174 protein-coding genes, 4 tRNA genes and 6 pseudogenes are annotated in these 184,525 nt (G+C 60.2%); 93 read left to right on the top strand and 91 right to left on the bottom strand.

Features of this window, described 5'->3' with window-relative positions:
* Positions 1-221 precede the first annotated feature (221 nt).
* Positions 222-1,436 (top strand): selenium metabolism membrane protein YedE/FdhT, encoded by a 1,215-nt coding sequence (yedE, locus tag REA38_RS19395; protein WP_016929320.1) that lies wholly within the window; start codon positions 222-224, stop codon positions 1,434-1,436.
* Positions 1,433-1,672, top strand: a complete 240-nt coding sequence (gene yedF, locus REA38_RS19390; RefSeq protein ID WP_004933486.1) for a sulfurtransferase-like selenium metabolism protein YedF — start codon at positions 1,433-1,435, stop codon at positions 1,670-1,672. The genes yedE and yedF overlap by 4 nt, the downstream gene beginning before the upstream one ends.
* A 38-nt stretch (positions 1,673-1,710) precedes the next feature.
* Here the strand turns inward: yedF and REA38_RS19385 are convergent, their stop codons facing one another.
* Entirely contained in the window at positions 1,711-2,724 is a 1,014-nt protein-coding gene (locus REA38_RS19385) for a luciferase-like monooxygenase (RefSeq protein ID WP_308886468.1), read from the bottom strand.
* Positions 2,725-2,954: 230 nt separating this feature from the next.
* Here REA38_RS19385 and REA38_RS19380 point away from each other — a divergent pair, with 230 nt between their 5' ends.
* Genes REA38_RS19380 through REA38_RS19370 form a run of 3 tightly spaced genes read left to right on the top strand, consistent with a single transcriptional unit; the run spans position 2,955 to position 6,198 of the window.
* The gene (locus REA38_RS19380; protein ID WP_047569616.1) at positions 2,955-3,926 is read left to right on the top strand and encodes an HlyD family secretion protein; all 972 of its coding nucleotides are present in this window, start codon (positions 2,955-2,957) and stop codon (positions 3,924-3,926) included.
* On the top strand, positions 3,908-5,062 hold the full coding sequence (locus REA38_RS19375) for an ABC transporter permease (RefSeq protein WP_033636832.1): 1,155 nt from the start codon (positions 3,908-3,910) through the stop codon (positions 5,060-5,062). Before REA38_RS19380 ends, REA38_RS19375 begins: the two co-directional genes overlap by 19 nt.
* Positions 5,059-6,198, top strand: coding sequence for an ABC transporter permease (locus REA38_RS19370; RefSeq protein WP_308886467.1), 1,140 nt, complete (start codon positions 5,059-5,061; stop codon positions 6,196-6,198). The genes REA38_RS19375 and REA38_RS19370 overlap by 4 nt, the downstream gene beginning before the upstream one ends.
* 691 nt (positions 6,199-6,889) lie before the next feature.
* Here the strand turns inward: REA38_RS19370 and REA38_RS19365 are convergent.
* A complete protein-coding gene (locus tag REA38_RS19365) occupies positions 6,890-7,768 on the bottom strand; it encodes a U32 family peptidase (protein WP_308886466.1) in 879 nt (292 codons plus the stop codon).
* An 11-nt stretch (positions 7,769-7,779) separates the two neighbouring features.
* Positions 7,780-8,775 (bottom strand): peptidase U32 family protein, encoded by a 996-nt coding sequence (locus REA38_RS19360; protein ID WP_015376422.1) that lies wholly within the window; start codon positions 8,773-8,775, stop codon positions 7,780-7,782.
* A 252-nt stretch (positions 8,776-9,027) separates the two neighbouring features.
* Here REA38_RS19360 and REA38_RS19355 point away from each other — a divergent pair, with 252 nt between their 5' ends.
* Both REA38_RS19355 and REA38_RS19350 read left to right on the top strand, forming a co-directional pair.
* Positions 9,028-9,555, top strand: coding sequence for an SCP2 domain-containing protein (locus REA38_RS19355; protein WP_308886465.1), 528 nt, complete (start codon positions 9,028-9,030; stop codon positions 9,553-9,555).
* Positions 9,549-10,052 carry a GNAT family N-acetyltransferase gene (locus REA38_RS19350; protein ID WP_033648656.1) on the top strand — a complete coding sequence of 168 codons (504 nt, stop codon included), beginning with the start codon at positions 9,549-9,551 and terminating at the stop codon, positions 10,050-10,052. Before REA38_RS19355 ends, REA38_RS19350 begins: the two co-directional genes overlap by 7 nt.
* On the opposite strand, the gene REA38_RS19345 is transcribed toward REA38_RS19350, so the two are convergent.
* The 4 genes from REA38_RS19345 to speFL form a co-directional block, all read right to left on the bottom strand.
* Positions 10,039-10,344 carry a GIY-YIG nuclease family protein gene (locus tag REA38_RS19345; RefSeq protein ID WP_139291246.1) on the bottom strand — a complete coding sequence of 102 codons (306 nt, stop codon included), beginning with the start codon at positions 10,342-10,344 and terminating at the stop codon, positions 10,039-10,041. The two genes, REA38_RS19350 and REA38_RS19345, sit on opposite strands and share 14 nt — an antisense overlap.
* Before the next feature lie 86 nt (positions 10,345-10,430).
* On the bottom strand, positions 10,431-11,747 hold the full coding sequence (gene potE, locus REA38_RS19340; protein ID WP_025305085.1) for a putrescine-ornithine antiporter: 1,317 nt from the start codon (positions 11,745-11,747) through the stop codon (positions 10,431-10,433).
* Between the two features lie 62 nt (positions 11,748-11,809).
* Positions 11,810-13,972, bottom strand: a complete 2,163-nt coding sequence (gene speF / locus REA38_RS19335) for an ornithine decarboxylase SpeF (protein WP_033648654.1) — start codon at positions 13,970-13,972, stop codon at positions 11,810-11,812.
* A 274-nt stretch (positions 13,973-14,246) separates the two neighbouring features.
* Positions 14,247-14,351, bottom strand: a complete 105-nt coding sequence (gene speFL / locus REA38_RS19330; RefSeq protein ID WP_004933443.1) for a leader peptide SpeFL — start codon at positions 14,349-14,351, stop codon at positions 14,247-14,249.
* Positions 14,352-14,783: 432 nt separating this feature from the next.
* Between speFL and REA38_RS19325 the strand changes: the two genes are divergently transcribed.
* Together REA38_RS19325 and REA38_RS19320 are read left to right on the top strand one after the other, a co-directional pair.
* The gene (locus REA38_RS19325; protein WP_049211838.1) at positions 14,784-15,224 is read left to right on the top strand and encodes a YhbP family protein; all 441 of its coding nucleotides are present in this window, start codon (positions 14,784-14,786) and stop codon (positions 15,222-15,224) included.
* A gap of 30 nt (positions 15,225-15,254) precedes the next feature.
* Positions 15,255-15,887 (top strand): NAD(P)H-binding protein, encoded by a 633-nt coding sequence (locus tag REA38_RS19320; protein WP_197818877.1) that lies wholly within the window; start codon positions 15,255-15,257, stop codon positions 15,885-15,887.
* On the opposite strand, the gene phnP is transcribed toward REA38_RS19320, so the two are convergent.
* From phnP to phnF, 11 genes are read right to left on the bottom strand one after another with little or no spacing between them, the layout of a single operon-like run.
* Entirely contained in the window at positions 15,844-16,626 is a 783-nt protein-coding gene (gene phnP, locus REA38_RS19315) for a phosphonate metabolism protein PhnP (RefSeq protein ID WP_308886463.1), read from the bottom strand. The two genes, REA38_RS19320 and phnP, sit on opposite strands and share 44 nt — an antisense overlap.
* 12 nt (positions 16,627-16,638) lie before the next feature.
* Complete coding sequence (locus REA38_RS19310) at positions 16,639-17,241, bottom strand: DapH/DapD/GlmU-related protein (RefSeq protein ID WP_015376431.1); 603 nt, start codon at positions 17,239-17,241, stop codon at positions 16,639-16,641.
* Positions 17,238-17,807, bottom strand: a complete 570-nt coding sequence (gene phnN, locus REA38_RS19305) for a ribose 1,5-bisphosphokinase (protein ID WP_308886462.1) — start codon at positions 17,805-17,807, stop codon at positions 17,238-17,240. Before phnN ends, REA38_RS19310 begins: the two co-directional genes overlap by 4 nt.
* Positions 17,807-18,943: an alpha-D-ribose 1-methylphosphonate 5-triphosphate diphosphatase gene (gene phnM / locus REA38_RS19300; protein ID WP_015376433.1), complete on the bottom strand. Its 1,137-nt coding sequence runs from the start codon at positions 18,941-18,943 to the stop codon at positions 17,807-17,809. The genes phnN and phnM overlap by 1 nt, the downstream gene beginning before the upstream one ends.
* Positions 18,943-19,647 carry a phosphonate C-P lyase system protein PhnL gene (gene phnL, locus REA38_RS19295; protein ID WP_033636844.1) on the bottom strand — a complete coding sequence of 235 codons (705 nt, stop codon included), beginning with the start codon at positions 19,645-19,647 and terminating at the stop codon, positions 18,943-18,945. The genes phnM and phnL overlap by 1 nt, the downstream gene beginning before the upstream one ends.
* A 16-nt stretch (positions 19,648-19,663) precedes the next feature.
* Positions 19,664-20,452 (bottom strand): phosphonate C-P lyase system protein PhnK, encoded by a 789-nt coding sequence (gene phnK / locus REA38_RS19290; RefSeq protein WP_038879071.1) that lies wholly within the window; start codon positions 20,450-20,452, stop codon positions 19,664-19,666.
* Positions 20,452-21,312: an alpha-D-ribose 1-methylphosphonate 5-phosphate C-P-lyase PhnJ gene (locus tag REA38_RS19285; protein WP_016929301.1), complete on the bottom strand. Its 861-nt coding sequence runs from the start codon at positions 21,310-21,312 to the stop codon at positions 20,452-20,454. Before REA38_RS19285 ends, phnK begins: the two co-directional genes overlap by 1 nt.
* Complete coding sequence (locus REA38_RS19280) at positions 21,305-22,390, bottom strand: carbon-phosphorus lyase complex subunit PhnI (RefSeq protein WP_308886461.1); 1,086 nt, start codon at positions 22,388-22,390, stop codon at positions 21,305-21,307. Before REA38_RS19280 ends, REA38_RS19285 begins: the two co-directional genes overlap by 8 nt.
* Positions 22,390-22,971: a phosphonate C-P lyase system protein PhnH gene (gene phnH / locus REA38_RS19275; protein ID WP_213873177.1), complete on the bottom strand. Its 582-nt coding sequence runs from the start codon at positions 22,969-22,971 to the stop codon at positions 22,390-22,392. Before phnH ends, REA38_RS19280 begins: the two co-directional genes overlap by 1 nt.
* 3 nt (positions 22,972-22,974) lie before the next feature.
* On the bottom strand, positions 22,975-23,418 hold the full coding sequence (gene phnG / locus REA38_RS19270; protein ID WP_019453314.1) for a phosphonate C-P lyase system protein PhnG: 444 nt from the start codon (positions 23,416-23,418) through the stop codon (positions 22,975-22,977).
* On the bottom strand, positions 23,419-24,147 hold the full coding sequence (phnF, locus tag REA38_RS19265) for a phosphonate metabolism transcriptional regulator PhnF (protein ID WP_015376439.1): 729 nt from the start codon (positions 24,145-24,147) through the stop codon (positions 23,419-23,421).
* A 227-nt stretch (positions 24,148-24,374) separates the two neighbouring features.
* Here phnF and REA38_RS19260 point away from each other — a divergent pair, with 227 nt between their 5' ends.
* The 3 genes from REA38_RS19260 (at position 24,375) to REA38_RS19250 (ending at position 26,107) form a co-directional block, all read left to right on the top strand.
* Complete coding sequence (locus REA38_RS19260; RefSeq protein ID WP_308886459.1) at positions 24,375-25,430, top strand: permease; 1,056 nt, start codon at positions 24,375-24,377, stop codon at positions 25,428-25,430.
* Positions 25,431-25,535: 105 nt separating this feature from the next.
* Positions 25,536-25,823 (top strand): type II toxin-antitoxin system RelB/DinJ family antitoxin, encoded by a 288-nt coding sequence (locus REA38_RS19255; RefSeq protein WP_039567725.1) that lies wholly within the window; start codon positions 25,536-25,538, stop codon positions 25,821-25,823.
* A gap of 8 nt (positions 25,824-25,831) precedes the next feature.
* Entirely contained in the window at positions 25,832-26,107 is a 276-nt protein-coding gene (locus tag REA38_RS19250; RefSeq protein WP_038879053.1) for a type II toxin-antitoxin system mRNA interferase toxin, RelE/StbE family, read from the top strand.
* 5 nt (positions 26,108-26,112) lie between these two features.
* Here the strand turns inward: REA38_RS19250 and nrdG are convergent, their stop codons facing one another.
* From nrdG to REA38_RS19235, 3 genes are all read right to left on the bottom strand, one after another.
* Positions 26,113-26,577, bottom strand: a complete 465-nt coding sequence (nrdG, locus tag REA38_RS19245) for an anaerobic ribonucleoside-triphosphate reductase-activating protein (protein ID WP_043148224.1) — start codon at positions 26,575-26,577, stop codon at positions 26,113-26,115.
* 168 nt (positions 26,578-26,745) lie between these two features.
* Positions 26,746-28,884: an anaerobic ribonucleoside-triphosphate reductase gene (nrdD, locus tag REA38_RS19240; RefSeq protein ID WP_308886458.1), complete on the bottom strand. Its 2,139-nt coding sequence runs from the start codon at positions 28,882-28,884 to the stop codon at positions 26,746-26,748.
* A 244-nt stretch (positions 28,885-29,128) separates the two neighbouring features.
* A complete protein-coding gene (locus REA38_RS19235) occupies positions 29,129-30,043 on the bottom strand; it encodes a LysR family transcriptional regulator (RefSeq protein WP_049232434.1) in 915 nt (304 codons plus the stop codon).
* Positions 30,044-30,149: 106 nt separating this feature from the next.
* On the opposite strand from REA38_RS19235, the gene REA38_RS19230 reads away from it, so the two are divergent.
* Positions 30,150-30,674: an NAD(P)H-dependent oxidoreductase gene (locus REA38_RS19230; protein WP_308886457.1), complete on the top strand. Its 525-nt coding sequence runs from the start codon at positions 30,150-30,152 to the stop codon at positions 30,672-30,674.
* Positions 30,675-30,703: 29 nt separating this feature from the next.
* Here REA38_RS19230 and treC read toward each other — a convergent pair whose 3' ends face one another.
* The 3 genes from treC to treR all read right to left on the bottom strand — a co-directional run bounded on the left by treC (position 30,704) and on the right by treR (position 35,058).
* Positions 30,704-32,368, bottom strand: coding sequence for an alpha,alpha-phosphotrehalase (treC, locus tag REA38_RS19225; protein WP_308886455.1), 1,665 nt, complete (start codon positions 32,366-32,368; stop codon positions 30,704-30,706).
* 197 nt (positions 32,369-32,565) lie between these two features.
* Positions 32,566-33,981: a PTS trehalose transporter subunit IIBC gene (treB, locus tag REA38_RS19220; RefSeq protein ID WP_308886454.1), complete on the bottom strand. Its 1,416-nt coding sequence runs from the start codon at positions 33,979-33,981 to the stop codon at positions 32,566-32,568.
* A 129-nt stretch (positions 33,982-34,110) separates the two neighbouring features.
* Complete coding sequence (treR, locus tag REA38_RS19215) at positions 34,111-35,058, bottom strand: trehalose operon repressor TreR (RefSeq protein WP_033648635.1); 948 nt, start codon at positions 35,056-35,058, stop codon at positions 34,111-34,113.
* A 423-nt stretch (positions 35,059-35,481) separates the two neighbouring features.
* Between treR and mgtA the strand changes: the two genes are divergently transcribed.
* Together mgtA and REA38_RS19205 are read left to right on the top strand one after the other, a co-directional pair.
* A complete protein-coding gene (gene mgtA / locus REA38_RS19210) occupies positions 35,482-38,190 on the top strand; it encodes a magnesium-translocating P-type ATPase (protein ID WP_049195766.1) in 2,709 nt (902 codons plus the stop codon).
* Positions 38,191-38,401: 211 nt separating this feature from the next.
* Positions 38,402-40,792: a beta-N-acetylhexosaminidase gene (locus tag REA38_RS19205; protein WP_103829863.1), complete on the top strand. Its 2,391-nt coding sequence runs from the start codon at positions 38,402-38,404 to the stop codon at positions 40,790-40,792.
* A gap of 36 nt (positions 40,793-40,828) precedes the next feature.
* Here the strand turns inward: REA38_RS19205 and REA38_RS19200 are convergent, their stop codons facing one another.
* The 6 genes from REA38_RS19200 to argF all read right to left on the bottom strand — a co-directional run bounded on the left by REA38_RS19200 (position 40,829) and on the right by argF (position 49,059).
* Positions 40,829-43,816: an amino acid adenylation domain-containing protein gene (locus tag REA38_RS19200; protein ID WP_308886453.1), complete on the bottom strand. Its 2,988-nt coding sequence runs from the start codon at positions 43,814-43,816 to the stop codon at positions 40,829-40,831.
* Positions 43,817-44,020: 204 nt separating this feature from the next.
* Complete coding sequence (gene ridA, locus REA38_RS19195) at positions 44,021-44,407, bottom strand: 2-iminobutanoate/2-iminopropanoate deaminase (protein WP_033636862.1); 387 nt, start codon at positions 44,405-44,407, stop codon at positions 44,021-44,023.
* A 157-nt stretch (positions 44,408-44,564) separates the two neighbouring features.
* Complete coding sequence (gene pyrI, locus REA38_RS19190) at positions 44,565-45,029, bottom strand: aspartate carbamoyltransferase regulatory subunit (RefSeq protein ID WP_033636863.1); 465 nt, start codon at positions 45,027-45,029, stop codon at positions 44,565-44,567.
* Positions 45,030-45,041: 12 nt separating this feature from the next.
* Positions 45,042-45,977 carry an aspartate carbamoyltransferase gene (gene pyrB / locus REA38_RS19185; RefSeq protein ID WP_308886452.1) on the bottom strand — a complete coding sequence of 312 codons (936 nt, stop codon included), beginning with the start codon at positions 45,975-45,977 and terminating at the stop codon, positions 45,042-45,044.
* A 298-nt stretch (positions 45,978-46,275) separates the two neighbouring features.
* The gene (locus REA38_RS19180) at positions 46,276-47,844 is read right to left on the bottom strand and encodes an ABC transporter substrate-binding protein (protein WP_193168881.1); all 1,569 of its coding nucleotides are present in this window, start codon (positions 47,842-47,844) and stop codon (positions 46,276-46,278) included.
* Between the two features lie 195 nt (positions 47,845-48,039).
* Positions 48,040-49,059, bottom strand: coding sequence for an ornithine carbamoyltransferase (gene argF / locus REA38_RS19175; RefSeq protein ID WP_041037657.1), 1,020 nt, complete (start codon positions 49,057-49,059; stop codon positions 48,040-48,042).
* 162 nt (positions 49,060-49,221) lie between these two features.
* Here argF and rraB point away from each other — a divergent pair, with 162 nt between their 5' ends.
* Both rraB and miaE read left to right on the top strand, forming a co-directional pair.
* A complete protein-coding gene (gene rraB / locus REA38_RS19170) occupies positions 49,222-49,647 on the top strand; it encodes a ribonuclease E inhibitor RraB (RefSeq protein WP_025305115.1) in 426 nt (141 codons plus the stop codon).
* Between the two features lie 180 nt (positions 49,648-49,827).
* Positions 49,828-50,592: a tRNA isopentenyl-2-thiomethyl-A-37 hydroxylase MiaE gene (gene miaE / locus REA38_RS19165; protein WP_015376459.1), complete on the top strand. Its 765-nt coding sequence runs from the start codon at positions 49,828-49,830 to the stop codon at positions 50,590-50,592.
* A 15-nt stretch (positions 50,593-50,607) separates the two neighbouring features.
* Here the strand turns inward: miaE and REA38_RS19160 are convergent, their stop codons facing one another.
* The 5 genes from REA38_RS19160 to pepA all read right to left on the bottom strand — a co-directional run bounded on the left by REA38_RS19160 (position 50,608) and on the right by pepA (position 58,080).
* The gene (locus tag REA38_RS19160) at positions 50,608-52,215 is read right to left on the bottom strand and encodes a GMC family oxidoreductase (RefSeq protein ID WP_033636871.1); all 1,608 of its coding nucleotides are present in this window, start codon (positions 52,213-52,215) and stop codon (positions 50,608-50,610) included.
* Between the two features lie 226 nt (positions 52,216-52,441).
* Entirely contained in the window at positions 52,442-52,945 is a 504-nt protein-coding gene (locus REA38_RS19155) for a GNAT family N-acetyltransferase (RefSeq protein WP_041037659.1), read from the bottom strand.
* A 200-nt stretch (positions 52,946-53,145) separates the two neighbouring features.
* A complete protein-coding gene (locus tag REA38_RS19150; protein ID WP_308886451.1) occupies positions 53,146-56,022 on the bottom strand; it encodes a valine--tRNA ligase in 2,877 nt (958 codons plus the stop codon).
* A 12-nt stretch (positions 56,023-56,034) separates the two neighbouring features.
* Positions 56,035-56,484, bottom strand: coding sequence for a DNA polymerase III subunit chi (locus tag REA38_RS19145; RefSeq protein WP_033631663.1), 450 nt, complete (start codon positions 56,482-56,484; stop codon positions 56,035-56,037).
* Between the two features lie 84 nt (positions 56,485-56,568).
* Positions 56,569-58,080, bottom strand: coding sequence for a leucyl aminopeptidase (pepA, locus tag REA38_RS19140; protein WP_033636874.1), 1,512 nt, complete (start codon positions 58,078-58,080; stop codon positions 56,569-56,571).
* Between the two features lie 282 nt (positions 58,081-58,362).
* On the opposite strand from pepA, the gene lptF reads away from it, so the two are divergent.
* Together lptF and lptG are read left to right on the top strand one after the other, a co-directional pair.
* The gene (gene lptF / locus REA38_RS19135) at positions 58,363-59,457 is read left to right on the top strand and encodes an LPS export ABC transporter permease LptF (RefSeq protein ID WP_033636875.1); all 1,095 of its coding nucleotides are present in this window, start codon (positions 58,363-58,365) and stop codon (positions 59,455-59,457) included.
* On the top strand, positions 59,457-60,527 hold the full coding sequence (gene lptG, locus REA38_RS19130) for an LPS export ABC transporter permease LptG (protein WP_033636876.1): 1,071 nt from the start codon (positions 59,457-59,459) through the stop codon (positions 60,525-60,527). The genes lptF and lptG overlap by 1 nt, the downstream gene beginning before the upstream one ends.
* A 64-nt stretch (positions 60,528-60,591) precedes the next feature.
* On the opposite strand, the gene REA38_RS19125 is transcribed toward lptG, so the two are convergent.
* Positions 60,592-61,350, bottom strand: a complete 759-nt coding sequence (locus REA38_RS19125; protein WP_060423005.1) for a DeoR/GlpR family DNA-binding transcription regulator — start codon at positions 61,348-61,350, stop codon at positions 60,592-60,594.
* Positions 61,351-61,550: 200 nt separating this feature from the next.
* On the opposite strand from REA38_RS19125, the gene REA38_RS19120 reads away from it, so the two are divergent.
* Complete coding sequence (locus tag REA38_RS19120) at positions 61,551-62,267, top strand: LuxR family transcriptional regulator (protein WP_033636878.1); 717 nt, start codon at positions 61,551-61,553, stop codon at positions 62,265-62,267.
* Here REA38_RS19120 and REA38_RS19115 read toward each other — a convergent pair whose 3' ends face one another.
* From REA38_RS19115 to REA38_RS19075, 9 genes are all read right to left on the bottom strand, one after another.
* Positions 62,268-62,960 (bottom strand): acyl-homoserine-lactone synthase, encoded by a 693-nt coding sequence (locus REA38_RS19115; protein ID WP_080289878.1) that lies wholly within the window; start codon positions 62,958-62,960, stop codon positions 62,268-62,270.
* A gap of 1,209 nt (positions 62,961-64,169) precedes the next feature.
* Positions 64,170-64,562 carry a VOC family protein gene (locus tag REA38_RS19110; protein WP_308886450.1) on the bottom strand — a complete coding sequence of 131 codons (393 nt, stop codon included), beginning with the start codon at positions 64,560-64,562 and terminating at the stop codon, positions 64,170-64,172.
* A gap of 1 nt (position 64,563) precedes the next feature.
* Complete coding sequence (gene fucP / locus REA38_RS19105) at positions 64,564-65,895, bottom strand: L-fucose:H+ symporter permease (RefSeq protein WP_164134797.1); 1,332 nt, start codon at positions 65,893-65,895, stop codon at positions 64,564-64,566.
* Positions 65,892-67,421, bottom strand: coding sequence for an FGGY family carbohydrate kinase (locus tag REA38_RS19100; protein ID WP_308886449.1), 1,530 nt, complete (start codon positions 67,419-67,421; stop codon positions 65,892-65,894). Before REA38_RS19100 ends, fucP (REA38_RS19105) begins: the two co-directional genes overlap by 4 nt.
* Positions 67,422-67,487: 66 nt before the next feature.
* Positions 67,488-68,201: a deoxyribose-phosphate aldolase gene (deoC, locus tag REA38_RS19095; protein WP_374213799.1), complete on the bottom strand. Its 714-nt coding sequence runs from the start codon at positions 68,199-68,201 to the stop codon at positions 67,488-67,490.
* Between the two features lie 191 nt (positions 68,202-68,392).
* Positions 68,393-69,778 carry a GntP family permease gene (locus REA38_RS19090; RefSeq protein WP_074027173.1) on the bottom strand — a complete coding sequence of 462 codons (1,386 nt, stop codon included), beginning with the start codon at positions 69,776-69,778 and terminating at the stop codon, positions 68,393-68,395.
* Positions 69,778-70,743, bottom strand: a complete 966-nt coding sequence (gene denD / locus REA38_RS19085; protein WP_308886448.1) for a D-erythronate dehydrogenase — start codon at positions 70,741-70,743, stop codon at positions 69,778-69,780. Before denD ends, REA38_RS19090 begins: the two co-directional genes overlap by 1 nt.
* Positions 70,744-70,773: 30 nt before the next feature.
* Entirely contained in the window at positions 70,774-71,541 is a 768-nt protein-coding gene (locus REA38_RS19080; RefSeq protein ID WP_033652797.1) for a DeoR/GlpR family DNA-binding transcription regulator, read from the bottom strand.
* Between the two features lie 55 nt (positions 71,542-71,596).
* A complete protein-coding gene (locus tag REA38_RS19075; protein ID WP_308886447.1) occupies positions 71,597-71,851 on the bottom strand; it encodes a hypothetical protein in 255 nt (84 codons plus the stop codon).
* Positions 71,852-71,933: 82 nt separating this feature from the next.
* Between REA38_RS19075 and REA38_RS19070 the strand changes: the two genes are divergently transcribed.
* The 4 genes from REA38_RS19070 (at position 71,934) to REA38_RS19055 (ending at position 73,607) form a co-directional block, all read left to right on the top strand.
* Positions 71,934-72,018, top strand: a tRNA-Leu gene (locus tag REA38_RS19070).
* A gap of 215 nt (positions 72,019-72,233) precedes the next feature.
* Entirely contained in the window at positions 72,234-72,755 is a 522-nt protein-coding gene (locus tag REA38_RS19065; protein ID WP_308886445.1) for a type IV secretion protein Rhs, read from the top strand.
* The gene (locus REA38_RS19060) at positions 72,752-73,132 is read left to right on the top strand and encodes a putative T6SS immunity periplasmic lipoprotein (protein WP_308886444.1); all 381 of its coding nucleotides are present in this window, start codon (positions 72,752-72,754) and stop codon (positions 73,130-73,132) included. The genes REA38_RS19065 and REA38_RS19060 overlap by 4 nt, the downstream gene beginning before the upstream one ends.
* 94 nt (positions 73,133-73,226) lie before the next feature.
* A complete protein-coding gene (locus REA38_RS19055) occupies positions 73,227-73,607 on the top strand; it encodes a putative T6SS immunity periplasmic lipoprotein (protein ID WP_308886443.1) in 381 nt (126 codons plus the stop codon).
* Positions 73,608-73,804: 197 nt separating this feature from the next.
* On the opposite strand, the gene REA38_RS19050 is transcribed toward REA38_RS19055, so the two are convergent.
* From REA38_RS19050 to REA38_RS19030, 5 genes are all read right to left on the bottom strand, one after another.
* On the bottom strand, positions 73,805-74,197 hold the full coding sequence (locus REA38_RS19050; RefSeq protein WP_169318002.1) for a type II restriction endonuclease: 393 nt from the start codon (positions 74,195-74,197) through the stop codon (positions 73,805-73,807).
* A gap of 53 nt (positions 74,198-74,250) precedes the next feature.
* Complete coding sequence (locus tag REA38_RS19045; RefSeq protein WP_308886441.1) at positions 74,251-75,468, bottom strand: type II restriction endonuclease; 1,218 nt, start codon at positions 75,466-75,468, stop codon at positions 74,251-74,253.
* Between the two features lie 133 nt (positions 75,469-75,601).
* Positions 75,602-76,075 carry a DNA mismatch endonuclease Vsr gene (locus tag REA38_RS19040; protein ID WP_308886440.1) on the bottom strand — a complete coding sequence of 158 codons (474 nt, stop codon included), beginning with the start codon at positions 76,073-76,075 and terminating at the stop codon, positions 75,602-75,604.
* An 8-nt stretch (positions 76,076-76,083) separates the two neighbouring features.
* The gene (locus tag REA38_RS19035) at positions 76,084-77,514 is read right to left on the bottom strand and encodes a DNA cytosine methyltransferase (protein ID WP_103829873.1); all 1,431 of its coding nucleotides are present in this window, start codon (positions 77,512-77,514) and stop codon (positions 76,084-76,086) included.
* Positions 77,515-77,678: 164 nt separating this feature from the next.
* On the bottom strand, positions 77,679-77,999 hold the full coding sequence (locus tag REA38_RS19030; RefSeq protein WP_308886439.1) for a hypothetical protein: 321 nt from the start codon (positions 77,997-77,999) through the stop codon (positions 77,679-77,681).
* Between the two features lie 504 nt (positions 78,000-78,503).
* On the opposite strand from REA38_RS19030, the gene REA38_RS19025 reads away from it, so the two are divergent.
* The 3 genes from REA38_RS19025 to REA38_RS19015 are packed head-to-tail and all read left to right on the top strand — an operon-like array spanning position 78,504 to position 80,077.
* Positions 78,504-79,331, top strand: coding sequence for an RNase A-like domain-containing protein (locus REA38_RS19025; RefSeq protein WP_308886438.1), 828 nt, complete (start codon positions 78,504-78,506; stop codon positions 79,329-79,331).
* Positions 79,332-79,335: 4 nt separating this feature from the next.
* Positions 79,336-79,635, top strand: coding sequence for a contact-dependent growth inhibition system immunity protein (locus REA38_RS19020; RefSeq protein WP_060419572.1), 300 nt, complete (start codon positions 79,336-79,338; stop codon positions 79,633-79,635).
* 22 nt (positions 79,636-79,657) lie between these two features.
* Positions 79,658-80,077, top strand: coding sequence for a putative T6SS immunity periplasmic lipoprotein (locus tag REA38_RS19015; protein WP_308886437.1), 420 nt, complete (start codon positions 79,658-79,660; stop codon positions 80,075-80,077).
* Positions 80,078-80,102: 25 nt separating this feature from the next.
* Here REA38_RS19015 and REA38_RS19010 read toward each other — a convergent pair whose 3' ends face one another.
* Together REA38_RS19010 and ascF are read right to left on the bottom strand one after the other, a co-directional pair.
* A complete protein-coding gene (locus REA38_RS19010; RefSeq protein WP_308332923.1) occupies positions 80,103-81,533 on the bottom strand; it encodes a 6-phospho-beta-glucosidase in 1,431 nt (476 codons plus the stop codon).
* A 16-nt stretch (positions 81,534-81,549) separates the two neighbouring features.
* Positions 81,550-82,992 (bottom strand): PTS cellobiose/arbutin/salicin transporter subunit IIBC, encoded by a 1,443-nt coding sequence (ascF, locus tag REA38_RS19005; protein ID WP_308886436.1) that lies wholly within the window; start codon positions 82,990-82,992, stop codon positions 81,550-81,552.
* Between the two features lie 284 nt (positions 82,993-83,276).
* Between ascF and REA38_RS19000 the strand changes: the two genes are divergently transcribed.
* Positions 83,277-84,299 carry a LacI family DNA-binding transcriptional regulator gene (locus tag REA38_RS19000; protein ID WP_308886435.1) on the top strand — a complete coding sequence of 341 codons (1,023 nt, stop codon included), beginning with the start codon at positions 83,277-83,279 and terminating at the stop codon, positions 84,297-84,299.
* A gap of 15 nt (positions 84,300-84,314) precedes the next feature.
* Here the strand turns inward: REA38_RS19000 and REA38_RS18995 are convergent, their stop codons facing one another.
* From REA38_RS18995 to REA38_RS18930, 14 genes are all read right to left on the bottom strand, one after another.
* The gene (locus REA38_RS18995) at positions 84,315-85,046 is read right to left on the bottom strand and encodes a Fic family protein (RefSeq protein WP_308886434.1); all 732 of its coding nucleotides are present in this window, start codon (positions 85,044-85,046) and stop codon (positions 84,315-84,317) included.
* Complete coding sequence (locus REA38_RS18990; protein WP_033636921.1) at positions 85,043-85,306, bottom strand: hypothetical protein; 264 nt, start codon at positions 85,304-85,306, stop codon at positions 85,043-85,045. Before REA38_RS18990 ends, REA38_RS18995 begins: the two co-directional genes overlap by 4 nt.
* A gap of 109 nt (positions 85,307-85,415) precedes the next feature.
* Positions 85,416-86,378 carry a GTPase gene (gene yjiA / locus REA38_RS18985; RefSeq protein WP_103829882.1) on the bottom strand — a complete coding sequence of 321 codons (963 nt, stop codon included), beginning with the start codon at positions 86,376-86,378 and terminating at the stop codon, positions 85,416-85,418.
* Between the two features lie 21 nt (positions 86,379-86,399).
* Positions 86,400-86,603, bottom strand: coding sequence for a YbdD/YjiX family protein (locus REA38_RS18980; protein ID WP_004953088.1), 204 nt, complete (start codon positions 86,601-86,603; stop codon positions 86,400-86,402).
* Positions 86,604-86,821: 218 nt separating this feature from the next.
* The gene (locus REA38_RS18975; protein WP_033648584.1) at positions 86,822-89,002 is read right to left on the bottom strand and encodes a carbon starvation CstA family protein; all 2,181 of its coding nucleotides are present in this window, start codon (positions 89,000-89,002) and stop codon (positions 86,822-86,824) included.
* A 261-nt stretch (positions 89,003-89,263) separates the two neighbouring features.
* Complete coding sequence (locus REA38_RS18970) at positions 89,264-90,148, bottom strand: LysR family transcriptional regulator (protein WP_308886433.1); 885 nt, start codon at positions 90,146-90,148, stop codon at positions 89,264-89,266.
* Positions 90,149-90,175: 27 nt separating this feature from the next.
* Positions 90,176-90,868 carry an MgtC/SapB family protein gene (locus REA38_RS18965; RefSeq protein ID WP_019453282.1) on the bottom strand — a complete coding sequence of 231 codons (693 nt, stop codon included), beginning with the start codon at positions 90,866-90,868 and terminating at the stop codon, positions 90,176-90,178.
* Between the two features lie 112 nt (positions 90,869-90,980).
* Entirely contained in the window at positions 90,981-91,760 is a 780-nt protein-coding gene (locus tag REA38_RS18960; RefSeq protein WP_048232564.1) for an ABC transporter ATP-binding protein, read from the bottom strand.
* A gap of 585 nt (positions 91,761-92,345) precedes the next feature.
* The gene (locus REA38_RS18955) at positions 92,346-93,428 is read right to left on the bottom strand and encodes a porin (protein WP_033652812.1); all 1,083 of its coding nucleotides are present in this window, start codon (positions 93,426-93,428) and stop codon (positions 92,346-92,348) included.
* Between the two features lie 32 nt (positions 93,429-93,460).
* Positions 93,461-94,252, bottom strand: coding sequence for an ABC transporter ATP-binding protein (locus REA38_RS18950; protein WP_308886431.1), 792 nt, complete (start codon positions 94,250-94,252; stop codon positions 93,461-93,463).
* 15 nt (positions 94,253-94,267) lie between these two features.
* Positions 94,268-95,794, bottom strand: a complete 1,527-nt coding sequence (locus tag REA38_RS18945; protein ID WP_308886430.1) for an ABC transporter permease subunit — start codon at positions 95,792-95,794, stop codon at positions 94,268-94,270.
* A gap of 678 nt (positions 95,795-96,472) precedes the next feature.
* On the bottom strand, positions 96,473-97,162 hold the full coding sequence (locus REA38_RS18940; RefSeq protein WP_047729117.1) for a trehalose-6-phosphate synthase: 690 nt from the start codon (positions 97,160-97,162) through the stop codon (positions 96,473-96,475).
* Between the two features lie 12 nt (positions 97,163-97,174).
* Positions 97,175-97,585: a GNAT family N-acetyltransferase gene (locus REA38_RS18935; RefSeq protein ID WP_103774097.1), complete on the bottom strand. Its 411-nt coding sequence runs from the start codon at positions 97,583-97,585 to the stop codon at positions 97,175-97,177.
* A gap of 29 nt (positions 97,586-97,614) precedes the next feature.
* Positions 97,615-98,985 carry a glutamine synthetase family protein gene (locus REA38_RS18930; protein WP_161725306.1) on the bottom strand — a complete coding sequence of 457 codons (1,371 nt, stop codon included), beginning with the start codon at positions 98,983-98,985 and terminating at the stop codon, positions 97,615-97,617.
* A 245-nt stretch (positions 98,986-99,230) separates the two neighbouring features.
* Between REA38_RS18930 and REA38_RS18925 the strand changes: the two genes are divergently transcribed.
* Positions 99,231-99,548 (top strand): hypothetical protein, encoded by a 318-nt coding sequence (locus tag REA38_RS18925; protein WP_041037744.1) that lies wholly within the window; start codon positions 99,231-99,233, stop codon positions 99,546-99,548.
* On the opposite strand, the gene REA38_RS18920 is transcribed toward REA38_RS18925, so the two are convergent.
* Together REA38_RS18920 and REA38_RS18915 are read right to left on the bottom strand one after the other, a co-directional pair.
* A complete protein-coding gene (locus REA38_RS18920; RefSeq protein WP_369819448.1) occupies positions 99,539-99,937 on the bottom strand; it encodes a hypothetical protein in 399 nt (132 codons plus the stop codon). The two genes, REA38_RS18925 and REA38_RS18920, sit on opposite strands and share 10 nt — an antisense overlap.
* A pseudogene (locus REA38_RS18915) lies at positions 99,934-100,939 on the bottom strand (hypothetical protein). Before REA38_RS18915 ends, REA38_RS18920 begins: the two are co-directional and overlap by 4 nt.
* Positions 100,940-101,210: 271 nt before the next feature.
* On the opposite strand from REA38_RS18915, the gene REA38_RS18910 reads away from it, so the two are divergent.
* Together REA38_RS18910 and REA38_RS18905 are read left to right on the top strand one after the other, a co-directional pair.
* Positions 101,211-101,561, top strand: a complete 351-nt coding sequence (locus REA38_RS18910; protein WP_308886429.1) for a type II toxin-antitoxin system RelE/ParE family toxin — start codon at positions 101,211-101,213, stop codon at positions 101,559-101,561.
* 3 nt (positions 101,562-101,564) lie between these two features.
* Entirely contained in the window at positions 101,565-101,864 is a 300-nt protein-coding gene (locus REA38_RS18905) for a helix-turn-helix domain-containing protein (protein ID WP_019453270.1), read from the top strand.
* Here the strand turns inward: REA38_RS18905 and REA38_RS18900 are convergent.
* On the bottom strand, positions 101,854-102,771 hold the full coding sequence (locus REA38_RS18900; protein ID WP_308886428.1) for a LysR family transcriptional regulator: 918 nt from the start codon (positions 102,769-102,771) through the stop codon (positions 101,854-101,856). The two genes, REA38_RS18905 and REA38_RS18900, sit on opposite strands and share 11 nt — an antisense overlap.
* A 168-nt stretch (positions 102,772-102,939) precedes the next feature.
* On the opposite strand from REA38_RS18900, the gene REA38_RS18895 reads away from it, so the two are divergent.
* The 7 genes from REA38_RS18895 (at position 102,940) to REA38_RS18865 (ending at position 110,171) form a co-directional block, all read left to right on the top strand.
* Positions 102,940-103,638, top strand: coding sequence for a CoA transferase subunit A (locus REA38_RS18895; protein ID WP_004933280.1), 699 nt, complete (start codon positions 102,940-102,942; stop codon positions 103,636-103,638).
* Between the two features lie 11 nt (positions 103,639-103,649).
* Positions 103,650-104,303, top strand: a complete 654-nt coding sequence (locus tag REA38_RS18890; RefSeq protein ID WP_041037752.1) for a CoA transferase subunit B — start codon at positions 103,650-103,652, stop codon at positions 104,301-104,303.
* 13 nt (positions 104,304-104,316) lie between these two features.
* Positions 104,317-105,501 (top strand): acetyl-CoA C-acetyltransferase, encoded by a 1,185-nt coding sequence (locus tag REA38_RS18885; protein ID WP_308886427.1) that lies wholly within the window; start codon positions 104,317-104,319, stop codon positions 105,499-105,501.
* An 18-nt stretch (positions 105,502-105,519) separates the two neighbouring features.
* Positions 105,520-106,443, top strand: a complete 924-nt coding sequence (locus tag REA38_RS18880) for a 3-hydroxyacyl-CoA dehydrogenase family protein (protein WP_308886426.1) — start codon at positions 105,520-105,522, stop codon at positions 106,441-106,443.
* Positions 106,444-106,488: 45 nt separating this feature from the next.
* A complete protein-coding gene (locus tag REA38_RS18875; protein ID WP_041037758.1) occupies positions 106,489-107,880 on the top strand; it encodes a GntP family permease in 1,392 nt (463 codons plus the stop codon).
* 12 nt (positions 107,881-107,892) lie between these two features.
* Complete coding sequence (locus REA38_RS18870; protein ID WP_308886425.1) at positions 107,893-108,663, top strand: 3-hydroxybutyrate dehydrogenase; 771 nt, start codon at positions 107,893-107,895, stop codon at positions 108,661-108,663.
* Between the two features lie 371 nt (positions 108,664-109,034).
* Complete coding sequence (locus tag REA38_RS18865) at positions 109,035-110,171, top strand: porin (RefSeq protein WP_033636938.1); 1,137 nt, start codon at positions 109,035-109,037, stop codon at positions 110,169-110,171.
* A gap of 38 nt (positions 110,172-110,209) precedes the next feature.
* Here the strand turns inward: REA38_RS18865 and REA38_RS18860 are convergent, their stop codons facing one another.
* Positions 110,210-111,031 carry a helix-turn-helix transcriptional regulator gene (locus REA38_RS18860; RefSeq protein WP_308354637.1) on the bottom strand — a complete coding sequence of 274 codons (822 nt, stop codon included), beginning with the start codon at positions 111,029-111,031 and terminating at the stop codon, positions 110,210-110,212.
* Between the two features lie 120 nt (positions 111,032-111,151).
* On the opposite strand from REA38_RS18860, the gene REA38_RS18855 reads away from it, so the two are divergent.
* From REA38_RS18855 to REA38_RS18835, 5 genes and pseudogenes are all read left to right on the top strand, one after another.
* The gene (locus tag REA38_RS18855; protein ID WP_033636939.1) at positions 111,152-111,529 is read left to right on the top strand and encodes a hypothetical protein; all 378 of its coding nucleotides are present in this window, start codon (positions 111,152-111,154) and stop codon (positions 111,527-111,529) included.
* Positions 111,530-111,539: 10 nt separating this feature from the next.
* A complete protein-coding gene (locus REA38_RS18850) occupies positions 111,540-112,415 on the top strand; it encodes a helix-turn-helix domain-containing protein (RefSeq protein WP_033648560.1) in 876 nt (291 codons plus the stop codon).
* 231 nt (positions 112,416-112,646) lie between these two features.
* Positions 112,647-113,564, top strand: a pseudogene (locus tag REA38_RS18845) (L,D-transpeptidase family protein); the annotation flags it as partial.
* A gap of 117 nt (positions 113,565-113,681) precedes the next feature.
* Positions 113,682-113,942, top strand: a pseudogene (locus REA38_RS18840) (helix-turn-helix domain-containing protein); the annotation flags it as partial.
* A gap of 36 nt (positions 113,943-113,978) precedes the next feature.
* A pseudogene (locus REA38_RS18835) lies at positions 113,979-114,125 on the top strand (IS3 family transposase); the annotation flags it as partial.
* On the opposite strand, the pseudogene REA38_RS18830 reads toward REA38_RS18835, so the two are convergent.
* Positions 114,121-114,333: pseudogene (locus REA38_RS18830) on the bottom strand (IS110 family transposase); the annotation flags it as partial. The pseudogenes REA38_RS18835 and REA38_RS18830 overlap by 5 nt on opposite strands.
* Before the next feature lie 1,157 nt (positions 114,334-115,490).
* Between REA38_RS18830 and fimA the strand changes: the two are divergent.
* The 13 genes from fimA to REA38_RS18760 all read left to right on the top strand — a co-directional run bounded on the left by fimA (position 115,491) and on the right by REA38_RS18760 (position 129,715).
* Entirely contained in the window at positions 115,491-116,024 is a 534-nt protein-coding gene (fimA, locus tag REA38_RS18825) for a type 1 fimbrial major subunit FimA (protein WP_374213800.1), read from the top strand.
* A 67-nt stretch (positions 116,025-116,091) separates the two neighbouring features.
* Positions 116,092-116,619 (top strand): fimbrial protein, encoded by a 528-nt coding sequence (locus tag REA38_RS18820; protein ID WP_308886423.1) that lies wholly within the window; start codon positions 116,092-116,094, stop codon positions 116,617-116,619.
* Between the two features lie 93 nt (positions 116,620-116,712).
* Positions 116,713-117,414 (top strand): fimbria/pilus periplasmic chaperone, encoded by a 702-nt coding sequence (locus REA38_RS18815; protein WP_308886422.1) that lies wholly within the window; start codon positions 116,713-116,715, stop codon positions 117,412-117,414.
* An 86-nt stretch (positions 117,415-117,500) separates the two neighbouring features.
* Entirely contained in the window at positions 117,501-120,122 is a 2,622-nt protein-coding gene (locus REA38_RS18810; protein WP_308886421.1) for a fimbrial biogenesis usher protein, read from the top strand.
* A 22-nt stretch (positions 120,123-120,144) separates the two neighbouring features.
* Positions 120,145-120,669 (top strand): fimbrial protein, encoded by a 525-nt coding sequence (locus REA38_RS18805; protein WP_308886420.1) that lies wholly within the window; start codon positions 120,145-120,147, stop codon positions 120,667-120,669.
* A 12-nt stretch (positions 120,670-120,681) separates the two neighbouring features.
* Positions 120,682-121,185: a type 1 fimbrial protein gene (locus REA38_RS18800; RefSeq protein WP_308886419.1), complete on the top strand. Its 504-nt coding sequence runs from the start codon at positions 120,682-120,684 to the stop codon at positions 121,183-121,185.
* A gap of 136 nt (positions 121,186-121,321) precedes the next feature.
* Entirely contained in the window at positions 121,322-122,248 is a 927-nt protein-coding gene (locus REA38_RS18795) for a fimbrial protein (protein WP_308886418.1), read from the top strand.
* Between the two features lie 1,009 nt (positions 122,249-123,257).
* Complete coding sequence (locus tag REA38_RS18785) at positions 123,258-124,037, top strand: LuxR C-terminal-related transcriptional regulator (protein ID WP_308886417.1); 780 nt, start codon at positions 123,258-123,260, stop codon at positions 124,035-124,037.
* 299 nt (positions 124,038-124,336) lie between these two features.
* The gene (locus tag REA38_RS18780) at positions 124,337-124,744 is read left to right on the top strand and encodes a biopolymer transporter ExbD (RefSeq protein ID WP_004933244.1); all 408 of its coding nucleotides are present in this window, start codon (positions 124,337-124,339) and stop codon (positions 124,742-124,744) included.
* A 1-nt stretch (position 124,745) separates the two neighbouring features.
* Positions 124,746-125,492, top strand: a complete 747-nt coding sequence (locus REA38_RS18775; protein ID WP_033636946.1) for an energy transducer TonB — start codon at positions 124,746-124,748, stop codon at positions 125,490-125,492.
* A 39-nt stretch (positions 125,493-125,531) separates the two neighbouring features.
* Complete coding sequence (locus tag REA38_RS18770) at positions 125,532-127,775, top strand: TonB-dependent receptor (protein ID WP_033636947.1); 2,244 nt, start codon at positions 125,532-125,534, stop codon at positions 127,773-127,775.
* Positions 127,776-127,821: 46 nt separating this feature from the next.
* Positions 127,822-128,472, top strand: a complete 651-nt coding sequence (locus REA38_RS18765) for a MotA/TolQ/ExbB proton channel family protein (protein WP_197767058.1) — start codon at positions 127,822-127,824, stop codon at positions 128,470-128,472.
* Positions 128,465-129,715: a phospholipase D-like domain-containing protein gene (locus REA38_RS18760; RefSeq protein ID WP_039567548.1), complete on the top strand. Its 1,251-nt coding sequence runs from the start codon at positions 128,465-128,467 to the stop codon at positions 129,713-129,715. Before REA38_RS18765 ends, REA38_RS18760 begins: the two co-directional genes overlap by 8 nt.
* Before the next feature lie 37 nt (positions 129,716-129,752).
* Here REA38_RS18760 and REA38_RS18755 read toward each other — a convergent pair whose 3' ends face one another.
* From REA38_RS18755 to REA38_RS18740, 4 genes are all read right to left on the bottom strand, one after another.
* A complete protein-coding gene (locus tag REA38_RS18755; protein WP_089187566.1) occupies positions 129,753-130,862 on the bottom strand; it encodes a P1 family peptidase in 1,110 nt (369 codons plus the stop codon).
* A 2-nt stretch (positions 130,863-130,864) separates the two neighbouring features.
* Positions 130,865-132,241: an APC family permease gene (locus REA38_RS18750; RefSeq protein WP_041037773.1), complete on the bottom strand. Its 1,377-nt coding sequence runs from the start codon at positions 132,239-132,241 to the stop codon at positions 130,865-130,867.
* Positions 132,242-132,464: 223 nt separating this feature from the next.
* Positions 132,465-133,967, bottom strand: a complete 1,503-nt coding sequence (locus REA38_RS18745) for a CoA-acylating methylmalonate-semialdehyde dehydrogenase (protein ID WP_033636954.1) — start codon at positions 133,965-133,967, stop codon at positions 132,465-132,467.
* 10 nt (positions 133,968-133,977) lie between these two features.
* A complete protein-coding gene (locus REA38_RS18740) occupies positions 133,978-135,318 on the bottom strand; it encodes an aspartate aminotransferase family protein (RefSeq protein WP_047729079.1) in 1,341 nt (446 codons plus the stop codon).
* A 135-nt stretch (positions 135,319-135,453) separates the two neighbouring features.
* Between REA38_RS18740 and REA38_RS18735 the strand changes: the two genes are divergently transcribed.
* Positions 135,454-136,383 carry a LysR family transcriptional regulator gene (locus tag REA38_RS18735; protein WP_033648549.1) on the top strand — a complete coding sequence of 310 codons (930 nt, stop codon included), beginning with the start codon at positions 135,454-135,456 and terminating at the stop codon, positions 136,381-136,383.
* A 259-nt stretch (positions 136,384-136,642) separates the two neighbouring features.
* Here REA38_RS18735 and REA38_RS18730 read toward each other — a convergent pair whose 3' ends face one another.
* On the bottom strand, positions 136,643-137,770 hold the full coding sequence (locus REA38_RS18730) for an iron-containing alcohol dehydrogenase (protein WP_308886416.1): 1,128 nt from the start codon (positions 137,768-137,770) through the stop codon (positions 136,643-136,645).
* 229 nt (positions 137,771-137,999) lie between these two features.
* Between REA38_RS18730 and REA38_RS18725 the strand changes: the two genes are divergently transcribed.
* From REA38_RS18725 to REA38_RS18715, 3 genes are all read left to right on the top strand, one after another.
* Positions 138,000-138,758 (top strand): helix-turn-helix transcriptional regulator, encoded by a 759-nt coding sequence (locus tag REA38_RS18725; protein WP_043148191.1) that lies wholly within the window; start codon positions 138,000-138,002, stop codon positions 138,756-138,758.
* A gap of 220 nt (positions 138,759-138,978) precedes the next feature.
* Positions 138,979-140,280 (top strand): FAD-binding oxidoreductase, encoded by a 1,302-nt coding sequence (locus REA38_RS18720; RefSeq protein ID WP_049194537.1) that lies wholly within the window; start codon positions 138,979-138,981, stop codon positions 140,278-140,280.
* 18 nt (positions 140,281-140,298) lie between these two features.
* Positions 140,299-140,664, top strand: coding sequence for a cupin domain-containing protein (locus REA38_RS18715; protein ID WP_019454941.1), 366 nt, complete (start codon positions 140,299-140,301; stop codon positions 140,662-140,664).
* 39 nt (positions 140,665-140,703) lie between these two features.
* Here the strand turns inward: REA38_RS18715 and REA38_RS18710 are convergent, their stop codons facing one another.
* From REA38_RS18710 to REA38_RS18695, 4 genes are all read right to left on the bottom strand, one after another.
* On the bottom strand, positions 140,704-141,510 hold the full coding sequence (locus REA38_RS18710) for an alpha/beta hydrolase (RefSeq protein ID WP_308886415.1): 807 nt from the start codon (positions 141,508-141,510) through the stop codon (positions 140,704-140,706).
* Between the two features lie 94 nt (positions 141,511-141,604).
* Positions 141,605-142,717 carry a class II histone deacetylase gene (locus REA38_RS18705; protein ID WP_063918098.1) on the bottom strand — a complete coding sequence of 371 codons (1,113 nt, stop codon included), beginning with the start codon at positions 142,715-142,717 and terminating at the stop codon, positions 141,605-141,607.
* A complete protein-coding gene (locus REA38_RS18700) occupies positions 142,714-143,901 on the bottom strand; it encodes an MFS transporter (protein WP_308886414.1) in 1,188 nt (395 codons plus the stop codon). The genes REA38_RS18705 and REA38_RS18700 overlap by 4 nt, the downstream gene beginning before the upstream one ends.
* Positions 143,902-144,041: 140 nt before the next feature.
* Positions 144,042-144,689, bottom strand: a complete 648-nt coding sequence (locus REA38_RS18695; protein WP_033636963.1) for a LuxR family transcriptional regulator — start codon at positions 144,687-144,689, stop codon at positions 144,042-144,044.
* A 482-nt stretch (positions 144,690-145,171) separates the two neighbouring features.
* Between REA38_RS18695 and REA38_RS18690 the strand changes: the two genes are divergently transcribed.
* From REA38_RS18690 to REA38_RS18660, 7 genes are all read left to right on the top strand, one after another.
* Complete coding sequence (locus tag REA38_RS18690) at positions 145,172-146,884, top strand: arylsulfatase (protein ID WP_308886413.1); 1,713 nt, start codon at positions 145,172-145,174, stop codon at positions 146,882-146,884.
* On the top strand, positions 146,881-148,065 hold the full coding sequence (locus tag REA38_RS18685) for an anaerobic sulfatase maturase (RefSeq protein WP_102985492.1): 1,185 nt from the start codon (positions 146,881-146,883) through the stop codon (positions 148,063-148,065). Before REA38_RS18690 ends, REA38_RS18685 begins: the two co-directional genes overlap by 4 nt.
* Positions 148,066-148,194: 129 nt before the next feature.
* A complete protein-coding gene (locus REA38_RS18680) occupies positions 148,195-149,688 on the top strand; it encodes an APC family permease (RefSeq protein WP_103772817.1) in 1,494 nt (497 codons plus the stop codon).
* Entirely contained in the window at positions 149,663-150,253 is a 591-nt protein-coding gene (locus REA38_RS18675) for a DUF3156 family protein (RefSeq protein ID WP_308886412.1), read from the top strand. Before REA38_RS18680 ends, REA38_RS18675 begins: the two co-directional genes overlap by 26 nt.
* Positions 150,246-151,028 (top strand): SDR family NAD(P)-dependent oxidoreductase, encoded by a 783-nt coding sequence (locus REA38_RS18670; RefSeq protein ID WP_033636968.1) that lies wholly within the window; start codon positions 150,246-150,248, stop codon positions 151,026-151,028. Before REA38_RS18675 ends, REA38_RS18670 begins: the two co-directional genes overlap by 8 nt.
* Before the next feature lie 11 nt (positions 151,029-151,039).
* A complete protein-coding gene (locus REA38_RS18665) occupies positions 151,040-151,837 on the top strand; it encodes a molybdenum cofactor biosynthesis F family protein (protein ID WP_060439116.1) in 798 nt (265 codons plus the stop codon).
* A gap of 4 nt (positions 151,838-151,841) precedes the next feature.
* Positions 151,842-152,633, top strand: a complete 792-nt coding sequence (locus REA38_RS18660; RefSeq protein WP_308886409.1) for an SDR family oxidoreductase — start codon at positions 151,842-151,844, stop codon at positions 152,631-152,633.
* A gap of 122 nt (positions 152,634-152,755) precedes the next feature.
* Here the strand turns inward: REA38_RS18660 and hpaR are convergent, their stop codons facing one another.
* On the bottom strand, positions 152,756-153,208 hold the full coding sequence (gene hpaR, locus REA38_RS18655) for a homoprotocatechuate degradation operon regulator HpaR (RefSeq protein ID WP_033648530.1): 453 nt from the start codon (positions 153,206-153,208) through the stop codon (positions 152,756-152,758).
* A gap of 327 nt (positions 153,209-153,535) precedes the next feature.
* Here hpaR and REA38_RS18650 point away from each other — a divergent pair, with 327 nt between their 5' ends.
* The 11 genes from REA38_RS18650 to hpaC all read left to right on the top strand — a co-directional run bounded on the left by REA38_RS18650 (position 153,536) and on the right by hpaC (position 164,197).
* Positions 153,536-154,168 carry a fumarylacetoacetate hydrolase family protein gene (locus tag REA38_RS18650; protein WP_033636979.1) on the top strand — a complete coding sequence of 211 codons (633 nt, stop codon included), beginning with the start codon at positions 153,536-153,538 and terminating at the stop codon, positions 154,166-154,168.
* The gene (locus tag REA38_RS18645; RefSeq protein WP_033648528.1) at positions 154,165-154,929 is read left to right on the top strand and encodes a fumarylacetoacetate hydrolase family protein; all 765 of its coding nucleotides are present in this window, start codon (positions 154,165-154,167) and stop codon (positions 154,927-154,929) included. Before REA38_RS18650 ends, REA38_RS18645 begins: the two co-directional genes overlap by 4 nt.
* Positions 154,926-156,380: a 5-carboxymethyl-2-hydroxymuconate semialdehyde dehydrogenase gene (gene hpaE, locus REA38_RS18640; RefSeq protein WP_033636981.1), complete on the top strand. Its 1,455-nt coding sequence runs from the start codon at positions 154,926-154,928 to the stop codon at positions 156,378-156,380. Before REA38_RS18645 ends, hpaE begins: the two co-directional genes overlap by 4 nt.
* A gap of 37 nt (positions 156,381-156,417) precedes the next feature.
* Complete coding sequence (hpaD, locus tag REA38_RS18635) at positions 156,418-157,491, top strand: 3,4-dihydroxyphenylacetate 2,3-dioxygenase (protein ID WP_004933173.1); 1,074 nt, start codon at positions 156,418-156,420, stop codon at positions 157,489-157,491.
* 50 nt (positions 157,492-157,541) lie between these two features.
* Complete coding sequence (locus REA38_RS18630) at positions 157,542-157,928, top strand: 5-carboxymethyl-2-hydroxymuconate Delta-isomerase (protein WP_004933172.1); 387 nt, start codon at positions 157,542-157,544, stop codon at positions 157,926-157,928.
* Positions 157,929-157,942: 14 nt separating this feature from the next.
* Positions 157,943-158,746, top strand: coding sequence for a 2-oxo-hept-4-ene-1,7-dioate hydratase (gene hpaH, locus REA38_RS18625; protein ID WP_308886405.1), 804 nt, complete (start codon positions 157,943-157,945; stop codon positions 158,744-158,746).
* A gap of 78 nt (positions 158,747-158,824) precedes the next feature.
* Complete coding sequence (gene hpaI / locus REA38_RS18620; protein ID WP_308886403.1) at positions 158,825-159,619, top strand: 4-hydroxy-2-oxoheptanedioate aldolase; 795 nt, start codon at positions 158,825-158,827, stop codon at positions 159,617-159,619.
* A gap of 3 nt (positions 159,620-159,622) precedes the next feature.
* Positions 159,623-160,993, top strand: coding sequence for a 4-hydroxyphenylacetate permease (hpaX, locus tag REA38_RS18615; protein WP_033636986.1), 1,371 nt, complete (start codon positions 159,623-159,625; stop codon positions 160,991-160,993).
* A 34-nt stretch (positions 160,994-161,027) separates the two neighbouring features.
* Positions 161,028-161,924 carry a 4-hydroxyphenylacetate catabolism regulatory protein HpaA gene (hpaA, locus tag REA38_RS18610; protein ID WP_308886401.1) on the top strand — a complete coding sequence of 299 codons (897 nt, stop codon included), beginning with the start codon at positions 161,028-161,030 and terminating at the stop codon, positions 161,922-161,924.
* A gap of 178 nt (positions 161,925-162,102) precedes the next feature.
* Positions 162,103-163,665 carry a 4-hydroxyphenylacetate 3-monooxygenase, oxygenase component gene (hpaB, locus tag REA38_RS18605; protein ID WP_047569441.1) on the top strand — a complete coding sequence of 521 codons (1,563 nt, stop codon included), beginning with the start codon at positions 162,103-162,105 and terminating at the stop codon, positions 163,663-163,665.
* A 16-nt stretch (positions 163,666-163,681) separates the two neighbouring features.
* Positions 163,682-164,197: a 4-hydroxyphenylacetate 3-monooxygenase, reductase component gene (gene hpaC / locus REA38_RS18600; protein ID WP_033636989.1), complete on the top strand. Its 516-nt coding sequence runs from the start codon at positions 163,682-163,684 to the stop codon at positions 164,195-164,197.
* A gap of 33 nt (positions 164,198-164,230) precedes the next feature.
* On the opposite strand, the gene ampH is transcribed toward hpaC, so the two are convergent.
* Entirely contained in the window at positions 164,231-165,364 is a 1,134-nt protein-coding gene (ampH, locus tag REA38_RS18595) for a D-alanyl-D-alanine-carboxypeptidase/endopeptidase AmpH (RefSeq protein WP_308886399.1), read from the bottom strand.
* Positions 165,365-165,490: 126 nt separating this feature from the next.
* A complete protein-coding gene (locus tag REA38_RS18590; protein WP_033636991.1) occupies positions 165,491-166,249 on the bottom strand; it encodes a FadR/GntR family transcriptional regulator in 759 nt (252 codons plus the stop codon).
* Between the two features lie 235 nt (positions 166,250-166,484).
* Here REA38_RS18590 and REA38_RS18585 point away from each other — a divergent pair, with 235 nt between their 5' ends.
* From REA38_RS18585 to fucP (REA38_RS18555), 7 genes are read left to right on the top strand one after another with little or no spacing between them, the layout of a single operon-like run.
* The gene (locus REA38_RS18585) at positions 166,485-167,225 is read left to right on the top strand and encodes an SDR family oxidoreductase (protein WP_016929185.1); all 741 of its coding nucleotides are present in this window, start codon (positions 166,485-166,487) and stop codon (positions 167,223-167,225) included.
* 25 nt (positions 167,226-167,250) lie between these two features.
* Positions 167,251-168,096, top strand: a complete 846-nt coding sequence (locus tag REA38_RS18580; RefSeq protein WP_033648523.1) for a fumarylacetoacetate hydrolase family protein — start codon at positions 167,251-167,253, stop codon at positions 168,094-168,096.
* Positions 168,097-168,110: 14 nt separating this feature from the next.
* Positions 168,111-169,388, top strand: coding sequence for an L-fuconate dehydratase (locus REA38_RS18575; RefSeq protein ID WP_049212466.1), 1,278 nt, complete (start codon positions 168,111-168,113; stop codon positions 169,386-169,388).
* Between the two features lie 14 nt (positions 169,389-169,402).
* Positions 169,403-170,266 (top strand): amidohydrolase family protein, encoded by an 864-nt coding sequence (locus REA38_RS18570; protein ID WP_308886398.1) that lies wholly within the window; start codon positions 169,403-169,405, stop codon positions 170,264-170,266.
* Positions 170,244-171,020 (top strand): SDR family oxidoreductase, encoded by a 777-nt coding sequence (locus REA38_RS18565; RefSeq protein ID WP_033636997.1) that lies wholly within the window; start codon positions 170,244-170,246, stop codon positions 171,018-171,020. Before REA38_RS18570 ends, REA38_RS18565 begins: the two co-directional genes overlap by 23 nt.
* A complete protein-coding gene (locus REA38_RS18560; protein ID WP_308886397.1) occupies positions 171,017-171,376 on the top strand; it encodes an L-rhamnose mutarotase in 360 nt (119 codons plus the stop codon). The genes REA38_RS18565 and REA38_RS18560 overlap by 4 nt, the downstream gene beginning before the upstream one ends.
* Positions 171,377-171,416: 40 nt before the next feature.
* On the top strand, positions 171,417-172,646 hold the full coding sequence (gene fucP / locus REA38_RS18555) for an L-fucose:H+ symporter permease (RefSeq protein WP_047569422.1): 1,230 nt from the start codon (positions 171,417-171,419) through the stop codon (positions 172,644-172,646).
* A gap of 1 nt (position 172,647) precedes the next feature.
* On the opposite strand, the gene REA38_RS18550 is transcribed toward fucP (REA38_RS18555), so the two are convergent.
* Positions 172,648-173,850: an MFS transporter gene (locus REA38_RS18550; protein ID WP_308886396.1), complete on the bottom strand. Its 1,203-nt coding sequence runs from the start codon at positions 173,848-173,850 to the stop codon at positions 172,648-172,650.
* Positions 173,851-173,958: 108 nt separating this feature from the next.
* On the opposite strand from REA38_RS18550, the gene REA38_RS18545 reads away from it, so the two are divergent.
* Positions 173,959-174,870, top strand: coding sequence for a LysR family transcriptional regulator (locus REA38_RS18545; protein ID WP_308886470.1), 912 nt, complete (start codon positions 173,959-173,961; stop codon positions 174,868-174,870).
* A 10-nt stretch (positions 174,871-174,880) separates the two neighbouring features.
* Here REA38_RS18545 and REA38_RS18540 read toward each other — a convergent pair whose 3' ends face one another.
* The gene (locus REA38_RS18540; RefSeq protein WP_308886395.1) at positions 174,881-176,077 is read right to left on the bottom strand and encodes an MFS transporter; all 1,197 of its coding nucleotides are present in this window, start codon (positions 176,075-176,077) and stop codon (positions 174,881-174,883) included.
* Positions 176,078-176,214: 137 nt separating this feature from the next.
* Between REA38_RS18540 and REA38_RS18535 the strand changes: the two genes are divergently transcribed.
* The gene (locus tag REA38_RS18535) at positions 176,215-176,811 is read left to right on the top strand and encodes a TetR/AcrR family transcriptional regulator (RefSeq protein ID WP_308886394.1); all 597 of its coding nucleotides are present in this window, start codon (positions 176,215-176,217) and stop codon (positions 176,809-176,811) included.
* Between the two features lie 13 nt (positions 176,812-176,824).
* Here the strand turns inward: REA38_RS18535 and REA38_RS18530 are convergent, their stop codons facing one another.
* Positions 176,825-177,727, bottom strand: a complete 903-nt coding sequence (locus REA38_RS18530; protein WP_370739131.1) for a GGDEF domain-containing protein — start codon at positions 177,725-177,727, stop codon at positions 176,825-176,827.
* A gap of 442 nt (positions 177,728-178,169) precedes the next feature.
* On the opposite strand from REA38_RS18530, the gene REA38_RS18525 reads away from it, so the two are divergent.
* Entirely contained in the window at positions 178,170-178,454 is a 285-nt protein-coding gene (locus REA38_RS18525) for a DUF1435 domain-containing protein (RefSeq protein WP_033637006.1), read from the top strand.
* Between the two features lie 89 nt (positions 178,455-178,543).
* Here the strand turns inward: REA38_RS18525 and REA38_RS18520 are convergent.
* The 4 genes from REA38_RS18520 to REA38_RS18505 form a co-directional block, all read right to left on the bottom strand.
* Positions 178,544-178,630 (bottom strand) — tRNA-Leu (locus tag REA38_RS18520).
* Positions 178,631-178,672: 42 nt separating this feature from the next.
* Positions 178,673-178,759, bottom strand: a tRNA-Leu gene (locus tag REA38_RS18515).
* A gap of 36 nt (positions 178,760-178,795) precedes the next feature.
* Positions 178,796-178,882: transfer RNA gene (locus REA38_RS18510), tRNA-Leu, on the bottom strand.
* Positions 178,883-178,954: 72 nt separating this feature from the next.
* Complete coding sequence (locus REA38_RS18505) at positions 178,955-179,899, bottom strand: LysR family transcriptional regulator (protein WP_126191753.1); 945 nt, start codon at positions 179,897-179,899, stop codon at positions 178,955-178,957.
* 118 nt (positions 179,900-180,017) lie between these two features.
* Here REA38_RS18505 and REA38_RS18500 point away from each other — a divergent pair, with 118 nt between their 5' ends.
* A complete protein-coding gene (locus REA38_RS18500; RefSeq protein WP_033649117.1) occupies positions 180,018-181,010 on the top strand; it encodes an aldo/keto reductase in 993 nt (330 codons plus the stop codon).
* A gap of 50 nt (positions 181,011-181,060) precedes the next feature.
* Here the strand turns inward: REA38_RS18500 and rsmC are convergent, their stop codons facing one another.
* A complete protein-coding gene (rsmC, locus tag REA38_RS18495) occupies positions 181,061-182,101 on the bottom strand; it encodes a 16S rRNA (guanine(1207)-N(2))-methyltransferase RsmC (RefSeq protein WP_308886392.1) in 1,041 nt (346 codons plus the stop codon).
* A gap of 146 nt (positions 182,102-182,247) precedes the next feature.
* On the opposite strand from rsmC, the gene REA38_RS18490 reads away from it, so the two are divergent.
* The 4 genes and pseudogenes from REA38_RS18490 to REA38_RS18475 form a co-directional block, all read left to right on the top strand.
* Positions 182,248-182,685 (top strand): DNA polymerase III subunit psi, encoded by a 438-nt coding sequence (locus REA38_RS18490; RefSeq protein WP_033637012.1) that lies wholly within the window; start codon positions 182,248-182,250, stop codon positions 182,683-182,685.
* Entirely contained in the window at positions 182,630-183,073 is a 444-nt protein-coding gene (gene rimI / locus REA38_RS18485) for a ribosomal protein S18-alanine N-acetyltransferase (RefSeq protein ID WP_033649119.1), read from the top strand. Before REA38_RS18490 ends, rimI begins: the two co-directional genes overlap by 56 nt.
* 155 nt (positions 183,074-183,228) lie before the next feature.
* Positions 183,229-183,534, top strand: a complete 306-nt coding sequence (locus REA38_RS18480) for a helix-turn-helix domain-containing protein (RefSeq protein ID WP_103772810.1) — start codon at positions 183,229-183,231, stop codon at positions 183,532-183,534.
* Positions 183,535-183,537: 3 nt separating this feature from the next.
* Positions 183,538-184,386: pseudogene (locus REA38_RS18475) on the top strand (type II toxin-antitoxin system HipA family toxin); the annotation flags it as partial.
* Positions 184,387-184,525: the final 139 nt, after the last annotated feature.

Below are 184,525 nucleotides of genomic sequence, written 5' to 3'. Positions count from 1 at the left end.
GTTTTTCAGGTTCAACAGGCGCGAAACTCATCGTGGCGCGAACAGGGTATCGTTCACCAGACGCCGAATAGATTTACGCAAGCCCATCATAGATCAAAATCGGTGTTGCAAAAACGGGGGTGACCATAGATTTTTTATGCCTGAAAGTTGCCGTCAAACGCCCCTGAATGGCGTATCATTCATAAGGTTTTTTCTTACGGATGATATGCACGGGAGATGCCATGAGTTGGCAGCAGTTCAAATCTCAATACCTGGTGCGCTTTTGGGCGCCGCTGCCGGCGGTGATCGCCGCCGGGATCCTTTCTACCTACTATTTCGGCATGACCGGCACCTTCTGGGCGGTGACCGGCGAGTTCACCCGCTGGGGCGGCCATGTGCTGCAGTGGTTCGGCCTGCACCCCGAGCAGTGGGGCTATTTCAAGGTTATCGGCCTGCAGGGCACGCCGCTGGAGCGCATCGACGGGCGCATGATCATCGGCATGTTCGCCGGCTGCATCGCCGCCGCGCTGTGGGCCAACAACATCAAGCTGCGCCAGCCGCAGCACCGCATTCGCATCGTGCAGGCGCTGCTGGGCGGCATTATCGCCGGCTTCGGCGCGCGCCTGGCGATGGGTTGTAACCTGGCGGCGTTCTTCACCGGTATTCCGCAGTTTTCGCTGCACGCCTGGTTCTTCGCGCTGGCGACCGCTGCAGGTTCGTACTTCGGCGCCAAATTCACGCTGCTGCCGATGTTTCGCATCCCGGTCAAATTGCAAAAGGTGAAGGCCGCCGCGCCGCTGACGCAGAAACCTGAGCAAGCGCGCCGCCGCTTCCGGTTGGGCATGGCGGTCTTCGGCCTGGCGGTGGCCTGGTCGCTGTGGACGCTGTTCGATGCGCCGAAGCTCGGCATCGCCATGCTGTTTGGCATCGGCTTCGGTCTGCTGATCGAACGCGCGCAGATCTGCTTCACCTCGGCGTTCCGCGATCTGTGGATCACCGGCCGTACCCACATGGCGAAAGCCATCATCATCGGCATGGCGGTGAGCGCCATCGGCATCTTCAGCTACGTGCAGCTCGGCGTGGCGCCGAAAATCATGTGGGCCGGCCCGAATGCGGTGCTGGGCGGCTTGCTGTTCGGCTTCGGCATCGTGCTGGCCGGCGGTTGCGAGACCGGCTGGATGTACCGCGCGGTGGAAGGGCAGGTGCACTACTGGTGGGTGGGGCTGGGCAACATCATCGGCGCCACGCTGCTGGCCTATTACTGGGACGATCTGGCGCCGGCGCTGGCGACCGACTACGACAAGATCAACCTGCTCGACACCTTCGGCCCGATCGGCGGCCTGCTGGTGACCTATCTGCTGCTGGCGCTGGCCTTCGCCGCCATGCTGTGGTGGGAGAAACGCTTTTTCCGCGCCCGGCCTGAGGCGCAGGTGGTGAATTTGAGGAGCATGCCATGAAAGAGACGACAATAGTGCCGGACTACCGGCTGGACATGCTGGGCGAGCCTTGCCCGTACCCGGCGGTGGCGACGCTGGAGGCGATGCCGCAGCTGAAGCCGGGGGAAATCCTGGAGGTGATCAGCGATTGCCCGCAGTCGATCAACAACATCCCGCTCGACGCGCGCAACCACGGCTACAAGGTGCTGGATATCCAGCAGGACGGGCCGACCATCCGCTATCTGATCCAGCGTTAACGCCGAGGCGGTGGGGTTCCCCACCGCCTTTTCGCGTTTTATCCCTTCACGATGTCGCCTTTCACTCCGGCAACAATCTCGAACGAACGCAGCCGCGCCTGATGATCGAAGATCTGGCCGTTGACCATGATCTCGTCGGCATCGGTTTCACGCAGCAGCGTTTGCAGCCCGTGGCGCACGGTTTTTTCATCGCCGACGATCGACATCCGCAGCGCCTGCTCGACGCCGTATTGCTCACCGGCGGTCCACAGCGCGTGGATGTTATCCACCGGCGGCGGCAGCGGGCCGGGCGACCCGCGGCGCAGGTTGATGAATTGTTGCTGCATCGAGCTGAACAGGAAGCGCGCATCGCTATCGCTGTCGGCGGCGATCACGTTGACGCACACCATGGCGTGCGGTTGCGCCAGCTGTTTGGACGGTTTGAAGTTTTCGCGGTACAGCTGCAGCGCCTGGAACAGCATATCCGGGGCGAAGTGCGAGGCGAAGGCGAACGGCAGGCCAAGCTGCGCCGCCAACTGCGCGCTGTAGAGGCTGGAGCCGAGCAGCCAGAGCGGCACGTGCAGCCCCTGGCCCGGCACTGCCTGCACCGGTTGGCCGGGCTGCGCGTCGCAGAAGTAGTTTTGCAGCTCCTGCACGTCGCGCGGGAAGGTATCCACATCGCCGGACTGGTGGCGGCGCAGCGCCATCATGGTGCGCTGATCGGTGCCGGGCGCGCGGCCCAGCCCCAGATCGATGCGGCCGGGATAGAGCGACTCCAGCGTGCCGAACTGCTCGGCGATCACCAGCGGCGCATGGTTCGGCAGCATCACGCCGCCGGAGCCGAGGCGAATGCTTTGGGTGCCGGCGGCCAGATAGCCCAGCAGCACCGAGGTGGCGGCGCTGCCGATGCCGGTCATGTTGTGGTGCTCGGCCAGCCAGTAGCGCCGGTAGCCCCAGCGTTCGGCGTGCTGCGCCAGATCCAGCGAACAGTGGAAAGCGTCGCGCGCTTTGGCCCCTTGCGGGATTGGCGATAAATCCAGTACCGACAGCGGTACCGCAGTGTTTTCAGTCATGACATCGTCCATCAGAGAGTGGATCGCTTAAAGGGCGATTGCAGGAGTCTGCATACCAAAAAGCCGAAAATGATGCTTTTTAGTGTTAAAAGCATAATCCAATTTATAGTTATAAAAGAGGAGATATGTGCTTGTGATATCCTCATGAGAGCAATGGTGTTTTTTGGAGCAATTTGAGATATGGAAATGATGATCCCCGCCCGCCGCTTACCGTTCCGGGAGCCGACATAATGAAAAAAAAGACGCTGTTTACCCTGTTGCTGATGATGGTGGCGATCGCATTGGCGATCCTGTTCCGCGCGCATAATCAGGATCTGTTACTGCAGGGTGAAGTGGACGCTCCCGAAGTGATCGTCGCTTCCAAGGCGAAAGGCCGGGTGGTTGAACGCCTGATCGAACGCGGCGACGACGTGAAAAGCGGCCAGCTGATTATCCAGCTCGACAGCCCCGAACTGATGGCGCAGCTGCGTTCCGCGCAGGCCACGCGCGACGAGGCCAAGGCGCAGCTCGATCAGTCGCTGCACGGCACCCGTGAAGAGAGCATCCGCAACCTGCGCGCCAACCTGGCGCAGGCCGAAGCGCAGTACCGCAATGCGCAAAACGACTACAACCGCAACCTGAGTGTGGCCGGCAAGGGCTATATTTCGAAGTCCGAGCTGGATGCCTCGCGCCGAGCGCGCGACACCGCCTTCCAGCAGGTGCAGGCGGCCAAGGCCAACCTGGACGAAGGCATCAACGGCGACCGCGTCGAGCTGCGGCAACAATACGCGGCGGCGCTGCGGGCGGCGGAAGAGAACCTGCTGCAGATCCAGGCGCAGAGCGACGATCTGCAGGTGAAAGCGCCGGTGGACGGCGAAGTGGGGCCGATCCCGGCCGAAGTGGGCGAGCTGCTGAACGCCGGTAGCCCGCTGGTGACGCTGATCCGGGTGCCGGACGCCTACTTCGTGTTTAACCTGCGCGAAGACATCCTGGCCCACGTGCGCAAAGGCGACAAGGTCAAGCTGCGGGTGCCGGCGCTGAAGGACAAAATGATCGACACCGAGGTGCGCTACATCGCGCCGCTGGGGGATTACGCCACCAAACGCGCCACCCGCGCCACCGGCGACTTCGACCTGAAAACCTTCGAAGTGCGCCTGTATCCGTCACAGCCGGTGGACGGCCTGCGTCCGGGGATGAGCACCTTATGGCAATGGAAAGAGTAAGGGCCGGCTGGCGCTGCTTCAGTCACGCGTTCGACAAAGAGTGTCGCGTCGCCTTTCGCAGCCCGGTGGTGCACTGGCTGAGCTGGATCTTTCCGCTGATCCTGTTTGGGCTGATCAGCAGCAACTTCTCCGAAGGCACGCTGCTCGATCTGCCGGTCTCGGTGGTGGACAGCGATCACAGCCCGCTGTCCAAGTCGCTGACCCGGCGGCTGGACGCCGGGTCGCACGCCCACGTCGAGGCCTACGGCGGCGGGCTGCCGGAGTCGCTGAGTCGCCTGCGCAGCGCGCAGGATTACGCGTTGCTGTACATTCCGCCGGACTTCGAGGCCAACGCGCTGTCGGGCAAACAGCCTAGCGTGGTGATGTACTACAACGCGCTGTTCTACGGCGCCGGGCTGTACTCCACCCAGGACTTTGGCGGCCTGATGAACGAAATCAACGCCAGCACCCGCAGCATCATCGCCACCGAGATGGGCAAATCGCTGCCACCGCTGGCGGATGTGACGCTCTCTTACGGCAGCCTGTTCAACGCCAGCGGCAGCTATATCTATTACCAGCAGTTCGCCGCCACCATCCATTTGCTGCAGCTGTTCGCGGTGACCTGCATGATCTACGTGCTGGCGCGCAGCAAATCGCTGCTGCAGGCCAAGCCGTTCAGCCTGGCGCTGCTCGGCAAGCTGGCGCCGTACACGCTGTGTTTCACCACCCTGCTGATGGTGGAGATCGCGGCGCTGGTGGGCATCTTTGACGCCCGCGTCAGCGGCAACCCGCTGTTTATGCTGATGATCGGCCTGTTTTACGTGATGGCAGCGCAGAGCATCGGCCTGCTGCTGTACACCTTTACCGGCAGCACCATCACCGCCTACAGCCTGATCGGTATTTTGGTCAGTATCGCGATGACCTTCTCCGGCATGGCGGTGCCTGAGCTGTCGATGCCGCTGCCGGCGCGCATCATTTCCAACATCGAGCCGCTGACCCACGCGCTGTACGCGATGTTCGACGTGTTCCTGCGGCAGGTGCACGCCAGCGCCATTTTCAGCGTGTGTGCGCTGCTGGCGGTCTACCCGCTGGTGGCCGCGCTGCTGGTGCGCAATCGCCTGCCGGCGCGGCTGGCAAAAGAGGGGAACGCCGGATGAAACTCTATTGGCAAACCTTCGTTAAGGTGCTGCTCGGCATGCTGGAGCGGCCGGTATGGCTGATGCTGATCCTGTCGCTGTGCATCATGAGCATGGTGTACGCCAACCGCACGGTGTGGGATCTGCCGGTGGGGGTGGTCGATCAGGATCACAGCACCGCCAGCCGGCAGCTGATCCGCCAACTGGACGCCACCTCCAAGATAGCGATCGAAACCTACGACAGCCTGGAGCAGGCGCAGCGCGATCTCGGCTGGCGCAAGCTGTTTGCGGTGATCATCATGCCGGTGGATCTGGAGAAGAAGATCCTCAGCGGGCAGAACATCGTGGTGCCGGTGTACGGCGACGCCACCAACCGCCTGGCCAACGGCCAGATCCAACAGGACGTGGTGGCGGCCTACCAGCAGCTGCTGACGGAGTACAACAACGGGCTGCTGCTGCGCAGCGGCTTCAGCGAACGGCAGGCGCAGATACTGCTGACGCCGATACTGGGGCAAACGCTGGACGTGTTTAACCCCGGCATCAGCTTCGCGGCGATCATCTTTCCCGGCCTGCTGGTGATGCTGTTGCAGCACTCGCTGCTGATCGCCTGTATCCGCGTCAACATCGCCATGAAGAGCATGCCCGGCGGCAAGGCGCCGCTGGCGGCGCACCTCGGCGGGCTGACGGCGCTGCTGCCGATCTGGCTGTTCCTGTCGATCGTGCTGTTCGTGCTGTGGCCGTGGGTATTGGGCTATCGGCAGACGGCGAACATCGCCGAACTGCTGCTGCTGACCTTCCCGTTCCTGCTGGCGGTGCTGGGGCTGGGCAAGCTGGTGACCGAGTGCCTGCGCAGCGTCGAAATGATCTACCTGACGCTGGCGTTCATCACCACGCCGATCTTCTACCTGTCCGGCACCATCTGGCCGCTGCAGTCGATGCCGGCCTGGGTGCGCGCCATCTCCTACAGCATTCCCTCCACCTGGGGCACCAAGGCGATCGCCGGCGTCAACCAGATGGGGCTGTCGCTGAACGAAGTGTGGGGCGACGTGATGATGATGCTGGTGCTCGGCGTGGTCTACACCCTGCTGGGCTTCGGCGTCGGTTTCTTGCGCAACAGCGTGGCGCTGCGCGGGATGTTCAGGAATCGGCGGGCGTAGGGAACCAATAAAGGCGCCATATTCGGCGCCTTTATTATTTCGTATTATCGATATGTTTAAGGTTGTTTATTTAGCGGGATGTCTATTGTTATTTTGATTTAATTTCTTATATTGACTTTGGTAATTGTCATTGTCGACCGGTTTAGGGAATTAATGGTTGGCGTTAGTTTTATCTATAACGTGTTATTTAAAGGATAATATAAATATGTCAACAATAAGAGAGCTTACTTCTGATGAGATGAAACTGATTGGCGGTTGACGGTGGCTTGATGGGGGCGGTTTCTTGCGCCGATAACAGCCCCGCAGGGAATAATAAGAATAACGGTGGTGCCTTGGGCGGCAATAAAAACGCCAATAGCGTTAATGGGCAGTGTCGATGGTGATGAGAACATCGCTTTTACCGTTTCAACAATAGAGGGTGGGTTATGGCCAATAGACGTATTTTAGACCCGCTTTGTAATATGATGGCGCTAACGTTGAGCATGTTACTTGTCTCGTTCTCCTCGCTAAGTATTATTTCATACGGAGAACATTTGGTAGATGCGGTCATCGCGGTTTTTACTTATTTTGGTATCAGAAGCTGCTGCCAGATGTGTGTAAATTTATTCCATTGGTTCCACGGCGGAAATAACCGTATTCATCTTGATAAATAAACAATGCCGGCGGCAGTGCGCCGCCGGCGCTTACCTCGCTAAGACACCAACTCCAATCCCGCCACGCGGCGCCAGTAGCCGTTGCAGTCGGCGTGATCGGTCAAAGCCAAGGGCTTTTCGCCGCGTTCGTTGGCGCGGAAGGCATCGATTTGCGCCAGCGTCTCGGCGCCCTGCGGCGATAGCCGTACGATGTCCACCAGCCCCTGCATGCTCGGCAGCTCGTTGCCGAGGTTGTAGCAGTAGCCGCTCATGGTCTGAATGCCGTTGAGCACGAACACCTGTTGTTGCTCCTGCGAGCGCATCATGCGGCCCTGCGGATACTTGATGCAGCAGGTTTCGCACTCGTCCTTGCCGCGGTTCTCCGAGCGGGCGGTGAAGCAGCGCGCCGAATAGGCCAGCGGCAGGTGGCCGTAGCTCAGCACCTCCACCTCGAAATCGTGGCGAAAGCCCAGCTCGTCGCACTGTACCAGCAGGTTGGTCAGCCAGTCGCGCGACAGCTCGACCGGCATGCACCAGCGCATCATGCCCTGGCGGCGCAGCAGGCGCAGGGTATAGGCGTTGTAGCAGTTCAGCGCATGGCCGGCGACGAACGGCAGACCGCGCTCCGCCGCCATGTTCACCGCGCCCAGATCGTTGGCTTCAAACAGGAACTCGCCGTTCTCCACATAGCGTTTCAGCTCATTCAGCTCGGACGGCGCCTGCAGCAGCGCCAGCGTAGAGATCACCACCTGCTTGCCGCTGCGGGCGATTTCGCGCGCCAGCGCCAGCCAATCGCCGACCTTCATCTCGCGCCGCTTGGTGCAGACGCTCTCGCCGAGGTAAATGATGTCGGCGCTGCTCTCTGCCGCCTGCTGATAGAACGCCGCGATGTCGTTTTTCGGCCAGTAGTAGAGCACCGGCCCCAGTGCGTATTTCATGTTTCCTCCGGCTACTGCCATTTGCGGTGATAGGCGCCCAACGTGGTCTGGGTGCCCTCAGACATCGCGCCCAGCGTCTCCATCCAGGCGGCGTCGGCGCGGTAGGCGGCCGGATCGGCCTGGCAGCGGTCGATCGCCTGGCGCCAGACGCGCGCCACCTGGCTGACGTAAGCCGGGCTGCGCTGGCGGCCTTCGATCTTCACCGAGGCGATGTTGGCGGCCAGCAGCTCCGGCAGCAGCTCCAGCGTATTGAGGCTGGTGGGCTCTTCCAGCGCGTGGTAGCGCACGTCGTCCACCAGATAGCGGCCCTTGCACAGCGTCGGGTAGCCGGCGTTTTCATGGTCCTGGTAGCGGTCGATCAGCACGTCGTTCAGGCGCGACTCCATGCCCTGCGGGGTTTGCTGCCAGCGCACGAACCGCGCCGGCGAACAGGCGCCGACGGTGTTCGGCGATTCGCCGGTCAGGTAGGAGGAGAGATAGCAGCGCCCCTCGGCCATGATGCACAGGCTGCCGAAGGCGAACACTTCCAGCGGCACCGGGCTGGTGCGCGCCAGCTGTTTCACCTGATGCATCGACAGCACGCGCGGCAGCACCACCCGGCCCACCTCGAAGTTGCGCTGGTAGAAACGGATCGCCTCCTCGTTGGTGGCGGAGGCCTGCACCGAAACGTGGCGCTCCAGCTGCGGGTAGCGCTGGGCGGCGTATTCCAGCATCGCCAGATCCGCCAGAATCAGCGCGTCGGCGCCCAGCTGGGCCGCCATATCCACCGCGCGCTGCCAGCGGGCGTAGCCGTCGGGATGGGCGAAGGTGTTGATGGCGATATGCAGCTTGCGGCCGTGGCGATGCACGTAATCGACCGCTTCCTGCAGCTTTTTCTCGGTGAAGTTGAGGCCGGCGAAGTGGCGCGCGTTGGTATCGTCTTTCAGGCCGATGTAAACGGCGTCGGCGCCGTTATCCACCGCGGCCTTCAGGGCCGGCAGGTTGCCGGCGGGACAAAGCAGCTCCATAGATTTATCCTGGCTTAGCCGTGCGCCCGGCCGGGCGCACGCTGTCTTTAAAGGTTGCCGACGGCGGTGTTCCGCCGGCAAACGCGAATCGGGGAGGCCATTTTAGGCAAAGGGGCGTACACAGGTTTTGATTTGGGGCAGCTTATGGCGTATTGATAAACATGGCGGTGAAATGCACTATTTGTTGATATAGACCGCTGAAGCCGCGCGCCAGTGTGGCAAAATAGCGGTAGTCCGTATTGAAAGGAGTGGATGACCGTGTTGGAACAACTACGAGCACGCCTTGTGCGCCAGGGGCCGTCGCTGCTGCGCATCCCGCTGAAATTCACGCCGTTCGCCCTGCAGCGCCAGCTGCTGCAACAGGTGCTGAGCTGGCAGTTCCGCCAGGCGTTGGCGGATGGGGATCTGGAATTTCTCGAATCGCGCTGGCTGAAGATCGAAGTTCGCGATCTGGCGCTACACTGGTTTATGACGGTAGAAAACGACAAACTGGTGGTCAGCCAGCACGCCGAAGCGGACGTCAGTTTCAGCGGCGACGCCAACGATCTGCTCCTGATCGCGGCGCGCAAGCAAGATCCGGATACGCTGTTCTTTCAGCGTCGGCTGCAGATTGAAGGGGATACCGAATTGGGCCTGTATGTGAAAAATTTGATGGACGCCATCGAGCTGGAAAGCATGCCTGCGCCGCTGCGCATGGGGCTGTTGCAGTTGGCTGATTTTGTCGAAGCAGGGTTGCAGGAGGGCACGGCGTCGGCTTCCCGTGTGGCGGTATCATGCTGATCCGCGTAGAGATCCCGGTAGACGCGGCGGGCATAGACGCCTTGCTGCGCCGCGCCTTTGGCCGCGACGACGAAGCCGATCTGGTGCAGCAGCTGCGCGAAGACGGCCTGCTGACGCTGGGCGTGGTCGCTACTGACGACGAAGGCGGAGTAGTGGGTTACGCCGCGTTCAGCCCGGTGGACGTGGCCGGCGAAGATCGCCAATGGGTGGCGCTGGCGCCGCTGGCGGTAGATGAAAGCCTGCGCCGTCAGGGGCTGGCTGAAAAACTGGTGTACGAAGGCTTGGATTCGCTGAACGAATTCAGCTACGCCGCGGTGGTGGTGCTGGGCGATCCGGCCTACTACGGCCGCTTCGGTTTTAAACCGGCCGCCGCCTATGGCCTGAACTGCCGCTGGCCGGACACGGAAAGCGCGTTCCAGGTGTATCCGCTGGCGGAAGACGCCCTGAACGGCGTCAGCGGCGAAGTGGCTTTTTCGGCGCCGTTTAATCGCTTTTAACGACCGGCAATAGATACTCCAACGACAGCGGCGGGTGATTCACCAGCCGCTCTTTTTGTATTTTGCTCAGCTGTTTGACGCGGTATTCCAGCTTCAGCGCCGTTGAGCGATCCCCCACCTGGCAGTGAAATGCCAGCGTCAGTTCCCCTTTTCCGCGCAGCGCCTTGGCGCCTTTGCCGGCTTGATGCTGCGCCAGGCGGCGCGCCACGTCGGTGGTGATGCCGGTATACAGCATGCCGCTCGGTAAACGCAGCATGTAGAGGTGCCAGGGAGTGGGGGAGGTGTCGGTCATCGTACGCCGCTTTGGTGGCCAGGGTCGGCGTATGATGGCATGTTCGCCGTCACAATCCCATCCCCGGCCGCCGCTGCCCTACCGCTTTACCCCTTTTTTCCCGCCAGTTCGAAGCGCGGCGAGACGATGCCGTACAGCGTCCAGCCGAGGAAGGTGGCGATGGCGCCCCACATCATCGCTTCCTCACCGGAGCTGTAGAGCGCGTAGAAGCTGTACAGCGCGCCGATGCCGGCGATGATGTTGGCGATGCGCGCCTTGTTGTCCGGCACCTTCGCCACTTTCTGAATAATGACCAGCGCCGCCATCGACAGGATGTAAGGGATGATGTTGGTCACCACCGCCAGGTTCACCAGCACGTTGAACTGCTTGTTCAGCGACGGGCTGATAGTCATCAGCGACAGGCCGCTCTGGATGACGACGATGGTCAGCATACCTTTAACCGGCGCGTCGGCCTTGCTCAGCTTGGAGAAGATTTTCGGGAAGAAGCCGCTGTCGGCGGAGGATTTGAACACCTGAGCGATGGTGAACTGCCAGCCGAGCAGCGAGCCGACGCAGGACATCACCATCAACGCCATGATGATCTTGCCGACCGTCGGGTTGAACATGTGGGAGAACGCCAGCCCGAACGGGGCGGTAGAGTTGGCCAGATCCATGTTCGGCACGATGCCGGCGATCACGTTGGTTGAAATGATATAGATCACCGCCGCGCTGAGCGTGCCGCCCAGTACGGCGATCGGCACGTTGCGCTCCGGGTTTTCCACCACATCGGTGTTGGCGCAGGCGGATTCCAGCCCCAGGAACGCCCACAGGGTCATTGAGATGGAGGCGCCGATGGCTTCGAAGGTCGGCACCTGATGCGGGTTCCAGGCGGCGACGTAGGCGCTGCCGCTGAACCAGTACCAGCCGATGACCGAGATGCCCACCACCGGAATGATCACGCCCCAGACGGTGATGCCGCTGATTTTGCCGGTGATGCGCGCGCCGCCGAAGTTGGCGACGGTCGCCAGCCACAGCACGCCGATGGTGGCGATACAGATCCCGAGCGGGCTGAGGGTGGTGTCGAACAGCTCGGTGCCGTAGCCGACGGCGGAAATGGCGATGGCGATGTTGGCGATCAGCAGCGAAACGCCGTAGGTGTAGTTCGCCATAAAGTTGCCCGATTTGCCGAAGGCGTATTCGGCGTAGCCGCCCATGCCGCCGGATTTACGGCTGAACATACCGCATTTGGCGAAGGCGTAGGCCAGCGCCATCGAGCCGACGGCGGTCACCAGCCAGGAAACGATCGAAATCGTGCCCACTTCGGCCAGCTTGGTCGGCAGCATAATTATGCCGGAACCCATCATATTCACGGCGGTCAGGATCGTTAATTGCACGACACCCATTTTATTATTGGACTTACTCATGATCATTTTCTCTTTTAGGATGCGATCCGGGCGGCGAGAATCATCGCCGCCCCGTAAGGTGATTAATTTTTCATGACGTAGCCGTAAGCGCGGTTCCAGCCATCCTCATCCTGTTGGATATAAACGCCCTGCAATTCCGGCGCGAATCCCGGCAATAAGTTGATGCCTTCTTCCAATGCCAGGAAATAACGCTGCGCGGCGCCGCCCCAAATTTCACCGGGCACCACGCACAGCACGCCCGGCGGGTAAGGCAGGGCGCCTTCGGCGGCGATGCGGCCCTCGGCTTTAGCCAGCGAGACCAATTCCACATTGCCGCGCACGAACTCGGTATTGGCGTCCTGCGGATTCATCACCACGCGCGGGAAATAACTTTTGCGGAACATCTCTTTTTGCAGTTCTTTAACGTCGTAGCTGACGTAAAGGTCGTGCATTTCCTGGCACAGCTGGCGGATGGTGTAGTTTTTGTAGCGCTGCTGGTGGTTTTTATAGACCGCAGGCAGCACCTCGCTGAGCAGGGAGTTTTGCTCGATGTGCTGCTCGAAGCGGGCGATCAGGGCCACCAGATGCTGCATCTTGGCGATGTCTTCCGCCGGCGTCAGCAGGAACAGGATCGAGTTGAGATCGCATTTTTCCGGCACGATGCCGTTTTCACGCAGGTAGTTGGCCAGAATGGTCGCCGGGATGCCGAACTCGCTGTAGCTGCCGGTGGCGGTATCGATGCCCGGCGTGGTGAGCAGCAGTTTGCACGGATCGACGAAGTACTGCGATTCGGCATAGCCCTCAAAGGCGTGCCATTTCTCGCCGGGCACGAAGTTGAAGAAGCGCAGATCGTTGGCCATCGCCGCGGTGTCATAGGCCTGCCACGGCTTGCCGTCGATCTGATCCGGCACGAACGGTTTGATCATCGTACAGGTATCCAGCAGCATTTTGCGCGCTTCGATCCCCACGCGCACGCACTCCTGCCACAGGCGCTGGCCGCTTTTGCCCTCGTGCATCTTGGCGTTGACGTCCAGCGCGGCGAACAGCGGGTAGAACGGGCTGGTAGAGGCGTGCAGCATGAAGGCGTTGTTGAAGCGCTTGTGGTTGCAGTAGCGGCTCTGGCCCTTGATGTGCTTGTCTTTTTTGTGGATCTGCGAGGTTTGTGAGAAGCCGGCCTGCTGTTTGTGCACCGACTGGGTGACGATGATGCCGGGATCGTTTTCGTTCAGCTCCAGCAGCAGCGGCGAGCAGTCTTTCATCATAGGAATGAACTGCTCATAGCCCACCCAGGCGGAGTCGAACAGGATGTAGTCGCACAGGTGGCCAATCTTGTCGACCACCTGGCGGGCGTTGTAGATGGTGCCGTCGTAGGTGCCGAGCTGGATGATCGCCAGGCGGAACGGGCGGGCTTCGTTGGCGCGTTCCGGCGCCACTTCGCGGATCTGTTGGCGCAGGTAGCGTTCGTCGAAGCAGTGCGCGTCGATGCCGCCGATAAAGCCGAACGGGTTGCGGGCGGTTTCCAGATACACCGGCGTGGCGCCGGCCTGGATCAACGCGCCGTGGTGGTTGGATTTATGGTTGTTGCGGTCGAACAGCACCAGGTCGCCGCGCGTCAGCAGGGCGTTGGTCGCCACCTTGTTCGAGGCCGAGGTGCCGTTGAGCACGAAGTAGGTCTTGTCGGCGTTGAACACCTTGGCGGCGTGCTGCTGCGCTGCGCAAGGCGCGCCTTCGTGGATCAACAGGTCGCCCAGTTTGACGTCGGCGTTGCACATATCGGAGCGGAAAAGCGTTTCGCCGTAGAAGTCGAAGAACTGGCGGCCCGCCGGGTGTTTGCGGAAGAACTCGCCGCCCTGGTGGCCGGGGCAGGCGAAGGTGGCGTTGCCCATTTCCACGTACTGCGTCAGCGTGTTGAAGAACGGCGGCAGCAGCTCGCTCTCATATTTGGCGGCGGCGGCCTCCAACTGTTTGCCGTAGAACTGGGTATTCTTGCCGCACAGCTCAAACACGCCGTGCAGCGCCGGCAGTACGGCGTTATCCAGCTCTTCTTCGCAGCAGACGGCGACGAACAGCGGAATGTTGAGGCCGTGCTCTTCGATGCGCGCCACCATGCCGTGCGTGACGTCGTCTACCGACAGCACGATGGCGGCGACGTCATTGAAATCGCTGTGATGCACATCGACGATGTCGCGTTCAGTTTCAAAGCAGCCGAGGGTTTGGGTGTTGGCGGCAATTTTTAATTTTTTCATTTTTCTCATTCTTCAGGCAAAGGCAGTCCGTCGGCAAATAATTCCATTTGCCGCTAACGCCTTCACGAAAATAAAGGTGTGCGAGAACCCAGTGATGCCGAAAGGCATTAACTGTGTTCGTTGTTTTATTTAGCTTGGATGCGCTTGGCCGAAATTAAGAATGAATTGCGTGTCCTTCCCGGTTAGCGAGAAAGCGATATTATCACCGGTGTGCGGAGAATAAATAAAAACGCAATGACACTCTTATCAACGGCGTAAGAGCGAGGGGAGAGGGTTATCTGTAGTTGAAGAATGCGAAGCTAAAGCAGCTGCGATGAGCCATCATCATAATATGGGTTGTGCGCCTGATATGCGCCATTTTGCGGTTATTGTTTTCCATTTTCTAATCCACCTTGCTGAGTGAAAAGATGGCGCTATTTTAACGCAAGGTTGGCTAAAAATCGTGATAAAGGTCACATAAATGCCGGTGTTTATAAATAACTATTCATTGGTTATGCAATGAGTTGCATAAACAGCGTTCAGGTGAGCCAACGGGCTTGTAAACGAATTGCTAATCGACTCCGGGCAGATGCGCTAAATTTGCGTGTCGTCAGGATGGGAATAAAGAACCGGTCGAATAAGTGGTTGCATAACGATCAAATAAATCCGTCTTGTATTTTTTATGTTATAAATCTTTTTCTGGCCTAAGTTAATAAAAATGCATTTATTGTGTTTTTATATTCAATTTGGGTTTTTGATGATTATCGTTATTTGTGACTCGCCTCAACAACGCAGGGTAAGATGAAGTGAGTGAACAAGGAGGCGAGTAACCTTGAATACCCCAGAACAACGGCAGCAGATTGCGGATTTCATCGGCAAACAACACGTCTTGACGCTGTGCGCCGGCGACGGCCTCGACATGTGGTGCGCCAACTGTTTTTACATTTTCGACGCCGCGGCGATGGCGCTGTGGCTGATGACCGAACCGCACACCCGCCACGGCGGGCTGATGCTGAACAACGGCCGCGTGGTCGGCACCATCGCGCCGAAGCCGAAAAGCATCGCGCTGATCCGCGGCGTGCAGTACCGCGCCGAGGCGGTGCTGCTGAGCGGCGAAGAGGCCGACGCGGCGCGCGCGCGTTACTGCAAGCGCTTCCCGATCGCCAGGGCGATGAAAGCCTCGGTTTGGCGGCTGGATCTGCACGAGGTGAAGATGACCGACAACACCCTCGGCTTCGGCAAAAAGCTGCATTGGGCGCGGTCTATACTTTAAGTCGACGTATTGATTACAACGGGAGATTGCATGGCGCGAGCACTGTTAGTCGGCGCAACCGGGCTGGTGGGGCGCGAGTTGTTGCAGCTGTTGCAAAGCGATCCGCAGATAACGGCCATCGTGGCGCCGACGCGCGCGCCGCTGCCGCCGCACGGCAAGCTGACCAACCCGGTCGGCGATGCGCTGTTCGAACTGCTGAGTAGCCTGCAGCAGCCGGTCGATCTGGTGTTCTGCTGCCTGGGCACCACCCGCCGGGCAGCGGGCAGCGCCGATGCCTTCCGCTACGTCGATTATCAACTGGTGGTGGAGAGCGCGCTGACCGGCCGCCGCTTGGGGGCGCAGCACTGTCTGGTGGTGAGCGCGCTGGGCGCCAACGCGGATTCCACCTTCCTGTATAACCGCACCAAAGGCGAGATGGAGCAGGCGCTGCGCGAACAGCACTGGCCGCGCCTGACGCTGGTGCGGCCTTCCATGCTGGTGGGGGAGCGCCCCGCGCCGCGCCTGATGGAGCGCCTCACGCTGCCGCTGTTCAGGCTGCTGCCCGGCAAATGGCGCGCCGTCTCCGCCAAAGACGTGGCGCAAACGCTGCTGCAGCAGGCGTTCACGCCGGGCGAAGGGGTCAGGGTGCTGGAGTCGGATCGGCTGCACTGCTACCGAGGCTGACGCTGAGGTGGTCGAACGCCAGCTCCAGCCCGGCGGGCAGTTCGTTGTCCAGCAGCCACAGATCGAGATGATGGCTGATGTGCGTCAGCAGCGTGCGTTTGGGCTGCAGCAACCGCTGCGTCTCCTGCGCGCGGGTCAGGTCGTTGTGGTTGCGCGGCGCCTGCGGCTGAGGCGGCAGGCTGCAATCGAGCACCAGCAGATCCAGCGCCACGTTTTGCAGATAGTCGGCGGTGGCCGGCGGCAGGCCGACGGTGTCGGTCAGGTAGGCCAGCGCAGCGCCCGCCGCCTGGATCAGATAGCCGTGGGTCAGTTTGGAGTGTTGCAGCGGCAGCGGGGTGATGCGCATGCCGCCCAGTTCGACGGTGGCGAAGGGCGCCAGCGGCGGCTGAAACGCCAGAATGCCCGGGTGTTTGAACAGGTCGTCGCAGCCCTGTTCATCCGGCGGGCCATACACCGGAATGGAATTTCCGCACCCCCAACGCAAAGGAAATAACCCCTGAACGTGATCCATGTGGTAATGTGTCAGTAAAAAACGTTGAATTTGCCCCGCCGAAAATCGCCGCTCCAAAGCCGGCAATCCCGCATCCAATAAGGTCGTTTCCCCCTGATAGTTAAGCATGGCGCTGCACGCTCGCCGCCGAAATGCCGGCTCGCGCCGCGCCCGTTGGCAGATCAGGCAGTCGCAGCCGAACACCGGCATCTGCTGCGCGCCGCCGGTGCCGAGAAAGGTCAGTTGCATCGCTCCCCTCCGTTAAAGGTACTTCTGCGCAAAGCGGTTGATGTCGCGAAAATCCGCCAGCCGCGCCTGCAGCGTGGCGTGATCCCAGTGCCACCACTGGCTGCGTTCGATGCGTTCTATCAGCGCGTCGTCAAAGCGCATGCCGATCTTCTTGGCCGCCACGCCGGCGACGATGCTGTAAGGCTCCACGTCCTTGGTGACCACCGCCGCGCTGCCGATCACCGCGCCGTTGCCGACGCTGACGCCCGGCATCAGGATGGCGTTATGGCCGATCCACACGTCGTGGCCGACGGTGACGTGGTGCTCGCGCCGCCAGTCGAAGAACGCCGCGTCGTCTTCCCCCAGCCCGTATTCGGAGGCGCGGTAGGTAAAGTGGTGCTGCGCGATACGCTGGTAGGTCGGGTGGTTGCCGGGATTGATGCGCGCATAGGAGGCGATGGAGACGAACTTGCCGATGGTGGCGTAAAAGATCTGGTTGTGCCCGGCGGTGTAGGAGTAGTCCCCCATCTCCACCTCTTCCAGGATCGCATCGTCGGCCAGATGCACATATTGGCCGAGCCGGGTGCGGTTAAGGGTCACGTTGTCGCCGATTTTCGGCTGGGCAAAGTCGTTCATGGCGTCGCGTCCTGAGCTTGTCGGGTGGCGGTAGGCAGCAGCGCCAGCAGCGCTGCTAAAGTGTCGTCGAGTGGGCCGTCGTTGTGCAGCAGCCGGCAGCCGGCGGGCAGACTCTGCTGATATTCCGCCGCCCGCGCCAGCCGCTGCTCGATCTGTTCGGCGCTTTCTCGCCCGCGATCCTGCAGGCGCCGGCGCAGGATCCCGGCGCTGACCTGCAGGCACACCGGCAGCAGCTGCGCGCCATAGCGCTGCTGCGCCTGCGGCAGGTGGGCGCGCGAACCGTTGACCGCCACGTCGATCCCCTGCAGCAGCCAAAGATCCACTTCGATCCCAAACGCGTAGCGCTGCTGGTGGGCCTGCCAGTCGAGCGCGAACAGCCCCTTGGCGCGGCGGCGCAGAAATTCCGGTTCGCTCAGCGCGATATGATTCTCGCAGCCGGCGTCCGCCGGCCGGGTGATGTAACGGTGCGCCACCAGCGGCGCGCGGTCGGCGTCGGCCCGCAGCGCGGTCAGCAGGCTGTCCTTGCCTGCGCCGGAAGGCCCCATCAGGTAGATGAGCCGCGCCATCAGAACACCTGCCTGCCCTGGCGCCACACGTTCTGCACGTAAACGTGCTCACCGTGCGGCCGCGCCAGCACCAGATCCGCCCGCAATCCTTCGGCGAGGGTGCCGCGATCCTGCAGATCCAGCGCCCGCGCCGGGTTGCGGGTGATCATGCGCACCGCCTGGGGCAGATCGTAGGCGTTGCGCTCGTCCGCCGCGAGGCGAAACGCCGCGTCCAGCAGGCTGGCCGGATAATAATCGGAAGAGAGGATATCCAGCACTCCCAGCGCCGCCAGATGGTGCGCCGCCACGTTGCCGGAGTGGGAACCGCCGCGCACGATGTTCGGCGCGCCCATCAGCACCTGCAGGCCCTGCTGGTGCGAGGCGCGGGCGGCCGCCTCGGTGGTGGGGAACTCGGCGATGGCGCTGCCCAGCGCGCAGGATTCGGCCACGTGCGCGGCGGTGGCGTCGTCATGGCTGGCTAGCGAGATGCGGCGCGCACGGCAGTGGGCGGCGATCGCCTCGCGGTTCGGCGCGGCCCAGCGGGCGGACAGGGCGACCTGCTGCTCCTCGTACTCGCTCATCTGTTGATCGTTGAGGTGGTATTTGCCCTGATAGTATTCGCGGTATTTTTCGCGCGAGGCGAACTGGCGCTGGCCCGGCGAGTGATCCATCAGTGACACCAGCGACACGCCCGGCTTGTCCATCAGCTGTTCGAACAGCGGCAGCGTGCTCTCGTGCGGCAGCTCGCAGCGCAGGTGCAGCCGGTGCTCGGCGCGGTTCACCCCGGCGCGCTGGCTGTGGATCACCGCGTCGATCATCTTCTGCAGGTTTTCCAGCCGGTGGCCGCCGTCGCGCACGTCGCCGATCGCTACCGCGTCCAGTACCGTGGTGATGCCGTTGGCCACCATCAGCGCGTCGTGGCTGCTCATCGCCGAATGGGCCGGCCAGTCGACGTTCGGGCGTGGGGTGAAGAACTTGTCCAGGTTGTCGGTATGCAGCTCGATCAGCCCCGGCAGCAGCCAGCCGCCGTCGCCGTCCAGCGCCTGCGGCAGCCGGCTCGGGCCGTCGGCGAAGCTGCGGATCACGCCGTCCTGCATCTCCAGCGAGCCTTGCACCACCTGGTCATCCAGCACCAGCTTAACGTTATTGACGATCATCAGAGGGCCTCCAGCGCCTGCGGCGCCTGCATGTCATAAAGCCGGTCGGCGACCTGTTGGCGGACGCCTTCATCGTGAAAAATGCCGACGATCGCCGCGCCGCGCGCCTTGGCGCGTTCGATAAGCTGCACCACCGCCGCGCTGTTGCGGCTGTCGAGCGAGGCGGTCGGTTCGTCCAGCAGCAGAATGGGGTAATCGACGATAAAGCCGCGCGCGATGTTCACCCGTTGCTGCTCGCCGCCGGAGAAGGTGGACGGTGCCAGCGGCCACAGGCGCTGCGGCACGTTGAGCGCAGCGAGCAGCGCTTCGGCGCGTTCACGGCACTCGGCGCGTTCGACGCCCTGTTCCAGCAGCGGCTGCATCACCACCTCCAGCGCGCTGATGCGCGGGATCACCCGCAGAAACTGGCTGACCCAGCCCAGCGTATGGCGGCGCACCGCCAGAATTTGGCGCGCATCGGCGCTGACCATGTCCAGCCAGTCGCCCTGGTGGTTGATCCAGATATGGCCGCTGTCCGGCAGGTAGTTGGCATACAGCGAGCGCAGCAGGGTGGATTTGCCGCTGCCGGAGTGGCCGTGCAGCACCACGCATTCGCCGCTGCCGACCGTCAGGTTGGCGTCGTGCAGCACCGGCAGGCGGGTGCCGTACTGCTGGTGCAGCACAAAGGTTTTACTGAGATGTTCAACTCGGATTTGCATAGTCATCTGTTATCGCCTTGGGTTACGACAGCACCGAAGAAACCAGCAGCTGGGTGTAAGGATGGTGCGGATCGTCCAGCACCCGGTCGGTCAGGCCGCTCTCCACCACTTCGCCCTGTTTCATCACCAGCAGGCGGTGGGCCAGCAGCCGCGCCACGCCGAGATCGTGGGTAACGATCACCGCCGCCAGCTGCATTTCCACCACCAGGTTGCGCAGCAGATCGAGCAGGCGCGCCTGCACCGACACGTCCAGCCCGCCGGTCGGCTCATCCATAAACACCAGCTTGGGGTGGGTGACCAGGTTGCGGGCGATCTGCAGCCGCTGCTGCATGCCGCCGGAGAAGGTGGTCGGCAGATCGTCGAGGCGCGACAGCGGGATTTCGACGTCTTCCAGCCACTGGCCGGCCTGGCGGCGAATGTCGCCATAGTGGCGCTGGCCGATGGCCATCAGCCGCTCGCCGATGTTGCCGCCGGCGGAGACCTGCGGCCGCAGCCCGTCGAGCGGGTGCTGGTGCACCACGCCCCAGTCGGTGCGCAGCAGGCGGCGGCGATCGCTCTCCGCCATGGCGTACAGATCCTGTTCCTGGCCCGCCTGCGGGCGGTAAAGGATCTGCCCGCGCTGCGGCGCCAGCCGCGCCGAGATCGACTTCAGCAGCGTGGTTTTGCCGGAGCCGGATTCGCCGACGATGCCCAGCACTTCGCCGGGGTAGATGTCGAACGATACGTCGCTGAAGCCCTTGCCGGGGGCGTACAGGTGGGTGAGCCGGTTCACCGACAGCAGCGGGGTGGTGCTCAAAGGGGTGGAAGTCATCAGTGCTGCGCCTCTTGTGAAGATTGCGCCAGCTGCTGCCGGCAGTAGTCGGTGTCCGAACAGACGAACATGCGGTTGCCCCGATCGTCGAGCACCACCTCGTCCAGGTAGCTGTGGCGCGAGCCGCACAGCGCGCAGGGTTCGTCCCACTGCTGGACGCTGAACGGATGGTCGTCGAAGTCCAGACTTTCCACCTTGGTGAACGGCGGCAGGGCGTAGATGCGTTTCTCGCGCCCGGCGCCGAACAGCTGCAGCGCCGGCATCATGTGCATTTTCGGGTTGTCGAATTTCGGGATCGGCGACGGATCCATCACGTAGCGATCGTTGACCTTCACCGGGTAGGCGTAGGTGGTGGCGATATGGCCGTAGCGCGCGATGTCTTCATACAGCTTCACCTGCATCACGCCGTACTCCTCCAGCGCGTGCATCTTGCGGGTCTCGGTTTCGCGCGGTTCGATAAAGCGCAGCGGCTCCGGGATCGGCACCTGATAGATCAGGATCTGGTCTTCGCGCAGCGCGGTTTCCGGAATGCGGTGACGGGTCTGGATCAGCGTGGCCTCCGGCGTGCGTTCGGTGGTGGCCACCCCGGCGACGCGCTGGAAGAAGCGGCGGATCGACACCGCGTTGGTGGTGTCGTCGGCACCCTGGTCGATCACCTTCAGCACGTCGGCGCGGCCGATAACGCTGGCGGTGAGCTGAATGCCGCCGGTGCCCCAGCCGTAGGGCATCGGCATCTCGCGGCCGCCGAACGGCACCTGATAGCCGGGGATTGCCACCGCCTTCAGGATGGCGCGGCGGATCATGCGCTTGGTCTGCTCGTCCAGATAACCGAGGTTATAGCCGGTCAATACTTCACTCATCGCGGGCCTCCTGACGCTCGCTGTATTCCTGTCGCAGCCGCTTGAGCAGCTCCAGTTCGGCCTGGAAGTCGACGTAGTGCGGCAGCTTGAGATGGGAGACGAAGCCGGCGGCCTCGACGTTGTCGGCGTGGGCCAGCACGAACTCTTCGTCCTGCGCCGGGCCGGCGACGCCTTCGCCGTAGTCGGGGCTCTGCAATGCGCGGTCCACCAGCGCCATCGCCATCGCCTTGCGTTCGGCGCGGCCGAACACCAGCCCGTAACCGCGGGTGAAGTGCGGCGGGTGGTCCTTTGGATCGACGAAGCCGTTTACCATTTCGCACTCGGTCAGCAGGATTTCGCCGATGTCGATGGCGAAACCGAGCTCTTCAGGCACGATCTCCACCGAAACGTGGCCGGTGCGGATCTCGCCGGCGAACGGGTGGTTGCGGCCGTAGCCGCGCTGGGTGGCGTAGCCGAGCGCCAGCAGAAAACCTTCGTCGCCGCGCACCAGCTGCTGCAGGCGCGCCGAGCGCGAGCAGGGGTAAACCGGCGGGTTGCGGGTGATGTCGTCCGGCGTGCTGCCGTCGTCCTGTTCCTCGCGCGCCAGCTGCTGGCGACACAGCAGATCGAACACGTGGCTGTAGTTATCCGGCAGCGGTTCGTCGGCCTGCGGTGCACGCGGCGCCTCGCCTTCCGCCAGCAGCGCGAAGTCCAGCAGCCGATGGGTGTAGTCGTAGGTCGGCCCCAGCACCTGCCCGCCGGGCAAGTCCTTGTAAACCGCCGAGATGCGCCGCTCCAGCCGCATGTTTTCGCTGGCCAGCGGCTCGCTGACCGCCAGGCGCGGCAGGGTGGTGCGGTAGGCGCGCAGCAGGAAGATCGCCTCCACCAAATCGCCGCTGGCCTGTTTGATGGCCAGCGCCGCCAGCTCGCGATCGTAGATGCCGCCTTCGGTCATCACCCGATCCACTGCCAGCCCCAGCTGCTGTTCGATTTGTTCCGCGCCGATCGCCGGCAGCGCGTCGTCGCCGCGCCGCAGCTGTTCCTGCAGCTGATGGGCGGCCTCAATGGCTTTTTCGCCCCCTTTTACCGCTACGTACATCAGCACACCTCCACGCGGGTGGTCCGCGGGATCGCCAGCAGGCGATCGCCGCAGGTCAGCAAAATATCCAGCCCCAGCGGGAAGCGCTGCGGGCGGTTGATCAGGTAATCCAGTAGCGCCGGCGGCAGGCGCGGCGCAATCAGGCGATGATTTTCGATGCCGGGGCCGGTCAGGCGCAGCGCGGCGCCGTTCTCCAGTTCGGCGAGCTGCACGATGACCGTGGCGCCGAACTCCGGCGAGATTTCCGTGCCGTGCGGCAACGCCTGCAGATCGGCGGCTTGCAGCTGCTCATCGAACAGGGCAAAACAGACCTCCTGCGCCGTGGCGGCCAGCGGCGCACCGCTGTGAAAACGAATGTTTGTTAGCACTTGCTCACTTTTTAGCGCAGTGCACAGCTGCAGCGGCGTTTCCTGATCGGCCAGCGTCAGCAGCGCGGCGGTGCTGGCGGCGTTCAGCGGCGCCCAGGCCGGGCCGTTCGGCAGCGTCACCCGGTGGCCCGGTTCGCTCAAGGCTTTAAGAATCAAACGGAAAGCGTGCTGCGATTGGTCTATCGGTTGTTCAAAACCGGTCAATAAACTCATGGCTTAATCCCCTCGCACCAGCGTAAAGAAGTCTACCCGGCTGGCGGCGATCGCCCGGGCGCGCAGCTGGCGCTGTTCGTGCTGCAGCGCGGCCAGCGGCGCGATCAGCTGTTGTTGCAGGCGTTCGCCGTGTTCCGGCTGTTGCAGCAGCGCATCGGCCAGCGCGCACAGCTCGGCGTGCGCCTTGTCGCGCCCGGCGATATAGCTGTAGCCGTAGCCGCCGTTGTCCAGCTGCACCACCGCGCGGGTGACCGTCATGTCCCCCAGCACGAAGCGGCGGCCGGTGGCGCCCATGCGCCCCTGCAGCTGGGCCAGGCCGATCTCCGGCGCGCGGATGCTGCGGTAACCCGGGCTGAGGTTCAGCGCCTGCCAGTGGCTGCGCAGCTGCTCGGGCCGGCTGTGCGCCAGCACCGACATCCAGCGTTGTCTCGACTCTAAGGCTTGCATTCAGTGCTCCATCGTCAGTTCAATCATGTCGGCGCGGGCCAGGCTGACGGAGTATTCCGCCACGTCTTCGCCGCCGCTGCGGACGTTAAGGGTGCGCACGCACAGCAGCGGCGCGTGGGTGGCGATTTCCAGCAGCCGGCTCTCTTTGGCCTGCGCGCGGCGCGCGCTGATGCGCGTCTGGCGGCGGGTCAGCGGCTGCTGCAGGTGCTGTTCGATAAACTGGTGCAGCGAACCGCTGTGGAACTGCTGCAGCGCCGGCCACCAGTCCAGATCGGGCAGATAATGGTCGATCACGCTCATCGGCACGCCGTTGACCCGGCGCAGGGTGCGCAGGTGGATCACCATTTCGCCTTCTTCACGCGAGAGTGCGCTGGCGACATGCCCATTGCACGGGCGCAAGACGGCGAGTAAGCGCTCACTGGTGGGGTGGCTGCCCTGCTCGAACAGGTTCTGGCTGAAGCGGGTGTTGGCGTGCAGCGGGTAGTCGTAAGGCCGCATCAGCACCAGAATGCCGACGCCGTGGCGGCGCTGCAGCCAGCCGCGCTCTACCAGCTGATCCACCGCGCGGCGCAGGGTGTGGCGATTGACCTGGTAACGTTCGGCCAGCTGCTGTTCCGAAGGCAGGTAGTCGCCGCAGCGGTACTGCGTGCGCAGCTCCTGTTCCAGTTGTGCGGCGATCTGCTGATAGCGGGTGGGGTAAGTGGTCGGATGTCTAGATAACTCCATCATAATAAAAACCTCGTCATACCGATGGCTGTTCGATGAAGGCGGAAGCGGTGCGTTTCATCGTGCGTCTACCCTGTGGTTTTCAAGTTGGCATCATGGTGCCGGGCGCAGATGACAATCGCGTTACGCCTCGGTGGCGAACAGATGAACTATTTAGGACAGCCCGGGCGTGCACGGGCGGCGGCGGCGCGCTATGCTGGCGCCACTGTTGACTGACTCTGGCCGCTACCATGCCGCAATCTCTGAACGCCCCTGAACACGCCCCACGCGCCTGGCCGCTGTGGAAACCGACCCTGTTTCTGCTGGTGGTGGCCGTCGGCCTCTACTACGTCAAATGGCAGCCTTACTACGGCAAGGCCTTCGTGGCGGCGGACAGTCACTCGATCGGCAAATCGATCCTGGCCGACGGCGCCGCGAGCCCCTGGCTGGCGGCCTGGCAGTACGCGCTGGTCTACTTCACCGCGGTGTGGAAGGCGGCGCTGCTCGGGGTACTGTTAGGTTCATTGGTACAGGTGCTGATCCCGCGCGACTGGCTGGCGCGCACGCTCGGCCACCGGCGTTTTTCCGGCACCGTGCTGGGGGCGCTGATCGCGCTGCCGGGCATGATGTGCACCTGCTGCGCCGCGCCGGTTGCCGCCGGCATGCGCCGCCAGTCGGTATCCAGCGGCGCCGCGCTGGCCTTTTGGCTCGCCAACCCGGTATTGAACCCGGCGACGCTGGTGTTTATGGGGTTTGTGCTCGGTTGGCCGTTCGCCGCTATCCGCCTGGTGGCGGGCGTGGTGATGGTGCTGGGCATCGCCTGGCTGGTGCAGCGCGTGACCGCCAACGATCCGCAGCCCGCCGCGCCGCAGCCGCCGCTGATGACGGCGCAGAGCGAGGAACAGCCGTTCCTTGCCCGCTGGGGCAAAGCGCTGTGGGCGCTGTTTTGGTCGACCATCCCGATCTACGTGCTAGCGGTGCTGGCGCTGGGGGCGGCGCGGGTCTGGCTGTTCCCGCACGCCGACGGCGCCGTCGGCAATAGCCTGCTGTGGATCATCGCGCTGGCGATCGTTGGCTGCCTGTTCGTTATCCCCACCGCGGCGGAAATCCCGATCGTACAGACCATGATGCTGGCGGGCATGGGCGCGGGCCCGGCGCTGGCGCTGCTGATGACCCTGCCGGCGGTCAGCCTGCCTTCGCTGTTGATGCTCAACAAAGCCTTCTCCGCCCGGGCGCTGTGCCTGACGGCGGCGCTGGTGGCGCTGTGCGGCATGCTGACCGGCGTGGTGGGGATGGGGTTGGTGTAAAATGTTCAAAAAACGACCTTTCATCTCGATGTTGTTGTCACAAATGTGCTAACGTGTCTGTTCAAGATTTAGTGTCGCCATCGTGCGATTGCAGGAGGAGCAAAGATGGAAAGTCGCATCCAGTTTCGCATCGAAAATGAAACCAAGCGTTTGGCGCAAAAGGCCGCCGAGGCTAAAGGAACGACATTAAGTGAAGCCTGTCGCCGCTTGGCGGAGCAAATGGCTGATGAGCAACGGGCCGCAGAGGAACACGAAAACTGGTTGAAAGATAAGGTAGATGCAGCTTTTTCCCGTCTGCATGAGGGTAATGCTGTTTACCTTAGCCAACAAGAAGTAGAAGAAAGCATGGATGCCTTTAAGGCAAAAATTAGAGCGAAATACGACCGAAAATAGGGATCGTTATGCGTATCGAATGGGATAATGCAGCGCTACGGGACAGGGAACGTATTTTTGAGTTTCTTTATATTTTCAATCCACAGGCGGCAGTGCAGGCTGATAACGAGATAGATAAAGCGGTAAAGCGCCTGCTGGATCATCCTGAGTTAGGTAAGCCTTGGTATGGGAAAGCACGTAAGCTGCTCATTAACAAGGCCTCCCTGTTGCTGGTGTATATCATCGTCGATGATGTTATTAAGGTTTTCTCGATTGCCCACCAGCGTGAGAAATTTCCAAATTAGCGTTGTCATCGCAACCTATGCACCACCTGGTTGCTGCTGCCGCGCCAAATCAGCGCCGGGTCTTTCAAATCCTGCACGAACTTGCCGTCGATCAACACGTTGATCCTGTCCACTACCTGCATTTGCTGCGCGTCCAGCTCTGCCAGCCGGTAGCCGGTCCACAGCCAGATATCTTTGCCGGGGCACTCGGCGCGCACCCGTTTCACCAGCGTTAAGATGCTCGGCACGTTGGCCGGATGCAGCGGATCGCCGCCGGAGAGCGACAGCCCCTGGCGCGGCACGCGCGGATCGTTCAGATCGGCGATGATGCGGTCTTCCAGCGCCGGGGTAAACGGCTGGCCGGAGTTGAGCCGCCAGGTGCTTTTGTTGTAGCAACCGGGGCACTGGTGCACGCAGCCGGCGACAAACAGTGTGCAGCGGGTGCCGGGGCCGTTGACGACGTCGATCGGGTAGTACTGGTGATAATTCATGTGAGGCCTGCCCATCAGGCTATTTTACTGGCCATTTTGCCTCCGGGCAGTGCTCCCAATCCTCACGTACTGCGTGTACGCGGCGGTTGGTGCGCGCTGGCCGAAGGCAAACTGGCGGCGACAATCACGCCTGATGAACAGGCTTGTACCTGGGTTGCGCGGCGGCTTTCAGCCGAGCTGCCCGTTGCCGAGGTGTTTCACCCGGCGTTTCACCTCTTCCTGTTTGCCGGCGTTGAACGGCCGGGCATCGGGGCTGCCGAGATAGCCGCACACCCGGCGGGTGACCGAGACCTTGGCCGAGTCGTGGTTGCCGCATTTCGGGCAGGTGAAGCCTTTGCTGGTGCAGGAGAATTCACCGGTGAAGCCGCACTCGTAGCACTCGTCGATCGGCGTGTTGGTGCCGTAGTAAGGCACCCGGCTGTAGCTGTAGTCCCACACGTCTTCCAGCGCCTTCAGGTTGTGCTGCAGGTTCGGGTACTCGCCGTAGCAGATGAAGCCGCCGCTGGCCAACGGTGGGTAGGGCGTTTCGAAGTCCAGCTTGTCGTACGGATTGACCTTCTTCTCCACATCAAGGTGGAAGCTGTTGGTGTAATAGCCCTTGTCGGTGACGCCCGGCACCACGCCGAAATCGGCGGTGTCCAGCCGGCAGAAGCGATCGCACAGGTTTTCGCTCGGCGTGCTGTAGAGGCTGAAGCCGTAGCCGGTCTCGTCTTTCCAGGCGTCGACGGCGGCGCGCAGGCGCGCGACGATCGCCACCGCTTTGGCGCGCAGCGCTTCGTCGTCATACACGTGGTTTTCGCCGCCGAACAGCGCGTTGATGGTCTCGTGCAGGCCGATATAGCCCAGCGAGATTGAGGCGCGGCCGTTCTTGAAGATATCGGCGATGTTGTCGTCGGCCTTGAGCCGCACGCCGCAGGCGCCTTCCATGTACAGGATTGGCGCCACCCGCGCCTTGATGCCTTCCAGCCGGGCGATGCGCGTCATCAGCGCCTTTTTCGCCAGCTGCAGGCGCTGATCCAGCAGCGCCCAGAAGCGCGACTCATCGCCCATCGCCTCCAGCGCGATGCGCGGCAGGTTGAGGCTGATGACGCCGATGTTGTTGCGGCCGTCGTGCACCAGCTCGCCGTCTTCCTCGTAGGTGCCCAGGAAGCTGCGGCAACCCATCGGCGTTTTGAACGAGCCGGTGACCTTCACCACCTGATCGTAGTTGAGGATGTCCGGGTACATGCGCTTGCTGGCGCACTCCAGCGCCAACTGCTTGATGTCGTAGTTCGGATCGCCGTACTGGTGGTTGAGGCCGTCGCGGATGGCGAACACCAGTTTGGGGAACACGGCGGTCTTGCGGTTTTTGCCCAGCCCGGCGATGCGGTTTTTCAGGATCGAGCGCTGGATCAGGCGCGACTCCCAACTGGTGCCGAGGCCGAAGCCGAAGGTGACGAACGGCGTCTGGCCGTTGGCGGTGTGCAGGGTGTTGACCTCGTACTCCAGCGACTGGAAGGCGTCGTAACACTCTTTCTCGGTGCGCGCCATGGCATAGCCTTTGGCGTCTGGGATCTGCCACTCTTCCGCCACCAGCAGGTGTTTGCGGAAGCTCTCGTCGACGAACGGCGCCAGGATTTCATCGATGCGGTTGATGGTGGTGCCGCCATAGATATGGCTGGCGACCTGGGCGATGATCTGCGCGGTCACGGCGGTGGCGGTAGAGATCGACTTCGGCGGCTCAATCTCGGCGTTGCCCATCTTGAAGCCGTTGGTCAGCATGCCTTTCAGATCGATCAGCATGCAGTTGAACATTGGGAAGAACGGCGAGTAGTCGAGATCGTGGTAGTGAATTTCGCCGCGTTCATGGGCCAGCACCACGTCGCGTGGCAGGATGTGCTGCTTGGCGTAGTGTTTGGCGACGATGCCCGCCAGCAGGTCGCGCTGGGTGGGGATCACCTTGCTGTCCTTGTTGGCGTTCTCGTTCAGCAGCGCGCGGTTGCTCTGCTCGACCAGGCCGCGAATCTCCTGGTTCAGGCGGCCGCGCAGCTCGCGCGCCACGTCGCGATCGTGGCGGTATTCGATATAGGCGCGCGCCAGCTGTTTGTACTCGCCGGCCATCAGCTGGTTTTCCACCGCCTGCTGGATCTCGTGGATATCGACGCGCGGCTGCGGCTCCATGCGCTGAGCGACCACGCGGGCGACGGTGGCGCAGTAGTCGGCGTCGACCACGCCCACCGCCAGCGCGGCGCGCTCGATGGCCTGCGCGATGCGCGCTTCGTCAAAAGGTACCTGGCAACCGTCCCGCTTAATCACTACTGGTTTCACGTTGTACTCCTTGTTCCCCGAGGGAGCGTTCATACCCGCCTGGCGTGGCGAGCAACCGTCAAATTTCGCTTATCCACAGGGCAAAGCCGCAGCGCGCAAGGGCTGTGGCGGCGTGTGGATGATTTTGTGGATAACTACTATATATAGGTGTTCGAAATTATTAATGCACTATATATAGATATTGGCGAGATTCTTTTGATGTAGAACAAGGAAAACGGAAGAGCGTGCGCAAGCTGAACAGTCGTCAATCGCCGGTTGGCCGATCGCGAAAATGTTCCAGCAGAAAATCGACCCAGACGCGCACCCGCGGCGGCAGATCCGCCGAGGCGTAATAGAGCCACAGCTGTACCGGGCGCGGCCAGCATTCCGCCAGCACCGGCCGCAGCGTGCCCTGTTCGAAGTGCTTTTCGAGGTACCAGCGCGCCAGGTTGACGATGCCGAGCCCGGCCAGCGCCGCATCCAGCAACATTTCCGGGCGGCTGACCACCAGCCGGCCGTTCAGATCCAGCGCCAGCGTTTCGCCCTGATGGCGCAGCTGCCATTTGACGTGGCGGCCGTTGCTGGGGTTGCGGTGCAGCAGGCAGTCGTGCCGCAGCAGGTCGTGCGGCGTTTGCGGTTCACCGCGCCGCGCCAGATAGTCGGGCGACGCCGCCAGCACCATGTGCATCGGGTAGAGCGGGCGCGCCACCAGCCGGCTGTCGGGATCGACCCGGCTGCCGATGCCGACGTCGAAGCCTTCGCCCACCAGATTCACCACCCGGGCATCCAGCGACAGATCGAGATCGATCTGCGGGTAGCGCGCCAGAAATTGCGGGATCAACGGCATCAGCATCTGGCGGCCAAAGCCGGGGATCATCGTGACGCGCACCACCCCGGCCGGTGCCTGCCGTTCGCCGCCGGCGCTTTCCAGCGTCGCCGCCAACGCCTGCCACAGCGGCGCCACCTGCGCCAGCAGCGCTTTACCCTCGTCGGTCAGCAGCACGTTGTGGGTGTTGCGCTGAAACAGCCGCAGCGCCAGCTTCTCTTCCAGCGCGCGGATATTTTTGCTGACCGCCGCCGGCGTGACGCCCAGCTGGCGGGCGGCGGCGGAGAAATTTTGCGCCTGCGCGGCGGCGAGGAAGGCCGGCAGCAGGCGGTGCACGTCAAAGGGCAGCGACATAGTGGTTGATACTTTCGGTTGAAATTGAAGTGACCTTGAACAGCCTACACCCGAAGCGGCAGAAATGGAAAAATGCCTCATCTTCTTTACGTTCAAGGAATCATTTATGTCACGCATTTTAGTGTTAACCGCCCACCGCACCCCCGACGAGTCGCGCATCAACCAGGCGTTGATCGAGGCGGTGCGCCCGCTGCCTAACGTGACCGTGCACGAGCTGATCCGCACTTACCCGGATTACCGCATCGACGTGGCGCGCGAACAGGCGCTGCTGCAGAGCCATGATGCGGTGGTGATGTTGTTCCCGTTTTACTGGTACAGCTCGCCGGCGATCCTGCGCGAATGGCAGGACGCGGTATTAACCTACAGTTTCGCCTACGGCAGCGAGGGCACCAAACTGCACGGCAAGCCGCTGCAGCTGGTGGTGAGCACCGGCGGCAACGCGCAGGCCTACACGCCAGCAGGCTACAACCGTTATCCGGTGCAGGATCTGCTGCTGCCGTTCCACGCGCTGGCTAACCTGACCGGCATGGATTATCTGCCGCCGCATCTGGTGCAGGGCGTGAGCGACATGAGCGATGAGCAGTTGGCGCAAGAGACCGCCGGGGTGGTGGCGCTGATGGGGACATTGTAGGGCGCAGTTCATCGCTGCGCCCTGCGGGGTCAGTCTTCGAGCAGCCACCACACCGCTTCGAACGGCCGCAGCGTCAGCGCCTGCGGCTGGTCTGCCGAGTCGCTGTAGTTGCTCATCAGCGGGCGCCACTGGGCGGAGGCTTCCACGCCTTCCGCCGCCCAGGCCAGCGGTTCGCGGCTCAGGTTGGCCACCACCAGCAGGCGCTGGCCGTTCCAGCTGCGCTGATAGCACCACAGCGCCGGGTGATCCGGCGCCAGATCCTGATAGTCGCCGTGGGTCAGCAGCGGATACTGCTTGCGCAGGGTGATCAGCTGGCGGTAGGCGTAAAACACCGAGTCGAGGTCGGCCAGCGCCGCGTCGGCGTTGATCTGCGGGTAATTCTCGGCGCAGCCGATCCACGGCGTGCCGGTGGTGAAACCGGCGTGCGGCGCGGCGCTCCACTGCATCGGCGTGCGGCCGTTGTCGCGCGATTTGTCCGCCAGGATCGCCAGCAGTTCGGCGTCGCTGCGGCCCTGGGCGCTCAGTTCGGCGTACATGTTCAGGCTTTCCACGTCGCGGTACTGCTCGATGGTGCGGAAGCCGGGGTTGGTCATGCCGATCTCTTCACCCTGATAGATATAAGGCGTGCCCTGCATGCCGTGCAGCACCATCGCCAGCATTTTGGCGGCCGGTACCCGCAGTGCGCCTTCATCGCCGAAGCGTGACACGATGCGCGGCTGATCGTGGTTACACCAGAACAGCGCGTTCCAGGCGCGGTTATGCATCCCCTGCTGCCAGTGGCGGAAGATCTGCTTTAACTCCACATAATCCGGCGCCGCCCGCGTCCATTTTTCACCGCCGGCGTAGTCCACCTTCAGGTGGTGGAAGTTGAAGGTCATCGACAGCTCTTCGCCGCTCTGCGCCGCGTACTGCTGGCAATGCTCAAGCGTGGTGGAGGACATCTCGCCCACCGTCATCAGGCCGCGTGGCTGGAACACGTCGCGGCTCATTTCCTGCAGGAACTCGTGAATGCGCGGGCCGTCGGTGTAGCAGCGGCGGCCGTCGCCCTGGCTGTCGGACGGGAAATCCTGCTGCTTGGACACCAGGTTGATCACGTCGAGACGCAGGCCGTCGACGCCTTTATCCGCCCAGAACTGACACACTTTCTTCAGCTCTTCGCGCACCGGCGGGTATTCCCAGTTGAGATCCGCCTGCTCGGTGGCGAACAGGTGCAGGTAGTACTGGCCGCTGTCGGCGTGCCACTGCCAGGCATTGCCGCCGAACTTGGATCGCCAGTTGTTCGGCGGTGTATCCCCTTCGCCGTCGCGCCAGACGTAGAACTGACGATACGGGCTGTGGCGATCCTGCGCGGCTTTGAACCACGGGTGCTCGGTCGAGGTGTGGTTGAACACCATGTCCATCACGATGCGGATGCCGCGCCGGTGGGCGGCGGCGACCAACTGCTCGAAGTCCGACATGGTGCCGTAAGCCGGATCGATGGCGCAGTAGTCCGCCACGTCATAGCCGTTGTCCACCTGGGGTGAGACGTAGACCGGCGTCAGCCAGATGGCGTCGACGCCCAGTTCCTGCAGATAGTCCAGCCGCCGGGTTACGCCGGCCAAATCGCCGTAGCCGTTGCCGGTGCTGTCCTGAAAACTCTTCGGATAAATTTGGTAGATGACGCCGTTCTGCCACCAGGGGGTTGGGTTGCTCATAGCTGTATACCTTTGAATCGTGACAACGGGCCCGTACCCTTCATCTTTCAAACTGCAGCGTTGTTGGCTGCTGGCGCTGCACCCCAGTCACTTACTTGAGTAAGTGACTGGGGATTTGCACCCTTGCCGCCTAGCTGCAACTCGAAAGCTATAGGGTATTTCCAGCCCCTGCATTCATGTTGCGTATTTTGCGTCAATTAAACCGGCAGCTCGCCGCGGGCAGCCTTGCGTTTGTAGACCATGATGGTCAGCACCAGCGGGATGACGATCGCCACCAGAATCGCCAGCGAGTAAATCAGCCAGAACTGCGGCTTGATAGACAGGATGCCCGGCAGGCCGCCGACGCCGATGCCGTTGGCCATCACGCCGTCCAGGCCGCAGATCAGGCCCGCGATCGCGGAGCCGATCATCGCGCATAGCATCGGGAAGCGATATTTGAGGTTGATGCCGTACATCGCCGGTTCGGTCACGCCGAGGTAGGCGGAGATCGCCGCCGGCACCGAGATTTCACGCTCGTTGGCCTTGCGGCTGATGATGATGATGCCGAGCACCGCCGAGGCCTGCGCGATGTTGGACAGCGCAATCAGCGGCCACACCGGGGTGCCGCCCATGCTCTGGATCATCTGCATGTCGATGGCCAGCGTGGTCTGGTGCACGCCGGTGATCACCAGCGGCGCATACAGGAAGCCGAACAGCGCGGCGCCCACTGGGGCGAAGCTGCCGGTCATCACCGCTTTCACCGCCCAGGCAACCCCGTCGCCGATCATGCGGCCGAACGGCCCGATCAGCGCGTGCGCCAGGAACACCGCCAGCAGCAGCGAAACCACCGGCACCACCACCAGATAGAGATAGTCGGGGACGATCTTTTTCAGCCGGGTTTCGATCCAGCCCAGCGCCATGCCCGCCAGGATCGACGGGATCACCTGCGCCTGATAGCCGACTTTCTGGATCACGAACCAGCCGAAGTTCCACACTTCCGGCGTTTGCTGGCCGAGCAGGTAGGAGTTCATCAGCTGCGGCGACACCAGGGTGACGCCCAGCACGATGCCGAGCACCGGCGTGCCGCCCATCTTTTTCACCGTCGACCAGCAGATGGCCACCGGCAGGAACATGAAGATCGCTTCACCGAGCAGCCACAGGAAGTCGTAAATGGTTTTCCACGCCGGGTGCATCTGCGCCAGCGTTTGGCCGCCGGACATCGGGATATCGCCGATCACGTTGCGGAAGCCGAGGATCAGACCGCCGCTGATCAGCGCCGGCAGCAGCGGGAAGAAGATTTCGGCGAAGTGGGAGATGGTGCGCTCGGTCCAGGTCATGTTCTGACGCGCGGCCACCTTGGCCTGCTCCTTGTCGGCCTCGCTGACGCCGGTGCTGGCGATCAGCGCCTGATAGTAGTCGCCGACGTCGGTGCCGATCACCACCTGGAACTGCCCGGCGTTGGTGAAGCAGCCTTTGACCATCGGCAGCTCTTCGATTTCCTTGGGGCTGGCCTTGCTGGGGTCGTTGAGGACGAAACGCAACCGGGTAATGCAATGGCTGACGGTGGCGATGTTTTCGCGGCCGCCGACCAAAACAATCAGGCGATCAATATCCTGCTGTTTTACTTTGCTCATTATGGGATACCTGCAGAGGTGTTGGCTGAGTAATGATCAAAGCTTAGTCACTCGGATTTTTTTATGGAATGGGAACGTTCCCGGTTTGGGGCGAGGATCACAAAATGACAAAAAATGGTCGTCTTTTAATCAGGAAAGTTTGCTGGGCACCACCAGGCGGCGGATCCCCTGTTCACCGTTGAGCTGCGCCAGCAGCTGTTGCGCCGCCAGCAGGCCGGCGCTGCCGTAGCCGAACTCCACAGACAGAGTATCGGGGAACAGGAAGCTGAGCAGCGGGGTGTTGCCGATGGCGCATACCTGAATGGCGCGCGCCGGCTGTTGCTGCAGGTACTTTATCGCCCCCAGGGCGATGCTGTCGGAGGCGCAGATCAGTGCGCTGGTGTGCGGGTCGATCACTTCGGCGGCGTGCTGGAAACCGCTCTGGTAGCTCAGCTCGCCCAGCGTGGCGCGCGGCGTGAGCTTGAGGCGTTCACAGGCGTCGAGATAGGCCTGGTAGCGGCGCTGGCCGGTGGTGGCGTCGCTGAGCTGCACCCCCAGATAGCCGATGTGCCGGTGCCCTTGCCGATACAGGCGATCCATCAGCAGGTTCACCGCGCCGGCGTCGTCGTAGCAGACGGACGAAAAGCCGTCGTATTCGCGCACCATCACCACCATTTTTTCCTGCCACGGTTTGAGCATCGCCGCGGTCAGCCCGGTAAAGCCGAACAGGATCACGCCGTCGACGTTGCGCTGGCGCAGCACGTGCAGGTGCTCCTGCACCAGGCGGGTTTCGAACTGGCTCTCCATCACGATAGGATCGAAACCCTGCTGATACAGCAGCGGCAGCATGGTGCGCACCGCCTGGTTTTCCGACGGTGAATCGAGACGGGAAACGATGATGCCCACCACTTTGTCGCTCTGGCCGCGCATGGCGCGCGCCGACTTGGAGGGGGTAAACCCTTGCTGACGGATCACCGCTTCCACCCGTTCGCGGGTCTGCGGGCTCACGCTGCCTTCGTTGTTCAGCACCCGTGAGACGGTGGATTTGCCTACGCCGCTCAGGCGCGCGATGTCCTTGATGGTCAGCCGGTTTTGCATGGTTTACTTTTCGTTGAGGTGGACAGGCGTAACATAATGGCCTGTAAAACAATGCCCGTCAGCATAGCTCATTTTCCCACGCGGATCTTGAGGCAATACGGGATTGTTGCACTGCGCTGAACGGCCGCTCCTGCCGCTCTGTTTTTCCCTTTACCGGAGGTGATTCCCCATATGGACCCCGACCCGACCGCTTTAGACACTCACTCGGTTCACCGGTAAAACCTTTCCGCCTGGCGCTGCTGTTTTACCGGTGAAGTACATCACGGTAACCGGTGGCGCGCGCTTCGTCGTTCGCTCCTGCTGCTGAAAAAAGAATAAGGATCTGCGTTGGCAGAGGCTTTTTGGCGCACCCGCCATCCGCCCGGCCGATGACGATCCCCGTTTACCCGCTGCCGTGAGGCACCGGGCGACGAGGTGCGAACCATGAAACTGAAAAAACTCCCCCGTCAGCTGCTGGGCCTGTTCGCCCGCGGCCTTCCGCGCCGTTTGGTGCGCCGCGACAGCCTGCTGGACGGCGTCGGCGGCGCTGCGCACGATATGCCGGCCGGACTGGCGCAACAGCGGCTGGAATGCGCCGCCGCAGAGACGATGCAGCTGTTTGAGCGTTTCCACAGCCACCCGGAAGGCATCACCGCCCATGAGGCGGAGCAGGTACGCCGGCGCTGCGGCGAGAACGTCATCGACGATCAGCAGAAAGAGGCCTGGTGGCAACACCTCTGGCACTGCTATCGCAACCCGTTCAACCTGCTGCTGACCGCGCTCGGCATGATCTCGTACGCCACCGAGGATCTCACCGGCGCGCTGGTGATCGCGCTGATGGTACTGATCTCCACGCTGCTGAACTTCATCCAGGAGGCGCGCTCCAACCGGGCGGCCGATGCGCTGAAAGCGATGGTGAGCAACACCGCCACGGTGATCCGCAGCGATGCGCTCACCGGCAAGAGCGAACACGTGGAGCTGCCGATCGCGCAATTGGTGCCGGGCGATATCGTCAAGCTGGCGGCCGGCGACATGATCCCGGCGGATCTGCGCCTGTTGTCGGCCAAGGATCTGTTCATCAGCCAGGCGGCGCTGACCGGCGAATCGCTGCCGGTGGAAAAATCCGCGGCGCCGCAGGCGCTGGCGGCCGATCCGCTCGACTGCCAGAACCTGTGCTTCATGGGCACCAACGTGGTCAGCGGCACCGCGCTGGCGATGGTGATCGGCACCGGCGGCAACACCTATTTCGGCCAGCTGGCGCAGCGCGTCACCAGCCAGGAGCAGCAGCCGAACGCCTTCCAGAGCGGCATCAGCAAGGTCAGCTGGCTGCTGATCCGCTTTATGCTGGTGATGACGCCGATCGTGCTGCTGATCAACGGCTACACCAAGGGCGACTGGTGGGAAGCGGCGCTGTTCGCGCTGTCGGTGGCGGTCGGGCTGACGCCGGAAATGCTGCCGATGATCGTCACCTCGACGCTGGCCAAAGGGGCGGTGAAGCTGTCGCGCCAGAAGGTGATCGTCAAACGCCTGGACGCCATCCAGAACTTCGGCGCCATGGACATTCTGTGCACCGACAAGACCGGCACCCTGACCCAGGACAAGATCGTGCTGGAGCGCCACACCGATGCGTTCGGCGCCGGCAGCGAGCGGGTGCTGCGCTACGCCTGGCTGAACAGCTTCTACCAGACCGGGCTGAAAAACCTGCTCGACGTGGCGGTGCTGAGCTGCGCGGAGCAGAATCGGCAGCCGGCGGCGTTGCAAAACTACCGCAAGGTGGATGAGATCCCGTTCGATTTCGTGCGCCGCCGCATGTCGGTGGTGGTGGCCAAGGACAATGAGTATCACGAGCTGGTGTGCAAGGGCGCGCTGGAAGAGATGCTGGCGATTTGCAGCCACGTGCGCCACGAAGACGAGGTGATCCCACTGAGCGAGGCGCTGTTGGCGCGCATTCGCCGCATCACCGACGATCTCAACCAGCAGGGGCTGCGGGTGGTGGCGGTGGCCAACAAGATCCTGCCGGCGCAAACCCATGAATACGGCGTGGCGGATGAGTCGGATCTGATCCTCGAGGGCTACGTCGCCTTCCTCGATCCGCCGAAGGAGAGCACCGCACCGGCGCTGGCGGCGCTGAAACAGAACGGCGTCACGGTGAAGATCCTCACCGGCGACAACGAGCTGGTGGCCGCCAAAGTGTGCCGGGACGTCGGGCTGGAGGCCGATCGCCTGCTGCGCGGCAGCGAGATCGAACAGATGGACGACGAGCAGCTGGCGCAGGCGGCGGCGCGCACCACGGTGTTCGCCAAGCTGACGCCGCTGCACAAAGAGCGCATCGTGAAACTGCTGCGCCGCCAGGGGCACGTGGTGGGCTTTATGGGCGACGGCATCAACGACGCGCCGGCGCTGCGCGCGGCCGATATCGGCATCTCCGTCGATTCGGCGGTGGACATCGCCAAGGAGGCGGCGGACATCATCCTGCTGGAAAAAAGCCTGATGGTGCTGGAGCAGGGGGTGATCGAAGGGCGCCGTACCTTCGCCAACATGCTGAAATACATCAAGATGACCGCCAGCTCCAACTTCGGTAACGTGTTCAGCGTGCTGATCGCCAGCGCCTTCCTGCCGTTTCTGCCGATGCTGCCGCTGCACCTGCTGATTCAGAACCTGATGTACGACATCTCGCAGATCGCCATCCCGTTCGATAACGTCGACGACGATCAGATCACCCAGCCGCAGCGCTGGAACTCCGCCGATCTGGGGCGGTTTATGGTGTTCTTCGGGCCGATCAGCTCGATCTTCGACGTGCTGACCTTCAGCCTGATGTGGTGGGTATTCAGGGCCAATACGCCGGAAATGCAGACGCTGTTCCAGTCCGGCTGGTTCGTGGAAGGGCTGCTGTCACAAACGCTGATCGTGCACATGATCCGCACGCGCAAAATTCCGTTTATCCAGAGCCGCCCGTCCTGGCCGCTGTGCATCATGACGCTGGCGGTGATCGCCACCGGCATCGGCCTGGTGTTCTCGCCGCTGGCCGGCTTCCTGCAGCTGCAGGCGCTGCCGCTCGGTTACTTCCCGTGGCTGGTGCTGATCCTCGCCGGTTACATGGTGCTGACCCAGTGCGTGAAAGGCTGGTTCGTGCGCCGCTACGGCTGGCAATAACCCGCTCGCCCCCTCCGGCCGGGAGGGGGCAACTGTGATCCCGTCCGCTTTTTCACCGCAACGGTTGGACATCTGTTCTGGGCTGAGTCTTTATCTACAGCGTTGGCTGTTTTCCCCTGCGCCTTTCAAGCCACCGCGTTGTTGTTTATCGCCTAGCGGTGGTTTGAAATTCATTGGGGATATTTTGTTTTTTTCCTCTGAGGAATTTCCGATGCACAGACCTTTCCGTTATACGCTACTGGCTTCATCGTTATGGTTTTCTTGCGGCGCGCTGGCGCAGCCGGCCGGCGATCTGCCGCTGATGCCCTGGCCGCAGCAGGTGGAAGTAACGCAACCGGCGGGCAAGCTGGTGCTGGATCACCGCTTGTCTCTGACGCTACAGGGCGACGATCTGGGCGACGCGCTGCCGCGCTGGCGGCAACGCATCGAACTGCAGACCGGCTGGACGCTGGCGCCGATGGAAGAAGCGAACGGCGCGGCGATCAAGGTGGTGATCAAGGACCGGGTGGCGGCGCAGCCGCTGCCGGGCAGCGATGAGAGTTACCGGCTGGCGGTCACGCCGCAGGGCGCCACGCTGACCGCCAACACGCGTTTCGGCGCGCTGCGCGGCATGGAGACCCTACTGCAGCTGCTGCAGACCGACGGGCAAAATACCTTCCTGCCGCTGGTGGATATCCGCGACGTGCCGCGCTTTCCGTGGCGCGGCGTTTTGTTGGATTCGGCGCGTCATTTCCTGCCGCTGCCGGACATTATGCGCCAGCTCGACGGCATGGCGGCGGCCAAGCTTAACGTGTTCCACTGGCACCTGACCGACGATCAGGGCTGGCGCTTTGCCTCCGAGCATTATCCCAAGCTGCAACAGCAGGCCAGCGACGGCCAGTTCTACACCCGCGAGCAGATGCGGCAGGTGGTGGCTTACGCCACGGCGCGCGGCATTCGCGTGGTGCCGGAGATCGACATGCCGGGGCACGCCTCCAGCATTGCGGTGGCCTATCCCGACCTGATGAGCGCGCCGGGGCCGTATCGGATGGAGCGCGAGTGGGGCGTGCATAAGCCGACGCTCGATCCGACCCGCGACAAGGTGTATCAGTTTGTCGACACGATCGTCGGCGAACTGGCGGCGATCTTCCCCGATCCTTATCTGCACATCGGCGGCGATGAGGTGGACGCCAGCCAGTGGCGGGCGTCGCAGTCGATTCAGGCGTTTATGCAGAAGAACGGGCTGGCGGATACCCATGCGCTGCAGGCCTACTTCAACCAGAAGCTGGAAAAGATCCTCGAGAAGCACCAGCGGCAGATGGTCGGCTGGGACGAGATCTATCATCCGTCGCTGCCGCGCTCGATCGTCATTCAGTCCTGGCAGGGGCAAGACTCGCTGGGCGCCAGCGCGCAGGACGGCTATCAGGGCATCCTCTCCACCGGTTTCTACCTCGATCAGCCGCAAAGCACCGCCTATCACTACCGCAATGAAATTCTGCCGCAGCCGCTGGGGGTCGAGACGGCGGTGCAACCTGGCGAGCAGGCGCAAAGCTGGGGCTTCAGCATGCCGCGCCTGAAGGGCAGCGCGGTGGAGGGCAGCTTCACGCTGATCGAGGGCAAGCAGGGCTGGCGCGGCTTTATCGATTTCAACGGCAAATCGCGCCGCGCGGTGCACGACATTGTCTGGCGCACGCCGCAGCAGGTGACGTTCCGCGTCGATACCTGGATGGGTGACACGCGGCCGGTGTTCACGCTGCAGCAGGACAAGCTCAGCGGCTATACGTTGGTCGGCAACGTGCGTTACCCCACCCGCGGCGACAAGCTGGCGGCGGTGCCGGCGGGCAAGATGCCGGTGGTGCCGGACGAGAAAGGGCAGGCCAACATTCTCGGCGGTGAAGCGGCGCTGTGGGCGGAAAACGTGCGCGCGCCGCTTCTCGATCTCAAGCTGTGGCCGCGCGCCTTCGCGGTGGCGGAGCGGTTGTGGTCGGCGCAGGACGTCACCGACGAAAACAACATGTACCGGCGGCTGGCGGCGATCGACGCCTGGTCGGTGGTGTCGGTCGGCCTGCAGCAGCACGTGGAAACGGCGCGCGAATTCACCCGGCTGAGCAACAGCGTGCAGATCGTGCCGCTGCAGATCCTGGCCGAGGCGGTGGAGCCGGCGCAGTATTACACCCGCCAGCACCTGAAGTTCCAGGCCGGCAACTATCACCAGTTCGAACCGCTGAACCGCTTTGCCGATGCGCTGCCGCCGGAGAGCGGCGCGGTGCGCGACATGCAGGCACAGGTCGCAGCCTTGTTGAAGGATAAGCGCGATAAGGCGGCGGCGCAGGCGCTGCGCGAACGGCTGCAGCGCTGGCAGGCGAACGGCGCGGCGCTGCAGACGGCGATCGCGGGCAACCGCACGCTGCGGGAGCTGGCCCCGGTGGCGCAGGACGTCGATGCTTTGGCCACGCTGGGCTTAACGCTGCTGGATCGCCATCAGCAGGGCAAACCGCTGAGCCGGGCCGAGGCCGAACAAGCGCAGCGCCAGCTGGATGCGGCGGCGCAGACGCGCGACGAGGTGGTGATTGCGGCGGTGTACCCGCTGGAGGCGCTGCTGCGGGGGCTTAAAACGGAGTGAGGGTGACGGGGCTCGGCCAGCTGAGCCCCGGTCTCGTTACGCCCGAAGCGACAGCGGCGCATACCCGATGGCGTGCTGCAGGTAATTCAGCAGCAGCTGGCGGGTGAAGCGCGGCTCATCGATGCCGCTGCCCTGCAGGAAGCGTTGCAGGTTGCGGCAGTCCCACCGATAGGTGTCTTGATAGAGCTCCACCGTCGATAGCTCGTCCACCATAGGATCCTTGAACAGGCTGAGCAGCGGGTACAGCGGCGCGTCGCTGTCGTTTTCCCATTGGGCCCGCCACTGTGCGAAGGGCAGAGGATGAAAGCGATAACCGAACTCGCGCTCCAGCAGGCTGAAAAACTCACGCAGCGTCAGATTATTGTCACCTTGATGGATCAGGTTGAATTTCTGCCCCAGCGCCTGCGGGTTGCGAGAGACGTGGGCGATGGCTCGGGTCATGTAATCCACCGTGGTCAACCCCTCGCGCAGATCCCGTAAATCCGGCACCGTGCCGCTGCTGATGCAGGTTCTCACCAGCCGCCCCCACCATTGGTAATCGGCGTTGACGCCGGTGCGGCTGTGGCAGGTGGCGTAGCCCAGGCGGAAGGTCATCAGCGGCAGGCCTTGCTTCGCCGCCAGATCGGCGATCTTCTCCATCACCCATTTGCTGCGCACGTAGCCGATATCGCGGCTGACCGCCGGCAGGTTTTGATCGATATCGTCGCTTTCCCGCATCACCCGCTTACCGGTGTGCAGATGCCCCCAGCTGTACACGGAGATGGTCGACAGCAGCATCAGCGGCTTGGTGCGGCTATGCGCCGCGAAACGAATGATTTCCCGCAGGCCCTGTACGTTGTCGCGCTTCATGTAGGCGTAAGGCTGGATAAAATTCACCGCGCTGGCCGAATGGTAAATCAGATCGATATCCTGACTTAACACCCAGTAAGCCGCCGGCGCCAGCGAGAAATGGTGTTCCGCCACGTCGCCGGGCAGGATATGGAGGCGTGCGCGCTGCCCGGCGCTCAACGCGATCCGGTAGTGCTGCAGCACCGCCTCCAGCCGCTGTCTCGGCGGCAGTTTGGTGCCGTCGCGCACCAGACAGTACAGCTCGGCGTCGGTGGTGTGCAGCAGATCGGCCAACAGGTGCGCGCCGACGAAGCCGGTGGCGCCGGTCAGCAAAATGGCGCGCGGCGCGCTGATTTGCCGCGCATCGAACGTCGGATCGACGACGAGATCCGACGGCAAATACACGTCATCCTGCAAGGCGCGTGCCGGCTCGCCGTCTTGAGGTTCAGGCGTTTGTTCTTGTCCCTGGCGTTGCGCCATCGCCTGCGCCAGCGTCGTCAGGTTCGGGTATGCATAGATATCACGCACATAGGTTTTGACCGCGAACGCTTTACCCAGTTGGTTTGCCAGGTTTGCCGCCAGCAGCGAATGCCCGCCCAGCGCGAAGAAATCATCGTCGGCGCGGATATGATCGATTTTCAGCAGCCTGCGCCACAGATCGGCGACGATCCGCTGGTGGCCGTCGAGCGGTTCAGCAGGGGCCGGCTGAGCCTCGGGCGCCAGGGCCAACAGCGCCGCCTGGTCGATTTTACCGTTGGCGTTGATCGGCAACCGATCCAGATGCCGGTACTCGGCGGGCAGAGAGTAGGCGGGCAGCTGATCCTGAAGCTGCCGTTTAACCCGTGCAATGAGATCGCCGCCGGGATCTTCACCGGTCAAAAACGCCAGGATCCGCTTGTCGCTCGGATTGTCCGTTTGATTGACGAGGGCGATGGCGGTTTTTACGCCGGAGACCTGCGTCATCAGGCTGCCGATTTCACCGAGTTCCACGCGATTGCCGCGGATTTTGACCTGGGCGTCGAGGCGCCCCAGGTACTGAATGCGGCCGTCAGGCAAGCGGCGCGCCCGATCGCCGCTGCGGTACAAACGCTGGCCGCCGACGTGCGGCGAAGTGACAAAACGCTCGGCGGTCAGCTGCGGGGCGTTCAGGTAGCCGCGCGCCAGGCAGAGGCCGCTGATGCAGAGCTCGCCAGATTCGCCGTCGGTTACCGGCCGCAGGCGCTCGTCGAGGATGAATACCTGCGTATCGGCGATGGGCCGGCCAATCGTGGACGGCGGGTTTTGCGTCGCGCAGCGCACGCGGTTGCAGGTGGCAAAGATGGTGGCCTCCGTCGGGCCGTAGTAATCCACCACTGCATAGCCGATGCCGCGCAGCTCGAGCGGATTCAGCTTTTCACCGGCGGTGAACAGGTATTTCAGCGCCAGCCCGGCGGGCTGCGGCGCGCCGATGACCTCCGGCACCAATACCGTAGGGACAAAGGCGTGGGTGAGGCGATGCCGGGCGAAGAAGGCCAGCAATGCGTCCGGCTGCAGGCGGGTCTCCTCGTGCGGCAGATACAGGGTGCCGCCGCAGATCAGCGGTGCCCAGATTTCCCATTGCGCCACGTCAAAACCGACGCCGGCAATCAGCGTGGAACGGCTGTGTTCATCCATCGCGAAACGTTGGTTATGCCAGAGGAGCAGGTTTAACAGCGAACGGTGTTCGATCATGACGCCTTTGGGCGCGCCGGTGGTGCCGGAGGTGAAAATAATATAGGCAAGCGCATCGGAGGGCGGAGGGGAAAATACAGTTATGGAAACTTTAGTCAGGGAAATATTATCAATGGAAAGGACTTTGCGCGAGAGGTTGTCGATATTTACACGGGCATCATGGTTGCTGAAGAGGATTATCGGCGAGCCACTTTGTTCGATAATATTGCGAATGCGCCGTTCGGGATAGCGGGCGTCAATGGGAATATAGCAGGCTCCGGCCTTGGCGATCGCCATCATGACAATCGGCAATTCCACCGTGCGCTGCGCGACCAGCGGCACGGCATCGCCGGGCCGAACCCCTTCCTGTTTCAGGCGCGTGCACAGTGCGCTGCTGGCTTCATCCAATTGACGGTAGGTCAGATGTTTATTATCGCCGACGACGGCGGTTTTTTCCGGATAACGGGAAGCTTGTTGGATAAAATAATCCAATACGCTAGGTGCCATGGTTATCTCCTGTCATTATTCACGGAGTGAACGAAATGAAACAGCAATGACCCGGCCGGGTGAGAAATAATTATAGGCGTGTTTTTATTGTGGGATTGTAAATGTGAGCGGTATTACGCTATCGCTATAAATTAATTGGATTAATAAAATTCTTACCAATAAAAACGGCCAGCCGAAGCTGACCGTCATTCGCGTGCGTGTCGATTAACGACGCACGGCGATGGCTTCGATTTCGATCTTCACGTCTTTCGGCAGACGCGCCACTTCCACGCAGGAGCGGGCCGGGAACGGCGCGCTGTGCTCGGTGAAGAAGGTTTCGTACGCGGCGTTAACGGTGGCGAAGTCGTTCAGATCTTTCACGAACACGGTGGTTTTCACGATGTCGGCAACGATCAGGCCGGCGGCTTCGACGATCGCTTTGACGTTTTCCAGCGACTGGCGTGCCTGAGCGGCCACGTCGTCGGCGACGGCGCCGGTTTTCGGATCGACCGGGATCTGGCCGGAAGTGATGATCATGCTGCCCAGATCAACGCCCTGCACGTAAGGACCAATGGCTGCCGGGGCGAGTTCAGTGCTGATATTACGTGACATGTTTTCTCCTGATAGACCCGTTGTCTTTCACGCCGCCGCGCGGTCGGCCGCAGCTTGAAATTCGGTGGGTAGCAACGTGGGTAGAGTTATTTTCAGGCACCCATTATAGGGAGTGACGCGCAGATTAACAGCGCCGCTCCCGCTAAAAGGGCAGAATTCAGTCGGCCTGCAACACCACCTGATGCTCGAACTCTTTCTCGCAGTAGCGGCACTTCAGGTGCACTTCGCCGTCGCGCGGCTTCACGCTGAAGCTCGACGCCACCGGCTCGCTGCGGCTGATGCAGTTACTGTTCGGGCAGGTCAGCACGCCGTCGATGTGATCCGGCAGGCTGAGGGTCAGCTTGCGCACCACTTCGTAGTTATCGATGCGGTTTACCGTGGCCTTCGGCGCGTACATCGCCAGCTGGTTGGCCTGCTGCTCGGTCAGGAAGGTGTTCTCGATCTTGATCAGATCCTTGCGGCCCAGCGCGTTGGAGGGCAGGTTCAGGCCGATGGTGATGCGCTGGTCGGTGGCGGTCAGCTTGAACAGCGTCAGCAGTTTGAAACCGATCTGCGCCGGAATGTGGTCGATCACCGTGCCGCATTTGATCGCTTCGACCTGCAGTTTGTTGTCGTGAGTCATGGCGGTTCCCCCTTAAAGAGCCAAATCTGCGTCGAGCACCAGCGCCAGCAGCGCCTGGCGGGCGAAGATGCCGTTGCCCGCCTGCTGGAAGTAGTAGGCATACGGCGTTTTATCCACGTCGGTGGCGATCTCGTCGATGCGCGGCAGCGGGTGCAGCACCTTGAGGTTGGCGCGCGCGCCGGCCAGATCCGCAGCGCGCAGGACGAACTGCGCTTTCACGTTGGCGTACTCGGAAGGATCGAGGCGCTCTTTCTGTACCCGGGTCATGTAGAGAATATCCAGCTCCGGCACCACTTCTTCAATGCTGCTGTGCAGGCTGTACTCGATGCCTTTCTCTTCCAGCATTTTCAGGATGTAGGTCGGCATCGCCAGCGCGTCAGGGGCGATGAAGTAGAAGCGGTTGCCTTCGAACTTGGCCAGCGCCTGGGTGAGCGAGTGTACGGTGCGGCCGTACTTCAGGTCGCCGACCATGGCGATGCTGAGGTTGCTCAGGCGGCCCTGGGTTTCCTGGATGGTGAACAGATCCAGCAGGGTCTGGGTCGGGTGCTGGTTGGCGCCGTCGCCGGCGTTGAGCACCGGCACATTGCCGGAGAATTCAGCGGCCATGCGCGCCGCGCCTTCCTGCGGATGGCGCATCACGATGGCGTCCACGTAGGTGCTGATCACCGAGATAGTGTCGGCCAGGGTTTCGCCTTTCTTGCCGAGCGAAGTGTTGCTGCCGTCGGCGAAACCGACTACCGAGGCGCCGAGGCGGTGCATCGAGGTCTCGAACGACAGGCGGGTACGGGTCGAGGCTTCGAAGAAGCAGCTGGCGATCACCTTGTGTTTCAACAGTTCCGGCTGCGGATTGGCTTTCAGACCGGCGGCGGTGCGCAGCACCAGCTCCAGATCCTCGCGGCTGAGATCGTTAATAGAGATGATGTGTTTGTGATACAGCGGGTTGGCCATTTTTCACTCCTCCTCGACGCGTGCCCGTGGCGCGGGACTTTTCGATATTCTCAAGGCAAAAAAAAGCCCCTCAATGAGGGGCTTGAAACGATCGGTTTAGCAACAGGAGAAACAACGGCAGCTGGCCGCCGATAGGCAGTCGGTTTTGTCGATTGCGGCTAACAAAACAAACGTCGTTTTTCATGCTTTCTCCTGGCAAATTGTGGCGCATTATACTCGCGCTTTTCGCCACTGCAAGCGTTAAAACGCCGTTTTTTTCCGCCCCGCAATCGATTGGCCGGCGATGGCCGCCCGCCGGCTATTTGCTGACGCGATCGTAGTAGACCATGTCGGCGTTCAGCCCCTGCTGGTAGCCTTTGACGTTGTCGCGCAGCACCACTTCGGTTTTGGCCTGATCGATAAACACGTAAGGCGAACTGCGCTGCAGTTCCTGCTGCATGGCGGTGTACAGCGCGCGGCGCTTGGCCGGATCGGCTTCGGCCAGCGCCGCCAGCGTCTGCTGGTTCAACTGCGGGATCTGCCAGCCGTTCAGCCCGGCCACCGTGCTGCTTTTGCCGTCGTTGTAGGCGAAGGCGCTGGCGTTGGAGTGGGCGTCGAAGTAATCCGGGATCCACAGGCGGATCGCCGCCTGATGCTGCCTGGCGCGCACGCGGGAGTAAACCTGGCTGCCCGCCGCCGGCAGCAGCTCTACTTTCACGCCGGCGGCGGCGAAGCTGCCCTGCAGCGCCTGCGCGATGGTGATGAACGGCGGCTTGTTCTCCACGTCCAGCGTAAAGGCGGCGTGGGTGATGCCCGCCTTGGCCAGGATGGCTTTCGCCTTGGCCGGATCGTAGTTGAACGGATTGGTCTCCAGCGCGCCCGGCAGCCCGACCGGCAGGAAGCTCTGGTGCACGAAGTATTGGCCCTTCAGCAGATCCTTCGTGATGCCCTGATAATCCACCAGATAGCGCGCCGCTTCCCAGAAGGCCGGGTTGTTCAGCAGCGGATTGGCGCCGTTGCCGGCGTTGAACACCAGGTAGTTTTGTTCGGCGGACGGGATCTCCAGCACCTTGACGCCCGGCTGGTTTTTCAGCGTGTCGGTCTGATCGGCGCCCAGTTCGCGAGCGATATCGGCGTCGCCCTGCTGGATCAGCAGGCGGCGGGTGGCCGGATCCGGCACGTTTTTAATGATGATGTTTTTCAGCTGCGGCTTGTCGCCCGGCGTGGTGGGGTTAGCGTCCAGCACGATCGCCTGATGCGGCTGATAGACGCGCATCTTGAACGGGCCGCTGCCGGCGGAGTGCATTCTCAGCCACGCGTTGCCGAAGTCGCCGTCTTTAACATTGGCGAGCGCCGCCTTGCTGTCGACGATCGAGGCGATCGGCGTCGAAAGAATATTCAGCGCCACCGCCGGGCTGACGTCCGCCGTCCAGCGCAGCTGCACGGTATGTTCGTCGATCTTCTTCAGCTGCGCGTCGATGTTGTCCGGCTGCCAGCCGAGCACGTTGAGGATGAACGCCGGCGACTTGTTCATCTTGACCGCGCGGCTGTAGGAAAAGATCACGTCGTCGGCGGTCAGCGGGTTGCCGGAGGCGAACGCCGCCTGCGGCCGCAGTTTCACCGTCAGCGTTTTGGCCGCCGCATCGCTCTGCCAGCTTTCCGCCAGCACCGGCGCCACCTTGGCCGGATCTTCGCGATCCGCCTGCACCAGCCGCTGATACAGGCTGGGCACCGTCTGGATGCTGGAGAGTTCGTTGGCTTCCGCCGGATCGAGGCTGACGATGTCATCCAGCGATTGCACCACCACCAGCGTATTCGGCGGCGTGGCGGCTAACGCGGCGGCGGGCAAGGCGGCGAGCAGGAACAGCGGCAAGAGTTTGGCTTTCATCGGTGTGTATCCCCTGAAGGCGCCGCCAGGCGACGCTGAGAACGGTTTGTTATCGTTGGTTTTTACGGCGCGGGCGCCGTCGGCCTGTCACGGTAGAGCCTTTGCCGGCGGTGAGCAAAGGTCAATCCGCTATTTGATATTCCTGGAATATATTAGCCGCCCTGGCCGGGGGCGCCAGGGCGGAGGGGAGGGCGGTCAGAGGGTTTCGCTCAGCGTGGCGACCAGCACCGCCTTGATGGTGTGCAGCCGGTTTTCCGCCTGATCGAACACCACGCTGTGCGCCGACTCGAACACTTCGTCGGTCACTTCCATGCCGCCGTGCAGATCGTACTGCTGCGCCATCTGCTTGCCGAGCGTGGTTTGATCGTCGTGGAACGCTGGCAGGCAGTGCAGGAACTTCACGTTCGGGTTGCCGGTCAGCTTCAGCATTGCCATGTTGACCTGATACGGCCGCAGCAGCGCGATACGCTCCCGCCAGGTCTCTTTTGGTTCGCCCATCGACACCCACACGTCGGTGTAGAGGAAGTCGGCGTCTTGCACCCCTTCGGCGATGTCTTCGGTCAGGGTGAGTTTCGCGCCGGTTTGCTGCGCCAGCGCCTGGCACTCGGCCACCAGCTCCGGCTGCGGCCAGCAGGCCTTAGGCGCCACCAGCCGCAGATCCATGCCCGCCAGCGCGGCGGCTTCTAGCAGCGTGTTGCCCATGTTGTTGCGCGCGTCGCCGACGTACGCCAGCTTCACTTCACTCAGCGCCTTGCCCGGCAGGTGCTCCTGCACGGTGAGCAGATCCGCCAGCAGCTGGGTGGGGTGGAACTCGTCGGTCAGGCCGTTCCATACCGGCACGCCGGCGTGCTGCGCCAGGGTTTCCACTAGCGCCTGGCCGTAGCCGCGATACTGAATACCGTCGTACAGGCGGCCCAGCACCCGGGCGGTGTCTTTCATCGACTCCTTATGGCCGATCTGGCTGCCGCTCGGGCCGAGGTAAGTGACCTGCGCGCCCTGATCGAATGCGGCAACTTCGAAAGAGCATCGCGTGCGGGTCGAGTCTTTTTCGAAGATGAGCGCAATGTTTTTGCCCTGCAGCCGGCGCTGTTCCTGCCCCTGCTTCTTGGCCTGCTTCAGATCGGCCGCCAGTTTCAGCAGCGCCTGCAGCTCGGCGGGGGTGAAATCCATTAACCTCAGAAAGTGACGTTGGTAGAACGCATTGCCGGTGCTCATAGTCCGATTCCCTGATTACTTAATTGAATTAAAATTCACTTTATATGTATGAATATTCAATTTCAACCCCGGCGAGGAAATCTTTCACGTTTATCGTGGAAGCAATGTCGGCGGTGTGTGAAAATAGAAGGAATGAAGGCCATTTGACTTGAGGATATAGGCATGGCAAACCGCGAATTGCTGGAAGAACAACGTGAAGAGACCCGCCTGATCATCGAAGAACTGCTGGAAGACGGCAGCGATCCGGACGCGCTCTACACCATCGAGCACCATCTGTCCGCCGAGAAATTTGAGGTTCTGGAGCAGGCCGCCGTTGAAGCCTTCAAGCTGGGCTACGAAGTGACCGACGCCGAAGAGCTGGAAGTGGAAGACGGTTCGATGGTGATGTGCTGCGACGTGATCAGCGAAGTCGGCCTGAACGCCGAACTGATCGACGCTCAGGTCGAGCAGCTGGTGGCGCTGGCGGAACGCTGCGGCGTCAACTACGACGGCTGGGGCACCTACTTCGAAGATCCGAACGGTGAAGACGGTGAGGATGACGAAGACGGCGACTACATCGACGAAGACGACGACGGTAAACGCCACTAATCCCTTTCCGATCAATACCTGTGGGCTGGCTTTCGCCGGCCCCTGATATCCCCGTCGTCTTTCAAGCTGCAGCGTTGTTGGCTGCACTCCCTCACCCCAGTCACTTACCTAAGTAAGCTCCTGGGGATGAGTGAGCTGGCCGCCTAGCTGCAACTTGAAATACATAGGGCAATTAAGCCGATGACATACCAATCCCTGTTAGCCCCGATTTTAAGCTTCCTGCACTGTGAAACTCCTGACGCCTGGATCGACGCCGCGCGCCGTCCGGAAAACCTGCAGCTGTTGCTGACCGACCACCTGGTGTGCGAACTGAAAGCCGCGCAGACCGGCATGTGGCTGATCCGCCGCTATGTGGCGGACAAAGAGAGCGGCGACGCGCTGTTGGCGCTGCTGCGCCCTTACGAGGCGTTTCTGCACGAAGCGCAGGGCGCGCCGGACACGCTGTTTCGCCAGGGCCAGTTCACCCGCAAGATCCTGCCGAAAAACGGCTCGGCCTACGGCCAGGATCTGGCGGATCGCATGGTGCTGTTGATCAAGGAAGAGCTGCATCACTTCTCGCAGGTGCTGGAGATCATGCAGGCGCGCGGGATCCCGTATCGCAAGATCACCGCCAGCCGCTACGCCAAGGGGATGATCCGCGAGATCCGCACTCACGATCCGGCGACGCTGATCGACAAACTGATCTGCGGCGCCTACATCGAAGCGCGATCCTGCGAACGCTTTGCCAAACTGGCGCCGCACCTGGACGACGAGCTGAACCGCTTTTACGTCTCGCTGCTGCGCTCCGAAGCGCGCCATTATCAGGACTACCTGACGCTGGCGGAACAGATCGCCGGCGGCGACATCAGCGAACGGGTGGCGCATTTCGGCCGCCTCGAAGCTGAACTGATCCTGTCGCCGGACAGCGAGCTGCGTTTCCACAGCGGCGTGCCCGCCGCCGCCTGACGTTGAGGCGCGCCCTTACTGCGGCGCGCCCAGCAACAGATCCACCGCCTTTTCCGCCAGCATGATGGTCGGCGCATTGGTGTTGCCGCTGGTGAGCTGCGGCATCACCGAGCAGTCGATCACCCGCAGCTGCTCAAATCCGTGCACCCGCAGCTGCGGATCGGTCACCGCGTCCTGCGGCGACGGCCCCATGCGGCAACTGCCCACCGGGTGATACACCGTCTTGCAGAAGTTGCGCACGAACTCTTCCAGCTGCGCTTCGTCGCGCGTCCACTCCGGCTGCGGCATCAGCAGATCTTTGATCAGCGGCTTCAGCGCCGCGGTTTGCAGGAAGCCCAGGCCGAACTTCACCGCGCGCACGCTGCCGGCCAGATCGTCCGGGTGGCCGAGGTAGTTGGCGTGCAGCTTGACCGGATCGTGCGGGTTGCTGCTGCGCAGCAGCACTTCGCCGCGTGCCTTCGGCTGCAGGTAGCCGACCTTGAGCGTGAAGCCGTGAATGTTCGGCAGCGGCTCGCCGGGCACGTCGTCCCAGCTGTCCAGCAGCGGCAGGAAGTGGATCTGCACGTCCGGCCGGCCGTCGCCCTGGCTGTCGGTGAAGGCGGCGCCTTCCAGCACGTTGGACGAGAGCACGCCGCTGCGAAACGCCAGCCACTGCGCGCCGTGGCTCAGCGCCTGCAGGCCGCGATCGGCGCCGAACAGGCTGATCGGCTCGCGGGTGCTGACGTTGATCGACATGTGCAGATGGTCGTGGAAGTTTTTGCCCACCGGCAGATCCGCCCGCACCTCGATGCCCAGCTGCTGCAGGTGGTCGCGCGGGCCGATGCCGGACAGCATCAGCAGCTTCGGCGAACCGACCGCGCCGGCGCTGACGATCACCTCTTTGGTGGCGCGCGCGGTCACTTCCGCGCCGCCGTTCTGGCTGTAGACCACGCCGGTGGCGACGTTGCCCTCGAAGGTCAGCCGGTGCGCCAGCGCGTTCAGTTTCACCACCAGCCGCCGTTCGTCGCGCACCGCCTTCAGGTAGGTGCGGGCGGTGCTGGCGCGTTCGCCGTTGTGGGTGGTGGTTTGGTAGAAACCGACGCCGTGCTGGCTGTCGCCGTTGAAGTCGTTGCGGTAGGGCAGGTTCAGCTCCTGGCCGGCGCGGATAAACGCCATGCTGAGCGGGTGGCGGTAGCGGTTTTCGCTGACCGGCAGCAGCCCGTCGGCGCCGTGGTAGTCGTCCGACAGGCTTTCGTTGGCCTCGGCGCGTTTGAAATAGGGCAGCACCTCCCGGTAGCTCCAGCCGGTGCAGCCATAGCGCTCGGCCCAGTCGTCGTAGTCCTGCGGCTGGCCGCGCAGGTAGATCATGCCGTTGACCGAACTGCTGCCGCCCAGCACCTTGCCCTGCGCGATCTGCATGCGGCGGTTGTTGGCGTGCGGTTCCGGTTCCGTCTCGTAGGGCCAGCTCTTTTTGGCGATGATCTTGGCCACGCCGGCCGGCATCTTGATGAACAGATTATTGTCGTCGCCGCCGGCTTCCAGCAACAGCACCCGTGCCTGGGTGCGGCGGATCAGCTGCGCCGCCAGCACGCAGCCGGCGGAACCGGCGCCGACAATGATGTAATCAAAGGTATTTTCCGACATGACAGCTCTCCGTGCGCGATTGGGATACTGGCAGAGTAGCGCGGGGGAAAAAGCGGTCAATTTGCGATCGTTAATTTATTAACGAACTTCACATTAAATTTACATCATGGTTTTTAACGTCAGTTTATCTGCTTGAAATACGGCGTTATAGCGAGTTTTACTGATTGATTGCGATATTAATAAAAAAGGCGCAGCAAGCTGCGCCATGATGTGCAGGCGGGGGCGATTACAGCGTTTTCAGCATGGTGACTTCGCAATCGACGTGGCCGGTAGCGCCCATCGCGTGGTCGATGTGTTCGAAGCCCAGATGTTCGTACAGCGCAACGGCCTGCGTCAGGCTGGCGGTGGTCTCGAGGTAACAACAGCGGAAGCCGTGCCGGCGGGCGAAATCCAGCGCCTGCAGCGCCAGGCGTTTCGCCAATCCCTTGCCGCGCAACACCGGCAGGAAATACATCTTCTGCAATTCGCATATATCGTCTGCGCCGCCCTGCAGCGGCGCGATGCCGCCGCCGCCGGCGACCTGGCCGTCTACCTCGATCACCCAGTAAGCGCTGCGCGGCAGGCTGTAGAGCTGATACAGGGCGTCCAGATTGGGATCGGAGACGGTATAGCCTTTATCCGCCGTCAGGCCGTGCTCGGCGGAGACTTCGCGAATGACGTGAGCAATGGCGGCATTGTCGTCCGCCGTGATGGGGCGCACCAGCAGGCGCGCCGGGGTTGCTGTTGTCATGTTTACACTCGCCATTGAAAGAGACCACGTTCGTTTTTCGTTTTTATCGCAGCACGAAACGCGCCGGGAGTTATTTCCCGGCGGCGTCCCTGCAGCAGTAATATCTTGTAATAACACCTAACCCGGCCCGGATGCAACGGCGATAAAAAAACAGCGGGGAAGACCCCGCTGTTTTTCAGGCGTTGGCGTGAGCCGGTGGATTACAGTGCGGCGATGGTCGCCTGCTGTTCCTGCAGCTTCACTTTGCCTTCTTTGCAGGCCGCCAGACGATCGCGTTCTTTGGCGACCACCGCTTCCGGCGCGCGCGCCACGAAGCCTTCGTTCGCCAGCTTGCCTTCGATCGCGGCGATTTCCGCATCCAGTTTGCCCATCTCTTTCGCCAGACGCGCGATCTCGGCGTCCTTGTCGATGAAACCGGCCATCGGGATCAGCAGCTCGGCGCCGTCCACCAGCTTGGTGACGGAGACCGGGCCTTTCTCACCGGCCGGCAGCAGCGCGATGGATTCCAGGCGCGCCAGACGGGCGATAAAGCTTTGGTTCTCCTGCACGCGGCGCTGGGCGTCGGCGCTGCAGTTGCGCAGCAGCACGTCGAGCGCTTTGCTTGGCGCAATGTTCATCTCGGCGCGGATGTTGCGCACGGCGATGATGGTTTGCTTGATCCACTCCAGATCGTTCAGCGCCTGCTCGTCTTCCAGCGCGGCGTCGTAGGCCGGGAACGGCTGCAGCATGATGGTGTCTGCGGTCGTGCCGGTCAGCGGCTTCACGCGCTGCCAGATGGTTTCGGTGATAAACGGAATGATCGGGTGCGCCAGGCGCAGCAGCGCTTCCAGCACGGTGATCAGCGTGTGGCGGGTGCCGCGCTGTTCCGCTTCGCTGCCGTTGCTCACCACCGGCTTGGTCAGCTCCAGATACCAGTCGCAGAACTGGTTCCAGGTGAATTCGTACAGGATGTTGGCCGCCAGATCGAAGCGGTAGGTATCCAGCGCTTCGCGGTAGGCTTTCACCGTGCGGTTGAATTCGGCCAGGATCCAGCGATCCGCCAGTGACAGCACTTTCTCGCCGCCGTTGAAGCCGCAGTCGTGCGCTTCGGTGTTCATCAGCACGAAGCGGCTGGCGTTCCACAGCTTGTTACAGAAGTTGCGGTAACCTTCCAGGCGCTTCATGTCCCAGTTGATGTCGCGGCCGGTCGAGGCCAGCGCCGCCAGGGTGAAGCGCAGGGCGTCGGTGCCGTGCGGCTCGATGCCGTTCGGGAACTGCTTCTCGGTGCGCTTGCGGATTTTCTCCGCCAGCTGCGGCTGCATCATGTTGCCGGTGCGTTTTTCCAGCAGATCTTCCAGCGAGATGCCGTCGACCATGTCCAGCGGGTCGATCACGTTGCCTTTCGACTTGGACATCTTCTGGCCTTCGTCGTCGCGGATAAGACCGGTCATGTAGACGGTCTTGAACGGCACCTGCGGCTTGCCGTTTTCATCCTTGATGAAGTGCATGGTCAGCATGATCATGCGCGCGATCCAGAAGAAGATGATGTCGAAGCCGCTGACCATCACGCTGGTCGGGTGGAAGGTTTTCAGCGCCTCGGTCTGCTCCGGCCAGCCCAGGGTAGAGAAGGTCCACAGGCCGGACGAGAACCAGGTGTCCAGCACGTCTTCGTCCTGGGTCAGCACCACGTCGGCGCCCAGGTTGTTCTCGCTGCGCACTTCTTCTTCGCTGCGGCCCACGTAGACTTTGCCGTTCACGTCGTACCAGGCCGGGATACGGTGGCCCCACCACAGTTGACGCGAGATGCACCAGTCCTGAATGTCGCGCATCCAGCTGAAGTACATGTTTTCGTACTGCTTCGGCACGAACTGGATTTCGCCCTGTTCGACCGCTTCCACCGCCACTTTGGCCAGCGGCGCGGTGCGCACGTACCATTGGTCGGTCAGCATCGGCTCGATCACCACGCCGCCGCGGTCGCCGTAAGGCACCGTCAGGTCGTGCGGTTTGATCTCGTCCAGCAGGTCCAGATTATCGAAGGCGGCAACCACCGCTTTACGCGCCGCGAAGCGCTCCAGGCCGCGGAACTCGGCCGGGATCTCGTTGCAATAGTCGGTGCAGACTTCGCCCAGGGTGTTGAACACTTCCGCTTCCTGGCGGATGTCGCCGTCGAAGGTCAGAATGTTGATCATCGGCAGGCCGTGGCGTTTGCCGACTTCGTAGTCGTTGAAATCGTGCGCCGGGGTGATCTTCACGCAGCCGGTGCCTTTTTCCATATCGGCGTGTTCGTCGCCGACGATGCGGATGCGGCGGCCGACCAGCGGCAGAATGATCTCTTTGCCGATCAGGTCTTTATAGCGCGGATCTTCCGGGTTGACCGCCACGCCGGTATCGCCCAGCACGGTTTCCGGACGGGTGGTGGCGACCACCAGGTAGTCTTTGCCCTCAGCGGTTTTCGCGCCGTCGGCCAGCGGGTAGCGCAGGTGCCACATGGAACCTTTGGATTCGCGGTTTTCCACTTCCAGATCGGAGATGGCGGTGCGCAGCTTCGGATCCCAGTTCACCAGGCGCTTGCCGCGGTAGATCAGGTCTTCTTTGTGCAGACGGACAAACACTTCGCGCACCGCGTTCGACAGGCCTTCGTCCATGGTGAAGCGCTCGCGCTCCCAGTCCACGGAGTTACCCAGACGGCGCATCTGGCGGGTGATGGTGCCGCCGGACTCCGCCTTCCACTGCCAGATTTTGTCGATAAACGCGTCACGGCCGTAGTCGTGGCGGGTTTTGCCTTCTTCCGCGGCGATCTTGCGCTCCACCACCATCTGGGTGGCGATGCCGGCGTGGTCGGTGCCCGCCTGCCACAGGGTGTTTTTACCCTGCATGCGCTGATAGCGAATCATGGTGTCCATGATGGTCTGCTGGAACGCGTGGCCCATGTGCAGGCTGCCGGTGACGTTCGGCGGCGGGATCATGATGCAGAAGCTTTCCTGGCTGGTGTCGCCGTTCGGCTTGAAGTAACCCTGATTCTCCCAGTGATCGTACAGCTTCTGTTCGATCTGTTTTGGGTCGTATGCGGTGTCGAGCTGACTGTTTGTCTTTTCCATTCTTTATTGTATTCAGTGAGTTGGCGGCGTAGCCGTGGTCAAATGGAAGCCGACGCTGCGATAGGCCTTGTAACGGTCGCGCGCCAACTGTTTCAGAGTGTCTTCGTAAGGAACGAAGTCTACCACTTCATGGAAAGCGGTAGCAAAATCGGCAAACTGCGGCAGCAGGGCGATCAGCAGATCGCGCGGGGCGTTGCCGCGCTTGCCGGGCCAGCACAGTTCCACCGGCGCGCCGTAGTGCGGCCCTTCGCCGGCCAGGTTGTGCGGCACGAATTCATGCGGCTCGCGCTGCCACAGCGCTTCGTCCAGCCGCTGGGCCTGCTCCTGGCTCTCGCAGGCGATCAGCACCCGTTTGCCGGAACGGAAGCCGTTGGCGGCAACGGCGCAGGCCACGGCCTCATGGGCGCTGAGCGCACCAGACGGTTCCGCGTTGTCGAGCAAATAAAACGTCGCCTGTTTCATTAAGGATCCACCGCTGCCGATAAAAAAATGTAGGGGCACAGCATGCTGTGCCCCTTGGGATTATACCTGAATTACCGCTCAGATTTAATCGTCGCCGTTCAGGCCTGCACGGTTGAGCAAGAACTGAGACAGCAGCGCCACCGGGCGGCCGGTCGCGCCCTTGGCTTTACCGGAGCGCCAGGCGGTGCCGGCGATATCCAGATGCGCCCAGGTGTACTTGCGGGTGAAGCGCGACAGGAAGCAGGCGGCGGTGATGGCGCCGCCAGGGCGGCCACCGATGTTCGCCATGTCGGCGAAGTTGGAGTCCAGCTGCTCGTAGTACTCGTCGGCCATCGGCAGGCGCCAGGCGCGGTCGCCGGCCTGCTCGGAAGCGCCCAGCAGCTCGTGCGCCAGCGGGTTGTGGTTCGACATCAGGCCGGTGATGTGGTGGCCCAAGGCGATCACGCAGGCGCCGGTCAGGGTGGCGATGTCGATCACCAGCTCCGGCTCGAAGCGCTCGACGTAGGTCAGGGTGTCGCACAGCACCAGGCGGCCTTCGGCGTCGGTGTTCAGCACCTCGACGGTCTGGCCGGACATGGTGGTCAGCACGTCGCCCGGACGGTAAGCCCGACCGCCCGGCATGTTTTCACAGCCGGCCAGCACGCCGATCACGTTCAGCGGCAGGTTCAGCTCCGCCACCACGCGCATCACGCCGTACACGGTCGCCGCGCCGCACATGTCGTATTTCATCTCGTCCATGCCGTCGGCCGGTTTGATCGAGATGCCGCCGGAGTCGAAGGTCAGCCCTTTGCCTACCAGCACGATCGGCTTAGCGTCCGGATTTGGGTTGCCCTTATATTCCATCACCGACATCAACGACTCGTTTTGCGAACCGGCGCCGACTGCCAGATAGGCGTTCATGCCCAGCTCTTTCATCTGCTGTTCGCCGATGACGCGGGTGGTGATGTGGGTGCTGAAGGCGTCCGCCAGCTGGCGGGCCTGCGAGGCCAGGTAGCCGGCGTTACAGATGTTCGGCGGCATGTTGCCGAGATCTTTGGCCGCCTTGATGCCGGAAGCCACCGCCAGGCCGTGCTGGATAGCGCGCTCGCCGCTGGTGAGCTCACGGCGGGTCGGCACGTTGAACACCATTTTGCGCAGCGGTCGACGCGGCTCCACCTTGTTGCTTTTCAGCTGATCGAAGGTGTAGAGCGTCTCTTTGGCGGTTTCCACCGCCTGACGCACTTTCCAATAGGTATTGCGGCCTTTTACATGCAGCTCGGTCAGGAAGCAGACCGCTTCCATCGAGCCGGTGTCGTTGAGGGTATTGATGGTTTTCTGGATCACCTGCTTGTATTGGCGCTCATCGAGCTCGCGCTCTTTGCCGCAGCCGATCAGCAGGATGCGCTCGGAGAGAATGTTGGGCACATGGTGCAGTAGCAGCGTCTGCCCGACCTTGCCTTCCAGTTCGCCACGGCGCAGCAATGCGCTGATATAACCATCACTGATTTTGTCGAGTTGTTCTGCGATAGGGGACAGGCGGCGCGGTTCGAAAACGCCGACTACAATACAGGCACTGCGCTGTTTTTCCGGGCTACCGCTTTTTACACTGAACTCCATGCACTCTCCTGAATCTTAAAGACAAAGGCGGACGCTACGGCTAGAATAACCGACTCCGTAACGATCTCCCGCCATTTGAGTTAACGGATTATGTTAACCTGAACGGCGTAAATTGCTCTGTTTTGGCGACTATAAGCAAGTTCCTATAGGACACCCAAACGGCTTGATGTTGTAATACTATTTTAGCTGTGAAGGTTGCCATATGATGAGAATAAATGGCGGATTAGCGATGAAATTATCGATTTTCCTGCAAAAAGACAAGTTTTCACAGGCGTAATAAGCGTGATCATCATAAGATATCTGGTACGGGAAACGCTCAAGAGCCAAATCGCCATCCTGTTCATCCTGCTTCTGATCTTCTTTTGTCAGAACCTGGTCAGGGTGTTGGGCGATGCGGTGGACGGCAATATCCCGACAAACTTAGTCCTCTCCCTGCTGGCGCTGGGCGTGCCGAAAATGGCGCAGCTCATCCTGCCGTTGAGCCTGTTTCTCGGCTTGCTGATGACGCTTGGGCGGTTGTATACCGAGAGCGAAATCACCGTTATGCACGCCTGCGGGCTGGGCAAACGCACCCTGATTATCGCCGCCATGATCCTGGCGCTGTTCACCTCTGCGATCGCGGCGGTGAACGTGTTTTGGGCCGGCCCCTGGGCTTCGCGCTATCAGGACGTGGTGGTGAACGAAGCCAAGGCCAACCCGAGCATCGCCGGGCTGGCGGAAGGGCAGTTCAAACCCTCGCAGGACGGCAACGCGGTGCTGTTTATCGGCAACGTGAAGGGCAGCACTTTCAACGACGTGTTCCTGGCGCAGCTGCGGCCGAACGGTAACCAACGCCCGTCGGTGGTGGTGGCCGAGCACGGCAACATCGTGCAGCAGAAAGACGGCTCGCAGGTGGTGACGCTCGACAAGGGCACCCGCTTTGAAGGCACCGCGCTGCTGCGCGACTTCCGCATTACCGACTTCAACGACTACAAGGCGGTGATTGGCCACCGCACCGTGGCGGCGGACAACACCGAATCCGAACAGATGTCGATGCAGACGCTGTGGGAGTCCGACGATCCGGATGCGCGCGCCGAGTTCCACTGGCGCCTGACGCTGGTGGTGTCGGTGGCGCTGATGGCGCTGCTGGTGGTGCCGCTCAGCGTGGTGAACCCACGCCAGGGCCGCGTGCTGAGCATGCTGCCGGCCATCCTGCTGTATCTGATCTTCTTCCTGCTGCAGACCTCGCTGCGCTCCAACGCCGGCAAGGGCAAGCTGGATCCGATGCTGTGGCTGTGGCTGGTTAACGGCGTTTACTTCGCGATCGCGCTGGCGCTGAACCTGTGGGATACCGTGCCGATGCGCAAGCTGCGCGCACGCCTGAGAGGAGCGGCCTGATGTTTGGCGTATTAGACCGGTATATCGGTAAAACGATTTTCAACACCATCATCATGACGCTGTTCATGCTGGTGTCGCTGTCCGGCATCATCAAGTTCGTCGATCAGCTGCGCAAGGTCGGCCAGGGCGAATACACCGCGTTGAGCGCCGGCATGTACACCCTGCTGAGCGTGCCGAAAGACATCGAGATCTTCTTCCCGATGGCGGCGCTGCTCGGCGCGCTGCTCGGCCTGGGCCAACTGGCGACGCGCAGCGAACTGGTCGTCATGCAGGCTTCCGGCTTTACCCGCCTGCAGATCGCCGGCTCGGTGATGAAAACCGCCATTCCGCTGGTGCTGCTGACCATGGCGATCGGCGAGTGGGTGGCGCCGCAGGGCGAGCAGATGGCGCGCAACTACCGCGCCCAGCAGATGTACGGCGGCTCGCTGCTCTCCACCAAGAGCGGGCTGTGGGCGAAAGATGGCAACGACTTCATCTACATCGAACGCGTCTCCGGCGATAAAGAACTCTCCGGCGTGAACATCTACCACTTCAACGATCAGCGTCGCCTGGAGACGGTGCGCTATGCCGCCACCGCCAGCTTCGAGAACGGGGTGTGGCAGCTTTCGCAGGTGGATACCTCGGATCTGACCGACCCGAAACAGGTGACCGGCACCCAGACGCTGACCGGCGAATGGAAAACCAACCTGACCCCGGACAAGCTGGGCGTGGTGGCGCTGGATCCGGATTCGCTCTCCATCAGCGGGCTGCACAACTACGTGAAGTACCTGAAGCAGAGCGGCCAGGAGGCCAGCCGTTACCAGCTCAACATGTGGAGCAAAATCTTCTCGCCGCTGTCGGTGGCGGTGATGATGCTGATGGCGCTGTCGTTCATCTTCGGCCCGCTGCGCAGCGTGCCGATGGGCATCCGCGTGGTGACCGGCATCAGCTTCGGCTTCCTGTTCTACGTGCTGGATCAGATCTTCGGCCCGCTGAGCCTGGTGTACAGCATGCCGCCGGTGCTGGGCGCGCTGCTGCCGAGTATGCTGTTCCTGCTGATCAGCGTGTATATGCTGCTCAAACGCAAGTAGCGGGGCGATCGGTAGTGAAGAAAGGCGTGGCCGCGGGGCCGCGCCTTTTTTGTTGGGGGGGGGGTTAGCTGACGCTCAGCAGCGCGATGCCAGCATCCTGATAGGCCTGCGCGTCTTCCGGCAGGCGATCCAGCACCAGGGTGTCGATCTGGGCAGGGGAGGCGAACTGCGCCAGCGAGGTGTTGCTCAGCTTGGAGTGATCGCACACCACGATCACCTGATTGGCATGTTCCACCATCGCGCGCTTGGTTTCGGCCAGCATGATGTCGGCCACGCAGGCGCCCTGTTTCAGCGATAGCGCGTTGGCGCCCATAAACGCCTTGTCGATGTTCAGCGTATCCAGCAGCGAACGGCCGTTGATGGCGACCGCGCAGTGATAACCCTTTTTGACGATGCCGCCCAGCAGGATGATCTGGATAGATTCGACGTCTTCCAGACTCTTGGCGATCATGAAATCGTTGGTGACCACGGTCAGGTTGTGGCGCTGGCGCAGATGGCGGGCGATCTGCAGGGTGGTGGTGCCGGTGTCCAATACGATGATGTCGCCGTCTTCCACCAGGCCGGCGGCCAATTGACCGATTTGCTCCTTGGCGCTGAGGTTCACCTCTTCACGCTGATCGGAACCGACCTCGAAGCTGGCGCGGGTGCGCAGAATGGCGCCGCCGTGGGTGCGCGTCAGCATGCCGGCGTCTTCCAGAATGCGCAGATCGGTGCGGATGGTGGCGCCGGAGACGTTAAAGCGCGAGCTCATTTCCCCCACGGAGAGCTTGCGCTTCTCCTTGAGAATGGCGAGGAGTTTTTCCTGGCGCTCTTCTGCGAACATGCTCACTCATTCACTCCTGACAGGCACAATGGACGTGCGGCTAATATACCCCGCGCATCGGCGGCAGGCAAAGCGCTTGCCGGCCGCCGCTGGCAATATTCCAGCGGGCATTATCCGCGCGAGATGCGAAGGTTACGGCGCACCGATCCTTTTTGGTATAGTCTACCCTGCGGTGTATTGGGTAGCGGGGCAGGCAGTTAATGGAATATGAAGAAAATATCAGTCACATTATCAGCAAGCATCTGGAAGCAGCATTAGGCGATTTCGGCGAGCTTATCTGGGCCTACGTGGTGTTATCCAAGAAAGATATGTCATGTATCTTTGGCGTCACCAATTACCCCGGTGAATGGGTAAAGCAATATAAAGAGCAAGGGCTGCAATATACCGATCCGGTGGTCATTACGGCGCTCAATCGCCTGACACCTTTCGCCTGGGATGAGAATCTCATGGCTGGCGCCGGCTTCCGTTTTTCTGAGTTGTTCGAGCAAGCACGCGAATTCGGCGTAGCCGATGGCTATACCTTCGTGTTGCATGACTTTAATAATAATCTGGTGACCCTTTCCTTTACCCTCGCTGCCGAGCGCAAGGCGGAAACCATGCAGATGCTGAATCAGCATAAAGGCGATATTTCGTTGCTGCTGGCATCGACCCATGAGATGTATTTAACGCTGACTTCACTGTCGGAAAAAAACACCGCGCGCCAGGAAAAAAACGCCCGTTTTACAGAGAGAGAAAACGAGATCCTCTATTGGGCCAGCGTGGGGAAAACCTACCAGGAGATGGGCATGATCCTGGGGATCAAAACCTGCACCATCAAGTTTCATATGGGGAACATTGTCAAAAAACTGGGGGTGGCGAATGCCCGGCATGCTATCCGTTTAGGGATGGAACTTCAGCTGATTAAACCGGTGGGGTGATTAGAACGCAGGTTCGTCGCTCAACGGCCAGGCGTTTAGCATGTGCTCGTCTTGCGTATTCAACTTTTTGAATATTCTGTTTTTTAATGCCTCCTGGCTCTGACGGTCAACGTGGCCCAACAGCAAATGAACGGGCTCGTTCTTTTCCGACATGCCTGTCTTCAACTGCGTGACGTTCCAGCCGGAGCTTTTGATGATATGCAACATCGGGTGGCTGGAGACTGCCAATATGCCGTCATAACCGTGTTGCCGCGCATAGTTGATCAGCGACAAGAACAGCGCCAGGGTCACAGGGAACCGGCGGCCCAACAGAGACTGGGTCCTTTCCTTATCGACGAAAAATCGTGTGGACTCGATGAAATTCCCCTCTGGAATGACGACGTCATGAAAGAAAGAGGAAAATGCGCTGTTCAGCATATTCTTGTGTTTCATATCAATCATCCTCGTACCACAAATTATCATGTTGTCCTTTACGCCAAATATATAGTTTGTCTTATCATTATCAAACTCATCCAGCTCCTTGCCGTCTGAACAGTTCACGGCCCATTGCAGCCTGTCTTTAAAGACGTTTTTCCTTAAAACATAAAGATCTGCTGATTTTTCGGTGCTCATTGATGCGTAGTTGGTGCTGTAAATATTAAACATAATGTTACCTTTGAATAAATTAAGAGAAATAACTTTATCCAGTAACATCAGAGAAGTTTCACTACGAGCATGCCGGTGCATGAGAATGATAAGGCTTTTTAAGCGATCGGCGCTAACCTTATTATGCCGTGCTGCGAGGCAGCTTCAGGGCAATTGAACGGTGAACAAAGCAGGTCGACGAGATTGAACGGCTTGGCCGATTAAAGGCTGGAGAGGATTGACTATCAATGACTGCCGAGCCGTATCTGCCATGGTGAAATATTAATTATTGACGTTATAATTTAGGTGGATTTTATTATTTTAATAAATTAATTCTTACTATTTGTTACTGGGGGGTGTCGATAGGGCATGGATTTGCCGTCCGGCAGAGGAATAGGAGTGAAAAGAGCGGCTGGTGTGATTTCTACAGTACGTCCTCGGACCTGTCTTCATGCAGTGGTAAAATGCGATATTAAAAATATCTGATAGAGATCACATTATTTTAATGACAGGACCGGTGCTATTTCTCGACGGCTCTGCGGGTATGTTGGGTTGCTGAGTAAAATGAGCGGTGTATGGTGGCCATGGTAGAACGCCGTGGCTGCTGAGATACAGAGCGAAAAATAGTGCTGGCACCTGATTTCTGCTATGTGAAATAATAACCCAACTGAACTGATGAAGGTCTAGTTGGGTACTATACTTTAGTCTAACTAGCTTCTAACTCCCTAAGGCGATACACTTTTCTAGTCAATTTTCGACGAAAAAAACATAAAAAAAACCTGACCTCGTAGGGTCAGGCTGCCAAGATCGGCCAACACCAGGGAAAATTTTCTTACACCATCTTAAAGCTATCAACTCAGCAGAGGCAAGTGTTCTCTGCTGGTTTTTAGCTTTGGGTTGCTGTTTTGTTACGTATGCACGCTATTTTCTGTTGGTTCCAGATAAAATCCCATCTAAAGAAATAACATCTATCCCCTGACAACCCCGTTCCCATTGGCTTATTCCAGTCATGACTACCATAAATGAAAAAATATTGTTCCTGCAATGTTAAGTAAACTTATTCTTTATTGGCTGACACATGGATATGCAATTATTTGCAGTGTTGCCATTGCGGTTGGGGATTATTTGGCGCAGCCTGGTAGGGTGCTTGAGGGAATGTGGGCGATGGCCGATAAGGCGCATGGCTATGGCGGTAAAGGCTCGTGTGCTGACAAAAAATCGAATGAGGCCCGATGGCTTATCACAGCCATCGGGCCTTGTGCTATGTGGGAAGAAACATTACAGCGGCTGGCTGAATTCCACCCGCTCGCCGTCCGGCCCGGCGATCATCAGATAACGCACGCCATTGGTACCGCTGGGCTGCAGCGTCGGCCCTTCAATCACCGGATACCCCAGCTCCGCCAGCCAACGCTGCGTGGCCGCCAGATCGATGACCCGCAAAGCGATATGGTCGATACCATAGGCGCTAGGGGTGCGAGTCAGCCCTTCGTCAGGTAACTGGTATAACTCCAGCGTTAGCTCACCCAACTGCAAAAACTGTACGGCGACGGGGCCGCCGAGCGCCAACGTTTGTCGGGGTTCGAAACCGAGTGAACGATAGAAGCCGGCGGCTTGTTCGATATTCGCGCAGCGCAAACCGACGTGCATCAACCCGTTAATCCGGTGTGCCATATCAAATCCCCTTGCGCGCGCAGTAGAAGCCATAGAAGGCGACGTAGGCGAAACAGACCAGCGGTACTGCAAAGGCGATCTGCATATCGCCGCCGTTGAGATCGGAGATGATGCCCATGAGTAACGGCACCACCGCGCCGCCGATGATCGACATCACCACGATCGAACCGGCCACCTGCGTTTCTTCGCCCAGCCCTTTGATTGTCAGGCCAAAGTTGGTTGGCCAGCACAGCGCCATGCAAAAGTTAACGCCCATGATCGCCACCACCGCCAGCAGGCTTTGGATGTTGACGGCCAGCAGCAACAGCAGCACGCATACCGAACAGAACACGCCGAGCAACCGCGCCGGGCTGAACTTTTTCATCAGCGCGGTGGTGACCACCTTGCCGGCCGAGTAACAGACCAGCGTGGCCAGCAGCCAGTAGGTGGCCGAATGCTCGGTTGCGCCCTGTTCAATCATTTGCACAAAACGAATGGTGAAACTCCACAGCCCTACCTGCGCGCCGACATACAGGAACTGGGACAGCACCCCCAATCGAAAGCGCGGCAGCGCCAGCAGGATCTTCAGCGATTGCATCAGCGGCTTGCCCGCTCCCTGGTGCGAGCGTTGGGTTTTGCAGGCGGGGAATTTCACCGCCACGAAGATCAGTGCCAACACGATCAGCACGCTGCCGATGATCAGATAAGGCGTGACCACCTGCGACACCATCTGGGTGCGTGCCGCTTCGGCCGCCGCCGGTGGCATTTGCAGCAGCTCGGCGTGGCTGGGATCGTTTTTGCCGAACACCAACTGCTGGCCGATCAAGACGCCAAAAATGATCCCCAGCGAGTTGAAGATCTGCGAGAAGTTGATGCGCTGGGTGGAGGTTTCAAGCGGCCCCAGCAGGCTGGAGTAAGTATTGGCGGAGGTTTCGAGGAACGACAGCCCGGTGGCGATCACCCCCAGGCAGGCCAGGAAAGCGCCGTAGGTCATGATCTGCGCCGCAGGAATAAACAGGAAACAGCCGAGTGCGTACAGGCACAGGCCGATCACGATCGCCACCTTGTACGAGTAGCGTTTGATCACCGCTGCGGCGGGCAGCGCCATTACGAAGTAACCGAGGAAGAAGATCGACTGCACCAGCGCGGTCTGGGTATCCGACAGATCGAACCCCTTCTTGAACTGGGCGATCAGAATATCGTTCAGGTTGCCGGCCATGCCCCACAGGGCGAACAGGCAGCAGACCAGCATCAGCTGTAGCCAGGGCGTGGCGGGCAGATAGGCGCTGCGGTCGATACTTTCGGCCGCGGCGTGCTGCGTGATGTCACCCTTGTTAATCAGAGAGTCGCTCATTGCGGTGTTCCTTCATCCGGAGAAAAAGAGAACGAGCTAATAACGTCAAGCTGTTCGTAGAGGGGCTGCGCCTGGCGGTAGAGCTGTTCGAACAGCTCGAAGCAGCGCAGGTAGTGTTCGTGCTGGTGCGGATCGGGAGTAAATTCGCGCTCGATGCTGACGGTGCGGCTCACCCCCTGGGCGAAACTGCTGAACAGCCCGACGCCGACCCCGGCGACGATCGCGCAGCCGGTGGTGCCGTTCTCCTGATTGCGCGTCTGCAGCAGCGGCAGGTTATAGACCGAGGCTTTGATCTGCAGCCACAGCGGGCTGCGTGCGCCACCACCGGAGGCGATCATTGCCTCCGGCTCCTGTGCGTGGCGCCTGAGCTGCTGCAGATTACGCAGGGAGGCCAGCGCTACGCCTTCCAGTACCGCGCGGTAGAGATGCGGCTGCCTATGCTTGCGCTGCAGGCCGAAGAACTGCGCGCGCGAGTTGGTGCGTTCCGCCAGCCGCTCGCCGGTCAGGTAGGGCAGGAACAGCAGCCCTTCGGCGCCCGGCGGCACCTCGGCCGCCATATCGAGCATCTGTTGATGGCTGAGTTGGCCGGCGCTCAGCGCCGAACGCGCCCAGCGCATGGCGTCGCCACCGGCATCGAGCAGGGTAAAACCGCCCCAGGCCGAGTTGGCCAGGTGCAGGTTGTTGACGCCGGCGGAGAGCAGCGGGTGTTCCGAGACCACGGTGAGCAGCGTGGAGGTGCCGGTGCTGTCGGAGGCAATGCCGGCCTGATAGACGCCGGAGCCGAGCAGGGTAGCGGCCATATCCGCCGTGCCCGCCACCACTGGCACCCCCGGCGGCAGACCGGTCACGCGTGCCGCTGCGGGCGTAATGTGGCCAATCACCTCGCTGGAGAGATGGATGGCGGGCAGCTGATCGGCGCGCAGCCCGAACTGCCGCAGCGCCTCTGGCGACCACTGCAGCGTGGCGCTGTCCATCAGGTAATAGCAGGAGGCTTCGCTGTAGTCGGTGGCGCGTACGCCGCAGAGCCGGAAATTGACGTAATCCTTTGGCATCAACACCGTGGCTATGCGCTCCCACTGCGATGGATGATGCTCGCGCAGCCAGGCCAGCTTGAACGCCGGCCAGGCGGCGGTGGGGGGATTGTTCAACAGTTCAAGCCAGGGCTGCGGCGGCTGTTGGTGGCTAAAGCGCGCCACCTGCGGCTGCGCGCGTTTGTCGTTCCACAGCATAGCGCGATCGACGACCAGCTCGCCGTCGGCATCGAGCAAGACCGTGCCATGCATCTGCCCGCAGGCGCCGACGGCGGCGATACGCGGCCAGTATTCGGCGTAGCGCACACACAGCTCCTGCGTACACTGGCAAACGCACTGCCACCACAGCGAAGGCGATTGTTCCGACCAACCGGCCTGCGGCGTGATCTGCTCGTACTCGCGCTGCGCGAAGCCAAGGATTTCCCCGGTGTTGGTGACCAGCCCGGCGCGGGTGCTGCCGGTGCCGATATCAAGGGTAAGAAGTAAATCTTTCATTGTTATCACTCCCGTGGCGGATGGCGCGGGCCACCCGCAGAAGCGTGCGCTGGGATCGCGCAGGATTTAGTTATCGTTCAGTTCCGGGAACAGGCCTGGATCCTGTTCAAGCTGCTCCAGCACACGCTGGGTGGCCGCCGCGCTCATGCCAAAGCGACGTACGCCCAGCCGATACAACGCGCGCACCGCGTCCAGATCGCGAATGCCGCCTGCCCCTTTGATCTGGATGCGGCCGCGCAACTGATCGGCGATGATCGCCACTTTCTCTACCGTGGCACCGGTCGGTGCCCAGCCGGTGGAGGTTTTCACCCATGCCATGCCGACTTCGACGGCGATATCGCACACCCGACGGATCTGCTGCTCGTTCAGATAGTGCGTCTCCAGAATGACTTTGGCCGGCACCGGCGCGGCGGCCTCGACTACCCGGCGCAGATCTTCGCGCACGTAGTCGTAGTCCCCCGACAGCACCTTACCGATGTTCACCACTATATCGACCTCGCGCGCGCCCTCGGCGATCAGCTGGCGCACTTCCTGCACCTTGAGATCGGTGGTCTGCCCGCCGCCGGGAAAGCCGACCGGCCCGCCAATCATCACGTCCGCCTGGCCGCGCTCCGGCAGCAGGGTGCTGAGGAAACGCGTCCAGCACGGCAGCACGTGTACCGAAATGATGCGATAGCGGCTGGCCAACGCGGCGCAGTGGCGCACGTCTTCCTCGGTATTGGTGGCCTGCACCGCGCTTAGATCGATCAACCTGGCCATGCGTCTGGTTGTTTCATTCATTGCGTTTATCCTTATTTTGTTTTCATTTGATTTTATTTACTCACCTTATTCTCTTTCATATGGCTTTAAAATCAGCATTTGGTGAAATTGTGATCGGATTTGCGGTTTTTGGTGAGGGGCGTGAAAGGGAGAAGAAAAAAAGGGCGCGATCTAACAGATCGCGCCCTAGGGGTTGACGTTGGGGGGAAGCGTTACAGCAGCCAGTCCAGCAACACCACGCCGCACAGGCTGATAGCCCAGGCGATAGTGGTGGGCACCGACCACACCATCATCTGCTGGCGCACGTCCTTGATGCCCATCATGCGGTTGACCACCCAGAACATGCTGTCGTTGAAGTAGCTGAAGAACAGCGCGCCCAGGGTGGCCGCCTGCGCCGCCGCCAGCATATTGACGCCGGGCAGCAGGCTGACGATCGGCGCCGAGATAGAGGCAGCGGTGATCATCGCCACCGTGCCGGATCCCTGTATCACCCGCACCAGCGTGGCGATGACGAACGGGATCAGCACCGGCGAGATCGGCAGCCCGGCGACCTGTTCCGCCAGCTGCGTGCCGGCGCCGCTCTCGCGCAGCACCGCCCCCAACGCGCCGCCGGCGCCGGTAACCAGCAGGATGATGCCGGCGGTCTGCAGGCCTTCCTCCAGCCGCTCCAGCGTGTCGTGCTTGTTGGCGTGCGGCATCAGGGTGTACACCGCCAGCAGCACGCTGATCGCCAGCGCGATCATCGGCGAGCCGAGAAACGCGAAGCTTTGGCCCCACAGGCTCTCCGCCAGCCAGCCCATGCCCTCGCGCTTGGCCAGCATATTGTTGACCGCGTTGACGAAGATCAGCCCGATCGGCGTCAGGATCGGCAGCAGCGACAACATCAGGCTCGGCAGCGCCTTGCCCTCTTTCTCCGCCAGATACTGCTGATGCGCGGCGCGCAGATCCTGCGGCGCTTCCTCTTCCTGCGGCATAAAGTCCGGGTAGCGCGCGCCCAGCCAGCGCGCATACAGCACGATGCCGATCACGCAGGGAATGGCCAGCACCAGCCCGGCCAGCATCATGGCGCCGATATCCACGCCGAAGATGCCCGCTACGCCCAGCGGCCCCGGCGTCGGCGGCACCGCGTGGTGGGTGAGGATCAGCCCGCCCGCCAGCGCGACGCCAAGCGTCAGCAGGTTGCGCTTGCCCTTTTTCGCCAGCGCCTTGACCAGCGGATAAAGGATGACGAACGCCGAATCGACGAAAATCGGGATGCTGACGATATAGCCGGTGATGGCCAGCGCCCACTCCTCGCGCCTTTTGCCCAGCCACTTGATAAAGCTGTAAGCGATCTGCTCGGCGGCGCCGGAGACCTCCAGCACCCGGCCCATCATCACCCCCAGCCCGATGACGATGCCGATGCTGCCGAGCGTGGAGCCGAAGCCCTTGGTGATGGCGTCGACGGTTTGCGTGGCACCCATGCCGCCGGTAATGCCGGCGATGGAGGCGGCGATCAGCATGGCGATCAGCGCATGCACGCGGGTGCGCAGCACCAGGAAAATCAGCGCGAACACCGCCACCGCCAGCCCGATGATTGGGGTATACATCGCCATGATCAGCCCCCGCCTTGCGGCATGTCGTCGCGGATAAAGGCGCGGATAGCCTGCTCGAAGCTTTCATCGGCGGTGAAGCCCAACTGCTGCGCCCGCCGGGTGTCGAACTCGCCCGGCCAGCCGGCGACGATGCGGTTGATGGCGGCGTCCGGCTCGAATCGCACCCGCGCGGCGACGGCGTCACCGGCCACCGCGCGCAGCGCTTCGAGCATCTCCCGCACGCGCACGCTGATGCCGGGCAGGTTGAGCGTGCGCAGCGCGCCGAACGCGGAAGCGGGCAGCGTGGCGGCGTGGATGAAGTTGCTCACTACCGCGGCCGGGCTAGAGAGCCACAGCGCCAGCTCGGCGTCTACTGGGCACACCGCCTGCTCGCTGTGCAGCGGCTCGCGGATGATGCCGCTGGCAAACGACGAGGCCGCCTTGTTCGGCTTGCCCGGCCGCACGCTGATGGTGGGCAGGCGCAGCACGCGGCCATCGACGAAGCCTTTGCGCGCATAGTCGTTGATCAGCAGCTCGCACATCGCCTTCTGCGCGCCGTAGGAGGATTGCGGGGTGACCGCGCAGCGATCGTCGATCACCGGCGGCAGCTCGCCACCGAACACCGCCAGCGAACTGGTGAAGATAAATTTCATGCCCGGCGCCCGGCGGCGCGCCGCTTCCAGCAGTTGGCGGGTGGCATCGAAATTGACCTGCATGCCGAGATCGAAATCGCTCTCCGCATGGCTGCTGACGATGGCCGCCAGGTGGAACAGCACGCCGCAGTCGGCGTCGATCAGCCGCTCCGCCGCGCCGGGCTGCGACAGATCGAGCGCCAGACACTGCAGGCGCGCATCCGGCAGCGGGGCGGGCGGCGGCGTGATGTCCGCCAGGATCAGCGTGTCGAAGGCCAGCGGGCAACTGCCGTGCAGCAGCGCTTTCGCCAGCCGCTGGCCGAGAAAACCGGCGCCGCCGGTGATGACGATGTTCATATGTTGCTCCTTTCCCTAGCGTTGTTGTTATCAGAGTTGGACGTTGTGCAGTTGCAGACCGCGCTCGCGCAGCAGCTGCTGCGCCTCCGGCGGCAGCGCGGCGTCGCAGATGATGTCGCTCAGCGCCTCCAGCGGGCAGACGCGGAACATGCCGTATTTGCCGTACTTGCTGCTGTCGGAGACCAGCACCCGGCGGCGGGCGACCTCCAGCAGCGCCTGCTTGACCAGCACCTTCTCCTCGTGCGGGGTGGAGAGGCCGTGTTCCAGATCCCACGAGCTGGTGCTGATGAAGGCCACGTCGATATTCAGGCTGCGCAGCAGCATGGCGGCGCTGTTGCCGACGCAGGAGTAGTTGCGCTGATCCACCTGGCCGCCGGTGTGGAACAGGCTGAGCTGCGGGCGATTCATCAGGTGCTGGATGATGGAAAAATCGTTGGTGACTACCGTCAGATTGAAACGCTCCGCCAGGCTGCGGGCGATCTCGAAGGTGGTGGTGCCGGCGTCCAGATAGACCACCTGGCCGTCTTCCACCAAGCTGGCGGCGTATTTGCCGATCTCGCGTTTGTGGCGATGGTGCAGCTGCGCCTTCTCGCAATAGGCCAGCTCCTGGCGCAGCGCCTCGCTCAGGCGCACGCCGCCGCTGACGCTGACCACCTTGCCTTGCTCTTCCAGCACGCGGATATCGCGCCGCACCGTCATGTGGGAGACGCTCATCAGCTCCGACAGCGCGCTGATGCTTGCCAGCTGATATTCATGCACATAGCGATAGATGTAATCGCGGCGTTCAGACGGGATCATGTTCGCTCCTGTGGCCCCGGCGGCGGCAGGGGCGCCGCGAAGCTGTTATTTTTTGTTATGAAGGAACATCTTCAACCATCGCGATTAACAAGTAAGCGACAGTTATCACAAATGCCGGCGTGGGGATTGGGGCGATTTCTTTATTTAACTTTATGATTAATTGTTTATTATTGGGTTTTATCGGCGTTTTGTCGTGCAACACCATGTTGTGATAATTAATGTGACGCGCCACAAGGTTTGTGAAGCGGGCGGGGCGGTAAAGCGGCGAGGAAGGGCCGGCAAACGTGCGCTGCGGCGCTTTTTTCGACACTTAACTCATTGAACAACGGATAAGTGTTGCGTGACGATCGCGGGAAGGTATAATGCACCCGTTTTCCGCATACTACTTCAGTGCCGAAGTGGCGAAATCGGTAGACGCAGTTGATTCAAAATCAACCGTAGAGATACGTGCCGGTTCGAGTCCGGCCTTCGGCACCATTAAGTACCGCGCGAACAAGAAGCCACCGAGAGGTGGTTTTTTTGTGTCTGTAATCTGCTCTCTGTAACTACCCCGCCCATTTTCACTTTAGGTTGACGCATTCCCCATTCCCGTAAAAACCGGATCTTCCTGATACTTTCCTAAGTCCTATCTGATTGACCTTAAAGGCTAAAGTGGCGTTTCATTGAGCTCTTTCGGGTCAAGGAGTTCCAGGATGGGGCAACAACAGGAAGGGATTATACGAGCGTTAACTCCGGGCGAAGTCAATCTGGCACGCTCGGTGTTTGGCAGCACCATTTTCTATCAGACCGTCTTAGCCCACTGCGACAGCTACCTGCCGTTTGGGTTGCAGAATCAGTACACGGCGATGAGCCCGAATGGGGAATTGTACTTTCGTAGGGCTTTATACCGACCTGATTTTACGGTGCATCATTTGGCACAACACCTGTTTATCCACGAGATGGCACATGTCTGGCAGCATCAAAGAGGCATGTGGGTGCGTACCCGTGGGCTTCTCAGTTGGGCGGTGAGCTATCAATATCGGCTCGATCGGTTGCTGTTGCGTGAGTATAGTATGGAACAGCAAGCATCGATAATTGCAGACTATTTCTATCTCAAGAAGTTTGGTGTTAGCGATTTTATCGGTTTATATGGCAGGAATTACTCAGGGATAGTAGACAGAAGTACATTGTCAAAATTTCAACCCATAATCAGAAGCGCAGGGCTGCCACTATGAAAAAACTCCTCTTACTCTTTATTCCTCTTTTTATCTCTGGTTGCCCTATGGGGGATAAAGTCAATTTACGCCCGGCAAAAGCAACGACTGTAGGTAGCAAGATCTGCGTTTTTGTCGATAAGAATGACATGGAAAGAGAAGAGTCCATTCTGAAGATAGCCATATGGAAGTATGGGAATGATAATTATGTCTATGAAAAATCATATGCAAACACGCCTATTGCATTGGAAGCTGGGAAGTGTGTTCCTGGAGTCGATGAGTATGATTTTATCCCCGGTGAAGGATACAGTGTTATTGTCAGTACGCCTTTGCATCCTTATGAGGCCAGGTTTATTGTGTGGAAGCGAGGTGAAGAGGTTATGTTGGAGCCGTATTAGGTTTTAATATTATAGCAGAATAATGCATCATCCTGATAATGAATTTTATTTCTAACAACTCTGTAAATACTATGAAAAATGCAGGTAAACCATTATGAGAAAATATTTATTCCTTCTTCTTCCTCTTTTTATCTCGGGTTGCCCAACGGGTGACAGGTTTAATCTCTATCAAGCACAAAGTAAGATTGTAGACGGTAAAGTCTGCGTCTTTTTTAATGAGAGCGATATCGTAAAAAAAGAATCCATACTGAATATTGCCATCTGGAAGCAAGGGGGCGATACCTACGTATACGAAAAATCATATGCTTACAGCCCGATAACGTTGGAGGGCAACAAGTGTGTTCCAGGTATCCGTGAGTTTAGTTTTATCGCTGGTGAAGGATACACCGTATTGGTAAGAACACCGCTGAATTCATATCGAACCAGTTTTATCGTGTGGAATATAAATGGAAGAGTTATGGTAAAGGCGGATTAGCTGGTAAAAATGTAAACTGTCGAAATGAATTATTCTATCGTTAGTAATAACATCCTTACAGAGTTAACTCACTGATAACCAATAAATTGAAGATATTATTTTTTTTCGTGCGATACTGCGAGTTGTTAGTTGTAAATATGGCTCATCGTTACGATGAGCACTTTAAATAGAGTGAAGTGATTCATGTGGTTTCTATGTCAAACAACTCTCCATCCTTTTATACTTTCATTTTCTGATAGTCCACTCTTTATCAATATTATGTGAATGTTATCAGTGGAGTCAAAGCCTACAATTATGTTATCGCCTTCCTTTGCCATTTGCATAACAACATTGTCATTGAAGTACAGACGATGTTCTGAGCGTGTTGGATGTGCTTCTCTGGCATCATACCATGTTATATTAGCTATGCAGCTCACACCCTCGCCTCGGATTGAAAATACAGCATCCTTGCTAAAACCAGCTAAGCCAAATAGAGACTTTAGCTCTTTTACACCATTAAATTCATGTTGGTTTGATCTTTCTGGTCTTGCCTCTACTGCTGAAAGCGTTTTTATACATGAAGCCCGAAAATGAATCGTTTCTTTCGCCATCGTATCACCTTTTATCTGATTTATGGTTCTGGTTACGAGAGTTTTAGATAACATCACTCCCCACTCTCTTTTTTCGTATCCTCAATGAATTCGTGTAATGAAATTAATTCATTTCTTATTCCTTTTGGATATTTTCCGTGTAATGGTTTCGGTACCACTAATGTAACCCCAGCATTTTTCATTTCTTGAAACTGATTGATTGAAACACCTTCCTGCAGAGTGAATAAGTGTATTTTATCGATGCGGTCAGCTTCACTAAGGGCTTGTCTCCAGCGATCTTTGCATGTTGTTTTAACCGCAAGCATCCTTAATTTTTCCGCAGGGTAAGCTGGGTTGTGGTAGTCTGCTCCTGAAGGGAAAAGAAAATCAGGTTTCTTCTTTCCTTCTGTAACACTCTGCGTTGTGAATTTTACCAGACCGTTGGCGATGAAAATTTTCTCGAGATGCATTTCAAGAGATTTTCCTGAGCGAGATTTACGGCGATTGCTTACTGAGTTTGCGAGCTCAATGAACTCTTCAACAGAATCAAATCCCTCTTTAACTTTGTCAAGAACATGAAGCTCTTCGACCTGGCGGAAAAGATCGTATTCTTTTTCTCTTCTCTCTAACAGAAGTTTGTCAGGGGTTTCACCCTTAAATTTAAATATTTTTGGTAAGTATTCAATGATCTCGCTTCCACTAGGGAATGTGACTTTCCAGTGCTCGGGTATTTCATAATTCCGAGATTTCCAGTTTGTATCATCGATAGCGAAACCGCCGAGAAGTTGTGTCGATAATCCTGATAATGCGGTTCCAGGAAGTACTTCTCCAATAATTGTTTCAACTAAGTCTTCTTCATCAATGGAGCTGCATACCCATACTTCGACAAGATCACAGTCTTTTAGATTATCGGATGCAGAGAAGCAGAATATAGCTAATGCACCTGTATTTTTCTGGTTTTGAAGTGGACTTTTTTTACCACCCCAGCAGGTAATTCGTGTTTCATTCCTGCCCTTGGGGTTAAGAGCTCTCGGTTTGCTGTTATAATAGACAGCTCTAACCTGAGTATCGATGACATTATGGGAAAGTGTTTTAGCGATAAGTTCTACAGAGGGATTCTCTTCATCGATTCTGTTAATTGAAGGGAACAAAAAATTTGCTGCGTTCTTCGGTATGTAAACACCTGATTGATGGCCGCCCGTAGCACCTGTATCGTTTGCAGAAAGCCGTTTTATATGAATATACCAATCGTTTGATGACTTTTCATTTAGCCAATTTTGAAAGTTCGACACTTAACGCCTCTCATCGATACATGAATAATTATCATGGGACTATTATCCATTTTGTAAGATAGATGTCGATGATAGAAGATGATATTTTTGATTTTGGCTGGGTTTTCCCTATGCAGAATGAAAGGTTAGTGAACTAGTCATTTAGATGATGAATGCCTTTAGTATCTACACAGGCGTGGTGCTCACTTGCGCATAACCATTCTTCAATTCTTTCTGAAAGTGCGCCGGTTGAAAGCTTGAGCCGTCCTTTCATGGCGCACTCCCAGATAATCAACTCACGCCACCCTTGCTCTGATAATAATTTCTTGACTTTATTATCTCGTTTCACATTTGAATCAATTTTTTTTAGCCAAAAGTCTGTTCTTGTAGCTGGTACCTTGAACAGATAGCAATCATGGTGATGCCAGAAGCATCCATGCACAAAGATGACGGCTTTATATTCATCGAGAACAAAATCAGGTTTACCTGGTAGGTCTGTAGCTTGAGTTCGGTAAGCTATCCCTGCTTCGTCCAGAAGCTGGGATAGCATTTTCTCAATGGCTGTATTTTGATTGCGTATGGCCCGCATATTCTTACTTCTGACTGCGGGGGGATGCACATCAGCCATTTTTCACCTCAAGCAGCTTTACTGTCATCTTTTTCAACAGCAGAAACAATGTAAGGTTCAAGCAACTTAGCAACGGCTGCAAAAGCGGGAACAATGACCGAGTTACCGAACTGCCGGTATGCCTGAGTATCTGAAACAGGGATGCGGAATGATTCGCCATCAGGTTTTTCAAAACCCATAATTCTGGCGCATTCTTTGGGCATTAAACGGCGTGGTCTGTTGGCTTGGTTTTTGGGATCTGAGAAATTTGTTTCACCGAGCTTCATGTCCCAGCCCCTGTCGATGAGAATCTCTGAACCGTCTTTGTGATAGCGTGCAGAGAGCGTTCTGGCAATACTTGTCTTGTTTTTCGGATCGACTAAGCCAAAACCAAAGCCATTTCCTTTAGCCTGATGTTTTTTTGCGTAGTTATACAAATACTTCCATAGATGCTCCGTAAGAATATATTTTTCAGGTGGGTTTTCTATTAATAGCTCACCGAAAGATGGGCGATTCTCTGGGAAGAAACGATGTAAATCGTTCAATGTAAAACCACTATGAATATTGAGATCACGGCGGAATCCCACTAACACGATACGTTCACGATGTTGAGGCAAAAAGTTTTTTCCATCGATGATTTTAGGATCGCTGGGGCCTGAAGCCTGAGCATCAGCAACTTCATAACCTAATTCATCTAACGTTTCCATGATAATTTTAAATGTTTTTCCTTTATCATGACTTTTAAGATTCTTAACGTTTTCTAATAGAAAGATTGCGGGTTTTTTGGCCGCAATGATTCGTGCAACATCAAAAAACAATGTACCCTGAGTCTCACACTCGAAACCGTGAGCACGGCCAAGTGAGTTCTTCTTGGATACCCCTGCAAGGGAGAATGGCTGGCAGGGGAAGCCTGCGAGTAAGACATCGTGATCAGGGATTTCTTTATCTATATTTTTGTATGCATCCTGAACGGAGACATCATTATCTTCGCTAAGAGTTATTTCACGTATATCTGAATTAAATTTGTGATGTTCAGGATCACAGTACCAGTTTGCTTTGTAGGTACGGACAGCCTCTTTGTTCCACTCACTGGTAAACACGCACTGCCCACCGATGTCCTCAAAACCTTTGCGAATGCCACCTATGCCAGCAAACAGATCGATAAAGCGGAATTTATAGTTGGGGTGAAACCGGGAAGGCTCCGGCAACATCGATCTAAGTAACTTGAACTCTTCTTCAGTCAAAACTTTTTGTGGGGTTTTCCCCTTCAGCCAACGATTGAGTGACTCACGAGTCCACTCGTAGCTCCCGCTGACCTCACGCAAAAGCTCAGCTATGGCTTTTTGATCGTAAATTTCTACCAGCTTTTCGACCAGAGCTTTGTCTTGCTCTTGTCTGGTATGTTGCTGATGTTCTGCTTCGACACGCAGCTTTCTGGCATACTCTTGGAACTCTTGCATAATAACATTTTCCAAATGTGGAACGACTTAGTGATAGTTTATCACTCACTATACCCAGTTAAAAGGTGTATGGATAAATATCCAGTAGATTTCCTTCAGGTCTGGGTGTAGATAATGAGTTTAGTGTAGCAGTGCTGGTCAAAGGCCAGCACTGCTACTACAGTTCATCGTTCTACGCCTTCCATCTCCCGCAACGCCCGCCCATACAGGTTACACAACGCAGGAACCAGATGCGCCGTGGTGCTGAGATAACGATTCAACTGTTCCCAGCCTTCGGTATCCAACTGCGGGTGCTTTTGCAGTAAATGGCCGAACAGCATCAGGCCGTGGCACAGACCTTCCGCTTGCTCGGCAGAGAGTGCGGCCAGGTCTAAGAGTTCTGAGGGATTGAAAGCGCTGAGATCGAGGTGGTTAAACAGTTGGCGATAGAGGGTGAGGGTGTTGGGGATGGTTTCAGAAGCGTTGGGTAAGTTTGTGTTTTCCATATCGGCTATTTCCATTGGGAGAAATACCGCTACCAGAAGAGACGCTAAACTCGGGTGGTAGCTCGAACGGCGTTAGCGTACCGGCCCCAACGGATACCGGCCTTCCCGGAGGAAGCACCGTCCGAGCCACCATTGTTTGGGTGTGCATCGGCATGCTCGAATTTATACCATATTCGAACAGGGTTGGGGGATTCGGAACGCTAACTCCGGCTGCGGATTTTGCCGCAGCGGAAAAACTATAGCGTTATCAGTAAAAGGAAAAAATAAGCTGTATAGAATTACAGTTTATTTTCTTTTAGGATTGGAATGCAGCTCGCAGTTATTTATGGTGGCCTTTTATATTTGTAATGTCGCCTATATATAGCGAATATAATTCCATTCCCTAAATGAATGTTATGCACGGTAATCCTCTATACGCGCTGCGAAGCGTTAACCGTTCCAGTATTTATCCTTTCTAGAGCTTATGTTAATCATACGTCTTTGCTAATTCACGGATGAACGAACATGGCGAATGAAGATGAATTGCGCATTGCCCTGTCGCCGGTGCAGCTTGCGGCGGTGCTGTCTGATGAAAGCGTCACTGAAGGTGAAACGCTCAGTAACCGTCTGCTTGGCGGTTTGGGGCTTGCCGGCAGTGTCGTTGAGCTGATGGGGGCTGGGGTATTGTGCTATGCGCCGAATCCGACGTTTATCACCAAAGTCGGGTGCGTGGTGGTGGGAACGCATAGCCTGGACAGCATCAAGGCAGCTTCCAATCAGATGATTACCGGGCAACCAACGACGACTGACACTTATCAGTCTGCCGTTTTATTGGCGCAAACATTGGGTGCCGATAGGGAAACGGCCTATAACGTCGGTTTAACGGTCGATATTGCCGTTCCTTTTGTCTTTGCCGGAGCGGTTGGCGCAGCCAGAGCCGCATCCGTGCGCATGGGGCGGGTTAAGCTGATTGAGCATGAGTCCGTTAGCGGTAAATATCCGGGCGGGCACACATTGGTTCGGCATATAAACATAGCTCCGGAAGCGCTTATTGCCAGGCTAGCCAGGCGTCCGAAACTGATCGCAGCAAGCACCTTCAGATCGGTAAAGGAGGCCGAAAAGTATGTTTCTGTCACGGTAAAGGCGAACCGCGCAGATATTGTGAATTGGATGAAGTACGCGTCTCCCGGCAGCCGTTTGAGCGTGTATCACAATTTCACAGAATCAGTGGGTTATGGCGTGTTACGCGGCAGCACTGACGTCTATCAATGTCATCGGGTTGGCGTCGTGATTGAATTTACCCGCTATAATGGCAAACCTTACTTTATCCTTAGCGCCTTCCCTGCGAGATAAGCCGATGAAAACCAGCGAACTTGATAACCTGATCGTCGTTTATTTTGGCCAAGATTATGACCTGATAAATGCAGAGGGCGATATTACTGCGCTGATCGCAGAGTACATTCGTCTGGCGACTCATCAGCAGCGCGAGGCTTTGGTCAATGAGATAGATGCGTTATTGGCGCAGGATAATGTGGGGTCATTGTTCAGACAACGTTTCGGCTTTACCTTCAGCCCGGAGCTATGGGGCACAACGGTTCCCGCGTTTTTGCAGCAGGTGCGTAGTGCCCTCGCGAAGTCATTGACGCATACCAAATGAAGTCCCAGCGTTTGAGGTAATCATGAAACGGATCTTCCCCCTCGCATTCCCTTTCCTGCTCGCCGGTTGCCCGTCGATAGGCGATCGCGTCCCCGTAGACTACTCCGCTACCGCCGGCTTGCGTGAGGGCAAAGTATGCATCACCGTTCAGCCGCAGGGGGACGAAAAGCTCGCGGGCATCTCGATCTACCGATTGGATGAGGCGCAGAGCCGCACATTCAAATTCTTCGATCCGCTGCGGGATGTCGCCCCCAATCAGTGCGTTCCTGATGAGGGCTACGTATTTACGCCGGGGCAGCAATACCATTTCTCCGCGAAGCTGGTCTCCCTCAAGAAACGGCAGGCGGGCGAGTTTCCCTCTGCGCGTGAATTCGTCTCCGAATTCGTTGTGCAGCAGGAAGGCAATCAACTTAGGTTGGAAGCCCTCCGCTCCCCACGCTAACCCCAACCCCAAACCTACCCCAAATCTACCCCAAATCCCCCCCATTGCTGGCGATCACCTTTTTATACCACCAGAACGATTTCTTGCGGGTGCGGGCGAGAGTGCCGTTGCCCTGGTCGTCGCGGTCGACGTAGACAAAGCCGTAGCGCTTGCTCATTTCGCCGGTCGAGGCGGCCACCAGGTCGATGCAGCCCCAGGTGGTGTAACCCAGCACCGGCACGCCGTCGGCGATGGCGTCGGCCATGGCGCGGATGTGTTCGCGCAGGTAGCTGATGCGGTAGTCGTCCTCAATTTCGCCTGCTGCATTGAACTCGTCGTGCGCGCCCAGGCCGTTTTCCACCAGGAACAGCGGCTTTTGGTAGCGGTCGTACATCATGTTCATGGTGATGCGCAGCCCCAGCGGATCGATGCCCCAGCCCCAGTCGCTGCGCGGCACGTGCGGGTTTGCCAGCGATTTCACCACGTTGGCGGCGCTGCTGTTGTTGTCGTTCATGTCGGCGGAGGCGCAGCGCGAGGCGTAGTAGCTGAAGGAGACGAAGTCGACGGTGTGCTTCAGGATGTCGGCGTCTTCCGGCGCCATCGCGATGCTCACGCCTTTCTCGCGGAAGACGCGGGCGGCGTAGGAGGGGTAAGCGCCGCGCGCCTGCACGTCGATAAAGAACAGGTTCTCGCGGTCTTTCTCCAGCGCGGCCCACACGTCTTCCGGCTTGCTGGACCACGGGTAGAAGTTGCCGCCGGCCAGCATGCAGCCCACCTGGTTGGCGGGGTTCACTTCGTGGGCGATGCGCGTCGCCAGCGCGCTGGCCACCAGTTCGTGGTGCGCGGCCTGGTATTTCACCTGTTCGGGGTTTTCGTCCGCTTCAAACACCAGCCCGGCGCCGGAGAACGGGCTGTGCAGCAGGATGTTGATCTCGTTGAAGGTCAGCCAGTATTTCACCAGCCCGTCGAAGGCTTCGAAGCAGGTGCGGGCGTAGCGGGTGAAGAACTCCACCATCCTGCGGCTGCGCCAGGAACCGTATTCGGTCACCAGGTGCATCGGCACGTCGAAATGGCACAGGGTCACCAGCGGCTCGATGCCGTATTGGCGGCACTCTTCGAACAGGCTGCGGTAGAAGGCGATGCCTTCGGGGTTGGGCGTCAGCTCGTCGCCGTTGGGGTAAATCCGGCTCCAGGCGATGGAGGTGCGGAACACGGTAAAGCCCATCTCCGCCATCAGCGCGATGTCGTCGCGGTAGCGGTGGTAGAAATCGATGGCGTCGTGGCTGGGGTAAAACTCGTCGTCGCGCAGGCTAAAGCGCTTCTCCAGCCCTAGTTTGACCGCCATGCGGTGCGGGCCGTGCGGGATCATATCGACGGTGGTTAGCCCTTTGCCGCCCTCGCGATAGCCGCCTTCCGCCTGGTTGGCGGCTAAAGCGCCGCCCCATAAAAATCCTGTCGGGAATGTTGAGTCAGACATGCAATCCTCTGGTGTCTCAATGCGTTGCGCTGGCGGCGTTCGCCGCCGGTGCGGTTTGGCCGGGCGCGGCGGCGTTTTCCGGCAGATCCTCGAAGCCCAGCATCAGCGTGAGCACGAACGACAGCACCACCGAGAGCGCCATCACCGCCACCACCCACACGATGCTCATCGGGTTGGCCGGATCGAAGGACTGCACGCTGGTGAACAGCCCGGGCGAGGCCATCGAATGGCTGGCCAGGCCGCCGATGCCGGCGACCGCGCCGCAGACGAAGCCGCTGATCAGGCTGGCGATCAGCGGCCGTTTCAGGCGCACCGCCACGCCGTACAGCGCCGGTTCGGAAATCCCCGCCACGATGGCGGAGGCGGCGGCGGCCAGCGCGGTCTGGCGCAGCTCGCGGTTCTTGGTTTTCAGCGCCACCGCCAGCGAAGCGCCGCCCAGCGACAGGTTGGCGCCGATCTCCGAAGGCATCACCATGCCCTCTTTGCCGGTCTCGGCGATGGTCTGGATGATGGTCGGGGTAAACACCCGGTGCATGCCGGTGATCACCAGCAGTGGCCAAATCGCCCCCATGATGGCCACGGAGAGCCAGCCCAGATAGCCGTGCACGGTGTAGACCAGCGCAGAGATGCCGCTGCCGATCCAGATGCCGAGCGGCCCGATAAGCAGAATGGCGATCGGCGCGGCGATCAGCACGATCAGCATCGGTTTGAGGAAGTTCTTGGTCACCGCCGGGGTGATGCGATCCACCCCGCGTTCGATGTGCGACAGGATCCAGGTCATCACCAGCGCCGGGATCACCGTGTAGGTGTATTTCACCGCCGTCACCGGGATGAAGGCGAACTCCACCGCCTGGCCCTGCGCCGCCTTGGCCATCAGATCGATAAAGTTGGGATGCACCAGCACCCCGGCGATGGCGATCGCCAATGACATGTTGGTTTTGAACTTCAGCGCCGCCGAGGCGGCGACCATCACCGGCAGGAAGAAGAATGCGCCGTCGCCGATCACGTTGAGGATGACGAGGGTCGAGGAGCCTTTCTCGAATACCCCGGCCATGTCCAGGATCATCGCCAGCAGCTTCACCATCGAGCCGCCGATGATGGCGGGGATCAGGGGCGACATGGTGCCCACCAGCGCATCGAGAATGCCGGCGCCGATGCCCTTCAGGGTGAGCTGGCGTTTCACCGGGGCGGCGGGGGCCGCCGCGCCCGGCATGCCGAGCGTCAGCACCGCCTGATAGGCCTTGGCCACCTCGTTGCCGATGATCACCTGGCACTGCTCGCCTCTGTGCACCACACCCAGCACGCCGTCGATGGCCTTCAGCGCCGGCGTGTCGATCCGCGTTTTGTCTTTCACCACGAATCTCAGGCGGGTCATGCAGTGGGTCACGGCCTCGATATTGCCCGCGCCGCCCAGGGCGGCCACGATGGCGTGCGAGATCTCTGCGTAGTTCTTCGGCATGGCGTGTCGTCTCTCAGATAGCAATTCGGATAGCCCAAAGGCGCATATTTACTGCTTGGGCGATCCGTCGTTCCATCCGTATGAAACGCCCATAAGAAACCGGTTTCACAAAATCATGTATTGGTGTTTTGTGGTTGGCAAGAACTATGATTTTTGGTGTTTCGTTTTCGTGATCTGGATCGTCAGAGGTTAGTGCGCACCGACGCTCAGGGGCGTGAAAGCGTTCCAAACGCCGGGCGTCTTGGGTAGACTGCGCTGAACCCATGGATTTTGGCGGCGCACAGATGGCAACGATACTCGAGGTGGCGAAAAAGGCCGGTGTTTCAAAGGCGACGGTGTCGCGCGTTTTGTCCGGCAGCGGCTATGTCAGCGAGGAGAAGCGCGCGTTGGTGGATAAAGCCATCGCGGAAACCGGCTATCGGCCCAACCTGCTGGCGCGCAGCCTGGCGACCAACACCACCCAAACCCTCGGCCTGGTGGTCACCAACACCCTCTACAGCGGCAACTACTTCAGCGAACTGATGGCGCAGTCGGCGCGCATCATGGAGGCGAACGGCCGCCAACTGATCCTGGCGGACGGCAAGCACACCGCCGAAGAGGAGCGGGCCGCCATTCAGTTTTTGCTGGATCTGCGCTGCGACGGGGTGATCATCTATCCGCGTTTTCTGTCGATCGCGGAAATGGACGAGATCGTCTCCCAACACCGCCAGCCGATTCTGGTGATCAACCGGCGGCTGCGGCTGAACGACAGCTACTGCATCTTCAGCGATCAGCACGCCGCCGGCGCGGCGGCGGTGGCGCACCTGATCGCGCGTGGGCATCGCGACATCGCCTTTATCACCGGCTCGCTCGATTCCCCCACCGGGCTGGAGCGGCTTTCCGGCTACAAATCCGCGCTGGCGCAGCAGGGCATTGCGGTTAACGAGGCGTTGATCGTCGAAGGGAAATGGCACGCGCAAAGCGGCGTGGCGGCGGTCGATGCGCTGCTGGCCGGCGGGCAGCCGTTCAGCGCCATCGTCGCCGGCAACGACGAGATGGCCATCGGCGCGATGAAGCGGCTGGCAGAGCGTGGCGTGGCGGTGCCGGAGGCGGTATCGGTCATCGGCTTCGACGACATCCCATTGGCGCCCTATACCGTGCCGTCGCTGTCGAGCATGAAGATGCCGGTCACCGAGATGATCCAGGAGACCATCAACCGCCTGCTGTCGATGCTGGACGGCGGCGAGCTGAGCAAGCGCCCCAGCTTCCCGGCCAGCCTGATCGAGCGCGAGTCGGTGGCGGCGGGGCCGTATTTTCAAAAGAGGTAAAACGGTCGGATTGGCTTATTGTTCGCCACGGTAAGTTATATAAATTTTCTGTACTTCAGGATCGTCCATGCTGCCGTAGGAGATATTTTCTTTATCCAAGCCATCCAGGCCTTTTATTCCACCGATGATGGTTGGCCAATCATCGCGGCTGGCTATGTCGATGACAAAAGGTTGCAGATATTGGTCGAGATGTCTTTGAGCGGGGGCGTTTATCTCGTCAGTCAAAGCCTGGAGGTAGTCATGCTTATTCGTTTCTGCCCAGTTAATGCTGAACCCGGCACGGAAGCTGAGCTCCATGAAAACTAACAAAATCGTGCGGCCGTTGCCGTCCAGAAAGGGATGCGCGAAAGCCAATAATCCCATGACTTCCCCTGGCCGTTCCCTGAAGCGTTGTTCGTCTGCTGCCAGCCGCAGCGCATAATCAACGGCCCTGCGGATAGAATCAGGACGTTCGAAGACCGTATGGCGCGGTTCATTCTTTGAGCCTTTGAAGACGGCAAGATGGGGGACCAGCGTGTTTCTGTCTTTTCCCGCCCAAGGATAGAAACCAGAGAACAGGATTTCGTGAACTTTCAGAATAGACGGGTAACCTATGCGCTGCGTTTGGTCGAGGTAGTTGAGGGCGTCTTCGATGCTTAATTCGAATGAAAGATGTTCTGCCTTTTTTATTTCATCGGGATCTTTAAGCTTCAGGCTATTTTGCAGATAGCCGTTGGCATCAAAATCGCCGAAAGGATCAAACATCATGCTTTGAATTTCTTGCGAACGGCCCTCTGTTCGCGGAAATAACGCCCCTGAAGGCTGAGAATTTCAGACTTGGTCAGGATACCCTTTCGTTTAAGGTTAACCAGTAATTGTTCCACCTCATCCAATTCGACAGCGTCGTCAGCCAGGCCGGTAATGGCCACCGCCATACGGCTCATGCCGTCGCGGTAATGTGTAATTTCATGGTCTTTAGCCAGTTGATGAACATAACTGGCAACGCTAACGATAGCTCTTTGGGTCACGGGGCATCCTCCATTATTGGTCATATTTTAGCATACCAACACGGCGATGTCGCTAAAGCGCAGCGCGTTGCAATGCGTCAGCGTGCCCCATGGGCGCGGTTTTTCGCCCTTACCCCAACCCCCCAATCCTTCCCCGAATCTCCTCCTCCGGCAGATCCACGCCGATAAACACCAGCGTACTTTTGCGCTCTTCCTCCGGCAGCCACTCCCGATCCCAGTCGGCGTTATACAGCCGTTGCACGCCCTGGAACAGCAGGCGGCGCGGCTCGTCTTCGATAGACAGAATGCCTTTGTAGCGCAGCAGGTTGTCGGCGTATTCCAGCAGCAGGCCTTCCATCACGTCGGAGATTTGCATCAGCGGCAGCGGGCGTTCCAGCGTCACCACGATCGAGCGGATGTCGCTCTGCGGCTGCGGGATGCGGCGGAACAGCGGGGCGGGCGGCGTCAGGTTGAGTTTGTCGTTCAGCGTAAAGCCTTCGATGTCGAACAGCACGCTCAGATCGATGTCGCCGTGCGTTACCTTGTAGACCGGCGCACGGGCGTTCATCCGCTGCAGCCGCTGGATCAGCGCCTCGCAGTCCGGCGCCACGTCGGTTTTGGTCAGCAGGATGCGGTCGGCGTAGCCCACCTGCGCCTGGGCGATGCTGAACTGGCTCAGCTGCTGCTCGGCGTGCGCCGCGTCCACCAGGGTGATGATGCCGTCCAGCAGGAAGCGCTCGCACAGGATCTCGTGCGAGAAAAAGGTCTGGGTAATCGGGCCGGGATCGGCCATGCCGGTGCATTCGATGATCAGCCGATCGAACGCCAGCTGGCCGCTGTCGGCGCCGTCCAGCAGATCCAGCAGCGCATCCGCCAGTTCGTTGGACTTGCTGCAGCAGATACAGCCGTTGCTCAGGGTGGTGATGCGGCTGGCGCGATCGCCGATCAGCGCGTCGTCGATCGGCACTTCGCCGAACTCGTTCTCGATAACCGCGATTTTATAGCCGTGTTCGGCGTTCAGGATGTGGCGCAGCAGGGTGGTTTTGCCGGCGCCCAAAAAGCCGGTCAGGATGGTGACTGCGATGGGTTTCATACGGGTCCTTGTGACTGCGGGTTAACAGCAGCGCATGCCGCCTTTGCCGTCGCCGCCGTAGCGCGCTTGCTGGCGCTCGCGGAAAAATTCTTTATAGGTCATCACCGGCTTGTCCGGGTGGTTGTCTTTCATGTGCTGGACGTAGGTATCGTAGTCAGGCACGCCCACCAACATGCGCGCCGCCTGCCCGAGATACTTCCCCGCCTGGCCGAGATTTCCGAACATAAGCCTTCTCCAACTTTACCCTGCATCACTACAGCGCTTGCTTAAGCCTGATATTAGGGGAAGCCGGGGGATGGGGTTCCCGCAGGGATGCCCCACCTCCGGGTCGCCCCGGGTATCTCGATTGCATCGCGCCGCACGCCTGGCATCTTGCGATGTACAGGCCGTGCGGCTTTGGGTACTACTTAACGTTTATTATGCAGGGTATCCGTTAAATCACATCAATGCTGGGTCGAAACTTTGACCTCCCCCTCAGTTACGCCGTCGGCGGGCGCGGCCTGCGGCACCGGCACGTAAGGCGTTTCTTGATCGGTGCGTTTCGGGTTCTTGTGCGCCGCCATCGCGGTTTTCACCCCGTAGAAGATGATACTGTACACCACCAGCAGGAACAGAATGCTCAGCCCGGCGTTGGTGTAGTTGTTCACCACGATGTGGTTCATGTTGGCGATCTGCTGGGCGCTCAGCTCGGCGCCGCCTTCGGCGATCTTGCGCTTGTACTCGCCGGCCAGGAAGAAGAAGCCTTCCAACTGCGGGTTGTCGCTGAACAGCTTCAGCCCCAGCGCGTAGGTAGTGCAGATCAGCAGCCACACCGCCGGCAGCACGGTCACCCAGATGTATTGGGTGCGCTTCATCTTAATCAGCACCACGGTGCCCAGCACCAGCGCCACGGCGGCCAGCATCTGGTTGGAGATGCCGAACAGCGGCCACAGGCTCTTCACGCCGCCGAGCGGATCCACCACGCCCTGATACAGCAGGTAGCCCCATAGCCCGACGCAGCCGGCGGTGCCGACGATGCCGGCCACCAGCGAGTCGGTTTTCTTCAGGAACGGCACGAAGTTGCCCAGCAGATCCTGCAGCATAAAGCGGCCGGAGCGGGTGCCGGCGTCCAGCGCGGTCAGGATGAACAGCGCCTCGAACAGAATGCCGAAGTGGTACCAGAAGCCCATGTTGGCGCCCGGAATGATCTGGTGGAACACGTGGGCGATACCCACCGCCAGCGTTGGCGCGCCGCCGGCGCGGTTCAGCACCGAAGGTTCGCCGATGTCGGTGGCGGTCTGCAGGATCTGTTCCGGGCTGATGACGAAGCCCCAGGAGCTGACCGCCGCCGCCGCGTGCACGGTGACGTCCTTCAGCGAAGCCATGATCATCGGCGCGTCTTCGGTGCCCAGGCGGTGCAGATCCGGCATGGTGATGCCCAGCGCCGCCGGCGGGGTGTTCATGGCGAAGTACAGGCCCGGCTCGATGATAGAAGCCGCCACCAGCGCCATGATGGCGACGAAGGACTCCATCAGCATCGCGCCGTAGCCGATAAAGCGCGCGTCGGTCTCATTGGCCAGCAGCTTCGGCGTGGTGCCGGAGGCGATCAGCGCATGGAAGCCGGAGACCGCGCCGCAGGCGATGGTGATGAACAGGAACGGGAACAGGGTACCTTTCCACACCGGGCCGGTGCCGTCGACGAACTGGGTGACCGCCGGCATTTTCAGCTCAGGGTTGAGGATCACGATGCCGATCGCCAGCCCGACGATCACGCCGATTTTTAGGAAGGTGGCCAGGTAGTCGCGCGGCGCCAGGATCAGCCACACCGGCAGCAGGGCGGAGACAAAGGCGTAGCCGATCAGCGTGAAGGTGATGGTGGTGTCTTTAAAGGTCAGCGCCGGGCCCCAGTACGGGTCGTGCGCCACCACGCCGCCGAACCAGATGGCGGCCACCAGCAGCACGATGCCGATGATTGACACTTCACCCACGCGGCCGGGGCGCAGGTAGCGCATGTAGATGCCCATAAACAGCGCGATCGGCACGGTGGAGCAGACGGTGAACACGCCCCACGGGCTTTCCGCCAGCGCTTTCACCACGATCAGCGCCAGCACCGCCAGGATGATGATCATGATCAGGAAGCAGCCGAACAGCGCGATGGTGCCCGGTATCGGCCCCATCTCTTTTTTGATGATCTCACCGAGCGAGGCGCCGTTGCGGCGCGAGGAGATGAACAGCACCATAAAGTCCTGCACCGCCCCCGCCAGCACCACGCCGCCCAGCAGCCACAGCGTGCCGGGCAGGTAGCCGACCTGCGCGGCCAGCACCGGCCCCACCAGCGGCCCGGCGCCGGCGATGGCGGCGAAGTGGTGGCCGAACAGCACGTTCTTGTTGGTCGGCACGTAGTTGAGGCCGTCGTTGTTGACCACCGCCGGCGTGGCGCGGCCGGCGTCCAGCTTCATCACCTTGGTGGCGATGTACAGGCTGTAGTAGCGGTAGGCCACCAGATACACCGCCACCGAAGCGACGACGATCCACAGCGCGCTGATGTGTTCGCCGCGGCGCAGCGCCACCACGCCGAGGCAGGCTGCGCCGAGTATCCCCAGCAGCATCCACGGAATGTGCTTTAAAATCCCCTCTCGTTTCATGAGGTATCCTTAATTCCAGTCTGCAAAATATGAATGAACTCATCCGCTTGTATGAGATGTCAGAGTGGCGCGGCGAGCCGTAGCGTCTTTCCCGAGGTAAGGCGGGTTTAGGAACAGCTCATCATCGCCGGGGGTAAGGGGGGAAGACAGGCGTATTTCGGTCAGCGGTCAGATCCGCCGGGTGAACGGTTGGATTGGCGGGGTAAGCGGTTGGCGGCCTGGAGAAGAGATTTGGCCGCCGGCGGGCGACGGCCTGTCTCCTCAGGCCGTCTGCATGGCCTGTAGCAGGTGGATAAACGCGGCGCTGAGCGGCGGCGTGGCCGGCTCATGGCGGGTAAAGACGTAAAAGCGCGCGCTGATGTCTATCTCCTGCGTCGGGATTTTCTGCAGGTGCAGCTGCGGGGCGTAGTGCGCGACCACCCGATCGCTCAGCAGCGCGATATAGCCCTGCTGCCTGACCAGGCACCAGGTCGCCAGAAAGGAGTCGGTCTCGACGATCTGGCCGTGCGGCGTGTAGCGTTCGGCGATCTCGCGGATGGCGGCATGCCCCACCGAGCAGGAGCGCGGCACCACCCATTTGGCCTCGGCCGGCGGCTGCCCGGCTGCGGTAAGATCGCCCCCCTGATAGAGCGAGAAGCGCTCGCTTTTCAGCGCCTGCATGGCCAGATCGGCGCCGCCCGCCGCGCCGTTCAGACTGCTGACCGCCAAATCCAGCTCGCAGTTTCGCAGCTGGGCCAGCAGGCCTTCCGGGCCGTCCTCCACCACCGTCACCCGGGTATGCGGGTAGCGGCGGTTGAAGCCTTCGAGCACCTGAGGCAGATAGCAGAGCAGCGGATCGACGCTCATCCCCACCCGCAGTCGCTTCTCGCCGTCAGCGCTCAGGCCGCGCAGCTCGTCAAACGCATTGAGCAACTGATTGGTGGCGGCATCTATTCGCCGGTAAAACAGCTCGCCGACCGCCGTCAGGCGCACGCCGCGGTTGCTGCGCTCCAGCAGCCGCGCGCCGATGGTCATTTCCAGCTCTTTCAGCACCCGGCTGAGCGTCGGCTGCGAGATGGCCAGCTTTTTCGCGGCCTCGTGCAAGCTTCCACAGTGGACAATGTCCTTGAACATCGTCAGATGAGCCAGCTTTGGCATGGTTTTCATGGTTGATCTCCCTGGAAGTGAAAGGCATCAGCCGGAGCCGGCGATGCGGCTGTAATAGGCCTGCTTCATCATGCTGTCGTTCAGCAATTTATTGATGGTTTGGTCGAGCACCGGCGTGGTGACGGAGGCCGGCATCAAGGTGGCGGTGATCTCCACGTCGTCGTCGCCGAAGGGTTCGATATCCAGATGCGAGATAAAGCAGTTTTCCCCTTGTAGCACCTGTTTGAATTTGGCCAGCGCCTCACGCTGCTCATGCTCGAAGGCAATGACGCAAATCTGGTAGGTAGACTCGCCGTTAACGTCATTGAAGGGCTGTTTGTTGACCATATTGACCAGCGGGCGCAACAGGGTGTTGGCGGCGAGCACAAACAGCGTGGCAGCCAGCGCATCGCCGTACAGGCCGCAGCCGGCGCAGGCGCCGACCGCCGCGGAGCCCCAGAGCGTGGCGGCGGTGTTCAGGCCGCGGATGTTCATCCCTTCCTTCATGATGGCCCCGGCGCCGAGAAAGCCGACGCCGGAGACCACGTAGGAGATGACGCGCACCGCGCCGCCGCTGCCGTCGATGGTCATGGCTAGATGGACGAAGATCGCCGCGCTGGTGGCCACCAGCGTGTTGGTGCGCAGCCCGGCGGTGCGCTGGCGGAACTGTCTTTCGTAGCCGATGGCGGCGCCCAGGACGGACGCGGTCAGCAGCGTCAGCAGTGTATGAATGAAATGCATGATAATAACTCGATGTATTATCCGCTTATCATGAGCCACCCGTGGCGGGGTAACTCTTGATAAACAGGTAGTTAAGTTGGCGGGGTTCCGTCCCGCCAGGCCAGGGCGGCGCTCAGTGCGCGGCGGCGATCTGCCGGCTGAGCGTCTCGCTGATTTTGTCCGTCAGCGGCTGCATCCCCTCGCGGGTGCGCGCCTCGCGGCGCTGCGTGATGTGATAGCAGCCGTCGAGGGTGCCGGCGCCCAGCAGGAGGATGCGGTCAGACATCATCACCGCTTCCTCTACGCTGTGGGTAACCAGCACGATGGAGCGGGTTTTGATCTGGCGCGTGCTCCAGATACGCAGCAGATCGCTGCGCAGGTGTTCGCCGGTATAGACGTCCAGCGCGGAAAAGGGCTCGTCCAGCAACAGCAGCATCGGTTCTACCGCCAGTGCGCGCGCGAAGCCGACCCGCTGGCGCATGCCGCCGGAAAGCTCGCGCGGGTAGGCGTCGCGGTAGGGCGTGAGCCCGACCAGATCGAGCATTTTCAGCGTCTGGGCTTCGACCACCTGCGGCGGCAGATCCTGCGCCTGCAGCCCGAAGGCGATATTTTGGTAGACGTTCAGCCACGGGAAAATGGCGAAGGTCTGGAACACCATGTTGATCTGCGGATTCGGCCCCGAGACTTTTTTATCCCCCAGCATCACGGTGCCCAGATCCGGCGCGATCAGGCCGGAAAGCATGCGCAGCAGGGTGGATTTACCCGAGCCGGACTGCCCCAAAATGCTGACGACCTCGTTGTCGTAAAGGCGCAAATTGATTTCATTCAGCACCAGACGTTTCTCTTTACCGGTAGGCTGAACGCTTTTGCTGACGTTATTGACCGTCAGCAGCGTGGTTTTTTTTACCATCATGATCCGTCTCCACCCAATTAAAAATATGAGCATAGAAAAATGGCCGATATTTATCGCCGGGCAGGCGTAAAATAAATGCGGGTGCAAATAAGCCTGACCGTTATCGGACTGTTAATACGCTTATGCTGGAGGGGTTAGCCCATCGGGCGTGCCGGTGCGGCATGCGCGGAGGCCAGAGGCTGAAGGGTAAAGCGAAGGGATGTTATAACTGACTCATATCCTGACACTTTCAGGATGCAATGGGATGACTATTGCTCCTGTAACCTCAGCGATTCCAACAATAAAATAAACAACCAACTGTCGCCGTCCATATCATTCTCCCGTTATTTTTCGTGTGGCCATAATACGCGTGCCATAGCCTGTTATTCAATGTGGTTACGCCGAATTATGGCGGCAAAATGTAATTTAATATGAATGCGGGAAAAATTTTCTTTATTCATTAAACGGGGCGTAAACGGAAGGCGCGAGAATGAATATAGGCATCATTTTATGGAAATATAAACCTGAATTAAACGAGAGAATAAGAGGCCAGCGGAAAGTCACATAATAAACCGGCCGGAGAGCGCCCTCCGGCCGGGATGAGGATCAGAACTGATACATGATGCCGGTTTCGACGATGTCGTCGGCGCCGGCGCCGACGGCGTTCTGCCGTTGCAGCAGGTTGAGTTTGTACTCTACGTAGGTCGACATGTTGGCGTTGAAGCTGTAATTCAGCGCCAGATCCAGGTATTTGACCAGATCGGCGTCGCCGATGCCGGGCAGGTTGCGGCCGCGCGTTTGCAGGTAGGCCACCGAGGGCGTGACGCCGGAATCGAAGTGATACTGCGCGACCGCCTCAATAGCGTCTGCGCGCGGGGCGAAGCCGGCGTAGCGATCGCCGTCGACGTAGGTCATGTTCTCGGTGCGCGCGTAGCTTGCCGCCAGGTAGAGGTTGTCCTGGTCGTATTTCAGCCCCAGGGTCCAGGCCCGGGCGCGATCGCCGTCAGCCAGGCCGAAGCGCTGTTGCGCCACGGTGCGCGCAGAGTTGGCGTAAGCGGCGCCAACGTTGAGCCCCACGCCGGTGTCGTAGGTGGCGGAAAAGGCGTAGCCATCGCCGTTTTGCGTCTGGATATCCTTCGCCCGTTGAGCGTCGTCTCCCCGATTCTTCCCCTGATATTGCAGGCCGAGATCCAGGCCGTCGACCAGACCACCCAGGCTGCGGCTGTGGTAGGTCAGCAGGCCGTTGGCGCGGCCGGTCATAAAGTTGTCGGCCGCTTCGTAGCTGTCGTTGCCGAATTCAGGCAGCACGTCCGTCCAGCCGGCCACGTCATACAGCAGGCCGTAGTTGCGGCCGTAATCCAGGCTGCCCCAGTGGCCGAACGTCAATCCGGCAAAGCCCAGGCGGGTATAGCTGTCGCCCGGCCCGGCGCTCTCCGGCTGATCGAGCCCTGCCTGATATTCCCATTGGCCATACCCCGTCAGCCCGTCGCCGATCTGCGTCTCGCCTTTGAAGCCGAAGCGGGTATAGGAGCGGTCGCCGTTATTGTCGGCGTCGCTGCTGAAGTAATGCACGCCGTTCAGTTGGCCGTACAGATCCAGTTTATTGCCGTCTTTATTGACGATTTCCGCGCCGGTGGCGGCCGCCGGCAGCAGGATGACCAGCGTCATCAGCACGCTTTTATGGTTCATTTCAGTTCCCCAAGTGAATGAAAACAGGGCCGTTAACCGGCCGATTGCGCTTGCGCGATTTTTTTGTACAGGCAGCTGCGGATCCGATCGGTGAGGTGCCGCAGGCTTTCCCGGTTGCGCGCCGCACGCGGGATATTGACGCTGAATTCGTCGTCGATCCGTTTGCTGGTCGCGTCCAGGATCAGCACCCGATCGGACATCAGCACCGCTTCTTCGACGTCATGCGTCACCATCACCATGGCGCGCGTGCGCAGCCGGTTGTCTCCCCACAGCGCCAGCAGGTCGCCCCGCAGTTTTTGCGCGGTAAAGATATCGAGGGCGGAGAAGGGTTCGTCCAGCAGCAAGAGGTCGGGCTCTACCGCTAACGCCCGGGCGAAGCCCACCCGTTGACGCATGCCGCCCGAGAGCTCGCGCGGCCAGGCATGCTCATAGCCGGTCAGGCCCACCAGGCGCAGCAGCGCTCCCAGCCGCTCGGCGATCGTCTGCGGCGGCAGCCGTTGCGCCAGCAGGCCGAAGGCGATGTTGTCGTACACCGTTAGCCAGGGATAGAGCGCGTAGGACTGAAACACCATGCCGACGTTGGCGCTCGGGCCGTCGACCGGTTTGCCCGCCAGCGTGAGCGTGCCGCTGCCCGGTGGGATCAGCCCGGCCAGCATGCGCAGCAGCGTGGACTTGCCCGAGCCGGATTGCCCCAGAATGGTGACGAACTCGCCGGCGTGCACGGTCAGCGTCACGTCGCGCAGCACGGGTTTGGGGCGCTTGTTTTCGCCGATAAACGTCTTGTTCAGCCGGCGGGCGCTGATAATCACCTCTTGAGTCAGCATGTTGTTCCCCCTTGATCAGTCATATTTGAATTTGGTTTCCGCGATGCGATACAGCGGTTGCCAGACGAAGATGATGCACAGCGCCACCAGCGCGCACATGGCGGCGCAGCCCAGCGCGGACTCCGGGTTCTTGCCGGCGTCGGTGACCACGGAAATGAACGCGCCCAGCCCGGTGGCGCTGAGGGTGGTGCTGCCCCACTGGATCACCTCGGCGGCGATGGCGCTGTTCCAGGCGCCGCCGGCGGCGGAGATGATGCCCGTCACGATGTAGGGGAAAATCGCCGGCAGCATGTAGTAGCGCCACCAGCGGAAGCGGCGCAGCCCGAAGGTTTCGCTGACCTCGGTGATCTGCGTTGGAATGGCGGATACGCCGGCGATCACGTTGAACAACACGTACCACTGGGTACCCAGCATGATCATCGGGATGGCCCACCAGCCGAGATCCTGATGATAAATGGCGATGAAGGCGGCGATCAGCGGGTAGAAAATGTTGGGCGGAATGGCCGCCAGGATCTGGATGATCGGCTGGAAGATCTTCACCAGCCGCGGATTCATGCCGATCCACACCCCCAGCGGCGTGAAGATCGCCACGCTGAGCAGCATGGCCGCGGCCACGCGCGCGGTGGTGAGCAGCATCCATTCCGGCAGCATGGCGAAGTACTGTTTGGGGAAGTATTCCCACAGCCGGTAACCGAACCAGATGCAGGCCAGCACCACGCCGAGATACCACAGGCTGCGCCACAGCCAGTTCCCCTTGGCGGTGAGCCTGAACAGGCGGCGCAGGCCGAGGGCGTACCACAGCCGCGGCAGCTTGAACAGCCACAGGTCAGCCAGCGCGCGCAGCGTGCGGCCGAGCGCCGCGCCGACGTGCGAGAAGGCTAGGCTGTTGTAGAACCACGGATTGCCGAGCGGCCGGCTGGCGGTGACGTCTTCGTATTTGAAGCGCGCGGTATAGCGCACCAGCGGGCGGAAAACCAGCTGATCGAGCAGCACGATGTTGGCGGCCAGCGCGACGATCGCATACAGGATCGCCGGCACGTTCTGCTGCGCCAGCGCTTCGGCGATATAGGAGCCGACGCCGGGCAGTTCGACCGAGCGATCGCCAACCGGAATGGCCTCGGAGGCCACCAGGGCGAACCAGGCGGCGGATTGCGACACCATGGCGTTCCACAGCAGGCCCGGCACCGAATAGATGAACTCCAGCCGCCAGAAGCGTTGCCACGGGTTGTAATTGAAGCTGCGGGCGGCTTCATCCAGCTCCTTGGGCACGATGCGCTGCGTCTGATACAGCGTCAGCATCATGTTCCAGGCCTGGCCGGTAAACACCGCGAAGATGGCGGTGCACTCCAGCCCCATCACGCTGTGCGGGTAGAGGTTGAGAAAATACACGGTCGTGAAGGTCAGGAACCCTACCAGCGGCACCGACTCCATAAAGTTGACGAAGGGCAGGATCACCCGGCGCAGTGGCGTATAGCGTGCGGCCAGCACGGCGAATACTACAGAAAACAGCAGCGACCAGGCCATGCCGAGGAGAAAGCGCATGCTGGTTCTGAGCGAATAATAAAGCAGGTTCCAGGCATCAAGACTAATGGCAGAGACGTTTTGTTCATTGAAGTCACCGTGCATGTCACCCCAGGCACGAATAAAAAAGGCAATGAAAAAAACACCGATGGCGATAACGATAAAGTCATTTAAATAAGACTTTCTGAAAACAGATGTACCCCGGTTATTTTGCATAACGCAATACCTTATTTTTCCCATAAGAAATCCGTCGGCGCTCGGGGAATATGCCCGGCGACACCAGATAAATACCGCTGTAGCGGTGAGACAGACGTTGTTTTCGCAGCGAGGCGATGGGTGGGCCGGCAGAGTGGGAAAGGCCGTCAGAAGGGGAACGGTTGCCGCATTCCGTGTCTTTCAGAATGCAACGCGGATGGCATTACTGAAAGACGCCCAATAGCATTAGCGTAAAACTAAAACTTTCATCGCCCATGGGGCCCTCCTCGGTTTAAATATGGCAGGGAAAGGGTAATGTTTTTCGCCAATAAAAAGCAATTGGCGCCGCGCGGTTTTTACGGTTGATGTGTAACAGGATAAATATTCATTTTTTAATCGCTATATCCGGAAAATAAAATAACGCATTGTGGTGGCGATAAAGACGGGAAAAATAAATCGCGGCGAAATAAAACGGCGCGCCTGAAGGGTGCGCGCCGCCGTAAATCAATAAACCTGCCTGCCGTTGATGCCAGCGGGGAAAATGCCGGTGGCGAAAATATGCCCGTTGGCCTGGATCTGGTCGTCGGGCAGCATCTCCAGCGGGAACTCGGCCGCCAGGCAGCTGAGAAAGGCATTGCGATCGTCGGTGGTGGTAAAGCCAATCAGATCGTAGAACAGCAGCGACGCGATCAGCTGGCGATGTTCCGGGATGCGCCGCAGCAGCGCCGCCGACGGGAACGGCAGGTGGAAGAAAAACGCGCAGGCGTTAAGCAGCCCTTGCTCCTTCAGCGCCTGGGCGCAGGGCAGCAGCTGGTAGTCGTCGATGCAGACGGTATCGCCGGGGCACAGGTGCTCGCAGGCGATATCGGCAAACCGGCGGTTCAGCTGCCGATAGGCGCGGTAGTTTTCCGGCGTGAAGTGCGCCTTCTCCGGCTGGTTGTGGAACACCGGCCACAGGCCGTCGTGGTAATAGCCCTGATAGTGGCGGCGAAACTCCTCGATCGACAGCGGAAAGGTCACCTGATCGTAACCGGCGCGCTGCCGGCAGCTGATCGGGCGCTGCGCGAAATTCTGCACGTCGCCGTTCCAGCCGAGCCACAGCCCCGGTTCGGCATCGGCCGCCAGCGTCTGGCCGGCGCAGGCCAGATCCTTACCGTCGCACTGCTTGTTGGAAATCAGCACTAAACGAGACATGGGGTCTCCTCATCAGTGAAGGGCGCGCAGGGCGTGTGCCGAACCATCGGCGCGCCAGGGTGCTTGCAGGGCGGGCAGCGTGACGCGCAGGCCGCGCAAGGCCGGATGCGCCAGGCAGCAGCGCGTCAGCCAGCTTCCCAACCCGACGCCGCGGTATTCGGCGCTGACGAACAGTTCGCTCACCGAGGCGACGGTGGCGTAATCGGTCACCATGCGGGCGAAGCCGAGCAGGTGGCGCTTGCGGTACAGGCCAAAGCACAGGCCGTGGTACACCAGGCGCTCGGCCGCCGCCCGATCCGGCAGGCTGAGAAAACGTTGGATCGCCTCGATATCCAACAACTGCCGATCGGTGCTGATATGAAAAACGCCTTTGCGCCAGCAGAGCAGCGGCTGCACGGGCGCCCGTTGCGGTTGCATATTCATGATTATCCTTAGGTTAATGAACCGGGGGGTTACAGCATCCAGCCGAGTTCGGCGGCGGTGACCTGTTCCTCGAAGCGGCGCAGTTCGGCGCTTTTGCAGGTGTGCCACAGGGTGCAGAACGCCGGGCCGAGCAGCTCACGCAGCGGATCGCTGTGGCGGAACAGCGCCAGCGCCTCCTGTTGGCCGAGCGGCAAGGGCGCGGCGTTGTCGCTCTCGCAGCCGTTGGCGGCGGGCGGCAGCGGCAGCGGCTGTTCCAGCCCGTGCAGCAGGCCGCCGAGCATCACCGCCAGCGCCAGATAAGGGTTGGCGTCGGCGCCGGCCAGGCGGTATTCGATGCGCTGGTTGGCGCTGTCGGCGCAGGGCAGGCGCAGTGCCACCGTGCGGTTGTTGTGGCCCCAGGAGGCGCGCAGTGGCACGTGCATGCCGGGGCGGAAGCGGCGAAACGCGTTGATGTTGGGCGCCAGGATCGCCATCGACGCCGGCATCAGCGCCAGCATGCCCGCCATCGCCTGCTGCATGTTGTCGCTCAGTTCGCCCGGCGCGCCGGTCAGCAGGTTCTCGCCGTGCTCGTTCTGCAGGCTGATGTGAAAGTGCAGCCCGCTGCCGGCGGCGTGGGCGCAGGGCTTGGCCATAAAGCAGGCGTGCTGGTGATGTTGCTCGGCAATCTGCCGCGTCAGGCGTTTCAGCGCCATGATCTGGTCGCAGGCTTCCAGCACGCGCCGGCTGTGATGCAGATTCAGCTCATATTGGCCGGAGGCGGCTTCGGCCACCACGCCGGTCAACGGCAGGTTTTGCAGGCGGGCGTGCCGTTCGATGTCGCTCAGCAGCGCATGGTGGCGCTCGGGCGCATCCACCGCGAAGCTCTGCGTCGGGCAGGCTTCCGCCTCGGCGGGGTGCTGCGGATCCTGCAGGTAGAACTCCAGTTCGGCCGCCACCACCGGGAAGCAGTTGCGCTCGTGCAGGCGCTTCAGCACCCGTTGCAGCACCACGCGCGGCTCCAGCTCGCAGGCGCCGCCGTCGGCATTTTGCATCGTCAGCAGCAGCTGGGCGTGGCGTTCGGGATCGCGCGCGCAGGGGCGCAGCGTGCCGGGCACCGGCAGGCACAGACGGTCCGGCTCGCCCGCCCGCTGCCCCAGCCCGCTTTCTTCAATCACCCGGCCGTGCAGATCCAGGGCGTAGATCGACAGCGGGAAGTAGCAGCCTTTCTCCAGCCCAAAGGCTTCGGCGATCGGCAGCCGCTTGCCGCGCAGCTGGCCGTTCAGATCGTGCAGATAAATATCCAGCTGTTCGGTCTGCGGATAGCGCTGCAGGTAGTGTTCCAGCTCTTTGTGGAAGGCGCGCGTTGGCGAAGCGGGCAGCTCCGCCAGCAGCGGATTGAAGCCGATGATATTAGAATGCATGGCGTGCTCCAGAACGACGACCGGTCACGGCCAGAGGCAGGGATAAACGCATGGGACAACTCTCTTGTGAGGCCATAGCGGCGATGTGAAAAGGGTATCTGCGGCGGCAAAAACTGTCTGTAAAAACGCCGTAACGTTAACGGGGCGCGGAATAAAAATGCCGTAAAGAGCGTGGCGGCGTTGGCGGGTTGGCCGCGCCGGCACGGTCTATACTGGCGAGACGGGCCGTTGAAGGAGAGATAACGATGAAGAGAATAGGGCTGCTTATCGCCGCGCTGGCCGCGTTCAACGCCACCGCGTCTTCCCCACAGGCGTGGGCCGAGAGCGAAAGGGCGATGCGAGCCGCCTGCCTGAAAGCCAGCGGGCTAAAAAACGCCAGGGTGGAAGGGGCGATCGTTCACTACGGTGATGACGTCGGCTATTCGGCGCTGTTTATCGGCGGGCGCTACCCGCAGCCGTTTATGAAAAACAAGCCGGGCAGGGAGCTGTGCTTATATCAGCGCGCCACGCAGAAGGCGGCGGTGCAGGCGGTGGAGGGGAGCAACGCGTCTGCTCAACCTTGATGCTTGATGAGGTAAATAAAAATACAGCCCACGGTGGTAATAATGGCCTCTACGAGTAAAAGTATAAAATCCATCGCCAGCCATTTCTGTAGCTCAGGAGAGGCGGTTTTTTGCACGAAATCATAGGTTTTCGCATCGAGCCAAACCTGACCCCTAATCTTGATTTTTTTCCTCTTCAGGATCCAAAGAAACCACTGTGCCTTCAATGAGGTACCTAGCATGCCGAGGCTATCGGCAAAGGCGACGTAGGGCGGAATAAAATGTCCGCTGCCGGCGTAACGTTGATAGAAAGCATCAAACTCTTTTTTATAGCGACGGTAACCAATGAATTGGATGAAGGCGCTTAAAACCAGCAATATCAAACACGATATGACGATAAATTTCATCATTCACCTACCACTAACGTCGTCAAATAATCGGAACCCATGCCACCCAGTGTGGATCCTGCGGCGCCTCCTATAGCGGCTCCAGCGATACCACAAACGATCACTCCTGTTCCTGCTGTTGCTGCACCTAACACAATTGAACAGGCTGCAATCGCAAGACCTGCACCTGCATTTCCCACCCAAATCCCCGCCGCAGTACTTGCCGCAAAATGACTGTATCCCTTCACCGCGATCTTGGCGCACTCCTGTTCGCGGCCGGTGGTGCAGGCGTTGTAGACGTCGTTGGTGGTGTTCAGCCCACTCAATCCGATGCCGATCCAGCCGCCGGCTTTCATAAACTTGGCCGCACGGCTGGCGCTGTCGACGTAGTTCGAATAGCCCTTGATGGCACCGACGCCGGCAGTGCTCCATTCATGCACCAGCGATTTACTGGAGAGCCCCAGCGCGTGTTTGATTTGCGCATACTCTTTCATATTGAGTTGAGCACGAGTAAGGCGATTCAGTAATGGTTTTAATGTACCGAACAGCCGCGCCCGTTCCACCTGAAACTGCGTGCCAATCAAAGCGCCACTCGTGCGGAACTGATTTTGGTAGGTTTTTTCAATCTCGACCAGGATATTTTTGATCTGGCTGAAGTAGCGTTCTCCGGCATCCGAAGCCAGCCCGACGACCGTTTCCCCATAGCTGGTGAAGGCGGCGATAGCGGCGTAATTGCGGTGCAAGAAGGTGGAGAAATCGCTGTCACCGGCTTTCACCAGCTTTGCTGGTGCGGCTCTTGGCCTGCATCAGGGCGGCGATCTGCGTAGATTGATTATGATTGCGCGGATCGGCGACGATCAGCATTTGCCCCGGTTGAACCAGCGGCGTATCGGCATTGAGCTGCATAAAAAAGCGTGCCACTTCCGATGGCTTGCCACCGAACAGGTAGTTGGCGTGGAAGGCGAGCGGGCCGGTTTGTTGGGCGATGCAATAGCCCGGTGCGATGATGCTGGACTTCTGTTCCATGTCGAAAAGCCTCCTTATTTTTAGGAAACTTAACATTTTCTACAGGGTGGTAACAGGTTCTGGCTCACGCTCTCGATCGGAGAATCATCTGAAAACAGCGGTATTTCGCTAAATCTGCCACTCCTTTCCTCTTTTCGATTGAATTGCTGAATGGTGTCTTATCGGTTTCTTTTGCGAGTTGCCAGGCAAAACGCCAACGGCGGTGTGGAGAAAATTATATATTCCGGTCTATCGTTTTGCCATAGATTGTACTCTATAATCAGGAGATGCCATGTGGACGGTAATGACAACGGAAGAGTTTGATCGGTGGCTCTGTGAGCAGGATGAATCGACGCAGGAAAAGGTGTTGGCTGCGCTGGTGATGCTCGAGCGTGCCGGGCCTTCTCTCCGGCGGCCTTTTGTCGACGTGCTGAAAGGTTCGTTGCATCCCAACATGAAAGAGCTGCGTATTCAGCACAAAGGGCGGCCGATTCGCGCTTTTTTCGCCTTCGATCCGGCGCGGCAGGCGATTGTGCTGTGTGCGGGCGACAAAACGGGTAATGAGAAGCGGTTTTATAAAGTGATGTTGCCCATCACGGATGCGCAGTTCACCCAATATTTGATGTGTTATTTCAAGGAGTAACCCATGAGCACCTTAAAGCAACTGCTGGCCTCCCGCACCCCGGAGAGCCGCCGGCGCATCGAGGAAATGGCCGAAGAGATGCTGTTTGAAGCGCACCTGCACCAGCTGCGGGAAGCGCTGAATATTTCCCAACAGGAACTGGCGAAAACGCTGGGCATTTCCCAGCCTTCGGTCGCGGCCATCGAAGGGCGCGGCAACGAGCTGAAGATTTCGACCCTGAAACGCTACGTGGAAGCGATGGGCGGCACGCTGCGCCTGGACGTTGAGCTGCCGGGCGGCAAGCACGTCGGGTTTACGGTCTAAGCGCGGGCTGCGCGCCACTCCCCGCCATTTCCCGTTCGATCACGGTCGCCAGCGCCTGCGCGGCGGAAGAGAGTTGGTGCTGTGCCAGGCGGATCAGTCCCACGCGCCGTTCGATGATCGGGCCGATCAGCGGCACGCAGACCGCCCCCAGCTCATCCATCTGTTGCTCGCACAGCGCCGGCACCGCGCTGGCGCCGAGGCCGTTGGCCACCATGCGCCCGACCGTCACCAGCTGGTGGCTTTCAAACGCCACCTCCAGCGTTCGCCCGCTGCGGGCCAGTTCTTGTTCCAGCAGCAGCCGCACCGCCGATGGCCGCTGCAGGGTGATGAAATCCAGCGTCAGCAGCTCCTTCCAGCTTACCTGCGCCTTGCGCGCCAGCGCCGAATCCTTCGGCACCACCGCCAGAAAGCGATCGCGGCACAGCGGGGTGAAGTGCAGGGTGTCGCTCGGCTCCGGCTCGAAGGCGATGCCCATCTCTACCCGCCCTTCGCGGATCATTTCAAACACCTGCTCGTTGATGACGTCGTGCACCGCCACGTTGATGCCGGCGTAACGATCGCGAAACGCCTTGAGGATCGGCGGCAGCGGGTTGCCGGCGAACGACGGCATGGCGGCGATCGCCACCTTGCCCATCTGCAGGGTGAAGCGCTGGCGCATCGCCTCTTCCGCGTTGTCCCAGTCCGCCAGCAGCTGGCGCGCCATCAGGAAGAAGGTTTCCCCCTCCGGCGTCAGCGTCACCCGGCGGGTGGTGCGCAGCAGCAGCGGCCCGCCCAGCGCGTCTTCCAGCCCACGGATCGCCAGGCTGAGCGCCGGCTGAGAAATATTCAGCCGCTCGCTGGCCTGGGCGAAGTTCAGAGTGTGAGCTACCGCTAAAAACGCGCGTAACTGTTTGATGCTCATTTTCATTTTGGTTGGCGTTAACTCTTTGTTAATTGTCGGTTAACGAATGATTGATAAAAATTCTAAATGAATGCGGCATAAAAACAAAATTAACAAATCATTTTTGTGACCTGAAGATGCCCTCACGCAAGCCAGGGCATTTCGCCCTGCGCCGCAACATGCAGGGGCAACGATATGGCAGGGCTCGACAAACGCGTCGGCAGCTACCAGGAAGCGCTGGCAGGCCTGACGGACAACATGACGGTGCTGGCGGGCGGCTTTGGCCTGTGCGGCATCCCGGAAAATCTGATCGAAGAGATCCGCCGGCGCGGCGTGCGCGGATTGACGGTGGTCTCCAACAACTGTGGCGTCGACGGGTTCGGCCTCGGGCGGCTGCTGGAAACCCATCAGATCCGCAAGGTAGTGGGATCTTACGTCGGCGAAAACGCGCTGTTCGAGCAGCAGGCGCTCAGCGGCGAGCTGGAGGTCGATCTCACGCCGCAGGGCACGCTGGCGGAGAAGATCCGCGCCGGCGGCGCCGGTATCCCGGCGTTCTTCACCGCCACCGGTTACGGCACGCCGATCGCCGAAGGCAAAGAGGTGCGCGAGTTCAACGGCCGCCCCTACATCATGGAAACCGCCATCACCGGCGATTTCGCCATCGTGAAAGGCTGGAAGGCCGATCACTTCGGCAACGTCATCTACCGCCACACTGCGCAGAACTTCAATCCGCTGATGGCGACCGCCGGGCGCATCACGGTGGTGGAAGTGGAAGAGATCGTGGCGCCGGGCGAACTGGATCCGGCGGCGATCCATACCCCCGGCATCTACGTCGATCGGCTGATCCAGGGCACCTTCGAGAAGCGTATCGAACAACGCACCCTGCGGGCATAAGGAGAATTCGCATGCTTACCCGTGAACAAATGGCGCAGCGCGTGGCGCAAGAGCTGAGGGACGGTTACTACGTCAACCTGGGCATCGGCATCCCGACGCTGGTGGCCAACTATGTGCCGGCGGGCATGGACGTGATGCTGCAGTCGGAAAACGGCCTGCTGGGGATGGGCGAGTTCCCGACCGAGCAGCAGCTGGACGCCGACATGATCAACGCCGGCAAGCAGACGGTCACCGCGCGCCTCGGCGCGTCGATCTTCGATTCGGCGCAGTCGTTCGCCATGATCCGCGGCGGCCACGTCGATCTGACCGTGCTGGGGGCGTTTGAAGTGGACGTCGAGGGCAACATCGCCTCGTGGATGATCCCCGGCAAGATGGTCAAGGGTATGGGCGGCGCGATGGATCTGGTGGCGGGGGCGGAGAACATCATCGTGGTGATGACCCACGCCTCGAAGAGCGGCGAGTCCAAGCTGCTGCCGCGCTGCACGCTGCCGCTGACCGGCGCCCGCTGCATCCGCAAGGTATTGACCGATCTGGCCTACCTGGAAATTGAAGACGGCGCCTTCGTGCTGCGCGAACGCGCGCCCGGCGTCAGCGTGGCGGAAATTGTCGCCAAAACCGCCGGCCGGCTGATCGTGCCGGATCAAGTGCCTGAAATGCGTTTCTGAGACGGAGGTGAATGTGCAACAACGTGAAGTGGTGATCGTGGCGGCGACGCGCACGCCGGTCGGCAGTTTTCACGGCGCGCTGGCGCCGTTGACGGCGGTGGAACTGGGCACGGCGGCGGTGCAAGGGCTGCTGGCGCAAAGCGGGGTGGCGCCGCAGCAGATTGATGAAGTGATCCTCGGCCAGGTGCTGACCGCCGGCTGCGGGCAGAATCCGGCGCGCCAGACCGCGCTGAATGCCGGGCTGCCCGTTACGACGCCGGCGCTGACCATCAATAAGGTGTGCGGCTCCGGTTTGAAGGCGGTGCATCTGGCGGTGCAGGCGATCCGCAGCGGCGACGCCGAGGCGGTGATCGCCGGCGGCCAGGAGAGCATGAGCCAGTCGCCTTACCTGATGGCCGGCGCGCGCGCCGGTCTGCGCCTTGGCCACGCGCAGATGGTGGACAGCGTGATCCACGATGGCCTGTGGGACGCGTTCAACGACTACCACATGGGCATCACCGCCGAGAACCTGGCGGAGAAATACGCCATCAGCCGCGCCGAGCAGGACAGCTTTGCGCTGCGCTCGCAGCAGAAGGCGCAGGCGGCGCAGCAGGCAGGGCGTTTCGCGCAGGAGATCACGCCGGTGACGGTGCCGAAGCCGAAGGGCGAGGCGCTGCTTGTTAAGCACGACGAACAGCCGCGCGACACCAGCCTGGAGGCGCTGGCGCGGCTGCGCCCGGCGTTTCGCAAGGAGGGCACGGTGACCGCCGGTAACGCCTCGTCGCTCAACGACGGCGCCGCCGTGGTGTTGCTGATGAGCGCGGAAAAAGCCGCCGCGCTGCGTTTGCCGGTGCTGGCGCGCATCGCCGGTTACGCCTCGTCGGGCGTCGATCCGGCGATCATGGGCATCGGCCCGGCGCCGGCCGCGCGCCGCTGCCTGGAGAAAGCCGGCTGGCGGCTGGAGGAGGTCGATCTGATCGAAGCCAACGAAGCCTTCGCCGCGCAGGCGCTGGCGGTGGGCAAAGAACTGGGCTGGGAGGCGGAGCGGGTCAACGTCAACGGCGGGGCGATCGCGCTGGGGCATCCGATCGGCGCGTCCGGCTGCCGCATTTTGGTGTCGCTGCTGTACGAAATGCAGCGTCGCGGGGTGAACAAGGGGCTGGCGATGCTGTGCATCGGCGGCGGGCAGGGCGTGGCGCTGGCGGTAGAGCGCCCGTAAACAACCGAGGAGGGCACGATGCAGTCATCTGACTATGCGGTACTGGGCGCCGGATTGATGGGGGTGGGCATCGCCACCCACTTTATTCGCCACGGCCATGAGGTGCTGCTGTATGACCCGGATCCGCAGCGCTTGGCGGAAGCGCCGGCGGTGGCGAGCGGCATTCTGGCCGAGCTGAGCGACGTCGGGCAGTTTGATAACGATGAGCGCGACGCGGCGCTGGCGCGGCTGCGCGTGACCGGCGATCTGAACGACGTGGCGCGCGCCCGGCTGCTTATCGAGGCGATCCCGGAACGGCTCGAGCTGAAGCACGCGCTGTATGAACAGTTGGAAGGGCTGATCGCCGACGACGCGGTGATTGCCAGCAACACCAGCGGCCTGCCGCCGGACGAGCTGGCGGCGCGCATGACACATCCGCAGCGCCTGCTGATCGCTCACTTCTGGCACCCGCCGCACCTGATCCCGCTGGTGGAGATCGTACCCGGCCGCGCCACCGATCCGCGCCATCTGGCGGCGGTGCAGGCGCTGCTCGGCGGGATGGCGCTGGAGGCGGTGCTGCTGGAGCGCGCCGCGCCGGGGTTTGTCGGCAACCGGCTGCAGTTTGCGGTGCTGCGCGAGGCGCTGCACATCGTCCACAGCGGCATCGCCAGCGCCGAGGTGGTGGATCAGGTGATGCGCGCTTCGCTCGGGCGGCGCTACGCCATGGTCGGCCCGCTGGAGGCCGCCGACATGACCGGACTGCCGACGGTGGCGGACATCGCCCGCCACCTGTTCCCGGAACTGGCGACCGGCGACGAGATGATGGCGCTGGTGGAACAGCGGCTGCAGCGCGGCGATACCGGCCAGCGCAGCGGCCGGGGATTTTATCTTTGGGATGACGCACGCAGGGAACGCATTCAACGGCGACGGGCGCATCAGCTGCGCTTTGCGCTGAAATCGTAATTTCGCACTCCGTACCTGACAATAACAACGATACTGAGGTGACCGATGAGCGTTTTGATTGCCCTGGCAGCACTGGGATTACTGATGCTGGCCGCCTACCGCGGCTACAGCGTGATTTTGTTCGCCCCGATCGCCGCGCTGGGCGCGGTGCTGTTGACCGATCCCGGCGCGGTGGCGCCGACCTTCACCGGGCTGTTTATGGAGAAGATGGTCGGCTTCGTGAAGCTCTACTTCCCGGTGTTCCTGCTGGGGGCGGTGTTCGGCAAGCTGATCGAGCTATCCGGTTTCTCCCGTTCGATCGTCGCGGCGGCGATCCGCATTCTCGGCCGGCGTCACGCCATTCCGGTGATCGTGTTGGTGTGCGCGCTGCTGACCTACGGCGGGGTGTCGCTGTTCGTGGTGGCGTTCGCGGTCTATCCGTTCGCCGCCGAGCTGTTCCGCCAGAGCGGTATCCCCAAGCGGCTGATCCCGGCCACCGTGGCGCTCGGCGCCTTCTCCTTCACCATGGACGCCTTGCCCGGCACGCCGCAGATCCAAAACATCATCCCGACCAGCTTCTTCGGCACCAATGCCTGGGCCGCGCCCTGGCTGGGGCTGATCGGCTCGCTGTTCATCATCGCGGTCGGTCTGCTGTATCTTGAACGCCAGCGGCGCAAGGCGCAGCTGAAGGGAGAAGGGTACGGCACCGATCTGCTGAACGAGCCGGAAACTCCGGACGACATCAACCTGCCGAACCCGCTGATCGCCATCCTGCCGTTGATTTTGGTCGGGGTATTCAACCTTGGCTTCACCCATTGGATCCCGCAGTGGTACGGCGCCAGCCACGAGCTGACGCTGCCGGGGCTGGCCAAGCCGATCGCCACCGACGTGGCGAAGATCACCGCCATCTGGGCGGTGGAAGCGGCGCTGGTGTCGGGTATTCTGCTGGTGGTGGCGTTCGGCTTTCGCAATATTCGCGGCCGGCTGGCGGAAGGCAGCAAGACGGCGGTCGGCGGGGCGATCTTGGCGGCGATGAACACCGCCTCCGAATACGGCTTCGGCGCGGTGATCGCCGCGCTGCCGGGCTTTTTGGTGCTGTCGCAGGCGCTGTCGGCGATCCCCAATCCGCTGCTGAACGAAGCGATCAGCGTCACCCTGCTGGCCGGCATCACCGGGTCGGCCTCCGGCGGCATGAGCATCGCGCTGGCGGCGATGGCCGATAATTTCGTGGCCGCCGCCCACGCCGCGCATATCCCGCTGGAAGTGCTGCACCGGGTGGCCTCGATGGCCAGCGGCGGCATGGACACCTTGCCGCACAACGGCGCGGTGATCACCCTGCTGGCGATCACCGGCCTCAGCCACCGGCAGGCCTATGGCGGCATCTTCGCCATCACCCTGATCAAGAGCGCCGCGGTGCTGTTCGTGATCGGCGTGTTCTACCTGACCGGCATTGTTTAAAGGAGCGATACCATGAGTGTACAAGGCAAAACCGCGCTGGTGACCGGCTCGACCAGCGGCATCGGCCTCGGGATAGCGTCCGTGTTGGCCGCCGCCGGCGCGCGCGTGATCCTCAACGGCTTCGGCGACGTGGCGCAGGCGCAAGCGCAGGTCGCGCGGTTGGGCGCCGCGCCGGGCTATCACGGCGCCGATCTCGGCGATGCGGCCCAGATAGCGGACATGATGCAGTATGCCGAACGCGAGTTCGGCGGCGTGGATATTCTGGTGAACAACGCTGGCATTCAGCACGTGGCGCCGCTGGATCAGTTCCCGGTGGAGAAATGGAACGCCATCCTCGCCATCAACCTGTCGGCGGTGTTCCACACCTGCCGATTGGCGCTGCCGGGGATGCGCGAGCGCAACTGGGGGCGCATCATCAACGTGGCGTCGGTGCACGGGCTGGTGGCGTCGAGAGACAAGTCGGCCTATGTGGCGGCCAAGCACGGCGTGGTGGGGCTGACCAAGACGCTGGCGCTGGAGACCGCGCGCACGCCCGTCACCTGCAACGCCATCTGCCCCGGCTGGGTGCTGACGCCGCTGGTGCAGCAGCAGATCGACAAGCGCATTGCCGCCGGCACCGACCCGCAGCGGGCGCGCGATGAGCTGTTGGCGGAGAAGCAGCCGTCGCAAGAGTTCGTCACGCCAGAGCAGCTCGGCGAGCTGGCGCTGTTCCTGTGCAGCGATGCGGCGGCGCAGGTGCGCGGCGCCGCCTGGAACATGGACGGCGGCTGGCTGGCGCAGTAGTGAATTCTCTTTCCCGGAGCGCGCAACGCGCTCCGTCGTTATTTCCCACCATGAGTTAATTCCCCTGCGTGACGGTTTACCTGCGGCAATAATATTTATTTGTTATTTGCTATCTTTATTCCCAGATAATCACGCCGGTTTATTTTGGGTGAAACGTGCGGATTGGTTTATTTCGTGCTGCGGTTATTACATTATTTTTCTCTGCGTTACAGATGAACACGTTTTTGCTGAAATTAAACCCAACCTGAAATAATGGCAGGTTATGGCGTGAATTTTTATATCTTGCGTGCGCTGTTCACATCGGGTAATTATTTCCGCGTGGCTTAAGACCACCGTGTTTATAACAATAATTTTTTCGGGCAGGGGTAATAATGAGAAAAAATACAACGCCAATATTCATTGGCGGCGTCTTGCTGTCGGCGTTATCCGCCGGCGCACAGGCCGAGATCACCATTCTGGATAAAAACCCGCAGAGCAATGTGTTGCTGGCACCGCTCAGTTTAAAGGTGGGCGGCAGCATTCGCCCCGAGTGGATCTTCAATAACGGCCCGGAGCCGGGCTATGACAAAAACGGCCACGACGGCGGCACGCGTTTTCGCTTCAGCGGCGACTATGCGCTGACGCAGGACACCTCGATCATCGGCTATTACGAGTGGGGCGTCGATCTGGCGCACGCGCTCAGCTGGGACGGGCACTATAACGAAGACGGCAAGCGCGACTATCAGCGCCAGCTGTACGCCGGTTTCAAAGACGATCGTTACGGCACCCTGACCTACGGCCATCAATACGGCATCTATTATTCGGTGGTCGGCATCAAAAGCGACGTCTGGGATAACGATGGCCACGCGGGCGGCACCGGCATCGGTATTTCCGGCGACTACGACGGCGGCAATAAACCGAAAAACAGCATCAAGTACACCAATGATTTCGGGCCGGTAACGCTGTACGCCAACTATTTATTGCCGGAAGACGATCTGCACACCGCGGATAACCTGATTTATCGCCGCAAGGGCGGGGGCGGGCTGGGCTTCGATTACAAGGTGACGAAGGATTTCACCTTCAGCGCGGCCTACAGTTATACCGACGCGAAGATCAAAGACAATCTGTACAACGAAAAGGATTATCACCAGCAGCTGTCCGGCACCGCGTTGACCTGGCAGCCGAACAACTGGTACATCGTCGGCACCGCCAGCTACTACAAAGACTATGTGCCGAGCACCCGCCAGCGCACGCTGTCGCACTTCTTCGCCGGTGACGGCTACGGGCTGGAAGGCTTTGTCGGTTACACCTTCAATATCGACAAGCCGTTCCTCAAATCGATCCAGCCTTACGTGGCGGCGGACTCGCTGCGGCTGAAAGGGGACGAGGCGTATCACGCCAACCACGTTTACCTCGGCGCGGGCACCACCATCGGTTACGGTCTGTCGGTGTATGTGGAGCGCACGCTGGCCAACAGCAGCGACAACGAGCCGGACTCCACCTGGATTACGGTGTTCTACGACTTCTGATTTTCACCTGCTCCAAGCCGGCGCCTGCGCCGGCTTTTTCACATGGTAATTGTGCCGCCCAGGGTTTCTCCAGAGGCGTTGCGCTCCGCCAGGTAGCGCGCCGGCGGTTTGCCTACCGCCTTTCTGAACATGGTGACGAAGCCGCTGGCGCTCTCGTAGCCCAGATCCAGCGCCACCGTCTGCACGCTCTCGCCCTGCGTCAAGCGCTGCAGCGCCAGCATTACGTGCAGCTGGCGCCGCCAGTGGCCGAAGCTCATGCCCATCTGTTGTTGCAAGGTGCGGCTGAGGGAGCGCTCGCTCATGCCGATGCGCTGCGCCCACTGCCCGAGGGTGGATTTGTCCGCCGGGCAGCTCAGCATGCCTTCGGTCAACTGCCGGATGCGCGCGTCGTCGGATACCGGCAGGTGCAGATTTTCGATCGGCGCGGCTACCAGCTGATCCAGCAACACCGCCGTCAGGCGCCCTTCGGCGCCCTGTTCGTCGTAGAGCGGTTCGAAGGTGGTGGCCTGCAGCAGCAGCTCGCGCAGCAGCGGCGAGACCGACAGCGTGCAGCAGTTTTGCGGCAGACCGGCGGCGGCATGTTGATCGACGAACAGGCAGTAGGCCTCGGTGGAGCCGGCGCCCTGGGCGTTGTGCAACACGTTGCCCGGCATCCACAGCGCGCACTGTGGCGGCACCAGCCACAGCCCGTTTTCCGCTTCGCAGCGGATCATGCCGCGTACCGTGTAGATCAGCTGCGCCTTCTGGTGGCGGTGCGGCTCGATTTCCCAATCCTGCTCGAGGGTCGAACCTTGCAGGGCAAACAGCGGGCGCGGCACCTGATCGATATCCAGACAGCGGCGGGGGATCTGTACTTTCATGAGAACAATTCTCAATTTGGCGGAATTGAAAAGTATTATGTCCTGATTGCGCAATGCGGTCTAGCGCCGGTGCCGATAAAGTAAGCGCCAGCCCTAAACCATTTCCTGAGGAAACTGATTATGTCATTGGATACCGCCGATTTTCCGCTGGTATGGATGCGCCAAAACGGGCGCGATACCCAGGCCGAGCTGGCCGAATTCAGCGCGCTGCTGGCGCGCGCCGAGCCTTTTGTCCTGATGACCGACCGCAGCGTCGGAGATGAAGAAGAAGAGCACGATCGCGATGCCCGCACCCAGGTCGCGCTGTGGAAACGCGATAACCGCGAGGCGCTGAAGCTGTGGGTGAAAGGCATGATCATGCTGGAGCCGGACGACGCCAAACGCGCGGCGGCGGAAGAGTTCGCCGAATACGGCGCCAAGTTCTGGGGCTATCCGGTGCTGGTGGCCGCCGATGAAGCCGCAGGCCGGGTATTGGCGCAGACGTTATTGTTAAAATAAGGGGAATACCATGCACCAGCAACAGGTGATTGAACAGCTGCTGGCCTGGATCGAGCAGAGCCTGGATCAGCCGCTGACGCTGGACGACATTGCCGCCAAGTCCGGCTACTCCAAGTGGCATTTGCAGCGGATGTTCAAGCAGCATACCGGCCATATTCTCGGCACGTACGCGCGCCGCAGAAGGCTGACCGCCGCCGCGCGCGAACTGCGCCTGACCGGCACCAGCGTGGCCTGCATCGCCGACACTTACCAGTTCGATTCGCAGCAGACCTTCACCCGTTGCTTCCGCAAGCAGTTCGGTCTGCCGCCGGCCAGCTATCGCCGCAGCCAGGATTGGTCGAGCTATGGCCTGCAGCCGCCGCTGCGGCTGACCGAAACACCGTTGCCGCAGGCCGATATCGTGACGCTGCCCGCCATGCAGCTGGTGGGCCATACCCAGCGCCGCAGCTTTACGCTGGGGCAGTTGGCGGCCTCCAAGTGCGAGCTGCGCCGCCACGCCTGGCGGCAGCTGCTGCCGCCGCAGGCGCTGCCGGAGGTGGTATACGGCCTCACCAGCCTGGAGGTCGACCGGCAACGCCGGGGTAACCCGCGCATGGCCTACACCGCCGCTTTGCCGGACGAAGGGGCGATGGGGGAGCGGGTGACTATCGAACAGGGTGAGTATGCCCGCTTCACCTATCAAGGGCAGGAGGAAGGGTTACAAAACTTTATCGTCCGATTGTATGACACCGCGATGCCGCAGATGAACGCCATCCGTCGGCCGGGGCAGGATATCGAGCTTTTCTACCCGGCGCAGGAGGGCCGCTGCCCGCTCGGCGGCGCGGCGATCCGCTGCGAATATCTGATCCCGATCCGGCGGGTAGAAGCGTTGGCCGCCGCCGGTTAGGCGGCGGTTCTCGCAAAAAATCGCCTTCGTGGCGCTTCAGGTTACAAAAAATTGCGATATTACATCGGTAATGGTTCACACTTTGATTGATGTGCACATATAATGCGCATCCGGTCAAATCCCCCCTGTTTTTCAGGCCGCAGCGCTTGGCTGCCGGCTGAAATCCATCGGAGTAAAAGTGGCCGTAGAAACCGATCCCCCTAATCGCCAGTGGCCTTGACCAACACGAAGATGAAAATGAGCATTCGCGCGTTATTAACCCTGTTTACGGCACTGGTTGCATTCAGCCAGGCTGCCTTCGCCGTCGTTTACCCGCTGCCGCCAAAAGACAGCCGTTTGGTGGGCGAAAATATCCAAATCACCGTACCGGAAGACAGCAAACTGCCGCTGGAAAGCTTCGCCGCCCAGTATCAGATGGGGCTGAGCAACATGCTGGAGGCCAACCCGGGCGTGGATCCGTTCCTGCCGAAGGCCGGCAGCACCCTGACCATCCCGCAGCAGCTGATCCTGCCGGACGCGCCGCGTGAAGGCATCATCATCAACAGCGCCGAGATGCGTCTGTACTACTACCCGAAAGGCTCCAACACCGTGGTGGTGCTGCCGATCGGTATCGGCCAGTTGGGTAAAGACACCCCGCTGAACTGGACCACCACCGTGCAGCGCAAGAAAGACGGCCCGACCTGGACGCCGACCGCCAAGATGCGCGCCGAGTACGCGGCCGACGGCGAGATCCTGCCTGCGGTGTTCCCGGCCGGCCCGGACAACCCGATGGGGCTGTATGCGCTGTATGTTGGCCGCCTGTACGCCATCCACGGCACCAACGCCAACTTCGGCATCGGCCTGCGCGTGAGCCACGGCTGCGTGCGTCTGCGCGCCGACGACATCAAGTACCTGTTCGAGAACGTGCCGGTCGGCACCCGCGTGCAGTTCATCAACGAACCGATGAAAGCCACCGTCGAACCGGACGGCTCGCGCTACGTGGAAGTGCACAACCCGCTGTCGGCCAACGAAGAGCAGCTGCAATCCAAAGATCCGGTGCCGCTGACCATCTCCGCGCCGGTCGACAAAGTGCTGATGGACGCCGGCGTCAACCAGAGCGAAGTGGACGCGGCGATCAAGGCCCGTTCCGGTATGCCGGTGAAAGTGAACTGATTGCCTTCCGGCCTCAGTGAAAATGCCAAAAAGACGCCTGCGGGCGTCTTTTTTGTGGTTTGGTCCGCCCTAAATAGCGTTGACACATTTCATTCACGTACTGAGGAAAATGTGATGAACCAGTATGTTAAACGCACACAACGCGATTACTCTCTATCCTTTAAGTTAGCCGTTGTCGAACAGGTAGAAAAAGGTGAAATGACTTGTCGTCAGGCCACAGACCGTTATGGTATTCAAGGCAACGCAACCGTCATGAACTGGCTGCGCAAATACGGTCAGCTTGACTGGCGGACTTCTCCTCCCACCCAAAAGTGTGGAGGCAATATGCCCAAACTTCCCCTGACGCCCGAACAGCGCATTAAGGAACTCGAACAGTGTAGTGACACAGTAAATTTGGCCACCTGATTAAAGGTGATATTTTCATCTCAACACAAAATAGGTGACTTAATGAACAAGAAAACTAAGCGCACTTTCAGCCCTGAGTTCAGGCTGGAATGTGCACAGCTGATTGTTTATAAGGGCTATTCATATCGACAAGCCAGTGAAGCTGTAAGTATCCCATAGCACGGAATGTTCTTACCCAAAAATGAGAGGTTGAACAAGCCTCCATAGCGATAAGTGTTCCGGGCTCGAATTGTCGAACGGTATCCTGTAATTTGGAACGTGAGATTTTTTTGTTCCATGCGACGGATCCATCATCCATCCAGACGCAGGCCTGAAAAACGGATTTGGCGATATCGATCCCAATGACCCTGATCGTGTTCATGTGATATTACTCTCTAAGTCAACGCAGTCAGTAAGAGTATGGCACTGGCTACTTTTGGAAGGGCATCCATCACATCACTACAGGTTTGTCTACGAGGACATTCCACCCCATTAAACTCACGCATAGGAAATTTAAAATTTCCTATGCGTGGAGCTACGGCTAACATCTTTAAAGTTACTCTCTCTTCAATGGGTACCAGCGTAATGAGTTCATGATGGTGCGATCCGCCTTAGTAATGAATCCTTTTTTTTCCAAGTCAAGCAATAATAACCTAGCTAAGTAAATGCTTACATCACATAACTCCGATATCTGTCGTGTTGATAGCCAATCACATTTTGGCGGTCTTTCCCCATCAATTAACGGTACTGAGAAAGTATGTAATATTGATAGGATTTCCCGCTGTGTTGCCTTTAACGGGCGGCATTCTTTATCCGTTATCATAAATTACTCCTTGTATTCATTTCTATTCAACTGATGCTCACCGTAGTGGGATATATCTCCATATGTATGCGTGGGCAAATAAAAGCCATTTGTATCAATAAGTTAGGGTGAAGTGGTTATGTATATTTACATGTCTTTATTCTTATGGATTTACATCATTTTTTAATCTCCGTGCCAAGTAACCAACTAGAAAGTCTATGGGTAAGAGTACTCTATTCTAGTTTCATATTTCTATTTTTTAAAGTCTTTCGGTTCAATAAACCTTTGTTTCTGGCTATGTCGATATATTAATCTATTTTGTTTTTTTTTGACGAGAAATAGCTACTGTTTCACTTGCTTGATTTGACATAAGGGCAGCGGAATATCTCGAGTTTGTTTTTTTTAACTTAAAGTGCTTTTAATGAATTCAAGTTGCTGGTAAAACTTTAATCAAGTTAATTTCTCTCGTTATATTAAAGAATTTGTTTCTTAAGTATTTCTGTATTGTATTGGGTGTGTTATCTCTTGTTGGATAGCATTAATTTTCAATGTAAATGAGTTAAAGGAGGGGGGTTATGGCAAAAAATATGAATTGAGTTTAATGAAAGACCAAGTAGCAACGTTAACTGCTAATCAGTGATGACAAGAGTGTTTGTTCTGTGTTTTTAATTTCTTTATTTTCTTTGCATTAATTAACAGAAACAAGGAGTAATAAAATCATGCATAATATTCGCTTTATCAAAACCAAGACCCTGATTATGGCCTCATTATTGACGGCTAGTATGGCTCATGCTGATACCAACACTGCCAATGGTGGTACCGTTCACTTTAAAGGTGAGGTCGTTAACGCAGCCTGCGCTGTTGATGCCGGCTCTATCGACCAAACTGTACAGTTGGGCCAGGTAAAAACGGCCACTTTGAATGAGGCAGGTAAAACCAGTTCGTCAGTAGGGTTCAACATTCAACTAAATGACTGTGATACTACCGTGGCGACTAAAGCTGCGATTGCTTTTACCGGTGCTACCATTGAAAACAATAATAACGCCCTGGCTCCGGAAAACTCAGCTGCTGGCGGAGCAACTAACGTTGGTATCCAGGTTCTGGATAGCGCAGGTAAAGCCTTGGGGTTCGATGGTGCATCTATCAGCACCGCAGCTACGCTGACTCCCGGAACGAATATTTTACCATTCCAGGCTCGTTACATCGCCACAGGGCAAGCTACACCAGGTACAGCCAACGCTAGCGCCAACTTCAAAGTACAGTACGAGTAATTTGGTCTGCAAGGATGCACTTACAGGCCAGGATGGCCTGTTTCAGAATTTGAAGAGGGAGAAGGCGATGCTAAAAATCAGATTGGGACTCTTCCTGACGGTAATTGCCCCCTTATCTATAGCTGGGAATCAGTGGAATATGCCTCTGTCCGGCGGACAGATGCGTTTTCAAGGCGAGCTCATCGCTGAGAGTTGTACAGTTGAAACCGGTGATAGGCAACTAATTGTTCGCATGGGGCAAGTTAGTAGTAATCGATTCAAATCAGTAGGAGATACTGCTGATCCGGTTCCTTTTACTATACACCTTCAGGACTGTAATGCACATGTCAGCAGTCATGTTGACATTATGTTTCATGGGGTCGCCGATGGTAAAAATCCAGATATACTATCTGTTGGTGAAGGGGGAGGAACTGCGTTAGGAATTGGTATAGCTCTATTTGATGGAAATGGTCATTTTGTTCCTATCAATTCTGTATTTAATCGAAATAGTGAAACGCAATATCTTCAGCTTATTGCCAAATACCGAGCAACCGGCCATATGATAACTGGTGGTGCTGCCAATGCTCAGGCCTGGTTTTCTTTGATATACCAATGAAGTTCTTTGTCGTGTGATTAATCATTTACTCAATGATAGGTCAATATTCGTGTGGAGAGATAAAATGGTGGTTATCTGTATCAAGAGGCTAACATGGAAAAAATCATGACATTTAGAAAAATAACGAGAGGGATCTTGGCCTTGGTGGTTGTTTTTTGTGCCTACCGTTCTGAGGCGGGAGTGGCTCTTGGCGCGACACGTGTTATTTATCCAGGGAGTCAGAAACAAGTTACTTTAGGTGTAAGTAATAATAATGACAAAGACACATATCTCATTCAGTCCTGGGTTGAGAGTGATAACGGAACGAAAGAGGGGCGATTTGTCATTACGCCACCACTGTTTGTCATTCAAGGTAAAAAAGAAAACACGCTACGTATTATTGACGCAACAAATAATAACTTACCAAATGATAGAGAAAGTCTATTTTGGGTCAATGTCAAAGCTATTCCTTCATTGGACAAGGATAAACAGAAAGGAAATACCCTTCAATTGGCTATAACGAGCCGGATAAAACTATTGTATCGCCCCAGAAATCTTAGCATTGCTCCAGATCAGGCTCCAGGGAAGTTGACATTCAAACGCAGAGAAAACTTATTAACGCTTAATAACCCGACACCTTACTTTCTTACAGTAACGGAACTGAATGCTGGTGCTCGTATATTGGCCAATGTTATGGTTCCCCCTATGGGTACAGCAACAGTGAAATTACCTAACGATGCAGGCAGTGCGATTACGTATCGTACAATTAATGATTATGGTGCTCTGACGACCGTGATGAAAGGAGTTATGCATTAATTGTTATGCAGTGGGAATAAGATGAAGCCTGTAATAGTTTAACTAAAGAAAAACACCAGCATGGATAATTAAGTGTCGGAGGGGATATGTCACATCTTTATTACCTATTAGATATAATTAGCATAAATAAAAACGATATTAAAAAAAATAACACAAAAAAAGAAATGCTAAAGTCCGTGATGGTTATATTATTTATCTCGACATCCCCAACCTACGCGGAAAATTATTTCAACCCTAGATTCTTAGCTGATGACCCTGAATCCATTGCCGATTTGTCTGGTTTTGAAAAAGGACTTGAAGCGCCACCCGGTAGTTATCGTGTCGACATTTATATGAATGATGGCTATATGACCACCCGTGATGTTATTTTTAATAAAAGCGATGATGGTAAAAAACTAGAACCATGCTTGACACGTTCTCAGTTGTCAGTTCTCGGTGTTAATACACTGATACTACCCAATATCGCCGTCGTAAAGAGCACAACCTGCATTGCATTTTCACAGCTGATTACTGGTGCATCGAGTACATTCGATGTTGGCCGCCAGCGCCTCTATATCAGTATCCCTCAGGCATTTATGGGCAACCATGCTCGTGGCTATATTGCTCCAGAGTTCTGGGATAATGGTATTACAGCTGGCCTGCTCAATTATAACTATACGGGCAGCGAATTATGGAGAAAAAATGGAGAGGCCCGTAACTATTCATACTTCAACTTGCAGAGTGGCATCAATTTTGGCGCTTGGCGCTTGCGAGATAATGCTACTTGGAGCAACAGTAATGATTCTGGCAATAGTCGTTGGCAACATATTAATACATGGCTAGAGCGTAACATAGCCAGCTGGCGCAGCCGACTGACGGTTGGTGACGACTATACGGCTGGGGATATTTTCGATGGTATCAGTTTCCGTGGCGTTCAGGTCGTTTCAGACGATAATATGCTTCCTGACAGTCAACGTGGTTTTGCGCCGGTTATCCATGGCATAGCGCGAGGGACCGCGAGTGTTTCGATTAAGCAGAATGGTTATGTAGTTTACCAGACCACAGTTCCGCCGGGCGCATTTACTATCGATGATCTGTATGCGACAGGAAATAGTGGTGATCTGATGGTTACTGTCAAAGAGGCTGATGGAGCCACACAAGTGTTTAGCGTACCTTTCTCATCTGTACCCATGCTGCAACGTGAAGGGCAAGTGAAGTACTCAGTGACTGCAGGTCAATATCGTAGCGGCAATAGGCAGCAAGATAAGCCGAAGTTTATCCAGGGAGCCGCCTTTTGGGGATTGAATGAGGGCTGGACGGTTTATGGAGGTACACGTGTATCGAATGATTACAACGCTTTCAACCTTGGTTTAGGAAAAAATCTAGGGTACCTAGGTGCAGTATCTGCGGATATCACCCAAGCTAACACAACCTTACCTGATAACAGTAAGCATCAAGGGCAATCATTGCGATTTCTTTATAATAAATCCCTCAATGAATTAGGTACAAATTTTCAACTAGTGGGATACCGTTATTCTACGCAAGGGTTCTATTCTTTAGCTGATACAACGTGGCACCGTATGAATGGATCTTCCGTGCCCAGTGAAGATGGAAGTATAAATGTAACACCACAACCAGCAGATTATTACAACCTAAATTACAAAAAACGTGGTCGCTTACAAACGACAATAACCCAACAAGTTGGGCGCACATCGACGGTATATTTAACCGGTAGCCATCAAAGCTATTGGAACACAGGGCGCACTGATAAACAGCTTCAGATCAGCTATAATAGCACTATACAGGACATAAGTTGGAATCTAAGTTATAGCCTATCTCAAAATGCGTGGTCAGAAGGAAAAGATCGATTACTCTCGTTTAACATTAATATTCCATTTAGCCATTGGATGCGCTCGGATACCCGATCTGAGTTCAGGAATGCCAATGCCAGCTACAATACATCCACAGATTTGAAGGGACATACTACAAATATGGCGGGGCTTTATGGAACGTTGCTTGAGGACGATAACCTTAGTTATAGCGTACAGACAGGTTATGCTAGCGGGAGAAATGGTAATCGCAGCACCGCAGGCAACACAGCACTCAATTATCGTGGTACTTACGGCAGTACTAACATTGGCTACAGTCACAATGTTGAGTATAAACAATTGTATTATGGAGCTAGTGGTGGTGTGCTAATACATGAGAATGGTGTGACTCTCGGTCAAGCGTTCAGCGACACCATGATATTGATCGAGGCTCCGGGGGCTAAGCACGTCTCGGTTGAGAATCAGACAGGTGTGCAAACAGATTGGCGAGGTTATGCTGTTCTGCCGTATGCAATGGACTACCATGAAAACCGGATATCGTTGAATACGGATACTCTGGCGAACAATGTTGAGCTGGAAGAGCCAGTATTAAGTGTGGTGCCTACACATGGTGCCGTGGTTCGCGCAGCCTTTAAGGCTCGTGTCGGATTGAAAGTCCTCATGACACTGACAAATAAAGGTAAACCCGTCCCCTTCGGCTCAATTGCATCATATGGGGATGGTCAGTCGGGCAGTATTGTTGCTGACGGTGGTCAAGTTTATCTTACAGGCCTTTTGCCGAAGGGAAGTATCACGGTGAAATGGGGCAATGGTGCAAATGAGAATTGCACAGCGAATTATAGCTTGCCGGCTGACAATCAGAAGCAGGCTCTGAGCTACGCTTCTGCCATTTGCAGGTGATAAAGCGGGGGATAATAAGCCAATGATAAAATACCTTTCAACTCTGTGTCTGCTACCGCTTCTTGTCGGGAGCACATATGCAACGGACAGTTCGATAACTATCACTGGCTACCTAAAAGATGGAGCCTGCTCAGTTGCAGTGGACTCACAGGATTTTACTGTAGATTTGATGAGCAATGTAGCCAAACAACTCGATCACGTGGGTGCCGTGACTCCAACGATCCCATTTAAAATTGTCTTTGACAAATGTGACAGTTCAGTGATTGCAGTGAAGATAGGTTATGTAGGCGTTTCAGACGACGATGTCAAGGAGCTGTTAAGGACTGACAGCGGTGATAATGCTGCTAGTGGAGTGGGAATACAGATATTAGATAATAATAAGACACCTATTCCATTAAACGCAGCCCAGTCGTCTCTCAACTGGACGACATTGACACCGAGTCAGTCTAACACCGTGGGTTTTCATGCTCGCCTGATGGCAACACGTTTTCCTGTAACCGCCGGAAATATTTCTGCGACGGCTAATTTTACATTAGAGTTTCAGTAATGGAGTCTGACTATGATCAGTATAAAGAGCGTTCTACTAGTAGGGGGGGTAGTTTTCAATGGGATTCTGAGTGCTTATGCGGCAGATGTAACTATTACGGTCAACGGGCGTGTGATAGCTAAGCCTTGCACGGTATCAACGCCTTCAGCTACGGTTGATTTAGGTAACTTGTTCACATCTGATTATATGCAGCCAGGGGCCAAGTCTGTCTGGCATACAGTCACTCTGAATTTGACGAATTGCCCGACAAGCACATCAAGAGTAACGGCGACATTTACGGGAGCAACTGACGCTACAGGATATTATAAGAATCAAGGGAGCGCAGCCAACCTCCAATTAGAATTGCAAGACTCTAGTGGAAATAATCTAAATAATGGTAAAACAATAGTACTTCTAATTGATAGCTTGACACAATCGGCAAGTTTGCCACTGCAAGTTCGGGCATTATCTGTCAATGGCAACGCAAAGCAAGGTAGTATCCGTACGGTGATTAATGTTGCTTACACATATTCTTAATCATTAACCCCTGAAAAATAATCATTGGTAACATGATAAGTATCCACCATCAATAAATCACAACCAACTATTTTTACATGGAGAAAACTAGAGTTGATTAATCATGTCTATTTATTTCATAAAATGGAGAGGAATGATGACCAAAGTAGATTTTTTTAGTTTTTTTTTACTCATGACTACAAGTGTTTTTACCTTGAATTCTTGGGGGTTTGCTTGTAGAGATTCGGATGGAAATTACATATCAGACGCATCAACCTCGTTCGATGTTAATGTAGTTTTAGACCCTAAGATTGAAGTTGGGAAAGTTCTTGTTATCGATCTTTCAAAAAATTTGAGATGTAGTAACTCAGATCCTGATATATACAATGATTACATCTCTATAACTAAAGGGACTGCATTTTCTGGAGATTTATCTCATTTTTCTGGCAGTATGAATTTTTATGGTTCTACATACTCACTACCATTAAGTAGGCGAACAAAGGAGCACAATATAAAGTCAAAGGCATTTATTCCATTAAATATATTCCTTTATCTTACACCGATTAAGGCTGCAAGTGGTGTCGTGATAAAAAAAGGCGACGAAGTTGGTATGATTAATTTATTCAAACGTGCGACATGGGTTGACAATGATCGCCCAGCAGGTGATATAGATATTAAATGGACCATCAGGGCTGCTAATGACGTCATTATCCCTGTTGGGGGATGTGATGTTTCATCCAGAAACGTGATAATAACCCTTCCTGATTACCCTGGGACTGCACCTATTCCACTGACAGTTAGCTGCACGGAAAGCCAAAATCTATCTTATTTCCTTACCGGAATGACAGAAAGTTCAACAGATAGCATCTTCTCAAACACTTCATCAGCAACTCCTGCAGCAGGTGTTGGTGTACAACTATCAAACAATGATGGCATCATTGCCGCCAATAAAAATGTTTCATTGGGTACAGTTGGAACCAACCCGGTTAGCTTGGGTTTATCTGCTTCTTATGCTCGAACTAGCGGTGACATTACGGCAGGTAATGTCCAGTCAATTATTGGTGTTACTTTTGTGTATGAGTAAGTTTGATTGTGTACATAATCAACCAAATGTGTACTGTTTAATGAATGTGAAAATTGATATTAAGAGGTTACCATAAAGGTAATTGACAATAGCTGTATTTATAAAGGAAGAAATGTTGGGGGTATATGATGAATTTACATGATGACCGTTTGATTAGTTTATCGATAATGAGAACTGTATGATTTGGTTACTCTTTTTTCTTGCTGCTATTTCTATTTTTAGTTTTATTTTTCATTTTAGACTTTTGAGGAAAAGGAGGCTTTTAAAGTATAGGCGTAATTTTAAAAAAAGAACCAAGATCCCTAATAAATAACTACGCAGAGTAGTAGATAACCTGAAGGTGACTTGAATGGAATTAAGATGTCTGATTAATTTCCAAAAAGAGAAATACCAACCGGACTTCGTTGGAGGGGGGGGGGGGAATAGAAATCAAGGAGATAACCGGATTCCAGTTACATGTTGTAACCCTGCATCGTTGGCTACCTGCCGCCGCCCTAGTGTGGAGTAGAGTGGTACCCACGTGCTCTCATAAAGACGAAAAAATAGCGACTATCCGCGAAGTACTGGAGAAATACAACACGGAAAACCCGGTGTTCTATGAAGATGAGGTAGATATCGATTTCAACCCCAAAAAACGCAGGCTAGAAGAGCCGGCCTGTGGGTACCAGAACACGTAGTCACTCCCAGCCATAATAAAAAATTATTATCTGGCTGGAGCGCTGCACATCGGTAAAGATAAAGTCAGTTATGCGAGGGGACAGTAAAAATTAAGCATCGTTTATCGGTCAGTTAAAATATATAAATTCGACATGTAGACGGGCTGTAATTACCCCATTAACCGTGATTGACTATAATTTATGTAGAAAACCGGGAGCACACTGACAGCTGAAGGTATATAGACGTTTCATGACATAGAGTCACCCGAGAGCATCAGTATCGGTCAATGTAGAATCTACTGGAAAAAGCTTATCACTTTAAGTTATTTTCCAACCAACTTCATGGGTGAAATATGATCAGGAAAAATAAAGGCAGCATCAAACTCAATCAATTAGCATCAGGGAAAATCATGAAAAATGAATCGAAATCCAGGGAAAAAAAATCATTCAGGCCTAACGGGAAAATTAGGGTTGTTATAATGGAACCCATTGAACTCTATAGGGATAGTATTGTCTTATTATTAGATGGCTATTTCAAGAATTCTATTGAAATTTTGGGTTTTGCGAAGAGTTTATCAGAGACAAGATGTCTGTTATTGAAAGAAGATTGTGTTGATATATTTATTGGTGAACCTATTGGTATGAGCGATAATCTTTCTGATTGGTTCCTATTCTGCTCCGAGATGAGGAATATATACCCATCACTAAATTTTTTTGTATGGACAAAAATACCCATTCATCTCTTGTGTGCACATGTACCAAAAGATAAATCAAAAATTTTGTTTTTTGGTAAGAAAACTCAAATAAAAACATTATGTGATAATATTTCTTTTTTTATAATTAATAATTCCATTAGCTCCCCTTGCTGTAGTATCCAGCTGCCACCAAAGCTAACAAAAAAAGAAGTGGCTATATTAGTTGAGTTAATTCGAGGGAAAAGTTTGCGTCAAATTAGTGTCATTTATAATAATTCTTTAAAAACTATCAGTAGCCATAAATGTCGGGCAATGAAAAAGCTCGGAGTAAAAAGCAATGTACAACTTATTCTCTTGTTAAAAAACTTAGGTATCGACCGGCGTGGTATCAGTCCCTGTTGTGGATCACTTATTCAGGACACCCCGAAATCCTGTTGATCCCTTCCCAATATCGGTGCCGGGCTAAATTAGAGATCCAGGCTCTTTTGATCAGTGACCGCTTGGGCTGTCACTATTCTCACATTGTCCTCCCTGGCTTTGGCTCTCTGAAATGCCCGTCTCGCAATTATTCCAATAAAAACTATCGCTAATTAATAAGTTATATCTCTTCCGTTATCGCCTGCCATTGAAAAAATTCTCGCAAAAAATCCACACTGTGAAAATAAGATCACACAAGCGTAACAAAAGGTAAACAAACCCCTCCTATATTGGCTGCTTCGCTTTTGGGAGGGAGTGTCATGCGTAACTGGAACGAACCGAAAAAGAACAAAGCGCACATCGAACTGATCCCGATGATCGACGTGATGATGTTTTTATTGGTGTTTTTCGTCTTGATTAGCCTGAACGTCATTCCTGCGCTCGGGCTGAAAACGCAGCTGCCGTCCGCCGGCAGCGCGCAGCAGCTGAAGCCGCAGAAGAAAGCGATCATCACGCTGGGGGCCGACGAACAGCTGCAGCTGGATGGCCAGCCGATCGCGCTCGACGCGCTGGTCAACACGCTGAAGCAACAGCAGCAGGCCAACCAGACCACCACCATCATCGTCAACAGCGACAAGGGCGTGGCGGTCGAGCGGCTGGTGGCGGTGATGGACAACCTGCGCCAGGGCGGTTTCTTCTCCGTCTCCATCGCGACACGGAAGCTGTGACATGTATCTGCTCTATCGTTCACGTCATCTTTTCAGCTGGTTGCCGGCGCTGATTGTCGCCGGTTGCCTGCTGTTCGCCAGCCAGCAGGCGGCGCTGAAGATCCAGCCGCGCTACGACGAAACCGCCATCGAACTGGCGCTGGTGGAGCCTGAACCGGCGCCTGAACCTCAACCGGAAACGCCGCCGGAGCCCCAGCCAGAACCGCCGCCGCCCGAGCCGGAGCCGATCCCCGAACCGGTAGTGCCGGCGCCGGAACCGATCGTGGAAGCCAAGCCGGTGCCAAAACCGCAGCCGAAGCCCAAACCCAAACCGGTGAAAGAGAAAGCCAAACCGGTAGAGAAGCCTAAACCGACGCCGGCGCCCGCCGCCCCGCGCGCGCTGGTCAGCAAACCGGCGGCGCAGCCCGCCCCGGCCGCCCCGGCCGCGCCGAAGGTGAACGCGCAGGCGATTGAAAACGGCTATCTGCTGGCCTTGCGCCGCGAGCTGGAACAGCGCAAGCGCTACCCGAGCGGGCGCCAGGCTTCGCTCGAGCGCCCGCAGGGCAACGTCGAAGTGTGGCTGGAGGTCGATCGCAGCGGGCGGGTGCTCTCTTCCGGCATCGCCAACAAAGCCGCCAGCATGCTGCTGAACCGCGCGGCGATGAGCAGCCTGCAAAGCATCAGTTCAGTAAAGCCGTTCCCGAGCGAGGCGTTCGCCGGGCAAACAACCAAAAGATTTACCGCGACGTTCAATTATCAGGCGCCTTAGCGCAAGGGTTAATCGTTTGATTTTTATGGGATGCACACAATGAAATCGTTTAATCGTTCTGGGATCTATCTGGCGGTGATGTCGGCGATGCTGCCGGGCGCCGCGCTGGCGGCCGACGCCACCGATGTCGGCACCATTAGCGTCAAGGGGCAGTCGCTCGGCGGCGGCATGATGGTGCAGGATGACAGCGCCAAGGCGCGCTCCACCGTCACCAAAGAAGCGATGGACAAAATGCCGTCGGCGGCCAACGCCATCGATAAGCTGAAATACACGCCGGGCCTGAACGTCAACAGCAACGACGCCAGCGGCCTGAGCGGCGTGGACTACACCATGCGCGGCATGAACTCGGATCAGATCGGCCTGTCGATGGACGGCATCCCGATCAACGACTCCGGCAACTACGCGGTATACCCGAACCTGCTGGGCGATGCGGAGAACCTGGAAGAGGTGTTCGTCACCCAGGGCTCCTCCGAAGCGGACGGCCCGCACATCGGCTCCAGCGGCGGCAACATCGGCCTGGTGACGCGCCGCCCGGCGAAAGACTTCGGCGGTTTCCTCAAGCAGACGCTGGGCAGCAATAATCTGAGCAAAACCTTTGCCCGCCTGGAGACCGGCGAATACAACGGTTTCAGCAACTGGATATCTTATTCGCACACCGAGGCGAAGAAGTGGCGCGGCGAAGGGCGCCTGTACTCCGACAAGTTCGAGATGAACTCGCTGTATGAAGACGGCAACGGCAACAGCAGCAATCTGGTGATGAAGTACAACCGCCAGAACAACACCAACTACAACACCCTGAGCAAGGCGCAGTTCCAAAACGATGGGCGTGGTACCGATTACGCCACCACGCCGGAGTACAACAGCAAAGGGCAGTTGAACAAATATTACAAGATCGAACGCAACCCGTTCGAGAACTTCACGCTATCGTTCACCCAGAAACTGCAGCTGCGCGACGACCTGTCGCTGACCCTGCAGCCGTATTACTACTGGGGCAACGGCGGCAGTTTCAACGGCCAGACGGCCTCGGTATTGTCCAGCACGTCGGACAGAGCCGGGCAGTATGACCTCAGCAACCTGCAGTCCAACACCTATTACCGCCCGTCGTGGACCCAAACCTGGCGGCCGGGCATCACCACCAAGCTGAAGTGGGACATCAACGAGCAGCACAGCCTGGATATCGGCTACTGGTATGAGCGTGCGCGCCAGCTGCAAACCCAGCCGTTCATCAGCATCAAGGACGACGGCAACCCGGCGCAGATTTGGGGAAAACCTGGCGGCTCCGATCAGGTGAAGGACGCCAACGGCAATACGGTGCAGGGGCGCAACCAGTACACCATCACCCCGGCGCAGAAGGTGTGGCTGCAGGACACCTGGTTCGCCACGCCGGACTGGACCTTCGTCGGCGGCCTGGCCTATCAGTATGTGGAGCGCAAAGGGGACAACCGCGGCAGCCTGTACAACGTGCCGGAGAAGCGCAAAGCCACCTATCATGAATTCCTGCCGAACTTCAGCGCCAGCTATAAGGTGAATCAGGAAAACCAGGTGTTCTACAACCTGACGCGCAACATGCGCACGCCGCCAAACTACGTGCTGTACAACGTCGGCGACTCGCTCAGCACCAAGCCGGAACTGAGCTGGAACCACGAACTGGGCTGGCGTTTCCAGCAAGAGGACATGCTGCTGAGCGCCACGCTGTTCTACATGCGCTACAGCGATCGCCAGATCTCCACCACCAACGCGGCCGGCGACTACGAGATGATGAACATCGGCAACGTGGAGAACAAAGGGCTGGAGCTGGAGTGGAGTGGTCAACTGCCGCATAACTTCAACTACTACACCTCGTATACCTACACCGAATCGAAGCAGAAGAACGACATCGTCAGCAACGGCGGGCTGCCGCTGCCGACTTCCGGCAAAGAGGTGCCGAACGTGCCGAAAAACCTGCTGAACATGACGCTGGGTTATGACGACGGGCTGTATTACGGCAGCGTCAGCGGCAAGTACGTCAGTGCGTTCTACGGCGATCTGACCAACGACGAGAAGATCGGTGGCCGCACGGTGTTCGATCTGGCGGCGGGCGTGCATCTGCCGGTGGACAAGAAAATCGTCAAAAGCGCCGCGCTGCGCTTTGGCATCAGCAACCTGTTTGACAAGGAATACCTGACCTCGGTGCGCACCACCACCTTCAACGCGGCGCCTTACGGCGGCGTGAGGGCCAGCACGCCGTATTACAACGTCGGCGAAGAACGCACCTTCAGCGTCTCGCTGGAAGCCACCTTTTAACTGAATGCCCCGCCGCCTGCCGGGCGGCGGGGAAGAGGAGCTCTGTATGGACGCCAATCTGTTGCACGACATTATTTTCTACGTGATGTACGCCGCGCTGGCGATTGCGCTGGTGATCATCATCGAACGCACGCTGTACTTCGCCTACACCCAGCGCCAGGCGCGCCGGCTGGAGCAGGCGCTGACGCCGGACGTGCGCCGCGCCGCCGATCTGCCGGACGAGCTGACCCAGCGCAACAGCCTGCCGATGGCGGTGATCGCGCCGGTATTGGCGCAGAAACACCACGCCGGCGACCGCGAGGCGATCGGCGATCTGATCGACGCCCAGTACCTGCTGAGCAAGCCGCCGATGGCGCGCGGCCTGTGGCTGCTGGAAACCGTGGTCACCGCCGCGCCGCTGCTGGGGCTGCTGGGCACGGTGATGGGGATCATCGAAACCTTCAAGGCGCTGGCCGCCTCGGGGGTGTCCGAGCCGAGCCTGGTGTCGGCCGGGATGGGCACCGCGCTGTACGCCACCGGCCTCGGCATCGCCATCGCGCTGCTGTGCCTGGTGGCCAACAACTTCCTGCAGAGCCGCATGGAGCGCATCAACGAACTGCTGAAGGTGCTGCTGATCCGCGCCGGCCAACCGGCCAGCCGCCCGGAGAGCGGCAGCGGCGAACAATGGGTTGACAGCGGGGCGCCGCGCTATGCCTAATGGCCATCCAGTACGGCGGCCGCTCGGCCGCCTTTATACGGCATTGTGGGGCGGTTGTTTGTTGATGTTGAGCCAGAGCGCCGCGGCGCGTTTTGCTATTCCCGGCTATGAGCTGGTGTACACCGCACCGGTGGAAACCGCGCTGCAGGCCGACGATCTGCGCAACACCGCCGAGGTGTGGCGCGAGATGTTCGACGCGGCGAAAACCCGTATCGATCTGGGGCAGTTTTACGTGGCGAATCAGGACGGTTCGCTGCTGGACGGCGTGCTGCAGCACCTGAAGGCGGCAGGCGAACGCGGGGTGAAAATCCGCTTTTTGCTGGAAGAGAAGGGCCTTCGCATGTCTACCGCCGAGACGCTGGAACAGCTGAAGGCGATCCCCAATCTGGAGCTGCGCATCATTCCTTACCAGAAGCTGAGCGGCGGCATTCTGCACGCCAAATATCTGCTGGTGGACGGCGAGCAGGCGTTCGTCGGCAGCCAGAACTTCGACTGGCGCGCGCTGGAACACATTCACGAAACCGGGCTGCGCATCAGCGACGCCAAGGTGGTGGGGCAGATCCAGGCGATCTTCGAACAGGACTGGCAGGCGCAGGCGCTGTTGGCGCAGGATAAGCCGGTGCCGGCGCTGCCCGATTCGCCGCCGACGGCGCAGCCGCAGGGCAACTATCTGGCGGCCAGCCCGCGCGCCTACAACCCGGCGGGGGTGATTGACTCACAGGCCGAGCTGCCGCGCCTGCTGGCCGGCGCCAAGCGGCGGGTGCGGGTGCAGGTGATGGACTACGCGCCGCTGTCGTTCGGCCCGGAACGCAGCCGCCCCTTCTATGCGGTGATCGACAACGCGCTGCGCAGCGCGGCGGCGCGCGGGGTGCAGATTGAGCTGATGGTGGCCAACTGGAACACCAAAAAGCCGGATATCGCCTGGCTGAAGAGCCTGGCGCTGGTGCCGAATGTGCAGATCAAGGTGGTGACCATTCCGCCGGCCAGCAGCGGCTTCATTCCGTTCGCCCGCGTCATCCACAGCAAGCTGATGACCATCGACGATGAGATTGCCTGGGTGGGCACCAGCAACTGGACCGGCGGCTATCTGGACAACTCGCGCAATCTGGAGCTGGTGATGCACAGCGCGGCGATGAGCGGGCGGTTGGACAAGCTGTACCAACAGCTGTGGAACAGCGTCTACGCCGAACCGTTGCGGCTGGATTACGACTACCCGCCGCCCAAGCCGGGCGGAGAATCCTGATGAGCAGGGCGCGGTTCACCTCCGCGCCCTGTGTTTTTTAGCGCCGCCAGCCGGCCTTCTCCAGCGCCGTCACCAGCTGCTCGGCGCTCAACCCTTCCGCCCGGTGGCCGTTGCCGCTGACGGTATTGGCCGCCAGCAACGCATTGACGATCGCTTCTTCCACCGCTTCCGCCGCGGCGGCGAACAGCGCCGAAATATAGTCGTTGTTCACCATGCGCAGCGGCGTGGTGAAGGCGTCTTTGTTGGCGTAGTCGGCGGGCGGCAGGCCGTCGTTGCCGGTAGCGAAGGCGATGAAAATATCGCCGCTCGAATCCTCGGTGCCGCCGCCGGTGCGGGCGATGCCGATGCTGGCGCGCTGCGCCAGCCGCGCACACTGGTGCGGCAGCAGCGGCGCGTCGGTCGCCAGCGCCACCACGATGGAGCCCATGCCGGGATGCGGCAACTGTGGCGTGAACGGCGAGGGGAGATGCCCCAGGTGCCGGCCTACCGGATAACCGCCTACCAGCAGCGACTCGCGCTTGCCGTGGTTGGCCTGCACGATGGCGCCCACCGTCCAGCCGCCCTGATCGGCGGGCAAGCGGCGCGACGCGGTGCCGCTGCCGCCTTTGAATTCATGGCAGATCATGCCGCTGCCGCCGCCGACCGCGCCTTCCTGCGGCAAGCCGCCCCGGGCCGCCTGCTGCGCCTGTCGCACGTGCTCGGCCTTGACGTGAAAGCCGTTGATGTCGTTGAGCAGGCCGTCGAAGGTTTCCATCACCACCGGCATATTCCAATACACCGCGTTGTCGCCCGCGGGCAGCGTTTCACGCTCCAGCGCGATCAGCGCATCGCGCACCACGCCCACGCTGTGAGTGTTGGTGAAGGCGATCGGGCTGGTCAGCAGGCCCGCTTCGCGCACCCATTCCAGGCCGGTGGCGTCGCCGTTGCCGTTCAGCACGTGCACCCCGGCAAAGCAGGGGGCATGGCGGGCGGAACCGGGGCGCGGTTCGATCACCGTCACGCCGGTGCGCACGCTGCGTCCGTCCGCCAAATCGGCATGGATGCTGGCATGGCCGACGCGCACGCCGGGCACGTCGGTGATGGCGTTCAGCGGGCCGGGCGTGCCCTGTCCGATGATAATGCCCAGATCCTGAGCGCGCTGCGTCATGGTTATTCTCCTTCTATTGAGGGGGTGGCGAGGGGCGCCGGTTGGCGGCCGCGCAGATGGTTCAGCGCCAGCCCGAAGCCGATGATGCCGGCAATGATAATAAAGTCTTTCAGGCTGCTGGCGATCAAAATCGTCCACAGCACGTACAGGCAGCACAGCAGCGCCACCACCACCGGCAGCGGCCACAGCGGCATCAGGTACGGGTGGTGGAAGTGGCGGCGACGGCGGCTGATCAGCGCCGCCACCGCCATGATGATGTACACCAGCAGCAGCAGGATCACGGTGAACGAGGTCAGCGATTCGAGATCGGAGCAAAACGCCAGCAGCGCCGACGGCACGCCGAACAGCAGGGTGGCGATCCAGGGAGTGCCGAAGCGCGGGTGGATGATTTTCAGCGCCCGGTTAAACGCCGGCAGCCAGAAGCCGTCGCGCCCGCTGGCGAACATCATGCGGCTGAACTGCGCCACGATAGCGATGATGGCGTTGAACACCGACAGATAAATCGCGCCGCTTACCACCCGCGCCAGCGTCGGGCCGCCGAGCTCGGTGACCACATAGCCGACCGGATCGGCCTGTTTGGCCATCTCCGTCAACGACGGCGAGCCGATCAGCAGGGCGGTGAACGGCACCAGTTCCACCAGCACCACGATGGCCAGCGTCAGCATGATCGCGATCGCCATCGGCCTGCCCTGTTCGCGCATGTCTTCCGCCATGTACACCGCCGCGCCGTAGCCGTTGTAGGAGAACAGCGCGACCCCGACCATGGCGACGATCAGCGGCAGCGACACCGGCGCCAGGCTGCCCTGCGCGTCCAGCATCACCGGCGCGGTGAGGATCTCCGTGCTCTGATGCGGGTGGCTGAAGCCGAGCCAGGCGATCAGCGCCAGCACCGCCACTTCCACCACCAGAAAGGCGCCGGTCAGCAGGGCGTTGGCCTTGATGTTGAAAATGGCGCAGATGCCGCCGACCAGCACGGTGAGCATGCCGGCGGTCGAGGCGTCGAACTGGGTGCCCAGCGCGGTGTTCAGGTAGGGCACCGCGCCGGTGGCCAGCACCGCCGGCACGAACAGCGAGGCGCTGAGGATAAACAGATAGGTCTGCAACCCGCACAGGGTGCCGAACAGGCGCTTGATGATGCTGTATTCGCCGCCGGCGCTGGGGTGTGCGGCGCCGAGTTCGGCATAGCACAGCGCGATGGCGGCGGCGACGCAGGCGGCGATCAGAAACGACAGAAAGGCGCCGCTGCCGGCGTTGGCGATCGCCAGCGGGGCGATGACGAAGATCGAACTGGCCGGCGTCACGCCGGACGCGGTGATCATCACCACGTCGAGGACGCTGAGATTGCCTTTGAAGGTGTGTTCAGGGGCGGACTCTTTCATGGGATAACGACTCCATTAACGTGTGAGTGAATTATTGTTTTGCTGCACAGGCTGTACGCAGGAATCAAATGGAGCGCGCGGAAAATCCCCTGCGCCTTTCAAGCCGCAGCGTTGTTGGCAGCAGATCATTCGCACCAGTCACTTACTTAAGTAAGCTCCTGGAGACGAATGACTTTGCCGCCTGGCTGCAACTTGAAATTCGTTGGGGATAAGTTTGTTATTTTTATCCCGATGGGAAGCTGAAGCTGGCGCGCCGGGCATCGCCGGAGGCCGGCCAGCGCTGGGTCACGGTCTTGCGTTTGGTGTAGAACCTGACGGCGTCCGGGCCGTAGGCGTGCAGATCGCCGAACAGCGAGCGCTTCCAGCCGCCGAACGAGTGGTAGGCCACCGGCACCGGCAGCGCCACGTTGATCCCCACCATGCCGACCTGAATGCGGCTGGAGAAGTAGCGCGCCGCCTCGCCGTCGCGGGTGAACAGACAGGTGCCGTTGCCGTATTCGTGGGCGTCGATCAAGGCCATCGCCTCCGGCAGCGACGCCGCGCGCACCACGCCGAGCACCGGGCCGAAGATCTCCTCCTGATAGATGCGCATGCCGGGCGTCACGCGATCGAACAGCGTCGGGCCGAGGAAATAGCCCTGGCTGGGGCGGCCGTCCGCGCCGGTCACGCTCAGTTCGCGGCCGTCCACCAGCAGCTCGGCGCCTTCGGCCACGCCCTGATCGATATAGCCTTTCACCTTCTGATAATGCTGTTGGGTCACCAGCGGCCCCATGTCGTTGCGGTTGTCGCTGCCGGGGCCGACGCGCATGGCGGCCATCTGTTGCCGCAGCCCGGCGATCAGCGCTTCGGCGGTGCCGTCGCCCACCGCCACCACCAGCGGGATGGCCATGCAGCGCTGGCCGCAGGAGCCGAAGGCCGCGCCCATCAGCGCACCGACCGCACCAGGGATATCGGCGTCCGGCAGCACCACCGCGTGGTTCTTGGCGCCGCCCAGCGCCTGCACCCGTTTGTTCTGCGCGCAGCCGGTGTGATAGATGTGCTCCGCCACCGGCGTCGAACCGACGAAACTGATCGCCTTCACGCGCCCGTCATGCAGCAGCGTCTCCACCGCTTCGCGATCGCCGTTGACCACGTTGAGCACCCCCGGCGGCAGCCCGGCCTCCGTCGCCAGCCTCGCGATATACAGCGCGGCAGAAGGCACGCGCTCGGAAGGCTTCAGCACGAAAGTGTTGCCGCACGCCACCGCCATCGGCCACATCCACAGCGGCACCATCGCCGGGAAGTTGAACGGCGTGATGCCCGCCACCACCCCCAGCGGTTGAAACTCGCTCCAGCTGTCGATGCCCGGGCCGGCCTCTTTGCTGTGTTCGCCCTTCAGCAGTTCCGGCACATAGCCGGCGTATTCGATATTCTCGATGCCGCGCTGCAGTTCGCCTAGGGCATCGCTGAGCACCTTGCCGTGCTCGGCGGTGATCAGTTGGCAGATGGCATCGGCGTGCTGCTCCAGCAGATCCTTGAGCTTCATCATGATGCGCGCGCGCTTCAGCGGCGGGGTGTCGCGCCAGGCGGGATAGGCCTGTTCGGCGGCGGCGATGGCGCGCTCCACCGTGGCGCGGTCGGCCAGCTGCACCTCCTGCGCAGACTGGCCGGTGGCCGGGTCGTAAACCGGCTGGCTGCGTTCGCCGCCGGCGGCGGGCTCGCCGTTGATCCAATGGGTAATGGTCATGGCTCTCTCCTTATTCGGTGGCGTTGAGGGCATCGCCCACGGCGTTGATCAGCGCATCGATCTGCGCTTCGCTGCTGATGAACGGCGGCGCCAGCTGCAGGGTGTCGCCGCCGTAGCGCACGTAAAATCCGCTTTCCCAGCAGCGCATCGCCGCCTCGAAGGGGCGCCGCGCCGGTTCGCCGGGCCGTGCCGCCAGCGTAATGCCGGCCGCCAGGCCGATGTTGCGAATGTCGGCGACGTGTTTGGCTCCCTGCAGGCTGTGCACCGCGCGCTCGAAATAGGGCGCCAGCGCCTGTACGCGCTCCACCATCTGTTCGCGCTGCAGGATGTCCAGCGTCGCCAGCGCGACCGCGCAGCTGACCGGGTGGGCGGAGTAGGTGTAGCCGTGTGGGAATTCGAGCTGGTAGTCCGGCTCGCCGCCGTTCATGAAGGTGTGGTAAATCTCCGGCCGCACCACCACTGCGCCCATCGGTTGCGCGCCGTTGGTCACCTGTTTGGCGATGTTCATGATGTCCGGCGTGACGCCGAACGCCTCGGCGCCGGTCATCGCGCCGCAGCGGCCGAAGGCGGTGATCACTTCGTCGAAGATCAGCAGGATGTCATGCTGGGTACAGATTTCGCGCAGGCGCTGCAGGTAGCCGACCGGCGGCACGATCACCCCGGCGGAGCCGGAGAAGGGTTCGACGATCACCGCGGCGATCGTTGAGGCGTCGCGCAGCGCGATGATGCGGTTGAGCTCTTCCGCCAGCTCCGCCCCCTGTTGCGGCATGCCGCGCGAAAAGGCGTTGCCGGCCAGCAGGGTGTGCGGCAGGTGGTCCGCCTCGGCGCCGGCGCCGAACGTTTTGCGGTTGCCGGCGATGCCGCCGACCGAGATGCCGCCGAAGTTAACGCCGTGATAGCCCTTTTCCCGGCCGATAAAGCAGGTTTTGCCCGCCTGGCCTTTGGCGCGCCAGTACGCGCGCGCCATTTTCAGCGAGGTGTCCGCCGCTTCCGAGCCGGAGCCGGTGAAGAACACGTAATCCAGCCCTGCCGGCGTCAGTGCCTTGATCTTGTTGGCCAGTTCGAACGACAGCGGGTGGCCGAACTGAAACGCCGGCGAGTAATCCAGCGTCGCCAGCTGGCGCTGGGCGGCATCGGTGATTTCCTGCCGGCCGTGCCCCAATCCGCAGCACCATAATCCGGACAGGCCGTCGAAAATCTTTCTGCCGTCATGGCTGGTGTAATACGCCCCCGCGGCTTGAGTAATGATGCGCGGCTGCGCTTTAAAATTACGGTTGCCGGTAAAAGGCATCCAATGGGCCTCTAACCCTTCGGCATCGAGACTATTTAGCGGGTGATTTTCAGCGGCCATGTTTTCCTCCGAACAGGAAAATAAGAGCGATTAATGAAATAAACCGAGTTGTTAACGAATTGTTGTGCGAAATTGACTATGTACCGCTTGTTCTCTACTGTGAATAATCATATGTCGAAACTTACTTAAGGTTTTATGCAAGTAAAAAAGCGCGCGCTGTTAGGGCAATTGTCGGATATGGATCTGCGTTTGCTGCGGGTATTCAAGGCCGTGGTCGACTGCGGCGGCATGAGCGCCGCCGAGCTGGAGCTGAACATCAGCCTGTCGACCATCAGCAAACACATCAAGGATCTGGAGCAGCGGCTGGGCCTGACGCTGTGCCAGCGCGGGCGCGAGGGCTTTGCGGTCACCGACGAGGGGCTGTTGATCTACCAGGAAACGGTCAACCTGCTGGCGGCCACCGAGGCGTTCCGGCGCGGGGTGGACGAGGTACACCAGCGCCTGGGCGGGCAGCTGCACGTGGCGATATTCGACCATACGGTCAGCAATCCGCAGGCGCAGATCGGCCGAGCCATCGCGTTATTCAGCGAGCGCGCGCCGGAGGTTTCTTTGCAAATGTACGTGGAGCCGATTAATACCATTGAACGCGGCGTAATTGACGGGCAATTTCAGGTTGGCGTTATTCCCATGCACCGCAGCGCGGAAAGTTTATCTTATCATTCGTTATTCAGTGAGAGGATGTTCTTATATTGCGGCGCGCAGCATGAATTATTTTCCGCCCCCCATGAAACATTAAATTGGGATCTGCTGCACAATTATGCCTTCGCGGGATTAGGCTACCATTCGCCGAATATGGAACTGAGCCTGCAGCAACATTTGCATCGCAAGGCGACGGGGTTCGCGCAGGAGTCGATCGCCACGCTGATCCTCTCCGGCAAATACGTCGGCTTTTTGCCGGATCACTACGCGGCGTTTTTCGTGGCGCAGAACCTGATGCGGGCGATCAAACCGGCGCTGTTCCGCTATCACTGCGAATACTCCAGCGTGCTGCGCCGCTCGCCGGTGCCGCAGCGGGTGGTGAAGCTGTTCCATGAGTGCCTGCTGGCGGCCCACGGAACAGCGTGACGCTTACTGCTCTTTCTTCTTGCCGAAGATTTTGATCAGCGCGCCGACCAGGATGCCGACCGCGATGCCGGCGAAGATCCAGCCGATGATGCCCATTTCCTTAACTCCTGCTAGTGCGTTGATCTGATTATACCCGTCATACTTGAAACTGCATCTGTGTTGGCTGCGAGTGCGTACGCCAGTCACTGACTTGAGTAAGCTCCTGGCGAGCCGCCTCTTGCCGCCGGGATGCAGCTCCAACTATTTAGGGTAGAAATAGTCATTCGACGCGAAATGCCTCTTCGATCATCCGTTGCCGCTGCGCCGGCGTATAGTCGATCCAGGAATTCTTGCTGTTGGATTTGTCCAGCGCCACCGCCAGTTCCTGGCCGGAAATCGGCAAATCGTCCTGCCAGAACGGCGCGATGGCGTGGCGGGTGATGAAATCGGTCAGGTAGCTCTCCGGGCTGCCCTGCCAGTGCGGGTACAGGCGCGCGGCCAGTTCGACCATCAGCGCGCGTTGCTGCGGCTGTTCGCTGCTTTCCAGCAGGGCGAGGAACGGCAGCAGCAGACGGCCGCAGACCTGGCCGTGGTGGTAGTCGCGCAGCGCGCCGATCTCGCCGGCGATGCCGTGGATCACCCCCAGCCCGGCGGCGCTCAGCGTCAGCCCCCCGAGGTAGGAAGCCTGCATAATCGCTTCGCGCGCCGCATCGCTGCGGTTGAGCGCCGGCCAGGCCGCAAGGAAGTGGCGGATGCCGCTCAGCGACATGTCGCGCGTCATGGCGCCGGCGGTTTTCGACAGATAGGCCTCGAACAGGTGGGTGAAGGCGTCGATGGCGCAGTAGGCCAGCACCTTGTCCGGCGCGCCCGCCAGCAGCTGCGGATCGAGAATGGCGGTGTGCGGCACGAAGTTATTGTGGCGCAGCGAGGCCTTCACTTTGCTGACCTGAGTGTCGGTGATCACCGCGTTCTGCGTCACCTCGCTGCCGGTGCCGGCGGTGGTGGGAATGGCGATCAGCGGCAGGGTGGCGCCGCTGATTTTGCTGTCGCCCACCTTTTCCATATAGCGCAGCGTCGGCAGCGGATGCTCCACCAGCGCGGAGAACGCCTTGGCGGCGTCCAGCACGCTGCCGCCGCCGATGGCCACCACGTGCCGCGCCTGGCCGCGCCAGCGCGCCACCCAGGCGTCAATTTCCTGCGGTGACGCCTCGTGGCTGACGATCTCGGTGCCGATGAACAGTGGCGCCAGCGATTCGCGCAGGCCGGCGTACACCGGGCCGTTGAGAAAAGATCGGCAGCTGAACAGCAGCGTTGGCTGCGGATCGGCAAGCAGCAGCGGCGGCAGTTGCCGGATGCTGCCGTGGCCGAACCAGGTCTGGCGGTTGGCGATGATGTGGCTGACGGACATGAGATCTCCTTGACGGCGTTGCAGGGCGCGATGCCACAGCATAAGCCAGCGGGCGCAGAGCGGCCACCGCTTTCCCCGCTGCGGCAACTTGTGAGTTGTTTAACATGTAAACGATCGCGTTCTTGCATTTCGGCGCGCCTGATGCTTTTTTTAACAGTACCGGCCGTCATGCGGCCAACCCCATCCGAAATCGGTAGATTGTTAATGTATTAATAATGGCGAGGCGGGTATGGATATTCAGGTTGAACGCTTGTCTGCGGTGATCGATGCGGTGGCCAGCCCGCGCTTTTATCCCAGCCTGTTGAATTGGCTGGAAGGGTTTTTCGCCTTCGACAACGCCATCGTTTATGCCTTCGAACGCGGCCGGCCGCCGCGCTGCCTGATCAAAACCGAGCGGGAAAACAGCGATGCGGTCAACCAGCTCTACCAACAGGGCGCCTACCTGCAGGATCCGTTTTACCGTGCGCTGAACGACGGCGGCGCAGGCGAGGTGCTCACGCTGCGCCAGCTGGCGCCCTGCGGGTTTTATCACAGCGACTATTACCGTAATTTTTATCGCAAGACCGGCTGGCACGACGAGGCCGGCGTGCTGCTGCAGCTGACGCCGGAGCGCGGGCTGGGGGTGTTCTTCGGCTCGGCGCGCCGCACGGTGGCGGTGCGCTACCCGCAGCGGGCGGATCTGCGCAGCGCGCTGACGCTGGTGAAAAGCGTGGCGCGGCTGCACGGCGAAGTGGTGGCGGCGCCGGCCGAGGCCGACACGGGGAACGACGATGGCGCGCAGGCGCGCTATCTGCTGACGCCGCGCGAGCGCGAGATTGTCGATCTGATCCTCGCCGGCTGCGGTTCGCAGCAGATTGCCGACCGGCTGTTCATCAGCCTCGGCACGGTAAAAAATCACCGCAAGAACATCTACGGCAAGCTGAACATCGGCTCGCAGGCCGAACTGTTCAGCCTGTTGCTGACCGCCCCGCAGCGCCGCAGCGCGTGAATGTATCGATCTATCCCCTATAGCTTTCAAGCTACAGCTAGGCGGCCAGGACGAGCGTCCCCAGGAGCTTACTTAGGTAAGTGACTGGGGTGAACGTCAGCAGCCAACAACGCTGTAGTTTGAAAGATGAAGGGGACGAATGTCCCTAAGGGGATATAGCGGACGATCCCACGGCTCCCGATAATCCGATGTCATGGCATAGGCAATCGGGAGTGCGGCAGTGAACAACGAAATCGAGTCCTTAACCTACTACGCGGCGACCAAAAAATACGATCTGCGCTTCCCGACGCTGGAAGAGGATCTGGACGTCGACGTGGTGATCATCGGCGGCGGCTTCTCCGGCATCAACACTGCGCTGGAGCTGGCGGAGAAGGGCATCACCAACATCGCCATTCTCGAAGGCCGCTATCTGGGTTACGGCGGCACCGGGCGCAACGGTGGCCAGGTGATGGCCGGCATCGGCCACGATCTGGAGAAGATCAAGCGCCACGTTGGCCCGGCCGGGCTGGAAACCATCTTCAAAATCAGCAACCTCGGCGCCGGCATCATCCGCGAGCGCATCAAGAAATATGACATCGACGCCGACTTCTGCTTCGGCTACGGCTACCTCGGCAGCAACGCGCGCCAGGAGAAGACCCTGCGCGGCTGGCTGAAGGAGTTCAGGGCGGTAGCGCCGCAGGAGGAAATTGAGCTCTATACCGGGGCGGAGGTGAAGCAGGTGGTGGGCTCCGACGCTTACAGCTGCGCGCTGAAACACATGGGCGGCGGCCACGTGCATTCGCTCAACCTGCTGCTGGGCGAAGCCAAGGCGCTGAGCGGCTACGGGGTGAAAATCTTCGAGAACAGCAGCGTGCTCAACGTGGAGTACGGGCCGCGCATCACGGTGCGCACCGCCATGGGCTCGGTGCGCGCCAACAAGATGCTGTGGGCCTGCAACGGCTTCCTCAACGGCATGGAGCCGCAGATTTATCGCAAGACCATCAATACCTACGCCTTCCAGCTGGCCACCGAGCCGCTGTCTGACGATCTGATCCGCCAGATCAGCCCGATCCGCGGCGCCTACAGCGATATCCGCCCGGTGATCGACTATTACCGGGTGACCAACGAAAACCGGCTGCTGTTCGGCAGCGCCACCCGCCTGATCGAATACTTCCCGTCGGATCTCAAGGCCTGGAACCGCAACCTGATGCTGAAAGTGTTCCCGTACCTGAAAGACGTGAAGATCGATCTGGCCTGGGGCGGCCCGCTGTGCTGCAGCGCCAACCTGTTCCCGCAGATCGGCACGCTGCCGGATCGCGACAACGTGTTTTACGTGCAGGGCTACTCCGGCTTTGGCGTGACGCCGAGCCACATCGTGTGCAAGGTGCTGGCGGAAGGCATGAGCGAAGGATCCGATCGCTACGATCTGATGAGCTCGATCCCGCACGTCAACATCTTCGGCAAGGACAAGCTGCGGCGGGTGATGACCACCGCCGGTAAGGTTTGGCACCAGACATCCGGCTACTGGAAAGGCCGCCGTTAACCCTCAGAGGAGAATGACATGAAACCGTTACTGCTTAAACAACCACTGCCGGAACTGCTGGAGATCGGCAGCGTCAGCAACCTGGGCGCCACGGTGATCGCCGGCACGCCGACCGTCGGCGTGGCCAGCATCTTCGGCGAGCCGACCGACAACCTGAACTGCGGCGTGTTCAGCTGCACCCGCGGCAGCTTCGTGATGGAGTATCCGTTCGCCGAGCACGCCACGGTGTGGGAAGGCAGCGCGACCCTGACCAACGAACGCACCGGCGAATCGGTGCAGTATCAGGCCGGCGATTCCTGGTTCGTTGAGAAAGGCACCCCGGTGCGCTGGGACATCACCTCGGATCGCTTCGTCAAACACTACCTCGCCATCGTCGAGGGCTGACGCCGTCATGCCCCCCTCGGCCCGCTGAGGGGGAGCGCCTTAGCCTAACGCCCGCGCAATAAAATCGGTCACCCGCTTGAGGATCCGATCCTTATTGGTTTCGTTAAAGCTCTCGTGCCGCCCGCCCCCATTGATCATCCGTTCGAAATCGTCGCCGCGCAGACGATCGAGCGCGGTTTGCGTTTCGCTCATCAGCACCAGCCGATCGTCGTCGCCGTGGATCCACAGCGTGGGCAGCGCGCCGAAGCCCGGCCCGGCGTTGATGGCGGCGAGGATCCGCTGCATGGCGCGCAGGGTGGGGCGCTTGAACGGCCCGTGCCACACCAGCGGATCTTCCTGATACGCCGCGCCAACCGCCGGATCGCGCGCCAGGGTAGCGGTATCCAGCGGCGCGTCGGGGATCGTCGGCAGTTCGGCCAGATCGGAGATCGCCGTTCTGTCGCCAAGCAGCGGGCCGGACAGCACCAGCGCGCGCACCTCCTCGCCATAGCGCTGCACGTAGCGGGTAGCGATCATACCGCCCATCGAGTGGCCGATCACCACCAGCGGCAAGGTGGGGTATTGCTGCCGGAAATGGCTGACCACGCGCTGCACGTCGTCGACCACGGCGTCATAATCCTCGATCAGCACGCGTTCGCCCTGCGACAGGCCGTGGCCGAGATGGTCGGGGCCAAACACCCGCGCGCCCTGCGCCTGTAGCGTGCGCGCCACGTATTGGTAACGGCCGAGATGCTCGCCGTAGCCGTGCACCAGCAGCGCCAGATAGCGCGGCTGGTCATTTCCCCAATCATGCACGGCGATGTCGCCGTGACGGCCTTTGATAAAGCTGACGGTTTGTTCGGGCATCTTATTGTTCTCATGGTGGTAGGGTTGCCCTTCAGCGTAGCGGCTGGCGACGAAGTTGTCAGGGGCGCCGGGTGCGGCGCCCGCAGAGAGGGGATTACAGGCCGAACTGGCGCGCCAGTTCGTCGAGCGCTTCGCGCTGGAAGCGATTAAAGGCGTCGCGCGGCTGCTGTTGCTGGATGAACGCCAGCAACGGATCCTGCACTTCAGTGCGCACGCCGCTCAGCTGTTCCATTACCGCCAGCCCGCAGAACGGCACGTAGGATTCGGCGTAGCCGCCTTCGTGCACCATCACCAGTTTACCGCCGCACAGCCGGTCGGCGGCGTCCTGCACCAGCGCGGTCATGGCGCGGAAGCTGTCGCTGTGCAGCTGCATGCGCGCCAGCGGATCGAGGGCGTTGGCGTCGTAACCGCAGGCGACGATGATCAGCTCCGGCTCGAATTTTTCCAGCGCCGGGATGACGATGCGCCGCATGGCGTGCAGGTAGCCGTCGTCGCCGGCGCCGGCCAGCATCGGCACATTAACGTTGCAGCCCGCCCCGGCGCCTTCGCCGCGATCCCGTTCGCCGGAATAGCCCGCCGGGAAGCAGCCGTCCTGATGCAGCGACAGCGTCAGCACGTCGCCGCGCTGCCAATAGATGTGCTGGGTGCCGTTGCCGTGGTGCACGTCCCAGTCTAGCACCGCTACCTTGCCGAGGCCGTAGCGGGCCTTGGCGCGCTCGATGGCGATCGGAATATTGGCCAGGAAGCAGAAACCCATCGATTGATCCGGCAGGCAGTGGTGGCCCGGCGGGCGCGACAGCGCATAGGCGTTATCCAGCTCGCCCTGCAGCACCGCCTCCACCGCCGCGCAGGCCAGCCCGGCGGAGAGTTTGGCGATCTCATAGCTGCCCGGCCCCAGCGGCGCTTCCTCTCCCAGCAGGCCGCCGCCGCTGTCGCTCACCTGTTTGAAACGCTGCAGGTAGTGGGCGGGGTGAATGCGCAGCAGGTCTTCTTCCGTCGCCGGTTCGGCGCTCAGCAGGGTGAGCTGGCGCGACAGGCCGGACACGTCCATCAGGTTCTTCATGCGCCGTTTGGTTTCCGGCGACTCGGCGTGGCCGGCGCCCGAGGGCGGTTGTACCCAGCCGCCGACCGGCAGGGTGGTGGCGTGCAGACCGGTGCTGTGCCAGAAACAGCGTTCATCAAACAAGAAACCGGTTGTTCTTTTCACCTTTCTCCTCCTGTTATACGGCGCGATGCGCGCGGCGAAGCCAGCGAAATCAACAGCAGCGACAGCAGCGCGCAGCCCAGCGCGCCGAACAGCAAGGCGTTGAAACCGCCGGAATATTCGATCAGAGAGCCGGCCAGCGTCGGGCCGATGGCCATGCCGCCGCCGATCACCAGGTTGATGCCGTTCATCAGCTTGCCGTCGTTATCCAACCCGGCGACGCGCGCCAGAATGAACGGCAGCACGAAGGTCCAGGTGAACTTGAACAGCAGGGCCGCCAGGGCGAAGCGCAGCAGCAGGGGCTGGCTCGTCAGCAGCGCCACGCTGGCCAGCAGCAGGGCGTACCCCAGCACGATCGGGCGTCCGCCGCCGAAGCGCGCGCCGATCAGCGCCGCGGCCCCCGCGCCGACGATGCCGAGCAAGGTGGCGACGGCCAGCACCTGGCCGCTGTGGGCCGGCGACAGCCCGGCGCCGGCGGCGATGCTGCCGATAAAGGTCCAGACCGCGCTCAGGCTGATGTAAAAGGTCAGCACCGCCAGCACGGCGCACAGCTTGCGCGCCAGCGAGGCGGCGGGGCCGCTGCGGGCGGCGCGGGCAGCGGTGAAACCGTTGGGGAACGCCGGGATGAGCGGCAGGCAGCACAGCATGATGGCCGCCAGAATCAGGTAGACCGCCATCAGGCCGAAGTGCGCGAACAGCGGCGGCAGCACCAGCAGCCCGACCGCGCCCAGCACCAGTTGGCCGAGCACCCAGAAGGCATAGACCCGGCTGGGATTGGCGGTGCCGGCGGCGCAGGTGATGCACAGGATCATCAGGGTGCCGCCCGCCAGCGAGGCGATAAAGCGCAGCGGCAGCAGCAGGGTAAAATCCTGCGCCAGCGCCGAAGCCAGGTTGCCGGCGATAAACACCAGCGCCGACAGCGTAGCGACCCGCCGCCAGTTGATGCGCCCGATCCACCACCACGCCGGCAGCGTGGCCAGGCTCATGGCGCCGAGTTCGGTGGAGAACAGGTGGCCGATCTGCGCCGGGCCGAGCTGCCACTGCGCGGCGAGCTGGGCGGCCACGGCGGGGGCGGTCATCAGAATGCCCGGCGCGATGGCGGCGAAGACGATAATGGCGGTCAGCAGCCGCGGCGGGCAGGGGAGCGCCGCGCCGACGGCGGGCGCGGAAACCGAATCACTGGACATAAACCTTATTCCCCAAGCGTTAAGTGACGATGAAATATCCCGCCCGGCCCGATTGCGGGCAGGGGGAGGCCGCGCCATAAATGGCGAATACGTTTTGGCGTTATTTTCCGGCCGTCGGCAGCGGCGGCCGTTATCGGGCGTTAACCGTGGGCGAGAAAGCCGCCGGCGACCAGCTCGGTGCGGTTCACCACGTCGGTTTTGGCGAATATATTGCGCATATGGGTTTTCACCGTGGACAGCGAAATGCCCAGCTTCAGGGCGATGCGCTTATTGCTGGCGCCTTCGCGCACCAGGTTGACGATCTCTTGCTCTTTGGCGGTCAGCATCTGCGCCTCGCCGTCGGGCAGCAGATCGCGCGTCGCCAGCTCGATCAGCGGCAGCACCGCGCGCAGGCGGCCGCGCTCCACTTCGGTAAACGGCGTATCGCGGATCAGCGATACCCCGGCGACGATGCGCTTGCGCTGGCGGATGAAGATCTCCGTCATGTCGCGCATGTCGTTCGGCAGCATAAAGTCGTGGTAATAGCGGCGGTTGCCGGCGATCGCCGCCGGGCTCATGCCGACCATGGTGATGTCCTGGCGATGGAAATTGGCCGGTTGCAGCGGGTCTATCTGTTGGAAGTGGTTCAGATACTGCTGATGCGTTTTATCGGGCATGCCATACAGGATGTAGTGATCCGGCCGCAGGTCTCGATCGACCAGATAAAACACCCCGGCGGACACCGGGATCAGGTGCGTAATGGTCGCCAAACAACTGTTGATAAAGGCATCGGATGCTGTGCTGTGCATGATTCGTGTTCCTCCCTTTATCGTTCAATCTGGAGAAGGTTGGCGGTCAATATATGAACGATACAAGCATAGTTGTAGCAATTTGGCAACACAATAAAAACATATTAACAACGTGAGGCCGATTGCAATAAAACACATAAATAACAAGATGACACTGCGTTAATCAGGGCTTTTCGGTTCGGATTTATCGCGATTTTCATTAATAGGTTAATGAAATAATTCACCGCTTTTCCCGCTGAATTTACAGCGCTTTTCAATGTTTGCCCGGACGAAGCCCTCGCCGCCCTGCGCGTGCTACAGCCGTCGCCGTCGCCGTCATCCCTCGTTCTTAAGAACGATAGCCAGGCTTTTCCGCCGCTTCCTACACTGCGAATTGAAGATAGCGCCAGGCGGCGCCAAACGTATAAGACGAAAAAATGATGACCTTTCTCGGGCTGAGGCGTCGGGTTGTTCAGTCCGCATGACCATACGGGGAACGAACGATGCAGAAAAAAACGTTGGCGGTGGCGTTGAGCGGCGCCTTATCGGGCCTGGCGCAGGGGGCGGACGCCGATCGCCCCAATGTGCTGATCATTCTGGTGGACGACATGGGCTACTCCGACATCAGCCCGTTCGGCGGCGAGATACCGACGCCCAACCTGCAGGCGTTGGCCGAACGGGGCGTGCGCATGAGCCAGTACTACACCTCGCCGATGTCGGCGCCGGCGCGGTCGATGCTGATGACCGGCAATACCAATCAGCAGGCCGGCATGGGCGGCATGTGGTGGTATGAGAGCACCGCCGCGCAGCCGGGCTATGAAATGCGCCTGACCGACCGCGTGACCACGCTGCCGGAGCGTTTTCGCGATGCGGGTTACGCCACCATGATGGCGGGCAAATGGCACCTGGGCTATGTCGACGGCGCCAAACCGACCGATCGCGGCTTCGAGCGCGCCTTCGCCTTTATGGGCGGCGGCACCAGCCATTTCGACGATGCGAAACCGCTGGGCACCGTGGAGGCGTTCCACACCTTCTACACCCTGAACGGCAAACGCGTGTCGTTGCCCAAAGATTTCTACTCCAGCAAGGCCTATGCCGATCAGCTGGAACAGTGGATCCGCGATACGCCGCAAAATAAGCCCGTCTTCGCCTATCTGGCCTTCACCGCGCCGCACGATCCATTGCAGGCGCCGGATGACTGGATCGCCAAATTCGACGGCAAATACGATGCCGGTTACCAGCAGGCCTATCAGCAGCGCATTCAGCGCCTGAAAGCGATGGGGCTGATTTCCGAGCGTACGCCGATGCCGACGCTGGCGCTGGATAAGGCCTGGAATGCGCTGACGCCCGAGCAGCAAAAATATGAAGCCAAGACCATGCAGGTGTACGCGGCGATGATCGCTTACATGGACGATCAGGTCGGCGCGGTGCTGAACACCCTCAAGCAGACCGGCCGCGACCAAAATACGGTGATCGTGTTCGCCACCGACAACGGCGCCAACCCCGCCAGCGGCTTCTACTACGGCTCGAAGCCGGAGTATTGGCGGCAGTTCGACAACAGCTACGCCAACCTCGGCCGCAAGGGCTCGTTCATCTCCTACGGGCCGCACTGGGCCAACGTCAGCAACGCGCCGTACGCCAATTACCACAAAACCACCAGCGCGCAGGGCGGCATCAATACCGATTTCATCATCTCCGCGCCGCGGCTGAAGGGGCGCGGCGGCATCGACCGCACGCCGATGGCGGTGTATGACATCGCCCCGACGCTGTATGACTATGCCGGCATCGACGCCAACAAACCGCTGAAGGCCAAACCGACGCTGCCGATGGTCGGCGTCAGCTTCAAACGCTATTTCAGCGGCGAGGCTGACCGCGTGCCGCGCGCGACCTACGGCGTGGAGCTGCATAACCAGGCCGCCTATGTGGACGGCGTCTGGAAGCTGCGGCGGTTGGTGAAGGCCGGGCCGACGGCGCAGATGGCGCCGTGGGGGCTGTTCAACCTGCATGACGATCCGCTGGAAACGCGCGATCTGGCCGCCGCCAACCCGGAGCGAGTCAAACGGCTGAGCGAGGCGTATCGCCGCTTTGCGCAGCAGGGCATGGTCATTGAAGCCAAAGGCGCAGCGATCGACTACCTCGGCGTCGACGCTAGCACCGGCGACTACATCGGCCTGGATCCGTTGACCCACAAACCGTTGCCGCAGGCGGCGCCATGAACCTGGCCCAGCTGCGCGCGCAGCAGATCCCGGTAGAGAGCGAACCGCGCGCGGCGGCGCCTTTTCATTTGCTGGTGAAGCCGATCGGCGCCGGCTGCAACCTGGGTTGCCGCTACTGCTACTACCCGCAGCGCCAGGAAGAACGGACGCGCAAGATGGACGACGACCTGCTGGCGGAATTTATCCGCGGCTACATCGCCGCCCAGCCGCGTTACAGCCGCGAGATCAACTTCGTCTGGCAGGGCGGTGAGCCGCTGCTGGCGGGGATCGGTTTTTACAAGCGGGCGCTGGCGTTGCAACGCCGCTATGCGCCGCCGGGCGTGCGGATCAGCAACAGCCTGCAGACCAACGGTACCCTGCTGAACGACGCCTGGTGCCGGCTGTTCCGGCAGCATCACTTTATCCTCGGCGTCAGCCTGGACGGCGACCGCGAGGTGCAGGACGCCCACCGGCCGGACAAGCGCGGCGGCGCCAGCTATGACGCGGCGCTGCGCGGCATTGCGCTGTTGCAGCGCCATCAGATCGATTTCAACCTGCTGATGGTGGTGCACGACGGCGTCGCGGATCGCGCCGAGGCGATCTACGATCATGCGGTGGCGATCGGGGCGCGCTATCTGCAGTTTCAGCCGCTGATGCTGGAAGGGGATGCGCCCACAGCCGGCTATGGGCTAAGCGCCGCCAACTGGGGGCGCTTCATGCTGGCGGTGTACCGCCGCTGGCGCAGCCGCGGGCACGTTGGCCAGGTCTTCGTAATGAACATCGAGCAGGTCTACGCGCAGTATTTCACCCACGTCAGCCCCAGCTGCGTACACGCCGAACGCTGCGGCGGCAATCTGGTGATGGAGCCGGACGGGCGGCTTTACGCCTGCGATCATCTGATCAACGCGCAGCACCTGCTCGGCCATGCCGATCGCCACACGCCGCTCGCCACCCTGGCGGCAAGGGCGGCGGAGATGCCGTTCGGTAAAAACAAGAGCCTGCGCCGCGAGTGCCAACGCTGCAGCGTGAAAAGCGTCTGCCAGGGCGGCTGCCCGGCGCATGTGGGCGAAGATCGCTACAACCGGCTGTGCGCCGGCTATTACGCCTTCTTTTCCGCGCTGCTGGCGCCGCTGCGTGCCTACCCGCGCAGCCCGCAGGGAGCGATGCAGTGGCGCGCCGCCGTGAGCGCGGCCGCGGGTTGAAACCGTCTCGTCCTTAAGGACGATAGTCAGCATTTTCCTTTCCTCTCTATAGTGAGATGACCGCCGCTGGCGGTGAAAAACCTGCAAGCACCTGCATGCATCAGGCCAAAACTATAAGAGGAAATAACCATGAACCTGTCGTCGCGGTTGCACGCCCACCTGGCTCGAGGCAAGGTCGGCTTTCCCACCACCCTGGCCAGTTCGGTCGGGGTGATCATGGCCAGCCCGGTGATCCTGACGGTCACCAGCGGCTTCGGCATCGGCGGCGACACCTTCGCGCTGGCGATGTTGATCGCCTTCATCATGATGCAGGCGCAGCTCACCACCTTCTCCGAAGCGGCGGCGCTGCTGCCGACCTCCGGTTCGGTTTACGACTACATCTCCTGCGGCATGGGGCGCTTTTTCGCCATCACCGGCGCGCTGTCGGCCTACCTGATCGTGCACATCTTCGCCGGTACCGCCGAGACCATTCTCTCCGGCATCATGGCGCTGGTGAACTTCGAGCACCTCAACACCCTGATGGAAAGCCACAACGCCTCCTGGATGGTCGGCGTCGGGCTGGTCATCGTGTTCGGCCTGCTCAACGCGTTCGGCATCGAGGCCTTCGGCAAGGCGGAGATCGTGCTGACCTTCGCCATGTGGAGCACGCTGGTGATTTTCGGCATCGTCGGGCTGCTGTCGCCGCATGCGGTGCCGCTCGAGGGCTGGTTCGGCAGCACGCTGAGCCTGAACGATCCCTTCGCGGTATTCAGCCTGATCGGCATGGCGATGTTCATGTTCGTCGGCTGTGAGCTGGTGACGCCGATGGCGCCGGAGATCAAACGCTGCGATCGGGTGATCCCGCGCGCGATGGCGCTGGGGCTGTGCGGCGTGGCGGTGTGCATGGCGCTGTATGGCGCGGCGCTCAGCCACCAGGTGGAAAACGTGGTAATCGACGCCGCCAGCGGCGCGCGCCTGCTGGAAACGCCGATGGCCATCCCGGCGTTCGCCGGCCAGGTAATGGGCCAGTTCGGCAAATACTGGCTCGGCGTCGGCCTGCTGCTGGCCGGCGCCGCGACCATCAACACGCTGATGGCGGCGGTGCCGCGCATTCTGTACGGCATGGCGCTGGACGGCGCGCTGCCGCGCATGTTCGCCTATCTGCACCCGCGCTTTAAAACGCCGGTGGTCGGCATTCTGGTGGCGGTATTGATCCCCTGCGTACACGCCTTCGCCATTCAGGGCAACCTCGACAGGATCATTCCGCTGGTGCTGGCGGCGGTGTGCGCCTGGGGCGTGGCCTACCTGCTGGTGACCTGCTCGGTGGTGATCCTGCGCGTACGCCGCCCCGATCTGCCGCGCGCCTATAAATCGCCGTGGTTCCCGCTGCCGCAGATCGTTTCCAGCGTCGGCATCGTGCTGGCCATCGTTTACATCACGCCGCCGGGAATGAACCCGAGCGATATCTATATTCCCTTCGGCTGGATGATCGGCCTGACCGCCGCCTATGCGCTGTTCTGGACGCTGTGCGTGCAGAAAGTGAATCCGTTCAAGCCGGTGCCGGTCGAGCAGGTGCTGGAGAACGCGTTCGCCAAAGGTGAAAACGAGGAGGCGCAGTTTGATCGGCTTACTTCCCTCATTTAATCGCGCCTGGCGGCGAGCGCCGTCGGGCTATCGGCCGGGCGCCGCGCTGGATCGTCTGGCGCGCAACCTGGAGCCCTACGCGTGCGAACGCCTGGCACCGGGTCTGCTGCGGCTGACGCTGCCGCAGGGGCCGCAGATCGAGATCGGCGAACAGGTCCAGGGGCTGTTTATGGCGCATATCGTCAGCCACCGCTTTCGGTTGCAGGGCGCGTGCGCGATGCAGCTTCCGTTGACGCTGGACGTGGTGACCGGCGGCTGGCTGCGGCGGCGCGGGGTGCGTTATCTGCTGCGCCAGCGCCACGCGGCCGCGCAGCGGGTGCTGGACGGCCTGCAGCGCTACCCGCAGATCGGCGAGACGCTGGCGCAGCTGGATTTTCGCCGCGTGCGGCTGACGGTGAAAGACGGGCGCTGGCAGGTGGATATCGAGCATTTTGCCGCGTCGGAGGTGGTCAGCCGTTTGCCGGCCGGCCGCCGCTATTTGCGGCTGGATGCCGAACAGCGGCGGCTGCTGTTGAGCAGCCTGCTGATGATCGGCCAACTGATGGAGAAGCTGAATCATGAATAGAGTGGTTGTGATTACCGGCGGCGGCACCGGCGTCGGCGCCGCCTGCGCCCGTCTGCTGGCGGCGCAGGGCGATCGGGTGTTCATCATCGGCCGCCGCCCGGAACCGCTGGCGGCGCTGGCGCAAGAGATCGGCGCGCAGGCGCTGGTGGGCGATGCCGCCAGCGGCGAGAGCTGGAACCACGCGCTGCTGCCGGCCATTCTGCGCGACGCCGGGCGTATCGACTGCCTGATCGGCAGCGCCGGCGGCATGGGCTTCAAGCGCATCACCGAGATGACCGACGCGCAGTGGCAAGGGGCGATGGACAGCAACCTCAACAGCGCCTTCGCCAGCGCGCGCGCCTGCCTGCCGGAGCTGATTAAAAGCGGCGGCAACCTGCTGTTCGTGGCCTCGATCGCCTCGCTGGCCGCCGGGCCGGAGGTCTGCGGCTACGTCACCGCCAAGCACGCGCTGATCGGGCTGATGCGCTCCATCGCCCGCGACTATGGCCCGCTGGGCGTGCGCGCCAACGCGGTATGCCCCGGCTGGGTGACCACGCCGATGGCGGACGAAGAGATGCAACTGCTGATGGACGCCCATCAGATTTCGCTGGAGCAGGCTTACCAGATGGTCTGCCGCGACGTGCCGCTGCGCCGCCCGGCCAGCGCCGAGGAGATCGCCCGCGTCTGCCGTTTCCTGTGTTCCAGCGAAGCTTCAATCATTACCGGCGCGGCGCTGGTGGCCGACGGCGGCTCCACCATCGTTGACGTGCCGACCCTGGCTTTCACTTCCCTGTAAGGAGCATTTCCATGAGTTCAGAAGCGGTATTCATTCAGGTTGGCGCGTTGGCGGAAGGCTTTGCGCCGCACAGCAATACGCTGGAACGGCAGCACGGGCTGGCGGGCGCCACGCTGACGCTGCGCTTTAGCGACGGCGTGACGCAGCGCTGCCGGTTTACCGACGAGCAGACGCTGGAGTGGGGCGAACGGCGCGGCGTCGCCTATCGCGCCACCAGCATTCGCCCCGGTGTGCTGTTTATCGATTTTCTCGATCCCGCCCGCGCCAACGCCAGCATTACGCTGGTATGCGACCGCAATCAGGGTAACTTCACTGCGGTATACGGCCAGCTGCCGGACGAAGCGCAGGCGCGGCTCGATGCCTTCAGCCGGGTGGAACAGGGGCTGCCGCTGACCGCGGTCGAGGCCGAGTTCCGCTTCGGCACGCTGGATGACGCCGACGTGGCGCCGCCGGGCTTTACCGATGAGCTGATCGGCATGCGCAATATGTACACCTACAGCCCGACCGAGCGGTACGAGCACATCTACCTGAACGACAACTTCTACGCCTGGCAGTGTCTGGACGGGGTGGAGAAAGGGCTGGCGGACGTCGATCGCTGCCACTACGTGAAGGTGGCGGAGCAGCTTTATCTGTTCGTCTGGCGTGAGAAGATCATCCCGACGCTGGGCGTGGTGATGATCGATCTGCAGGGCATGCGCACCGACGGCAAGATCCTCGGTTATCAGGGCAGCGATTTCAGCGCGCTGAGCAACTTTGCGGTCGGCGCCCATGCGCAGGTGCTGAACACCACGCGCCACCCGCGAGGATAGGGTGATGAGCGCAACCTATGCGGCCGACGCCTTTGCGGGGCAGGCGGTGCTGGTGACCGGCGGCGCTCAGGGCATTGGGCTGGCGATCGTCAGCGCCTTTGCCCGCCTGGGCGCCGAGGTGACGATCGCGGACGTGCAGCTGCCGCAGGCGCAGGCGGCGGCGCAGGTGCTGCGGGACGAAGGGCTGGGCGTGCAGGCGCTGGCTTGCGATCTGGCCGAACCGGGGCAGATCGCCGAGCTGGTGACGGCGGTAGGTGAGCGGCATCAACGGCTGGACGTGGTGATCCACAACGCCGCTTACTTTCCGCTGACGCCGTTCGCCGCCATCGACGCGGCCCTGCTGCAACGCACGCTGAGCGTCAATCTGATGGCGCCGTTCTTTCTGGCGCAGGCGGCGCTGCCGTGGATGCGCCGCCGGGGCGGCGGCTGCCTTCTGGTGACCTCGTCGGTGACCGGCCCGCGGGTGGCCTACCCGGGGCTGGCGCACTACGCGGCCTCCAAGGCCGGGGTGAACGGGTTTATTCGCGCGGCGGCGCTGGAGCTGGCGGCGGAGAAAATTCGCGTCAACGGCGTAGAACCGGGGATGATCCGCACGCCGGCGATGGCCAACCTGGGCGACGCGCAGGTGAATCAGGCGATCGCCGCCGCGGTGCCGCTCGGGCGGCTGGGGGAACCGGAAGACATCGCCGCGGCGATGGTGTTTCTCGCTTCGCCGGCGGCGGCCTACATCACCGGCCAGACGCTGGTGGTGGACGGCGGCGCGCTGCTGCCGGAAACGAATTCTCTGCTTACCTGACGCTGCAGCGTTGTTGGCTGCAGGCGCGCACCCCAGTCACTGACTTGAGTAAGCTCCTGGGGATTTACGCCTTGGCCGCCTGGCTGCAACGCCAATTAATTTGAGAATTCCGGTTGGTTAAATCACTTCTTAGTGGGATGCGCGGTGACGTTGGCGGGCAGGCTGTCGCCCAGGGTGATCAGCTCGTCCAGCAGCGTCATCAGCTGGTCCATTTTCTGCCGCGAAAAGGCGGCTTCAATCTCGGCGTAGCCCTGTTCCACCTGGTGGCGCGCCACTTCATACAGATCCTGACCCTGCTGGGTCAGCGACACGTACAGCTTGCGCTGATCGTTGACCGGCTTGAGGCGGAAGATCAGCTTGTCACGCTCCATGCGCGAGAGAATGCCGGTCAGGCTGGGGCGCAGGATACAGGTTTCCGCCGCCAGCTCGTGGAATTCGATCGAGCGGCTGTTGGCCAGCACGCGGATGATGCGCCACTGCTGTTCGGTCAAATTGTGGCTTTTCAGGATCGGGCGGAAGAACCCCATGGCGGTTTCACGCGCCTGCAGCAGGGCGATGGTTAACGATTCATGCATAAGTTTGGCCTTAGCTATCAAGGTGTTCGTTGTTACGGCGCTCGTTATGGGGGCGCCCGCCCCGCAAAGCCCGATTTTGTTAATAACTTAATAGTAGCCAAAGTTACCCGTAGGGATAAAGCAAAAATGCGTGCCGCAGCGAAAAATGGCGAGAAAAATGATTAATACGTTGAATAATCACGCTAATGTTCGTTATTTGTGAATATTTTGTTATCACGATCACAAATCACTCCAAGCGCGTTGCGTAAAAGCTGCACAGCGTATAAAAGTAATCATTAATATATTAATGAATGCCGGTTGTCATGTTTTGCCATTGGAGGAGTTCGCATGAAAGGCACCGTATTTTCCGTTGCGCTGAACCACCGCAGCCAACTGGACGCCTGGGATCAGGCGTTTCACCAGCCACCGTATCAGACCCCGCCCAAAACCCCGGTGTGGTTTATCAAACCGCGCAACACCCACCTCGCCAACGGCGGGGCGATCCCGTTTCCGGCCGGTGAAACCGTGCAGAGCGGCGGCACGCTGGCGGTGATCATCGGCGATACCGCGCGCAAGGTGCCGGTTGAGCAGGTGAGCCGTTATCTGGCCGGCTACGCGTTGGCCAACGACGTCAGCCTGCCGGAAAGCAGCTTCTATCGCCCGGCGATCAAGGCTAAATGCCGCGACGGGTTCTGCCCGCTGGGGGAGATCGGCCAGCTGGAGGCTGCCGATCGGCTGGAGATCGTCACCGAGATCAACGGCGTGGAGCAGGATCGCTGGTCCACCGCCGATCTGGTGCGCTCGGTGCCGGAGCTGATCGCCGCCATCAGCGATTTCATCACCCTGCAGCCGGGCGATGCGGTGCTGATCGGCACCCCGCACCAGCGGGTGGAGATCAAACCGGGGGATGAGGTGACGGTGCGCGCCGCCGGCCTGCCCACGCTGACCAACCGCGTCACCCAAGCAGGAGCCGCATCATGAAACATGCCCGTATTCGCCATCATGGCCAGGCCGTCAACGTCCAGGTGGACGACCAGCTGCGCGTCACGCTGCCGAACGGCGAGGTGCTGCAGGAGCGCGAAGTGGAATGGCTGCCGCCGGCGCAGGGCACGGTGTTCGCCCTCGGGCTGAACTATGCCGACCACGCCAGCGAGCTGGAATTCAAGGCGCCGGAAGAGCCGCTGGTGTTCCTCAAGGCGCCGAACACCCTGACCGGGCACCGCCAGGTGTCGGTGCGCCCGGCCGGCGTGGAGTACATGCATTACGAAGCCGAGCTGGTGGCGGTGATCGGCAAGACCGCGCGCAACGTCAGCCGCGAGCACGCCATGGAGTACGTGGCGGGTTACACCCTGTGCAACGACTACGCCATCCGCGATTACCTGGAAAACTACTACCGGCCGAATCTGCGGGTGAAGAGCCGCGACACCCTGACGCCGATCGGGCCGTACATCGTCGATCGCGACGACGTCGCCGATCCGCACCGGCTGGCGCTCAGCACCTACGTCAACGGCGAGCTGCGCCAGCGCGGCAGCACCGCCGACATGATTTTCGACATTCCGTTCCTGGTCGCCTACCTGAGTGAATTCATGACGCTGCAGCCGGGCGACATGATCGCCACCGGCACGCCGAAAGGGCTGGCCGACGTGCAGCCAGGCGACGAAGTGGTGGTGGAGATCGAGGGCATCGGCCGTCTGGTTAACCACATTATCAGTGAAAAAGATTACGAGGAGAGCCTGCGATGAAAACCATCAACCATTGGATCAACGGCAAGAACGTCGCCAGCAAAGAGTATTTCACCACCACCAACCCGGCGAACGGCGAGGTGCTGGCGGAAGTGGCCTCCGGCGGCCAGCTGGAGATAGACCAGGCGGTGGCGGCGGCGAAAGAGGCGTTCCCCAAGTGGGCGAATACGCCGATGAAAGAGCGCGCGCGCCTGATGCGCCGCCTGGGCGAGCTGATCGACCAGAACGTGCCGCAGATCGCCGAACTGGAAACCGCCGACACCGGCCTGCCGATCCACCAGACCAAAAACGTGCTGATCCCGCGCGCTTCGCACAACTTCGAGTTCTTCGCCGAGGTGTGCCAGCAGATGAACGGCAAGACCTACCCGGTGGACGACAAGATGCTCAACTACACGCTGGTGCAGCCGGTGGGGGTATGCGCGCTGGTGTCGCCGTGGAACGTGCCGTTCATGACCGCCACCTGGAAAACCGCGCCTTGCCTGGCGCTGGGCAACACCGCGGTGCTGAAGATGTCCGAACTGTCGCCGCTGACCGCCGATCGCCTGGGCGAGCTGGCGCTGGAGGCCGGCATTCCGGCCGGGGTGCTGAACGTGGTGCAGGGCTACGGCGCCACCGCCGGCGACGCATTGGTGCGCCATAAAGACGTGCGCGCGGTCTCCTTCACCGGCGGCACCGCCACCGGCCGCCGCATCATCGAAAGCGCCGGGCTGAAGAAATTCTCCATGGAACTGGGCGGCAAGTCGCCGGTGCTGATCTTTGAAGACGCCGACATCGAGCGGGCGCTCGACGCCGCGCTGTTCACCATCTTCTCGATCAACGGCGAGCGCTGCACCGCCGGTTCGCGCATCTTCATTCAGGAGAGCATCTACCCGGAATTCGTCAAACGCTTCGCCGAGCGCGCCAACCGTCTGCGCGTGGGCGATCCGCAAGATCCCAACACCCAGGTGGGGGCGCTGATCAGCCCGCAGCACTGGGAAAAAGTCTCCGGCTATATCCGCCTCGGGGTGGAAGAAGGAGCGACCCTGTTGGCCGGCGGCCCGGACAAACCGGCCGGTTTGAGCCACGGCAACTTCCTGCGCCCGACGGTGCTGGCGGATGTCGACAACCGGATGCGCGTGGCGCAGGAAGAGATCTTCGGGCCGGTGGCCTGCCTGCTGCCGTTCAAGTCGGAAGAAGACGGCCTGCGCATGGCCAACGACGTGGAATACGGCCTGGCGTCGTACATCTGGACGCAGGATGTGAGCAAGGTTCTGCGCCTGGCCCGCGGCATCGAAGCGGGCATGGTTTTCGTCAACACCCAAAACGTACGCGATCTGCGCCAACCGTTCGGCGGCGTGAAAGCCTCCGGCACCGGCCGCGAAGGCGGCGAATACAGCTTCGAAGTGTTCGCCGAAATGAAGAACGTGTGCATTTCCATGGGCGACCACCCGATCCCGAAATGGGGCGTCTAAGCCTCGGGCCACAATAATAACGAAAGAGATGAGAACAATGACGACAAAACTTACCACTAATGCTGTCCCTGCTCCCGACGTCGTGCGCTGTGCCTACATGGAAATTCAGGTCACGAACCTTAAAGCCGCACGCGAATTTTACGTCGATATCCTCGGCCTGGTCGTGACCGCCGAGGATGACAAAACCCTCTACCTGCGTTCGATGGAGGAGTTCATTCACCATAACCTGGTGCTGCGCGAAGGCCCGGTCGCCGCCGTTGCGGCGTTTGCTTTCCGCGTGCGCACGCCGGAAGACGTCGATCGCGCCGAAGCGTATTTCAAGGCGCTTGGCTGCCGCACCGAGCGGCGGGTGAACGGGTTCGCCAAAGGCATCGGCGATGCGGTGCGGGTCGAGGATCCGCTCGGCTTCCCGTATGAGTTTTTCTACGACGTGCAGCACGTCGAGCGTCTGGCCTGGCGCTACGATCTGTATACGCCGGGCGCGCTGGTGCGCCTCGATCACTTTAACCAAATCACCCCTGACGTGCCGCGCGCCGTGGAATACATCCAGGGGCTGGGCTTCCGCGTAACGGAAGACATCCGCGATGAAGACGGCGTGGTTTACGCCGCCTGGATGCGCCGCAAGGCGACGGTGCACGATACCGCGATGACCGGCGGCGCCGGGCCGCGCATGCACCACATCGCCTTCGCCACCCATGAAAAGCACAATATTTTGGCCATCTGCGACAAGCTTGGCGCGCTGCGCAAATCCGATTTGATCGAACGCGGCCCCGGCCGTCACGGCGTCTCCAACGCGTTCTACCTCTATCTGCGCGATCCCGATGGCCACCGCGTGGAGATCTACACGCAGGATTACTACACCGGCGATCCGGACAACCCGACCGTGACCTGGGACGTGCATGACAACCAGCGCCGCGACTGGTGGGGCAATCCGGTGGTGCCGAGCTGGTATACCGAAGGATCGCTGGTGCTGGATCTCGATGGGCAGCCGCAGCCGGTCATCGAACGCAGCGCGCCCAGCGAAATGGCCGTCACCATCGGCGCAGACGGTTTTTCCTACACCCGTGAGGGCGATACGGAAAAAGGTTTCAAACTTGGCAATACGCTGTAAATGCCGCTGCGCGGGCCGCGCCCGCGCCTATGCGCCGTCTGGAGAACGCTATGCCCCATTTTTACGCTGAATGTACCGACAACATCCGCCGCGAGGCGGATTTGCCCACCCTGTTCGCCAAGGTCAACGAGGCGCTGGCGGCGACCGGCATCTTTCCGCTGGCCGGCGTACGCAGCCGCGCCATCTGGCTCGACACCTGGCAGATGGCCGACGGCAAGCAGGACTACGCCTTCGTGCACATGACGCTGAAGATCGGCCACGGCCGCAGCCTGGAAAGCCGGCAGCAGGTGGGCGAGATGCTGTTTGCGCTGATCAAGGAACACTTCGCCGCGCTGATGGCGCAGCGTTACCTGGCGCTCTCTTTCACTATGGAAGAGCTGGATCCGGTGCTGAATTACAAACAGAACAATGTCCACGCGCTGTTCAACAAGGCGTGAATAAGGGGTCGTAAATGCTGGATAAAGAGCAGGTTAACCGCGCCGTACAGCGCCTGCATCAGGCGGAAAATAGTCGTGAACAGATCCGCGCGCTGTCGCTCGATCATCCCGAGATCACCATCGAGGACGCCTACGCCATTCAGCGGCAGTGGGTGGAGCTGAAGATCGCCGAGGGGCGCAAGCTCAAGGGCCACAAGATCGGCCTGACCTCGCGCGCCATGCAGGTGAGCTCGCAGATCACCGAGCCGGACTACGGCGCGCTGCTGGACGACATGTTCTTCAACGACGGCAGCGACATTCCGATCGATCGCTTTATCGTGCCGCGGGTGGAGGTGGAGCTGGCGTTCGTGCTGGCCAAGCCGCTGCGCGGGCCGAACTGCACGCTGTTCGACGTCTACAACGCCACCGACTACGTCATTCCGGCGCTGGAGATCATCGACGCGCGCAGCCACAACGTCGATCCCGAGACGCAGCGGCCGCGCAAGGTGTTCGACACCATCTCCGACAACGCCGCCAACGCTGGGGTGGTAATGGGCGGGCGGCCGATCAAGCCGGATGCGCTGGACCTGCGCTGGATAGCCGCGCTGCTGTACCGCAACGGCGTGATTGAAGAGTCCGGCGTGGCGGCGGCGGTGCTCAACCACCCGGCCAACGGCGTGGCCTGGCTGGCCAACAAGCTGGCGCCGTATGAGGTGGAGCTGGAAGCGGGGCAGGTGATCCTCGGCGGCTCCTTCACCCGGCCGGTGCCGGCGCGGCGCGGCGACACCTTCCACGTCGACTACGGCCCGATGGGCTGCATCAGCTGCCGCTTTGTCTAATAAGCAGGCTCGGCGAACCGGGCCGCAATAAACCGGGCGGGGGGCCACGCGCCGCGCCCGCTTGTCAGGGAGAATGCGATGTTAACCAACCACTTCAAGCGTGCGCTGCAGGAAAAACGCCCGCAGATCGGGCTGTGGCTCGGGCTGTGCAGCAGCTACAGCGCCGAGCTGCTGGCCGGCGCCGGTTTCGACTGGCTGCTGATCGACGGCGAACATGCGCCCAACAACGTGCAAACGGTGCTGGGGCAGCTGCAGGCGGTCGCGCCTTACCCGAGCCGGCCGGTGGTGCGGCCGCCGTGGAACGACGCGGTGATCATCAAGCAACTGCTGGACGTCGGCGCGCAAACCTTGCTTATCCCGATGATTCAAAACGCCGAACAGGCGCGCGATGCGGTGCGCGCCACGCGCTATCCGCCGCACGGCGTACGCGGCGTCGGCAGCGCCCTGGCGCGCGCTTCGCGCTGGAACCGGGTGCCCGATTACCTGCAGCAGGCCGACGAGCAGATGTGCGTGCTGGTGCAGATTGAAACCCGCGAAGCGGTGAAAAACCTCGACGCCATTTTGCAGGTGGAAGGGGTGGACGGCGTGTTTATCGGCCCGGCGGATCTCAGCGCCGATATGGGCTTCGCCGGCAATCCGCAGCACCCGGAAGTGCAGCGCACCATCGACGACGCGATTGCCCGCGTCCGCGCCGCCGGCAAGGCGCCCGGCATTTTGATGGCCAACAAGGCACTGGCGCAGCGCTATCTGGAAGCCGGCGCGCTGTTCGTCGCGGTGGGGGTGGATACCACCCTGCTGGCGCGGGCGGCGGAAGCCCTGGCTGACGAGTTCAAACAGGGCGGGGTGCAAGCGCCTTCATCGGGAGTTTACTGAACCATGAACCACGTCGATTCGCTGCCGCCGGCCAACCCGGCGCAGCAACATAAAGCGTTAACCGCCGCCGAGCAATCGGTGATTAAAAAGTTGTTTCGGCGCCTGATCATTTTCCTGTTCGTGTTGTTTGTTTTCTCTTTCCTCGACCGTATCAACATCGGCTTCGCCGGGCTGACGATGGGCAAAGATCTCGGCCTCAGCTCGACCATGTTCGGGCTGGCGGCGACGTTGTTCTATGTCACCTACGTGATCTTCGGCATTCCGAGCAACATGATGCTGAGCCGGGTCGGCGCGCGGCGCTGGATCGCCACCATCATGGTGCTGTGGGGCATCGCCTCCACCTGCACCATGTTCGCCACCGGGCCGACCAGCCTGTACGTGCTGCGCATGATCGTCGGCATCACCGAGGCCGGTTTCCTGCCGGGCATTCTGGTGTACCTCACCTACTGGTTCCCGGCGTTCTACCGCGCCCGCGCCAACGCCTTGTTCATGATCGCCATGCCGGTGACCATGGCGATCGGCTCGCTGGTCTCCGGCTATATCCTGGCGCTGGACGGGGTGATGAATCTGAAGGGCTGGCAGTGGCTGTTTCTGCTGGAAGGCATTCCGTCGGTGCTGCTGGGCGTGGTGGTGTGGTTTTACCTCGACGATACGCCGGCCAAGGCCAAGTGGCTGACCGACGAGGAAAAATCCAGCCTGCAGGCGATGATGGAGGCCGACAAGCTGCAGCTGGTGCAGCCCAACGGGCCGAGCAGCCACCGCGCGCTGCAGCAACGCAGCCTGTGGCGCGAGATTTTCACGCCGATCGTGCTGATGTACACGCTGGCCTATTTCTGCCTGACCAACACCCTGAGCGCGATCAACATCTGGACGCCGCAGATCCTGCAAAGCTTCAACCAGGGCAGCAGCAACGTGACGATCGGCATTCTGGCGGCGATCCCGCAGATCTGCACCATCGCCGGCATGGTGTGGTGGAGCAAACGATCCGACAGGCTGCAGGAGCGCAAGCATCACACCGCGCTGCCATACCTGTTCGCCGCCGCCGGCTGGCTGCTGGCGTCTGCCACCGATCACAGCCTGATCCAGCTGCTGGGGATCGTGATGGCCTCGGTCGGCTCCTTTACCGCCATGGCGATCTTCTGGACCACGCCGGATCAGTCGATCAGCCTGGAAGCGCGCGCGGTGGGGATCGCGGTGATCAACGCCACCGGCAATATCGGATCGGCGCTCAGCCCGCTGTTGATCGGCTGGTTCAAGGATCTGACCGGCAGCTTCAACTCCGGGCTGTATTTCGTCTCGGCGCTGCTGATCGTCGGCGCCGTGCTGGTGTGGCGCATCCCGATGAAGGATTCGCGCCCGAGGGCGACGCCTTGATGCGCAAGTGGGCATGATTGCAGGAGGTCATGAGGTGCGGAAAAGTACCGGCTTTATCGCCAACATCGATATTTGCAAAGAGTATGACGCGCGCTACGCCGCCGACGAGGTGCACTACGAAACCTTCGCCGGGCTGGCGGCATTCTTCGGCCGCGACATGCAGGTGCACTGGCACGACTGCTTCTTTCAGGTGCATTTCCTGGAAACCGGCAAGATAGAGCTGCAGCTCGACGATCAGCACTATTCGGTGCAGGCGCCGCTGTTCATCCTTACGCCGCCGTCGGTGCCGCATGCGTTCTTCACCGAACCGGACAGCGACGGCCACGTGCTGACGGTGCGCCAGGAGCTGATTTGGCCGCTGCTGGAGCGCCTGTATCCTGGCAGCAACCTGGCGCTGGACATGCCGGGCATCTGCCTGTCGCTGGCCGACGCGCCGCAGGAGCTGACGGCGCTCAGCCACTACTGGGCGCTGATCCGCCGCGAGTTCGGCCAGAACCTGGCCGGGCGTGAACAGACGCTGGCGCTGCTGGCGCAGGCGGTGTTCACGCTGCTGCTGCGCAACACCGCGCTGGAAGACAACGCCAACAGCGGCGTGCGCGGCGAACTGCAGCTGTTTCAGCGGTTCAACAAGATGGTGGACGAGCGTTTTCGCGAGCATCTGCCGGTGCCGGAGTATGCGCAGGCGCTGGGAGTGACCGAATCGCGGCTCAACGACCTGTGCCGGCGCTTCGCCAACCGGCCGCCCAAGCGGCTGATCTTCGATCGGCTGCTGCGCGAGGCCAAACGCATGCTGCTGTTCAGCGCCTGCACGGTGCATGAAACCGCCTACAGCCTCGGCTTCAAGGATCCGGCCTATTTCGCCCGTTTTTTCAATCGGCTGGAAGGCTGTTCCCCCTCGACCTACCGCGCGGAGCAACACGCCCTTTCGTAACCGCGATCACAGTTTGCCGCGAAAGCGGCAAACTGACCTGAAAAGTACCGGCGATTGCCGCAAAAGTCTCTTCTCGAAACCGGCTTTGGCAGCTTCAATTAAGCAACCAAAAGAAAACATTATTTTAACAAATGGCCGGATCCACGGCCTGAAAAATGCCGATGACGAGGAAGACCCGATGAAACCAGAAGACTTTCGTGCCGACAGCAAACGCCCGTTTACCGGCGCCGAATACCTGAAAAGTTTGCAGGACAGCCGCGAAATCTACATTTACGGCGAGCGCGTGAAAGACGTCACCACCCACCCGGCGTTCCGCAACGCAGCGGCGTCTGTCGGCCAGCTGTATGACGCGCTGCACGATCCGGCCAGCCAGGATCGCCTGTGCTGGAATACCGACACCGGCAACGGCGGCTATACCCATAAATTCTTCCGCTATGCCCGCAGCCCGGAAGAGATGCGCCAGCAGCGCGACGCCATCGCCGACTGGTCGCGCCAAAGCTACGGCTGGATGGGCCGCACGCCGGACTACAAGGCGGCCTTCGGCTGCGCGCTGGGCGCTTATCCGGAGTTCTACGGCCAGTTCGCCGACAACGCGCGCCACTGGTACAAACGCATTCAGGAAACCGGGCTCTATTTCAACCACGCCATCGTCAACCCGCCGATCGACCGCCACAAGCCGGTCAACGAGGTGAAGGACGTTTACATTCAGGTGGAGAAAGAGACCGACGCCGGCATCGTGGTCAGCGGCGCCAAAGTGGTGGCCACCAACTCGGCGTTGACCCACTACAACTTCATCGGCTTCGGTTCGGCGCAGGTGATGGGCGATAACCCGGACTTCGCGCTGATGTTCGTGGCACCGATGGACGCTGAAGGGGTGAAGCTGATTTCGCGCGCCTCTTACGAGCTGGTGGCCGGCGCCACCGGATCGCCGTTCGACTACCCGCTCACCAGCCGCTTCGACGAGAACGACGCGATCCTGATCATGGATCATGTGCTGATCCCCTGGGAAAACGTGCTGATCTACCGCGATTTCGACCGCTGCCGGCGCTGGAGCACCCAAGGCGGTTTCGCCCGGCTGTTCCCACTGCAGGCCTGCGTGCGCCTGGCGGTGAAGATGGACTTCATCACCGCGCTGCTGCAAAAGAGCCTCTCTTGCACCGGCGTGCTGGAGTTCCGCGGCGTGCAGGCCGATCTGGGCGAAGTGGTGGCCTGGCGCAACCTGTTCTGGTCGCTGAGCGACGCGATGTGCGCCGAAGCCACAAAATGGGAAAACGGCGCCTACCTGCCGGATTCTGCCGCGCTGCAGACCTACCGCGTGATGGCGCCGATGGCCTACACCAAGGTGAAACACATCATCGAGAAGAACGTCACCAGCGGCCTGATCTACCTGCCGTCCAGCGTGCGCGACATGAACAACCCGGAGATCGACAAGTACCTGGCGCGCTACGTGCGCGGATCGGACGGTATGGATCACGTCGAACGCATCAAGATCCTCAAGCTGATGTGGGATGCGATCGGCAGCGAATTCGGCGGCCGTCACGAGCTGTATGAGATCAACTACGCCGGCAGCCAGGATGAGATCCGCCTGCAGTGCCTGCGCCACGCGCAGGGATCCGGCAACATGGATCGCATGATGCAGATGGTCGACAAGTGCCTGGCCGATTACGATCAGCACGGCTGGAAGGTGCCGCACCTGCGGAACAATGACGATATTAATCAGTTGGATAATCTGCTGAAGTAATTCAGGAGGAGGTTGTATGTCTCAGGAAAATGAACAGCGCCTGCGCTTTCGCGACGCCATGGCCAGCCTGTCGGCGGCGGTGAATATCGTCACCACCGACGGCCCGGCGGGGCGCTGCGGCATCACCGCCACGGCGGTGTGCTCGGTAACCGATACGCCGCCGACGCTGCTGGTGTGCATCAACCGCAACAGCGCGATGAACCCGGTGTTTCAGGAAAACCGCAGGCTGTGCGTCAACGTGCTCAACCACGAGCAGGAGCTGATGGCGCGCCACTTCGCCGGCATGACCGGCGTCAGCATGGAAGATCGTTTCCGGCTGGAAGAGTGGCAGCTCGGCGCGCTGGGGCAGCCGGTGCTGCGCAATACCCTGGCCAGCCTGGAAGGGGAGATCGAGCAGATCCAGAGCATCGGCACCCACCAGATGTACCTGGTGCAGATCAAGCAGATCGCGCTGAGCGAAGCCGGCAACGGGCTGATCTACTTCAAGCGCAATTTCCATTCGGTGATCCACCCGATGGCGGTGCCGGCCTGAGGCGTTGGGGCGCAGCCCGCTGCGCCCCGCGTTTCAACTCTTGTTAGCCGCCAGATCGCTCACCAGGCGGTTGACCGGATCGCTCATGTTGGTGAACTTGCTCAGCTCCGAGCGGGTCACCACCACGAACACCCCGACGTTTTTCGCCGGGATCATCGCCATGTAGGTAATGAACCCGCCGCCGCCGCCGGTCTTCTGAATGATGCCCGGCAGCCCGTCCTTCGGCGCCATATACACCCAGCCCAACCCCAGCGCATCCGCTTGCCCCGGCACGTCCATGCCCTTCAGCGACACCAGATCGTGGCGCTGGAAGTACATGGTTTGCTCGCTGGCGGCGGTGGCTTTGCGTGGGCCGCTGGCGCTGGAGGAGAGGAATTGTTGCATCCAGCGCTGCATGTCGCGCGGGGTGGAGTAGACGCCGCCGCTGCCGGCCGCGGCGGTGGTGTCGCGGCAGGCGCTCGGGCCGGCCGCCGCCACCATCAGGCGCGAGCACTGTTCGGGGCTCGGCGTCAGCGTGGTGTCGACCATGCCGAGCGGCGCGGTGATTTTCTCTTTCAGCAGCGCGTTGTAAGGCTTGCCTGCGGCGCGCGACAGCGCGTCGGCCAGCAGGTCATACGCCAGATTGGAGTAGGCGGCGCGTACGCCCGGCGGCACCGTGACGTTGGCATGCGCCAGCCACTGCCAGCGCTGGGCCTTGGTCGGCCAGGTGAACACCGGCGTTTTCGGCGGCTTTTTGCCCGGCTGCTCGCGCGGCAGCGCGCTGGTGTGCGTCGCCAGGTTCAGCAGGGTGATCGGCTGCCCGGCGTTGTAAGCCGGTACATAGGCGCCTTTGGGGGCGTACTTGCGCAGCGGGTCGGTCAGTTTGACCTGGCCTGCCGCCGCCATTTTCACCATCACTTCGCTGGTCATCAGCTTGGTGATCGAGGCGATGCGGATCAGCGAATCCGGGCGCGGGCGCAGGTTGTTGCCGGGTTTGGTATCGCCAAAGCTGCGGTTAACCACCTGATTGCCGTCGATCACCACCAGCGCCATGCCGGTGGCGCCGCTGTTGTAGAAAATATGTTCGGCATACTGGTCGACGATTTGCGAAGCCAGCTGCGGGGGGGCGGCCAGCGGCGCGGCGCACAGGCCCAGCGCCAGCAATAAAGCGGAGACAGAGTTCTTCAACGGTCGTTATCCATTTAACAATGCAGCGGGAAAGGGCGTTATTCGTCGCCCAGTGTAATGCGCTCAGGCCCCGGCTGCATGTAGAAAAAAGAGCGGTGGCGATAAAATTTTTTGACCGCCGGCGGCCTACTGCGCGCGGGCGAAAATGGCGATCACTTCATCGAGGTGCGCCTTCATCGCCTTGCGGGCGCCGCGCACGTCGCGCGCTTCGATCGCCGCCAGGATCGCCCGGTGTTCCAGCTCGGAACGGTGCGGCATGTCGTCCGGCGTATAGTGGCGCTGCAGCACGCGAAACATGCTGCCGTAGCGGTGGCCGAGCAGGTGGCCGATGATGAACGCATAGGCCGGGTTGCCGCTGGCCTGGGCGATGCGGATGTGGAACAGCCGATCGCCGGGGTGAGTGGCGGAGCCGGCGCGGTTATCGCGGCAGTTCTGCTCGTAGGCGGCGCGGATGCCCGCCAGCTCTTCGTCGGTGGCGTGGCGCGCGGCCAGCGCGGCGGTCTCCGGTTCGATCAACAGGCGGGTTTGCAGCAGTGAAAACGGCGGTAGCTCGGCGTTGAAATCCAGTTCAATATTCAGTTCGTCGTCGATCTCCGCCCATTGGTTGCGGCCGGCCTGAGCCATCACCGGCTCCTGCGACGGCGCCAGCGGCGTTTGCGAGCGCACGATCACCCCGTTGCCGACCTTGACGTCCACCAGGCCGATCACTTCCAGCGCGATCAGCGCTTCGCGCACCGACGCGCGGCTGACCTGCAACTGCTGGGCGAGATCGCGCTCCGAGGGCAGGCGGCTGCCCGGCGGAAATTCGTTATTTTCGATCAGACGTTTGAGCTGGTCTGCTATCTGTCTGTAAATTCTTGGGTTTTCCAATCGGGTAATCGGCATTTTTGACCTTTGACGATTCGGCGTTCAGTGATTTGGCGCACAATTATGCGACAAGGCGCTTGAGTAATCGTTATTCAAGTGTAAAAAAATGGTTAATTGAAATGCGGTTTCAAGGCTGTTTTATTAACTTCTTCCCCCAACGATAACGCGTAAAGCGTCTTTTGTCATGTTAGAGGCCTGACCTTTAACCGCCTTTAGTGGCCTGACCATTAGACCTTTAGGCCGAGGAGTCAAGATGGATTTAACCGGGAAACGCGTACTGATCACCGCCGCCGGGCAAGGGATCGGTTTTACCACCGCCAGGCTGTTCGCCGCCGCCGGTGCCGAGGTGATCGCCAGCGACATCAACCTCGAGCGCCTGCAGGGCTGCGCCGGGATCCGCGCGCTGACGCTGAACGTCACCGATCCGGCCGCCATCGCGGCGGCGGCGGAAGCGATCGGCCCGATCGATGTGCTATTCAACTGCGCCGGCGTGGTGCACAGCGGATCGATCCTCGATTGCAGCGAAGATCAGTGGGCGTTCGCGCTCGATCTCAACGTTACCGCGATGTTCCGCATGATCCGCGCCTTCCTGCCGGGCATGTTGGCGCGCGGCAAAGGCTCGATCATCAACATGTCCTCGGTGGCCTCGAGCGTGAAAGGGGTGCCGAACCGCTTCGCTTACAGCGCCAGCAAGGCGGCGGTGATCGGCCTGACGCGCTCGGTGGCGGCGGACTACGTCACGCAGGGCATCCGCTGCAACGCCATCTGCCCCGGCACGGTGGAGTCGCCGTCGCTGCGCCAGCGCATTGCCGAGCAGGCGCGCGAGCAGGGGCGCAGCGAGCAAGAGGTGTATCAGGCGTTCGTCGCCCGTCAGCCGATCGGGCGCATCGGCACCACCGAGGAAATCGCCCAACTGGCGCTGTATCTGGCCTCCGACGCCAGTTCGTACACCACCGGCACGGTGCAGATCATCGACGGCGGCTGGAGCAACTGAGTCGCCATTTTTGAGAGAGGAACGCATGAAACTTTTACGTTACGGGCAACCCGGGCAAGAGCGCCCCGGCATGTTGGATGCGCAGGGCCGCCTGCGCGATCTGTCGCAGCATATCGCCGACGTGGGGGGCGCCGCGTTATTGCCGGCGTCGCTCGCCAAACTGCGCGCGCTGGACAGCGCCGCGCTGCCGCTGGTCGAAGGGCAGCCGCGCCTCGGCGCCTGCGTCGGCGGCATCGGCAAGTTTATCTGCATCGGCCTGAACTACGCCGATCACGCGGCGGAGACCGGCGCGGCCATTCCTGAAGAACCGGTGGTGTTCAACAAATGGACCAGCGCGGTGGTCGGCCCCTATGACCAGGTGGAGATCCCGCGCGGCTCGCAGAAAACCGACTGGGAAGTGGAGCTGGGCGTGGTGATCGGCCAGGGCGGGCGCTACATCAGCGAAGCGGACGCCATGCGCCACGTCGCCGGCTACTGCGTGATCAACGACGTTTCAGAACGCGAATATCAAATTGAACGCGGCGGCACCTGGGACAAGGGCAAAGGCTGCGACACCTTCGGGCCGATCGGCCCCTGGCTGGTGACCGCCGATGAGATCGCCGATCCGCACAGCCTGAACCTGTGGCTGGAGGTGGACGGCAAGCGCTATCAGGACGGCAACACCAGCACCATGATCTTCCGCATTCCGCAGATCGTCAGCTATCTCAGCCGCTTTATGAGCCTGCAGCCGGGCGACGTGATCTCCACCGGCACGCCGCCGGGCGTCGGCATGGGGCAGAAACCGCAGCCCATCTACCTGCGGGCGGGCCAGACGATGCGTCTGGGCATCGAAGGGCTGGGCGAACAGCGCCAGCAAACCGTACAGGCCTAACCGGGAGCGCCGCCATGACCACCATTACCGCACTGCGGGTTGAAGACATTCGTTTCCCCACTTCGCTGGGGCTGGACGGATCCGACGCCATGAATCCGGATCCCGACTATTCCGCCGCCTACGTGATCCTGGAGACCGATCGCGCGGATCTCAGCGGCCACGGGCTGACGTTCACCATCGGCCGCGGCAACGAGATCTGCTGCGCGGCGATCCGCGCGCTGGAGCATCAAATCGTCGGCGAGCGGCTGGAAGATATCGCCGCCGACATGGGCGCCTTCTGGCGGCGCTTCACCAGCGACAGCCAGCTGCGCTGGATCGGGCCGGACAAGGGGGCCATTCACCTGGCGACCGGTGCGGTGGTCAACGCGGTGTGGGATCTGTGGGCCAAATCGGTCGGCAAGCCGGTGTGGCGGCTGGTGGCGGAGATGACGCCAGAGGAGCTGGTGCGCTGCATCGACTTCCGTTACATCACCGACTGCATCACGCCGCAGGAAGCGCTGGCGCTGCTGAAACAGCGTGCCGAGGGCAAAGAAGAGCGCCTGGCGCGGCTGCTGCAGGAGGGGTATCCCTGCTACACCACCTCCGCCGGCTGGCTGGGTTATCCGGACGACAAGCTGCGTCGCCTGTGCCAGGAAGCGGTCGACGCCGGTTTCTCCTACCTGAAGCTGAAGGTAGGGCGCGATCTGGAAGATGACATCCGCCGGGTGCGCATCGCCCGCGAGGTGATCGGCCCGGATCGCCGGCTGATGATCGACGCCAACCAGGTGTGGGAGGTGGACGAAGCCATTCCGTGGGTGAAGCATCTGGCGTTCGCCAAACCCTGGTTTATCGAAGAACCGACCAGCCCGGACGACGTGGAAGGGCACCGCCGCATCCGCGAAGGGGTGGCGCCGGTCAAGGTGGCCACCGGCGAGATGTGCCAGAACCGCATCATGTTCAAGCAGTTCATCATGCGCGGCGCGGTAGACGTGGTTCAGATCGACGCCTGCCGCCTCGGCGGCGTCAACGAAGTGCTGGCGGTGATGCTGATGGCGGCCAAATACCAGCTGCCGGTCTGCCCGCACGCCGGCGGCGTCGGGCTGTGCGAGTACGTGCAGCACCTGTCGATGATCGACTACCTGTGCATTGCCGGCAGCCACGAAGGCCGGGTGATCGAGTACGTCGATCATCTGCATGAACACTTTGTCGATCCCTGCGTGATCAACGGCGCGGCCTACATGCCGCCGAGCCGCCCCGGCTATTCGATCGAGATGCATCTCTCGTCGATCGAGCAGTATCGGTTCCGCGGGTGAGGTGGGAGGATCGCATGCCGCGCATCGATGCTCACCAGCACTACTGGCGCTATCACCCACGGCACTACCCGTGGATCGACGAGCGGATGCGCGTGCTGCGGCAGGATTTCGATCCGCCCCGGCTGCGGCCGCTGTTGCAGGAACAGGGGTTCGACGGCGCGCTAGCGGTGCAGGCGCGCCCCAGCGAGGACGAGACGCTGGCCCTGCTGGCGCTGGCTGAGCAGAGCGAGGGCGTATGCGGCGTAGTGGGCTGGCTGGATATCGCTTCGCCACAGCTGGCGCAGCGTCTGGAGGCCTTGCGGCCTTATAGCGCGCTGCGCGGGGTGCGCCATCAGGTGCAGGACGAAGCGGATCCGGCGGCCTGGCTGGCGCGGCCGGAAGTGGGGCACGGCATGCAAACGCTGCAGCGCGCCGGGTATGTGTACGAGATCCTGGTGACGCACCGGCATCTGGCGGCCGCGGCGGCGTTCGCCGCCCGCCACGATGAGCACTGGTTGGTGTTGGATCATCTCGGCAAGCCGGATATCGCGCGCGGCGCGCGGCACTGGGCGCAGCAAATTCGGCCGCTGGCGGCGCTGCCGCACGTGGCCTGCAAGCTGTCGGGGCTGATCACCGAAGCGCCGGGTGGCCGGTGGCGGGCGGAAGAACTGCTGCCGTTCTTCGACGCCGCGCTGGAGGCGTTTGGCCCGCAGCGGCTGATGTTCGGCTCCGACTGGCCGGTGTGTCTGCTGGCCGGCGATTACCGCCAGGTGGTGCAACTGTGCGAACGGGCGCTGTCGACGCTGGGGGCCGCCGAGCAGGCGGCGATTTGGGGCGACACCGCCTGGCGAATTTACGGTTTAACGGAGTCTGGTTATGGATCTGTATCTGCAAGATAAGGTGGTGCTGGTCACCGGCGGCGGTGCCGGCATCGGCGCGGCGATTGCTCATGTGCTGGCCGAAGAAGGCGCGATCCCGGTGCTGGTCACCAACGCCGCGCCGGAGGCGGCGCTGCTGGCCGATTTGCAGCGGCTGCAGCCGCGTACCGAGGTGATCCTCACCGAACTGTGCGACGAGGCGGCCTGCCGCCGCGCGGTCAGCCAGACGCTGGCGGCCTTCGGCCGCATCGACGGGCTGGTGAATAACGCCGGAGTCAACGACGGCGTCGGGCTGGAGGCGGGGCGCGAAGCCTTCGTCGGCTCGCTGGAAAAGAACCTGGTGCACTACTACCTGATGGCGCACCTGTGCCAGGCGGCGCTGCAGGAAAGCCGGGGCGCTATCGTCAACATCGCCTCCAAGACCGCGCTCAGCGGCCAGGGCGGCACCAGCGGTTACACCGCCGCCAAGGGCGCGGTGCTGGCGCTGACGCGTGAATGGGCGGTGTCGCTGCGCCATGACGGCGTGCGGGTGAACGCGGTGGTGCCGGCGGAGGTGATCACCCCGCAGTACCAGCGCTGGCTCAACACCTTCGCCGAGCCGCAGCGGCAGATGGCGAAAATCACTGCGCGCATTCCGCTCGGGCAGCGCATGACCACGCCGCAGGAGATCGCCGATACCGTGGCGTTTCTGCTGTCGTCGCGGTCATCGCATACCACCGGGCAGTGGCTGTCGGTGGACGGCGGCTACCTGCATCTCGATCGGGCGCTGACGTGAGCGGCGCGACGGCAGGGCGTCGCCGTTTCTGCCAGGCGCTCGATCTGATTGACTCACCGGCGCTGATTGCGGAGTACCTGCAGCATCATCAGCGCATCTGGCCGGGCATCGCCGCGCATTTGCGCGAGCACGGCATTCTGGACATGGAGATTTACCGGTTGGGCACCCGGCTGTTCATGGTCGTGGAGGTCAGCGCCGATTTCGATGCTGCGCGCTTTGACGCCGCCAGCCTGAACAACCCCGAAGTACAGCGATGGGAAGCGCTGATGTGGCACTACCAGGCCGCCACCCCCTGGACGCCGCAGGGCGAAAAATGGGTGGAAATGGCGCGGATATTTTCTCTGCAACAGCAATAACGCCAACATCATCATCGCCAGACGATACGAGGGTATCACCATGCTTGCTGAAAAAAGTGCGGCCTCCGCGCAGCCGGGCGTCGCCGTGACCGCCAATCTGCGCTGGGCCTTTATCCTGGTCACCAGCCTGTTCTTCATGTGGGGGCTGTCCTATGGCCTGCTGGACGTATTGAACAAACATTTTCAGGAGACGTTGCACGTCACCAAGGCGCAATCGGGGCTGCTGCAGGCGGCCTATTTCGGCGCCTATTTCCTGGTGGCGCTGCCCGCCGGGTACTTTATGGACCGCAAGGGCTATAAGGCGGGCATTCTGGTCGGGCTGTGCCTGTATGCGCTGGGAGCGCTGCTGTTCGTGCCGGCGGCGTCGGCCAACAGCTTCGGCGTGTTCCTGTTCGCGCTGTTCGTTATCGCCAGCGGTTTGGGCTGCCTGGAAACGGCCGCCAACCCGTACGCCACGGTGCTGGGCGACGCGCAGGGCGCCGAACGGCGGCTCAACCTGGCCCAGTCGTTCAACGGCCTCGGGCAGTTTATCGGCCCGCTGATCGGCGGTACGCTGTTCTTCTCCGCCAGCCAGTCCGCCGGCGGCGGCGATCAGAGCGCGGTGAAGATGACCTATGTGGCGATCGCCGTGCTGGTGCTGCTGATCGCGCTGTTGTTCAGCCGCACCCGGCTGCCGGCGATCCGAGAAGAGGAAAAACCGGTGCACGGCGTGATAGCGCAGGGATTATGGCAGCATCCGCATTTCGTCGGCGGGGTGATCACGCAGTTCTTCTACGTGGCGGCGCAGGTGGGCGTGGGGGCGTTCTTCATCAACTACGCCACCGAACACTGGCGCGATGTGTCTAACCAAAGCGCCTCTTACCTGCTGTCGATCGCCATGATCTGCTTTATGGTCGGGCGCTTCTTCAGCACCTGGCTGATGGGGCGAGTCAAACCGGCGACGCTGCTGGCGGCCTATGCGCTGATCAACATCGCGCTGTGCGGCGTGGTGATGCTGAGCGTCGACGGGGTGTCGGTGGTGGCGCTGATCGCGGTGTTCTTCTTTATGTCGATCATGTTCCCGACCATTTTCGCCCTGGGGGTGAAAAACTTGGGTAAACACACCAAGCGCGCCAGCTCCTTTATGATCATGGCGATCGTCGGCGGCGCCATCATGCCGTACTTTATGGGGGCGCTGGCCGACCGTTACAGCACCGCGCTCTCTTATCTGTTGCCGCTGCTGTGCTTCGCGGTGGTGCTGGTTTACGGCCTGCGGCAGCGCCGCGCCTGATTCAACCCGGCGGCGAATCGGCCTTCGCCGCCGTTGTCAGCGCCTGTGGGCGCGTTCGCATCAGGATCGCCAGCGCCAGCAGCAGCACGATGCCGGACAGCACGCCGTTTATCGTCAATCCCCCTGCATCCACCACCAGCCCGCCCGCCAGTGAACCGCAGGAAATCGCCAGATTAAACAGCGCGATATACAGCGAAGAGGCGACCTCGACCGCGTCGGGGGCCGCCTTGAGCATCCACGCCATCAGCGACACGGAAACGCCGCCGTAGGCGATGCCCCACAGCAGGAGGAAGGCGCCGCCGCTCAGCGGCGCGCGGCCCAGCAGCGGCAGCAGCAGGACGGCGAGCGCCAGCCCGAAGGCGATCAGCGCCAGGGTGCGGCGCAGCCGTTTGGCGGCGGCCTGGCCGGCGATGAAATTCCCGACGATACCGGCGACGCCGTAGGCGAACAGCAGCGGCCCCACCCAGCGGCTCTCGATGCCGGCGACCGTCTGCAGCAGCGGGCGGACAAAGGTGTAGGCCATAAAGTGGCCGGCAACCAGCAGAAACGTCAGCAGCAGCCCGAGGAGCAACCGGCGATTCGCGCGCTGCGCGGTGAACGACCGCCAGCTCACCGCCTGCGTGACCGGCAGCGGCGGCAGCACGCACAGCAGCAGGAGCAGGGTCAGCGCCGCCAGGACGGCGACGGCCAGAAACGCCATGCGCCAGCCCAGCGCTTCGCCGAGGAACACCCCGAGCGGCACGCCGAGCACCGAGGCCGCCGCTACGCCGCCGAAGATGACGGACAGCGCCAATCCGACGGAGGCCGGCGGCACCAGACGTTCCGCCAATCCGCCGGCGATGACCCAGATACCGCCGATGCAAAAGCCCAGCAGGATGCGCGCAGCGAACAGCAGCGCCATGGAGGTAGCGGCGGCGGCCAGCAGGTTGGCGGCGATCAGCAGCAGCAGAAAGACGATCAGCAGGCTGCGGCGATCTGTGCGCCGGGCGCCCAGCACCACCAGCGGGGCGAACAGTGCGGCGAACAGGGCAGGCAGGGAAATCAGCAGCCCGGCGCGGCCTATCGATGCGTTCAAGGTGCTGACTATCGGGGTCAGCAGCCCGACGGGCAGCATTTCTGCCGTGACGACGGTAAAGGTGGACAGACCGATGGCGAAGGTCGCCAGCCAGGGTTTTGCGCCGCCGCCGGCGTGTAAGGCACTCATAATGACTCTCCCAACAGATGAAGAGCCTCAGTGTATCCGCGCCAAAATGGCTGATAAACTGGCCTGAATGCGCAACATTGGGGACACATCGTGGCTAATTTACCGTCTATGCCGTTGGATAACCTGACCGACCTACTGGTGTTCATTCGCGTCGCCGACGCCTGTAGCTTCACGCTGGCGGCCGAGAGGCTGGGCGTCTCCCGCTCGGCGGCGGGCAAATGCGTGATCCGATTGGAGGAGCGATTGGCCACCCGGTTGCTGCAGCGCACCACGCGCAGCGTCAGCCTGACCGAAGACGGCGCGGTGTTTTACGAGTATGCGCAGCGCATCCTGTCGCAGGCCGAAGAGGCGGAAACGGCGCTCAATACGCGGCGGCAAACCCCACGCGGGCGGCTGCGGCTGGATCTGCCGGTCTCGTTGGGGCGGTTGCATATCCTGCCGATTCTGCGGGAGTTTTTGGCGCAGTGGCCGGAGGTGGACGCCGACGTCAGCTTCTCCGACGATTACAGCGATCTGGTGCGCGACGGCATCGACGTGGCTGTCCGCGTCGGCGGCAACGACGACAGCCGGCTGGTGCGGCGGGTGCTCGCGCCACATCGCCTGATCACCTGCGCGGCGCCGGATTATCTGGCGCGGCACGGCACGCCTGCAAAACCGGAGGCGCTGGGCGATCACGAGACGCTGGTCTTCAGCCATCAGGGGCTGCCGGCGCCCTGGCGCTATTTGGTCAACGGCCAACTGCACGAACAGTCGGTGCGCGGCCGGATGCGTTTCAACAACGTCGAGGCCTTGAGGGATGCGGCCGTCGCCGGAGCCGGCCTGTGCCAGGTGGGGGCGTTTCTGGTCGGCGAGCAGATTGCGGCCGGCACGCTGGTGCCGGTGCTGGAGCGCTATTGCCGCCCGGGGCCGCCGATCTGCGCCGTCTATCCCAGCCGGCGCCATCTTTCCCCCAAGGTGAAACTGTTCCTGGCGGCGATCGAACGGCGCTGGCAGGGCAAGGCGATTTGGGAAACCGCTTAGCGCGAGCGATTCACGCCGCTTTCAAGGCCAGCGTTCGCCGCATTAAGCGGTAGCCGCCGGCCGCCACCAGCAGCACGATCAGCCCGGCGGTGAGCGTGACGCTGAAGCCGGCCGCTATCCCGGCGGCATCGATCGCCAGGCCCGCCAATGCGGCGCCGAACGCCACGCCTATCCCCAGACCGGTGACCATCCAGGTCAACCCCTCCGTCAGCCGGGAGGGCGGCACGATGTTTTCAACCAGCCCCATGGCAATGATCATGGTCGGCGCAAAAAACAGTCCGGCGACAAACATCGCCGCCGCCAGCGTCAAGACATCGTGCACCCACAGCAGCGGCAGGGTGGTGAAAGCGGTGGCGAACGCTGCGTATAAGAACAGGCGAGGCAAGGGGACGGGGATCTTCATTGCGCCGAAAATCAGCCCGGCAAGGCAGGAGCCGAACGCATAAACCGACAGCACGATGCTGGCGGCGGCCGGCTGTCCTTGCTGCTCGGCGAAAGCCACGCTGATGACGTCCACGGTGCCGACGATGGTGCCCAGGGCGATCAGCGCCAGCAGCAGGATCTGCATTGACGGCATGGCCAGGATGGCGCGCTGCCGCTGGTTATTGCGGGTGTAGACCGGGGGCTGAGTGCTTTTTTGTGAGGCGAATGCCGCAACGCCCGCCACCAGAAGCAGCGCGGCCACCAGAGGGCCGGCTTCTGGGAAGAGTGAAACGCTAAGCCCCACGGCGATCGGTGGGCCGACGATAAAGGCCACTTCATCTAACACGGACTCGAATGAAAATGCCGTGTGCAGCTGTGGCGTGCCGCGATAAATTTCGCTCCAGCGGGCTCTGACCATCGCGGAGATGCTGGGCATGCCGCCCGCGAGCGCGGCGAAGACGAACAGCGTCCAGTCCGGCGCCCGATAGTGGGTGCAGAGCAACAGCAGTAGCAGGGCGAGCGTGCTGATCCCGGTGGCATACGGCAGCACGCGGCTTTGGCCGTGACGATCCGCCGCGCGCGCGATTTGCGGCGCAAGCAGCGCCATGGAAAAGGCGAACGTAGCCGCTACCGCGCCCGCCAACCAATAAGAGCCGCGTACCTGTGAGAGCATGGTGATGATGCCGATACCGGTCATCGAGACCGGCAGGCGCGCGATCAGCCCGGCAGAGGAAAACGCCTTGCTGCCCGGGGCGTTGAACAGGTTGAAATAAGGATTTGCCATGGAAAGGGCTCCAGAAGTTGGCGGCTCAGTATTCGCTCAATGGCCATCATTGACATACGCCACGTATGTTAAGTTAATTGACATACATGGCGTATGTCAATTATAACGTTCATCAATAATGAGGCGGGAGTGGACCCATGGCACGTAAAGCGCGCGCAGAAATGATTGAAGAAACCCGACAAAAACTGGTGGCGGCCGCCCGTCAGCAGTTCGGCAGCGTGGGGTATGCCGAGACGGTGATGGATGAACTCACCGCGCAAGCCGGCATGACGCGCGGTGCGCTCTACCACCACTTTGGGGACAAGAAAGGTTTGTTTTTGGCCGTCGTGCAAGAAATCGACGCCGAGATAGATGCGCGTCTTGCCGACATTACCGCGCGTACGGCGGATGACTGGGAGGCGTTTGCGGCGCGTTGTCGCGGTTATTTGATCATGATGACGGAGCCGCAAGCGCAACGCATTTTGTTGCGCGATTCACCTTCGGTGCTGGGGGCTGAATATTTGCAGGCCAGTAAGCTGCAATGCATTGTCTGGATGACGGGCGCATTGCAGGCGTTGATGGCGCAGGGGCGCATCGCCATCGCCGAGCCGGAATCGCTGGCGCATTTGATCAACGGCGGCCTGATGGATGCCGCGCTTTGGATCGCGCACCAGCCGGATGAGAAAACCGCTTTGGAGCAGGCGTTGGCCGGTTTGTCGCTGTTGCTGAACGGCTTGCGGCCAACGGCCGCTTAACCGGGCAGGGTATTTACTCCTGCGGCAGCAGCAGGGCGGGCTGGACGTTTTGCGCCAGCTGAATATTGTTGCGGCCGCTGTGCTTCGCCAGATAGAGCGCGGCGTCGGCCGCGCCGATCGCCGATTCGACGTCCAGTTTTTCCAATGCCGAGATGCCGGCGCTTAGCGTCAGCGTACCGCTGTGCTGCGAGCTGGCGCCGTGCGGGATATTCAGTTCCGCCACCCGTTGGCGCACCCGTTCGGCCAGCTGCGCCGCGTAGCCTTCGTGCACGTTGGTCAGCAGCACCAAAAACTCTTCCCCGCCGTAGCGCACCACGATGTCGCGCGAACGCACCGCATCGCGGATGGCGATCGCCACCTGCACCAGCGCCCGGTCGCCCATGGCGTGGCCGTAACTGTCGTTGTAGACCTTGAAGTGGTCGATATCCAGCAGCAGCACGTAGTGACGGCCGGTTTGCGGTTCCAGCAGCATGTTGATCTTATTCTCCAGCCCGCGACGGTTATAAAGGCCGGTCAGGGGATCGAGCATGCTCAAATTATTGAATTTGTCCCGCTCGTTATACAGGTTGGCCACCAGCGCGTGGGTAAAGATTTCACTGCGTTTCAACATCAGGTGATGAATGGAGAAAGCGATAATAGGCAATAGCGTGGTGAATAATATCCGCAGGGTATTATGCATACCGTCTAAAGCCAGGATCATCATTGCGGAAGGCACGGCATGTAAACAAAAGGCGGTAAAGTTATCCGTCAGAGAAATAGCGCTGATAAAAAAGATGCTGAACAAACTAATTAATAAAAAATCTTGGTTATTCGGCAGGCAATATTGACTTTTAACGTAGATATGTGCAGCCCACAGCAGGCCGAGCACGCTGGCGAACAGGTTGAGTTTGTACAGGTATTGCCGCGGCGTATGCAGAGAAAATAGCGCCGCCGCCAGACAAAATAACGGGATGCATAATAAAGGCAGAGTAAAAGAAGGGACATCCCTAAAAGGGAACAATAACGTAAATATGGAAGAGGCGGCATTCATCATTAGAAAAAGAAATAATGCCAGGCGCTGCTTGCTGTTCAGTAATTCCTGATAAGAACGGGCGTTCATACGGAGGTCACTCTTTGCAAAGTCGTACTGTCGAATAATTAAGGTTGAGAAGCATTCCCTTGGCGCGAAATATCCACTTGAATTGCATGGTTGACCGTTGTGATTATTATCATGCAAACAGGACTAGGAATTTTCTTATGTCAAATTATCATTTTTTCCTGCTGGTGTCATCTGGGTTTGGTCATCGCAGCGAAAATGATGCGGCGGCCAAAAAAGTGTTATATGATATTGGTTATCATTATCACTTGAGGGGGTTGTCATGCTCACTGCCATGATTGCCGCATGCGGGCTGTGGGGCGTCAGCTGGTGCCTCGGCGATCGCCTGGCCAGCGCCTGGGGCGTTTTGCTGCCATGCGCGCTGATGCCGCTGCTGGCCTTGATCGATCTCGATATGATGCAGCTGCGCAGCCTGATCGTGATAGCGATGTTGGCGACGCTGGTGATGCTGTTCAACAGCCGGCTGCGTCATTATCTGCTGCTGCCTTCCTGCATGGCGCTGGCGGGCGGCCTGGCGGCGGTCAGCCTCAACTTCAGCTTCGGGTAAAACGCCGGAAACGGCAAAACCACGCTTAGGCGTGTTTTTCATCAATGCGTTGGGATTTTTTCGAAGGAACTACCGGAGAGATCATCAATTGGTGCGAAGAGAGGGACTTGAACCCTCACGTCCGTAAGGACACTAACACCTGAAGCTAGCGCGTCTACCAATTCCGCCACCTTCGCACAGTCGATGTTGTTGCTTTGATTTATATTACGTCGCCAGCGTGGTGCGAAGAGAGGGACTTGAACCCTCACGTCCGTAAGAACACTAACACCTGAAGCTAGCGCGTCTACCAATTCCGCCACCTTCGCATCGATGCTGAGTGCAATATAAATCATGTGGTTATTTGGTGCGAAGAGAGGGACTTGAACCCTCACGTCCGTAAGGACACTAACACCTGAAGCTAGCGCGTCTACCAATTCCGCCACCTTCGCGTACCAGAAACATTACCGGAGTAACGTTACCACGGAGGCGAATTCTAGAGATTTTGGCGGGCACGTCAACAGTTATTTCCCCGCATTGCGGGCGTTTGCTGGAAAAACAGCCATATCGCCGCTTTTCCGCTGGTCAAACAGCCAAATCAGCCAATCAATCAACACCCTGACCCGTGGCGCCAGGAAACGGCCGGGCGGATACATGATGTAAATCGGCATCGGCGGCGGCGGCGTGTCCGCCAGCACTTCCACCAGTTCGCCCCGTTCCAGCCAGGGGGCAAGCGAATAGCGCGCCGCCTGAATCAACCCCATGCCGGCCCGCGCGCCGGCGATGTAGGCGTCGGCGCCGCTGACGCTCAGCCGGGCGGGGAGTTCGCGCAGTTCCACTTTGCCGCCGCGGCAGAATTCCAGCGGGTAATCGCGGTTGCTGGCCAGGGAAAAATACCCCACCGCGCGGTGCGACGCCAGGCTATCGATGTCGAGCGGCGTGCCGCAGGCCTGCAGGTAAGCGGGGGAAGCGCAGGTGACCTGCGGCAGCTGGGCGATGCGCCGCGCCACCAGGCTGTCGTCTTCGGTTTCCCAGGCGCGCAGCACGCAGTCCACGCCTTCGCGCAACAGATCGACGTGGGTGTCGTTGGCGCCCAGCGCCAGGGTGATGTCGGGATAGCGCCGGTAAAAGTCGTCCAGCGCCGGAATGACAATCTGGCGCGCCAGCGAATGGGGCATATCGATGCGCACTTTGCCGGACGGCTGCAGCTTATGGTGGCTGAACAGCGTGTCCGCCTCCTCAAGCGCCCCCAGCAACTGTACGCAGCGTTGATAGTAGAGGCTGCCTTCGCTGGTCACCTGCACCTGGCGGGTGGTGCGGATCAGCAGGCGCACGCCCAGCCGCTGCTCCAGCCGTTTCAACGCGTTGCTGACCGTGGCGCGCGGCAGCTGTAGGCGCTCGGCCGCCCGGCTGAAGCTGCCCAGTTCGACGATGCGGGTAAAAATGCGCATGGCTTGAACCTGATCCATGTCCACTCCGGATTGTTGGTGATTTTTGAACAGTGATGTGCAATCTGCATTATTTATCTTTGTAGCGTAAACAACCAGACTTTGCTGCGTTATCCGTTCATCGCATGAGGGCAGCACAATGCAACAACGTAAACTGGGTTCTCACGGCCCCCTCGTCTCCGCCCTGGGGTTGGGATGCATGGGCATGAGCGACTTCTACTCCACCGGCGCCGATCGGCAGGAAGCCATCGCCACGCTGCACCGGGCGCTGGAGCTGGGCGTCACGCTGCTCGACACCGCCGACATGTATGGCCCGCACACCAACGAGGAGTTGGTGGGGGAAGCGATCAAGGGCAAACGGCAACAGGTGTTCCTGGCCACCAAGTTCGGCATCCTGCGCGATCCGGCGGATCCTTCGGCGCGCGGCGTCAGCAGCCGGCCCGAGTATATCCGGCGCTCGGTGGAAGGCAGCCTGCGGCGCTTGGGCGTAGAAGAGATCGATCTTTATTATCAGCATCGGGTCGATCCGCAGGTGCCGATCGAAGACGTCGTGGGCACGATGGCGGATCTGATCCGCGAAGGCAAGATCCGCCATATCGGCCTGAGCGAGGCGTCGGTCGCCACGCTGGAGCGGGCGCACAAGGTGCATCCGATCACCGCGCTGCAGACCGAGTATTCGCTGTGGACGCGCGATGCCGAACAGGGCGTGCTGGCAGCCTGTGAGCGCCTCGGCATCGGCTTTGTGCCTTACAGCCCGTTAGGGCGCGGTTTCCTCACCGGCGCTATCCGGCGGCCGGAGGATCTGGCCGAGGACGATTTCCGCCGCGGCAACCCGCGCTTCCAGGGGGAAAACTTCGCCCGCAACCTGGCGCTGGTGGAGAAGGTGGGGGAGCTGGCGGCACAGAAGGGCGTCAAGCCTTCACAGCTGGCGCTGGCCTGGGTGTTGGCGCAGGGCGAGCACATCGTGCCGATCCCCGGCACCAAACGCCGTCGCTACCTCGAAGAGAACGTCGCGGCGGCGGAGATAACGCTGAGCGCGGCCGAACTGGCGGCGATCGACGCGGTGTTTCCGCTGAGTGCGGCGGCCGGCGATCGCTACGGCGCGGAGTCGATGACCTATATCAACGGCTAAAAAAAAGCGCGGCCTCAGGCCGCGCTCTGTCGTTTTCCGCCAACGGCGAATTATTTCTTCTTCGGCGCGCGCGGCGGGCGGCCGACGGTGGCCTGATACACCTTGAAGCGGCCGTTCTGCGTCAGCACTTCGTGGCTGCCGAAGGTGGCGTCCAGAATGTCCGGGTACGGCAGGAAGGCGTTGGCGACGATGCGCAGCCGGCCGCCGATCGGCAGGTGTTTTACCGCGCCGCGGATCAGGGTTTCGGCGGCGGTCAGGCTGGTCTGCAGCCCGTCGTGGAACGGCGGGTTGGAGATGATCATGTCGAAACGGCCGGTGATGTCGGAGTAAACGTTGCTGACGATCACTTCGCCTTCGATGCCGTTGGCGGCCAGCGTCGCGCGGCTGGACTCCACCGCGGCGGCGTTGACGTCGCTGAGGGTCAGTTTCACCTTCGGCGACAGCTTGGCCATCACCGAGGCCATCACGCCGGCGCCGCAGCCGATGTCCAGCACCTTGCCTTTCATGTGTTTTTCCAGCGTCGACAGCAGCAGCGAGCTGCCGACGTCCAGGCCGTCGCGGCTGAACACGCCCGGCAGCGTTTTCACTTCCAGATCGTGCAGCTGATAGCTGTCCCACCAGTCGTCCAGGCTGAACTCGGTCTGTGCGTCCAGGCGGCCGTGATACAGGCCGCAGCGGCGCGCGCTGTCGATTTTCACCAGCGTGGCGTGGCCTTCCAGCGTTGGCTCGGCGCTGCGCACGCCGCTGCGGTTTTCACCGACCACGAACACGTCTACGCCCACCGGCAGCAGCGCCAGGATGTTGCACAGCTGGAATTGCGCTTCCTGCTTGCTCTTCGGCCAGTAGTAAACCAGCGTGTCGCAGTCGGCGACGAAAGCGGGATCGACGGTCAAACCGAACTGCACGTTATCGCCCATCGTCCGGTTCAGTAACTGCCAGTGATGGTATTGCTGAGTGTGGACGCGCACGTCCGCGGCCTCGAATTGGGCCGGCAGGCTGTCCTGCAGGTCGCCGGCAAACAGCACGCGGCGTTCGATAAATTCATCACTGTGGCGCAGCATGACTTCACTGGCGGGGGTTAATGCAGACATCAGATATTGGCTCCTGGAAATGAGACCGGGGATTATAGAGCTTTGTGGCGATATGTTCGACGGGTTTGTTGGCGCGGGCTGCGCGGGTTTGTTAGCATAGCGCGGCGCATGGCAGGCATGGCGCACCACAACGGGTAGGAATCGGCATGGCATCAAAACGCGACTGGCTGTTACAACAACTGGGTATTACGCAGTGGACATTGCGCCGCCCGGGCGTGTTGCAGGGCGAAGTGGCGGTCAGTCTGCCGCCCGAGGCGCGCCTGCTGGTGGTGGCGCAGACGCTGCCCGCACCGGACGATCCGCTGTTTTGCGACGTGCTGCGCAGCCTGGGGCTGACGCCGGCGCAAACCTACAGCCTGACGCCGGAACAGGCGGCAATGCTGCCTGAAGAGACCGCATGCAACAGTTGGCGGCTGGGCGTGGCGGAACCGCTTGCGGTCGCCGGCGCGCAGCTACACAGCCCGGCGCTGGCCGAGCTTTCCCAAGACGCGGGGGCCAAACGCGCCCTCTGGCAGCAGATTTGTCATCATGAACACGATTTCTACCCTGACGGCGGCCGACCTGGCCACGGCCTTCACCATTGAGCAAGCCAGCCACGCTTTTCCCTGGACGGAAACCACCTTCGCCAGCAATCAGGGCGATCGCTACCTTAACCTGAAGCTGAGCGCCGACGGGGAGATGGCGGGATTCGCCATCACGCAGATCGTGCTGGACGAAGCCACGCTGTTCAACATCGCCATTCATCCGCAGTACCAGCGCCGTGGCTTTGGCCGCCTGCTGCTCAACGCGTTGATTGAACGGCTGGAGAGCCGCGGCGTGGTCACGCTGTGGCTGGAAGTGCGCGCCTCCAACCAGGCGGCGATCGCGCTGTATGAAGATCTCGGTTTCAACGAAGTTACCGTGCGCCGCAATTATTACCCGAGCGCCCACGGCCGCGAAGACGCGATCGTGATGGCGCTGCCGCTGGCGTAATCTAAACATATCCTGTTTATTGTTTTCCTTTCCTTTTACAACTAAAAAGTTGTTTTCTGATTAATTTACATCGAATAAGTTGTTTTTTGCCATGGCGACAACTAATTTGTTGTTTATTGTTGGTGAGACAATCAATGCGTAGTTGGGAGGTGCGGATGAGAAAATTATCAGAAATATCAGCGTTGCTGAAAGAAAAACGCATTGAGTTGGGCTGGAGCCAAAAAGACTTTTTAATGAAGATTGGCATGACCCAACAGCAATATCAGCGTATTGAAACGGGTAGCGATATGCGGGTAAGCACGCTGCTACGGATATTGGCGGCGATGGATTTGGAATATGTCATCGTGCCGAAAAAGTCTGCCCGTGATGTGGAGTGCTTGCTGCAACAGGAAGTGAGTCGCGCGCCGGAAGCCGGTAAGCCGCATAATTTTGAAAAAAAACTGAAAGATCTCGAGGACTAGCTGATGAAAGGGCCGCGACAGGTTGAATCGGTGCAGGCATTAGCCTTGATATTGCATGGCGTGCGTGTTGGCGTGCTGGCGCATTACAGCGGCGGCAGAAACATCCTGACCTTTGATCCGCACTACCTCGCTTTGCCGGAGCATGCTCGTCCCTTGTTTACGCTAAGGCAGAGGGCGCACCCGGGGTATCTTGAGCAAGTTTTACAGTCATCGCAGCGCCTGCCGCCCGTCTTATCCAATTTGTTACCCGAAGGCGCACTGCGCGGTTGGGTGGCCCAGTCGTTGAAAGCCCATGTGAACGAGGAGTTTCCCTTAATTGCCTGGGCCGGGGGAAACCTGCCGGGAGCGCTTGAAGCCCGGCCGCTGGCCGCCAGTGACATACCCGCCTGGGCGTTAACGTCGCGCGGCGAGCTGGAAGCGGTGCAAATTAATGTTGGCGTGGAGGCGCAAAAGTTTTCTTTGGCAGGGGTACAAATGAAGTTTTCCTCTGTGCGCAAAGAGGGCCGTTTCAACATTTCTTCTCAGGTCGGCGCCGATAGCTGGATCATTAAAACGCCTTCAACGGTCCATCGTCATCTCCCTGAAAATGAATATACGGCAATGCGCTTGGCGCAAGCCATCGGCGTGGATATTCCTGATATTGAGTTGGTTGAGCTGACACGACTTGAGCACTTGCCTGATATTCGCTTGGCGGATGAACCTTATGCTTATGCCATCCGTCGTTTTGACCGCAGCGAAAACGGGCGAGTACATGCAGAAGATTTTGCTCAGATATTCGAGATTTACGCGCACGATAAATACCGCGGTAAAAATTACGATCAGATAGCGGCTTATCTCTATGAGTATGGCAGTTGCGTATTCTGACCCAACGTGAACATCCATTCTGGCGGAACGTGAACGCTATTTCTGGTTTTGCGTGAACGCGTATTCCGGCGGAAAATACCACGATTTTGCACCATGACCAGAATCACTGTTCATTTTGCCAGAATCG

Origin of the sequence: Serratia sp. MF1(2023) (assembly GCF_030954545.1) — a bacterium.
Taxonomy (GTDB): Bacteria; Pseudomonadota; Gammaproteobacteria; order Enterobacterales; family Enterobacteriaceae; genus Serratia; species Serratia sarumanii.
Note: the sequence above shows the minus strand (reverse complement) of the source record. Positions and strands in the feature narration are given on the sequence as shown.

Excerpts from the sequence above, each read along its gene's own strand:
- REA38_RS18925 (WP_041037744.1), top strand. The coding sequence starts at position 99,231 with ATGAAGAGAATAGGGCTGCTTATCGCCGCGCTGGCCGCGTTCAACGCC.
- REA38_RS18565 (WP_033636997.1), top strand. The coding sequence starts at position 170,244 with ATGGATCTGTATCTGCAAGATAAGGTGGTGCTGGTCACCGGCGGCGGT.
- hpaC (WP_033636989.1), top strand. The coding sequence starts at position 163,682 with ATGTCTCAGGAAAATGAACAGCGCCTGCGCTTTCGCGACGCCATGGCC.
- phnG (WP_019453314.1), bottom strand. The coding sequence starts at position 23,418 with ATGCAAGCCTTAGAGTCGAGACAACGCTGGATGTCGGTGCTGGCGCAC.
- REA38_RS19260 (WP_308886459.1), top strand. The coding sequence starts at position 24,375 with ATGCCGCAATCTCTGAACGCCCCTGAACACGCCCCACGCGCCTGGCCG.
- REA38_RS19110 (WP_308886450.1), bottom strand. The coding sequence starts at position 64,562 with ATGGCACACCGGATTAACGGGTTGATGCACGTCGGTTTGCGCTGCGCG.
- REA38_RS19350 (WP_033648656.1), top strand. The coding sequence starts at position 9,549 with ATGCTGATCCGCGTAGAGATCCCGGTAGACGCGGCGGGCATAGACGCC.
- hpaX (WP_033636986.1), top strand. The coding sequence starts at position 159,623 with ATGAACCACGTCGATTCGCTGCCGCCGGCCAACCCGGCGCAGCAACAT.
- REA38_RS18700 (WP_308886414.1), bottom strand. The coding sequence starts at position 143,901 with ATGTCCAGTGATTCGGTTTCCGCGCCCGCCGTCGGCGCGGCGCTCCCC.
- REA38_RS18850 (WP_033648560.1), top strand. The coding sequence starts at position 111,540 with ATGCACCAGCAACAGGTGATTGAACAGCTGCTGGCCTGGATCGAGCAG.
- rimI (WP_033649119.1), top strand. The coding sequence starts at position 182,630 with ATGAACACGATTTCTACCCTGACGGCGGCCGACCTGGCCACGGCCTTC.
- REA38_RS19145 (WP_033631663.1), bottom strand. The coding sequence starts at position 56,484 with ATGAAACAGGCGACGTTTTATTTGCTCGACAACGCGGAACCGTCTGGT.
- rsmC (WP_308886392.1), bottom strand. The coding sequence starts at position 182,101 with ATGTCTGCATTAACCCCCGCCAGTGAAGTCATGCTGCGCCACAGTGAT.
- phnL (WP_033636844.1), bottom strand. The coding sequence starts at position 19,647 with ATGACTATGCAAATCCGAGTTGAACATCTCAGTAAAACCTTTGTGCTG.
- REA38_RS18745 (WP_033636954.1), bottom strand. The coding sequence starts at position 133,967 with ATGACCATTACCCATTGGATCAACGGCGAGCCCGCCGCCGGCGGCGAA.
- REA38_RS18545 (WP_308886470.1), top strand. The coding sequence starts at position 173,959 with ATGCCGTTGGATAACCTGACCGACCTACTGGTGTTCATTCGCGTCGCC.
- phnK (WP_038879071.1), bottom strand. The coding sequence starts at position 20,452 with ATGACTTCCACCCCTTTGAGCACCACCCCGCTGCTGTCGGTGAACCGG.
- REA38_RS18685 (WP_102985492.1), top strand. The coding sequence starts at position 146,881 with ATGAACCTGGCCCAGCTGCGCGCGCAGCAGATCCCGGTAGAGAGCGAA.
- REA38_RS19355 (WP_308886465.1), top strand. The coding sequence starts at position 9,028 with ATGACCGTGTTGGAACAACTACGAGCACGCCTTGTGCGCCAGGGGCCG.
- REA38_RS18760 (WP_039567548.1), top strand. The coding sequence starts at position 128,465 with ATGCCTAATGGCCATCCAGTACGGCGGCCGCTCGGCCGCCTTTATACG.
- REA38_RS18900 (WP_308886428.1), bottom strand. The coding sequence starts at position 102,771 with ATGAAAATGAGCATCAAACAGTTACGCGCGTTTTTAGCGGTAGCTCAC.
- ascF (WP_308886436.1), bottom strand. The coding sequence starts at position 82,992 with ATGCCGAAGAACTACGCAGAGATCTCGCACGCCATCGTGGCCGCCCTG.
- REA38_RS18800 (WP_308886419.1), top strand. The coding sequence starts at position 120,682 with ATGATCAGTATAAAGAGCGTTCTACTAGTAGGGGGGGTAGTTTTCAAT.
- potE (WP_025305085.1), bottom strand. The coding sequence starts at position 11,747 with ATGAGTAAGTCCAATAATAAAATGGGTGTCGTGCAATTAACGATCCTG.
- yjiA (WP_103829882.1), bottom strand. The coding sequence starts at position 86,378 with ATGAAACCCATCGCAGTCACCATCCTGACCGGCTTTTTGGGCGCCGGC.
- REA38_RS19060 (WP_308886444.1), top strand. The coding sequence starts at position 72,752 with ATGAAAAAACTCCTCTTACTCTTTATTCCTCTTTTTATCTCTGGTTGC.
- REA38_RS19080 (WP_033652797.1), bottom strand. The coding sequence starts at position 71,541 with ATGATCCCGTCTGAACGCCGCGATTACATCTATCGCTATGTGCATGAA.
- REA38_RS18575 (WP_049212466.1), top strand. The coding sequence starts at position 168,111 with ATGACCACCATTACCGCACTGCGGGTTGAAGACATTCGTTTCCCCACT.
- REA38_RS18820 (WP_308886423.1), top strand. The coding sequence starts at position 116,092 with ATGCTAAAAATCAGATTGGGACTCTTCCTGACGGTAATTGCCCCCTTA.
- pyrI (WP_033636863.1), bottom strand. The coding sequence starts at position 45,029 with ATGACTCACGACAACAAACTGCAGGTCGAAGCGATCAAATGCGGCACG.
- REA38_RS18490 (WP_033637012.1), top strand. The coding sequence starts at position 182,248 with ATGGCATCAAAACGCGACTGGCTGTTACAACAACTGGGTATTACGCAG.
- mgtA (WP_049195766.1), top strand. The coding sequence starts at position 35,482 with ATGAAACTGAAAAAACTCCCCCGTCAGCTGCTGGGCCTGTTCGCCCGC.
- miaE (WP_015376459.1), top strand. The coding sequence starts at position 49,828 with ATGACATACCAATCCCTGTTAGCCCCGATTTTAAGCTTCCTGCACTGT.
- phnP (WP_308886463.1), bottom strand. The coding sequence starts at position 16,626 with ATGCAACTGACCTTTCTCGGCACCGGCGGCGCGCAGCAGATGCCGGTG.
- fucP (WP_164134797.1), bottom strand. The coding sequence starts at position 65,895 with ATGAGCGACTCTCTGATTAACAAGGGTGACATCACGCAGCACGCCGCG.
- REA38_RS18860 (WP_308354637.1), bottom strand. The coding sequence starts at position 111,031 with ATGAAAGTACAGATCCCCCGCCGCTGTCTGGATATCGATCAGGTGCCG.
- REA38_RS19375 (WP_033636832.1), top strand. The coding sequence starts at position 3,908 with ATGGCAATGGAAAGAGTAAGGGCCGGCTGGCGCTGCTTCAGTCACGCG.
- REA38_RS18995 (WP_308886434.1), bottom strand. The coding sequence starts at position 85,046 with ATGATGTTTGATCCTTTCGGCGATTTTGATGCCAACGGCTATCTGCAA.
- REA38_RS19255 (WP_039567725.1), top strand. The coding sequence starts at position 25,536 with ATGGAAAGTCGCATCCAGTTTCGCATCGAAAATGAAACCAAGCGTTTG.
- treR (WP_033648635.1), bottom strand. The coding sequence starts at position 35,058 with ATGCAAAACCGGCTGACCATCAAGGACATCGCGCGCCTGAGCGGCGTA.
- REA38_RS19380 (WP_047569616.1), top strand. The coding sequence starts at position 2,955 with ATGAAAAAAAAGACGCTGTTTACCCTGTTGCTGATGATGGTGGCGATC.
- REA38_RS18680 (WP_103772817.1), top strand. The coding sequence starts at position 148,195 with ATGAACCTGTCGTCGCGGTTGCACGCCCACCTGGCTCGAGGCAAGGTC.
- REA38_RS18550 (WP_308886396.1), bottom strand. The coding sequence starts at position 173,850 with ATGAGTGCCTTACACGCCGGCGGCGGCGCAAAACCCTGGCTGGCGACC.
- phnF (WP_015376439.1), bottom strand. The coding sequence starts at position 24,147 with ATGATGGAGTTATCTAGACATCCGACCACTTACCCCACCCGCTATCAG.
- REA38_RS19310 (WP_015376431.1), bottom strand. The coding sequence starts at position 17,241 with ATGAACGACTTTGCCCAGCCGAAAATCGGCGACAACGTGACCCTTAAC.
- REA38_RS18570 (WP_308886398.1), top strand. The coding sequence starts at position 169,403 with ATGCCGCGCATCGATGCTCACCAGCACTACTGGCGCTATCACCCACGG.
- REA38_RS19180 (WP_193168881.1), bottom strand. The coding sequence starts at position 47,844 with ATGAAAGCCAAACTCTTGCCGCTGTTCCTGCTCGCCGCCTTGCCCGCC.
- hpaR (WP_033648530.1), bottom strand. The coding sequence starts at position 153,208 with ATGCATGAATCGTTAACCATCGCCCTGCTGCAGGCGCGTGAAACCGCC.
- REA38_RS19320 (WP_197818877.1), top strand. The coding sequence starts at position 15,255 with ATGGCGCGAGCACTGTTAGTCGGCGCAACCGGGCTGGTGGGGCGCGAG.
- REA38_RS18645 (WP_033648528.1), top strand. The coding sequence starts at position 154,165 with ATGAAACATGCCCGTATTCGCCATCATGGCCAGGCCGTCAACGTCCAG.
- REA38_RS18935 (WP_103774097.1), bottom strand. The coding sequence starts at position 97,585 with ATGAATATGCAACCGCAACGGGCGCCCGTGCAGCCGCTGCTCTGCTGG.
- REA38_RS19235 (WP_049232434.1), bottom strand. The coding sequence starts at position 30,043 with ATGTCGCTGCCCTTTGACGTGCACCGCCTGCTGCCGGCCTTCCTCGCC.
- REA38_RS18940 (WP_047729117.1), bottom strand. The coding sequence starts at position 97,162 with ATGTCTCGTTTAGTGCTGATTTCCAACAAGCAGTGCGACGGTAAGGAT.
- REA38_RS18650 (WP_033636979.1), top strand. The coding sequence starts at position 153,536 with ATGAAAGGCACCGTATTTTCCGTTGCGCTGAACCACCGCAGCCAACTG.
- REA38_RS18980 (WP_004953088.1), bottom strand. The coding sequence starts at position 86,603 with ATGTTCGGAAATCTCGGCCAGGCGGGGAAGTATCTCGGGCAGGCGGCG.
- fucP (WP_047569422.1), top strand. The coding sequence starts at position 171,417 with ATGCTTGCTGAAAAAAGTGCGGCCTCCGCGCAGCCGGGCGTCGCCGTG.
- treC (WP_308886455.1), bottom strand. The coding sequence starts at position 32,368 with ATGAGCAACCCAACCCCCTGGTGGCAGAACGGCGTCATCTACCAAATT.
- REA38_RS18970 (WP_308886433.1), bottom strand. The coding sequence starts at position 90,148 with ATGAAAACCATGCCAAAGCTGGCTCATCTGACGATGTTCAAGGACATT.
- phnN (WP_308886462.1), bottom strand. The coding sequence starts at position 17,807 with ATGGCGCGGCTCATCTACCTGATGGGGCCTTCCGGCGCAGGCAAGGAC.
- REA38_RS19120 (WP_033636878.1), top strand. The coding sequence starts at position 61,551 with ATGGAATATGAAGAAAATATCAGTCACATTATCAGCAAGCATCTGGAA.
- REA38_RS18750 (WP_041037773.1), bottom strand. The coding sequence starts at position 132,241 with ATGAAAGAGTCCGCCCCTGAACACACCTTCAAAGGCAATCTCAGCGTC.
- REA38_RS18880 (WP_308886426.1), top strand. The coding sequence starts at position 105,520 with ATGCAGTCATCTGACTATGCGGTACTGGGCGCCGGATTGATGGGGGTG.
- REA38_RS18715 (WP_019454941.1), top strand. The coding sequence starts at position 140,299 with ATGAAACCGTTACTGCTTAAACAACCACTGCCGGAACTGCTGGAGATC.
- nrdG (WP_043148224.1), bottom strand. The coding sequence starts at position 26,577 with ATGAATTATCACCAGTACTACCCGATCGACGTCGTCAACGGCCCCGGC.
- REA38_RS18945 (WP_308886430.1), bottom strand. The coding sequence starts at position 95,794 with ATGCGCTTTCTCCTCGGCATGGCCTGGTCGCTGCTGTTTTCTGTAGTA.
- REA38_RS19345 (WP_139291246.1), bottom strand. The coding sequence starts at position 10,344 with ATGACCGACACCTCCCCCACTCCCTGGCACCTCTACATGCTGCGTTTA.
- REA38_RS19365 (WP_308886466.1), bottom strand. The coding sequence starts at position 7,768 with ATGAAATACGCACTGGGGCCGGTGCTCTACTACTGGCCGAAAAACGAC.
- phnM (WP_015376433.1), bottom strand. The coding sequence starts at position 18,943 with ATGATCGTCAATAACGTTAAGCTGGTGCTGGATGACCAGGTGGTGCAA.
- REA38_RS18960 (WP_048232564.1), bottom strand. The coding sequence starts at position 91,760 with ATGATGGTAAAAAAAACCACGCTGCTGACGGTCAATAACGTCAGCAAA.
- REA38_RS18870 (WP_308886425.1), top strand. The coding sequence starts at position 107,893 with ATGAGTGTACAAGGCAAAACCGCGCTGGTGACCGGCTCGACCAGCGGC.
- hpaI (WP_308886403.1), top strand. The coding sequence starts at position 158,825 with ATGTTAACCAACCACTTCAAGCGTGCGCTGCAGGAAAAACGCCCGCAG.
- REA38_RS18905 (WP_019453270.1), top strand. The coding sequence starts at position 101,565 with ATGAGCACCTTAAAGCAACTGCTGGCCTCCCGCACCCCGGAGAGCCGC.
- REA38_RS18785 (WP_308886417.1), top strand. The coding sequence starts at position 123,258 with ATGATCAGGAAAAATAAAGGCAGCATCAAACTCAATCAATTAGCATCA.
- REA38_RS18630 (WP_004933172.1), top strand. The coding sequence starts at position 157,542 with ATGCCCCATTTTTACGCTGAATGTACCGACAACATCCGCCGCGAGGCG.
- REA38_RS18740 (WP_047729079.1), bottom strand. The coding sequence starts at position 135,318 with ATGGCCGCTGAAAATCACCCGCTAAATAGTCTCGATGCCGAAGGGTTA.
- REA38_RS19360 (WP_015376422.1), bottom strand. The coding sequence starts at position 8,775 with ATGGAGCTGCTTTGTCCCGCCGGCAACCTGCCGGCCCTGAAGGCCGCG.
- denD (WP_308886448.1), bottom strand. The coding sequence starts at position 70,743 with ATGAACATCGTCATCACCGGCGGCGCCGGTTTTCTCGGCCAGCGGCTG.
- REA38_RS19370 (WP_308886467.1), top strand. The coding sequence starts at position 5,059 with ATGAAACTCTATTGGCAAACCTTCGTTAAGGTGCTGCTCGGCATGCTG.
- speFL (WP_004933443.1), bottom strand. The coding sequence starts at position 14,351 with ATGGAAAACAATAACCGCAAAATGGCGCATATCAGGCGCACAACCCAT.
- REA38_RS19160 (WP_033636871.1), bottom strand. The coding sequence starts at position 52,215 with ATGTCGGAAAATACCTTTGATTACATCATTGTCGGCGCCGGTTCCGCC.
- ridA (WP_033636862.1), bottom strand. The coding sequence starts at position 44,407 with ATGTCACGTAATATCAGCACTGAACTCGCCCCGGCAGCCATTGGTCCT.
- REA38_RS18890 (WP_041037752.1), top strand. The coding sequence starts at position 103,650 with ATGCTTACCCGTGAACAAATGGCGCAGCGCGTGGCGCAAGAGCTGAGG.
- REA38_RS18795 (WP_308886418.1), top strand. The coding sequence starts at position 121,322 with ATGACCAAAGTAGATTTTTTTAGTTTTTTTTTACTCATGACTACAAGT.
- pepA (WP_033636874.1), bottom strand. The coding sequence starts at position 58,080 with ATGGAGTTCAGTGTAAAAAGCGGTAGCCCGGAAAAACAGCGCAGTGCC.
- REA38_RS18590 (WP_033636991.1), bottom strand. The coding sequence starts at position 166,249 with ATGCCGATTACCCGATTGGAAAACCCAAGAATTTACAGACAGATAGCA.
- REA38_RS18810 (WP_308886421.1), top strand. The coding sequence starts at position 117,501 with ATGTCACATCTTTATTACCTATTAGATATAATTAGCATAAATAAAAAC.
- REA38_RS18780 (WP_004933244.1), top strand. The coding sequence starts at position 124,337 with ATGCGTAACTGGAACGAACCGAAAAAGAACAAAGCGCACATCGAACTG.
- REA38_RS18730 (WP_308886416.1), bottom strand. The coding sequence starts at position 137,770 with ATGTCCGTCAGCCACATCATCGCCAACCGCCAGACCTGGTTCGGCCAC.
- yedF (WP_004933486.1), top strand. The coding sequence starts at position 1,433 with ATGAAAGAGACGACAATAGTGCCGGACTACCGGCTGGACATGCTGGGC.
- REA38_RS18965 (WP_019453282.1), bottom strand. The coding sequence starts at position 90,868 with ATGCATTTCATTCATACACTGCTGACGCTGCTGACCGCGTCCGTCCTG.
- REA38_RS19065 (WP_308886445.1), top strand. The coding sequence starts at position 72,234 with ATGGGGCAACAACAGGAAGGGATTATACGAGCGTTAACTCCGGGCGAA.
- treB (WP_308886454.1), bottom strand. The coding sequence starts at position 33,981 with ATGAGCAAAGTAAAACAGCAGGATATTGATCGCCTGATTGTTTTGGTC.
- REA38_RS18585 (WP_016929185.1), top strand. The coding sequence starts at position 166,485 with ATGGATTTAACCGGGAAACGCGTACTGATCACCGCCGCCGGGCAAGGG.
- REA38_RS19250 (WP_038879053.1), top strand. The coding sequence starts at position 25,832 with ATGCGTATCGAATGGGATAATGCAGCGCTACGGGACAGGGAACGTATT.
- REA38_RS19000 (WP_308886435.1), top strand. The coding sequence starts at position 83,277 with ATGGCAACGATACTCGAGGTGGCGAAAAAGGCCGGTGTTTCAAAGGCG.
- REA38_RS19055 (WP_308886443.1), top strand. The coding sequence starts at position 73,227 with ATGAGAAAATATTTATTCCTTCTTCTTCCTCTTTTTATCTCGGGTTGC.
- REA38_RS18765 (WP_197767058.1), top strand. The coding sequence starts at position 127,822 with ATGGACGCCAATCTGTTGCACGACATTATTTTCTACGTGATGTACGCC.
- yedE (WP_016929320.1), top strand. The coding sequence starts at position 222 with ATGAGTTGGCAGCAGTTCAAATCTCAATACCTGGTGCGCTTTTGGGCG.
- REA38_RS18710 (WP_308886415.1), bottom strand. The coding sequence starts at position 141,510 with ATGCCCGAACAAACCGTCAGCTTTATCAAAGGCCGTCACGGCGACATC.
- REA38_RS18805 (WP_308886420.1), top strand. The coding sequence starts at position 120,145 with ATGATAAAATACCTTTCAACTCTGTGTCTGCTACCGCTTCTTGTCGGG.
- deoC (WP_374213799.1), bottom strand. The coding sequence starts at position 68,201 with ATGAATGAAACAACCAGACGCATGGCCAGGTTGATCGATCTAAGCGCG.
- REA38_RS18950 (WP_308886431.1), bottom strand. The coding sequence starts at position 94,252 with ATGCTGACTCAAGAGGTGATTATCAGCGCCCGCCGGCTGAACAAGACG.
- REA38_RS18855 (WP_033636939.1), top strand. The coding sequence starts at position 111,152 with ATGTCATTGGATACCGCCGATTTTCCGCTGGTATGGATGCGCCAAAAC.
- REA38_RS18875 (WP_041037758.1), top strand. The coding sequence starts at position 106,489 with ATGAGCGTTTTGATTGCCCTGGCAGCACTGGGATTACTGATGCTGGCC.
- REA38_RS19205 (WP_103829863.1), top strand. The coding sequence starts at position 38,402 with ATGCACAGACCTTTCCGTTATACGCTACTGGCTTCATCGTTATGGTTT.
- REA38_RS18775 (WP_033636946.1), top strand. The coding sequence starts at position 124,746 with ATGTATCTGCTCTATCGTTCACGTCATCTTTTCAGCTGGTTGCCGGCG.
- REA38_RS19200 (WP_308886453.1), bottom strand. The coding sequence starts at position 43,816 with ATGGCACCTAGCGTATTGGATTATTTTATCCAACAAGCTTCCCGTTAT.
- REA38_RS18920 (WP_369819448.1), bottom strand. The coding sequence starts at position 99,937 with ATGATGAAATTTATCGTCATATCGTGTTTGATATTGCTGGTTTTAAGC.
- REA38_RS18815 (WP_308886422.1), top strand. The coding sequence starts at position 116,713 with ATGGAAAAAATCATGACATTTAGAAAAATAACGAGAGGGATCTTGGCC.
- hpaE (WP_033636981.1), top strand. The coding sequence starts at position 154,926 with ATGAAAACCATCAACCATTGGATCAACGGCAAGAACGTCGCCAGCAAA.
- REA38_RS18660 (WP_308886409.1), top strand. The coding sequence starts at position 151,842 with ATGAGCGCAACCTATGCGGCCGACGCCTTTGCGGGGCAGGCGGTGCTG.
- REA38_RS19025 (WP_308886438.1), top strand. The coding sequence starts at position 78,504 with ATGGCGAATGAAGATGAATTGCGCATTGCCCTGTCGCCGGTGCAGCTT.
- phnH (WP_213873177.1), bottom strand. The coding sequence starts at position 22,971 with ATGAGTTTATTGACCGGTTTTGAACAACCGATAGACCAATCGCAGCAC.
- rraB (WP_025305115.1), top strand. The coding sequence starts at position 49,222 with ATGGCAAACCGCGAATTGCTGGAAGAACAACGTGAAGAGACCCGCCTG.
- REA38_RS18580 (WP_033648523.1), top strand. The coding sequence starts at position 167,251 with ATGAAACTTTTACGTTACGGGCAACCCGGGCAAGAGCGCCCCGGCATG.
- REA38_RS18735 (WP_033648549.1), top strand. The coding sequence starts at position 135,454 with ATGCAAGTAAAAAAGCGCGCGCTGTTAGGGCAATTGTCGGATATGGAT.
- REA38_RS19150 (WP_308886451.1), bottom strand. The coding sequence starts at position 56,022 with ATGGAAAAGACAAACAGTCAGCTCGACACCGCATACGACCCAAAACAG.
- REA38_RS19125 (WP_060423005.1), bottom strand. The coding sequence starts at position 61,350 with ATGTTCGCAGAAGAGCGCCAGGAAAAACTCCTCGCCATTCTCAAGGAG.
- REA38_RS18695 (WP_033636963.1), bottom strand. The coding sequence starts at position 144,689 with ATGCACAGCACAGCATCCGATGCCTTTATCAACAGTTGTTTGGCGACC.
- REA38_RS19020 (WP_060419572.1), top strand. The coding sequence starts at position 79,336 with ATGAAAACCAGCGAACTTGATAACCTGATCGTCGTTTATTTTGGCCAA.
- REA38_RS18535 (WP_308886394.1), top strand. The coding sequence starts at position 176,215 with ATGGCACGTAAAGCGCGCGCAGAAATGATTGAAGAAACCCGACAAAAA.
- REA38_RS18670 (WP_033636968.1), top strand. The coding sequence starts at position 150,246 with ATGAATAGAGTGGTTGTGATTACCGGCGGCGGCACCGGCGTCGGCGCC.
- REA38_RS19030 (WP_308886439.1), bottom strand. The coding sequence starts at position 77,999 with ATGGAAAACACAAACTTACCCAACGCTTCTGAAACCATCCCCAACACC.
- REA38_RS19115 (WP_080289878.1), bottom strand. The coding sequence starts at position 62,960 with ATGTTACTGGATAAAGTTATTTCTCTTAATTTATTCAAAGGTAACATT.
- REA38_RS18955 (WP_033652812.1), bottom strand. The coding sequence starts at position 93,428 with ATGAACCATAAAAGCGTGCTGATGACGCTGGTCATCCTGCTGCCGGCG.
- REA38_RS19015 (WP_308886437.1), top strand. The coding sequence starts at position 79,658 with ATGAAACGGATCTTCCCCCTCGCATTCCCTTTCCTGCTCGCCGGTTGC.
- REA38_RS18725 (WP_043148191.1), top strand. The coding sequence starts at position 138,000 with ATGGATATTCAGGTTGAACGCTTGTCTGCGGTGATCGATGCGGTGGCC.
- REA38_RS19155 (WP_041037659.1), bottom strand. The coding sequence starts at position 52,945 with ATGACAACAGCAACCCCGGCGCGCCTGCTGGTGCGCCCCATCACGGCG.
- REA38_RS18665 (WP_060439116.1), top strand. The coding sequence starts at position 151,040 with ATGAGTTCAGAAGCGGTATTCATTCAGGTTGGCGCGTTGGCGGAAGGC.
- REA38_RS19035 (WP_103829873.1), bottom strand. The coding sequence starts at position 77,514 with ATGCAAGAGTTCCAAGAGTATGCCAGAAAGCTGCGTGTCGAAGCAGAA.
- speF (WP_033648654.1), bottom strand. The coding sequence starts at position 13,972 with ATGAAAAAATTAAAAATTGCCGCCAACACCCAAACCCTCGGCTGCTTT.
- REA38_RS19280 (WP_308886461.1), bottom strand. The coding sequence starts at position 22,390 with ATGTACGTAGCGGTAAAAGGGGGCGAAAAAGCCATTGAGGCCGCCCAT.
- REA38_RS18525 (WP_033637006.1), top strand. The coding sequence starts at position 178,170 with ATGCTCACTGCCATGATTGCCGCATGCGGGCTGTGGGGCGTCAGCTGG.
- lptG (WP_033636876.1), top strand. The coding sequence starts at position 59,457 with ATGTTTGGCGTATTAGACCGGTATATCGGTAAAACGATTTTCAACACC.
- hpaH (WP_308886405.1), top strand. The coding sequence starts at position 157,943 with ATGCTGGATAAAGAGCAGGTTAACCGCGCCGTACAGCGCCTGCATCAG.
- REA38_RS18755 (WP_089187566.1), bottom strand. The coding sequence starts at position 130,862 with ATGACGCAGCGCGCTCAGGATCTGGGCATTATCATCGGACAGGGCACG.
- REA38_RS18540 (WP_308886395.1), bottom strand. The coding sequence starts at position 176,077 with ATGGCAAATCCTTATTTCAACCTGTTCAACGCCCCGGGCAGCAAGGCG.
- hpaD (WP_004933173.1), top strand. The coding sequence starts at position 156,418 with ATGACGACAAAACTTACCACTAATGCTGTCCCTGCTCCCGACGTCGTG.
- REA38_RS19385 (WP_308886468.1), bottom strand. The coding sequence starts at position 2,724 with ATGACTGAAAACACTGCGGTACCGCTGTCGGTACTGGATTTATCGCCA.
- REA38_RS18690 (WP_308886413.1), top strand. The coding sequence starts at position 145,172 with ATGCAGAAAAAAACGTTGGCGGTGGCGTTGAGCGGCGCCTTATCGGGC.
- REA38_RS18895 (WP_004933280.1), top strand. The coding sequence starts at position 102,940 with ATGGCAGGGCTCGACAAACGCGTCGGCAGCTACCAGGAAGCGCTGGCA.
- REA38_RS18975 (WP_033648584.1), bottom strand. The coding sequence starts at position 89,002 with ATGAAACGAGAGGGGATTTTAAAGCACATTCCGTGGATGCTGCTGGGG.
- hpaB (WP_047569441.1), top strand. The coding sequence starts at position 162,103 with ATGAAACCAGAAGACTTTCGTGCCGACAGCAAACGCCCGTTTACCGGC.
- argF (WP_041037657.1), bottom strand. The coding sequence starts at position 49,059 with ATGAGCACCGGCAATGCGTTCTACCAACGTCACTTTCTGAGGTTAATG.
- REA38_RS19100 (WP_308886449.1), bottom strand. The coding sequence starts at position 67,421 with ATGAAAGATTTACTTCTTACCCTTGATATCGGCACCGGCAGCACCCGC.
- REA38_RS18480 (WP_103772810.1), top strand. The coding sequence starts at position 183,229 with ATGAGAAAATTATCAGAAATATCAGCGTTGCTGAAAGAAAAACGCATT.
- REA38_RS19050 (WP_169318002.1), bottom strand. The coding sequence starts at position 74,197 with ATGGCGAAAGAAACGATTCATTTTCGGGCTTCATGTATAAAAACGCTT.
- REA38_RS18910 (WP_308886429.1), top strand. The coding sequence starts at position 101,211 with ATGTGGACGGTAATGACAACGGAAGAGTTTGATCGGTGGCTCTGTGAG.
- REA38_RS18505 (WP_126191753.1), bottom strand. The coding sequence starts at position 179,899 with ATGGATCAGGTTCAAGCCATGCGCATTTTTACCCGCATCGTCGAACTG.
- REA38_RS19040 (WP_308886440.1), bottom strand. The coding sequence starts at position 76,075 with ATGGCTGATGTGCATCCCCCCGCAGTCAGAAGTAAGAATATGCGGGCC.
- REA38_RS19285 (WP_016929301.1), bottom strand. The coding sequence starts at position 21,312 with ATGAGTGAAGTATTGACCGGCTATAACCTCGGTTATCTGGACGAGCAG.
- REA38_RS18930 (WP_161725306.1), bottom strand. The coding sequence starts at position 98,985 with ATGCATTCTAATATCATCGGCTTCAATCCGCTGCTGGCGGAGCTGCCC.
- REA38_RS19230 (WP_308886457.1), top strand. The coding sequence starts at position 30,150 with ATGTCACGCATTTTAGTGTTAACCGCCCACCGCACCCCCGACGAGTCG.
- REA38_RS18770 (WP_033636947.1), top strand. The coding sequence starts at position 125,532 with ATGAAATCGTTTAATCGTTCTGGGATCTATCTGGCGGTGATGTCGGCG.
- REA38_RS18865 (WP_033636938.1), top strand. The coding sequence starts at position 109,035 with ATGAGAAAAAATACAACGCCAATATTCATTGGCGGCGTCTTGCTGTCG.
- REA38_RS19010 (WP_308332923.1), bottom strand. The coding sequence starts at position 81,533 with ATGTCTGACTCAACATTCCCGACAGGATTTTTATGGGGCGGCGCTTTA.
- pyrB (WP_308886452.1), bottom strand. The coding sequence starts at position 45,977 with ATGGCCAACCCGCTGTATCACAAACACATCATCTCTATTAACGATCTC.
- REA38_RS18500 (WP_033649117.1), top strand. The coding sequence starts at position 180,018 with ATGCAACAACGTAAACTGGGTTCTCACGGCCCCCTCGTCTCCGCCCTG.